Origin of the sequence: Hymenobacter nivis (genome assembly GCF_006439025.1) — a bacterium.
In the GTDB taxonomy this organism is placed as follows: domain Bacteria; phylum Bacteroidota; class Bacteroidia; order Cytophagales; family Hymenobacteraceae; genus Hymenobacter; species Hymenobacter nivis_A.
Window position 1 is genome coordinate 1 of record NZ_RCYZ01000006.1, and the last position, 228,124, is coordinate 228,124.

At 64.8% G+C, this 228,124-nt stretch carries 193 protein-coding genes, 2 tRNA genes, 2 rRNA genes, 2 pseudogenes and 1 riboswitch (1 of these 200 cut by a window edge); of the genes and pseudogenes, 117 read left to right on the forward strand and 82 right to left on the reverse strand.

What is annotated here, in order from left to right:
• Together EAH73_RS14450 and EAH73_RS14455 are read left to right on the forward strand one after the other, a co-directional pair.
• Positions 1–277 (forward strand): 16S ribosomal RNA (locus tag EAH73_RS14450); the annotation flags it as partial.
• A gap of 245 nt (positions 278–522) precedes the next feature.
• A 23S ribosomal RNA gene (locus EAH73_RS14455) occupies positions 523–3,233 on the forward strand.
• Between the two features lie 408 nt (positions 3,234–3,641).
• Here EAH73_RS14455 and EAH73_RS14460 read toward each other — a convergent pair.
• Positions 3,642–5,078, reverse strand: a complete 1,437-nt coding sequence (locus EAH73_RS14460) for a hypothetical protein (RefSeq protein WP_140467763.1) — start codon at positions 5,076–5,078, stop codon at positions 3,642–3,644.
• A gap of 147 nt (positions 5,079–5,225) precedes the next feature.
• Here EAH73_RS14460 and EAH73_RS14465 point away from each other — a divergent pair, with 147 nt between their 5' ends.
• From EAH73_RS14465 to EAH73_RS14495, 7 genes are all read left to right on the forward strand, one after another.
• On the forward strand, positions 5,226–5,660 hold the full coding sequence (locus tag EAH73_RS14465) for a ribosome-binding factor A (protein ID WP_140467765.1): 435 nt from the start codon (positions 5,226–5,228) through the stop codon (positions 5,658–5,660).
• A 94-nt stretch (positions 5,661–5,754) separates the two neighbouring features.
• A complete protein-coding gene (locus tag EAH73_RS14470) occupies positions 5,755–6,564 on the forward strand; it encodes a class I SAM-dependent methyltransferase (protein ID WP_140467767.1) in 810 nt (269 codons plus the stop codon).
• Between the two features lie 67 nt (positions 6,565–6,631).
• The gene (locus EAH73_RS14475) at positions 6,632–7,033 is read left to right on the forward strand and encodes a hypothetical protein (RefSeq protein ID WP_140467769.1); all 402 of its coding nucleotides are present in this window, start codon (positions 6,632–6,634) and stop codon (positions 7,031–7,033) included.
• Between the two features lie 9 nt (positions 7,034–7,042).
• Positions 7,043–8,272 carry an ABC transporter permease gene (locus EAH73_RS14480; protein ID WP_140467771.1) on the forward strand — a complete coding sequence of 410 codons (1,230 nt, stop codon included), beginning with the start codon at positions 7,043–7,045 and terminating at the stop codon, positions 8,270–8,272.
• Between the two features lie 130 nt (positions 8,273–8,402).
• Positions 8,403–11,375, forward strand: a complete 2,973-nt coding sequence (locus EAH73_RS14485; protein WP_140467773.1) for a DEAD/DEAH box helicase — start codon at positions 8,403–8,405, stop codon at positions 11,373–11,375.
• A gap of 66 nt (positions 11,376–11,441) precedes the next feature.
• Entirely contained in the window at positions 11,442–12,272 is an 831-nt protein-coding gene (locus EAH73_RS14490; RefSeq protein WP_140467775.1) for a hypothetical protein, read from the forward strand.
• A 106-nt stretch (positions 12,273–12,378) separates the two neighbouring features.
• The gene (locus EAH73_RS14495) at positions 12,379–13,500 is read left to right on the forward strand and encodes a putative sensor domain DACNV-containing protein (protein WP_140467777.1); all 1,122 of its coding nucleotides are present in this window, start codon (positions 12,379–12,381) and stop codon (positions 13,498–13,500) included.
• 17 nt (positions 13,501–13,517) lie between these two features.
• Here the strand turns inward: EAH73_RS14495 and EAH73_RS14500 are convergent, their stop codons facing one another.
• Positions 13,518–14,591 (reverse strand): aminotransferase class I/II-fold pyridoxal phosphate-dependent enzyme, encoded by a 1,074-nt coding sequence (locus EAH73_RS14500; protein ID WP_140467779.1) that lies wholly within the window; start codon positions 14,589–14,591, stop codon positions 13,518–13,520.
• Between the two features lie 80 nt (positions 14,592–14,671).
• On the opposite strand from EAH73_RS14500, the gene EAH73_RS14505 reads away from it, so the two are divergent.
• Positions 14,672–15,112, forward strand: coding sequence for an SRPBCC family protein (locus tag EAH73_RS14505; protein WP_140467781.1), 441 nt, complete (start codon positions 14,672–14,674; stop codon positions 15,110–15,112).
• A 19-nt stretch (positions 15,113–15,131) separates the two neighbouring features.
• A complete protein-coding gene (locus EAH73_RS14510; protein ID WP_140467783.1) occupies positions 15,132–16,340 on the forward strand; it encodes a class I SAM-dependent rRNA methyltransferase in 1,209 nt (402 codons plus the stop codon).
• Positions 16,341–16,429: 89 nt separating this feature from the next.
• Here EAH73_RS14510 and EAH73_RS14515 read toward each other — a convergent pair whose 3' ends face one another.
• The gene (locus EAH73_RS14515) at positions 16,430–16,834 is read right to left on the reverse strand and encodes an acyl-CoA thioesterase (protein WP_140468281.1); all 405 of its coding nucleotides are present in this window, start codon (positions 16,832–16,834) and stop codon (positions 16,430–16,432) included.
• Positions 16,835–17,000: 166 nt separating this feature from the next.
• Positions 17,001–17,200: riboswitch (cobalamin riboswitch) on the reverse strand.
• 95 nt (positions 17,201–17,295) lie between these two features.
• Between EAH73_RS14515 and crtD the strand changes: the two genes are divergently transcribed.
• Entirely contained in the window at positions 17,296–18,792 is a 1,497-nt protein-coding gene (gene crtD, locus EAH73_RS14520) for a 1-hydroxycarotenoid 3,4-desaturase CrtD (protein WP_240047263.1), read from the forward strand.
• A 98-nt stretch (positions 18,793–18,890) separates the two neighbouring features.
• Here crtD and EAH73_RS14525 read toward each other — a convergent pair whose 3' ends face one another.
• Positions 18,891–19,097, reverse strand: a complete 207-nt coding sequence (locus tag EAH73_RS14525) for a hypothetical protein (protein WP_140467785.1) — start codon at positions 19,095–19,097, stop codon at positions 18,891–18,893.
• A 120-nt stretch (positions 19,098–19,217) separates the two neighbouring features.
• Positions 19,218–19,736, reverse strand: coding sequence for a hypothetical protein (locus EAH73_RS14530; RefSeq protein ID WP_140467787.1), 519 nt, complete (start codon positions 19,734–19,736; stop codon positions 19,218–19,220).
• 108 nt (positions 19,737–19,844) lie between these two features.
• Here EAH73_RS14530 and rsmI point away from each other — a divergent pair, with 108 nt between their 5' ends.
• The 6 genes from rsmI (at position 19,845) to EAH73_RS14560 (ending at position 24,864) form a co-directional block, all read left to right on the forward strand.
• Positions 19,845–20,669 carry a 16S rRNA (cytidine(1402)-2'-O)-methyltransferase gene (rsmI, locus tag EAH73_RS14535; RefSeq protein WP_140467788.1) on the forward strand — a complete coding sequence of 275 codons (825 nt, stop codon included), beginning with the start codon at positions 19,845–19,847 and terminating at the stop codon, positions 20,667–20,669.
• The gene (lnt, locus tag EAH73_RS14540) at positions 20,656–22,374 is read left to right on the forward strand and encodes an apolipoprotein N-acyltransferase (RefSeq protein ID WP_140467790.1); all 1,719 of its coding nucleotides are present in this window, start codon (positions 20,656–20,658) and stop codon (positions 22,372–22,374) included. Before rsmI ends, lnt begins: the two co-directional genes overlap by 14 nt.
• A gap of 18 nt (positions 22,375–22,392) precedes the next feature.
• The gene (locus EAH73_RS14545) at positions 22,393–23,193 is read left to right on the forward strand and encodes an inositol monophosphatase family protein (protein WP_140467792.1); all 801 of its coding nucleotides are present in this window, start codon (positions 22,393–22,395) and stop codon (positions 23,191–23,193) included.
• 109 nt (positions 23,194–23,302) lie between these two features.
• On the forward strand, positions 23,303–24,067 hold the full coding sequence (gene map / locus EAH73_RS14550) for a type I methionyl aminopeptidase (protein ID WP_140467794.1): 765 nt from the start codon (positions 23,303–23,305) through the stop codon (positions 24,065–24,067).
• A gap of 155 nt (positions 24,068–24,222) precedes the next feature.
• A complete protein-coding gene (locus tag EAH73_RS14555; RefSeq protein WP_068237441.1) occupies positions 24,223–24,405 on the forward strand; it encodes a FeoB-associated Cys-rich membrane protein in 183 nt (60 codons plus the stop codon).
• A gap of 117 nt (positions 24,406–24,522) precedes the next feature.
• Positions 24,523–24,864 (forward strand): hypothetical protein, encoded by a 342-nt coding sequence (locus EAH73_RS14560; RefSeq protein ID WP_140467796.1) that lies wholly within the window; start codon positions 24,523–24,525, stop codon positions 24,862–24,864.
• Positions 24,865–24,946: 82 nt separating this feature from the next.
• Here the strand turns inward: EAH73_RS14560 and EAH73_RS14565 are convergent, their stop codons facing one another.
• From EAH73_RS14565 to EAH73_RS14600, 8 genes are all read right to left on the reverse strand, one after another.
• The gene (locus EAH73_RS14565) at positions 24,947–27,022 is read right to left on the reverse strand and encodes an OmpA family protein (RefSeq protein ID WP_140467798.1); all 2,076 of its coding nucleotides are present in this window, start codon (positions 27,020–27,022) and stop codon (positions 24,947–24,949) included.
• A 170-nt stretch (positions 27,023–27,192) separates the two neighbouring features.
• Complete coding sequence (gene rfbA / locus EAH73_RS14570; protein WP_140467800.1) at positions 27,193–28,074, reverse strand: glucose-1-phosphate thymidylyltransferase RfbA; 882 nt, start codon at positions 28,072–28,074, stop codon at positions 27,193–27,195.
• Positions 28,075–28,203: 129 nt separating this feature from the next.
• A complete protein-coding gene (locus EAH73_RS14575; protein WP_140467802.1) occupies positions 28,204–29,211 on the reverse strand; it encodes an SDR family oxidoreductase in 1,008 nt (335 codons plus the stop codon).
• A gap of 145 nt (positions 29,212–29,356) precedes the next feature.
• The gene (gene rfbB / locus EAH73_RS14580; RefSeq protein ID WP_140467804.1) at positions 29,357–30,412 is read right to left on the reverse strand and encodes a dTDP-glucose 4,6-dehydratase; all 1,056 of its coding nucleotides are present in this window, start codon (positions 30,410–30,412) and stop codon (positions 29,357–29,359) included.
• Between the two features lie 76 nt (positions 30,413–30,488).
• Positions 30,489–31,508 carry a UDP-glucose 4-epimerase GalE gene (galE, locus tag EAH73_RS14585; RefSeq protein WP_140467806.1) on the reverse strand — a complete coding sequence of 340 codons (1,020 nt, stop codon included), beginning with the start codon at positions 31,506–31,508 and terminating at the stop codon, positions 30,489–30,491.
• A 19-nt stretch (positions 31,509–31,527) separates the two neighbouring features.
• Positions 31,528–32,823, reverse strand: a complete 1,296-nt coding sequence (locus EAH73_RS14590) for a nucleotide sugar dehydrogenase (protein ID WP_140467808.1) — start codon at positions 32,821–32,823, stop codon at positions 31,528–31,530.
• A 110-nt stretch (positions 32,824–32,933) separates the two neighbouring features.
• Entirely contained in the window at positions 32,934–33,530 is a 597-nt protein-coding gene (locus EAH73_RS14595) for an acyltransferase (protein WP_140467810.1), read from the reverse strand.
• Between the two features lie 157 nt (positions 33,531–33,687).
• Positions 33,688–35,208 carry a DUF2079 domain-containing protein gene (locus tag EAH73_RS14600; protein WP_140467812.1) on the reverse strand — a complete coding sequence of 507 codons (1,521 nt, stop codon included), beginning with the start codon at positions 35,206–35,208 and terminating at the stop codon, positions 33,688–33,690.
• A gap of 154 nt (positions 35,209–35,362) precedes the next feature.
• Between EAH73_RS14600 and EAH73_RS14605 the strand changes: the two genes are divergently transcribed.
• A complete protein-coding gene (locus tag EAH73_RS14605) occupies positions 35,363–36,292 on the forward strand; it encodes a glycosyltransferase family 2 protein (RefSeq protein ID WP_140467814.1) in 930 nt (309 codons plus the stop codon).
• 43 nt (positions 36,293–36,335) lie between these two features.
• Here the strand turns inward: EAH73_RS14605 and EAH73_RS14610 are convergent, their stop codons facing one another.
• Positions 36,336–38,120, reverse strand: a complete 1,785-nt coding sequence (locus EAH73_RS14610; RefSeq protein ID WP_140467816.1) for a hypothetical protein — start codon at positions 38,118–38,120, stop codon at positions 36,336–36,338.
• 97 nt (positions 38,121–38,217) lie between these two features.
• Here EAH73_RS14610 and EAH73_RS14615 point away from each other — a divergent pair, with 97 nt between their 5' ends.
• The 3 genes from EAH73_RS14615 to EAH73_RS14625 all read left to right on the forward strand — a co-directional run bounded on the left by EAH73_RS14615 (position 38,218) and on the right by EAH73_RS14625 (position 40,956).
• Positions 38,218–38,754, forward strand: coding sequence for a 3-hydroxyanthranilate 3,4-dioxygenase (locus tag EAH73_RS14615; RefSeq protein WP_140467818.1), 537 nt, complete (start codon positions 38,218–38,220; stop codon positions 38,752–38,754).
• 76 nt (positions 38,755–38,830) lie between these two features.
• Positions 38,831–40,111, forward strand: coding sequence for a kynureninase (gene kynU / locus EAH73_RS14620; protein WP_140467820.1), 1,281 nt, complete (start codon positions 38,831–38,833; stop codon positions 40,109–40,111).
• A gap of 113 nt (positions 40,112–40,224) precedes the next feature.
• Positions 40,225–40,956, forward strand: a complete 732-nt coding sequence (locus EAH73_RS14625; RefSeq protein WP_140467822.1) for a hypothetical protein — start codon at positions 40,225–40,227, stop codon at positions 40,954–40,956.
• A 47-nt stretch (positions 40,957–41,003) separates the two neighbouring features.
• Here EAH73_RS14625 and EAH73_RS14630 read toward each other — a convergent pair whose 3' ends face one another.
• Positions 41,004–42,788 (reverse strand): ABC transporter ATP-binding protein, encoded by a 1,785-nt coding sequence (locus tag EAH73_RS14630; RefSeq protein ID WP_140467824.1) that lies wholly within the window; start codon positions 42,786–42,788, stop codon positions 41,004–41,006.
• Between the two features lie 135 nt (positions 42,789–42,923).
• Between EAH73_RS14630 and EAH73_RS14635 the strand changes: the two genes are divergently transcribed.
• A complete protein-coding gene (locus EAH73_RS14635; protein ID WP_140467826.1) occupies positions 42,924–44,015 on the forward strand; it encodes a DUF5700 domain-containing putative Zn-dependent protease in 1,092 nt (363 codons plus the stop codon).
• A gap of 91 nt (positions 44,016–44,106) precedes the next feature.
• On the opposite strand, the gene EAH73_RS14640 is transcribed toward EAH73_RS14635, so the two are convergent.
• Positions 44,107–44,475 carry a DUF4406 domain-containing protein gene (locus tag EAH73_RS14640; RefSeq protein ID WP_140467828.1) on the reverse strand — a complete coding sequence of 123 codons (369 nt, stop codon included), beginning with the start codon at positions 44,473–44,475 and terminating at the stop codon, positions 44,107–44,109.
• A gap of 30 nt (positions 44,476–44,505) precedes the next feature.
• Positions 44,506–45,081: a GDP-mannose pyrophosphatase NudK gene (nudK, locus tag EAH73_RS14645; protein ID WP_140467830.1), complete on the reverse strand. Its 576-nt coding sequence runs from the start codon at positions 45,079–45,081 to the stop codon at positions 44,506–44,508.
• Positions 45,082–45,152: 71 nt separating this feature from the next.
• Between nudK and EAH73_RS14650 the strand changes: the two genes are divergently transcribed.
• Positions 45,153–45,905, forward strand: coding sequence for a DeoR/GlpR family DNA-binding transcription regulator (locus tag EAH73_RS14650; protein ID WP_140467832.1), 753 nt, complete (start codon positions 45,153–45,155; stop codon positions 45,903–45,905).
• Positions 45,906–46,029: 124 nt separating this feature from the next.
• On the opposite strand, the gene truA is transcribed toward EAH73_RS14650, so the two are convergent.
• Entirely contained in the window at positions 46,030–46,782 is a 753-nt protein-coding gene (gene truA / locus EAH73_RS14655) for a tRNA pseudouridine(38-40) synthase TruA (protein ID WP_140467834.1), read from the reverse strand.
• An 87-nt stretch (positions 46,783–46,869) separates the two neighbouring features.
• Positions 46,870–48,069 carry a thiolase family protein gene (locus EAH73_RS14660; protein ID WP_140467836.1) on the reverse strand — a complete coding sequence of 400 codons (1,200 nt, stop codon included), beginning with the start codon at positions 48,067–48,069 and terminating at the stop codon, positions 46,870–46,872.
• Positions 48,070–48,163: 94 nt separating this feature from the next.
• Between EAH73_RS14660 and EAH73_RS14665 the strand changes: the two genes are divergently transcribed.
• The gene (locus EAH73_RS14665) at positions 48,164–48,640 is read left to right on the forward strand and encodes a DUF4293 family protein (protein WP_140467838.1); all 477 of its coding nucleotides are present in this window, start codon (positions 48,164–48,166) and stop codon (positions 48,638–48,640) included.
• An 87-nt stretch (positions 48,641–48,727) separates the two neighbouring features.
• On the opposite strand, the gene EAH73_RS14670 is transcribed toward EAH73_RS14665, so the two are convergent.
• The 6 genes from EAH73_RS14670 to EAH73_RS14695 all read right to left on the reverse strand — a co-directional run bounded on the left by EAH73_RS14670 (position 48,728) and on the right by EAH73_RS14695 (position 55,126).
• Positions 48,728–49,651, reverse strand: a complete 924-nt coding sequence (locus EAH73_RS14670) for a DUF4476 domain-containing protein (protein ID WP_140467840.1) — start codon at positions 49,649–49,651, stop codon at positions 48,728–48,730.
• Between the two features lie 165 nt (positions 49,652–49,816).
• Complete coding sequence (locus EAH73_RS14675) at positions 49,817–51,730, reverse strand: OmpA family protein (RefSeq protein ID WP_140467842.1); 1,914 nt, start codon at positions 51,728–51,730, stop codon at positions 49,817–49,819.
• An 81-nt stretch (positions 51,731–51,811) separates the two neighbouring features.
• Positions 51,812–52,333, reverse strand: a complete 522-nt coding sequence (locus EAH73_RS14680) for a hypothetical protein (protein WP_140467844.1) — start codon at positions 52,331–52,333, stop codon at positions 51,812–51,814.
• A gap of 159 nt (positions 52,334–52,492) precedes the next feature.
• On the reverse strand, positions 52,493–53,344 hold the full coding sequence (locus EAH73_RS14685; protein ID WP_140468285.1) for a (Fe-S)-binding protein: 852 nt from the start codon (positions 53,342–53,344) through the stop codon (positions 52,493–52,495).
• 96 nt (positions 53,345–53,440) lie between these two features.
• Positions 53,441–53,662, reverse strand: coding sequence for a hypothetical protein (locus EAH73_RS14690; protein ID WP_140467846.1), 222 nt, complete (start codon positions 53,660–53,662; stop codon positions 53,441–53,443).
• Between the two features lie 60 nt (positions 53,663–53,722).
• Positions 53,723–55,126 carry a (Fe-S)-binding protein gene (locus tag EAH73_RS14695; protein WP_140467848.1) on the reverse strand — a complete coding sequence of 468 codons (1,404 nt, stop codon included), beginning with the start codon at positions 55,124–55,126 and terminating at the stop codon, positions 53,723–53,725.
• A 173-nt stretch (positions 55,127–55,299) separates the two neighbouring features.
• Between EAH73_RS14695 and EAH73_RS14700 the strand changes: the two genes are divergently transcribed.
• Positions 55,300–55,372, forward strand: a tRNA-Phe gene (locus EAH73_RS14700).
• 174 nt (positions 55,373–55,546) lie between these two features.
• Positions 55,547–56,116: a fasciclin domain-containing protein gene (locus tag EAH73_RS14705; protein ID WP_140467850.1), complete on the forward strand. Its 570-nt coding sequence runs from the start codon at positions 55,547–55,549 to the stop codon at positions 56,114–56,116.
• Between the two features lie 180 nt (positions 56,117–56,296).
• Here EAH73_RS14705 and EAH73_RS14710 read toward each other — a convergent pair whose 3' ends face one another.
• Entirely contained in the window at positions 56,297–57,439 is a 1,143-nt protein-coding gene (locus EAH73_RS14710) for a J domain-containing protein (RefSeq protein WP_140467852.1), read from the reverse strand.
• Between the two features lie 182 nt (positions 57,440–57,621).
• Between EAH73_RS14710 and EAH73_RS14715 the strand changes: the two genes are divergently transcribed.
• Genes EAH73_RS14715 through EAH73_RS14725 form a run of 3 tightly spaced genes read left to right on the forward strand, consistent with a single transcriptional unit; the run spans position 57,622 to position 59,503 of the window.
• Positions 57,622–57,990 (forward strand): phage holin family protein, encoded by a 369-nt coding sequence (locus EAH73_RS14715; protein WP_140467854.1) that lies wholly within the window; start codon positions 57,622–57,624, stop codon positions 57,988–57,990.
• Positions 57,991–58,020: 30 nt separating this feature from the next.
• The gene (locus tag EAH73_RS14720) at positions 58,021–58,770 is read left to right on the forward strand and encodes a hypothetical protein (protein WP_140467856.1); all 750 of its coding nucleotides are present in this window, start codon (positions 58,021–58,023) and stop codon (positions 58,768–58,770) included.
• Positions 58,745–59,503 carry a geranylgeranylglyceryl/heptaprenylglyceryl phosphate synthase gene (locus EAH73_RS14725; RefSeq protein ID WP_140467858.1) on the forward strand — a complete coding sequence of 253 codons (759 nt, stop codon included), beginning with the start codon at positions 58,745–58,747 and terminating at the stop codon, positions 59,501–59,503. The genes EAH73_RS14720 and EAH73_RS14725 overlap by 26 nt, the downstream gene beginning before the upstream one ends.
• A 278-nt stretch (positions 59,504–59,781) precedes the next feature.
• Here the strand turns inward: EAH73_RS14725 and EAH73_RS14730 are convergent, their stop codons facing one another.
• Positions 59,782–60,708, reverse strand: coding sequence for an AraC family transcriptional regulator (locus EAH73_RS14730; RefSeq protein WP_140467860.1), 927 nt, complete (start codon positions 60,706–60,708; stop codon positions 59,782–59,784).
• 166 nt (positions 60,709–60,874) lie between these two features.
• Entirely contained in the window at positions 60,875–62,035 is a 1,161-nt protein-coding gene (locus EAH73_RS14735) for an acyl-CoA dehydrogenase (RefSeq protein ID WP_140467862.1), read from the reverse strand.
• A 200-nt stretch (positions 62,036–62,235) separates the two neighbouring features.
• On the opposite strand from EAH73_RS14735, the gene EAH73_RS14740 reads away from it, so the two are divergent.
• Together EAH73_RS14740 and EAH73_RS14745 are read left to right on the forward strand one after the other, a co-directional pair.
• Positions 62,236–63,543, forward strand: a complete 1,308-nt coding sequence (locus tag EAH73_RS14740; protein ID WP_140467864.1) for an OmpP1/FadL family transporter — start codon at positions 62,236–62,238, stop codon at positions 63,541–63,543.
• Between the two features lie 36 nt (positions 63,544–63,579).
• Complete coding sequence (locus EAH73_RS14745) at positions 63,580–65,043, forward strand: hypothetical protein (protein WP_140467866.1); 1,464 nt, start codon at positions 63,580–63,582, stop codon at positions 65,041–65,043.
• Between the two features lie 92 nt (positions 65,044–65,135).
• On the opposite strand, the gene EAH73_RS14750 is transcribed toward EAH73_RS14745, so the two are convergent.
• Positions 65,136–66,104 (reverse strand): YpdA family putative bacillithiol disulfide reductase, encoded by a 969-nt coding sequence (locus EAH73_RS14750; RefSeq protein WP_140467868.1) that lies wholly within the window; start codon positions 66,102–66,104, stop codon positions 65,136–65,138.
• A 116-nt stretch (positions 66,105–66,220) separates the two neighbouring features.
• Here EAH73_RS14750 and EAH73_RS14755 point away from each other — a divergent pair, with 116 nt between their 5' ends.
• Complete coding sequence (locus EAH73_RS14755; protein ID WP_140467870.1) at positions 66,221–67,135, forward strand: class I SAM-dependent methyltransferase; 915 nt, start codon at positions 66,221–66,223, stop codon at positions 67,133–67,135.
• A gap of 171 nt (positions 67,136–67,306) precedes the next feature.
• On the opposite strand, the gene EAH73_RS14760 is transcribed toward EAH73_RS14755, so the two are convergent.
• From EAH73_RS14760 to EAH73_RS14785, 6 genes are all read right to left on the reverse strand, one after another.
• The gene (locus tag EAH73_RS14760; RefSeq protein ID WP_140467872.1) at positions 67,307–68,929 is read right to left on the reverse strand and encodes a carboxylesterase/lipase family protein; all 1,623 of its coding nucleotides are present in this window, start codon (positions 68,927–68,929) and stop codon (positions 67,307–67,309) included.
• 90 nt (positions 68,930–69,019) lie between these two features.
• Positions 69,020–70,855: a molecular chaperone HtpG gene (htpG, locus tag EAH73_RS14765; protein WP_140467874.1), complete on the reverse strand. Its 1,836-nt coding sequence runs from the start codon at positions 70,853–70,855 to the stop codon at positions 69,020–69,022.
• Positions 70,856–70,982: 127 nt separating this feature from the next.
• Complete coding sequence (locus EAH73_RS14770) at positions 70,983–71,486, reverse strand: hypothetical protein (RefSeq protein WP_140467876.1); 504 nt, start codon at positions 71,484–71,486, stop codon at positions 70,983–70,985.
• 181 nt (positions 71,487–71,667) lie between these two features.
• Positions 71,668–72,108, reverse strand: a complete 441-nt coding sequence (locus EAH73_RS14775) for a Fur family transcriptional regulator (protein ID WP_161599561.1) — start codon at positions 72,106–72,108, stop codon at positions 71,668–71,670.
• A gap of 97 nt (positions 72,109–72,205) precedes the next feature.
• A complete protein-coding gene (locus EAH73_RS14780; protein WP_140467880.1) occupies positions 72,206–72,646 on the reverse strand; it encodes a hypothetical protein in 441 nt (146 codons plus the stop codon).
• 110 nt (positions 72,647–72,756) lie between these two features.
• Entirely contained in the window at positions 72,757–73,668 is a 912-nt protein-coding gene (locus EAH73_RS14785; protein WP_161599562.1) for an NAD(P)/FAD-dependent oxidoreductase, read from the reverse strand.
• A gap of 320 nt (positions 73,669–73,988) precedes the next feature.
• On the opposite strand from EAH73_RS14785, the gene EAH73_RS14790 reads away from it, so the two are divergent.
• Positions 73,989–74,330, forward strand: a complete 342-nt coding sequence (locus tag EAH73_RS14790) for a hypothetical protein (protein WP_140467884.1) — start codon at positions 73,989–73,991, stop codon at positions 74,328–74,330.
• 364 nt (positions 74,331–74,694) lie between these two features.
• The gene (locus EAH73_RS14795) at positions 74,695–77,145 is read left to right on the forward strand and encodes a TonB-dependent receptor (protein ID WP_240047264.1); all 2,451 of its coding nucleotides are present in this window, start codon (positions 74,695–74,697) and stop codon (positions 77,143–77,145) included.
• 49 nt (positions 77,146–77,194) lie between these two features.
• Here EAH73_RS14795 and EAH73_RS14800 read toward each other — a convergent pair whose 3' ends face one another.
• Positions 77,195–77,635, reverse strand: a complete 441-nt coding sequence (locus tag EAH73_RS14800; RefSeq protein ID WP_140467888.1) for a GNAT family N-acetyltransferase — start codon at positions 77,633–77,635, stop codon at positions 77,195–77,197.
• A gap of 201 nt (positions 77,636–77,836) precedes the next feature.
• On the opposite strand from EAH73_RS14800, the gene EAH73_RS14805 reads away from it, so the two are divergent.
• The 3 genes from EAH73_RS14805 to EAH73_RS14815 all read left to right on the forward strand — a co-directional run bounded on the left by EAH73_RS14805 (position 77,837) and on the right by EAH73_RS14815 (position 79,157).
• Entirely contained in the window at positions 77,837–78,253 is a 417-nt protein-coding gene (locus EAH73_RS14805; RefSeq protein ID WP_140467890.1) for a hypothetical protein, read from the forward strand.
• A gap of 81 nt (positions 78,254–78,334) precedes the next feature.
• Positions 78,335–78,775 (forward strand): DUF6526 family protein, encoded by a 441-nt coding sequence (locus EAH73_RS14810; RefSeq protein WP_140467892.1) that lies wholly within the window; start codon positions 78,335–78,337, stop codon positions 78,773–78,775.
• A 79-nt stretch (positions 78,776–78,854) separates the two neighbouring features.
• A complete protein-coding gene (locus tag EAH73_RS14815; protein WP_140467894.1) occupies positions 78,855–79,157 on the forward strand; it encodes a DUF4286 family protein in 303 nt (100 codons plus the stop codon).
• 41 nt (positions 79,158–79,198) lie between these two features.
• On the opposite strand, the gene EAH73_RS14820 is transcribed toward EAH73_RS14815, so the two are convergent.
• On the reverse strand, positions 79,199–79,630 hold the full coding sequence (locus EAH73_RS14820; RefSeq protein WP_140467896.1) for a hypothetical protein: 432 nt from the start codon (positions 79,628–79,630) through the stop codon (positions 79,199–79,201).
• A gap of 149 nt (positions 79,631–79,779) precedes the next feature.
• On the opposite strand from EAH73_RS14820, the gene EAH73_RS14825 reads away from it, so the two are divergent.
• The gene (locus EAH73_RS14825; protein WP_240047265.1) at positions 79,780–81,828 is read left to right on the forward strand and encodes a M13 family metallopeptidase; all 2,049 of its coding nucleotides are present in this window, start codon (positions 79,780–79,782) and stop codon (positions 81,826–81,828) included.
• A gap of 70 nt (positions 81,829–81,898) precedes the next feature.
• Here the strand turns inward: EAH73_RS14825 and EAH73_RS14830 are convergent, their stop codons facing one another.
• Positions 81,899–82,624 (reverse strand): hypothetical protein, encoded by a 726-nt coding sequence (locus tag EAH73_RS14830; protein WP_140467898.1) that lies wholly within the window; start codon positions 82,622–82,624, stop codon positions 81,899–81,901.
• A gap of 240 nt (positions 82,625–82,864) precedes the next feature.
• Between EAH73_RS14830 and EAH73_RS14835 the strand changes: the two genes are divergently transcribed.
• Positions 82,865–84,277, forward strand: coding sequence for a carbohydrate porin (locus EAH73_RS14835; RefSeq protein ID WP_140467900.1), 1,413 nt, complete (start codon positions 82,865–82,867; stop codon positions 84,275–84,277).
• Between the two features lie 37 nt (positions 84,278–84,314).
• Here the strand turns inward: EAH73_RS14835 and EAH73_RS14840 are convergent, their stop codons facing one another.
• The gene (locus EAH73_RS14840) at positions 84,315–86,492 is read right to left on the reverse strand and encodes a hypothetical protein (RefSeq protein ID WP_161599564.1); all 2,178 of its coding nucleotides are present in this window, start codon (positions 86,490–86,492) and stop codon (positions 84,315–84,317) included.
• Between the two features lie 171 nt (positions 86,493–86,663).
• On the opposite strand from EAH73_RS14840, the gene EAH73_RS14845 reads away from it, so the two are divergent.
• A complete protein-coding gene (locus EAH73_RS14845) occupies positions 86,664–87,767 on the forward strand; it encodes a DUF3667 domain-containing protein (protein WP_140467904.1) in 1,104 nt (367 codons plus the stop codon).
• Between the two features lie 20 nt (positions 87,768–87,787).
• Here EAH73_RS14845 and EAH73_RS14850 read toward each other — a convergent pair whose 3' ends face one another.
• Complete coding sequence (locus tag EAH73_RS14850) at positions 87,788–88,291, reverse strand: hypothetical protein (RefSeq protein ID WP_140467906.1); 504 nt, start codon at positions 88,289–88,291, stop codon at positions 87,788–87,790.
• 216 nt (positions 88,292–88,507) lie between these two features.
• Here EAH73_RS14850 and EAH73_RS14855 point away from each other — a divergent pair, with 216 nt between their 5' ends.
• Positions 88,508–89,455, forward strand: a complete 948-nt coding sequence (locus tag EAH73_RS14855; protein WP_140467908.1) for a 3-oxoacyl-ACP synthase III family protein — start codon at positions 88,508–88,510, stop codon at positions 89,453–89,455.
• Positions 89,456–89,458: 3 nt separating this feature from the next.
• Positions 89,459–89,863 carry an alternative ribosome rescue aminoacyl-tRNA hydrolase ArfB gene (gene arfB / locus EAH73_RS14860; protein ID WP_140467910.1) on the forward strand — a complete coding sequence of 135 codons (405 nt, stop codon included), beginning with the start codon at positions 89,459–89,461 and terminating at the stop codon, positions 89,861–89,863.
• Between the two features lie 95 nt (positions 89,864–89,958).
• Here arfB and EAH73_RS14865 read toward each other — a convergent pair whose 3' ends face one another.
• Positions 89,959–90,819: an alpha/beta fold hydrolase gene (locus EAH73_RS14865; protein ID WP_140467912.1), complete on the reverse strand. Its 861-nt coding sequence runs from the start codon at positions 90,817–90,819 to the stop codon at positions 89,959–89,961.
• A gap of 147 nt (positions 90,820–90,966) precedes the next feature.
• The gene (gene mgtE / locus EAH73_RS14870; protein WP_240047266.1) at positions 90,967–92,349 is read right to left on the reverse strand and encodes a magnesium transporter; all 1,383 of its coding nucleotides are present in this window, start codon (positions 92,347–92,349) and stop codon (positions 90,967–90,969) included.
• A 166-nt stretch (positions 92,350–92,515) separates the two neighbouring features.
• Between mgtE and EAH73_RS14875 the strand changes: the two genes are divergently transcribed.
• Both EAH73_RS14875 and EAH73_RS14880 read left to right on the forward strand, forming a co-directional pair.
• Positions 92,516–93,325 (forward strand): cyanophycinase, encoded by an 810-nt coding sequence (locus EAH73_RS14875; RefSeq protein WP_140467914.1) that lies wholly within the window; start codon positions 92,516–92,518, stop codon positions 93,323–93,325.
• A gap of 66 nt (positions 93,326–93,391) precedes the next feature.
• A complete protein-coding gene (locus tag EAH73_RS14880; protein ID WP_140467916.1) occupies positions 93,392–94,396 on the forward strand; it encodes a toxin-antitoxin system YwqK family antitoxin in 1,005 nt (334 codons plus the stop codon).
• A gap of 17 nt (positions 94,397–94,413) precedes the next feature.
• Here the strand turns inward: EAH73_RS14880 and EAH73_RS14885 are convergent, their stop codons facing one another.
• Positions 94,414–94,773, reverse strand: a complete 360-nt coding sequence (locus EAH73_RS14885; protein WP_140467918.1) for a YraN family protein — start codon at positions 94,771–94,773, stop codon at positions 94,414–94,416.
• A gap of 160 nt (positions 94,774–94,933) precedes the next feature.
• Here EAH73_RS14885 and lipB point away from each other — a divergent pair, with 160 nt between their 5' ends.
• The 10 genes from lipB (at position 94,934) to gldN (ending at position 105,460) form a co-directional block, all read left to right on the forward strand.
• On the forward strand, positions 94,934–95,686 hold the full coding sequence (gene lipB / locus EAH73_RS14890; RefSeq protein ID WP_140467920.1) for a lipoyl(octanoyl) transferase LipB: 753 nt from the start codon (positions 94,934–94,936) through the stop codon (positions 95,684–95,686).
• 81 nt (positions 95,687–95,767) lie between these two features.
• Positions 95,768–96,190, forward strand: a complete 423-nt coding sequence (locus EAH73_RS14895) for a hypothetical protein (RefSeq protein WP_140467922.1) — start codon at positions 95,768–95,770, stop codon at positions 96,188–96,190.
• Positions 96,191–96,245: 55 nt separating this feature from the next.
• Entirely contained in the window at positions 96,246–97,322 is a 1,077-nt protein-coding gene (locus EAH73_RS14900; protein ID WP_240047267.1) for an MraY family glycosyltransferase, read from the forward strand.
• A gap of 20 nt (positions 97,323–97,342) precedes the next feature.
• Positions 97,343–98,566 carry a DUF4271 domain-containing protein gene (locus EAH73_RS14905; protein ID WP_161599565.1) on the forward strand — a complete coding sequence of 408 codons (1,224 nt, stop codon included), beginning with the start codon at positions 97,343–97,345 and terminating at the stop codon, positions 98,564–98,566.
• 77 nt (positions 98,567–98,643) lie between these two features.
• Positions 98,644–99,435, forward strand: coding sequence for a uroporphyrinogen-III synthase (locus EAH73_RS14910; protein ID WP_140467926.1), 792 nt, complete (start codon positions 98,644–98,646; stop codon positions 99,433–99,435).
• Between the two features lie 199 nt (positions 99,436–99,634).
• Positions 99,635–100,630, forward strand: a complete 996-nt coding sequence (locus EAH73_RS14915; protein WP_140467928.1) for a PorP/SprF family type IX secretion system membrane protein — start codon at positions 99,635–99,637, stop codon at positions 100,628–100,630.
• A 241-nt stretch (positions 100,631–100,871) separates the two neighbouring features.
• Entirely contained in the window at positions 100,872–101,891 is a 1,020-nt protein-coding gene (locus EAH73_RS14920) for an SUMF1/EgtB/PvdO family nonheme iron enzyme (RefSeq protein WP_140467930.1), read from the forward strand.
• Positions 101,892–101,953: 62 nt separating this feature from the next.
• A complete protein-coding gene (gene gldL, locus EAH73_RS14925; protein ID WP_140467932.1) occupies positions 101,954–102,769 on the forward strand; it encodes a gliding motility protein GldL in 816 nt (271 codons plus the stop codon).
• A gap of 55 nt (positions 102,770–102,824) precedes the next feature.
• Positions 102,825–104,411, forward strand: a complete 1,587-nt coding sequence (gldM, locus tag EAH73_RS14930) for a gliding motility protein GldM (RefSeq protein WP_140467934.1) — start codon at positions 102,825–102,827, stop codon at positions 104,409–104,411.
• A 62-nt stretch (positions 104,412–104,473) separates the two neighbouring features.
• Positions 104,474–105,460, forward strand: a complete 987-nt coding sequence (gene gldN, locus EAH73_RS14935) for a gliding motility protein GldN (RefSeq protein ID WP_140467936.1) — start codon at positions 104,474–104,476, stop codon at positions 105,458–105,460.
• A 130-nt stretch (positions 105,461–105,590) separates the two neighbouring features.
• Here the strand turns inward: gldN and uvrC are convergent, their stop codons facing one another.
• The 3 genes from uvrC to EAH73_RS14950 form a co-directional block, all read right to left on the reverse strand.
• Positions 105,591–107,402, reverse strand: a complete 1,812-nt coding sequence (uvrC, locus tag EAH73_RS14940) for an excinuclease ABC subunit UvrC (protein ID WP_140467938.1) — start codon at positions 107,400–107,402, stop codon at positions 105,591–105,593.
• Between the two features lie 112 nt (positions 107,403–107,514).
• A complete protein-coding gene (locus tag EAH73_RS14945) occupies positions 107,515–109,863 on the reverse strand; it encodes a penicillin-binding protein 1A (protein WP_140467940.1) in 2,349 nt (782 codons plus the stop codon).
• A gap of 115 nt (positions 109,864–109,978) precedes the next feature.
• The gene (locus tag EAH73_RS14950; protein ID WP_140467942.1) at positions 109,979–113,116 is read right to left on the reverse strand and encodes a hypothetical protein; all 3,138 of its coding nucleotides are present in this window, start codon (positions 113,114–113,116) and stop codon (positions 109,979–109,981) included.
• A 177-nt stretch (positions 113,117–113,293) separates the two neighbouring features.
• Between EAH73_RS14950 and EAH73_RS14955 the strand changes: the two genes are divergently transcribed.
• The 9 genes from EAH73_RS14955 to EAH73_RS14995 all read left to right on the forward strand — a co-directional run bounded on the left by EAH73_RS14955 (position 113,294) and on the right by EAH73_RS14995 (position 120,310).
• Positions 113,294–113,545 (forward strand): AtpZ/AtpI family protein, encoded by a 252-nt coding sequence (locus tag EAH73_RS14955; protein WP_140467944.1) that lies wholly within the window; start codon positions 113,294–113,296, stop codon positions 113,543–113,545.
• A gap of 13 nt (positions 113,546–113,558) precedes the next feature.
• Positions 113,559–113,966, forward strand: coding sequence for a hypothetical protein (locus EAH73_RS14960; RefSeq protein WP_140467946.1), 408 nt, complete (start codon positions 113,559–113,561; stop codon positions 113,964–113,966).
• A 36-nt stretch (positions 113,967–114,002) separates the two neighbouring features.
• Positions 114,003–115,076, forward strand: a complete 1,074-nt coding sequence (atpB, locus tag EAH73_RS14965; protein ID WP_140467948.1) for a F0F1 ATP synthase subunit A — start codon at positions 114,003–114,005, stop codon at positions 115,074–115,076.
• A gap of 83 nt (positions 115,077–115,159) precedes the next feature.
• Positions 115,160–115,420, forward strand: a complete 261-nt coding sequence (gene atpE / locus EAH73_RS14970; RefSeq protein WP_068237140.1) for an ATP synthase F0 subunit C — start codon at positions 115,160–115,162, stop codon at positions 115,418–115,420.
• A gap of 177 nt (positions 115,421–115,597) precedes the next feature.
• Positions 115,598–116,092, forward strand: a complete 495-nt coding sequence (locus EAH73_RS14975; RefSeq protein WP_140467950.1) for a F0F1 ATP synthase subunit B — start codon at positions 115,598–115,600, stop codon at positions 116,090–116,092.
• 96 nt (positions 116,093–116,188) lie between these two features.
• Complete coding sequence (atpH, locus tag EAH73_RS14980; RefSeq protein WP_140467952.1) at positions 116,189–116,749, forward strand: ATP synthase F1 subunit delta; 561 nt, start codon at positions 116,189–116,191, stop codon at positions 116,747–116,749.
• A gap of 9 nt (positions 116,750–116,758) precedes the next feature.
• Positions 116,759–118,342 carry a F0F1 ATP synthase subunit alpha gene (gene atpA / locus EAH73_RS14985; protein WP_140467953.1) on the forward strand — a complete coding sequence of 528 codons (1,584 nt, stop codon included), beginning with the start codon at positions 116,759–116,761 and terminating at the stop codon, positions 118,340–118,342.
• Positions 118,343–118,468: 126 nt separating this feature from the next.
• The gene (atpG, locus tag EAH73_RS14990; RefSeq protein WP_140467955.1) at positions 118,469–119,353 is read left to right on the forward strand and encodes an ATP synthase F1 subunit gamma; all 885 of its coding nucleotides are present in this window, start codon (positions 118,469–118,471) and stop codon (positions 119,351–119,353) included.
• Positions 119,354–119,764: 411 nt separating this feature from the next.
• On the forward strand, positions 119,765–120,310 hold the full coding sequence (locus tag EAH73_RS14995; RefSeq protein WP_140467957.1) for a hypothetical protein: 546 nt from the start codon (positions 119,765–119,767) through the stop codon (positions 120,308–120,310).
• Positions 120,311–120,320: 10 nt separating this feature from the next.
• On the opposite strand, the gene EAH73_RS15000 is transcribed toward EAH73_RS14995, so the two are convergent.
• Complete coding sequence (locus tag EAH73_RS15000; protein ID WP_161599566.1) at positions 120,321–121,007, reverse strand: HAD family hydrolase; 687 nt, start codon at positions 121,005–121,007, stop codon at positions 120,321–120,323.
• Between the two features lie 139 nt (positions 121,008–121,146).
• Here EAH73_RS15000 and pafA point away from each other — a divergent pair, with 139 nt between their 5' ends.
• The 4 genes from pafA (at position 121,147) to EAH73_RS15020 (ending at position 125,592) form a co-directional block, all read left to right on the forward strand.
• Positions 121,147–122,871: an alkaline phosphatase PafA gene (pafA, locus tag EAH73_RS15005; RefSeq protein ID WP_240047269.1), complete on the forward strand. Its 1,725-nt coding sequence runs from the start codon at positions 121,147–121,149 to the stop codon at positions 122,869–122,871.
• Positions 122,872–123,069: 198 nt separating this feature from the next.
• Positions 123,070–123,621, forward strand: a complete 552-nt coding sequence (locus EAH73_RS15010) for an inorganic diphosphatase (protein WP_140467963.1) — start codon at positions 123,070–123,072, stop codon at positions 123,619–123,621.
• 74 nt (positions 123,622–123,695) lie between these two features.
• On the forward strand, positions 123,696–124,556 hold the full coding sequence (locus EAH73_RS15015; protein WP_140467965.1) for a hypothetical protein: 861 nt from the start codon (positions 123,696–123,698) through the stop codon (positions 124,554–124,556).
• 250 nt (positions 124,557–124,806) lie between these two features.
• Positions 124,807–125,592 carry a DUF4239 domain-containing protein gene (locus EAH73_RS15020; RefSeq protein ID WP_140467967.1) on the forward strand — a complete coding sequence of 262 codons (786 nt, stop codon included), beginning with the start codon at positions 124,807–124,809 and terminating at the stop codon, positions 125,590–125,592.
• Positions 125,593–125,625: 33 nt separating this feature from the next.
• Here the strand turns inward: EAH73_RS15020 and EAH73_RS15025 are convergent, their stop codons facing one another.
• Complete coding sequence (locus tag EAH73_RS15025) at positions 125,626–127,131, reverse strand: NAD(P)H-hydrate dehydratase (RefSeq protein WP_140467969.1); 1,506 nt, start codon at positions 127,129–127,131, stop codon at positions 125,626–125,628.
• A 43-nt stretch (positions 127,132–127,174) separates the two neighbouring features.
• Here EAH73_RS15025 and EAH73_RS15030 point away from each other — a divergent pair, with 43 nt between their 5' ends.
• The 3 genes from EAH73_RS15030 (at position 127,175) to sdaAA (ending at position 129,280) form a co-directional block, all read left to right on the forward strand.
• Positions 127,175–127,714: an RBBP9/YdeN family alpha/beta hydrolase gene (locus EAH73_RS15030; RefSeq protein ID WP_140467971.1), complete on the forward strand. Its 540-nt coding sequence runs from the start codon at positions 127,175–127,177 to the stop codon at positions 127,712–127,714.
• A gap of 91 nt (positions 127,715–127,805) precedes the next feature.
• Positions 127,806–128,279: a peptide-methionine (R)-S-oxide reductase MsrB gene (msrB, locus tag EAH73_RS15035; RefSeq protein WP_140467973.1), complete on the forward strand. Its 474-nt coding sequence runs from the start codon at positions 127,806–127,808 to the stop codon at positions 128,277–128,279.
• A gap of 92 nt (positions 128,280–128,371) precedes the next feature.
• Positions 128,372–129,280, forward strand: a complete 909-nt coding sequence (sdaAA, locus tag EAH73_RS15040; RefSeq protein WP_140467975.1) for an L-serine ammonia-lyase, iron-sulfur-dependent, subunit alpha — start codon at positions 128,372–128,374, stop codon at positions 129,278–129,280.
• Positions 129,281–129,314: 34 nt separating this feature from the next.
• Here sdaAA and EAH73_RS15045 read toward each other — a convergent pair whose 3' ends face one another.
• From EAH73_RS15045 to ispF, 5 genes are all read right to left on the reverse strand, one after another.
• Positions 129,315–130,379 carry a hypothetical protein gene (locus tag EAH73_RS15045; RefSeq protein WP_140467977.1) on the reverse strand — a complete coding sequence of 355 codons (1,065 nt, stop codon included), beginning with the start codon at positions 130,377–130,379 and terminating at the stop codon, positions 129,315–129,317.
• A 50-nt stretch (positions 130,380–130,429) separates the two neighbouring features.
• Positions 130,430–131,821 (reverse strand): LutB/LldF family L-lactate oxidation iron-sulfur protein, encoded by a 1,392-nt coding sequence (locus EAH73_RS15050; protein ID WP_240047270.1) that lies wholly within the window; start codon positions 131,819–131,821, stop codon positions 130,430–130,432.
• Between the two features lie 156 nt (positions 131,822–131,977).
• Positions 131,978–133,648, reverse strand: a complete 1,671-nt coding sequence (locus tag EAH73_RS15055; protein WP_140467980.1) for a M28 family peptidase — start codon at positions 133,646–133,648, stop codon at positions 131,978–131,980.
• Between the two features lie 38 nt (positions 133,649–133,686).
• On the reverse strand, positions 133,687–135,339 hold the full coding sequence (locus tag EAH73_RS15060) for a M28 family peptidase (RefSeq protein WP_140467982.1): 1,653 nt from the start codon (positions 135,337–135,339) through the stop codon (positions 133,687–133,689).
• A gap of 110 nt (positions 135,340–135,449) precedes the next feature.
• The gene (gene ispF, locus EAH73_RS15065) at positions 135,450–135,932 is read right to left on the reverse strand and encodes a 2-C-methyl-D-erythritol 2,4-cyclodiphosphate synthase (protein WP_068237065.1); all 483 of its coding nucleotides are present in this window, start codon (positions 135,930–135,932) and stop codon (positions 135,450–135,452) included.
• Positions 135,933–136,069: 137 nt separating this feature from the next.
• Between ispF and EAH73_RS15070 the strand changes: the two genes are divergently transcribed.
• The gene (locus tag EAH73_RS15070; protein WP_140467984.1) at positions 136,070–138,709 is read left to right on the forward strand and encodes a DUF5686 and carboxypeptidase regulatory-like domain-containing protein; all 2,640 of its coding nucleotides are present in this window, start codon (positions 136,070–136,072) and stop codon (positions 138,707–138,709) included.
• Positions 138,710–138,815: 106 nt separating this feature from the next.
• On the opposite strand, the gene EAH73_RS15075 is transcribed toward EAH73_RS15070, so the two are convergent.
• Positions 138,816–139,118, reverse strand: coding sequence for a hypothetical protein (locus EAH73_RS15075; protein ID WP_140467986.1), 303 nt, complete (start codon positions 139,116–139,118; stop codon positions 138,816–138,818).
• A gap of 124 nt (positions 139,119–139,242) precedes the next feature.
• Between EAH73_RS15075 and EAH73_RS15080 the strand changes: the two genes are divergently transcribed.
• Both EAH73_RS15080 and EAH73_RS15085 read left to right on the forward strand, forming a co-directional pair.
• On the forward strand, positions 139,243–139,869 hold the full coding sequence (locus tag EAH73_RS15080) for a hypothetical protein (RefSeq protein ID WP_140467988.1): 627 nt from the start codon (positions 139,243–139,245) through the stop codon (positions 139,867–139,869).
• Between the two features lie 99 nt (positions 139,870–139,968).
• Positions 139,969–140,041: transfer RNA gene (locus tag EAH73_RS15085), tRNA-Thr, on the forward strand.
• A gap of 76 nt (positions 140,042–140,117) precedes the next feature.
• On the opposite strand, the gene EAH73_RS15090 is transcribed toward EAH73_RS15085, so the two are convergent.
• A complete protein-coding gene (locus tag EAH73_RS15090) occupies positions 140,118–140,642 on the reverse strand; it encodes a hypothetical protein (RefSeq protein WP_140467990.1) in 525 nt (174 codons plus the stop codon).
• 180 nt (positions 140,643–140,822) lie between these two features.
• On the opposite strand from EAH73_RS15090, the gene EAH73_RS15095 reads away from it, so the two are divergent.
• A complete protein-coding gene (locus EAH73_RS15095) occupies positions 140,823–141,554 on the forward strand; it encodes an SDR family NAD(P)-dependent oxidoreductase (protein ID WP_140467992.1) in 732 nt (243 codons plus the stop codon).
• A gap of 67 nt (positions 141,555–141,621) precedes the next feature.
• Here EAH73_RS15095 and EAH73_RS15100 read toward each other — a convergent pair whose 3' ends face one another.
• Positions 141,622–141,963: a DUF4157 domain-containing protein gene (locus EAH73_RS15100; protein ID WP_140467994.1), complete on the reverse strand. Its 342-nt coding sequence runs from the start codon at positions 141,961–141,963 to the stop codon at positions 141,622–141,624.
• A gap of 328 nt (positions 141,964–142,291) precedes the next feature.
• On the opposite strand from EAH73_RS15100, the gene EAH73_RS15105 reads away from it, so the two are divergent.
• Positions 142,292–142,993, forward strand: coding sequence for a C40 family peptidase (locus EAH73_RS15105; RefSeq protein WP_170214091.1), 702 nt, complete (start codon positions 142,292–142,294; stop codon positions 142,991–142,993).
• Between the two features lie 408 nt (positions 142,994–143,401).
• A pseudogene (locus EAH73_RS24035) lies at positions 143,402–143,504 on the forward strand (YkvA family protein); the annotation flags it as partial.
• A gap of 333 nt (positions 143,505–143,837) precedes the next feature.
• On the opposite strand, the gene EAH73_RS15115 reads toward EAH73_RS24035, so the two are convergent.
• From EAH73_RS15115 to EAH73_RS15135, 5 genes are all read right to left on the reverse strand, one after another.
• A complete protein-coding gene (locus EAH73_RS15115; RefSeq protein WP_140467997.1) occupies positions 143,838–144,101 on the reverse strand; it encodes an acyl carrier protein in 264 nt (87 codons plus the stop codon).
• A 156-nt stretch (positions 144,102–144,257) separates the two neighbouring features.
• Positions 144,258–147,698: an efflux RND transporter permease subunit gene (locus tag EAH73_RS15120; protein ID WP_140467999.1), complete on the reverse strand. Its 3,441-nt coding sequence runs from the start codon at positions 147,696–147,698 to the stop codon at positions 144,258–144,260.
• Between the two features lie 31 nt (positions 147,699–147,729).
• Complete coding sequence (locus tag EAH73_RS15125) at positions 147,730–148,872, reverse strand: efflux RND transporter periplasmic adaptor subunit (protein WP_240047271.1); 1,143 nt, start codon at positions 148,870–148,872, stop codon at positions 147,730–147,732.
• A 17-nt stretch (positions 148,873–148,889) separates the two neighbouring features.
• Positions 148,890–150,581 (reverse strand): TolC family protein, encoded by a 1,692-nt coding sequence (locus EAH73_RS15130; RefSeq protein ID WP_140468001.1) that lies wholly within the window; start codon positions 150,579–150,581, stop codon positions 148,890–148,892.
• Between the two features lie 40 nt (positions 150,582–150,621).
• Positions 150,622–151,236 carry a TetR/AcrR family transcriptional regulator gene (locus tag EAH73_RS15135; RefSeq protein WP_140468003.1) on the reverse strand — a complete coding sequence of 205 codons (615 nt, stop codon included), beginning with the start codon at positions 151,234–151,236 and terminating at the stop codon, positions 150,622–150,624.
• 195 nt (positions 151,237–151,431) lie between these two features.
• Here EAH73_RS15135 and EAH73_RS15140 point away from each other — a divergent pair, with 195 nt between their 5' ends.
• Positions 151,432–151,938 (forward strand): regulatory protein RecX, encoded by a 507-nt coding sequence (locus EAH73_RS15140; RefSeq protein WP_140468005.1) that lies wholly within the window; start codon positions 151,432–151,434, stop codon positions 151,936–151,938.
• A 6-nt stretch (positions 151,939–151,944) separates the two neighbouring features.
• Here EAH73_RS15140 and EAH73_RS15145 read toward each other — a convergent pair whose 3' ends face one another.
• Complete coding sequence (locus EAH73_RS15145; protein WP_140468007.1) at positions 151,945–152,352, reverse strand: hypothetical protein; 408 nt, start codon at positions 152,350–152,352, stop codon at positions 151,945–151,947.
• Positions 152,353–152,368: 16 nt separating this feature from the next.
• Positions 152,369–153,004, reverse strand: a complete 636-nt coding sequence (locus EAH73_RS15150) for a DUF4230 domain-containing protein (protein WP_140468009.1) — start codon at positions 153,002–153,004, stop codon at positions 152,369–152,371.
• A 54-nt stretch (positions 153,005–153,058) separates the two neighbouring features.
• Here EAH73_RS15150 and EAH73_RS15155 point away from each other — a divergent pair, with 54 nt between their 5' ends.
• The gene (locus EAH73_RS15155; protein ID WP_140468011.1) at positions 153,059–154,243 is read left to right on the forward strand and encodes a hypothetical protein; all 1,185 of its coding nucleotides are present in this window, start codon (positions 153,059–153,061) and stop codon (positions 154,241–154,243) included.
• Between the two features lie 10 nt (positions 154,244–154,253).
• Here EAH73_RS15155 and EAH73_RS15160 read toward each other — a convergent pair whose 3' ends face one another.
• Positions 154,254–155,159: a 1-aminocyclopropane-1-carboxylate deaminase/D-cysteine desulfhydrase gene (locus EAH73_RS15160; protein WP_140468013.1), complete on the reverse strand. Its 906-nt coding sequence runs from the start codon at positions 155,157–155,159 to the stop codon at positions 154,254–154,256.
• A gap of 262 nt (positions 155,160–155,421) precedes the next feature.
• Here EAH73_RS15160 and EAH73_RS15165 point away from each other — a divergent pair, with 262 nt between their 5' ends.
• On the forward strand, positions 155,422–155,997 hold the full coding sequence (locus tag EAH73_RS15165) for a DapH/DapD/GlmU-related protein (RefSeq protein ID WP_140468015.1): 576 nt from the start codon (positions 155,422–155,424) through the stop codon (positions 155,995–155,997).
• A gap of 139 nt (positions 155,998–156,136) precedes the next feature.
• Here EAH73_RS15165 and EAH73_RS15170 read toward each other — a convergent pair whose 3' ends face one another.
• Positions 156,137–158,770, reverse strand: coding sequence for a hypothetical protein (locus EAH73_RS15170; protein ID WP_140468017.1), 2,634 nt, complete (start codon positions 158,768–158,770; stop codon positions 156,137–156,139).
• A gap of 129 nt (positions 158,771–158,899) precedes the next feature.
• On the opposite strand from EAH73_RS15170, the gene EAH73_RS15175 reads away from it, so the two are divergent.
• From EAH73_RS15175 to EAH73_RS15185, 3 genes are all read left to right on the forward strand, one after another.
• Positions 158,900–159,970 carry a glycosyltransferase family 2 protein gene (locus EAH73_RS15175; RefSeq protein ID WP_240047272.1) on the forward strand — a complete coding sequence of 357 codons (1,071 nt, stop codon included), beginning with the start codon at positions 158,900–158,902 and terminating at the stop codon, positions 159,968–159,970.
• A gap of 85 nt (positions 159,971–160,055) precedes the next feature.
• Positions 160,056–160,340, forward strand: coding sequence for a TIGR03643 family protein (locus EAH73_RS15180; protein WP_140468019.1), 285 nt, complete (start codon positions 160,056–160,058; stop codon positions 160,338–160,340).
• Between the two features lie 22 nt (positions 160,341–160,362).
• Entirely contained in the window at positions 160,363–161,163 is an 801-nt protein-coding gene (locus EAH73_RS15185) for a carbohydrate deacetylase (protein WP_140468021.1), read from the forward strand.
• A 124-nt stretch (positions 161,164–161,287) separates the two neighbouring features.
• Here the strand turns inward: EAH73_RS15185 and EAH73_RS15190 are convergent, their stop codons facing one another.
• From EAH73_RS15190 to EAH73_RS15225, 8 genes are all read right to left on the reverse strand, one after another.
• Positions 161,288–162,937, reverse strand: a complete 1,650-nt coding sequence (locus EAH73_RS15190) for an FAD-dependent oxidoreductase (protein ID WP_140468023.1) — start codon at positions 162,935–162,937, stop codon at positions 161,288–161,290.
• Positions 162,938–162,992: 55 nt separating this feature from the next.
• A complete protein-coding gene (locus EAH73_RS15195; RefSeq protein ID WP_140468025.1) occupies positions 162,993–164,387 on the reverse strand; it encodes a sensor histidine kinase in 1,395 nt (464 codons plus the stop codon).
• A gap of 77 nt (positions 164,388–164,464) precedes the next feature.
• Entirely contained in the window at positions 164,465–165,346 is an 882-nt protein-coding gene (locus EAH73_RS15200; protein ID WP_140468027.1) for a lysylphosphatidylglycerol synthase transmembrane domain-containing protein, read from the reverse strand.
• Between the two features lie 118 nt (positions 165,347–165,464).
• Entirely contained in the window at positions 165,465–167,129 is a 1,665-nt protein-coding gene (locus tag EAH73_RS15205; RefSeq protein ID WP_140468029.1) for an ArnT family glycosyltransferase, read from the reverse strand.
• Positions 167,130–167,308: 179 nt separating this feature from the next.
• A complete protein-coding gene (locus EAH73_RS15210; RefSeq protein ID WP_140468031.1) occupies positions 167,309–168,160 on the reverse strand; it encodes an alpha/beta hydrolase in 852 nt (283 codons plus the stop codon).
• Positions 168,161–168,204: 44 nt separating this feature from the next.
• On the reverse strand, positions 168,205–169,134 hold the full coding sequence (locus tag EAH73_RS15215) for a hydrogen peroxide-inducible genes activator (RefSeq protein WP_140468033.1): 930 nt from the start codon (positions 169,132–169,134) through the stop codon (positions 168,205–168,207).
• A 125-nt stretch (positions 169,135–169,259) separates the two neighbouring features.
• Positions 169,260–170,765, reverse strand: a complete 1,506-nt coding sequence (locus tag EAH73_RS15220; RefSeq protein ID WP_140468035.1) for a M16 family metallopeptidase — start codon at positions 170,763–170,765, stop codon at positions 169,260–169,262.
• A gap of 23 nt (positions 170,766–170,788) precedes the next feature.
• Entirely contained in the window at positions 170,789–172,237 is a 1,449-nt protein-coding gene (locus EAH73_RS15225; protein ID WP_140468037.1) for a M16 family metallopeptidase, read from the reverse strand.
• Positions 172,238–172,476: 239 nt separating this feature from the next.
• Here EAH73_RS15225 and EAH73_RS15230 point away from each other — a divergent pair, with 239 nt between their 5' ends.
• From EAH73_RS15230 to EAH73_RS15240, 3 genes are all read left to right on the forward strand, one after another.
• Positions 172,477–175,071 (forward strand): bifunctional UDP-N-acetylmuramoyl-tripeptide:D-alanyl-D-alanine ligase/alanine racemase, encoded by a 2,595-nt coding sequence (locus EAH73_RS15230; RefSeq protein WP_240047273.1) that lies wholly within the window; start codon positions 172,477–172,479, stop codon positions 175,069–175,071.
• 53 nt (positions 175,072–175,124) lie between these two features.
• Positions 175,125–175,775 carry an OmpA family protein gene (locus EAH73_RS15235; protein ID WP_140468039.1) on the forward strand — a complete coding sequence of 217 codons (651 nt, stop codon included), beginning with the start codon at positions 175,125–175,127 and terminating at the stop codon, positions 175,773–175,775.
• Between the two features lie 193 nt (positions 175,776–175,968).
• Positions 175,969–177,399 (forward strand): alpha/beta hydrolase family protein, encoded by a 1,431-nt coding sequence (locus EAH73_RS15240; protein WP_161599567.1) that lies wholly within the window; start codon positions 175,969–175,971, stop codon positions 177,397–177,399.
• 346 nt (positions 177,400–177,745) lie between these two features.
• Here the strand turns inward: EAH73_RS15240 and EAH73_RS15245 are convergent, their stop codons facing one another.
• A complete protein-coding gene (locus EAH73_RS15245; RefSeq protein WP_140468043.1) occupies positions 177,746–178,642 on the reverse strand; it encodes a carboxypeptidase-like regulatory domain-containing protein in 897 nt (298 codons plus the stop codon).
• Positions 178,643–178,765: 123 nt separating this feature from the next.
• On the reverse strand, positions 178,766–179,632 hold the full coding sequence (locus EAH73_RS15250) for a carboxypeptidase-like regulatory domain-containing protein (protein ID WP_161599568.1): 867 nt from the start codon (positions 179,630–179,632) through the stop codon (positions 178,766–178,768).
• A 253-nt stretch (positions 179,633–179,885) separates the two neighbouring features.
• On the opposite strand from EAH73_RS15250, the gene EAH73_RS15255 reads away from it, so the two are divergent.
• Both EAH73_RS15255 and feoB read left to right on the forward strand, forming a co-directional pair.
• Positions 179,886–180,143, forward strand: coding sequence for a ferrous iron transport protein A (locus EAH73_RS15255; RefSeq protein ID WP_240047275.1), 258 nt, complete (start codon positions 179,886–179,888; stop codon positions 180,141–180,143).
• An 11-nt stretch (positions 180,144–180,154) separates the two neighbouring features.
• Positions 180,155–182,320: a ferrous iron transport protein B gene (gene feoB / locus EAH73_RS15260; RefSeq protein WP_140468049.1), complete on the forward strand. Its 2,166-nt coding sequence runs from the start codon at positions 180,155–180,157 to the stop codon at positions 182,318–182,320.
• 5 nt (positions 182,321–182,325) lie between these two features.
• Here feoB and EAH73_RS15265 read toward each other — a convergent pair whose 3' ends face one another.
• On the reverse strand, positions 182,326–182,904 hold the full coding sequence (locus EAH73_RS15265; protein WP_140468050.1) for a hypothetical protein: 579 nt from the start codon (positions 182,902–182,904) through the stop codon (positions 182,326–182,328).
• A gap of 396 nt (positions 182,905–183,300) precedes the next feature.
• Between EAH73_RS15265 and EAH73_RS15270 the strand changes: the two genes are divergently transcribed.
• The 11 genes from EAH73_RS15270 to EAH73_RS15320 all read left to right on the forward strand — a co-directional run bounded on the left by EAH73_RS15270 (position 183,301) and on the right by EAH73_RS15320 (position 196,831).
• On the forward strand, positions 183,301–184,548 hold the full coding sequence (locus EAH73_RS15270; protein WP_140468052.1) for an efflux RND transporter periplasmic adaptor subunit: 1,248 nt from the start codon (positions 183,301–183,303) through the stop codon (positions 184,546–184,548).
• A 12-nt stretch (positions 184,549–184,560) separates the two neighbouring features.
• On the forward strand, positions 184,561–186,075 hold the full coding sequence (locus EAH73_RS15275; RefSeq protein ID WP_140468054.1) for a TolC family protein: 1,515 nt from the start codon (positions 184,561–184,563) through the stop codon (positions 186,073–186,075).
• Positions 186,076–186,092: 17 nt separating this feature from the next.
• On the forward strand, positions 186,093–186,782 hold the full coding sequence (locus tag EAH73_RS15280; protein ID WP_410503768.1) for an ABC transporter ATP-binding protein: 690 nt from the start codon (positions 186,093–186,095) through the stop codon (positions 186,780–186,782).
• Positions 186,783–186,791: 9 nt separating this feature from the next.
• Positions 186,792–188,051: an ABC transporter permease gene (locus EAH73_RS15285; RefSeq protein ID WP_240047276.1), complete on the forward strand. Its 1,260-nt coding sequence runs from the start codon at positions 186,792–186,794 to the stop codon at positions 188,049–188,051.
• Positions 188,051–189,226, forward strand: a complete 1,176-nt coding sequence (locus EAH73_RS15290) for an ABC transporter permease (protein ID WP_140468058.1) — start codon at positions 188,051–188,053, stop codon at positions 189,224–189,226. The genes EAH73_RS15285 and EAH73_RS15290 overlap by 1 nt, the downstream gene beginning before the upstream one ends.
• Before the next feature lie 24 nt (positions 189,227–189,250).
• The gene (locus EAH73_RS15295) at positions 189,251–190,504 is read left to right on the forward strand and encodes an ABC transporter permease (protein ID WP_140468060.1); all 1,254 of its coding nucleotides are present in this window, start codon (positions 189,251–189,253) and stop codon (positions 190,502–190,504) included.
• The gene (locus tag EAH73_RS15300) at positions 190,501–191,703 is read left to right on the forward strand and encodes an ABC transporter permease (RefSeq protein WP_140468062.1); all 1,203 of its coding nucleotides are present in this window, start codon (positions 190,501–190,503) and stop codon (positions 191,701–191,703) included. The genes EAH73_RS15295 and EAH73_RS15300 overlap by 4 nt, the downstream gene beginning before the upstream one ends.
• Positions 191,704–191,889: 186 nt before the next feature.
• A complete protein-coding gene (locus EAH73_RS15305; RefSeq protein WP_140468064.1) occupies positions 191,890–192,591 on the forward strand; it encodes a head GIN domain-containing protein in 702 nt (233 codons plus the stop codon).
• 67 nt (positions 192,592–192,658) lie between these two features.
• Positions 192,659–194,038 (forward strand): sigma-54-dependent transcriptional regulator, encoded by a 1,380-nt coding sequence (locus tag EAH73_RS15310; protein ID WP_140468066.1) that lies wholly within the window; start codon positions 192,659–192,661, stop codon positions 194,036–194,038.
• Entirely contained in the window at positions 194,035–195,348 is a 1,314-nt protein-coding gene (locus EAH73_RS15315; RefSeq protein ID WP_240047278.1) for a sensor histidine kinase, read from the forward strand. Before EAH73_RS15310 ends, EAH73_RS15315 begins: the two co-directional genes overlap by 4 nt.
• Positions 195,349–195,469: 121 nt before the next feature.
• Positions 195,470–196,831, forward strand: coding sequence for an ammonium transporter (locus EAH73_RS15320; RefSeq protein WP_140468068.1), 1,362 nt, complete (start codon positions 195,470–195,472; stop codon positions 196,829–196,831).
• A 79-nt stretch (positions 196,832–196,910) separates the two neighbouring features.
• On the opposite strand, the gene EAH73_RS15325 is transcribed toward EAH73_RS15320, so the two are convergent.
• From EAH73_RS15325 to EAH73_RS15335, 3 genes are read right to left on the reverse strand one after another with little or no spacing between them, the layout of a single operon-like run.
• A complete protein-coding gene (locus EAH73_RS15325) occupies positions 196,911–197,624 on the reverse strand; it encodes an SAM-dependent methyltransferase (RefSeq protein ID WP_240047280.1) in 714 nt (237 codons plus the stop codon).
• A gap of 35 nt (positions 197,625–197,659) precedes the next feature.
• Positions 197,660–198,448 (reverse strand): alpha/beta fold hydrolase, encoded by a 789-nt coding sequence (locus EAH73_RS15330; protein ID WP_140468070.1) that lies wholly within the window; start codon positions 198,446–198,448, stop codon positions 197,660–197,662.
• A gap of 38 nt (positions 198,449–198,486) precedes the next feature.
• Positions 198,487–199,083: a hypothetical protein gene (locus EAH73_RS15335; protein ID WP_140468072.1), complete on the reverse strand. Its 597-nt coding sequence runs from the start codon at positions 199,081–199,083 to the stop codon at positions 198,487–198,489.
• A 159-nt stretch (positions 199,084–199,242) separates the two neighbouring features.
• Between EAH73_RS15335 and EAH73_RS15340 the strand changes: the two genes are divergently transcribed.
• The 3 genes from EAH73_RS15340 (at position 199,243) to infB (ending at position 204,463) form a co-directional block, all read left to right on the forward strand.
• The gene (locus EAH73_RS15340; RefSeq protein WP_140468074.1) at positions 199,243–199,716 is read left to right on the forward strand and encodes a ribosome maturation factor; all 474 of its coding nucleotides are present in this window, start codon (positions 199,243–199,245) and stop codon (positions 199,714–199,716) included.
• A gap of 139 nt (positions 199,717–199,855) precedes the next feature.
• Complete coding sequence (gene nusA / locus EAH73_RS15345; RefSeq protein ID WP_140468076.1) at positions 199,856–201,241, forward strand: transcription termination factor NusA; 1,386 nt, start codon at positions 199,856–199,858, stop codon at positions 201,239–201,241.
• Between the two features lie 123 nt (positions 201,242–201,364).
• Positions 201,365–204,463 (forward strand): translation initiation factor IF-2, encoded by a 3,099-nt coding sequence (gene infB / locus EAH73_RS15350; protein WP_140468078.1) that lies wholly within the window; start codon positions 201,365–201,367, stop codon positions 204,461–204,463.
• 197 nt (positions 204,464–204,660) lie between these two features.
• On the opposite strand, the gene EAH73_RS15355 is transcribed toward infB, so the two are convergent.
• Both EAH73_RS15355 and mscL read right to left on the reverse strand, forming a co-directional pair.
• Entirely contained in the window at positions 204,661–205,038 is a 378-nt protein-coding gene (locus tag EAH73_RS15355; RefSeq protein ID WP_140468080.1) for a hypothetical protein, read from the reverse strand.
• 192 nt (positions 205,039–205,230) lie between these two features.
• Positions 205,231–205,608: a large conductance mechanosensitive channel protein MscL gene (gene mscL, locus EAH73_RS15360; RefSeq protein WP_205013011.1), complete on the reverse strand. Its 378-nt coding sequence runs from the start codon at positions 205,606–205,608 to the stop codon at positions 205,231–205,233.
• Positions 205,609–205,832: 224 nt separating this feature from the next.
• On the opposite strand from mscL, the gene EAH73_RS15365 reads away from it, so the two are divergent.
• The 8 genes from EAH73_RS15365 (at position 205,833) to EAH73_RS15400 (ending at position 215,237) form a co-directional block, all read left to right on the forward strand.
• The gene (locus EAH73_RS15365; RefSeq protein ID WP_140468082.1) at positions 205,833–206,621 is read left to right on the forward strand and encodes an enoyl-CoA hydratase/isomerase family protein; all 789 of its coding nucleotides are present in this window, start codon (positions 205,833–205,835) and stop codon (positions 206,619–206,621) included.
• 126 nt (positions 206,622–206,747) lie between these two features.
• Entirely contained in the window at positions 206,748–208,244 is a 1,497-nt protein-coding gene (locus EAH73_RS15370) for a lipopolysaccharide biosynthesis protein (RefSeq protein WP_140468084.1), read from the forward strand.
• A 69-nt stretch (positions 208,245–208,313) separates the two neighbouring features.
• Positions 208,314–208,748, forward strand: coding sequence for a dUTP diphosphatase (gene dut / locus EAH73_RS15375; protein ID WP_140468086.1), 435 nt, complete (start codon positions 208,314–208,316; stop codon positions 208,746–208,748).
• Between the two features lie 228 nt (positions 208,749–208,976).
• A complete protein-coding gene (locus tag EAH73_RS15380) occupies positions 208,977–209,957 on the forward strand; it encodes a threonine/serine dehydratase (RefSeq protein WP_140468087.1) in 981 nt (326 codons plus the stop codon).
• A gap of 68 nt (positions 209,958–210,025) precedes the next feature.
• Positions 210,026–211,036, forward strand: coding sequence for a sugar phosphate nucleotidyltransferase (locus EAH73_RS15385; RefSeq protein WP_140468089.1), 1,011 nt, complete (start codon positions 210,026–210,028; stop codon positions 211,034–211,036).
• Positions 211,037–211,171: 135 nt separating this feature from the next.
• Positions 211,172–212,974 (forward strand): tetratricopeptide repeat protein, encoded by a 1,803-nt coding sequence (locus EAH73_RS15390; protein WP_140468091.1) that lies wholly within the window; start codon positions 211,172–211,174, stop codon positions 212,972–212,974.
• Positions 212,967–213,761 carry a DUF4292 domain-containing protein gene (locus EAH73_RS15395; protein ID WP_140468093.1) on the forward strand — a complete coding sequence of 265 codons (795 nt, stop codon included), beginning with the start codon at positions 212,967–212,969 and terminating at the stop codon, positions 213,759–213,761. The genes EAH73_RS15390 and EAH73_RS15395 overlap by 8 nt, the downstream gene beginning before the upstream one ends.
• Positions 213,762–213,836: 75 nt before the next feature.
• The gene (locus EAH73_RS15400; protein ID WP_240047282.1) at positions 213,837–215,237 is read left to right on the forward strand and encodes a murein hydrolase activator EnvC family protein; all 1,401 of its coding nucleotides are present in this window, start codon (positions 213,837–213,839) and stop codon (positions 215,235–215,237) included.
• Positions 215,238–215,580: 343 nt separating this feature from the next.
• Here the strand turns inward: EAH73_RS15400 and EAH73_RS15405 are convergent, their stop codons facing one another.
• Positions 215,581–216,447, reverse strand: a complete 867-nt coding sequence (locus EAH73_RS15405; RefSeq protein WP_140468095.1) for a LytR/AlgR family response regulator transcription factor — start codon at positions 216,445–216,447, stop codon at positions 215,581–215,583.
• Between the two features lie 257 nt (positions 216,448–216,704).
• Between EAH73_RS15405 and EAH73_RS23715 the strand changes: the two are divergent.
• The 7 genes and pseudogenes from EAH73_RS23715 to sprA all read left to right on the forward strand — a co-directional run.
• A pseudogene (locus tag EAH73_RS23715) lies at positions 216,705–216,860 on the forward strand (twin-arginine translocase TatA/TatE family subunit); the annotation flags it as partial.
• A 346-nt stretch (positions 216,861–217,206) separates the two neighbouring features.
• Positions 217,207–217,638, forward strand: coding sequence for a twin-arginine translocase TatA/TatE family subunit (locus EAH73_RS23985; protein WP_140468097.1), 432 nt, complete (start codon positions 217,207–217,209; stop codon positions 217,636–217,638).
• Between the two features lie 112 nt (positions 217,639–217,750).
• The gene (gene gatA, locus EAH73_RS15425) at positions 217,751–219,181 is read left to right on the forward strand and encodes an Asp-tRNA(Asn)/Glu-tRNA(Gln) amidotransferase subunit GatA (RefSeq protein ID WP_140468099.1); all 1,431 of its coding nucleotides are present in this window, start codon (positions 217,751–217,753) and stop codon (positions 219,179–219,181) included.
• A 127-nt stretch (positions 219,182–219,308) separates the two neighbouring features.
• Entirely contained in the window at positions 219,309–221,471 is a 2,163-nt protein-coding gene (locus EAH73_RS15430; RefSeq protein ID WP_140468101.1) for a lytic transglycosylase domain-containing protein, read from the forward strand.
• Positions 221,472–221,639: 168 nt separating this feature from the next.
• Entirely contained in the window at positions 221,640–223,910 is a 2,271-nt protein-coding gene (locus EAH73_RS15435; protein ID WP_193560205.1) for an NADP-dependent malic enzyme, read from the forward strand.
• Positions 223,911–224,187: 277 nt separating this feature from the next.
• A complete protein-coding gene (gene ruvA / locus EAH73_RS15440; protein WP_068236864.1) occupies positions 224,188–224,793 on the forward strand; it encodes a Holliday junction branch migration protein RuvA in 606 nt (201 codons plus the stop codon).
• A gap of 160 nt (positions 224,794–224,953) precedes the next feature.
• Positions 224,954–228,124, forward strand: the start of a protein-coding gene (gene sprA, locus EAH73_RS15445; protein WP_240047283.1) for a cell surface protein SprA. 4,458 nt of this gene lie beyond the right edge of the window; 3,171 of the gene's 7,629 nt are visible here — the first part of the coding sequence; the start codon lies at positions 224,954–224,956; its stop codon lies off the right edge, out of view.

Consider the following 228,124-nt stretch of genomic DNA (forward strand, 5'->3'; position numbering starts at 1 on the left):
CAACCAGCGATGGTGCGCCAATCCCGAAAAGCCGTTCTCAGTTCGGATCGGAGTCTGCAACTCGACTCCGTGAAGCTGGAATCACTAGTAATCGCGCATCAGCAATGGCGCGGTGAATACGTTCCCGGGCCTTGTACACACCGCCCGTCAAGCCATGGAAGTTTGGTAGACCTGAAGCCGGTGCTCCGCAACGAAGCCGGTTAGGGTAGAACAGGTAACTAGGGCTAAGTCGTAACAAGGTAGCCGTACCGGAAGGTGCGGCTGGATCACCTCCTTTCTGGAGCCGCTTCGCCCCCGATGGGGCCAGCCAACTCGTTTCAATAATAATTACAATGTGTCTGTTTCCTCATTCAAATAATTTAAAGAATTAAAGGTTATAGCCATTAATTCTCAGTTGCCACAAACAGTGTGGCAAACGTTCTTTGACGTAAGGGTAACCAAAAAAGAGAAGTAAAAAGCGGGCTCAGCTATTTTATAATAGTTAAGCACTTCGTTCCTGCTTTTAGTAGGACGAAGCGCAAGTAAGAAGTAAGCAAGAGCACACGGGGGATGCCTAGGGTCTCAGAGGCGAAGAAGGACGCGATAAGCTGCGATAAGGCTTGGGGAGGGGCACATACCCGTTGATCCGAGCGTTTCCGAATGGGGCAACCCCGCGACTGGAAGAGTCGTGAGCCGACTGGCTAGTCCAGCGGCGGCAAACGCAGGGAACTGAAACATCTAAGTACCTGCAGGAAAAGAAAATAACAATGATTCCCCAAGTAGTGGCGAGCGAACGGGGAGGAGCCCAAACCACGGCGGTTACGGCCGCTGTGGGGTTGTAGGAAGGTGAAAAGAACCGGGAATACCGGAGTGAAAAGAACCTGAAACCGTGTGCTTACAAGCAGTCAGAGGGCTTTAGTGGCCTGATGGCGTGCCTTTTGCATAATGAGCCTACGAGTTACTCCTCCCCGGCAAGGTTAAGTGGTTGAAGCCACGGAGCCGCAGCGAAAGCGAGTCTGAACAGGGCGCGTAGTCGGGGGGGGTAGACGCGAAACTTGGTGAGCTACCCATGACCAGGATGAAGGTGCGGTAACACGCACTGGAGGTCCGAACCAGTTTCCGTTGAAAAGGATTTGGATGAGTTGTGGGTAGGGGTGAAAGGCCAATCAAACTGAGAAATAGCTCGTACTCCCCGAAATGTATTGAGGTACAGCGTCGGCGTAGAGCGTGTTGGAGGTAGAGCTACCGATAGGACTAGGGGGTGTCAGAGCCTACCGAATCCTGACGAACTCCGAATGCCAGCACGTATAGCCGGCAGTGAGGCCTGGGGTGCTAAGGTCCCCGGCCGAGAGGGAAAGAACCCAGACCAACAGCTAAGGTCCCTAAATCTAGATTAAGTTGAACAAAGGAGGTCCGATTGCTTTGACAGCCAGGAGGTTGGCTTGGAAGCAGCCATTCCTTTAAAGAGTGCGTAACAGCTCACTGGTCGAGCGATCGGGCGTCGATAATACGCGGGCATCAAATCTAGTACCGAAGCTTTGGATGCGACCTGCAAAACGGTTGCGTGGTAGGGGAGCATTCTTCTTGCGGAGAAGCCGCATCGTCAGGTGTGGTGGAGCGTGGAGAAACGCATATGTAGGCATGAGTAACGATAATGGGGGTGCGAAACCCCCACGCCGATAGACCAAGGTTTCCAGCTCAACGCTAATCGGAGCTGGGTTAGTCGGGACCTAAGGAAAAGCCGAGAGGTGTATTCGATGGCCAGCTGGTTAATAGTCCAGCACTGATGAATTGAAGTGATGCAGTGACGCAGAAGTGAAAGCACCGCGGGCGGACGGAAGTGCCCGTTGAAGGGCGTAGGTATTGGGACCGTAGTTAAGTACGCGGACCTAGCCGAAACCTGATAGTACCGCACGGCCTTCGGGCCACGCGGATAGTGTGCCTAATCCGACTGCCAAGAAAACCTGCTAAGCGTTTTAATTGATTCATCACCCGTACCGCAAACCGACACAGGTGGTCAAGGAGAGTATCCTGAGGCGCTCGAGTGAATCACGGCCAAGGAACTCGGCAAAATGGACCTGTAACTTCGGGAGAAGGGTCGCTTCCTCGTTGCAAGACGAGAAGCCGCAGTGAAAAGGCCCAGGCGACTGTTTAACAAAAACACATGGCTATGCCAACGCGCAAGCGGACGTATATGGCCTGACACCTGCCCGGTGCCGGAAGGTTAAGAGGGGAACTTAGTCGCAAGGCGAAGGTTTGAATCGAAGCCCCGGTAAACGGCGGCCGTAACTATAACGGTCCTAAGGTAGCGAAATTCCTTGTCGGGTAAGTTCCGACCTGCACGAATGGTGTAACGATCTGGGCGCTGTCTCAGCCGTGAGCTCGGTGAAATTGTAGTCTCGGTGAAGATGCCGAGTACCCGCCACGGGACGGAAAGACCCCGTGCACCTTTACTATAGGTTGCCATTGGTGTTGGGTTCGGCATGTGTAGCATAGGCGGGAGGCGCTGAGCCGGGGACGCTAGTTCTCGGGGAGCCACCGTTGAAATACCGCCCTTGCCGTGCCTGATGCCTAATCCGCAGTGCGGAGACAGTGGCTGCTGGGTAGTTTGACTGGGGTGGTCGCCTCCAAAAGAGTATCGGAGGCTTTCAAAGGTCCGCTCAGTCCGCTTGGTAACCGGACGCAGAGCGCAATAGCAGAAGCGGGCTTGACTGCGAGACCCACAAGTCGAACAGGGTCGAAAGACGGATATAGTGATCCGGTGGTTCCGCATGGAAGGGCCATCGCTCAAAGGATAAAAGGTACGCCGGGGATAACAGGCTGATCTCCCCCAAGAGCTCATATCGACGGGGAGGTTTGGCACCTCGATGTCGGCTCGTCACGTCCTGGGGCTGGAGAAGGTCCCAAGGGTTCGGCTGTTCGCCGATTAAAGTGGCACGCGAGCTGGGTTCAGAACGTCGTGAGACAGTTCGGTCCCTATCTGTGGTGGGCGTTGGATATTTGACAGGACCTGTCCTTAGTACGAGAGGACCGGGATGGACCAGCCGCTGGTGCGCCGGTTGTACCGCCAGGTGCAGCGCCGGGTAGCTACGCTGGGAGGAGATAAGCGCTGAAAGCATCTAAGTGCGAAACTCACCTGGAGATGAGATATCCCAATTGGAAGGGCCGTGGGAGACGACCACGTGGATAGGCGGCAGGTGAAAAACCAGAAATGGAATAGCCGAGCCGTACTAATGGCCCGAGGGCTTCGCTCGGTCGCCGCCAACTTTATTGTAAGTCCCCTGTCCAATTGCTTTAATCAGCACTGGGCAGGGGACTTTTGTTTTAACCTGTAATTCATGTCACCAGACGCCCATGAAAGAAGGTAACGACTCTAATAAATATTGTAGCGTGAGTATTTATGAATTTGTGTGCTTCTCACTACTTGAGCGAGAGTGCTTGATTAACTGATAGTGGTTTGTTGTATGAGTCGGTGCAAATACAAATCGTAGTGGGCGACCCTAATTCAATTCTATACGGGCTTTAGCAAGGCATGCTTAAATGTAACTATTGTTACTAGGTGAAAGCGTGCTTGGGATTGCTATTTGGCCATCCAGATTGGCTGCCTTATACATCTAAGCCTTATTCTTTTACGAGCAAGGCCCCCTTATTGTAGGCCACAATTACTCATGAGCACCCGTGTGCCGGTACAGGTTTGGTGATCCGGTGGTGGATACATAAGTGCCAAATACGCTGGGTAACAAGTGTCGTAGCTGTGGAAATAGATGACTTTGGTCTACTATGTAAGCGGGTGGTCTAGCTCCTACTTGCCGGCCAATGCGGACTACAGCAGCATACTGGTCGAGATGGCCGAAATCGCGCAGAGCTAAATTCCAGTTGAGGTAAGGTGTGGCTGAAGTGTTGGTGAGGTAGGCGCGGCGGTCGGGGCCCAGTACGAGTACGCGGTGGTTACGCAAGTCGGATAAAGCCGGATCGGGGCGGAGGGCGAAGCTGCTTTCGGCAGGCAAGCGTAATACGGTTTCGAGGCCGGGCACCAGGGACCGGTATCGTACTACCGCCACGGCAGCCAAGAGCACTAGGAAAGTCACTTCAGGGGCCCAGGCTGGCCGGCCGGCTTGCCATAGGAATAGGCTGAAGTACGCCAACGGCGGTAAGAGCAGTACCAAGGCCCCGGGGGCAGTACCCCCGCCGCCCGCCAATATTAGCAGCGCGGTTAGCAGCCAAGCTACCATTAGCTGCCGGAATTTGGCCTGAAAAACGGGGCCTAGTGGTGCGCCCAGCCCCCGCAGTACGGCGAGTAGCAGCACCGCTGCTGGCAGGGCCAGCAGCCGCAATTGCAAAGCCAACGGCAATCCGCTGGGGGCCCCAGCGCGGAAGCTGTGCCAGCCCGGTTCGAGGTGAAACTGCACAAAGTTGGGCAGGGCCCCGGCATAAAGAAAATACGTGGCCACCACTGCGTAGGGAAACAGTAACCCGCACAGCAATAGCAAAAAGCTGCGAAACGCGTTGGCCGCAAAGATGATAACGGCAAACAGCCCCACGCCCGCAAATAATACCAGCGGCAGGTAGCACAAGCCGGCTAACCCCACCAAAAAACCGGCTCGGAATAGGCGGCGGTTGTCATAGCCCTCGCGTGAGGTCGGGATAAGGGCGCTGAGAGCGAACACTACAAAGGTGTGCCCTACTAACAGCGGTGATAGTGCATCGAGGTCGGTGCTGATGCAGCTTACCACCAAGTACACGAGGGCCACCAAGTAGCCGCGGTCAGGAAAGGCGTCGGCTCGGTCGAGCACGAAGTTGAGGCGCAGGGCTTGTAGCAGCAGCATGACCAGCGCCAGGGCCCGGTATAGGAATACCGGCCGGGTGCCTAACCAATCGAGTCCGCCGAATAAATACGATACCAGCGGCGCCGTACCGTCGTATAGGTCGCGGTAGGGCAGGGCCCCGCCGTGCACCCGCTCGCCCACCAACAGGGCCCCTAGCTCGCCGCCGGTGAGGGGCAGGCCTTGCAGGGCCAGCAAGGGCAGACGCAGGGCCAGCAGCAGGGCCAGCAGTCCCAGCAGTTGGGCGGGCAACGAGCCCCGGAAAAAGCGCAGCACGGCGAAAAGTGAAAAAGAAGAGTGGAATTGTTCCGACAAAGGTATTCGCCACCCGGTGGGGCCCCCACTGGTTGCGGCCAGGGGTTACAGCTTCGTTGCGCAACGGCGTTCGGGCTGGCTTCCCGCGGGCGTACCTTTGCAAACTATATGGAAAGCAAACGACAGCAAAAAATGGCCAGCCTGCTCCAGCAGGAACTGGCCTCCGTGTTGCAGCGCGACCTGCCGCACTTGTTCGGTGGCGGGCTGGCCCCAAGCATCAGCCTAGTGAAGATGACGCCCGACTTGGGCCAGGCCCGGGTGTACCTGAGCCTGCTGCTGGGCAACGACGCCGATGCCCGCCTAGCCTTGGTGCGCGACAGTGCCAAGGAGATTCGCCAGGCCCTGGCCAAGCGCATCCGCAAAACGGCCCGCGTGGTGCCCGAGCTCACCTTCTTCCACGACGACAGCGCCGCTTACGCCGCGCACATGGACGGCGTGCTTGGCCAGTTGCACATCCCGCCCGCCCCGCCGGCGGCTCCCGACGCCGGGGAGGGCCCCGGCGAGTTGCCCGCGCCACGCCCGCGCCTGTTCAAAGGTGAATGAGTGAATGCGTAAACGAGCGGAGGGCCCCCTGCGGCCTGCGCTCGTTTACGCGTTTGACCATTCACTCATTCACTCATTCGCTCATTCACCGTCCTTGTACTACGACCCGATTAAGAAGACGCTCGGCGAGGTGTTCAACCGCACCCCGGGCCTGCGCCGGTTGTTTTACCACTTGCTCGATTTGCTGCTGCTACGCACCTGGCACGTGCACCGCGAGCTGCGCCAGTGGGCCCGGGGCCGCACCCAAGAGCCGCTGAACATCCTCGACGCGGGGGCCGGCTATGGCCAGTACAGCTACTGGCTGAGTGGCCTGGGCCGGGCCTGGCACATCTTAGCCGTGGATGTTAAGGAGGAGCAGGTCGCCGACTCGAACCGCTTTTTTCGCCAGATTGGGCGACCCAACGTGCAGTTTGCCGTGCAAGACTTGGTGCTGTACCAAGAGCCTAATAGCTTCGACCTGGCCCTGTCCGTGGACGTGATGGAGCACATTGTGGAGGATGTGGAGGTGTTCCGCAACATCCACGCCTCGCTGAAGGACGGCGGGATGCTGCTCATCTCCACGCCCAGTGACCAAGGCGGCTCCGACGTGCACGACGACGCCGAAACCAGCTTCATCGAGGAGCACGTGCGCGACGGCTACAACATCCACGAAATCCAGCAGAAGTTGCGCACGGCTGGCTTCGAGCGCATCGAGGCCCGCTACAGTTACGGCGAGCCCGGCCAGGTATCGTGGCGCCTGAGCATGAAGTACCCCATCCTGATGCTGGGCAAGTCGCGGCTGTTTTTCGTGCTGCTGCCGTTCTACTACGCCGTCGTGTTTCCCTTTTGCCTGGTGCTGAACTGGCTCGACGCCCGCTCGGCCCACGATTCGGGCACAGGCCTGATTGTGAAAGCCTGGAAATAGGGCCCCGGGGCCCTCGCCGCCGTGGGCAAAAGCCCGTATCTTGCTTTCGTTTCGTTCCGACCACCGTTTGCCGCCCCGCTTGATGGACCCCAGCAACTTTCAGATTTTTATGGATGCGCTGTTGAACCGGACGGAGCAGCAGGAGGCGCGGGCCGCTACGACCAACGAGCTATTGCTGCAAGTGGTGCAAGAGCAGCGCAGTGCCCGGCAAGACAACCAGAAGTTTCAGCAGCAGCAAAGCGTATTCAACCAGCGCCTGCTGGAATGGACGGACCGCCAGGAGAAGTTCAATGAGCGCCAGGAGAAATTCAACGAGCGCCAGGACCAATTCAATATCATTTTTTTAGATGAAATCCGGGGCATGAAGAAAGACATCAAAGAATTGTCTGATGTCGTGTTAAAACAGCACGAAACCCGCCTCAAGCGCTTGGAGGACTTCATGGACGGCTTTCTCCGCAAAGCCGGCTAATCCGACTCCGTGAACGTTCCCTTCCTCATTGCCCGGCGCTACTTTTCCTCGAAGAAAAAGCGCAACATCATCTCCATCATCTCCAACATTTCGATGATTGGGGTGGCGGTGGGCACCATGTCGCTCATCATCGTGCTCTCGGTCTTCAACGGGCTCGAAGACTTGGTGCGCACCCTCTACGGCAAATCCGACCCCAACCTTGTCATCACGGCCACCAAGGGCAAGTCCTTTGTCGTCAATGCGCCGCTGCTGCAGCGCATCCAGGCCACGCCCGGCGTGGCCCTGCTCACGCAGGTAATTGAGGACAACGCCCTGCTGCAATACCACGACCGCCGGATGGTGGTGAAGATGCGCGGCCTGAGCGAAAACTACTTCGGCCAGAGCGGCATCGACGCCAGCATCCGCGAGGGCGACCACCGCCTCTACCACGACAGCATCGACTTTGCCCTCATCGGGGCCGGCGTGCAGCACGAGCTCAGCGTGACGCTCAAAAACGGCCTCACGCCCATGCGCATGCTCTACCCGCGCAACACCGCCGGCAAAACCCTGAGCATGGACCCCAGCAAGGCCTTCAACGAGGAGAACCTGCAGGCCGGGGGCGTGTTCCTCATCGAGCAGCACATGGACGACAGCTACGTGTTTGTGCCCCTGCGCTTTGCCCAGCGCCTGCTGGGCTACGGCAGCCGCCGCACGGGCCTCTACGTGAAGGTGGGCGACAGCTTTAAGGTTGAGACCGTGAAGCAGGAGCTGCGCGACAAGCTGGGGCCCCAGTTTACGGTGCTCGACTCCGACGAGCAGCACGTGAGCCTGCTCAAGGCCATCAAAATTGAGAAGCTGTTCGTGTTCATCACCTTCGCCTTCATCCTGCTCATTGCCTCGCTCAACATCTTCTTTTCGCTCTCGATGCTGGTCATTGACAAGAAAAAGGACATTGCCGTGCTGATGGCGATGGGCGCAACGGAGGAGATTGTGCGCAAAACCTTCCTGGGCGTGGGGGCCATTGTGGCGCTGGTGGGCGCGGTGGTGGGGCTTGTTTTGGGTGTAGGCATTTGCTGGGCCCAGCAGCGGTTTGGGCTGGTAAGCATGGGCATGGCCACGAGCATCGTCGATGCGTACCCGGTGAAGATGAAGCTGTCCGATATTCTACTCACGAGCTTGGCCATTGTGCTTATCACGCTGGCCGTGAGCATCCGGCCCGCCCTGAACGCCGGCCGCCTGGTATTGCGCGATAACCTGTAGGCCGGGCCGGCCGTAAGGCCTCGCAAGCTCCGCAATAGGGCCCTAATCCATTTTTCGGCGCGATAAAGTCCAAAAAATATGCGGTGCGAACCCACGCGGGGCCCTAACTTGCGCCCTCCCGTGGCCGCCTATGAAAGTATCGTCTACCGAACCTTTTCAGATTGTTTACTCGCTCTTCGAGCACGAGTTCCTGGGCCACTTATTTGCGGCCTACTTGGTGCAGCGCGGGCCCAAGGGCCAACTTACGCTGCTGCACCAAACGGCCTCGGCCCGCAATGCGCCCGAGTTTGCCTGTGGCCTTGATGCGGTTGATTTTGAGCTGATTGAGCTCTGCGACCAGCTTCAGCAAGAAGCAGTCATCAAGGAATTCTGGCCCCGCAAGATCGCGGCGGCCGACTTTTTTCTGAAAACGTACAATCCCGACAAGGGCGACAAGCCGCTGCAAGACGCCGTGGCGCGCTATGTGCAAACGCGCATGGCCGCCGTGCTGGCCCGCCTGCACGGCAAGCAAGTGTTCATCATGGGGCGCGACGGCGAGCCCACCTGGCGCGAAATTGCGCTGGCCCCGGTGCCGGCCTCGGTGCTGTTCCACTTCCGGCGCAACGACGATGGCACGCACTACTTCCCTACCATCCAGTACCAAAACCAGAAGCTGGACTTCCAGTACAAGGGGGCCCTACTGGTATGCCAGCAGCCGGCCTGGTTGCTGCTGGATGGCATCATCTACTCGTTCCACAACGACGTGGACGGCCGCAAGCTCCAGCCGTTCCTCAACAAGAAGTTCATTGTGGTGCCCCGGCAGGTGGAGGCCAGTTATTTCCAGAAGTTTGTGGCCCCGCTCATGGAAGCGTTTGATGTGCACGCCCGCGGCGTGGGCTTCGCCGTCGTCACGGACCGCTACCGGGCCCAGCCGCGCCTTACTTTCAGCGACGTGCCGCCCGCCGGGGCCCTGCCCGAGGTGCCCGAACGGCCCCCGGGGCCCCCACGCCGCGGCCGCGTGCCCCAGCCCAAGCCCGCCGCCGCGCCCAGCACCGACCGCCTGTACTTCCACCTGGGCTTCCGCTACGGCGATGCCCAGGTGCCCTTCGACCCCGGCAAGCGCGTGAGTGTGCGCCTGGAGCAAACTGCCGACAGCTATACCTTCCACCGCTTGCTGCGCAGCGCCGACGAAGAGCGCGCCGCCCTGGCCGCCCTGGCCGCCCGCGGCTTGGCCCTGCCCGACGGCCGCGCAGAACTTGACCGGGCCACTGCCTTCCAGTGGCTGCACGACAACGCGGAGGCACTGGTGGCCGAGGGCTTTGCCGTGGAGCCCGCCGCCGGGGCCAGCCAGCCCTACTTTTTGGGGCCTGTGCGCGTCGAGCTGGGCATTCAGGAAGCCGGCGACTGGTTCGACGTGCGGGGCACGGTGTACTTCGGTGATATTGCGGTGCCGTTCATTCGGCTGCGGGGGCACATTTTGCAGCGCCGGCGCGAGTTCCGGCTGCCCAACGGCCAGGTGGCCATCATCCCCGAAGCCTGGTTTACCGACTACCTGGAGCTATTTGCCTTTGCCGAGGAGCAGGACGAAACCCTGTCGCTGCGCCGCCACCACCTCGCCCTCGTGGCCGATTTGCAGAGCAACGAGCTGGCCACCGTGACGCTGGGCCGCAAGCTGGAAAAGCTGCGCGACTTTGCCGAGGTGGAGGACCACCCGCTGCCCGTGGGCTTTCGCGGCGAGCTGCGCTCCTACCAAAAGGCCGGCTACAACTGGCTGCGCTTCGTGCAGGACTACCATTTTGGCGGCTGCCTGGCCGACGACATGGGGCTGGGCAAGACGGTGCAGACGCTGGCCATGCTCCAGCAGCGGGCAGAGAGCGGGGCAGCGCAGGGCGCGGCATCGCTGCTGGCACTGCCTACCTCGCTGGTGTACAACTGGTTGAACGAAGCGCAGAAATTTACGCCTGGCCTGCGGCTGCTCGTGTACACGGGTACCTACCGCAACAAGGACGTGGCCCAGTTTGCCGATTATGACGTGGTGCTGACCAGCTACGGCATCGTGCGGCTGGACGCCGAGCTGCTGGCCAGCTACAAGTTCGACTACGTGATTCTGGACGAGTCGCAGGCCATCAAAAACCCGTCGAGTACCACCTCGCAGGCCGTACGGCAGCTGCACTCCAAGCACCGGCTCATCCTCACGGGCACGCCGGTGGAGAACAGCACGATGGACTTATGGTCCCAGATGTCGTTCATCAACCCCGGGTTGCTGGGTACGCAGGCGTTTTTCCGCAAGGAATTTCTCAAGCCCATCGAGCAGCACCGCGACGAGGGCCGCACGCGCCGCCTGCACGCGCTCATCAAGCCGTTTATCCTGCGCCGCCACAAGGAGCAAGTAGCCAAAGAGTTGCCGGCAAAAACTGAGCAGCTCAGCTACTGCGACATGACGCCCGAGCAGGCCCAGGCCTACGAGGAAACCAAGAGCTTCTACCGCAACAAAATCCTGCAAAACCTCGACGAGCACGGGCCCGCCAGCACGCAGTTCCTGCTGCTCCAGGGCCTCACGCGCCTACGCCAGATGGCCAACCACCCGCACCTCGCCGACCCCACCTACACCCACGAGTCGGGCAAGCTGCGCGAGGTGCTGCGCATGGTGCGCAACGTGGTGGCCGAAGGGCATAAAGTGCTGGTGTTTAGTCAGTTTGTTCAACACCTAGCCCTGGTGCGCGCCGCCCTCGACGAGCGCCAGCTGCCCTACGCTTACCTCGACGGCAACACCCGCGACCGGGCCGCCGAGGTGGCCCGCTTCCAAGAAAACGACGCGCTGCAAATCTTCCTCATCAGCCTGAAAGCTGGCGGCGTGGGCCTTAACCTTACCGCCGCCGACTACGTGTTCCTGCTCGACCCGTGGTGGAACCCAGCGGTGGAGGCCCAGGCCGTGGACCGGGCCCACCGCATCGGCCAGCAGCGGCCGGTGTTCGTGTACAAGTTCATTACCCAGCACACGGTGGAGGAAAAAATCCTGGCCCTGCAACAGCGCAAGCTCAACCTGGTCAGCGAGTTGATAGCTACTGACGAAGCGGTTATCAAAACTTTGACGCGGGCCGATATCGAGGAGCTGCTGGGGTAGGGTGGGGGCCCTGGCAATTGCTGGGGCCCTCCAGGAGTTGCCTTGAGCCATCATAATCCCTGCTTCGTGCGTCCGTTCCTGCTAGAGTTCGTTGATTCGGCCTTTTTTCAGGCGTTCATGATTGGTCTGATGATCGTCGTGGGGCTTGGCGTGCTTGGCGCTGCCGCGGTGCTGTGGGTGCTGGCGCGGGACGGGCTGCGGGGGTGGCGCAACTTGCGGGCCGCCCCGGGGCCCCTGCCGTGGGCGCAGCGGCTGGAAGCGGTGAGGTTGCTGCTGCCTGTTGCGTTGGTGGGCCTATTGGCGGCGGGAAAAGGGGGGCAATACCTTTACCAAAGCGACCAAGAAGGGCAGCGGTGGGGGGCTTTGCAAACCCAGAAAGTTGCCCTGCAAAGCCGGGCTCCGGGCCGTTACTTCTTGGCTGATACCCTGCTGCGAAGCAAGCCCTACCCAAAATTGGTGCACCGCCTTTCGAAAGCCAACTGGCCTTTGCCCGATACCACCGTGCTGGTGGCGGGCCAGCCGTACAGCCAGGGCGTAGAAGGCCGCCGGCGACCCACGCCCTACGCCGAGCTGACACTGCGCGCGAACGGTACGTTTGACTACCACAGCAACATTGAGGACGACGCCACCGGCAACCAAGCGGCGGGCATCTGGAAGGTGGAGTGCGTGGCGTGCCAGGCGCTGCCTTCGGCGTCCGCGTACGACATCAGCAGCTACGCCCCGCTTTTTTACGTTACTGACCGCCTGACGGGCGAGTACGCGCCAACGGGTGGGGCCCTGGCGGCGCGCTTCGAAAATGGTCGCCTCATCTTTTGGGGCAGCCGTTACGACGGCGGACGCCTGTCGCAGTTCGAGCTAAAAGCCGCTGCCCCCGGGGCCCCGGCAACGGGTTGGTGAGATGAACAGTAACGCCGCTGGCCCGCCCTACTAGAACCACTCAAACCCCGGGCTCGCCCCCGCGGTTGCTATGCCTCCTGGGGTCCCACTGGCCCCCTCAACCGATATGCTTTCCGAACCCACTTACCTGGCCGCCCGCATGGTGGCCCCCGCCCTCGAAAACCACTTTTTGCAGCACCTGGCGGCGGCCCGCCAGCTGGGGGCCGAGCTAGGCGAGGTGCCGCCAGCTGGCCTCATGGAGGTGGTGATTGACGTGGCGTTCTGGGCCAGCCTGCGGCGCGAAGAGGGCCGGCCGCCGCGCATCTCGCTGGCGCTGCTGCCTCCTACCGACGCTGCGGGGCCCCTGGTGTTTGGGCACCGGCCGCGGCTTACGCCCCAGGCTCTCATTAAGTTGGCCCCGGCCGTGGAGCATCCTGGCGTGCACTTGGGCGTGTGGCACGACGACGACGGCCTGTACCTGTGGGGGGCCGCCACGCGCATCCCGCCGGTGTGCTTCGTGGTGGAAGTGGTGGAGCCGGGCCTGCTGGTGGTGAAGCACCGCCGGGCCGACGGTTTCGGCAAGTTTGTGAACGTGGCCGTGCTGAGCGGCGACCAGGTGCGCATCGTGGACGAAGAAAACCTGGGCTTGGACGAGTACCCGGAGCTGCGGGCGTCGCTGCCCAGCATCCCGGCCCCGGTGGGCGCCACCACCATCGACGTGCTGGTGGAGCTGGCTTCGGCCATGCGGGCCCACGGCCGCGGCGGCCTGGTGCTGGTGGTGCCGCCCGGCTCGGCGCGCTGGGAAGGCTCGGTGGTGCAGCCCTTGAGCTACCCGGTGCTGCCGGCCTACCCGGGCATTACGGCCGCGCTGGCCCAGGCCGGCCCCGAGGGCCCCGAGGCCACGCTGCGGGCCATCGAAATCGTGGGCGGCTTCACGGCCGTCGATGGGGCCACCGTCATCAGCCAGGACTACGAATTGCTGGCCTTCGGTGCCAAGGTGACGCGCGCCGCCCACAGCCGGCCCGTCGAGCACCTCATCGTGACCGAGCCCGTGCTGGGCAGCACCGCCCTGCGCACCCACCCGGCCCAGAACGGCGGCACGCGCCACCTGGCCGCCGCCCAGTTTGTGCACGACCAGCGCGACGCCTTGGCGCTGGTGGCCTCCCAGGACGGCAACTTCACCGTGTTCGTGTGGTCTGAAGGCCTCCAGCAGGTGCACGCCCACCGCATCGACGTGCTGCTGCTGTGAGCCGGCCCGCTGGGCCCCTAGCGCGCCGCGGCAAAAGCCTGGCAGGCGGCGGCCACCTGCGCCACGTCGGCCGGGGTGTGCAGGGCGTTGAGGACCACGCGGGTAATGCAGGCATCGGCCGGGGTAGGGTAGGCAAAGCTGGAAACCACGATGCTGCGCGCTTCCAAAAAAGGGGCTAGTGCGTTGGCCTCGGTGTAGAATACCGGGAAGCCTGGCTGGTGGCGAAACAAGCCCAGGGGCCCCACGGCGGCGGCAAACTGCGCCACCCGGGCCCCCAGCCGCTGCCGCGCCTCGGCGTACAGCCCCGCCTTTTCGGCCGCCAAAAACGCCCACAAGTAGGCCGGCACCGCCGGCGAGCTGGCCCCAAAAAAGGCAGAGCCCCGCAGCTGGGCAATGAACGCCGCATCGGCCAGCACCGCGCCGGCTGGCACCCCCAGCGCCTTGCCCAACGAGCTGACCACCACCAGCCGCACATGCGGCGGCAACCGCGGCAGGCGCGTGGCGATGCCGGCCCCGCCGCGCCCGGTCAGGCCCAGGCCGTGCGAGTCGTCGAGCAGCAGCGTCACGGGGCGGTCGGAGGGCAGGTGGGCGGCCCAGGCAAAATTGTAGGGTTCCAGCCGCAGCGGGTCGAGCGAGTTGCTGACGATAACCACCGGGCCCGGCACTTCGGCGGCCAGGCGGGCCAGTAGGTGCACGGCCCACGCGGTGTGGGGCCCCGGGGGCACCGGCGCGGCCTGGCCCGCCAGCCAGGCCGCCGGGTGGGTGCCGGGCGCATACTCGAAGCGGCCGGCGCCGGCCAGGGCAGCCACTGCCATTTGCCCCGCCAGGTAGCCCGACGATACCGTGAGGGCCCCCGCCGTGCCCGCCCAGGCGGCCAGGTGCGCCTCGGCTTCGGCAAAGATTTGCAGCTGGATGCCCGACCCGCGCGAGCTGGAATAGTTGGTGCCGTAGCGGGCCAGCCCCTCGGCCAGCAGGGCGGCGAAGGCGGGGCTGCGGGCCACGCCCAGGTAGCCGGTGCCGCTGCAAAACAGGTACTCGCGGCCCGCGGCCGTGCGCAGGGTGCGGCCGGGCAAGTGGTCAGTGTCGAACATGGCGCGGCGGCAAAGGTGGCTGGCAAGTTAGGTGGGGCCCTGGCTGCCAACCAAACCTGAGCCCCGGCGTAAGCCCGGGTATGCGCGTCATCCTTCGTACTGCTGTGGGCCAGGGCCCTGCCCAGGTAATGGCGGGCTTCACCCGCGAGCTGTTTTTGGCGCTGGCCCCGCCGTTTCCGAAGCTGAAGCTGGTGCGCTACGACGGCAGCCGCACCGGCGACGTGGTGGAAATTGAGCTGAACACGGGCATCAAAAAGCTGCCCTGGACGTCCCTCATCACCGACGACGGCGTGCGGCCCGACGGCACCCACTACTTCGTGGACGAGGGCCAGCGGCTGCCCCCGCCGCTGCGCTACTGGAAGCATCGCCACCTTATCGAGCCGGGGCCCCGGGGCGGCAGCATCATTGTGGACAACCTGGAGTACCGCACCGCTTTTAGGGCCCTGGACGTGCTGATTTACCCGGCCATGTGGGCGCAGTTTGCCTGGCGCAAGCCCATTTACCGGCGCTGGTTCCGGTAGGGCGTACCTTTGCGGGCCTATGAGCTACCCGACTTCGCCCGCCACCCTCGTCCTCAAAAACGGAAAAGACCACTCCTTGCGCCGCCGCCACCCCTGGGTTTTCTCGGGGGCCATTGCCCGCCTCAAGGGCGAGGCGGGCGAAGGCGACGCCGTGCGCGTGGAAGCTGCCGACGGCGAGCTGCTGGGCGTGGGCCACTTTTCGGGCGGCGGCTCCATCGCCGTGCGCATGCTCGATTTCGGTGCCGAAGCTGAGTTGCCGACGCCCGATTTCTGGGTGCGGAAGCTGGGCAATGCTTACCAGTTGCGCCAGCGCCTGGCCCTCACCGGCGCGGCCGATACCAACGTGTTCCGCCTAGTGCACGCCGAGGGCGACGGCCTGCCCGGCCTCATCATCGACGTGTACGGCGACGTGGCCGTGGTGCAGGCGCACAGCGTGGGTATGTACCGTGCTCGCCCCGAAATTGCTGATGCCCTGCGCGTTGTGTTCGGCGATAAGCTGCGCGCCATCTTCGATAAAAGCGCCGAAACCGTGCCCGGCAACGCCGTGCCGGATGCGAAAAACGGCTACCTGTTCGGCGAAAGCACCGGCACCGAGCACCTCGTGACCGAGAACGGCCACCAGTTTGCCATCGATTGGGAGACGGGCCAAAAAACTGGCTTTTTCATCGACCAGCGCGACAACCGGGCCCTGCTGGCGCGCTACGCCGCCGGCCGCCGCGTGCTGAACACGTTCTGTTACACGGGTGGCTTCTCGGTGTACGCGCTGGCCGCCGGGGCTGAGGTGGTGCACTCCGTCGATTCGAGCAAGAAAGCCATTGCCCTCACCGAGCGCAACGCCGCCTTGGCGCCCCACGCCGACCGACACGCCGCCTACGCCGACGACGTGCTTGGCTTCCTCAAAAACCACCCCGCCGAGTACGACCTGCTCGTGCTCGACCCGCCCGCTTTCGCCAAGCATATGGGGGCCCGGCACGCCGCCCTCATGGGCTACAAGCGCCTCAACGCCTCGGGCATTGCGCACCTGGCGCCGGGCGGGTTGCTCTTCACGTTCAGCTGCTCGCAAGTGGTTAGCCCCGAGCTGTTTGAGGGCGCTGTGCTGGCCGCTGCCATTGAGGCCGGCCGCCCCGCCCGCATCCTGCACCGCCTCACCCAGCCCGCCGACCACCCCGTGAGCCTCTTCCACCCCGAAGGCGCGTACCTGAAAGGACTGGTGCTGGCCGTAGAATAGCCGAATGAAACGGAGCGACCCGCGGGCCGCGCAACAAAACCCAGGGCCCTCGCTCTTCGCACTCAGCGAGAGCAGAGGGCCCTGGTTTTTTACAGCGCCGCCACCACCGGCCGGATGGGGGTGGGGCGGCGGTTGTCGTCCACGGCGACGAAGGTGAACGAGCCGGTGACGGCCAGCAGGCGCTCCTCGGAATACATCTGCTCGACGTAGAGCTCGACGCGCACTTGCAGGCTAGTATTGCCCACGCGCACCACGTTGCCGATGAGCTCGACCAGCGTGCCGCCGGGAATGGGGTGGGTGAAATCGACCCGGTCGGACGAAACGGTGACCATTTTGAGGCGCGAGAAGCGGGTGGCCGTTATAAAGGCCACTTCGTCCATCATATGCAGCGTGGCTCCGCCAAAGAGCGTGTCGTAGTGATTGGTGGTGCCGGGGAAAACGGCTTTGAAGATGCGCGTTTCGGCGCGGGCAATCTGGTCGGCGAGGGCTTGCATGAAGCTGAGCATGAGGTGGAAAAGCGGCGGGCGCTGGCCCGTTTTCTTGCTTCCTTGCCCAGTGGTGCGCGTGCCCAGGCGCGGCCGCGCCGGCCCCGGCTGCCGGGGTGCGGAAGCCGGCGTGCCGGCGGTGCCAAACCTGATGCGGGGCCCCAAAACGCGAGGGAAGCATCAAATGGCGGCCGGCAGGTCTCCTGACTTTGTGCCGCCGGCGCCCTTCCTTCTCAGCCGCCCGGGGGCTGGCCAATGGAAAACTAGGGGCCCCGGCCGGGGTGGCACTTACAGTAGCGCGTCTGTTCGGGAGTTGCACCCGATTCCCTTTTCATTCCGGCCCGAAGGCCCGAAACCGGCCGCTGGTTGATTTAGAAAAATCGAAGCAGCGGTAACCTGCCGCGAAGGTAACCCGCATTTTCAGGCCCGGGGCCCAAACTTTTACCCCCGGGCCCGCGGTTGGCAAGGCAGTGAAGACACAACAGAAAAACCGAGCGCCCGTGCGGCAGCCCGTGGCCGTGATTGGCGCGGGGGTGGCGGGGCTAGCCGCGGCCGCACGCCTGGCCGTGGCGGGGCACGCCGTCACGGTGTTCGAGGCGGGGCCCTCGTTTGGCGGCAAAATGCACCAGTTTGAGCTGCCCGGCGGCTACCGCTTCGACGCGGGCCCCTCGCTCTTCACCCTGCCGCAGCTGGTGGACGACGTGTTCCGCCTGGCCCACCGCGCGCCGGCCGATTACTTCCGCTACGAGCGACTAGACCCGATTACCAACTACTTCTTCGCCGACGGCACGCGCCTGGCGGCCTGGGCCGAAGCGGGCCAGTTTGCCGCCGAGGTGGAGGAGAAGCTGGGGGCCCCGGCGGCGGCCGTCACGCAGTTTCTGGCGCGCAGCGGCCGGGCGTACGACGCCACGGCGGGCACGTTTTTACACAAGTCGCTGCACAAGGCGGGCACCTACTTCAGCCCCGAAACGCTGAAGGCCGTGGGGGCCCTGCCGGCGCTGGGCCTGCTTGGCACCATGCACCAGCGCCACGCCAAGGCCTTCGCCGACCCGCGCCTGGTGCAGCTCTTCGACCGCTACGCCACCTACAACGGCTCCGACCCCTACCAAGCCCCCGCCACGCTGAGCATGATTCCGCACCTCGAGCACGGCATCGGCGCGTTTTACCCGGTGGGCGGCATCTACGCCATTGCCGAAAGCCTGCACCGCTTGGCTGAGGAATTTGGGGTAAAATTTCGGTTCAACGAGCCGGTGGAGGAAATTCTCGTGGCCGACAAGCACGTCACGGGCCTGCGCACGGCGCAGGACGTGTACGATTTCGGCCAGGTGGTGAGCAACATGGACGTGGTGCCCACCTACCGCCGCCTGCTGCCCACCCAGCCCGCGCCCGAGCGCACGCTGGCCCAGCCGCGCTCCTCCTCGGCGCTGATTTTCTACTGGGGTATCGCCCGGGAGTTTCCCGAGCTGGACTTGCACAACATCTTCTTTTCCAGCGATTACCAGCAGGAATTTAAGGCCATTTTCGAAGGCAAAACCGTGGGCGACGACGTGACGGTGTACGTCAACGTCACATCCAAAAAGACGCCTGCCGACGCCCCGGCCGGCCACGAAAACTGGTTTGTGATGGTGAATGTGCCCCACGACGAAGGCCAGGACTGGGACGCCCTCACCCAAAAAACGCGCCGCCTCGTGCTCACTCGCTTGTCGGGGGCCCTGGGCGTGGCCATCGAGCCGCTCATAAAAGCCGAAAAAATTTGGACGCCGCCCGGCATTGCCGCCGACACGTCGTCGTTCGGCGGAGCCCTGTACGGCAGCTCCAGCAACAACCCGCTGGCGGCCTTCCTGCGCCACCCCAACTTCTCGGGCCGCCTCAGCGGCCTGTACTTCTGCGGCGGCTCGGTGCACCCCGGCGGCGGCATCCCGCTGTGCCTGCTCTCGGCCAAAATTGTGGCGGAGCTGATCGGCTGAGGTTCCGACGGTTAGGTAAAACACAAAGGGTTATTCAACACAAAAGGGGCCCCGCGCTACGTAGCGCGGGGCCCCTTTTTCGCTTTTAAGCCGCAACATTAGTCGTAGGCCGGCTTATCAATGTTGGGTTTGTCGTGGCCGCGGTTGGGGTGGGTGATGCCGGCGTCCAGGGCATCCTGTTCCAACTGGTCTTCCTTGGCTTCGCTGAAATCATCCACCGGCAGCGCGTCGGCCTTGTGGTGGCCTTCGAGGTTACGCTTGTCGGGGTTCTCGCTGTCCTTCTGGTTGTTGTGGTGGGTAGGCATGGCAGAAGTGAGTTAGGTGGGAGAAGTTAATTGTCGGTTGTTAGTTGCTCGTTTTCAGTTAGTAATTGTCCATCAGAACGAACCAACAACTGACAACGAGCAGCTGACAACTAAGAAAAGCTACTGGTCGATGGCCGTGTCGGAGGCGTTGAAGTCGGTCAGCTCAGCGTTGGTATCGGTGCCGGTGATGGGCTTGAGGGGCTTGGGCTCCATCTCGCCCATGCCCACGTTCGACTTGGGGTTTTCCATCTCGTCGGGGCCCTTGCGGCGGTCGTCGGCGTCGAGCTCGTCCACGGGGCCCCCGGCGTTGTGCACGGCCACCAGGTCGGGGTCGTCGTCGTAGGTGGCGCGGGCGGGCAGGTCCTGGTTGGCGCGGTCGGCGCGGCCCTCGTCGTCCGAGCGCATGTTGTCGGCGGGGGGCGCCATGTCGTCGGCGTTCTCGTTCACGCCCAGGGCCGTCGAGCCGCCAGCCGTGTCGGAGCCGAAGCCCTGCTTGCCGTCGCGGTTGCCGAAGCCCCCGCGGGCGGCCTCGTTCTTGGGCGGGTCGGCGTTGGGAATGTGGTGGCCGGCGCGCATTTCCTCGTCGGTGGTGTCGTCGTTGATGACGCGTATGGGGCGGTTGTTCGGGTCGACGGGCATAGCGATTAGGGTTAAAGTTGAAAGCAACGGGTGGGAGTAGGGTGTACTACGGTTGGGGCCTTTGGGTTGTAGGGCCCCCAACTTGGGGCCCGCCCGTACCTTTGCTTTATGCCCGACGCCCCCGCCCTCACCCTCGTCCCCACGCCCATCGGCAACCTTGAGGACATCACCCTGCGGGCCATCCGCGTGCTGGGCGAAGCCGACCTGGTGCTGGCCGAAGACACCCGCGTGAGCGGCCGCCTGCTCCAGCACCTGGGCCTGAAAAAACCGCTCCTCAGCTACCACCTCCACAACGAACACCAGCAGGTGCCGCGCCTGCTGGAGCGCCTCGAAAAAGGCGAAAAGATGGCCTTGGTGAGCGACGCCGGCACGCCCGGCATCTCCGACCCCGGCTTCCTGCTGGTGCGCGAGTGCCTGGCCCGCGGCCTGGCCGTGGAGTGCCTGCCGGGGCCCACCGCCCTGGTGCCGGCCCTGCTCAAGTCGGGCTTCGGGGCCGAGCGGTTCACCTTCGAGGGGTTTCTGCCCGTCAAGAAAGGCCGCCAAACCCGCCTGCTGGAGCTGGTGCCCGAGCCCCGGACGATGATTTTTTACGAGTCGCCGCACCGCTTGGTGAAAACCCTGGGGCAGCTGGCCGAAGTGCTGGGGGCCCAGCGCCCAGCCTCCGTCAGCCGCGAGCTCACCAAGCTGTTTGAGGAAACCGTGACCGGCACGCTCGCCAGCCTGGCCGCCGATTTTGGGGCCCGGGCCGCCATCAAGGGCGAAATTGTGCTGGTGGTGGCCGGCAACCCCACCCCGCCGGCCCGCCCCGGCAAAGCCAGCCGCTACGCCCGCGGCGAGGAAGACGAAGTAGACGATTCCCTTGGAAACGAAGCGAATAACCCCAACGAATTTGGCCCCGACGATTTTGAATCCGACGAGTTTGGCGAAGACTAGCCCCGGGGCCCACCCCGCCGTGCTGGCCGTACTGGGCGCCGCCCTGCTCTGGACCGGCTGGTCCACCAGCGCCACCCTCTGGCCCCTGGGCCTGTTTGTGGGCTGGGTGCCCTACCTGCTCATGGAGCGCCGCTTCACGCAGCAGGGAGCCCGCAAGGGCCGCGTGTTTGCCGGCACTTACCTGTTTGTGCTGCTCTGGAACGCCAGCACCACCTGGTGGGTGAGCTACGCCGACCTGGCCGCCGGCATCGCCGCCGTGGTGCTGAACGCGCTGCTCATGTGCCTGCCGCTCATGGCCTTCCGCCAAACCAAGAAGCGCCTGGGGCCCCTGGTTGGCTACCTCACGCTGCCCGTGTACTGGATTGCCTTCGAGCAGCTGCACCTGCGTTGGGACATTACCTGGCCCTGGCTCACGCTGGGCAACGGCTTTGCCGCCGTGCCGCAGTGGGTGCAGTGGTACGAGTACACCGGCTTCCTCGGCGGCTCGGTGTGGGTGTGGGTGGTGAACTTGCTGATTTTCTTTGCGATAGTTGACGGGCAGTTAAAAGTTAAAAGCGAAGAGCTAAAAGGCGGCGGGGAGTTGCTGGCCCAGGGCCCCAAGGCCGATTCTTTAACTTTTAACCCAAAACTTTTAATGCCCCTGCTGGCCGTTGCGCTGCCGCTGCTGGCCTCCTTCGCCATCGGGGCCACCTACCAGGAGCAGGGCCCCGGGGCCGAAGTGGTGGTGGTGCAGCCCAACGTGGACCCCTACACCGAGAAGTTCGCGGGGGCCGCCAATTTCGTTTCCTACGACGAACAGCTCACGCGGCTCCTGACGCTCAGCACCCAGCAGCTCACGCCCCGCACCCGGCTCGTGCTCTGGCCCGAAACCAGCCTGCAAGGCCACTACCAGGAAAAAACCGTTGACCTGGACCCCCGCATCCAGCGCATCCGGGCCTGGCTGGGGCAGCACCCGGGCGTGGCCCTCATCACGGGCATGACCAGCATCGTGACCTACCCGAGCAAGGAAGCAGCCAGTGAAACAGCCGTTTACCGCGACGACCTCGGCTACTACGACGTGTGCAACACGGCCGCCTACCTCGCCGGGCCCGCCGCGCCGATGCAGTTCTACCACAAGGAGCGGCTGGTGCCGGGCGTCGAGAAAGTGCCGACGTTTCTCACCGCCCTCATCAGCCACATCGACCTGGGTGGCTACGTGGGCAGCTACGGCACGGTGCCCGAAACCAAGCTGTTCCGCGTGTCCGGCGCCCCCGCTTTGGTGGTGCGGCCGCTGGTGTGCTACGAGTCCATCTACGGCGATTTCACGGCCCAATACGTGCGCGACGGGGCCAACCTACTGGGCCTGGTCACCAACGACGCCTGGTGGTACGACACGCCCGGCTACCGCCAGCTGCTGCGCCTGGGGGCCCTGCGCGCCATCGAAACCCGCCGCGACCTGGCCCGCGCCGCCAACACCGGCTTCACCGGCTTCATCAACCAGAAGGGCGAATTGGCCCAGCTGGCCCCCACCTGGGTGCCCGCCGCCAGCCGCGCCACGGTGCACCTGAACGATAAAATGACCTTTTACACCCGCGTGGGCGAGTACATCGGCCGCGGCTGCCAGGCCCTGGCCCTGCTGCTGCTCGGCTGGGTCATCGTCCGCGCCGTGGCCGATTCCAAAAGCCAACCGCAGCCGCGCCGCGCGGAACCCGTTAAAGCATCTTAAAATCCCTGGTTTTTTCCAATGACCGATTACCTCGCCCTTTCGCACCAAGTAGCCGCGCTTTGCCGCGAAACTGCCCAGTTCATCCTGCACGAAGCCAAAACCTTCGACCCCAACAAGATCGAGAACAAGGGCTTGCACGACATGGTGAGCTACGTGGACCAGGAGGCCGAGCGCCGACTGGTGGCCGGGCTGCGCGAAATCCTGCCCGCCGCCGGCTTCATCACCGAGGAAGGCACCGCCGGGGCCCCCGACGAAACCCAAGAGTTCACCTGGATCATCGACCCGCTCGACGGCACCACCAACTTCATCCACTCGCTGCCGGTGTTTGCCGTGAGCGTGGCCCTGCTCCACGGCCCCGAGCTGGTGGCGGGCGTGGTGCACGAGGCCAACCGCGACGAGAGCTTCCGCGCCGCCAAGGGCCACGGTGCCTTCTGCAACGAAAACCAAATCCACGTAACCGGGGCCCCCAAACTGGCCAACTCGCTCATCGCCACCGGCTTCCCCTACACCAAATTTGCCCAGCTCGACAAGTACCTGCAGGTGCTGGGCAGCTTCATGCAGCGCACCCACGGCCTGCGCCGCATGGGCTCGGCCGCTACCGACCTGGCCTACGTGGCCGCCGGCCGCATGGACGGCTACTTCGAGTTCAACATCAACTCCTACGACGTGGCCGCGGGCCTGCTGCTGGTCACCGAAGCCGGCGGCCGCGTCACCCAGTTCCTCGAAGACGGCGACCCGCTCTTCGGCCGCGAAGTGGTGGCCAGCAACGGCCACCTGCACGACGAGATGCAGGCCACGATTCGGGAGTTTTGGGCGTAGTTAGGGCCCCAGTGGGGCCCCGCAATGTGCTCCCAGGCTTTGTACGCTGCCCTTCTGGTGAGCTGATAACCAGGGGTGTGGTTTGAAACATTAACTCATAACCAGCGCTATGTCAATTACTTCGGAAGTAGAGTTAGCCGGGCTCCAGAAAATCAGCGAGGCCGTGGGCACCGTGCTGCGGCAGATGCGGGCCTACGCCGCCCCGGGCATGAGCACCTACGAGCTGGACGAGTACGGGGGCGGCCTGCTGGCGGCCTGGGGGGCCAAATCCGCTCCCCGGCTCACCTACAACTTCCCCGGCTGGACGTGCATCAGCGTGAACCAGGAAGCGGCCCACGGCATCCCGTCGCGCCGGCGCTTGCTGCAAGCAGGCGACCTGCTCAACATCGACGTGTCGGCCGAACTCGGCGGCTACTGGGCCGACAACGGCGGCTCGTTTGTGCTGGGGCCCGACGTGCACCGCCACCAGCCGCTGGTCGATGCCTCGCGGCAGATATTGCGCACCGCGCTCCAGCACATCCAAGGCGGCGTCCGCATCAGCGAGGTGGGGGGGCTCATCGAGGCGGAAGCCAAGAAAAGGGGCTTCAGCGTTATCAAAAACCTGGTGGGCCACGGCATCGGCCGCAGCCTGCACGAGGAGCCCAAGGAAATCCCCTGCTTCCACGACCGCTTCAATACCAAGCGGTTCCGCAAACACTCGGTCGTGGCGGTGGAAACGTTTATCTCCACCCGCGCCACCTACGTGCACGAGCAAAGCGACGGGTGGACGATGAAGGCCAAGGACGGCAGCTTTGTGGCCCAGCACGAGCACACCATCGTAGTCACGGACGGCGCGCCCCTGATCCTAACCGCTAGCAACGGCATCTGGGACTGAGTGTTACCTGTTGTAAGCCAGTCTGTAAGGCAGGAGCTGCCCGCTGAATCCAGTTGGTTTTTGCGACTAGCTCCCACCCCCGCCACCCCCGTCCCCAACGCAGCCTGGGGCCCCGGCGCAAACTTTTGCTGGGGCCCCGGCGTTTTCAAACCGCTATGCTAGTTCAATATATCCTCGTGGCCGCCATTGTGCTGGGGGCCCTGTTTTTCCTGGGCCGCCGGGCTTGGCGGGCCTTCTTCTCGAAAGAACAGGTGGGCTGCGCCAAGGGCTGCGGGGCTTGCGGTGGCATTGATGTGGACCGCCTGGAGCGCACCATCGCGGCCCGCGCCGGGCGCTGAGGCCGGGCCCCAACGATTTAGGGGCCCCGGGGCAACCCCGGGCGGCCCGGGGGCCGTATAGCCGGGTAGCCGCTGCCCTTCCGGCGGGGCTTTCCCTTACCCCTCATGCCCCGCGCCATGCAAGACAAAGAAGAAGAACGCTCGCTCGTCAACGTTGAAAAAAAGTTGAGCAAAGATGGTTACGACCAGGACTTTACGGTGAGTGAAGGCCGCTTGCACACCATGGATTCGAGCACTACGAAGACCTACGCCCCCGATGAAGTAACCATCGTGGACTTTTACCGCTTCGAAGGCGAAAGCAACCCCGACGACACGTCCATTCTCTACGCCATCGAGGCCAACGACGGCGTGAAAGGCACCATCTCGTCGGCCTACGGCGTGTACGCCGACACCGACACCGACGACTTCCTCAAAAAAGTAGAAGACCTAGGTAAAAACCTGACCAAGAAGGATAAATAAGCTGCTTCGGCAAGCTGAACGCTAACAGAAACGGCCCGCCGCACCAAGTGCAGCGGGCCGTTTTGGCGCTTAGGGCCCCGGGCTACTTCTTCGTAATTGTAAACTCCACCCGGCGGTTGAGGGCGCGGGTTTCTTCCTGGTCGTTGCTCGCCACGGGCTTTTCGCCGCCGTAGCCCTCGGTGGTGATGCGCGAGGGCGTGATGCCCTTGCTGATGATGTACTTCTTCACCTCGTTCACCCGGTCGAGGCTCAGCTTGAGGTTAAGGGCGGGGTCGCCCTGGTTGTCGGTGTGGCCGCCGATTTTGATTTCCACCGTGGGGTAGTCGCGCATGATGCGCACGAGGCGGGCCAGCTCGGGGTAGGAGTTGGTGCGCAGGTAGTATTTGCTCTGCTGGAAGAAAATGTTGTTGAGCTTCACCGTCTGGCCCACCGCGAAGGGCACCATGAACAGGTCCTGGGTTTGCTCCGAGTACTTGTCGCGGGCCGTCACGTCGAGGTTGGCGTTTTCGGCGATGTAGTTGGCGGCCTCGGCGCGGTAGCCGTACTGCACGCCGCTGGGCAGCACAATGGTGTAGGAGCCGTCGGCGGGGTCGGTTTCGGCGGTGCCGATTTCCTCGCCCGTCAGCAGGTTTTCGTAGTGAATGACGGCCTTAATGGGCTTCTTGGTGGCGGCGTCGAGCACCTGGCCGCGCACCAGCGTCACGGCCTCGGGCTTGAAGGCGGGGGCCAGGGCCACGCGGAAAATGTCCTTCGAGCCGCCCATGCCGTTGCGCGCCGATACCAAGTAAGCATCGTCGCCGGCCGCCGACACGGTGTAGTAGGCGTCGAAATCGGGCGAGTTCACCACGCTGCCCAGGTTGCGGGGCGGGCTCCAGTTCGTCCAGGTATCGTCGAGACGCTTAGAATAGAAAATATCGGACTTGCCGTAGCCGCCGCGGCCCTCGCTGGCGAAGTACAGCGTCTTCTCATCGGGGGCTAGGAAGGGGGCGAAGTCGGCTTTCTTGGTGTTCACGTTGGGCCCCAGGTTGCGGGGGCGCGTCCACGTCACGGGCTGGCCGGGGGGGCTGGGCTTCTGGAAGCTCACGTACAGGTCTTGCTCGCCCAGGCCGTCGGTGCGCTCCACGGCCATGAGCAGGGCCTTGCCCGAGGTAGAGAGAAAGTAGTCGGCGTGCTCGTCGTCGTTGTTGTAGAAGTCCTCAATGGTCACATCGGCCGGCTGCGACCAGCCGCCCGGGCGGTGCTCCGACGTGCTGGGGCCCTTGGGAATCAGGCCCTCCGGCGTGTAGTGGCCCAGTAGCAGCAGGCGCTGCCCATTGGCCGACACCGAGGCCAGGCCGTTGGGGAAGCCGGCGGTGTTCACGGGGCCGCCCATGTTTTTGGCGGGGCCCCAGGCCTTGGCGCTGGCGCTTTGCAGGGTCGAGTACCACACGTCCTGCGGGTCCGTTTTGCCGCCGATGTTGCCTGGGTGGTTCTGGCGGGCAAAGTACAGGGTGCGGCCATCGGGCGAAATCACAGGGTGCGTATCCACCGAGGAGCTGTTCACAGAGGGCCCCAGGTTCACGAGCGACGAGTCGAAGCGGGCCACGCCGGCCGCGTCGGCGTCGGGGGCCTTGAAGTCCTTCTTCACCATCGTCTGCGTCACGTCGGCCACGCCGATGGCGTCGAGCTGGTTCACGCCCTCCACCTTGGCCGTGTTCAGGTGTACCACCGCCCCGATGGTGCGATAGGCGGGCTTGGCCGGGGCAATTTTCACCTCCAGCGTGCGGTACGAGTCGGGCAGGGGCCCCGGGTTGTCGTTGGTGTACACATCGTGGTGCACGCCTTTGGTATCAATGAGCTCGATCTTGGTCACGGAGCCGGGGTTGAAGTTCTCGACCACCGTAATCTGCTGGGCCAGCACCGAGCGGGCAAAGCGCACTTCGATGAACTCGTCGCGGCCTTCCTTCTTCGGAATCCAAGCCTTGTCGTTAATCTGGCCCAGCGGCAGAGCATTGGGGGCCCCCAGTACCTGCTCGGGCGAAAATGCTTCCTTACCCGCTGCTTTCTGCGACGATACCGCCGTCACCTTGCTGGCCCACAGCGCGTGCTGGGCGCGCGCAGCCGGGGCCCCTAGCCCCAGGGCAGCTACCAGGGCAAAAGAAAAAACGGGAATTTTCATAGAGGTTAGGCGAATAATACCGCCGCGGGCATAAAAGCGCGCAACAAAGGCGAACAGAACAGATAGGACACGTTTTAGCCTTGCTAAATTAGGGAAAAGCCGCGGCCCGGCCGCGCCTCAGCACTGGCCAAACCGCGGCTTGCCGCTACTCGTAAGCTGGGGCCGGGGCCCTATTGCGCGCCCAGCACCAGCTGCTCGGGCAGGTTGAGCAGGTAGTCGCCGTAGCCGCTCTTGCGCAGCGGCAGGGCCAGGGCCCGCAGCTCGTCGGCGGTGATGAAGCCCTGGCGGTAGGCCACTTCCTCGATGGCGCCCACCTTCAGGCCCTGGCGCTGCTCGATCACGCGCACGTACTCGCCGGCCTGCATCAGGCTCTCGAAGGTGCCCGTGTCGAGCCAGGCCGTGCCCCGGCTCAGAATGCCCACCTTGAGCTTGCCGCGGCGCAGGTACTCTTTGTTCACATCGGTAATCTCGTACTCGCCGCGGGGGCTGATTTCCAGGTTCTTGGCAATTTCCACCACGCTGTTGTCGTAGAAGTACAGGCCCGGCACGGCGTAGTTGCTCTTGGGCTTGGCCGGCTTCTCCTCGATGCTCAAGGCCTTCTTGTCGGCGTCAAACTCCACCACGCCGTAGCGCTCGGGGTCGTGCACGTGATAGGCGTACACCACGCCGCCGTCGGGGTTGTTGTTCGACTTCAGCAGCTCTTCCAGGCCCGCGCCGTAGAAAATGTTGTCGCCCAGCACCAGCGCCACGCTGTCCTGGCCGATGAAATCGGCCCCCAGTACGAAGGCCTGCGCCAGCCCATTAGGCACCTCCTGCACCACGTATTGGAAGTCGCAGCCCAGGTTTTTGCCGTCACCGAGCAGCTTTTTAAACTGCGCCTGGTCGTGGGGCGTGGTGATAATCAGCACTTCCCGGATGCCCGCCATCAGCAGGATGCTCAGCGGGTAGTAGATCATGGGTTTGTCGTACACCGGCATCAGCTGCTTGCTGACGGCCAACGTGAGGGGGTGCAACCGGGTGCCGGAGCCGCCGGCGAGGATAATACCTTTCATAGATGTAGAGGATGTATTAAGAAGTTTGAAAACGTCATGCTGAGCGCAGCCGAAGCATCTCTACTGCGGCAGTACTTCTGATTAGTTGCTCAGTAGAGATGCTTCGGCTGCGCTCAGCACGACGTTCAATTAATTGCGTTCCTTGATAAACTCCTGGTTGGCCTTGAACCAGTCCAGCGTTTGCTGCAAGCCCTCGCGGATGCGGATTTGGGGCGCATAGCCGAGCAGGTTATTGGCCTTGCTGATGTCGGCCAGCGAGTCGCGGATGTCGCCTGCGCGGTCAGGGCCGAACTGCGGGGCCAGGTCCGAGCCGGCTTCCTCGCGGAGGATGTCGTACATCTGCACCAGCGAGGTGCGGTCGCCCACGGCGATGTTGTACACCTGGTTTAGGGCCCCCGGGTTGGTGGTGAGGGCGGCGCGGATGTTGGCCTGCACGCAGTTCTCCACGAAGGTGAAGTCGCGGGTTTGGCCACCGTCGCCGTTCAACGTGGGGGCCTGGTTTTCCAGAATAGCATCGATGAACAGCGGAATCACGGCCGCGTAGGCCCCGCCCGGGTCTTGCCGGGGCCCAAAGATGTTGAAGTAGCGCAAGCCAATGATTTCCATGCCGTAAGTGCGGCCAAACACGTCGGCGTACAGCTCGTTGGCATACTTGGTGACGGCGTAGGGCGAGAGCGGCTTGCCGATGCGGTCCTCCACTTTGGGTAGGCCGGGGTGGTCGCCGTAGGTGCTGCTGGAAGCCGCGTATACGAAGCGCTTCACGCCCGCGTCCTTGGCGGCGGTCAGCATCTGCACGAAGCCGCCCACGTTCACGTCGTTGGTCAGCACGGGGTCTTTGATGGAACGTGGCACCGAGCCCAGGGCGGCTTGGTGCAGCACCACGTCGACGCCGGCGCAAGCGGCCGCGCACGTTTCGGCGTTGCGGATGTCGCCGTCCACGATTTCCAGGGCCGGGTCGACCTCAAACATCGCCAGGTTTTTGCGGAAGCCGTTGGAGTAGTTATCCAAAGTCCGTACTTTTTTGGCGCCGTACTTCAGCAGGTATTCCACCAGGTTGGAGCCGATGAAGCCCGCGCCACCGGTGACGAGAAACGTAGTGTCCGACAGCGGTCGGTCGTGGAAAGGAGTATCGTACATAATTTTTCTTTTGTCATTGCGAGCGCAACGAAGTGAAGCGCGGCAATCTTTTCTACACGTTGATTTGGTAATTAAATAAGACGAAATTGAGCACAAGGCAAGAACGATTGCCGCGCTTTAGCTGCGCGCGCAATAGCAAAGGCCACTAGCGCCCAGCGTATTGCTTAGTATTGTAGTCCTGGTAAGCGCCGCTGGTCACACTGTTCAGCCACTCCTCGTTTTCCAGGTACCAGTCCACGGTTTGGGCCAAGCCTTGCTCGAACGTGACGGACGGTTTCCAGCCCAGCTCGTTCATGATCTTGCTGCTGTCGATGGCGTAGCGCATGTCGTGGCCGGCGCGGTCGGTTACGAACTTGATGAGCTGGCGCGAGGTGCCGGGGCCCTGGCCGGTCTTCTCGTCCACCACGTCGCAGAGCAGTTCGATGAGTTTCAGGTTCTGCCACTCGTTTACGCCGCCGATGTTGTAGGTATCGCCCAGCTTGCCGTTGTGGAACACCGCGTCGATGGCTGTGGCGTGGTCCTTCACAAAAAGCCAGTCGCGCACGTTTTCGCCCTTGCCATACACCGGCACCGGCTGGCCGGTGCGCAGGCGGTGGATGGCCAGCGGAATTAGCTTCTCGGGGAAGTGGTTGGGGCCGTAGTTATTGGAGCAGTTGCTGAGCTTGATGGGCAGGCCGTAGGTGTGGTGCCAGGCGCGCACAAAGTGGTCGGAGCTAGCCTTGGAGGCCGAGTACGGCGAGCGCGGGTCGTAGCTGGTTTCCTCGGTAAACATCTCGGGGCCGAAGTCCAGTGAGCCGTACACCTCGTCGGTGCTCACGTGGTAGAAGGTGTGGCCGGCGTAGCCGCCCGGCTGCCACAAGTTGCGCGCCGCGTTCAGCAAATTCACGGTGCCAATGACGTTGGTTTTTACAAACGCCATGGGGTCAGTGATGCTGCGGTCGACGTGGCTCTCAGCGGCGAGGTGAATCACGGCGTCGGGCTCCTCGCGGGCAAACAGCTCGTCGATGAACGCCTGGTCGGAAATGTCGCCCTTCACGAAGCGGTAATTGGGGGCCCCTTCCACGTCGCGCAGGTTCTCCAGGTTGCCCGCGTAGGTCAGCGCATCCAGGTTAATGATCTGATAATCGGGGTACTTCGTAACAAACAGCCGCACCACGTGCGAACCAATGAAGCCGGCCCCGCCGGTGATGATAATTTTCATAATTTTTAAGGGGTGAGGGGGTAGGGGGAAGAAGGCAAGAGGGATGGCAGGTAGTAATTCCTGACCGCACCCCCTCCTAGCCTAAAGTTTGCTGCCATTTCCAAGCGCTGGCGAGCGAGTCGAGCAGCGAGGTTTCGGTTTTGAAGCCGAGCACGGTTTCGGCCTTGGTGGCGTCGGCGTAGATGGCGGGCACATCGCCGGGGCGCCGGGGCCCAATGCTGTAGTTCAGCTGTTGGCCGCTGGCTTGCTCAAAGGCCTGCACCACTTCCAGCACCGTGTTGCCGTGGCCGGTGCCCACGTTGAAGGTTTCCACGGTGTCGGGGGCTTTGCGGTCGAGCAGGCGTTGCACGGCCACTACGTGCGCCTTGGCCAGGTCCACCACGTGGATGTAGTCGCGCACGTTGGTGCCGTCGGGGGTGGCGTAGTCGTCGCCGAAAATCGTCAGCTTCTCGCGGATGCCCGCCGCAGTCTGGGTGATGAAGGGCACCAGGTTGTTGGGCGTGCCCAAGGGCAGCTCGCCAATCTTAGCCGAGGCGTGGGCCCCGATGGGGTTGAAGTAGCGCAGCAAAATGGTGCGCAGCTTATTGCTGCTGGCCCCCGATACGTCGTGCACAATGTCTTCGCACATCTGCTTAGTGCGGCCGTAAGGCGAGGTGGCCGGCTTGGTGGGCGTGGCCTCCGTCACGGGCAGCGCGTCTGGGTTGCCGTACACGGTGCACGACGACGAGAACACCAAGTTCTCCACCCCGAACTCAGGCATCACTTGCAGCAGCGTCAGCAGCGAGCCCACGTTGTTGTGGAAGTAGGCCAGCGGCTTCTGCACCGATTCGCCCACCGCCTTGAACGCGGCGAAATGGATGACGCCCGCAATGTTGCCTTCCTGCCGAAACACCCCGCGCAGGGCCTCCGCGTCGCCGCAGTCGACGTGGTGGCATGGCACGTCGCGCCCCAAAATGGCGCGCAGCCCGGCCAGTACCGACTCCTTCGAGTTGCTGAAATCGTCGACGATGACGGGCTCGTAGCCCGCCTGGGCCAGCTCCACCACCGCGTGGGAACCAATGTAGCCGGCGCCGCCGGTGACAAGAATCTTGCTCATAGTATTGTTAAACAATTAATTACAGGCTCCAGTAGTGCAGCTCCTGCATCTGGCCGCGGTACAGGCCCTTGATGTCGACCAGCACGGCGTTGTCGGCCGTGATGGACTGGAAATAAGCCTCGTCTTTCGCGGCGTAGGGCTTGTGGCCCACGGCCACAATCACGGCGTCGTAGTCGTCGCGGATGTCGTCGTTGGCCGTTAGGCGGAAGCCGTACTCGTGCAGCAGCTCGTCGGAATCGGCGTGGGGGTCCACGATGTCCACGTTCACCGAGAAGTTTTTCAGCTCCTGGATCACATCGGCCACCTTCGAGTTGCGGATGTCCTCCACGTTCTCCTTGAAGGTGGCGCCCATCACCAGCACGCGGCTTTTGGCCACGTCCTTGCCCTTCTTAATCATCATCTGCACCGTTTTGCGGGCGATGTAGGCCCCCATGTTGTCGTTGGTGGTGCGGCCGCTCAGGATCACCTTGGCGTCGTAGCCCAGCTCCTTGGCCTTGTAGGTCAGGTAGTACGGGTCCACGCCGATGCAGTGGCCGCCCACCAGGCCGGGGCTGAACTTGAGGAAGTTCCACTTCGTGCCGGCCGCCTCCAGCACCTCGTAGGTGTTGATGTTCATGCGGTCGAAAATCATCGACAGCTCGTTCATCAGCGCGATGTTGACGTCGCGCTGGGTGTTTTCGATGATTTTAGCGGCCTCGGCCACCCGGATGCTGCTGGCGCGGTGCACGCCGGCGTCCACCACCAGCTCGTACACTTTGGCCACCGTTTCCAGGGCCTCGGCGTCGTTGCCGCTCACCACCTTCACAATGCGGCGCAGCGTGTGCTCCTTATCGCCGGGATTGATGCGCTCGGGCGAGTAGCCTACTTTGAAGTCGTTCGGAAATTTCAGGCCCGAGAGCTTTTCCATCACCGGAATGCAGTCCTCCTCGGTGCAGCCCGGGTACACAGTGCTCTCAAATACCACGTAATCGCCCTTTTTCAGCACCTTGCCCACCGAGGCCGAGGCCCCCAGCAGCGGCCGCAGGTCGGGCTGGGCGTGCTCGTCGATGGGCGTGGGCACGGCCACGATGTAGAACTGCGCCTGCCGCAGCACCTCCAGCGAATCGGTGAAAGCGATGTCGCAGCCCTCAAAGTCTTTGGCCTCCAGCTCGCCGCTGGGGTCGATGGCCTGCTGCATCTGGGCCACGCGCCCGGCGTTGATGTCGAAGCCGATGACTTTGAGCTGCTTGGCAAACTCGAGGGCGATGGGCAGGCCTACGTAGCCGAGGCCGATAACGGCCAGCGTGGCCTCCTTGCGCAATAATTGGTCGTACATTATTTATTATTAAATTGTTGGCGGTTAAATTGTTGTCGTTTCGCAGGCACTGGCCGGCCCGGAAACCGAGCAGCAATTCAGCGATTTACCCAGCTGCTAATTTTAATGGCTTACTCTTTTAATAGCTTGACGACCATGTTTTTGAGCTCATAGGTTTCGTCGGTTTCGGGGCAGGTGGCGCGGCCCTGCTTGTCGAAGCGCAGGCGGTGGCCGGCGGCGCTCATCCAGCCCTGGGGCCGGGCGGGGTTGCCGTACACCAGGGCGTAGGCCGGCACGTCGCGCGTGACGACGCTGCCCGCCCCCACGAAGGCGTAGCGCCCCAGCCGCACCCCGCACACGATGGTGGCGTTGGCCCCCACGCTGGCGCCCTGCGCCAGGTGCGTGGTTTGGTAGTGGCCGGGGCCCTGGCGGGGCACGGCGCTGCGCGGGTTTTTCACGTTCGTGAACACCACCGAGGGCCCCAGAAACACATCGTCTTCGCAGACCACGCCGCCGTAGAGGCTCACGTTGTTTTGCACTTTCACGTTGCGGCCCAGCGTCACGCCGTCGGCCACAAACACGTTTTGGCCCAGGTTGCAGTCCTCGCCGATGTCGGCCCCGGCGCACACGTGGCAAAAGTGCCATACGCGGCTTCCACGCCCAATTTGGCAGCCTTCGTCGAGCACGGCCGTGGGGTGGGCGTAAAAATCAGGGGCGGCGTGGGGCATGCGGGCCAGTGGGGTTGCGCGGGCAAAGGTAAGGCCGGGAGCGGGTTAGGAACCAGCAGGGCCCCGGGTTGAATTTTTGGACAAATCCCCACCACCGCTGCCCGTGGGGTCCCCGGCTCTTGTCGCCCGGGTTTCGCCCGCCGACGGCCGGCCGCGGCTACGGCGCCAGCACCTCGGCGGGGTTGCGCACGGGGCCCCGGCGGGCAAAAATCACGAGCTGGGCGTCTTCGTAGTACACCCGGAAATCGGGGCGCTGGCGCAGCTGGGCCAGGGCTTGCAGGCTCTGCTCGGGGCGCAGGGGCCAGGCAGCGGCCATACTAGGCTGGCGCAGCAGCACCACATACCGGGCGTCGTGCAGGGCCGGAAACAGGTAGAGCCGCCGGGGCACGGGCAGCTGGGGCGTGAGGTTGGACTGCGTGCTGACCGGGCCCCCGGCCGGCAAATGGGCCAAGGCGGCCCGCAGCGCGGCCCGGTCGTAGGGCGCGCGGTAGTGGCGGCCGGTGAGAAAATTGGTGGTGGTGCGGTCGTACCACTTGCTCTGGCGGGTGTAGAGCGTGACGAGCGTGAAGGCCGCCGCGCCGGCCAGCGCCAGCCGCCCGGCAAGCCGGCGCGCCGGGGCCCCGGCGGGCCAGCGCCGCAGGGCATCGGCCAGGGCCAAGGCCAGCACCGGGGCAAACTCGATGGAATACTGAGAGTTGATGCCCCACAGGGCCGGGTCGTTGGCCAGCAGCTTCTGGCCGATGACGGGGGCCAGCATCAGCGCGTACCAAGGCCGCCGCAGCAGCGCCAGCCCGCCCGAGCAGAGCAGCGCCAGCCAAAACTCCAGCTTGACGTAGTTGTAGGCCGGGTCGGGCGTCGTGTTCTGGAACAGGGCCGTCCACAGCAGGGCTGGGTGGCGCAGCAGGTTGGCCGCCGCCGCGGGCACCGTGGGGCCCCACTGCTGGTAGCGCACCGCCTGCCCAAACGGCCGGTGGGCCGCGTCGAGGGCCGGCATGGCCCAGCGCGTAATCAGCAGGAAGTAGCCCAGGGCCCCCGCCGCGGCCAGCCCCAGGCCTAGCGCCACGCCCCGGCGGCCCCGGTGCTGCCAGGCCAGCCCCAGCAGCACAAACACCAGCCACAGGGCCATGTTCTCCTTGCTGACGAGCAGCAGCCCGCCCGCCGCCGCTGCGGGGCCCCAGCGGCCCTGCGCCACCCATAGGGCCAGCCAGGGCAGGGCCATGGCCCCCACCACATTGTCGTGGTAATCAAACCCCAACGCCGAAAACAGGCCCCACTGCACGCTGAAAAACGCTAGGGCCCACTGCGCTTCGGCACCGCTGGCCCCCCGGGCGCGGGCGTAGCGCCACACGCCCAGCCCCCCCAGCAGCACGGCCCCCAACTGCACCAGCAGCAGGGCCCAGGCTGCCCCCACCAGCCAGTACAGCGGCACGGCCAGGGCCGGCGTCAGGCTGAAGTGCACGGACAGGAAATTGGTCGGCGGCGAATCGAGCAGCAGGGTGGTAATGGCCGGGCGCAGGTGCGCCCAGTCGCCCACCACCTGCGCGGCCAGGCCCAGGTCGAGGGCCGCCGTGCGGAAGTTGTAGTGGTTGACGAGCGAGACCAGCGCGTACACGGCCCCGGCCAGGGCCAGGAGCACGGCCGGGCGTTGGGGCCAGGGCAGGGGCGCAGCAGCGGCCATCGGGGAAGGGGGGAGAAGGGAAGGCGGCCGGGGCGGCCAGGGGTGGGCAGTGAACGAAAAGGCCCGCAATAACGCGGGGAAACGGGGGTTTTCTGCGCACGCCGGGGCCCCGGGGGCCGGTTTGGACCCCCGGGGCCGGGCCTATCTTTGCCGCATGGCCGCCCCGCTCCTCTCCCTCGTTGTTCCGGTGTATAACGAAGAGGCGCTCGTGGGGCCCCTGGTGGCGCGGTGCGTGGCGGCGCTGGCCGGCCTCACGGCCGACTTCGAGCTCATCTGCGTCGACGATGGTAGCCGCGACGACACCCTGCCCCGGCTGCTGGCCGCCCGCGCCGCCGAGCCCCGCCTCAAAGTGCTGGCCCTCTCGCGCAACTTCGGCCACCAGGCTGCCTTCACGGCCGGCCTGCACGCCGCCCAGGGCCAGTACGTGGCCACGATGGACGGCGACCTGCAAGACCCGCCCGAGCTGCTGCCCCGCATGTGGGCGCTGCTGCGCCACGACGCCCACGACGTGGCCTACGGCCACCGCACCGACCGCGAGGAGGGCTGGGGCCGGCAGGTGCTGATCAAAGTGTTTCACCGCTTGTTCCGCGATTTCTCGAAGTTGCAGGAGGCCGACAACGTGGGCAACTTCGCCATGCTGAACCGCCGCGCCCTGGGGGCCCTGCTGGGGCTGCACGAAAAAAACCGCTACCTGCCCGGGCTGCGCTCGTTCATCGGCTTCCGGCAGGTGGCCGTGCCCTACGCCCGCCAGGCCCGGCCCAACGGCTCGACGCCCAAAATGGGCTATGGCCGCCTCTTCGCCCTGGCCCTCGACGCGCTGTTTTCCTTCTCCGACCTGCCCATCAAGGTCTGCCTCTACGCGGGCTTGTTCGGCATGGTGGTGTTTTTGCTGGCCGGGGTGTACGCCCTGGGCAGCAAGGCCCTGGGCCTGGCCCCATTCGGGTGGACGTCGCTGGAGCTGAGCATCTACTTCATGGGCTCCATCCAGCTGCTGTTTTTGGGCATCACGGGCGAGTACGTGTTCCGCATCTACCGCGAAAGCCAAAACCGGCCCCTCTACTTCGTGCAGCAGTACTACGCCTGATACGCCCCGCCGGGGCCCCACCGCCTGATGCCCCGCCGGGGCCCTACGGCCGGGGGCTGAGCACGGCGTAGCCCTGCACCAGCTGCTCCTGGTAGGTGCCGGGGGGCAGCAGGCTGCGCACCACCTGGTGCACGGGTTTGTTGAGCAGGGGCGGGGGCACCACAAACGTGGCGGCCGGGTAACGGTGCCAAAAGGCCTCGACCTGGGCCGCGGTGGGGGGCGGCGCCAAGGCTAGCGAATCGGGGCGGCGCTGGGCCAGCAGCAGGCGGGCCAGCACCGGCTCGTGGGCAAAGGCGGCGAAGGTGGCGGCCGGCACCCGCGAGATGTAGGCCCCCGGCAGGGCCTTGCCGTGCCGGGTTTGGTAAAACAGCTCGGCCGGGTCCAGTGCACCCACCGCGTGGTAGCCGTCGAGCACGCCCAGCGGGAGCGGAAACACTACGGGCCCCGGCTGGGCCGCCGCCACGCGGTAGGCCGCCGGCACGTCGGCCAGGCGAATGAGCGGGTAGGCGTCGGGCTGAAACTCGAAGAACAGCACCGCCGCCAGTACCGCCGCCAGGGCCCAGCCCCGGCCCGCGGGGCCCCGCCGCAGCCAGCCATCCAGCCCGATGCAGGTGGCCAGCGGCAGCAGCAGCGAGAGCAGCAGCACGTGCCGCGTGGGGCACCGAATGTTGTTGAGAAACGGCACGTAGTGCACCACGCTGGTGGGCAGGCGCAGGCCGCCGTGGCCCAGCAGCCGCAGCTCGGGCAGGGTGAGCATGGCAAACAGCACGGCCAGGGCCCAAAAAGGCCGGGTTTCGGGGGGCCGGGCGGGGTCAGGGGCCCCGGCGCGGCCCGCCCGGCCCGCCGCCACGGCCAGCACCAGCGCCAGCAGCGGCAGCAAGTAGCCCACAAACAGCACGTTCTCAACCGAGCCGGGGGTGTGGAAGTGGGGGCTGCGCCAGAGCGCATCGGTGGCCGCCGTGGCCAGCCAGCGGTTGCCGAGCGGCGGCACGAGGTAGCCGGCCAAGTCGCCGCCCCACCAGAAGCCGTCGTTGTCGGGGAGCCCGGCCCGGCCCAGGCCCCGCGACACGAAGTGGCCCAGCACCAGCACCACCCCCGCCACCGCCCACGGCTGCCAGCTCCGCCAGCGGACCTGGCCCAGCTGCAGGCCCCACCAGGCCGCGTAGCCCACCGAGAAATACACTAGGCCCGCCAGGGTGTAATAATCACTGAACAAGGTAATTAGCAGCAGCGCCGCCGCCCAGCCCACCTGCCCCGGGCGGCGCACTCGCGGCCACCAGCGCCCGGGCCGAAACGCCAGCCCGTCGAGGTAAGCCATGATATAAAACGGCACCGTGGCCGTGAGCAGCAGGTGGTAGTGCTCGGGCCAGTGGGCCAGTTTGTAGGGCGAAAACGCGAAGGCGTAGCCCACCAGCCCGCACAGCAGCGGCTGCCGCACCCAGCGCCCCGCCAGCCGCGCCGCGCCCACGCCGCTCAGCACAAAGCTCAGCAGCAGCCCCCCGTTCACGGCCCAAAACTCCTGGCGCAGCAGCAGATTCAGGGCCCCCAGCACCGGGGTGTAGGTGTGCAGCCACAGGCCGGTGCCGGCCGGAAACAGCAGCAGCGGCGTGAAAAACGGGTTGTGCCCGCTGGCCACCTGCCGCTGGAAGTTCCACACGTTCCACACGTACTGGTTGGCGTCGTGGTGCGGAATGCCCACGAAGGCCGTGCTCCACTCGCGGGCCAGCGGCCACGAGTACCAGGCAAACAGGGCGGCGTAGGCCAGGCCGGCCAGCAGCAGGCCGCGCACCCGGAGGGCATTGGCGGGCGGGGGAGGGGCAATCGGCATGGGCGGGCGGGCGAAGGGGCCCCGGCGCCCGGGGCCCCAACAAAAGTAGGCCGGCGCTGGTAGCTAGCTTTGCCGCTTCCCTTTTACGCCCGCCGCCATGCCCATTGCCCGCCCCTTCAACTTCCAAAAGTGGATCGACGAACACCGCCACCTGCTGAAGCCGCCGGTGGGCAACCAGCAGGTGTTCAAGGATAACCAGGATTTCATCGTGATGGTGGTTGGGGGCCCCAACGCCCGCAAAGACTACCACGTGGACGCGGGCGAGGAGCTTTTTTTGCAAATCGAAGGCACGATGACGCTGAAAATCATCGACGACGGCCAGCCCGTGGACCTGGAAATTGGGCCCGGCGACATGTTCCTGCTGCCGCCCAATACACCGCACTCGCCGCGCCGCCCGGCCGGCGGCGTGGGCCTGGTGCTGGAGCGCTACCGGGCCCCCGGCGAACTCGACGGCTTCCAGTGGTACTGCGAAAACTGCGGCAATAAATTGCACGAGGAGTTCGCCGAAATCACCGACATCGTGGCCCAGCTGCCGCCTATCATGAACCGCTTCTGGGCCGACGATGCCCTGCGCACCTGCCAGGTGTGCGGCACCTACCTCGAAGCGCCCGCCCCGGCGCCGGCCCAGCCGTAGGATTCCCGCGGCGGTATCAACCACGTTATTATGGCCTGAATACACCCGGCCGGGGGCCCCAGCCGTACCTTTGGGCATGCCCTCCGCCCTCCTCGACCCCACCCACGCCGCCGCCCTCGACGCCGCCGATCCGCTGGCCGCTTTTCGTTCCGAATTCCTGTTTCCCGCCGGGCCCGACGGCCAGCCGGTGGCCTACTTCTGCGGCAACTCGCTGGGCTTGCAGCCCAAGGCCACCCGCGCCGCCCTCGACGCCGAGCTGACGAACTGGGCCGAGTTGGCCGTAGAAGGCCACTTCCACGGCACCGCGCCCTGGATGCACTCCCACGGGCCCCTGGCCGCGGCCAGCGCCCCGGTAGTAGGGGCCTTGCCGCACGAAGTGGTGATAATGAACGGCTTGAGCGTGAACCTGCACCTGCTGCTGGTGTCCTTCTACCGCCCCACCGCCACCCGCTACAAGGTGCTGATGGAAGGCGGCGCGTTCCCCTCCGACCAGTACGCCCTCGAAACCCAGGCCCGCCTGCACGGCCTCGACCCCGCCGACGCCATTGTGGAGCTGGAGCCCCGCCCCGGCGAGCACACGCTGCGCACGGAAGACATCACCGCCAAAATTGCCGAGCTGGGCGACTCACTCGCCACCGTGCTGCTCGGGGGCCTCAACTACTACACCGGGCAGGTGTTCGACATGGCCGCCGTGACGGCCGCCGGGCACGCGGTGGGCGCCACCGTGGGCTTCGACCTGGCCCACGCCGCCGGCAACGTGCCGCTGCACCTGCACGATTGGGACGTGGACTTTGCCTGCTGGTGCACCTACAAGTACCTCAACTCGGGGCCCGGCGGCATTGCCGGGGCCTACGTGCACGAGCGGTTTGCCAACCGGCCCGACCTGCTGCGCCTCGCCGGCTGGTGGGGCCAGGAGCCGGCCGAGCGCTTCCAGATGAAAAAAGGCTTCCGCCCCACGCCCGGGGCCGACGGCTGGCTTCTGTCGAACTCGCCGGTGCTGCTGCTGGCTCCCCTGCGCGCCAGCCTCGAAATGGTGGCCCGCGCCGGGGGCATGCCCGCCCTGCGCGCCAAAAGCGAGCCGCTCACCGCCTACCTCGAAAGCCTGATCAGGGCCCTGGGCCTGCCCGCCGACCAGCTCGAAATTATCACCCCCGCCGACCCCGCCCAGCGCGGCTGCCAGCTCTCGGTGCTGGTGCACCAGCGCGGGCGCGAACTGTTTGATTTCCTGGCCGCCCGGGGCGTGGTGGCCGACTGGCGCGAGCCGAACGTGATCCGTCTTTCGCCCGTGCCGCTCTACAATTCGTTTGAAGACGTGCGGCGGGCCGGGGCGGCGCTGCACGAGTTTTTCGGCGCTTAGCTATTGGCAGCCAAGGATTAGTACAATTTAAGCCAACTAAAAGGGGGTGTTTCGGGTATTAAAACCCGGGCCCAACCAAGCGCCACGCCCCAACCAAGCACCAAGCACCCCCGATGGAAGACTACGCGGCGAAAATGCAAGCCAAGAGCTTGGCCGAGCTGCAGCAATACGTGAGCGGCTACACCCAGTACCGCGACGATGCCGTGCTGGCCGCCCTGGCCGAGCTGCGCCGCCGCGGCCAGCCCGCCCCCGAGGAGGAGGCCCTGCGCCCCGGCCTCGAAACCGCCGTGGCCCAGCAGCGCGTGGACGAAGCCGCCGTGGAAACCATGCGCCGCCGCGAAGCCCCCTTCGACCCCGACACGGCCGACGGCCCCGAGCTGTTTTCGCCCGGTACCATCGTGCTGTTTTCGCTCATGTTTTCGATGCTGGCCGGCGGCGTGCTGCTGGGCATCAACCTGTTCCGGCTGCGGCGCACGCAGGCTTTGGCGGGGCTGGCGGCGTTTCTGCTGGGCTGCCTGCTGGCGGGCGGCTACGCCCTGAAGTGGGCCGCCGCCGCCAACAACTCCACCGCCCTGCTGCTGGTGCCGGTGGCGGTGAACGTGGTGGCCGTGGCCGCGTTTTTCCTCTGGTTTTGGCCGCGCTACGTGGGGCCCGAGCCCTACCGCAGCCGCAGCTGGCTGCTGCCGTTCCTGCTATGCATGGCGGTGGTGCTGGTGCTGCGCAGCTTCCTGCCCATGCTGAAGGACGATAAAGGAAACCCCATCGTGCCCGGGAGTGCGCCGGCCGCGCCCAGCGCCGCGCCAGGGCCCCCAGCCGCAACAGCGGCCGATGCCAAGGTAGTTTAGGGCCCTGGGGCCCTAAATCGGTCCTGCCAAAAGGCAGCCTGTGCCTTTTAGCTGGCCTCGCCGATGGCGTACTGCATGCGGTAGAGCTGGGCGTAGTAGCCGTTCTCCAGGCGCAGCAGTTCCTCGTGGGTGCCCACTTCCTTGATTTCGCCCTTGTCGAGGACGATGATTTGGTCGGCTTTCTGGATGGTGCTGAGGCGGTGGGCGATGACGAGTGAGGTGCGGCCCTGCATCAGCTTCTCAATGGCGTTCTGGATCATTTCCTCCGTCTCGGAATCCACCGATGAGGTAGCCTCGTCGAGCACAATTACGCGCGGCTGGTACACCAGGGCCCGCACGAAGCTGATGAGCTGCCGCTGGCCCACCGAGAGCGTTGCGCCGCGCTCCATCACCGGGTAATCCAGGGCCCCGGGCAGGCGCTCCATGAAGCGCCGGGCCCCCACGAGGTCGGCCGCCTCCCAAATCTGGGCGTCGCTTATCTCGCTGCTGCCCAGCGTAATGTTGTCGCGGATGCTGCCCGCAAATAGGAACACGTCTTGCAGCACCACGCCAATCTGGCGGCGTAGCACGCTCAGGTCGTAGTCCTGCAGGTCGCGCCCGTCCACCAGAATACGGCCTTCCTGGATGTCGTAGAACCGGCTCAGCAAGTTGATGATGCTGGTTTTGCCCGCCCCGGTGGCCCCCACAAAGGCAATGGTCTGGCCCGGCTTGGCGTGGAAGCTGATGTCTTTCAGCACCCACTCGGGCGGGTTGTAGGCAAATTTCACGTGGTCGAAGCGCACGTCGCCTTCCAGCGGCGCGGCGGGCACGTAGGTGCCGGTGGTGGCCACCAGGTCGTGGCTGTCGAGCAGCTTCAGCAGGCGCTCGGTGCTCACCAAGCCCAGTTGAAGGGTGTTGAAGCGGTCAGCAATTTGGCGAATGGGCCGGAAAAACAGCGCGTTGTACATGATGAACGCAATGAGGGCCCCCTTGGAAATCGTGCCCTCGATCTGGCCCTGGGCCGCGTACCACACCAGCAGCCCCACGCCAATGGCGGCCAGCACTTCGGCCACCGGGAAGTAAATCGAGTAGTAGAGCACCGAGCGGATATTGGCGTCGGTGTGCTCGCGGTTTATTTTCTCAAACTTCTTGAACTCGCGCTGCTCGTTGCCAAAAATCTGCACCACGCTCATGCCCGTCAGGTGCTCCTGCACAAACGAGTTGAGCTTGGCCACGGCGTTGCGCACGTCCTGAAACGATACTTTTACCTTCTCCTTGAACACATAGGTGGAGAAAATCAGCGGCGGAATCACCGACAAGCTGATGAGCGTCAGGCGCCAGTCGATGTAAAACATGAACCCCATGATGAACAGGATTTGCAGGATGTCGCCCACCATCGCCGCCAATCCTTCGCTGAACACGTCGGACAGCGTTTCCACGTCCGAGATGTTGCGCGTCACGAGCACGCCAATGGGCGTGCGGTCAAAGAAGCTCAGCTTGAGGCCCAGCAGGTGCTGGTAGAGGTCGGTGCGGATGTCGCGCACGATGTACTGGCCCAGCCAGCCGCCGTAGTACGTCTGCAAGTAGCTCACGCCGGCGTGGGCCACCAGCAGGCCCAGCAGCCACAAAAACATGCGGTTCAGGCCGGTGCGGTCGCCCTGCTCGATGCTCACGTCCACCATCTTCTGGATGAGGAAGGGCCGCAGGGTGCCCAGCGCGGCCGTGGCCACGGTGAGCACAATCAAGCCGATGAACACGCCGCGGTAGGGCCGCACGTAGCTGAGCAGGCGGCGCAGCACTTGCCAGTCGAACACCTGGCCGGTGGTGGGGGAAGCAGCGGGTTGGGGTTGCATAGGGTACAAAGGTCGGCAGGAACGCCCGGAGCCAGGCCGTGGGTAACCGGCCAGGAGGCGGGGTAGTTGGGAAAGGGCAGTTGGAATTCGAGCCGGCGCGGCATCTTTAGGGCCCCAACCTTCCCCTGTGCTACCATGACGCCACTTTTTCGCCGATTGTTCCTCTTGGCCGGCCTGCTACTGGCGGCGGCTCCCAGCTGGGCCCAAACCGTCAACGTCGAGGCCGTGACCCGCTACTGGGAAATAACGGACGCGCTACGCCGCAACGAGCCGCTGACCGACCAAGTGTGGCACAATTTCCTGGAGCTGCCCGGCAATAAGGCGTACGTGCGCTCGGTGTACGACGCCGAAGACTTGGCCCGCTACCGCAAAGCCGTGGAGGTGGCCTACATGCCTCTCTACGATTCGCTGCTGCAAGCCAAGATCAAGGCCGGGGCGTGGTACTACATTCTGGCGAACGACTACAAGCAGCGCGAACAAGAATACCGGGCCTACGTGGCCCAAACAGCCAAAAGCCCCGCCTACTTAGATTTGATGTATGCCAATGCCTACGCTTGGTTGCCCGCCCGTAACCACACCAAAGTAGCCGACCTGCATTTATACTACGTCTCGATTGGCAACGATGCTACGTCGCAAAAAGAAGGCATTTTCTACAGTATGCGCGCGTCAGTCGACTATGCCAAAATCAAGCCCGGCATCTTGGAAGGACACGAAATGCACCACCAGTTGCACCCCCCAAAGGATTTTGGTACGGTGGATCCTGCCGATGAGGGAGTGCTAGGGATATTGCATGATATTGAAAATGAAGGGCTTGCTGACCAAGTTGATAAACGATACGAGATGATGACTAGCGATTCGCTTGAATTGCGCAACTGGCTCTTGGCCCCGGCCCCCGCCGTCATTCATAAAATGGATTCCCTTATCCAAATTCAGGTACGAGGTGGGGCCCCGAGCAGCCGGAAGCAATACCGCCGCCTAACCAATGGCTCCAACGGCCACCTCCCCGGCTTCTACATGTCGTCGGTCATCGTAAAAAACGGCTACGCTAAACAGATGATTGACCACGCCGGCGACCAAGTGGCTTTTGTCCTGCTCTATCAGAAAGCCGCCAAAAAAGACAAGTCCCACGCGCCGCTCTTTTCCGACGTTTCAATCCGCCATTTTAAGCAATTGGCACGCAAGTACGCCAAGCTCCGGCCGGCTCCGGTTGCGCTCGCGCCCAAGTAAAGCATTGCATAGCAATCTGTTGGATTTATGGGCCTCCGGCAGCTACTCCCCGGGAACCAGCCCCGGCTCGTACTTCAACCAACCCAGGCCCCTAAACGGCCGCCGCCGCGATGCCCGGTACGTCCTGGAGGCGGTGGTACACGGGCAGCCCGCGCGCCTGGGCGATGCGCACATCTTCGTCGGCCCCGGCTGATTTGCCTTCCAGGCGCAGGACCGCGTCGCAGCGGTCCAGGAGGTAGTGCGCGACGGGGTAGAGAATTTCCTCGTAGGCCGCGTCGCCCGGCCGGGTAGAGCCCGCCAGCCGCAGCAGCGGCAGGGCCACCCATTCGCCAATAAGCGGCAGGTGGCCGGCCCGAAACAGGGGCAGCGCGGCGGCTTCGAGGCGGTGCAGGTTGTCGGCCATGCGGGCCGGGTCGTCGTGGGTGCCGCTGCGGTAGGGCCCCGCAATGAGAATCAGCATGCTATTGGGTTTAGAGAAGTAAAAAATACGCTAACCACCAAGCTGTTGCAGGCGCAGGTGCTGCAAGAGCATGATGGTTTTGCCGTCCTGAATCTCGCCGGTTGCCACCATCGCCAGGGCCTGGGTTAGCGGCAGCTCCAGCACCTCAATTTCCTCTTCGTCGATGCCGCCGCCGGCCCGGCGCTCGGTGGCCGCCGAGTATTCGGCCAGGTAAAAAAACAAGCGCTCCGTTACCGAGCCCGGGCTCATGTAGGCCTCCATCACCTTCTGCACGGCGGTGAGGCGGTAGCCGGTTTCCTCCTCCGTTTCGCGCACGATGGCTGCATCGGGGTGCTCGTCGTCGAGCAACCCGGCGCAGGTTTCGATGAGCATGCCCGACGGATTGCCGTTGACGAAGGTGGGCAAGCGGAACTGCCGGGTGAGGACGACCGTGCCGGCGGCGGGGTTGTGCAGCAGAATGGTGGCCCCGTTGCCGCGGTCGTAGGCCTCGCGCGATTGGGTTTCCCAGGCCCCATTTTTTCGCTGATAGTCGAAGGTGACCTTGCGCAAGGTGTACCAATTATCCGACAAAACTTGTTGTTCCCGGAGGCGAATGCGTTCGTTCATGCAAAAGCGAAAGTTCGTTTGAGTTCGATTATGTTTCTTTGTGATTGTTTAAGGCAATCTACGGCAAAGGCATGAACTTCCAACTACGCAAACACTACATCCTGACCACCTTGGAGCAGCAGCGTAGCCTGTCCGTGGCCGAGGTGGCCCAGCATTTAAAGGCCACGCCCATCACCATCCGGCGCGATTTGGCTCAACTGGCGGGCCAGGGCCTGTTGGTGCGCACCCACGGTGGGGCCGTGCTGCCAAGCGTGGCCAAGCATCCGGTGGCCTTCGCCCGCAAAGCCACCGCCAACAGTGCCCAGAAAGAATACATTTGCCGGTTGGCGGCCCGCCACATTGCCGACGGCGATTTTATTTTCATCGACTGCGGGAGCACGACTTTCCAGCTGTGCGCCCTCATCCGGCACCTGAAAATCCGTGTGCTCACCAACTCCTTGCCTGTGCTGGGGGCCCTGGTGGGCTCTGCCGTGCAGGTGGTCCTGGCCGGGGGCGAAGTGGACGCCGAGCGGCAGGCGGTGCACGGGGCAACGGCGGCCGAGCACCTCCGGCGCTACGCCGTGGACAAAGCCTTCCTGGGCGTGGACGGGCTTTCGCTGCAACGGGGCCTAAGCGCCAACAGCGAGCAGGAAGCCACCATCAGCCAGGCGGTGATGGCCGGGGCCCGGCACGTGTTTTTACTGTGCGATTCGAGCAAGCTGGAGCAGGAAAAATACGTGCAGTTTGCTCCCCTGTCCGCCGTGGGCACCCTGGTAACGGACCCGCAGGCCCCCCCCGCATTAATGGCTCAGTACCGGGAAACGGGGTTGCGGGTGCTCTGCTAGCCTGCTACTGCCGTGCCCGGCGCAGCTCCGCAAGCCCATCGGAATGACAGTCCCTTATTCGAAAATACTTCTTGTAGTGCCAACAATACGGACTCAATTCGGTGTGTGCTGAATCCTGGGGGCCCTATTCTGGTATCAAGCCTGGCTCGTATTCCACCCGGCTCAGGAACAGCCCCTGGGCCGGGGCCGCCGTGCCGGCTGCCACCCGCTGCTGCGCCCACAGCAGCTGCTGGAACTGCGCCGGCGAGTGCTTGCCGCGGCCCACGTCGAGCAGGGTGCCTACCACCAGCCGCACCATGCCGCGCACGAAACGGTTGGCCCGGATGCGGAACACCCAGCCGCCCGGCACGGGGTGCCAGGCCGCCTCGGTGCAGCGGCACACGTAGTGCGTTTCGGCCCCCTTGGCCTTCGAAAACGTGGTGAAATCGAACTGCCCCACCAGGTGGGCGGCGGCAGCGTTCATCAGGGCCACGTCGGGGACCCTATCCAGGTACAGGGCCTGGTCGCGCCGAAAGGGGTCGGGCGCGCTCAGCAAAAAATACTCGTAGGTGCGGGCCTCGGCGTCGAAGCGGGCGTTGGCCGACGGCGGCACGGAGTGCAGGCGCAGCGGGGCCACGTCGGCGGGCAGGGTGCGGCGCAGGCGGTAAAGCAGCAGGGCCTCGTCCATGCCGGCCGGCAGTTCGGCGTCGAAGTGCGCTATCTGGTGGCGGGCGTGCACACCGGCGTCGGTGCGCCCGCTGCCCAGGGTAGTTATCGGCTGGCGCAACACCTTGGCCAGGGCCCCATTGAGGGCCGCCTGCACGGTGGGCGCGTTGGGCTGCACCTGCCAGCCGGAGTACGCCGTGCCGTCGTAGGCGAGGTGAAGAAAGTAGCGCATAGGAGCCCTAAACAACGAACTGGGGGCCGCTGGCCAGCTGGCAGTTTGCCAACGCCAACGGCCCCCAGCTAACGGTTTACTAAAAAATTAAGCCTTTTCGTAAATCACGGCGGCGCCTTGTCCCACGCCCACGCACATGGCAGCGAGGCCGTAGCGGGCCCCTTCGCGGCGCTGCATCTCGTGCAGCAAGGTAGCCGTGATGCGCGAGCCCGACGAGCCCAGCGGGTGGCCAATGGCGATGGAGCCGCCGTTCACATTCATCTTGTCGGTGTCCAGGCCCAGCTCGCGGATGCAGGCAATGGTCTGGGCCGCAAAGGCTTCGTTCAACTCGATCAGGTCCATGTCGGCCAGCGTGAGGCCGGCGCGCGCCAGCACCTTGCGGATGGCGGTGATGGGCCCCAGGCCCATTACGGCGGGGTCCACGCCGACCACGGCCGAGGTCACCACCTTCGCCATCGGCTTGAGGTTGTAGCGTTTCAGGGCATCGTCGCTCACCATCAGCACGGCCGCCGCGCCGTCGTTGATGCCGGTCGAGTTGCCGGCCGTCACGGTGCCATCGGTTTGAAACACGGGCTTGAGGGAGGCCAGCTTCTCCAAGGTGGAAATGCGCGGCTGCTCGTCGGTGTCGAACAGGGCCGTGTCGCCGATGGGCTGGGGCAGGAACACGGGCACGATTTCCTTGCGGAAACGCCCTTTTTCGGCCGCGCGGTGGTACTTGCGCTGGCTCTCGAAGGCAAAGGCGTCCTGCTCTTCGCGGGTCACGTTGAACTGCTTAGCCACGTTTTCGGCCGTCTGCCCCATGTTGTAGGGGAAGTGCATGCGGTTCAGCTTGGGGTTGGTGAAGCGCGAGCCGAGCGTGGTGTCGTGGGCCGTAAAGTCGCGGGCGTAGGCCGTTTCCGACTTGGCCATCACGAAGGGGGCCCGGGTCATGCTCTCCGAGCCGCCGGCTAGGTACACGTCGCCTTCCCCAGCCTTGATGGCCCGCGAAGCATCCATGATGCTCTGCAAGCCGCTGGCACACAAGCGGTTCACCGTCACGCCGGGCACCGTGATGGGCAGGCCCGCCAGCAGGGCCGCCATGCGGGCCACGTTGCGGTTGTCTTCGCCGGCCTGGTTCGCGGCGCCCATGATGACGTCCTCCACGGCGTTTTTGTCGAGCGTGGGGTTGCGGCGCAGGAGCTCGCGCAACACGAGCGCGGCCAGGTCGTCGGGGCGGACGCTGCTCAGCGCGCCGCCGAATTTTCCAATCGGGGTCCGCACCGCGTCCACGATGTAAGCACTTGGCATCAGCAAGAAGAATTGTGGGGCGCGAAGCCCCCGGTACAGGCTAAATTTGCGGCCCGGCCCCGTACGGGCCGGCCTCCTAACCACAACGACAAAGATGATACAAAGAATCCAAAGCGTGTTTTTACTGCTGCTGGCCCTGGCCATGCTGGCCATGTTGGCACTGCCCTTATGGTCCAAAACCGACCCAATCAGCCACGCTAGCCTCACCCTCACGGCCTTTCAGCTCTACCGCGGGGCCACGCCCGAGGCGGGTGCCGTAGTGGCTTCGGCTTGGCCCATTGGCGCGCTGGCGCTCACGGCGGCGGCCACGGCCATCTACGCCGTCTTCCAGTTTCGCCGCCGCTCGGTGCAGCTGTTGCTGTGCTCGCTCAACTTGCTGCTGGTGGTGGCCACGCTGGGGGCCGCTTTCCTGTATTCGAGCCGCGCCGATGCCATGCTGAACGTGAAAATGGAAGGCCGCTACCTGGCCGGCTTCTACCTGCCCACCCTGGCGCTGGTGCTCAACCTGCTGGCCAGCCGCTACATCCGCCGCGACGAGCGCCTCGTGCGCAGCATGGACCGCCTGCGCTAGGGCCCCACGGCAACGCCAGCAAAAAGGGCGGGCCGCTTCTCATCATCGAGAAGCGGCCCGCCCTTTTTTGAGGGTGCCCGTGGGGCCCTAGTGCGGCAGACCCAGTGCCTGCTGCACTTCCCGCACGCTTGTTGCGAAGGTGAAGGCTTGGTACACGCGGTAAAAGTTTTGCGGGTCGGCCAAGTGGTTGTAGCCGAAGATGGCCAGTTCTTTTTGTGATTTGTCGAACGACAACGTGTGCACCAAGGAGGCTAGTTCGCTGGCCCGCAGGCTGCTGCGCTCCAAGGCCTGGTGGGCAATGCCCAGCCGCTGCTCGTCGAACGGGTACCGGCTCATGGCCTGGGCTAAATCGGCGGCATCGCGGGGGCTCATAGGAGCCAGGTAGTTGCCGCCTGGGGCCGGCGCGCCGTAGCCCGGGGCGGGGTAGCCGGGTGCGTTATTCGGGCCCGGATAGCTAGGCGCGTTGCCCGGGTAGGTGGGTGCGCTGCCCGGCGCGGGGTAATTGGGCGCAGGGTAGCCGCCCGGCCCAGCGGGCGGGTAGTTACCGCCGTAGTTACCCGGGTCGCCGTTGCCGCCGTAGGGGCCCTGGTTGGGGTCCTGGTCGGGGCTGTAGTCGTCGGGGCCGGGGGCCCAGGCGGGGTAGTCGTGGGGCAGCACGGGGCCCCGGCTTACTTGCCGCAGCTGCGCGGGCCGGCCGGGGCGTAGCACCAGCACAAAACTGGTTTCGAGGCCTGGCTCCAGCCACAAGCTCACCCGCTCGCGTTGCAGGCCCCCCGCCGCGGGCACGCTGAACTCGGCCCAGTGCTGGCCTGGGGCCAGGTAGTCGAGGTGCAGCGCGCGCACCACCGGGGCGGCCAGCAGCTGCCCATCCAGCACGAGGCCAAACGGCACCCCGCGCTCCGAGGTGATATTGACGGCCGTGGGCGGCGGGCCCACGGGCTGGGCTTGGCCGGCCGTGGCCAGCCCAAACGCGAGCCAGCCCGCGGCCGCAAGGGTAAAAAGCGTTTTCATGGCAGTGCGAAAGGCAGGGCAGCGCGGGAGTGCGGCCGCCCGCCCCACCCAAATCCAAACGCCGTGCCAGGGCAAACCCCGCCCCGCCCACTGGGGCCCCCACCACCAAAAAGACCCAGCCGGCCGGGCTGGGTCTTCTTATAAGAGGTGCTCGTAATGAGCGGCTTACTTGTCAATGCGCGTCACTTTGAATTCGGTGCGGCGGTTGCGCTGGTACTCGGCTTCCGAGGTGGGCTTGGCGATGATCGGGCGGGTTTCGCCGTAGCCGCGGGCCGTGATGCGGGTGCGGGCAATGCCCTTGCTCACGATGTATTCCACCGCCGATTCAGCCCGGCGCTGCGAGAGCTTGAGGTTGTAGGCGTCTTTGCCGCGCTGGTCGGTGTGCGAGCTCAGCTCAATGTTGATTTTGGGGTTGTCGGCCAGCGTTTGCACCAGCGTATCGAGGCGGATGGCGGCGTCGGGCCGGATGTTGGATTTGTCGTAATCGTAGAAAATGTCCTTCACCTCGATGGCCCGGTTCACGATGATCTTATTCAGCGTGAGGGTCACCGGCAGGCGGATATCGGTCTGGGGCTGGGTGAGTTGGCTCTGGGCGGGCTTGCGGCCCACGGTGCTCACGGCGGCGCGGGCCGTGAAGTAGCCGGCCCGGTCGCTGATGAACGCGTAGCTGGTCACCGAGTCGAGTGGGGCCGTAAACTTGCCGTCGGGGCCCGTCAGCACGTCGGTTTTGCGGCCCTTGCTGTCGGTGATGGTCACCGTTTCGCCGGAGATTGGCGCGGTGGTGTTCAGCTTGGCATCGCGCCCCAGCACGGTGCCGTCCACGAAGAAATTGACCGTTTTAAGGTTCTTTTTCTGGTACGCATACAGGTCGTCGGAGCCCTTGCCGCCGGCGCGGTTCGAACTGAACACGCCCGCTTCCGCACTCATCGGCAGCGGCGCGAAGTCATCGGCGGGGCCGTTCACGTCGGGGCCCAAATTGACCGGCTTGCCGGCCTGCACCATAAAAATATCGAGCTTGCCGTAGCCCGGCCGCCCGTCCGATGAGAAGTAAAGCGTGCCGTCGGGAGCTACGCCGGGGAAGTTGTCGTTGCCGGCCGTATTGATGGCGTCGCCCAGGTTCTCAGCCGCCGAAAAACGCCCGTTGGGCCCCAGCGTGGCCCGGAACAAGTCGTTGCCGCCCAGCCCGCTGCGGCGGCCCGAGGCGAAGTATAGCGTCACGCCGTCGGGCGCAAATACCGGCGAAAAGTCATCGGCCGTCCGGTCGTTGATGTTGGCTAGGACGGGCTCCGTCCACGCGCCAGCCCGGAAGTACGAAATCCACAAATCGACGCTCAGGTAGCCCTTTTTGCTGCCATCGTTCGAGCGGGCAAACACCACCGTTTTGCCGTCGGGCGTGTAGGTGGCGCTGGCTTCCAGGCGGCCGGGGGTATTGAAGGGCCCCGGCAGCGGGGCCACTGCGCCGCCGGTCATGGCCGCGGCATCGGCAAACTTGACGGTGTACAAATCGGTGAAATTCTCGCCGTTGCCAAGGAATTTCTTACCCGTGCGCCCCGAGGCAAACACGAATTCCTTGGTGTCGGGCTTGACGGTAGCCCCAAACTCCGAGGCGGCCGTGTTCAGCGAATCGAGCGGACGCACGGCGTAGCCGCTGGCCTGGCCCACCAACTCCTTGCTGGCCAGGGCGTTTTTGGCGTCGGTTTCGGCGCGGGCGGCCAGGGTCCGGTTGGTGCCGCTGGTGGCGTAAGCACTGAACTGCGCGGCGGCTTCGTCAAACTTGCCGTTGGCCCGCAGCGCCTCGGCGTAGCGGAAGCCAGCATCGGCGGCGCGCACTTTACCGTCGAGGGCCGCCTTGTAAAACGGCTCGGCTTGCTCGACGCGGTTGGACAAGCGGTACGACTCAGCGATGCGGTAGTTGGCCACCGGGGCCGTTTTGCCCTTGGCTACCTGTGCTTTGTAGAGGCCAATTGCGGCTTCGTACTCGCCGCGGGCAAAACGTTTGTCGGCGTTGCCGCTCGCCGCGCAGCCACTCAGCAGCGCTGCCGAGCCGGCCGCCGCGCATACGAACAAGGTATTTCTCATGGGCAAGGGAAGGGAGGCAGCCCCGGGGGCCCAAGTGGGCACCGTTTTGGGTTAGCAATAATACTACGTTTCGGCAGGGTTTCAGGCCCGTGCGGGGGGCCCGGCGGGCGCGGCGGCCGGCGCAAAATAGCGCGCCAGCCAGGTGCGGCCGGCCGGCGCGGGCCACCGGGCGTCCAGTTCGGCCTTGGTGGCCACGGTGTTGTCGAAGTAGGGCGTGTTGGGGCCCAGGGTGCCGGCGGCCACGGCGGGCTTTAGGGCACTGCGCTCCAGCAGCGCCAGCCCCGCGGGGCCCCTAAAGGCTAAGTGCGCCTTGTCGAGCAGGCTAATACTGAGCGCACTTTCCAGCGCCTGCACGAAGCGCACCGAGGCGTCGATGGAACAACCGCTGGCGCCGGCTACTGCCTCATCGAGCCCAATAATTAAAAACTGCCGGTGCCGAAACTCGACCGCCGCGCTCAGGGCCGCGCCGTGGCTGGTCCAGGCGGTGGCAAACTGGGCCAGCTGGGGCCCCACGGCGGCCAGCTCGGCCTCGGTCAGGGGCCGGTTGGCTTGGTAAATCCAGACCCGTGCGGTGGGGGGCAAGGCGTCGAAGGTCACGTTCATAAATCGCAGATTTTGCAGATTTTCAAGAAGATTTCGCAGATTTTTGGCCTGCTTTAGCGCAACAGCTTTTTTCTCCCAAACAGTGCCGCCCGGCGAAGGAGAAAACAAAAATTGCCCAGAAAATCTGCGAAATCCGTCAAATCGGCAAAATCTGCGATTTTAGGCGTTAATGCCCTCGGCCGAAGCCACCAGCTCGGCCAGGTCGAACACTTGCACCTTGCTTTCCTGCTCCTTGTTTTTCACGCCGTCGCTCATCATCGTCATGCAGAACGGGCACGATACGGCGATGATGCTGCCTTGTAGGTCGTGGGGCCCCGGGGCGGCGGTTTCGGTTTCCACGCCGCCCAGGTTGGCCAGGGCTTCGGCCTTGCCGCTGAGCGTGGCCAGGGCCTCTTCGGTGCGCTCGATGTTGATTTCCTTCTTGCCGGGCTCGGCTTCCTTCCACATTTGGGCCCCGCCGGCGCCGCAGCACAAGCCGTTGGCGCGGCTGCGCTTCATCTCCACCAAGTCGGCGTCGAGGGCGGCCAGCACGTCGCGCGGGGCCTCGTAGATGTTGTTGGCGCGGCCTAGGTAGCATGAGTCGTGGAAGGTGATGCGGCGGCCCTTGAAGCTCTCGCCCCCGGTCACGCCCACCTTGCCCTCGTTGATGAGCTGCTGCAAGTACGTGCTGTGGTGAATCACCTCGTACTCACCGCCCAGCGCCGGGTACTCGTTCTTGATGGTGTTGAAGCAATGCGGGCAGGCCGTCACGATTTTCTTGATGCCGTAGCCGTTCAGGGTTGTGATGTTCTGCATGGCCTGCATTTGAAACAGGAATTCGTTGCCAGCGCGCTTGGCGGGGTCACCGGTGCACGATTCTTCCAGGCCCAGCACCGCGTACTTGGTGCCCACATGGTCGAGAATGCGCACAAAGGCGCGTGTCACGCGCTTGTAGCGGTCATCGAAAGCACCGGCGCAGCCCACCCAAAACAGGATTTCGGGCGACTCGTTGCGGGCCGCCAAGTCGGCCATTACGGGAACGGTAATCTGGCGCGGGGCCGGGGCAGTTTCGGGCAGCATACAGGCAGAAAAGGCAGACGGGCCAGTGGGGCCCGGGGTGGGAGGGTATCAGCGGGCGAACAAGCGGCGCACGTCGGCGTCGGGGGCCCCCCCGGGCAGGGTGCGGGCGGCACGGGCCTGGCGGCGGGCCATTTCAAACGCTTCGGCAGGCCCTTCGAGGTACTGGCGGAACGTGGCCACCGGCGAGCCGGGGCGCGTGGTGGTGGTGGTAAATCCCGCAGACGAATCGGTCGAAGCGGCGGATTGCGAGGAATCGGTGGTCTTTTGCATGGCGCGAAACGGAAAAAGGGTGGGATTTTTAGAAATACCAGGCGAGTCGCGCGTGCGCAGCTACACCGGGGCGGTTTCTGGGGTGGGGCCTTTTACGTATAAATCGTCGGCCCAGTTGAATCGGTCGGAGGGCGAAAAAGCCCAGGGGGCCCCGTTGTTCTCAATGTTGGAGAACATCACATTGAGCGAGTTTGGTGCCGCCGATTCTTCAAGCACCAAAAAGCGGCGCATCTCGATGATGCTTTCGAGCGGGTTGATGTTCACGGGGCAGCTTTCCACGCAGGCGTTGCAGGTGGTGCAGGCCCACAGCTCCTCGGGCGTCACCTTGCCGCGCAGCAGCGTGGCGTTGGCCAGGTCCGTGATGGGCGCGTGCCCGGCTTCCTCGCCGTACACGTTGGGCCGGAAGATGAGGGGCGAGTTGTACTTCTCCTCCATCCGGTCGCGGGTGTCCATGATGATCTTGCGGGGCGAGAGCAGCTTGCCCGTCAGGTTGGCCGGGCATACCGAGGTGCAGCGGCCGCACTCGGTGCAGGAGTAGGCGCTCAGCAAGTTGGTCCAGGGCAGGTCGTCCACGTCTTTGGCCCCGAAGGGCGCGGGGGCCAGCGCCACCCCGTCGGGGCCCACCGGCGCGGCGGGCACCTCGTAGGCGGGGTCCATCATGGCTTTCACCTCGTGGGTGATGCTCTCCACGTTCGAAAACTGCCCCTGCGGCACTAGGCGTGAATACCACACGTTGGGGAAAGCCAAGATGATGTGGAAGTGCTTGGAGCTAGGCAAATAGTTGAGAAACAACAGGATGCCTGTAATGTGCGCCCACCACCCAATGCGCTCCAGCACGTGCAGCGTGCCCTGGCTGGTGGGCAGCAGCCCCACCAGCAGGTTGCTGATCGGGAAGGTGCCGGGCAGGTCTTCTCCGCGCATCTGGTGCAGCTTGAGGTCGGCCGTGTTCATGAAAAACAGGGCCACCATCAGCACCACTTCGATGTAAAGAATGATGTTGGCGTCGAGCTTGGGCCACATCCGCAGTTCGGGGCCCGTGAAGCGCTTGAGCGGCGGGTGGCTGTTGCGGCGCCACCAAAACGCGGCCACCGCCACAATCACCAGCGCGGCCAGCACCTCGTTGGTGGCCATCAGCCCGTCGTAGAGGGGCCCCAGGAACTGCAGCGAGCGGTGAAACCCGAACAGGTTGCCAAACAGCCCGTCGATGACAATTTCAATTACCTCGATGTTGATGACCAGAAAGCCCACGTACACCACCAGGTGCAGCAGCGCCGGGGTGAGGCGCTTGAACATCTTTTGCTGCCCGAAGGCCACGAGCAGGGTTTTGCGCAGGCGCTCGGCCGGGTGGCCGCCGGCGGCCCGGGCGCGCCCGACGAGCACGTTGGCCCGGATTTTCCGGACCTGCCAGGCAAATAGGCCGAACGCGGCCACCAATAGCAGCGCAAAGAGAAGGGATTGCAACATAGCAGTAAATATAACCCACCGGGGCCGTTTGGGCCCGCAATTTAGTAGGCATGCCGAACAAAGTATGATTAGTAGGGCCCCCGGTGTATTTTTTTTACTGAAATTCTTGCTCCCTTGTTTTGCCTGCTTACCTTTGCGGTCCCGAAACCAAAGAAAGTTTGGCCCCGGGACCCGGCAACATAGCTCAGTTGGTAGAGCACAGCACTGAAAATGCTGGTGTCGTTGGTTCGATTCCAACTGTTGCCACGGAAAAAGCCTCTAGCATTGCGCTAGAGGCTTTTTTTATGCCCGCTAGGGGCCCAAAACCAACTACCCAGGAATGGGCGGGCAGAAAAAAAATACCGTGCCGCAATCCGGCGGGCGCGGCCGTGGCGTAGGTGGGGTATCAATATCAAACCCCCATTTTAGCTACTTACTCTGATGAAAAAGACGATTTTCTCCCTGGCTACTGTTGTGCTTTTGAGCGCTGGTGTTTCGACCGCTACGCAGGCCCAATCCATGAAGACCCCCGGCACCGTGATGGTGGGCGGCGCGGCCATGTACCCCACGAAAAACATTGTTGAGAACGCCGTTAACTCGAAAGACCACACCACGCTGGTGGCCGCCGTGAAAGCTGCGGGTCTGGTAGAGACGCTGCAAAGCGCCGGTCCTTTCACCGTATTCGCTCCTACCAACGAAGCTTTCAACAAGCTGCCCGCCGGTACGGTAGAAACCCTGGTGAAGCCCGAGAATAAGGAAACCCTCACCAAAATCCTGACCTACCACGTGGTAGCTGGCCGCATGACTGCGGCTGACCTCAAGAAAGCCATCAAAGCCGGCAAAGGCAAGGCGGCCCTCAAAACTGTGAGCGGTGGCACCCTGACGGCCATGATGAAAGGCAAGAACATCGAACTGAAGGACGAGAAAGGCGGCATTTCGACCGTGACCATCGCTGACGTGATGCAGAGCAACGGCGTAATCCACGTAGTTGACAGCGTGCTGATGCCCTAAGTAACGAGCCGCTTGGCTTAAAATTAAAACCCCGCCGGCCCAATGCCGGCGGGGTTTTTTGTTTTGCGCTGGGGCCCCTAATCGTTCTGCTAAGCTGGGCTTGGCCTCGCCTACGCTGCCCTGGAGGCCCTGGGTAAGGCTAGGCCAGGCCCGGCTTCGGCATAATTAGGGCCCCCACCGCTAGGGGCAGTACTGCTCGTAAGCGGGGCCCGCGAAGGCGTAGCCCAGCTCCAACGACCGCCGGAAAAATTCGCACGCCGCTGTGGTATCGCCCAGGTGCTGGGCCAAGCGGCCGAGCAGGAAGTGTGTCTGGCCGTCGCGGGGGTGGGCCAGCAGGGCGGCTTCGTAAGCGGCGCGGGCCTCGGGGTAGCGGCTCAGCGTGGCCAGGGCTAGGCCGCGGAGCTGGGCGGCCCGCCAGGGCCCCGGCTGCCCGGCAGCCTGCGCCTGGGCCAGGCTGCGGTCGAAGTCGGCGAGGGCGGCGGCGGGGCGGCCCAGGTCGAGGAGGCGGCCCTGGCCCCGGGCCAGCCAGGCGGCGCCGAGGGCCGGGGCGCGGACCAGGGCCGCGGAGTACTCCGCATCGGCCCGGGCGGGGTGGCCCAGGGCGGTTTCGCAGCGGCCGAGGTAGTAGCAGAGCTGGGCCACCACGGCGGGCGGGTTTTCCTGCTGCCGCGCGGCCAGTAGGTCGGCGCAGGCCGCGGCGGGGTTGTTGAAAGCCAGCAGCTGGAGCTCGCCGCGGCGGCGCAGGGCCCCCGCGGCAGTGGGCCGAAAATCAAGCGCCTGGCTGAACTCGGAGTAGGCCGCTGTGAACTTGCCGCGCCCGTAGTCGGCCAGGCCTTCGCGGTAGCGGGCATTGGACGTCACGCGGTCCATCGTGGCCTTCACCGACAGGCTGAATAGGGCCGTGGCGGCCAGAAAGGCTAGCGTTAGCAGCCAGTCGCGCCGCACGAAGCGCACGCGCTGGCGCGGAATAGTCTGGTAGTGGCGCTCGCGGCTGCCGGCGGGCGGGCGCGTGCGCAGCGGGGCGGGCGGCGGCATGGGCACGCCGTACACGTGCTGGCCGGCGGGGCGGTACTGCTGTTGGCGGCGCTCGTCGTCGGCGCGGCGGGTGGCCTGGGCCAGCTGGAAATCGTAGGTAGCGCGGCGGCCGGCGTCGCCCAGCACGCGGTAGGCCGTAGCCACGGCCTTGAACTGCTCCTCGTAGCGCACGTCGCCGCCGTGCTTATCGGGGTGGTAGCGCACCACCAGCTGCCGGTAGGCACGCTTCACGTCGGCGGCCGACGCGGTGGGGGCAACGCCCAGCACTTGGTAATGGGTTTGGCTCACGGGAAAACTAGAAGCAGAACGGGGCCCGGGGCCCCACAGCCCACGCAACAGCAAAAGAACCGGCGGAGTTGCGGCCCCGCCCGGTGCAAAAGTCAGCCCTGGCCGGCAGTTTTGCGTAGAAGTGCCTTGTGCCGCCCGCAAGTACCGGGCATTCACTATACGCTGTTTTTTCTCTCCACCTTATGGCCCACGACGACCATTCCTCCGCCCCGCGTCCCGAAACCCTCATCAGTAACCTCACCGGCTACATCGACACGCGCATCGACTTGGTGCGCCTGGAGTTGCAGCAGCGCGCCAACGGCTTGTTCATCAGCGTGGTGCACGGCGTGTTTTTGGCTTTTTTCGGGCTGATGTTCTTCCTGTTTCTCAACCTCTACGCCGCCCTGGCTTTGAACGACGTGTTCGACAGCCCGTCGTTGGGTTTCGCGGCTGTGGCCGGGTTCTACTTATTGCTGCTGGTGCTGGTGCTGGTGGGCGTCGATAAAAAAGCGTTTCAGGGCTTGGCCGATAAAGCGCTGAAGGACACCATCTACAAATCGGACAAGCACTAATACCCGCCGCCTCTTCCCCATTCTTTCGCCATGAGTGACCTGCACAACCCGCTTTTCGACAGCGAAAAAGAGTTTCTGGAGCAAAAAAAGCTTGAGTACGAGCGCGCCCTGCGCGGCGACGTCGAGCAGATCAAAGAAAAAACCGTGCAAGTGGGCAAAGTGGCCCTGGCCGGTGCTGGCCTGGCCGGTAGCGTGTGGCTGATTACTAAGCTTTTCAGCAGCAAGCCCAAGCCCCGCCGCTACGCCAACGAGAGCGGCCCGGTGACCCCGCCCAAGGGTAAAAAAGACAAGAAGGGCCCCCGCGACCCCAACGCACCCAAGTCGGCGGCTGCTTCGGCGGCCGTGTTCCAGGAGGTGCTGGGCTTCGATGCGGCCCCGGCGGCCCCCGCCGCCAGCCACGAGCCCGATCCTTTTGAGCCCCAGCCGGCCGCGGCGGCCCCCAAGCCCGCCCCCCGGCCCGAGCCTGCTAAAGCAGCCCCCGCCAAGCCGAAGGAAGAATCGTGGTTTAAGTCGCAAGCAGCCGGCACGCTGGGCTCGCTGGCGAAAGCCGCGTGGCAGTCGGACGTGGCCCGGGGCCTTATTACGCAGGCTGCAGCGGCGGGTGTGGCGGCGCTGGTAGGCCACAAAGCTGTGAAATCGGCGGTGGAAGACGTGCAAGCGCCCAAAAATCCCGACCTTGCGGCCCGCGCCGACGCGGCTGCCGCTGGTGCGGGGGCCGCGGGGCCGTTTTCCTCCGCCCAGCCCAGCACCCCGGATGCGCCCCGCCAGCACCCTGCTTGATTCGTTTATTGCCCACCGGCAGCACGGCCGCAAAGCGCTGGCGGTGCTGCTCGACCCCGACGATTTTACCGAAGCTGGCCTGCGCGACCTGCTGGCGCGTGTAGCCGAGCATCCCGTTGATTACTTTTTTGTGGGGGGCAGCCTGGTGCTAAGCGCGCACCAGGCTGCCCTTTTGGCGTTGCTTAAGGCCCACAGTACCGTGCCGGTGCTGCTCTTCCCCAGCCACAGCCTGCACCTGGAGGGGCCCGCCGATGGTCTGCTGCTGCTCTCACTTATCTCGGGGCGCAACCCCGAGTTCCTCATCGGGCAGCACGTGGTGGCGGCCCCGCGCCTGCACGCCAGCGGCCTAGAGCTGCTGCCCACCGGCTACCTGCTCGTGGACAGTGGCCGGCCCACCACGGCCTCTTACATGAGCGGCACCGCCCCGCTGCCGCACGATAAGCCCGGCATTGCCGCCACCACGGCCTTAGCCGGCGAGCAGTTGGGACTGCGCCTCACCTACCTCGATGCCGGCAGTGGGGCCCTGCATCCCGTATCGGCGGCCATGATTGCCGCCGTGCGCGCCACCGTAGCCACGCCCCTCATTGTGGGCGGGGGCCTTAACACCGCCGAGAAGCTCACGGCCGCCCTAGCCGCCGGGGCTGACGTAGTGGTGGTGGGCAATCGCATAGCCGAGGAGCCGGCGTTTCTGGCTGCCGCGGTGGCCGCCGTGCGCAGCAGCGTAGCCGGTTAGCTACCGAAGGGTGTCGGAATCCATTGGCTAAGAGCGAGCCGAGGAAAAAATAGGGCCCCTGGGGCACTGGCCACGGAAATCTGTAAAACGGAGTGGACACTTCGTTTGGCACAGGCTACGTACGGGTTCGGTCGCGGAAACGATGTACCACTCTTTGCAGCACGCGCAAAGCACCTCGGGGTTACGGCTAGGGGCCCAAAACCAGGGGCCCCGTGGAACTAGCGTCCACGGGGCCCCTATTGCTTCGTATTTGTGCTGTAACTGATTGCCAGGCGCTATTAGATGTTCATGGCCGACTCGCGGCGGCGCATCTTACCGGCCGGAATGCCGAACATCATCTTGAAGCGGCGGCAGAAATAAGCCGTGTCTTTGTAGCCCACGTCCTTGCCGATTTCGCGGATGCTCTTCTTGGTAGTGCGCAACAAGAACACCGCGCGCTCCATGCGCTGGTACTCGATGTAATCCTGCGGGTTGATGTTGGTCAGCATTTTGAAGTACTGGCCCACGTAGTCCTCGCTCACGTTGGCCACGCCGCTGAGCACCTTATTCGACAAGTCGCCGCCGAGGTGCTCCTTGATGTAGTTGAACAAGTCAATCAGGCGCGGGTCCTTGAAGTAGGTGCTGTTGGTGGCCAGTTGCTCCACAAACATGTTGTTTTGCAGCACGTAGCGCACCACTTCCACCACTAGGTTCTCAGTGTAGATGCTGATGAGCCGCTCGCGGCCGGGCAGGTCCTGAATGCTTTCCTCGACCACCTGCTTGATGAGGTTGGCCATTTTCTCGTTCTTGCTGATGAGGAACGCTGGCACGTCGAGCGAGGCGAAGAAGTTCACCGAGTCGAACACCTTGGCGTCGAAGCTCACGAAGCTGTGGCTCTGCTCCGCGTCGCCGATCAGGTCGATGTGGTCGTTGGAAGAGAAGAACTTGTCTTTATTGGTAATTAGGTCGTCGTTGGTAATCACGCGGCCGCCCGGCTCGTTGCCGTAACCCACGCGGGTGGCGCGGCCACCGGGCACAAATAGCATTTCACCTTCCTCTACTACGTGCGAGTCTTCGCCGAAAGAGATGCGGCCTTTGTGCAACAGGATAAGGGTGTTGCCGACATCATAAGAATTGCGCACGGTAAAGGGCTGCTGGAGCACCAAATTCTTGGACTTGATGTAGCGGACGCCTAACGATTCAATGACTTTATTGTAATCTTCCATTTTAAAATATCCTTGTGGGGCGGTTAGTTAGTGTAGTTCTAATGCAAATTCTAGTAAATGATACAATCCGAGTACAATACAACAGATAAACAGCGAGAAAAACTAAAAACCCAGCCTTTTTTTAGCTGGGTTTTGTGCAAATAATCTGAAAATGTGGCAATTCGCCCTATTTGAGGATTTCCCGCGAGATTACAATTTTCTGAATCTCAGAAGTTCCCTCATAAATCTGGGTGATTTTGGCGTCGCGCATCAGGCGTTCGACGTGGTATTCCTTCACAAAGCCGTAACCGCCGTGAATTTGCACCGCTTCCACCGCTGCGTCCATTGCTGTTTTCGAGGCGAAGAGTTTTGCCATGGCCCCGGATTTAGCATAATCGGCGTGATTGTCCTTGTCGGCAGCGGCTTGCAAGCACAGCAGTCGGGCAGCGTCGACGTTGGTGGCCATGTCGGCGAGCTTAAATTGGATTGCTTGGTGCTGGGCAATTGGCACGCCGAAAGCTTTGCGCTCCTTCGCATACTTCAGGCTTAGCTCCAGGGCCCCCGAGGCAATGCCCAGCGCCTGCGCCGCAATGCCGATGCGCCCCCCGGCCAGCACCTGCATGGCAAACTTGAAGCCGAAGCCGTCGTCACCAATGCGGTTCTCCTTGGGCACTACCACGTCGGTAAACATCAGCGAACACGTATCGGAGCCCCGGATGCCGAGCTTGTTTTCCTTGGGGCCCTGGATGAAGCCGGGCATGTCCTTGTCCACAATCAACACGTTGATGCCGCGTGACTTGAGCTCGGGGTGGGTTTGGGCAATGACGAGGTACACCGAGGCCGTGGTGCCGTTGGTGATCCAGTTCTTGGTGCCGTTGAGCAGGTAGTGGTCGCCTTTGTCTTCGGCGGTGGTGCGCTGGCTGGTGGCGTCGGAGCCAGCCTCGGGCTCGCTCAGGGCGAAGGCCCCGATGATTTCGCCCGAGCACAGGCGCGGCAGGTACTTCTGCTTCTGCTCTTCGGTGCCGTACTTCTCCAAGCCCCAGCACACCAGCGAGTTGTTCACGCTCATGATCACCGAGCACGAGGCGTCCACTTTGCTGATTTCCTCCATCGCCAGCACGTAGCTAACGGTGTCGAGGCCCGAGCCGCCGTAGGTGGGGCTCACCATCATGCCCATGAAGCCGAGCTCGCCCATTTTCTTAACTTGCGCGGCCGGAAATTTCTGGTGCTCGTCGCGCTCAATCACGCCGGCCCACAGCTCGGACTGGGCAAAGTCGCGGGCTGCGTCGCGCACGGCCAGCTGCTCTTCACTTAGTTGGTAAATAGAGGAAATGACGTCGGGTAGCATAGCGTGGGCGGCCAAGGGCCAGAAATGGAAATGGATGGATGGGAAAGCTCAAAATTACGCGGTACGCCGCCTTTCAGTGGTACTAAGATACAAAATCCGAATAATATAGTAGGCACGCCGAATAGTTTTGGAAATCGATTGCATAATTTGCCGCTACATTTAAGGTCTGAAATCATTATCTACCCCCTGTTTCCTTTTTTATGATGCTAAAAACTTTACTTCTGGCCGGTGGGGCCCTAATGGGCTGCGCGGCTACGGCCGCGGCCAGCGGCTTCCAGGTGAACCTGGGCGGGCAGCAAAATATCGGCATGGGCGGCGTGGGCGTGGGCCTTTCGCTCGACCAGGCGGCCATGTTCTACAACCCCGGGGCCCTGGCTATGGTGCGTGCCAACGGCGTGCAGGTGGGTGCCAACTTTGCCCTGGCCCGCGGAGCCTACACGAGCGCCAGCGGCGGGCCCCAGCGCGACTTGCAGCACCTGCTGGTGACGCCCTTCAACCTCTACGCCGCGTTTGGCAAGGAGGGCAAGTACAAGTTTGGCGTGGGCGTGTATACACCCTACGGCAGCCAGCTGCGCTACGCTGACAACTGGGAGGGCCGCTACAGCCTGACGGAAATCAATTTGCAGTCGGTGTACGTGCAGCCCACGTTCTCCTACGCGTTTTCGCCGCAGTTCAGCGTGGGCGTGGGCGTGACGATGCTGGCCTATGGCTCGGTGAACTTGCAGAAGGACATTCCGCTGCCCACGGGCCCCGCCCACATCACCCTCGACGGCACCACCAAGTTCCAGGTGGGCGTCAACGCCGGCCTGTACTTCAAGCCCTCGGACAAGCTGAGCCTGGGCATCAGCTACCGCTCGAAGATTGACGCCCAGGTGAAGGGCGGCAACGTGAATTATGCCGGCCTGCCCACCGGGGCTTCGGCCGCCACCATCAACCGAAGCTTCACAGCCACCAACTTCGACGCCACGCTGCCGCTGCCGGCCACGGCCTCGGTCGGCGTTGGCATCATGCCCACCGAGAAGCTCACCATCGGCTTCGACGCCTCGCTGGTGTTCTGGAGCGCCTACCGCACCCTCGACTTCAACTTCTCGGGCAACAACGGCAACGCCGGCACCCCCACCGACGCTAGCAATGGCCTGGTGGGCGGCAGCAGCACCAGCACTTCCAAGCGCTTCTACCAGGATGCGCTGGCCTTCCGCGTGGGTGGCCAGTACAAGGCCACCGACCAGCTGATTCTGCGCCTGGGCTCGGCCTACGACTTCGCCGCGGTGAAGGACGGCTACGTGACCCCCGAAACCCCCGACGCCGACCGCTACATCGCCACCGCCGGCCTCACCTACCAGCCCAACCCGCACCTGGGCATCGACGCCTCGTTTCAGTTCGAGCGCTTCGCCAAGCGCAGCCAGTCGCAGGCCGAGCTGCTGAACAACGGCACCACCGACCGCGTGGCCGGCACCTACCGCACCGACATCTTCATTCCCGGCATCGGGGTGCGCTACTCGTTCTAAACCGCCTCATCCTCTTCGCTACAAGCATAAGTATTTATGAACCGGATATTTAACTATTCCGCGTCGGTCTTGGGCCTGCTGGGCCTGGCGCTGGGCGGCTGCCAGCCCAACATCGACGCGCCGGCCGCGTCGGCGGGCACGGCCACGTTCACCACGTACCTGGCCGTGGGCAACTCGCTCACATCAGGCTACTCCGATGGGGGCCTCTACCGCGAAGGCCAGCTCAACTCGTACCCCAACATCCTCTCGCAGCAATTTGCCGCGGTGGGCGGCGGCGCGTTCACGCAGCCCCTCTTCACCGAGGCTCAGGCCAACGGCACGGGCTACCTGCGCCTGACGGGCTTCGCCAACGGGGCCCCCGTGACGGCGGCCGTGACTAGCAACTTGGCCGTGCGGGGCCTGAGTGCCGCCAATGGACAAGTACTCTACACCAAGTTCACCGACCCGGTGAACAACCTGGGCGTGCCCGGCATCCGCTTGGCCGACATCCAAACGGTGGGCTACGGCAGCGTGGCGGGCAACGCGTATTTTGAGCGCATCACGCCCGACGCGTCGGCCAGCCAAACGTACTTCCAGCGGATGCAAGCCACGGTGGCGGCACTTAAGCCCACGTTCTTCACCGAGTGGCTGGGCAACAACGACGTGCTGGGCTATGCCACGGGCGGCGGCGGCTCGCCATCGCCCACGGCCACCATTACGCGCACCGACACGTTCACGCTTAAGCTCAACCGCGTGCTAAACGTGCTGACCTCGGGCGGGGCCAAGGGCGTGGTAGCCACCATTCCCGACGTGACGGGTATCCCGTTCTTCACCACCGTGGGGCCCTCGGCGCGGGCTGCCTTGGCTGCGGCCAGCATTCCTACCGCCGCGCCTTTTGTGTACACCACCGGCCTGCTGGCCCCCGGCCAGGCCAACACCCGGGTGACGGGCACGCTGGCCGACATCCGCGTGAGCGGCACCGGCACGCTGCTGCTTACCCTCACGGCGGCCCCCTACGTCAGCCTTTACGGCCGGCCCACCGGCAAGTACTGGCGCGACTACTACCAGCAGCTGCGCCCGTCGCTGCCGGCTACAGTGCCCACCTTTGGCGTGTTTCTAGCCGCCATGCAGATCGATACTACTAAGGCCTTCGGCATGAGCACCGGCAACCCCTTCCCCAGCGTCCTGGTGCTCGACGGCACGGAGCAAACCGCCGTGGCCAACGCTACCACCGCCTTCAACAACGCCATCGTTGCGGCCACCACTGCCCGGAGCCTGGCCTTGTTTGATGCCAACACCTATTTTCGCGGCGTGGCCATCAACGGCCAGGCTTCCAACGCTGTAAGTAACTCGGCGTCCTACGTGTCGGGCAACCTGTTTGGCCTCGACGGCGTGCACCCCACGCCGCGCGGCTACGCCCTCATCGCCAACGAAATCCTGCGGAGCATCAACGCCACCTACGGCAGCAGCTTCAACGGCGTGAACGCCAACGACTACCGCGGCGTCTCCTTCCCGCAGTAAGCCAGGGCCCCCGGGGCCCTAAAAGCAAAAGCCTCCTTTCCCGCAGCTGGGGAAGGAGGCTTTTTTGTGGGGCAAACGTGCTGTCTGGGGCCCTATGCGGGCACGCCGGCCGCGAGGTGCGCGGCGATGAGCTGGGCGTGGTGGCGGCCGTTTTCGATGAACCAGCGGCTGGTGGCGCGGCCGCCGCACACGGTGCCGGCCACAAACACGCCGGGGTTAGTGGTTTCGTGGGTGGCGGGGTCGAAGAGCGGGGCGCGGGCCTCGTCGGCGGGGTCGGGCTCGATGCCGAGGCGGCCGAGCAGGGCCTCGTCGGGGTGGTAGCCGGTGAGGGCGTACACGTAGTCGGTGGGTACCTCGCGGGGACCCTCGGGGGTGAGGATTTCCACGGCATCGGGCCGAATGGCGGCGATGGTGGTGTTGAAATAAGCCGTGATTTTGCCCTCCTTGATGCGGTTCACCAGGTCGGGCCGGATCCAGTACTTCACGGCGTCGCTCACCTCGGGGCCCCGCACGAGCAGCGTGACCTGGGCCCCGGCGCGGGTGAGCTGCAAGGCCGCTTTGGCCGACGAATTTTTGGCCCCAATGACCACCACGCGCCGGGCCACGTGCTGGTAGGGCTCGCGGTAGTAGTGGCTCACGTGGGGCAGGTCTTCGCCGGGCACGCCCAGCGGGTTGGGCAAGTCGTAGAAGCCGGTGGCCACCACCACGTTGCGGGCGGGTATCTCGCCTTTGTCGGTCGTTACCAGGAAGTTGCCTTGCTCGCCGCTCATGCTCAGCACCCGCTCGTGCAGGCGCAGGGCCAGGTTTTCGGACCGGGCCACGCGCTGGTAATAGTCCAGGGCATCTTCGCGCAGGGGCTTGTAGTGGTAGGTGGGGAAGGGGTAGCCGCCGATTTCGAGCAGCTCGGGCGTGGAGAAAAACTCCATGTTGTAGGGGTAGCCCACAATGGAATTCACCAGGGCCCCCTTGTCCACCACGGCCACTTGCAGGCCGCGGCGCTGGGCTTCGAGGGCGCAGGCCAGGCCCACGGGGCCGGCCCCAATTACAAGAACATCGAGCATAAGGAAGGAGCTAAGCTAATTGCGTAAAGTAGGGCGACCTTTGCGGGGCGCGTCCCCGCGTTGTTGTACCAAATGGATTGGGCAGCGGCGCCAACCAGCCAATCCGCGTTATTGCTATGCGTACCTGCGACTTGTGCGGCAGCTCCGATTTCAAAAAGCTGCCGTTTTACTACGAATTTGAGGGCCAAAGGCTGCAAGGCACCCGCTGCCGCCGCTGTGAGCTGATGTTCCTCAACCCCCAGCCCACGCCGGCCCAGTTGGAGCGGCTCTACGGCAAAGAGTACTTCACCGACCGGCCCAACTACGACCGGACGCAGCAGGAAGTCAAGTTCATCGAGGACGGGCAGAAGAACGAAGCGTTAAACCAGCTGCGGCCCGACAAGTTCACCGACTACGTGCTGGCCCACTACCCAGGCCGGCAGTTCCGGTACCTAGAGGTAGGCTGCGGCCCGGGCTACACCCTTAAGAGCCTGCAAGCCCTGGGCTGGACCACCCACGGCCTCGAAATATCCGAGCACGCGGCCGATTTTGCCCGCCGCGAGCTGCACCTGCCCGTAGTGACCGGCAACATCGAAACCACCGAGGACTTCCACGCCGACCAGTTCGACCTGGCCTACATGGGCGACGTGCTGGAACACTTGCGCTCGCCCTCGGCCACGCTGGCCAAGTTCCACCGCATTTTGGGCCCTGGCGGGCTGCTGGTGCTGGCCCTGCCGTCGGTGCTGAATCTGCCGTCGGTGCGCCTGGGCTTTGCTGCCTACGGGGCCCTGGGCAAGGAGCGCAAGATGGACATTCCGCCCTACCACTTATTCGAGTTCACGCCCAACACCATCCGCAAAATGCTGGAGAAGAACGGGTTTGAGATCGTCGATTTGCTGAATCCCGTGAAGCCGCCCAAGCACATCCGCCTCGGCGGCAGCTTGGTGGAAAAGGTGAGCAAGCTGGCCGGCCAGTACCCCACCTACTACCTCAACAAGCTCACCGGCCGCTTCGGCGACCGGATGTTTGTGGTGGCCAAAAACCTAAAATAGGGCCCCGGGGCAACGCGCCCAGGGCCCTATTTGAGAAGCTCGCATCAGCTGCTTGTACCTGTACCGCCAAGCTGTGCTTGGCCTTGCCTATGCTGCCCGAGGGGCCCCAGGGCAAGGCCAAGCACAGCTTGGCGGTACAGGCGCACGGCCCCGGGGCCCCAAACCAGCCAGCTATTTCTGCTCCAGAAACAGGTAGCGGGCACGGGTTTGATCGGTTTCGGCGCGGGTGTTCACGTCGATGCGTAGCAGCTGGCCGCCGGCGCCGGCCTTGGTGGCGGGCCAGTTGGGCAGGCCGGAGCCGTTGGGGTTGCCATTCTTGATGAAGTTGGCGAAATAGGCTTGCAGCTCCTCCGATACTTTGTAATCGTCGGGCGTCCAGGCAAATACCTTGTTAGAGGGCAGGTTGCCCAGGGCGTACTCAATCTCGGCCGAGTGCACGGCACCCTTGGCCGGCGGGGCGGGCGCGGCGGCCGGCCCGGCGTTCTTGGTAATGCCACCGGCTAGGTTAGCCGTGGCGTTGCCCATTTCGGGCGTCATGGCCGGGCGGGGGCGGGCGTAGAGGTAGCGGTACACGGGCTTGCCGCCGGTTTGGGCCTGCAAATCGGCCCACTTCCAGGTGCTGTAGCCGATGAACCGGTCGCTGGCCAGGTCGGTAGCTGATTGCTCGGCGGTGGCGGCGGGGTAGAGCTTTAGGGCACCGGCGGCGCGCTCGCCGTACAGCTTTTGCACGGCGGCCTGGTAGTTTTCGGCGGTGGGTGCGTTGGGCCCCATCACCATCTGGTACGCCATTTCCTGCGAGTTCCAGCCCACCAGCAGCGGTACGTGCGCCTGCTGGCCGGCGGTGAAGATTTCGGTGGGCGACTTTGGGAGGAAGTAGCCGTCTACGTTGGGCGAAAAGCGGGGCGCGTCGGGCTTGCCGGTGGCGGCCAGCACCTGCTCGGCGGGCAGGGCGCGCAGCGCCGCCAGCGTGGGGGCCCCCACCGCGGCCCCGAAGGCCACGCCAGTTTTCTCGGCCTGTGCCAGTGCGGGCAGCGGCTGCAAGCCCAGCAGCGAGCCGCTTTCGCCGATGGCACCAGCTATCAGGTTTTTGGACAAGGGCGACGCCATTTGGGCGCTAACTGAGAACGAGCCGGCCGACTCGCCGGCGATGGTCACGTGCTGCGGGTCGCCGCCAAAGGCTGCGATGTTGGCCTTCACCCAGGCCAGGGCGGCCTGTTGGTCGAGCAGGCCGTAGTTGCCCGAAGCGTGGTGGGGCGATTCCTGGGTCAGCTCGGGGTGGGCCATGAAGCCGAACACGCCGAGCCGGTAGTTCACCGTCACGGCCACGATGCCGCGCTTAGCCATCGCCTCGCCATCGTAGCGCGGCTCCGAGCCGTCGCCGGCCACAAAGCCCCCGCCGTAGAAATACACCAGCACCGGCCGCCGCTCCTGGCCCGACTTGGCGCCCGTCCACACGTTCAGGTACAGGCAGTCCTCGCTCACGCCGTTCGAGCGGAAGTTCATGTCGCCGAACAGCGGCAGCTGCATGGCCCGGGGCCCAAACTGCGTGGCCGGGCGCGCGGTAGTCCAGGGCTGCACGGGCTGCGGAGCCTGCCAGCGCAGGGGCCCCACCGGCGGCGCCGCGTAGGGCACGCCCTTAAACTCGCGGATGCCACTGGCGGCCAGGCCACCGATCAGCGGGCCGCTGGCCACCTTCACCTGGTTGTTTTGCAGCCCCGTGGGTGCGTTTTTGACGGGCTGGGCTGTGGCCGCCCCGGTGCCCGCCAGTAGGGCAATGGCAAGAAATATTTTCATGTAGCAAGCTACGAAAAGCTTAGCGTTCGCCCACAAAAAAGCCCCGCGGCCGGTTGGGTCGCGGGGCTTTTTGAGCATTAACCGATTGCCTTACAGCAGCTCGGTGCTGCGCTTCACGAAGGCCGTGAGGGCCTCGCCCTTCAGCATGCCTTGGGCCAGCAAGGCCAGGTCGAAGGCTTGGCGGGCCAGCTTCTCGCCAGATTCGCCGCCGGCCAGCACGCGCTGGGCCAGGGGATGGTTGGCGTTCACGGTCACGTCGAAGCTCTCGGGGAAGGCCCCGAACATCTGCATGCCGCCCCCGCCGCCGGTGCGCTGCATATCCTTCATGCGGCGCATGAACTCGTTCTGGGTGATGGTTACCGGCGCGTCCTGTGGGCTCAAGGCGGCCACTTTCACGTGCATGGCGTCGTTGGCGATGGCCGTTTTGAAGGCCTCCGACACCTTGGTTTGGTCGTCCTCGCTGAGCACGCTCTCGGTGGTTTCGTCCTTCTCAATGAGCTTGCCCACCGTGTCAGCGTCCACGCGCTTGAAGGTGGTTTTTTCCAGCTTCTGCTCCAGTTGGCCGATGAAGTGCGGGTCGAGGATGTGGTCGAAGTTCAGCACGTCGTAGCCGCGCTCCTGGGCGGCGGCCACGAAGCCGTGCTGGGCCTCGGCGTCGTTGGTGTACAGCACCACGATGTTGCCGTCCTTGTCCTGCTGGTTGGCCTGGATGTGCTCAGTATACTCGCTGATGGTGAACAGCTTGCCCGCTACGTTCTTCAGCAGTACGAAGTCCTTGGCGCGGTCGTAAAACTTCTCGTCCGACAGCATCCCGTACTTCACGAACAGGCCGATGTCGCTCCACTTTTCCTCGTAGCCGGCGCGGTCTTTCTTAAAGAGGTCGCCGAGCTTGTCGGCCACCTTGCGGGTGATGTAGGTGTTGATTTTGCGCACCGCTGCGTCGGCCTGCAGGAAGCTGCGCGACACGTTCAGCGGAATGTCGGGCGAGTCAATCACGCCGTGCAGCAGCATCAGAAACTCGGGCACCACGTCCTTCACCTCGTCGGTGATAAAGACTTGGCGCGAATACAGCTGGATCTTGTTGCGCGAGAACTGCAGCTCGTCCTTCACCTTCGGGAAGTACAGGATGCCGGTCAGGTTGAACGGGTAGTCCACGTTCAGGTGAATCCAGAACAGCGGCGCGTCCATCGACATCGGATACAGCTCCTGGTAGAACTTCAGGTAGTCCTCGTCGGTCAGCTCGCTGGGCTGTTTGGTCCAGATGGGCGTGGTGTCGTTGATGAGCTGGCCTTCCAACTCGATCGGCACCGGCAAAAATTTGCAGTATTTGGTGAGGATGGTGCGCAGTCGCTCCACCTCCAGGAACTCGTCCGAGTCGTCGGCCACGTGCAGCACCACGTCGGTGCCGCGCTCGGCCTTGGCGTGCTCGCCGGTGGGCTCGTCGATGGTGTATGACGTGCTGCCGTCGCAGGTCCAGTGGGCCGTCAGGGCCCCTTCTTTGTACGACTGTGACCAGATTTCGACCTCTTTGGCCACCATAAAGGCGGAGTAGAAGCCCAGGCCGAACTGCCCAATAATCTGGTCCTTAGCCGTGGCGTCGGTTTCCTTGTACTTCTCCACAAACTCGGTGGCTCCGGAGAAGGCAATCTGGTTGATGTACTTCTTAATCTCCTCGGCGCTCATGCCCAGGCCACGGTCCGACACCGTGATTTTGCGGGTGTCCTTGTCCACGGTCACGCGCACTTTTAGCTCGCCCAGCTCACCTTTGAACTCGCCCTGGCGGGCCAGGCTCTGGAGCTTCTGGGTGGCATCGACGGCGTTACTTACCAGCTCACGCAGGAAGATTTCGTGGTCGGAATACAAGAACTTCTTGATGATCGGGAAGATGTTCTCGGTGTGGATCGAGATGGAGCCGGTTTCCTGCATGGCAGAAGGGATTGGGTGAGGGCGAAGTGGAAATTTTGGCCGGGCGCGCCGAAGCGAGCCGCCACCAAGGCCGCTTCAAAGTGCGTTCCAAGCCGAAAAATGCTGTCAGGATGACAGCGTAGGGCCCTCAGTAGCGGTCGTAGTAAGCGCGGGGCTCTTGCACGCCGCCTGGCGGCAGGGGCGTAGGCCCGAAGGCGGCGTCCCATTCCGTCAGTAGCTCGGGCACCAAGGGCGAGTAGTCGGTGAGCCAGCGCAGGCCGGCCACGGGCTGCGAGAAAAACTGCACGTCGAACTTGATGAACGGGCGCGCCACCAGTAGCAGGCCTTCCACGGCTTGCTGATTGTAGATGCGCCGGGGCGAGAGCACGATAACCACCTGCTGCAACGAGAGTTGCAACGAGTTTGGAATCCACTGGGTGGCCAGCCAAGCCTGGTCGTAGGCCGAAATGTCGGGCAGGGCATCTAGCTCCAGCAGGCACCGGCGTACACCCAGTTTTTTGGCCAAGCCCTGGGCCCGGGTGAGGGCCCCCCGGAACTGGCTCATGTCGCGGCCCGCGGCCCAACTGGTGCGCAGTAAACCCAGAGGTTCGCTGTGCTGCATCAGCAGCTCGCCAATTTCGTTAATAATCATATAATATAGCGCCTAACGGCGCGGGGCCTGGCCAGGTTAATGCAATAGTACGCAACAGCCGGTATAAAATTGTGCGCTGCTTATGGGCCCCAACTACTGAAAAACAGTTCTTTTGGATTCAACGTCCAGGACCAACGGGGTGAAAAACCCGGCCAACAACCCGCATTTCCCGGCGGCCGGCTCAGCCAACGGCTTGGCAAAACTGGCAAGTGCCTGAAAGTAAGTAGTCGCGCCGCTCGGCCTGGAAGCCGCCGGGCAGCGTCACGGCCGGAATGGCCACCTGGCTCAGGCAGTACGTGTGGGCGCAGGTGCCGCACTTGAAGTGCACGTGGTTATCAAAGTGAGCCTCCGCGCTGCACTCGATGGAACACGCTGCGTAGCGCAGCACGTCCGAATCGTCGATGACGCGGTGTATAAGGCCGCTTTGCTCGAAGCTTTTGAGGGTGCGGTACAGGGTGATGCGGTCGGTGCCGGGCCCCGTTTCCTGCTCAATCTCGGCCCCGGTGAGGGCGTAGCCCTTGCCCGCCAGGGCGGCCAGCACGGCGCGGCGCACGGGCGTTTGGCGCAGCCCGTGGCGGGTGATGGTTTGGGCAAGGCGGTCGGGGGCGGCGGGAGCGGGCATGGGGCGAAGTACGGAAAAGGAGAAGCGTGCGCTGCCCCACCCCACCAAAACCACCGCCGGCCGCGAAGGGTTTCCGGGGGGTGCGGCCGTGGGGGCCCTATCCGGCCAGCCACTCGGCCTGCAGGCGGCGCACGGCCGCGTCGGAGCCGGTGAGCCAGTGCAGGGCCGCGGCGGCATCGTCGAAAAACTGAAATTGGAAGCTGCGCAGGTGGCTGGGGCCCAGCATGTTTTCCATCTTGGCCCAGTTGTGCAAGTCGTACTCGTTGTCGAACACCATGGCGGCCTGCAGCAGGCATGCCTGCCGGAGGATGCCCGGCACCCAGTGCTGCATCAGCCAAATCTCTTCGGTGACGGAGGTGGGCGGCATCCCCGTGAAATCGACCAGCACCCGCGTGGCCTGGTATTCGGCCAGTAGGGCCAGCCCCCGCATAAACGCCGGCCGGGTGTGGTCTTCCGAGGGCACCGCCCACTGGAAGCGCAGCAGGCGCAGTTCCGCGTCGGCCTGCGCCACAAGCGAATCGACAACGGGAAGAAGCATGGGTGGGGTGTGAGGGGCTGGGCGGGCGGTAAAAATACGGCCGCAAACTCCTCACTACGCAATTGCATTGGGCCCCCAGCGTGCTAATAGCCGGGGCCCCACGGCTGCCGTTACGCTGCCCAGCGCCGCATTTGGGTGATGAACAGCCGGCTTAGTCCCGCGCCCACGACATTGCCGGCGGCCATGGCCTGCACCAGCTGGTGCAGGGGCGAGCAGTTATCGCCCAGGGCGTACACGCCGGGCACGGTGGTTTGGTTTTGCGCATCAATTTGCAGCAAGTTGTTCTCCGTGAGGGCGCAACCCAGCTGATCGGGCAGCGCGCTGGCCTGCTGCCAGGGCAGCCGGGCGTACAAAACCGCCGCGGCCGCCAGCCGCCCATCGGCCAGGCGCAGGCCCTGGAGCTGACCCCCGGAGTGCGCTACGGCGGCCACGCGCGTCTCCTCCACAGGCACGCGCCAAGCGGCCAACTGCGCCCGCACGGGGGCCCCAAACGTGGCCGGCCCGTTGGTGAAAACCGTCAACTCGCGCGTCCAGTTAAGGAGCAGCTGGGCCACGTCGGCCACCTGGTCGCCGTTGTGCCAGAGGCCGGTGGGGCGGTCGGCCACCTCGTAGCCGTGGCAGTAGGGGCAGTGGATGATGCTTTTGCCCCAGCATTCGGCGAAGCCGGGCACGGGCGGCAGCTCGTCGCGCAGGCCCGTGGCCAGCGCCAGCACCTCGCCCCGGAAGCTGCCGTGCGCGGCTGTGCCGATGGTAAACGTGCCGTCGGGCTGCCGCTCGGCCGCCGTGGCTTCGGCGGCGAGCAGCTGCACGGTGGGGTAGGGGGCCAGCTGCTGGCGGGCCTGGGCCGCTAGGTCGGCGGGGGCGTCGCCGTCGTGCAGCAGCAGGTTGTGGGCGTGGGGCGCGAAGCGGTTGCGCGGCAGGCCCGCGTCGATGACCAGCACGCGGCAGCGGGCCCGGCCCAGGGCCAGGGCGGCGCTCAGCCCGGCGTAGCTGCCGCCCACAATGATGACTTCGTATAACACAGGAGTGATAGAAAATGGGTTGGGCGAGGTAGAAATAGGGCGTTTCAGGGCCCCGATGAGATTATAAAGATAACAGCGGTTTTATTAAATGCAACTTAGTTGCATTTAATAAAACCGCTGTTTACGGCCGCACCAACTGTGTGGCGCTAGTGCCTATCGGTAAGCAAGGGACGGGCTTAGCCGGTTGCCGTAAGGAAGAATGCTTGCTGCAACTGAGCGCAATTATGTTGCAGTGTTATACCTTTGGGGCCCCGGTGCGCTGCCGGCCTGCGGGCCGTGCGGGCCACCGTGCTGCTGCCTTACCCGCGTTGCCCGTGCTGTTGCGTCGCCAATTCTGCGCTGCTTTCCTGCTGCTCTGCTTCGTGCGGGTGCTGCTGCCGGAGGCTTGGGTGCTGGCGCTGCACGCCCACGCGCACACCACGGCCGAGCCGGCGCGCCGCGCCCACCTCGGCCCGGCCAAGGGCAAGGCCCTGCTGAGCAGCCAGCACCAGCACTGCCACGAAGACTCACTCTACGACGCGGTCTTCCAGCCGGCGGCGCCGGTGGTGGTGCCGGGGCCCCGGCACTCGGCCGTGGTGGGGCTGCGCCGGCTGTTTGCGCCCTCGGTGTGGGCCGAGGCCGTGGCGGCGCAGCGCTGCCTGCGGGGGCCCCCAGTGGCGTAGCGCCGCTGCATTACCTGGCGCGGGCCCTGGGGCCCCACGCTGCTTCCTTTTCATTTTCTGGGGCCATCCACTACGCCCGCCGGCTTGGCCCGGGGGCGGCTGGCGCGCTGCTTTGCGCAGCGTTTACGGCTGGTGGCCACGCATTTAAACCACACAACCTGGTATGGGTAACCACGCACGACTCAATAAATACGCATTGCCGCGTTTGGCGGCTTCTGCTTTCTCCCGTTTGGTTTTGGAGAAATTGCGGGAAGGCTCCGGTCCTTGGCCGGGGCTTTCTTGCGCGGAAGCGGGCCGGCCGCGGCTAGCATTCCGGCCCGCGCTGGGGGCCCTGGGTGGCCTGCGTTTGGTAGCCGTCAATACGTTGCTGCTGAGTGGACTGGCGCTGCACGCCGGGGCCCAAAATGCGGCCCCCGCGCCGCGTGCCCGGCCGGCCGCCGCCGCCGCCTTCACCGGCCACGTGGCCGACGCCGCCACCGGCGAGGCCGTGCCCGGGGCCACCGTGCTCTTCACCGACCTCAAGCAGGGCACGGCCACCGACGGGGCCGGTAATTTCAGCTTTGCCAACCTGCCGCGGGGCCGGTTTGGGGTGCAGATTCGCTCGCTGGGCTACACCACCGTAAGCCTGACCGTGGACACGGGCGCGGGCCAGCCGCTGGCCGTGAAGCTGAGCCCGGCGGCCACCGAAATTGGCCAAGTAGTTGTCACGGGCGTGTCAGCGGCCACCGAGGCGCGCCGCTCGCCGGTGCCCACCACCGTCATCGACCGCACCCGCCTCAACCAAACCTCGGGCACAAACGTGATTGACGCCATCGCCCATACGCCGGGCGTGAGCCAGATCACCACCGGGGCCGCCATCAGCAAGCCGGTGGTGCGCGGGCTGGGCTACAACCGCGTGACGACCCTGAACAACGGCGCCAAGCAGGAGGGCCAGCAGTGGGGCGACGAGCACGGCATCGAAATCGACGAGTTCAGCATCGACCGCGCCGAGATTATTAAGGGCCCTGGCTCGTTGCTGTACGGCTCCGACGCCATGGCCGGCGTCATCAACTTCCTGGCCCCCGAGCCCATCGCCGAGGGCCACATCACCGGCTCGGCCACGGCCAACTACCAGACCAACAACCGCCAGCAGGGCTACTCGTTCGAAAACGCGGGCAACCTCAATGGCCTGAACTGGCTGGCCCGCGGCACCCGCAAGGTGGCCGGCGACTACCAAAACCGCTACGACGGTCGCGTTTTCAACTCGGGCTTCAACGAGTGGGACGCCAACGGCTACGTGGGCCTGAACAAAAGCTGGGGCTACTCGCATCTCACCTTCAGCACCTTCAACCAACAGTTGGGCCTGATCGAGGGGGCCCGCGACTCAGCCAGCGGGCGCTTCGTGCGCGACTACTTTATTGACGGGGCCCTGGTGTCGGTGCCGGTGGCCAACACCGGATTCAGCGGCTACGGGCTGGCTGTGCCGCGCCAGCAAATCAACCACTTGCGGTTTGGTACCGACAACAGCTTCATCCTTGGCGACCGCGGGGCCCGGCTGGCCTTGCAGGTGAACTACCAGCAGAACCTGCGCCGCGAGTTTGGCAACGCCCTCGATCCCGCCGAAACCAACCTCTACTTCCAGCTCCGCACCCTCGACTACGCCCTGCGCTACTACCTGCCCGAAATGGCCGGCTGGAACCTGACCGTGGGCACCAGCGGCCTGCACCAGCAAAACCGTAACCTGGGCCAAGAATTTCTCATTCCGGGCTACGTCATGAACGAGGCCGGCGTGTTCGGCGTGGCCAAAAAGACCATCGGCAACCTCGACCTCAGCGGCGGCCTGCGCTACGACGTGCGCCGCATCGGGGCCGATGCGCTGTTTTTAGATACCGACGGCCGCCCCACAATAGCTGGGGCCCCCGATTCGGAAACCAAGTTCGGCGGCTTCCGCAGCACGTTTAAAAACTACAGCGGCAGCCTGGGCGCGGCCTACAACCTGAGCGACCGCCTCACGGTGAAGGCTAACCTGGCGCGCGGCTTTAGGGCCCCCAACATTGCCGAACTGGGCTCGAACGGCCGCCACGAGGGCACCATTCGCTACGAAATCGGCCAGTCCGACCTCAAGGCCGAAACCAGCCTGCAGGTGGACGGCGGCATCAGCTACGCCACCGACCACGTGCGCCTGACCGTCGATGCGTTTGAGAACAGCATTGACAACTACATCTTTACGCGCCGCATCCTCAACCGGGCCGGCACCGACTCGATGACCACGGCCACGGCCGAAGACCCCAGCGTGGGCGTGTACGAGTACGCCCAGGGCCGCGCCCGCCTGATCGGCGGCGAGGCCACGTTCGACGTGCACCCGCACCCGCTCGATTGGCTGCACTTCGAGAACTCGTTTTCGATGGTGCGCGCCCGCCAGCTGGGCGTGAGCGACGCCGAGCGCTACCTGCCCTTCATCCCCGCCGACCGCCTCCAGTCGGAGCTGCGCGGCAACTTCCGCCGCCAGGGCAAGCGCCTCACCAATAGCTACGTGCGATTCCAAATGGAGCACACCTTCGCCCAGGACCGCTACTTCGCGGCCTTCGATACCGAAACTGCCACGCCCGGTTACACGCTCTTCAACGCCGGCGTGGGCACCGACGTGGCCGACGCCCGGGGCCGCACGCTGTTCTCGCTCTTCGTCACGGCCAACAACCTGTTCGATGTGGCCTACCAAAGCCACCTCAGCCGCCTCAAATACGCCGACCTAAACTACACCACCGGCCGCATGGGCGTCTTCAACATGGGCCGCACGGTGAGCTTTAAAGTAGTGGTGCCGCTGAGCTTCAAGTAAGAATATAGCACGTTCTGTAGCGCGGGCTACAAAGTCCGCGCTACATCCGTTAGGGCCCCGGGTACGGGTTGGGATGGGCAATTTCCAGCCAGCGCTCAGTGTTTTTCAGCGGCGTGTAGCCGTGCTGCTGGTAGAGGGTGTGGGCGTCGAGGGTGGCCAGCAGGTGGCGGCGCAGGTTTTGCAGGTCGGGGTGGGCCAGCACGGTGCCCACTAGCTGCTTTGAGAGGCCCCGGCCCCGGAACTCGGGCAGCACAAACACGTCGCACAACCAGGCAAACGTGGCCCGGTCCGTCACGACGCGGGCGAAACCGGCTAGGCGGCCGTCTGGGGCATAGGCCCCGAAGCACAGCGAGTTGGCCAGGGCCCGGGCCACGGTTTCGTACGGGATGTGGCGGGCCCAGTACGATTCCTCGCTGAGGTAGCGGTGCACGGCGGCCACGTCGAGCCGGGCCGGGTCGGTACTGATGGTGAAGGGCGGCAATGGGGCCATGACGAAAGCAGGCGAGGGCCTGTGAGCAAGGGTGTAAAAGTGCAGCTGGGCAGCGGGGCCCCGCCGCGCAAATCTATTGCCGGTTCGTGCCGAGAGCCGCCCCAGGGCCCCAGGGCCACGCAACAACCCAATGGGTTGAACTTAGGGTTGATGGCCTGCGTATCAGGCCCGCAGTTATACTCCGCTGCCCAGTTATTTGCCATGAAAAAGATTTTTGTATTGGCCGCTTTGGTGATGGCCGGCACCGCCGCCCACGCCCAAACCACCGTTCCCGCCACAACGACGACGACCACCACGGCCGATCCTGTGGCCGTGCCCATGCCCAGCGCCGCCGAGGCGCGCGACGTGTACAAGCAGCAGCAGGCCCAGGCCAAGGACGCCAGCCAGGCCACCCGCGAGAGCAAAAACGCCTACAAGGAGCAGCAGCGCGTGCTGAAGGACCAGAAAAGCCAGATGCGCGCCCAGCGCGCCCAGGCCAAAATGGCCAAGGAGCAGATGAAGCAGCAGCGCACCGCCGAGAAAGCCGCCAAATCGCAGGAAAAGGCAGCCAAGCAGCAAGCCAGAGCCGCCAAGCAGATGGAAAAAGCGCAAGAAAAGGCCGCCAAGGCCGCGAACTAAGCCCCCGGCTTGCCCGTAAGCAAAGCCCCGGCCGCCCGCCGGGGCTTTTTTATTGCCATTCCGCCCGCTTTTTGCCTCATCATGGCCGCCAAAAACCCCGTTCAGTACTACCCCTGGCACCATTTTGTGCTTCTGCCCGCCGCCCTGATCCTGGCTGGCTACGGCATTACCCGCTACGTGCACGTGGCCGGCGACGACGACCAGATTGCCCGCCTTTGGTTCACGGTAGCCGCTTTGGCGGTGGTGGGCCTGGGCGTGCTCCTGATGCTGCGCCAGCACTACGCCCTCACGCTGCAAGACCGCATTTGCCGCCTCGAAGTGCGCCAGCGCTACTTTGAAGTGAGCGGCCAGCGGTTTGCCCCGCTCGAAAAAGACCTCTCGCTGAAGCAGATCCTGACGCTGCGCCTGGCCGGTGACGCCGAGCTGCCCGCCCTGGCCCAAGCCGCGGCCAAAGAGCAGCTTTCGCCCGCCGACATCCAGGCGCGCATTACCAATTTCCAATTCGATGCCATGCGGGTCTGAGGCGGTGCGGGCAAGTGGGGGCCTTAGCCGCTGCCCGGGCTTTAGGTTAATTGTCTGAAATACTGAAAATTAGTTTGTTATGATTCTTTACAACGTTACGACTAGTCTGGAGCCCGCCGTGGCTGACGAGTGGGTGACCTACATGCGCGACGCCCACATGCCGGAGGTGATGGCCACCGGCTGCTTCATCAAAAGCCAGCTCTGCCGCCTGCTCAACGAGGAAGACGACGGCGTTACCTACGCCTCGCAGTACTACTGCCTGAGCCTGGAGCAGCTCGAAGCCTACCAGCAGCACTTCGCCCCCGCCCTGCTTGCCGACATGGACCGCCGCTTTGCTGGCAAGTACGCCTCATTCCGCACCACGCTCGAAATAGTAGAATAAGCCCCTGGGGCCCCAGGCGGCTTTGCCTTGGGCTAGGGGCCCTATTTTAGTAGCCAGCCCAGTAGCGCCAGCCGGGCCGACCAAGCCAGGGTGCGCAGCCAGTTGGTGCGTACCAGGCCGTCAATGGTGATGTAGTCGTAGCCGTTGGCCTCCAGGCGGTTGTGGAACGGGACGGACACGAAAAACGTGCTGGCCCACACGAACACCACCAGCCCAAGGCTCCACCAGCCGGCGCCGTGGGGCAGGGCCCCGCGCCCGGCCCAGGCCAACCACACCGCCAGGGCCAGTTCCAGCACCATGGGGGCCAGCACTACGTAGCTCATGCGCTCGGTATGGGCGGCGTGGTAGCGCGGAAATTCGGCCTTGCCCACCAGCGCAAAGCCGGGGTAATGCACCACTTGCACCGTCCAGATAAGGCCGGTGAGGTAGGCGGCGAGGGCAAAATTGAGCAGCAGCAACAGGCGGAGCGACACGGCAGAAACGGGAACGGCGGGAGATGCGCCGTGTACGCAAAACCCCCGCCCTTCATCTAACGGCGAACACAGCTGGGGCCCCGGCGTGCGGTTTTGGCTTAACATTGCCAAACCGAACGCGCCCCACTTGGGGCCCTACGCCGCCGCCCATGATGCACAAAAACCTCCTGGCCCTGCCGCTGCTGGCAGCCCTGGCCACCGCCTGCAACTCATCGCCCACCGGGGCCGACGCCGGTAGCAAGCCCGATCTGCTGCGCGCCGCCCTCGACACCACGGTGGCGCCCGGCGACGACTTCTTCAGCTACGCCAACGGCACGTGGATCAAAAACCACCCGATTCCGGCGTCGGAAAGCAACGCGGGCATCGGCATTGAGGTGCAAAAGGAGATTTACGCCCGCCTGCGCGAAACCAGCGTGGAGGCGGCCAAGGCCAACGCCGCGGCCGGCAGCAACCAACAGAAAATCGGCGACTTCTGGGCTGTCGGCATCGACTCGGTGAAGGCCAACAAGCTGGGCGCCGCGCCCATCAAGCCCGAGCTGGACCGCATTGCGGCGATGAAAACGGTGGCCGAAGTGCCGGCCGTCATCGCCCACGAAATTCAGCTGGGCGTGCGGGCGCTGATAGGGCCCCGGGTGGGCCAGGATGACAAGAACAGCGACAAGATGGTGCTGTCCTTGTACCAGAGCGGCCTGGGCCTGCCCAACCGCGACTACTACTTCAACACCGACACGCGCACCAAAAACATCCGCCGCGCCTACGTGCGCCACGTGGCCAACACCTTCAAGCTGCTGGGCCAAGACTCGACCGCGGCCAACGCCAACGCGGCGCGGGTGATGGCGCTGGAAACCACGCTGGCCAAGTCGTCGCGCAAGCTCGAAGCCCTGCGCGACCCCTACAAAAACTACAACAAGATGACCGTCGCGCAGCTCGACAAGCTGACGCCGGGCATCGATTGGCAAACCTGGTTCGGCCAGCTGGGGGCCCCCCGCATCGATACCGTCATCGTGGGCCAGCCCGAATTTTACCAAACCGTGGGCCAGCTGCTGAAAACCAAACCGCTGGCCGATTGGCAAGCCTACCTGACCTGGGCGGTAGCCCGTGAATTCTCGCCCACGCTCAGCCAGCCGTTTGCCGACGAGAGCTTTAAGTTCTACGGCACCACGCTGCGCGGCGCCAAGGCCATGCGCCCCCGCTGGAAGCGCGTGCTCGACATGGAGGAAGACGCTTTGGGCGACGCCCTGGGGCAGCTGTTTGTGAAGGAATACTTCAAGCCCGAGGCCAAGGCCCGCTACGACACGCTGGTAAAAAACGTGGTGGCCTCCTTCGCCGAGCACATCCAAAAAGTGGATTGGATGAGCGCCCCCACCAAAGTAGTGGCCCTGGATAAGCTCCACAAAATCAACCCCAAGGTGGGCTACCCCAACAAGTGGAAAGATTACTCAAACCTGACCATTGACCGCAGCTCGCTCACGGCCAACGTGATGCGCGCCAACCAGTGGCAGTACAACTACCAGCTGCACAAGCTGGGTAAGCCCGTAGACCGCACCGAGTGGGGCATGACGCCCCAGACCTACAACGCCTACTACAACGGCTCGAACAACGAGATTGTGCTGCCCGCCGCGGCCTTCGCCATCCCCACGCTGCTCGACGCCGACGCCGACGACGCCATGGTGTACGGCTACGCCGGGGCCAGCACCATCGGCCACGAGCTAACCCACGGCTTCGACGACGAGGGCAGCCAGTACGACGCCCACGGCAACCTGCACGAGTGGTGGAGCAAGGACGACCGCAAGCGCTTCAACCAGCGCGTGGCGGGCATCGTGCGCCAGTTCAACGGCTACACGCTACTCGACTCGCTGCACATCAACGGCAAGGCCACGGCCGGCGAGAACATTGCCGACCTCGGCGGCATCGTCATCGGCCTCGACGCCTTCAAGAAAACCAAGGAGTACAAGGAAGGCAAGAAAGTGGGGGGCCTCACGCCCGTGCAGCGCTACTTCTTGGGCTACGCGCTGGGCTGGCAGATGCACGTGCGCGACGAAAGCCTGGCCTCGCAGCTGCTCACCGACGTGCACTCGCCGGCCCAGTACCGCGTGAACGGCCCGATGGCCGACGTGCCCGCTTTCTACGAAGCCTTTGGAATAAAGCCCGGCCAGAAGATGTACCTGCCCGACTCGGCGCGGGTAAAGATTTGGTAGGCTGAACGACTGCGTGAACGGGCCCCCAGCCGCCGCTTGGCGACTGGGGGCCCGTTTGGTTTGTGGCTGGCTAGTTCAAGTTCAGGCCAAAAAGTAGCCCAAACCAGGGCCTCCGCTGGTAAAGCCAGTAATCGGCATCGCCCCCCAGCAGGTAGTCGATGCCCACGGCCGCGCCCACGTTGAACACCCGCGCGTCGTAGATGACGGCGGCCCCACTGTGTACCACAAAGCCCTCATAATCAACGGCGGCGTGGCCGCGGGTGAGGCCGGGGCTGATATCGGCCGAGCCCAGGCCGGTGAACAGCCCGTAGCCCAGCCCCACGGTGCGGATGAGCGGAGCCGTGCGCCCCGACGGGGCCTGGTGGCGGGTGAGGTGGAAAAAGTCGAGCCGGCGCCCGAGGTACAGCGCCGCGTTGAAGTTGGTGTTGAGCTGGGCGGGCACGCCTTCGCGGCCGGGCCGGATTTTGAAGGGCAAGGTGAAAATATCGAAGTCGAACTCGCCCCGCAGCAACACCACGCGCTGGCCCCGGTGCAGCCCGTAGCGCAGGGGCGGGCCGGGCTCGGCCGCCGGGCGGTACAGCAGCAAGGTGTCGGGCACGTCCTGCTCCACGTAGAAGCGGTGGTGCGGCACGGTGGCCACCCGCCGCGCTAGCGTCGAGTCGTTGGTTTGCACCAATCGGTAATAGTCAGCGTCGAGCTGCGGCAAGTGGCCCACGGAACAGCCGGCCAAGCCCGCTGCCAGCAGGGTGGCCCAAAAACAGTGGCCCAGGGGCCCCAGAAAAGTAAGTTTTTGCATAGCCGGCTCCGGTTGGGGTGGCAAGTTGGGGCGGCTGGCTACAAGTGGGTTGGTGGCCAGGGCCCCTGCGGCCCGGGGCCCCAGCCGTGCGCTAGGAGCCGCCCTCCGCCAAGTGCCGCGCTAGTCGCGGGTGAAAGGCTAGTAATCAAGATGAATGCTGCGTGAAAACGTGGCCGGGGCCCTGGCTGGGCGGTACCTTTGCCGACCGCACCGTTTGCGGCATTTTTTGCAATTGATTTGATGCTACGCTACTTTTTGCGCCCGCTGGGGCTGGCCGGGGCGGCCTTGCTGCTGGCGGGCCACGCCCGGGCCCAGGGCCAGGTTACGCCGCCCGCCACCGCCTTGCCCGGCCAGGCGCCGGCTGCGGCTTCGGCCCAACAGCCCGTGCACCACGAACACGACGAGGCCGACAACTGGAGCGTGCACTTCCAGCAGACGGTCATCCAGCAGTGGCACAACGATTTGAGTCCACGCTACGCCGGCGACCACAGCCTGCAGGCCCGCGAGAATGCCAAGCTTTCGCTCACCACCACCTTGTTCCTGGGCCGGCGGCTGTGGAAGGGTGCGGCCATCTTTTTCAACCCCGAGGTAGCCGGCGGCAGCGGCTTGAGCGGCGCTACCGGCATCGGTGGGGCCCCCAACGGCGAAACGTTTCGCATCGGCGACCCCTCGCCGCAGGTGTACCTGGCCCGCCTCTACCTGCGCCAGCTGTGGGCCCTGGGCTCCGATAGGGAGCAGGATGAGGACGACCTTAACCAGTTGAAGGGCAGCCGCCCGGCCCGCTACCTGGCCCTGAACGTGGGCAAGTTCAGCATCGCCGACTACTACGACCAAAACAGCTACTCGCACGACCCGCGCACCCAGTTCTTCAACTGGAGCCTGATGAGCGCCGGCGGCTGGGACTACCCGGCCAACGTGCGCGGCTACACCGCAGGTGCGGTGCTGGAATACGTGCAGCCCGGCCTGGCCCTGCGCGCCAGCGCCACCGCCATGCCCACCGACGCCAACGGCCCCACCCTGGACTTCCACTACGGCAAGGCCCAGGCCCTGACCGCGGAGGTAACCAAAACGTTCAGCCTGCGCAACCACCCCGGCGCGGTGCGCCTGCTGGGCTTCCGCAACCAAGCCGCCATGGGCAGCTACAACCTGGCCGTGCGCAACGCCACCGGCGGGGCTGTGCCCGACGTGACGGCCGCCCGCGCCGAGGGCCGCACCAAGTACGGCTTCGTGGTGAACGCCGAGCAGGAAATAAGCAAGGAAGTGGGCGTGTTTGGCCGCTTCAGCTACAACGACGGCCACAACGAAACCTGGGCCTTCACCGAAATTGACCGGAGCCTGAGCGTGGGCATCACCAGCACCGGGGCCCGCTGGAAACGCCCCACCGACCGCCTCGGCGCGGCTCTGGTGGCCAACGGCCTTTCTGGCGACCACCGCGCCTACCTGGCGGCCGGCGGCTCGGGCTTCATCCTCGGCGATGGCCGGCTGGACTACGGCCTGGAGTACATCGGCGAGGTATACTACAGCATCGATTTCCCGCGCTACCACGCCGCGCTAAGTCCCGATTACCAGATTATTATCAACCCCGGCTATAATACCAGCCGCCTGCCCGGCCCGGTGCACGTGGTGGCGCTGCGCCTGCACGTCGAGTTTTAACAAACCGCAAGCCGGCCGCAACTGGGGCCCCGGGGCCCTATTTGTGGCCGGGCAAGGGGCCCTGGTCGGCTTTCTGGCTGAGCTTTTGGGCCAGCGGGCTGGGCACGCCCGCGCTGTGCAACACGCCCCGGATGAGGCCCTGCCGCCATACCGTAATCGCCGCCGAGCGCAGGTCGCGCTTCACCTCCATGTCGCCCACCACCAGCCGGCCGCTGGGGCGCGGGTTGCTGTCGCGAATTACCAGGCCGTTCACCAAGCCGCTCTTCACGCGGCTCCACAGCGTCTTTTTCACCTCGCCTTTTTTGTAGCCCAACAGGTCAAATTTCAACCCGGTGTACTCGGCCCAAACCTGGCCAGTGGCCCGCTGGCGGTTGACGTTCAGCACGAAATGGATGCGTTGCACGTCGCCGCTTTTGAAGGCAATCAGGCGCGTGGGCTGCGTCATGGGGTTGAGGATGCTGAACGGCGCCGCCCCGAAGCTGCCCCACAGGCGGTGCCGGCCCTGGGGGTCGAGCATCGGGGCCGAGAGGTGCAGTTCCATCCGGCAGCGGTCTTGCAAGTAAGCGGTGGCCGTGCCCGTGAGCGGGTGCTGAAACGACTGCCGCCGCGGGTCGTTGCTGAAGTTGTGCAGCGTGGCGTTGAAGCGCGTGAGGTTGAACGTGCCCACCAAAGGAGTGCTCGAGCTGCGGTAGCGCGTGGCGATGGTGCCGTTGCGCACGTCCACCTGTCGCACGTCCACCACTGCCTTGAGCTTGCGCAGGGCTTCGGGCGTCATGATGGATATGTGCGGGTTCAGGGGGCCCCGGGCGTCGCTGCCCACCAGCATCCAGGACCGGTCCAGCACCAGCCGCGCAATGTGCACCTGGCTACGGTCCGACAGCGTGTAGAAGTCGAACCCTTGGGCCCGCAGCACACCCAGCCGTATTGTCAACTGCGACAGCTGGTAGCCCTTGTGCACGTTGAGTTGGGCCGCCGTCATTACGGGCCACACCGAAAAATTATTGATTCGCAGCAGGTGCGCGTCGGTATCAACCACCAGTTGCTCGGCGCTGGTTGGGTACACCGGCGCATCGAATACGGCGGTGAGGCGCCCCGTGTGCCCTTTCCAGGCGCGGGCGTACACGATGCGCTTGGCTCCGGGCTGCCCCGCGGCCGAATCGACCCGGATGGCCCGGGCCACGGCAAAAACGTGCCGCGCCACCGGCCGGTGGCGCAGCCCCGCCACGGCCAGGTAGCCATCGTCGATGATTAAGCGGCCCAAATCGGTGCGCTTGGTGAGGGGCTTCAGCAGTTGCCACAGCGGCGGTGGCGCCTGCGCCGGCGGCCGAAACGTGAGCCGGGGCCCCGTCAGCCGCGCCGAATTGGCCACGAGGCGGTGCTGGTGCTGCCAGGTAGCTGCCCGCAAGCCGCGCACTACCAGGTGAGGCATTGCCATTGCCACGCGCACGGCCCCCGGCTTGCCCTGCCCCGGCGCGGGCGGCGCAATGCGCAGCGAGTCGAGGCGAAACACTCGTTCTTGGCTTGAAAAATACACCTGTTGGGCCCCCAAGCGGTGGCCGCCCAGCTGGCCCGTGGCCCCGCGCAACGTGGCCTGCCACGCCGCTGCAAAACCCAGCCGCGCCGAATCGGCAGCACCGGCGGGGGTGAACAGTACATCGTGGGCCACCGCATCGGCCCCAGCCAGTGCGCCCACCGGGGCCCCGGCCGGGCCAAAGCTGCCGCTGGCGCGCCGCAGCGCCGCGTAGCCCAGCCGCACCGGCAGCCGCTGGTAGAGTGGGGGCCCCGGGTGGGGCGCCGGGCGGCGGGCCAGGGCCTCCACACGCAGCTGCAGTGAGTCGAGCACAAGGCTGTCGAGCGGCACGGTTTGGCCGCGCAGCAGCGCCAGCAGGCCCACGCCGCTCAAGTCGAGGCGGGCCAGGCGCAGGTGCAGGCGGGGCAGGGTGTCGGCCAGGGCGGCGGCGGTGGGGCGCAGGTCGAGACCGCGCAGGTGGGCGGCGCGCGGCAGCAAGCGGGTCTGCAGGCTGCTAATGGTCAGGCGGTACTGGCCGTGCGTTTGCTTGGTTACTTGCTTTTCCAGGGTTCGGCGCAGCCAGGGGTCGAGGCCCAGCCACACGGCCAGCGCCAGCAGGGCCCCGAGCGCGGCCAGGCCCAGCAAACCCAGGCGGAGCCAACGGCGTGGCCGTGTGGACGGCGCAGAAACAGCGGTAGTTGGCACGGCAGGAAAGTGGAGCGGTAGTGAAGAGCTTTTAACGGGAAGGGCGCGGGCGCGGGTTGCAGCTCCAGCGTGGCGCCGGGGCCCGGTGCACGCCGGGGTGGGCCCAAACGATATATTTGCGCCAACGGCCTGCTCGCCTACTCCTTGGCAAGCCCGGCTTTCTTTGCGCCTATGGCCCACCACGCTACTCCTTCGGCCGACTGCGCCAACTGCCACTACGCCTTCGCGCCCGACGCCCCCCGCGAATTCTGCCCCCGGTGCGGGCAGCAAAACCACCCCGTCGAAATCAGCTTCGGCCACGTGGTGGAGGAGTTTCTGGAGGGCATTTTCCACTTCGACGGCAAGGTGTTTCGCACGGCGGGGCTACTGTTGTTTCGGCCCGGCGAGCTCACGCGGCGCTTCCTTTCCGGGCAGCGCGTGCCCTACGTGCCGCCCATCCGGCTGTACGTGTTCATCAGCTTCGTCTTTTTTCTGCTGCTGGGCACCTGGCTGGGCCACGAAGAACCCGCGGAGGGCCCCAAAGCCAAACACTCCATTAAAGTCGACGCCTTGGGCGGCATGAAACTGGATTTAGGTGTTGATTCTAGCCAGTTGACGGCCAAGCAAAAAGTGCAGCTGCGGCAAAGCCTCGACTCCGTGAACCGCGCCATTGCCACCGCTATTAGCCCGGCTGCTCCAGGCGTGGCGCAAGTCATTAAAAAGGTGGGCCGGGGCCCCGGCGTAGAAAAGTTGGGCAACTCGGGGGGCTCATTAAAAAGCATTGCCGACCACTTGCCCGTTGATCCCACCGACGCGCAAGTCGATTCGGTGCTGCGCAAAAACGGCGACAAGCCCGACTACTTCCACCGGCTGGTGGTGCGGCGCGCGGCGCGCTGGGTGCACTCAAGCCGCGAGGAAGTGGTGCACCAGGCGTTGCGGGGCGGCTCCATCCTCTTGTTTTTGCTGATGCCGCTGGCCGCGCTGCTGCTCAAAGGGGCCTATTTCCGGCAGCACCGCTACTACATCAGCCACCTGGTGTTCACCATCCACGTGCAGTGTTTCCTGTTCATCCTCATTGCCTTGCTCATCGGGCTCGACAAGCTGAACGCTCCGGATTGGCTGAACAACCTGCTCAGCGTGGCGTCCATTGTGTACTTCGTGGTGGCGCTGCACACCTTCTACCAGCAAAGCTGGGGCAAGACGGTGGCGAAGTCGCTGCTGCTGGGCGTGGCCTACAGCTGCGTGCTGGTGGTGGTGGTGCTGCTGGTGGGGTTGGCCGGCGCCGCCCTGTTTTAGGGGCCCCGGCCGTGGGGGCCCTAGCGGCCCCGCACTTTGTCGAACAGGCCGCGGGTGCGCTCGCCGATGGTTTTGTTGCGCTGCTTGAAAATGACGTACCGCACCGACAGCGCCGAGGGAAACCGCGCCCAGTCGTCGCTGTTGATTTCCACGCTGGGCTTGAAGTCGTAGCTGAGCACGATGGGCAGGAAAGCAATTTTGTACTCGATGCCAATAATGCCGTCGAAGCCGCCGAAGCGGCCGGTGTCCTTGTTGTTGCCCAGGTGGCCGCCGGCGCCCAGGTAGTAGTTCAGGCTGCGCCCTAGTATGCCGAAGTGGTACTCGCCCAGCACCGTGCCCGTTACCTCGCGCGAGGCCAGGCCCACAATGCCCTCCAGCGTCACGCGCGAGGCCACAGCCTGCTGCACCGTGATGCCGTAGGGGTTGCCCAAGCGAATGCCCGCGGCGGTGCGGTACTTCTGGGCAGCGGCGGGCAGGGCCAGGCCCGCCCCCAGCAGCGTAAGCACTAAGGGGTTGGGTTTCAAAAGGGGACGAAAAAAGGCCATAATCTTATACCGGGTGCCGGCGAACTTCGCCCGGCAACGGGCGTTTGAACGCGCAACGGGGCCTTTTTGATACGCTTGAGGCGCAACGGCTGACCTTCGGGGCGGCCCAGGCCCGTACTTTTGCGGCCGTTTAGCTTCGGCTTTTTTTCACAGGCTGGCCATATCGGTCCTCCCTCGCGCTAATTACCACCCTCTGTGTATCTACACCACGTGGCCGCTTACCTGCCGACGGCCGTCGTCACCAACGAGCACTTCACCCGCCTCAACGGGTTGGCTTCCGACTGGATTATTGAGCGCACCGGCATCCGGGAGCGCCGCAAGGCGGGCCCCGGCGAAAACGCCAACACCATGGCCGTGGCCGCCACCCAGGCGCTGCTGGCCGAAATCCCGGCGTTCGACGCGGCCAGCATCGACCTGATTGTGGTGGGCAACTACACCCCGCACGACACCATTTACACCGCCGCCCACGCCGTGCAGCGCGCGCTGAACATCAACGAAATCCCAACGGTGACGATTTCCTCGGCCTGCTCGTCGCTGCTGAACGCCGTGGAGGTGGTGGAGGGCTACTTCGCCATGGGCAAGGCCCGCCGCGCCCTGGTGGTGGTGAGCGAGCACAACACGGCCTACAACAACGAGGCCGACACGATGGCCGGCCACCTGTGGGGCGACGGCGCGGCGGCCCTGCTCATCACCAAGGAGCCGCTGGGGCCCCAGCCGGTGCGCATTGCCGAGGTCATCACCGGCGGGGCGGCCCCCGTGGGCAAGGCCGACGAGGCCGTGACGCTGAAGCCGGTGGAGAAGGGCATTGTGATGCCGTTTGGGCGCGACGTGTTTCAGCAGGCCTGCACCTACATGACGCGCGTGACGCAGACGCTGCTCGACCGCCACCACCTCGTGGCCAACGACCTGACGTACCTCATCCCGCACCAAGCCAACTTGCGCATTTCGGTGAACGTGACCAAGCAGCTGGGCCTCGACCCCGAGCGGGCCGTGAACAACATCCAGCGCTTGGGCAACACGGGCTGCGCCGGCGCTGCCATCGGCCTGGCCGAAATATGGGACACGCTGCGCGCCGGCAACAACGTCATCATCACCGTGTTCGGCGGCGGCTACTCGTACGGGGCCATGCTGCTGACGAAGTAAGCCATGCTGCCGCCCGCCGCCGCGTTTCTGCCCGAAATCATTTTTCAAACCAGCCGCGCCAGTGGCCCGGGCGGCCAAAACGTGAACAAGGTGGAAAGCCGCGTGGAGCTGCGCTGGCACCTACTGGACTCGCAGGTGCTCACCGACGAGCAAAAGCAGCTCATCCTGGAGAAGCTGGGGCCCCAGCTCACGGCCGACGGCCTGCTGCTGCTCACCGCCCAGGACGACCGCAGCCAGCTTCGCAACAAGGAAATCGTGCTGGCCCGCTTCCACGCGCTGCTGCTCAAAAGCCTGCACCGCCCCAAGCCGCGCCGCGCCACCAAGCCCAGCCGCGGCGCCGTGCGCAAGCGCCTGGAAGGCAAGAAGATCCAGAGCGACAAAAAAGCCAACCGCCGGAAGTTGGATTAGTACAGTGCCTTTGATAAGCAGGCTAAGTCGGCTGCGATGAACCTATCTGGGGCCCCGGCAACCAGCGCGGGGCCAGTTGGGGCCCCAGCCGGCTCTCACTTGGCGACGGCCGTTTTCTGGTTGTGCTGCTGAAGAAAAGAAGCCACTTCGTGGGCGAACTGGGCCGATTTTAGGGTGGTGTCGTGCGTGCCCGGCACGCGCCGGGCGGTGGCCGCCGGCAGCAGCTGGGCCAGCGCTTCCGCCGAGCCGCAGTCGTTGTCGGCCGCGCCGGAGATGACCAGCACGGGCACCCGGATTTTGGCTAGGGCCGCGGGGGAGGTGCTGGGCTGGGCCTGCTGCTGCCAAGCCAGGGCCTGGCGGTCGAGCCCGCGCGTTTGCACAGACTGCAAAAAACCTGCAAATTCCGGGTTCGCTCCCTCGCCGCTCAGCGCTTTATAGAAGGCAATTCGGCGGGGCCATTGGGGGTCGGTGAAATCCTCCCCCATGCCGCCCAGCACCGCCGCCGTCACGCGCGGGTCCAGCACCAGCAGCCGCGCCGCGATGATGGAGCCCCGGGAATACCCCACCACCTGGTAGTGCGCGAAGCCCAGGGCCGTGGCCAGCCCCATCACATCGCGGGCTTCGGCGTCGTGCTCGTAGCCGGCCAGGGCCCCGGGCTTGGCCGAGCGGCCGTTGCCCCGCAGGTCGAGTGCCACTACCTGGCGGCCCTGGGCCAGCAGCTCGGTGCAGAGCGGGGTGCCCCGCCATCCATCCAAGGTACCGGTGAAGCCGTGCAGCAGCAGCACCGGGGGCCCCTGGCCCTGCACTTCGTAATAAATTTTAAGCCCGTCGAAGGTGGTGAAGTAGGCACCCGCTGCCGCCTTGGGCGGCGTGGATGGGGCCTGCGCAAAGCCGGGCCGGGCCCCAAAAACCAGGGTCCACAGCCCAATCCAAACGGCAATTAAAGGGAAGCGCATCGCGGAGCGGAAAACCACGCCGGGGCCCTAGTGCCCGCGGCGGGCCGGAAGATAGCGCCGCCCGACGCGGGCACAGCTCTGCAATTCTTTGTCGCGGCTGGGCGGGAGTAATTCACTCCCTCACCCATCCACCGACGCACTAATTCGCTACAGCAGCGTGCCGCGCAGCACCAGCAGCGCCACCGAGAAGTAGATGATGAGGCCCGTCACGTCCACCAGCGTGGCCACGAAGGGGGCAGAGGACGTGGCCGGGTCGAGGCCCAGCTTCTTGAGGATGAGCGGCAGCATGGAGCCTGCCAGCGAGCCCCACAGCACAATGCCCACCAGCGCGAAGCCCACCGTGAGGCCCACCAGCAGCCAGTGGGGCCCGTAAATGGGCGTAATCATTTGCCAGATGGCGATGCGTCCGAAGCCCACCAAACCCAGCAGCAGGCCCAGCAGCAGGCCCCCCACTAGCTCGCGTTGCAGCACCTGCCACCAGTCGCGGAGCTTAAACTCGCCCAGGGCCATGGCCCGGATGATGAGCGAGGTGGCCTGCGAGCCCGAGTTGCCGCCCGAGCTGATAATCAAGGGGATGAACTGCACCAGCACGATGGCCTTTTGCAGCTCGCCCTCGAAAAACTGCATGGCCGAGGCCGTCAGCAATTCGCCCAGGAACAGGACGACCAGCCAGCCGCCGCGCTTCTGCACCAGCCGCAGCAGGGGCATGGTGAGGTAGGGCTCTTCCAGGGCCTCCGAGCCGCCGAACTTCTGGATGTCCTCGGTGTCTTCCTGCTCGCGGATGCTGAGAATGTCGTCGAGCGTGACGATGCCGAGCAAAATGCCCTGGTCGCTCACCACGGGCAGGGCCACCCGGTCGTTGCGCCGAAACGTGTCGATGGCCTCCTCCTGGTCCTGGCCCACGGCCAGGTGCACAAAGCGCCGGTCCATGATGTCGCGGACCCGCACGGTGGGGGCGGCCAGCAAAATTTCGCGGATGCGGATGTCGTCCGTCAGCACGCCGTGCGCGTCGGTCACGTACAGCATGTTCAGCGTTTCGGACTGCCCGCCGTGCTTGCGCACGTAGTCGAGTACCTGCTCCACGGTCCAGTTCTCGCGGATGGCGATGTAGTCGGGCGTCATCAGGCGGCCCACTGAATACTCAGGGTAGCCGAGCAGCTCCAGCGTCACCTTGCGCTCGGGCTCCGAAAGGCTCTGAATGAGCTCGGCCACGAAGTTGGCGGGCAGGAACTCTAGCAGGGCCGTGCGGTCGTCGGGCGACATCTCGTTGAGAATGTCGGCCATCTTGTCCTGGGCCAGGTTGTCGAGGAAGTGCCGCTGCACGTCCAGGTCGAGGTACTCAAATACTTCCGTGGCCAGCTTGAGCGGCAGCAAGCGGAAGATGATGAGCTGCTCGCGGTCCTCCTCGTTCTCGATAAGCGTCACCAGCTCGGCGGGCTGGAAGCCCCGAAGGATTTGCTTGAGCTTAAAAAATTCACCCTCCTGAATCAGGGCTGTGATGGTTTCCACAGATGGCGACAATGGCATCATGGCAGGACGGGTGGTAGTGCTTCGCTAGGCAAGCAGGGTTGATGAAGGGATTGCGCCACGAAATTACGCCGAAACCCGCCCCAGGCCGTATGCCCAGCGCGGCCGGGGCTCAAGTATCTGCCCAATACTGCCCATCTTGCCGCCCTTACCGCTCCCCCGCTGCCCCATGCCCGACCTTTCTGCTGCTCCCCGCGCCACTTTGGCCCTCTACGGCGGCGGGGCCGACGAAGCCCTGGTGGCGCTGCTGGCCGGCCTGCTGCCCCGCCCCGGGGCCCCCATCGAGGTGCTCACCACGGCCAGCACCGCCAACCCCGCCCGCACCGCCGCCTCCTATGCCCGCTCGTGGGAGGCCCGCGGCTGCTCCCACGTGGGCCACTTGGAGGTGGACGAAACCCACCCCGCCGACGCGCCGGCCACCCTGGCCCGCCTGCGCCGGGCGGCGCTGGTGTTCATCAGCGGTGGCAACCAGGAGCGCCTCACGCACTTTTTGCTGGGCACCGAGTTCCTAGCCATCCTTAAGGAGCGGTGCCGCACCGACGAGGGCTTCGTACTGGCCGGCACCAGCGCCGGCGCCGCCGCCCTGGCCGAGTTTATGCTGGTGGAAGGCCGCGGCTGGCGCAGCCTGCTGCCCGGCGGCGTGGGCGTGGCCCCCGGCCTGGGCCTGCTGCCGGGCGTGGTGCTCGACCAGCACTTTGCCGAGCGCCACCGCTACCCGCGCCTGCTGCACGCCGTGCTGGCCCACCCCGCCTGCCTGGGCCTGGGCCTGAGCGAAGAAACCGGCCTATTGCTGCGCCCCGGCCAGCCCGCCGAAGTGTTCGGCGACGAAGTAGTGTTTGCCTTCGATGCGGCCGGGGCCCAGCACATCAGCCTGGTGGGCCCCGGGCCCCGCCAGCCCGTCAGTGGGCACGGCCTCACCACGCACCTGCTGGTAGCGGGCCAGCGGCTCGATTTGGCCACCCGGCAGGCAGTGGGGTAGGGGCCCCAGCCGGGCACGAAACCGGCTACCTTTGCGTTGATGCCGCGAAAAAATACCGTGCCGCTCATGCCAAATTTCCGTTGGGGTGCTCCGGTGCTGGCGCTGCTGCTGGCGGTGGCCGGCGCCTGCACCCGCCACCCCATTTCCTTCAATTCGCGCCCCGACGTGGCCCCCGCCACGATGGCCGGGGCCCCCGACTCGCTTACCCGCACCGCCGATTCGGTGGCCGGCCGGCCGTCGCTCAGCACCGCCCGCCGCGTGGCCATTAGCAAGGCCGAGGAACGTGCTGCCAAAGACAAAGAGAAGGACGCCCAGCGCAAGCCGACTAAGAAAAAGAAAATTTTCCTGGGCGAGCGCATTAAGCGAGGCTTCGCCAAGTCGGGCGGCAAGGGCCGCAACCAGTTCATCGAGGTATTCTACTACCTCAAGTACTTCCAGCAGCCTAACGTGCAGGCCCCAGCGCGCTTCTACTACGACCCGAAGAAGCACAAAATCTTCAAGGCCGCGGCCGGTGAGCTCGACCCCAGCGTCAAGGTATTGCACGGGCCCTATAAGAAGCTGCAAAACAATAAGGTGATGGAAACTGGCTTTTATGCCTTGGGCGTGAAGCACTTGCGCTGGGAGCGGTTTGACCGCAACGGCGTGCTGCTAACCAAAATCCATTACGAGATGGGCTTCCCGCGCGACGCCAACATCACGTACTTTGACGCGGGCCACACCATGCTGAAGGAAGTGGTGCCCTACGTAAACGGCAAGCTGGAGGGCGACTACGCCCGCTACACCGCCACGGGCCAGCGCGAGTGGTCGGGCCAGTTTGAGAACGGCCGCCGCGTGGGCGTCTGGACCAACTACTGGCCGGTAAAACGCAATTTCCGCCACTTCGAGTACCAGTACCCCGAGAGCGGCTACGACCCCGAAGTGGAGGAGCCCGAGTTGCTCAAGCAGTTCACCCGCGACGGCCTGGCGGTGTACGATAAGGAGAAAAACATCGATAAGCGCGGCGAGCCCGAGCCCGTGGCCCCCGCCGCCCGTCCGGGGCACGTGCTGCCCAAGCGCGCGCAGGGCCGCTAGGGCCCCCAGCCGACCGCCTAATAAAAAGCGTCCTCGAACGCCTCGATGAGGAAGCTGCCGCCGTGGCGCAGCGTGAGGGCCAGGATGTCGAAGCGGATGTCGCCGCGCCAGTCCAGCTCTTCCTGCAAGTGCGTAGCCGCCAGTCGGAACAGCTCTTTTTTGCGGGCCGAAACGAACGTTTCCGGGGCCCCAAACTGGCCGCCGGAGCGCGTTTTCACTTCCACAAATACCAATAGGGCCGCGCCCTGGCGCAGCACCAAGTCCACCTCGGCGCGGCCGTGGCGGTAGCCGCGGGCCAGCACCTCGTAGCCGCGGGCAGTGTAGAACTCGGCGGCGGCGGCTTCGCCGGCCTGGCCCAGGGCGTGGGGGGCGTGCATGGGAGGGCGGGAAAATGCAAAAGCCGGTTTGCGCCAGGCCGGGGCCCTGGCCCGGCGCCGGTTTGTACCTTTGCTACGGGCAGGCTTTGCGGGCCGGGCGAAGGTAGGGCCGCGTCGCCGGGCCCCACAAGCAGCTATTCTTATCGACTTATCCGCACAGATGACTACCGCCCCCGCCGCCCCCGCTTTGCCCGTTGCCGCCGCGCCCCACCGGGCGCTGGCCGTGCAGCGGCTGGGTTTGGTGCCCTACGCGCCCACTTGGGCCCTGCAAGAGGAGCTGCTGGCGGCCACCGTGGCCATCAAAACCCAGAACCGAGAGGCCGTGGCCGCCGGCCAGCCCCCGCAGCCCACCCCCAATCACCTGCTGCTCTGCCAGCACCCGCACACCTACACGCTGGGCAAAAGCGGCAAGCCCGAGCACCTGCTGCTCGATGAGGCGGCGCTGGCGGCCCACGGGGCCACCTACCACCGAATCAACCGGGGCGGCGACATCACCTACCACGGCCCCGGCCAGCTGGTGGGCTACCCCATCCTCGACCTCGACAACTTCCGGCCCGACATCCACTGGTACCTGCGCACGCTGGAGGAGGCCGTTATCCTGACGCTGGCCGAGTACGGCCTGCGCGCCGGCCGCATTGCGGGCCTCACCGGCGTGTGGTTGGGCTGGGAGGAAGGGGCCCCCAACCCGCGCAAAATCTGCGCGATGGGCGTGAAGTGCAGCCGCTGGGTGACCATGCACGGCTTCGCCCTGAACGTGGCCCCCGACTTGGCCTACTTCGGCCACATCGTGCCCTGCGGCATCACCGACAAGGCCGTGACCTCGCTGGCCCAGGAGCTGGGCCGCCCCGTGGCCGTGGAGGAAGTGCAGGAGCGCCTGCTGCCCCACCTGCGCGCTTTGTTCGACGCCGCCTAAACTAGGGCCCCCGCGCCGCCCAGCGCCGGGGCCCCTAAAAACTATTTTTTATCCATTACAATCCGTTAAAACTGCGGCCTCGTGAAGCAAGATATTTCCTTTGATCCCGTAGAGGGCGTGTCGGTGGCCATTGCCCCGGCCGAAGACGGGGCCCTGACGCCCGCCGGCCAGCCCCTGTGGCAGGTGTACCTGCTCAACCACAACGCCTACCCGCTGCAAAGCGTCATCGTGAATGCCCACGGCTACGGCCAGCAGCCCGACGGCGAAACGGTGCGCACCTCCACGCTGCGCTACCTCTTCGAGGAAGTGCCGCCCCGCACGGCCGTGCCCGTCGAGCCCCTCGACCCCGCCCTGTTCCACCTCAACAACCAGTACTGGGTGAGCTACTACCGCGGCGCGCAGATTTTCGACAAAAAGTACATTTTTGTGCCGGATTCCATCGTGGCCGACAATTTTATTTCCATCGCCCTACTCGGCGACCGACTTGGCGTGTTGCACAGCTAGTTGGCCACGGCTGCCGCAAGGCTTTGCGGCAGTTATCCTTTCCTATTTTTACGTTATGAATCCAGTAGCTATTCAATTGGTGCTATCGGCCGGCTGGGCCTTTCTGGTAGCGTTGTTCGCGGTGCCGTCCATTATCCAGATCGCCCACCTCAAAAACATGCTCGACACGCCCAATGGGCGCACCGTGCACTCGTCGCTCACGCCCCGGCTGGGCGGCGTGGCGGTATTTGCGGGGTTCATGTCGGCGCTCACCATTTTTGGGCCCCTGCAAAACGGGGTGAAGGAGCTGCTGGCCGGCTGCATTATCCTATTCTTCGTGGGTCTGAAAGACGACCTGGTGGGCATGTCGGTGTTCAAAAAGTTTGTGGGCCAGCTGCTGGCCACGGGCATCGTCATGATCATGGCCGACGTGCGCATCACCAGCTTCCAGGGCATTTTGGGTATCTATACCCTGCCGGTGGGCGTTAGCTACGCCTTCACGTTGGCCGCCATCGTGGGCATCACCAATGCCATCAACCTCATCGACGGCCTAGACGGCCTCGCCGGCTCCATCGTGCTGATTATCATGGGCACGTTCGGCTTTTACTTTTACCACTACGGCGGCGCATCGTACAGCAATTACGCCTTCGTGGCCGTGTGCTTGATGGGTGGCATGGTGGGCTTCCTGCGCTACAATTTTCACCGGGCCCCCATTTTCATGGGTGATACCGGCTCGTTGGTCTGCGGCTTTATTGTGTCGGTGCTGGCCATCCAGTTCATCGAGCTGGGCGGGCAGCCCGGCACGCAGTTGCCGTTTAGTGCCACACCGGCGGTGGCGCTGGGCATCTTGTTCGTGCCTTTGTTCGATACGCTGCGGGTATTTGTGCTGCGCATGGCGGCCGGCAAGTCGCCCTTCGCCCCTGACCGCAACCACATCCACCACCGCTTGCTGGGCATGGGCTTCTCCCAGATCAGCACGGTGCTGCTGCTGGGGGCCCTCAATCTGCTCGTCATCGTGTTCGTTATTCAGTTCGCCGGCCTCGGCAACCTCGCCCTCATCGGCATCCTGATCGGTTTCTCAGTGCTGCTGAGTGTGTTCATGGGCGTGTACCAGAGCCGGTTGCGCCGCGAGGTTGTGGCCGCCCAATCGTAGCCTTACCCTTGGTGCTAGCAATGGCAATGCAGAGCTTTGTGGGGGGGGCGATGGGCCCCGGGCCAGGGCGGCGCGGCACTTGGTGGCGGCCGCTGCTGCTAGTGCTGCTGCTGGGGGCCCTGCCCGGCCGCGCCGCCGAGTACCGGCCGCTGCCCCCGGCCGCGCCCACCGGCCTCACCGCCGACTGGCTGCTGCACGACGTGGCCCGCAACCGCCTCATCCTGTACCTGCCCGGCTACCACACCCCCGCCCACGCCTACTACCAGTACGTGCGCCTGCGCCGCGGCCAGCCGTTTCCGGTGGCTTTCGCGGCCCAGCGCGGCCTTAGTCTGTTTGTGGATAACCAGCTTGTTTTCACCGCCGAGCGCACGGGGCCCTACGCCTTCGACTTGGCCCGGCGGCTGCCGGTGGGGCTGGCCCCAGGCACCCACCTGCTGGGCGTGTGGCAGCCCGGTGGCACCCCCGCCCTGGCCTCGTTCGCGTCGGGTACCGCCGCCGACGAGCCCGACGAGCCCGATGCCACCCCCGACACCGCCGCGGAAATTGCCCACGCCCGGGCCCCCGGCCCGCTGGGCCAAAACGTGCTGCTGAGCTTTTTGCTGGTGCTGGGGCTACTCTACGGCGGGGTGCGCGCCACGTACCAACCCAGCCTGGCCCGCGTGTTCCGGTTCGACGAGCTGTTTGGCAACACGTCCGAGCAGGGCACGTTTCTGGCGCGGCCGGCCTTCTCGCTGCTCAACGTGGTGCTGGTGCTGCTGTTCGGGCTCTCGTTTGCGCTCTTATTAACGGCCTTGCACACCGGCTTCGAAAACCTGCCCCTGGTGCGCCAGTTTGTGTCCGTGCCCGAGCGGGCCATTGTGGCGCGGGTGCTGCTCTACACCGTGCTCATTGCGGGCTTTGTGCTTGGCAAATACCTCTACATATCGCTGCTGGCTTATACTTTCGACCTGCGTGAGCTAGTCGCGGTGCAGTACCGCGAATTTTTGCGCACCACCTTACTGGCCGGTCTTTTCCTGCCCTTCGTGCTTCTGCTCTACCTGGGCTTGAACGGTAGCTACCCCGCTACTGTGGCCGGCACGGCGGCGGCCGTCATTGCGTTGGTGCTGGTGGGCACCGTGCTGCGGGTGCTCCACACCGTGCACCAGCGGGCCTCACTACTTAATCTTCATTTGTTTGCTTACCTTTGTGCTACCGAAATACTGCCCCTGCTTATTTTGCTAAGGGTGTTGGTATTCACCACTTAGTTGCTGCCGGGTTCTACCCCCGTTTTCTCCAGGTTTTCTTTCTTCTATCGTTCTAGCGGTACTCCTTTTATTCCTATATGGCCGAGAGTGCAGACACGCCGGGCATCGGCCGGCACGCCAAGCGCATCCAAAGCATTTTGGTAACCCAGCCCAAGCCCACCACCGAAGTTTCCCCCTATTCGGCCCTTGCCGAGAAGTATGGTATTCGGGTTGATTTCCGGGAGTTTATCGAAGTTCAACCGGTGTCCTACAAGGACTTTCGGCGCGATAAGATCAACATAGCGGACTTCACAGCGGTGATTTTTACCAGCCGCAACGCCGTTGACCATTTCTTCCGCATTTGCCAGGAAGCCAAGATCGAAATGCCCGCCGAAATGAAATATTTCTGCATTTCGGAGCAGACGGCCAACTACTTGCAGAAGTACATCGTGCTGCGCAAGCGCAAGCTTTTTGTGGGCACGCGCACGGCGGCCGACTTGTTCGATGTTATCAAGAAGCACAAGGGTGAGAATTTTCTCTACCCGTGCTCCGACATCCGCAAGGACGACCTACCAGTGTTCATGCGCGCCAACAACCTCAAGTTCACGGAGGCCGTCATCTACCGCACGGTGGCCAGCGACTTGTCGGATTTGTCGGATGTGAAGTACGACGTGCTGGCCTTTTTCAGCCCCTCGGGCATCAGCTCGCTGTTCGTCAATTTCCCCAATTTTGTGCAAGACGGCACCCGCATCGCAGCATTTGGCCCCACCACCGCCAAAGCCGTGCGCGACGCCAACCTGGAGCTCGATATTGAGGCCCCCATGCCCAATGCGCCCTCCATGGCGGGGGCCATCGAAGCCTACATTCGTCTCAACCAGCCCGCTGGGTAATATTCAAACGGCCTTTCGTAGCGACCGTTTCTCGGCCCGTCGATAAGAATTTTGCAAACGCCGAAAACTTTGTTTTCGGCGTTTTGCGTTAGGCCCCGTAGCAGGCTACGGGCCCGCGTTTTAGCCTTACATTTGAATGTACATCCCCTGGCCGGTGCGCACCCTGTGGGCTGTCTTTTCTCTCCCTGGTCTTTGCTCCATGAAAAAAAGTGTACTTGCCCTCCTCTTGCTGGCTGGTGGCGCAGCCCCGGCCCTGGCGCAGCAGCAGCCCCAGTTCACGCACTACGGCTTCAATGGCATGTACCTCAACCCGGCCTACGCCGGCATCAAAGGCCAAGGCGAGGTTAACCTGATCGGCCGCTACCAGTACTATAACCTTACTAACACCCGAGGCGACGCCAACGGGGCCCCCCGCACGGGCCTGATCACGGCCTCGCTGCCCATTCTGGCCCTCCACGGAGGTGTGGGGCTGGCTGTGAGCTATGACCAGGCCGGCGAAGTGCGCGTGACAAACACCGCTTTGTCGTATTCGCAGCACGTCAAGCTGGGGGCCGGTAAGCTGGGCTTCGGTATTCAGGGCACATTCACCTATATCAGCGCGGGTACGTTCGTGGCCATTGACCCGACCGACCCCTATATCCCTTACAATGGCTCCGACCGCAAGTTTGATGCGGGAGCCGGCATCTGGTATGAGTCGCCTAAATTCTACGCTGGCCTAAGTGCGAACAACCTGTTGCGCGCTACTTACCACTTCGCTAACCAGTACGGCAACTCTGTTCCCGGCTATTTAGGAGAAAATCACGCTTATTTCACGGCAGGGTACAATATTGAGGCGTCCTCTTCCGTTGTCGTAACCCCCACTGTACTGGCCAAGGCTGTGCTACCCGGCAGCTTTGATTCAAGCAACAAGTTTAGTAACACTAAAAATTATTCTTTTGAGGGCGGTCTGCGGGCCACTCTTGATGATAAATATTGGATAGGTGCAAACTATCGGTTGCAAGAATCCGTTTCTGGCTTAATTGGATTAAGCTTTGCTAAAGACAACGCTTTTCGCGTAGGCTACGCTTTTGATTTTATTGCATTTAATCAAGATGCTCGAGCCCTCAGTTCCCACGAAATTTTGCTCTCGTACCGCCTGCCCAAGCCCGGACTAATTCTGCGGCCGGCCATCCGCACGCCCCGCTACAGTTTCTAGCCTATTGAACGACCGTTAAAAACGCTGTTTTTCATCTGCTGAGGCCCTTTGAAGCCTTACATTTACTGGTGCGGTCATTGCGCCAGTTTGCTTACCAATTGTCACGGGATCTTTTATACGCTTTTGCGGTGCTCTTACCCGCGATAAAAATTTATTGTGCAATTGTGTTGGAAATTGTATATTTGCCAGCCGAACAACATAAACCGATAGCTCTGCCAATTCAACACGTCTCTTTACTCCCATGAATAAGTTATTAGCATTATCCCTGTTCGCGCTTTCTGGGGCCCTTTTGGGGGGTTGCAGCTTTAGCAAGGGCTTCGAAGGCGAACTAGTCGGCTCCGAAGACCGCCCCTATTATGTTCCCCAAGAAGTACCTTTCGGAATGGTACCCTGCCCGGGTGGTACGTTTCACATGGGCCAGACGGATCAGGATATTTCTGCGTCGATGGTCAACATGAACAAGCAGGTGACTATCGCCGGCTTCTACATGGATGAGACGGAAATCACCAACAACAAGTACCGGCAGTTTATCGATGCCATCAAGCAGGATTCGCTGGATGTGCTCGGCGAGGAGTATGTGATGACGGAATTGTACCCTGACACGACGGTGTGGGTGCGCGACTTTACCTACCACATGGGCGACCCCCTGCTGGAATACTACTATACTCACCCGGCGTTCGACGACTACCCAGTAGTGGGTGTGGACTGGTTCGCGGCAAAATACTTCTGCAACTGGCGCACCAAGTTCCGCAACGCTTCGCGCGAGGAGCGCGGCTTTGCTGCCGATCCTAACTTCCGCCTGCCCTCCGAAGCTGAGTGGGAATACGCCGCCCGCGGTGGCCGTGAAGGCGCTACATACCCCTGGGGTGGCCCTTACCTGCGCAACACCAAAGGTTGCATGCTGGCCAACTTCAAGCCTGGTCGTGGCGACTATGTTAGCGATGGCTATGCCTACACTTCGGAAGTTGGCTCGTTCTTCCCCAACGATTTCGGCCTGTACGACATGTCGGGCAACGTAGCCGAGTGGTGCGACGATGCCTACATGGAAGCCTCGGTGCCCGTGGTGTGGGACTTGAACCCCACCAACCCGGATGACAACGAACCCCGCAAAGTAGTACGTGGCGGCTCGTGGAAGGACATTGCTTACTTCCTCGAAACCGGCACCCGCAACTTCGAATACCAAGACTCGGCCCGTTCCTACATCGGCTTCCGCTGCTCGATGATTCAGATCGGCATGGGCACTAACCGCAAACTCAACTAATTTATACCAACCAACCAACCCACAAACCAATTCTTCTACACCACTCTTTTCAATTTAAAATTATGGCTGCTAAGAAAAGTTTCCTGTACGACACCCTGATGCCGAAAGTATATGGTCTGGGTGCTGCTGTAGTTATTGTAGGTGCTCTATTCAAAATCCAACACTGGGAAGGTGCCAGTGCTATGCTAATCGTGGGCCTGGGTACTGAGGCAGTAATCTTTGCTCTCAGCGCTTTCCAGCCCCACGCAGCTGATCACGATTGGTCGCTGGTGTACCCCGAGTTGAGCGAAGGCTACGACCCCAGCACCAACGACAACCGCTTCCGCGACGCTAACAAAGGCCAAGTAAATGGCCTGACCGGCAAGTTGGACGACATGCTGAAAAATGCTAACGTTACTCCCGAAGCCCTCACCAACCTGGGCCAGGGCCTGAACCGCCTTAGCACCACGACTGCCCAACTGGGCCAGCTCGGTGAGGCTACCAACGTGACCGACGAGTACACCAAGAAGGTGCGTACGGCCGCCGATTCGCTCGATAAAATCAACGTGGCTTACTCGAACACCGCCGCCGCTATCACGTCGCTGGCCGATGCTACGGGCGACGCCAAGGAGTACCACATGCAGGTGCAGAACGTCACCAAAAACTTGGGGGCCCTAAACGCTGTGTACGAAATGGAATTGCAGGATGCCAACACACACCTCAAGTCCATGAACCAGTTCTACGGTACGCTGGGCAAGGCCATGGACAACATGACCCAAGCTGGCAAAGACACCGAGCAGTTCCAGAAGCAAGTGGCCGACCTGACCGGTAACCTGACCTCCCTCAACCGGGTGTATGGCAACATGCTGAGCGCCATGCGCGCCCCGGCCCAAGCGTAGGTATTGCTTACTTTATAAAGATTCCTTATTTATCCATTTTTAAAGGAAATCCCTAATGGCGGGCGCAAACGAAACACCGCGGCAGAAAATGATAGGCATGATGTACCTCGTGCTGACAGCTCTGCTGGCACTCCAGGTAAACTCGGCTATCCTGCTGAAATTTAAATTTATCGACGACAGCTTAATAGGTGTGAACGATAAGACATCGGCCGCGGCCGATGGTACAGTAAAAGGCATTGAGGCCGCTGTGGTTAAAAACCAAAACCAAGCCCGCGATAAAGCGGTGCTGGTCCAGAGCGAAGAGATTCGGGAGAAGACCAAAGCTATGGTTAGCTACTTGCGCGACCTGCGCGACAAGCTGCTGGCTGCTTCTGAAAACGTGAAAGGTGCCGCGGAACTCAAGAATATGAGTGCCGAAGACAAAGTAGCCACCACCATGATCGGCGGCACCAAGAACGGCTTGGGCTACCCAATGAAGACCAAGCTGAACGACTACGCTGCGTATATCAAAGGCTTCGTGCCCTCGGCTATGCCGCTGGCGCTCGACGGCAAAGAAGACCCGTTGGTGAAAACCATGCCCGAGCAGCGCAACAAGGACTTTGCTGAGCTGAACTTCGAGAACACGCCCTTGGTGGCGGCCCTCGCTGTACTGTCGCAGAAAGAAACCGAAGTGCTGAAGTACGAAGCCGATGCATTGTCGGCTCAGTCACAGAAAGTGGGTGCCAAAACCATCGTATTCGACAAAATTGGTGCCTTCGCCTCGGCTGAGTCGAATACCGTAGCCGCCGGCACCAAGTACAAAGCCGAACTGTTCCTAACCGCTGCTGCTTCAAGCATCCGCCCCGCTATGACGCTGAACGGTTCGTCGTTGGCAGTGGGCCCCGACGGCCATGGCAAGGTAGAATTCACGGCTCGTCCTGGCAACTTCGATGCTTCGGGCAACGCCAAGGCTTCGTGGACGGGTACGGTTCGTTTCAACCAGAACGGCCGCGACACCACCTTCAAAGTGCTGGTGCCCTACACCATTACCAAGCCGGTGATGCAGATTCAGTCGGCTTCGGTGCAGGCGCTTTACTTCAAGTGCGGCAACAAGCTCAGCGTATCGGTACCTGCCCTGGGGGCCCAGTACAAGCCCGGCTTCTCGGCCTCGGGTGCTACCACCATTGCCGGCAGCAAGCTGGGCGATGTGACGCTGGTGCCCAATGCCCGCGAAGTGACCCTGAACGTGAGCAGCGGCGGCAACGCTATCGGCTCGCAAACCTTCCAAGTGCGCCCCATCCCCAAGCCTGAAATCAAATGTTTCGTAGGCGGCCGTGAGGCCAACGAGAAGCAGGGCACCCCCGGCACAGCTGTGCGTTCGCTGTCGCTGAAAGCCATCCCGGACGCCGGTTTTGCCACCTTTTTGCCCGATGATGCCCGCTTCCGCGTGTCGAGCTACGAAGTGACCCTGGTACGCGGCAAGCGTCCCGCTATCCCGACCAAAACGGTTTCGGGTCCTGAGGCTAACCTGAGCGACGTGGTGAATGCCTACCGTGAGGGTGACCGCCTTTACATTGAGGTGAAGGGCGTGCAGCGTCAGAATTTCCAAGGCAATGTAGAGCCGGTGAACGTTTCGCGCACTTTCAACATTCCGCTGCTGTAATACTAATTTATCCGGGACCGGCGTTGACCGGCTGTTGTTATCCCCGCTTATTCTGCGTTCATATGAAAGCTACCCAAACGCTGGCCATTGTGGCCGCCAGCCTGTCGCTCAGCACCGCTGCCCTGGCCCAGGAGCAGGCCACCACGGCCAGCAGCACGGGCTCGCGCCGGCCGATTCCGTTGTCCGACCAAATGTTCCGCAAGAGCATCTGGCGCGCCATCGACCTGCGCGAAAAGCAGAACAAACCGATGTTTTCGGAAGGCAAGGAAATCAGCCGCGTCATCCTCGATGCGGTGAAGCGGGGCGAAATTCAAGCTTATAAAAACGACTCGCTGACTTCGACCTTCACCCAAGCGGAGGTTTCGTCCAACATGTCGTACGCCGATAAGGCTAACGAGTTGAGCGAAGACGAGAAAGCTGCTGGTTTTAGCGAGAGCGACCTAGGCGGTGGTGCCGCGGCCGACGACGGTTGGGGGGCCCCGGTAAAGAAAAAATCGACTGCTTCCACTACGCGCCGGGCCAAGCTCGGTGCCAATGGCAAGCCACTAAAGGACAAGCGTGGCCGGGTGATATACGAAACGGTACCCGCCGTGGCCGCCGCGCCAGTGGTCAAGAAGGCCGATTCGTTTGAGTACCGCCCGAAGGACTTGTACCAGATGGAGCTGAAAGAGGACATGATTTTCGACAAGAAACGGTCGCGCATGTACCACGACATCAAAACCATCACCTTGCTCGTGCCTTCGACGCTGTCGCAGAACGCTTCGGGAATTGAGAAGCCCATTGGCACCTTCAAGTACAGCGACTTGGTGAAGGTGTTCCGCGCCAACCCGCAGAACGCCATCTGGTTCAACGCCCAGAACGATGCTCAGCACAAGAACCTAGCCGATGCCTTTGAATTGTGGCTGTTTAACTCCTACATCACCAAAGTGTCGAACGCCGGCGATTCGCGCCTCGACGATATCTACGGTGGGCAGCAGCAAGGCATTCTGGCCGCGCAGCAAACGGCCGCCGACTTGGTGGAGTACGAGTACAACCTGTGGTCCTTCTAGATCACTGAGTGGGTTGATTAACCGTGATTTCGCTGATTTCTTAGCTTAATTGACCGGACATCAAAGGGGCCCCCAGCAGTAATGCTGGGGGCCCTTTTTGCTTTGGGATTATATTATTTGCTACAGCTAGCTACTCGGTGGGGGTAGCTTCTTGCTGGTCGAAGTATGCTTGGAGCACCTTGGTTTTTGCCTTGCCTACTTCGGCGATTAGCTCTGCTTCGCTCAGTTCGCGGATTTTCTTGACGGACTTGAACTTGTTGAGCAGCTTTTCGGCCGTGACGGGGCCCAGGCCTTTGACCTCGGTCAGCTCGGTTTTGAGGGTGCCAGCGTCACGCAGGGAGCGGTGGAAAGTGATGCCAAAGCGGTGTACTTCGTCGCGCATGCGCTGGAAGAGGCGCAGCGACTCGCTGCGCTTGTCGATGTAGATGGGCAGCGGGTCGTTGGGCACGTAGATTTCCTCTAAGCGCTTGGCGATACCAATGACTGGTATTTGGCCCCACAGGTTGAGATCTTTCAAGGCTTTCACGGCCATGCTGAGCTGGCCCTTGCCGCCGTCCACAATCACGAGCTGGGGCAGGCTGGCGCCCTCGTCGGTGAGGCGGCGGTAGCGGCGGTGCACCACCTCGTACATGGACTGGAAGTCGTCGGGGCCCACCACCGTTTTGATGTGGTAGTGGCGGTAGTCCTTTTTGCTGGGCTTGGCGTTGCGAAAGCACACCATGGCCGACACGGGGTTGTCGCCTTGGAAGTTCGAGTTATCAAAGCACTCGATGTGCTTAGGCAACTCCTTCAGGCGCAGGTCCTTCTTGATAGTTTCCATAATGCGCACCTCGTTCAGATCCTTGCTGCGCTCGTTCATGCTCTCCTTTTCCTTGCGCAGGTAGAGTACGTTTTTCAGGCCCAGCTCCAGCAGCTTGCGCTTGTCGCCGATTTGGGGCACGGCCAGCGCCACGCCGGGCAGCGGCAGCTCCAGGGCCACGTTGGACAGGATTTCGCGGGCCTCGCTCTCGAACTCCTGGCGCAGCTGCATCACCAGGGGCCCCAGGATTTCGGCGTCGGGCTCGTCGAGCTTCTTCGTCACTTCCAGGCTCTGGGTGAGGATGATGGAGCCGTTCATCACCTTCATGTAGGAGATGAAGGCTGCCTTCTCGTTGGAGGCAATGGCGAACACGTCGATGTTGGTCAGCGAGTCGCTCACGATGGTGCTTTTGGCCTGGAAAGCGTCGAGCTTGTCGAGCTTCACCTTGAACTGGTGGGCCAGCTCGTACTGCATTTCCTGGGCTGCGCGGCTCATCTGCTCGCGGAAGTACTGCTTGGGGATGCGCAGGTCGCCGTTCAGGATTTGCTTGATCTGGGTGATGTAGCCGGTGTAAGTGGCCTCGTCCTCCAGGCCCTCGCAGGGCCCCTTGCAGTTGCCGATGTGGTACTCCAGGCACACCTTGAACTTGCCGGCGGCCACGTTGGCCGGCGTCAGGTTGAAGGTGCAGGTGCGCAGCGGGTACAGGGCCCTAATTAGCTCCAGCAGCACGTTCATGGCCGTGCCCGTGGCGTAGGGCCCGTAGTAGCGCGAGCCGTCGTTGATCTTGTTGCGCGTCGGAATCAGGCGCGGAAACCGCTCGTTTGTGAGGCAGAGGTAGGGATAGGTCTTGCCGTCCTTCAGCAGGATATTGTACTTGGGCTGGTGCTGCTTGATAAGGTTGTTCTCGAGCAAAAACGCATCCGACTCCGAGTCCACAATCGTGAATTCCAGGCGTTTGATGTTGCGCACCAGCTGCTGGGTCTTCTTGTTGTGGTCGTTCTTGTTGAAGTAGCTGCTCACCCGCTTACGCAAATCGATGGCCTTGCCCACGTAGATGATGCCCTCGTCGTCGAAATACTTGTACACCCCCGGCCGGTGGGGCAGGTGGTTGATTTGGGCTTGTAGTTCGGGAGAGGCAGCCATGGCAGCGCGGATAGGGAGCAGATAAGCGAAAAGACGGGCCCGGGGCCCTAAAGCGTAACGAAAAATGGCCGGTGAAAGTCACCGGCCATTGCGCAAGAAACCACCGGAACGGCTAAATATCTTGCTTGTCGGGGCCCTGTAGGTCGGGCTGGGCCATTTTCTGGTCGTACGGGATGGTGTCGCGCTGGGCAGCGCCGGTGTACTTCGAGCAATCAATCTCGATGCTCAGCGGCTTGGCTGGCAGCGGGAAGGGGCCCCGGTTGATGGCGATGTCCTTGTCGGCGTACACTTTCTTCATAAAGATGCCGTAGAGCGGCAGCGCCAGCCGGGCCCCCTGGCCGTAGGCGCCGGTGCGGAAGTGGATGCTGCGGTCCTCGCCGCCGATCCACATGCCGCACACCAGGTCGGGAGTGATGCCCATGAACCAGGCGTCGGAGTAGTTGGAGGTGGTGCCGGTTTTGGCCCCGATTTCGTTGGGGAACTTGAAGCCTGTGTGCAGGATGGTGCTGGTGCCGCCGGGCTCGGTGGTGCTGGCTTGCAGCATGTTGGTCATGATGTAGGCCGTTTCCTCGCTCAGCACTTCCTTGGTTTGGGGCTGGAATTCGCGCAGCACGTTGCCGTTCTTGTCTTCGATGCGGGTCACCATCACCGGCGAAGTCCACACGCCCTTGTTCACGAAGGTGGCGTACACCCCGCACAGCTCAAAAATGCTGCAATCGGAGGCCCCGAAACCCACCGACGGCACCGCGTCGACGGGCGAGGTGATGCCCAGGCGCTTGGCGTAGCCCACGACGATTTCGGGCGTGAGCTTGTACACCAGCCACGCCGTGATGGAGTTCATGGAGCGTGCCAGAGCCTGGCGCAGCGTGAAGGTGCGCCCCGAGTAGCCACCCTCGAAGTTCTGGGGCGTGTAGGGGGCCCGGCCGGCCACAGCCGGGAAGGTGGTAGCTACGTCGGGCCGCGGGTAGCAGGGCGAGTAGCCCTGGTCGATGGCCGCCGTGTATACAATGGGCTTGAAGGTGGAGCCTGGCTGGCGCTTGCCCTGGCGCACGTGGTCGAACTTGAAGTACTTAAAATTGGGGCCCCCCACCCAGGCCTTTACCTGGCCGTTCAGCGGGTTCATGGCCATGAAGCCGGCTTGCAGGTAGCGCTTGTAGTAGGCCAGCGAGTCGAGCGGCGACATCATCACTTCCTTCTCGCCCTGCCAGCTGAACACCTGCATTTTGTACTTCTTGCGCAGGTAGTAGTTCACCGAGTCGCGGTTGCCGTCGTAGATGTTCATCAGCGACTTGTAGCGCTCGGTGCGGCGCATCGAGATGTTCAGGAAGTTGGGGATGACCTTGCCGTTCTCGTCGCGCCAGGGCAGCTGGCCCTTCCAGTGGGCCGAAAACCACTTCTGCTGCAAAGCCAGGTGCTCGTTTACGGCTGCTTCGGCGTGCTGCTGCATCCGCGAGTCGATGGTGGTGTAAATCTTCAGGCCGTCGGCGTACAAGTCGTGGTCGGTCTCTTTGGCCCAGGCCAGCAGCGACTTGGCCACCTCGGTGCGGAAGTAGGGGGCCAGGCCTTTGGCCGCGTTTTCTACGCTATAGTGCAGCACAATGGGCTGGGCTGTGTCGGCGGCCAGCTCGGTGGCGGGGATGTAGTGAGCCTTGGCCATCTGGCGCAGCACCCAGTTGCGGCGGCGGCGCGAGCGGTCGGGGTGCACCTTGGGGCTGAAGCGGCCGGGCGCGTTCACGATGCCCACCAGCGTGGCCGCCTCGGGCGTCGTCAGGTCGCGCGGGGCCTTGTTGAAGAACGTTTTAGCGGCCGTGTTGATGCCGAACGCGTTCGAGCCGTACTCCACCGTGTTCAGGTACATGCGCAGGATCTCGCGCTTCGTGTAGTTGCGCTCCAGCCGGATGGCCAGCAGCCACTCCTTGGTTTTGGCTATCAAGATGCCCACCTTGCCGCTGCCATTTAGCAGGCCGTCGTTCAGGGTGTTGGGCTGGTCGGGGCGGGTTTTGAAGAGCACCTTGGCCACCTGCTGCGTGAGCGTGGAGCCCCCGCCGCCGCGGCCCAGCTTCGCCACGGCCCGCGAAATGCTGCGCGGGTCGATGCCCGAGTGCTGCTCAAAGCGTACGTCTTCGGTGGCCACCAGCGCATCGATCAGGTTCTGGGGCAGGTCTTTGTACTCGGCGGGCGTGCGGTTTTCTCGGAAGTATTTGCCCAGCAGCACGCCGTCAGCGGAGTAGATTTCCGAGGCCAGCTCGGAGCGCGGGTTTTCGAGCGATTTCAGGTTTGGCATCCGCCCGAACAGGTTCAGGAAGTTGCTGTTCACGGCCAGCACGTAGCCCCCGGCCACCAGCGCGCCGCCCACAAACAGCACCCACAGCGTGCGCACAAAAGCCGTATAGCGCCCCGGCCGGGCCGGCGCAGGGGCCCCCTTGGGCCGGCGGGGCGTGGCAGCAGAGTAGTCAGGCATAAATAAGTAAAAGCAGATTCAACAGGCAAAAATAAAGCCCACGGCGCGGGCCGCAGGCCTTCAACAAAAAAAGGGCCGCAACTCCGGGCTGCTCGCCAGCCGCTTGCTAGGGGCCCTACTTGTATGTTTTCTGGAAAAACGCTTCGTAGCCGGCCAAGTCGCCGGTGCTTTGCAGCAGCGCTAGGTTTTCAAGGCTGATGACCACCACCTGGAAACCCTGCCCGCGCAGCCGCCCCAGCGGCGACTGGGGCCCCCGCAGCTTTACGGCGTAGCTCTGGGCCACTTTGGCCCCGGTTAGGGCGCGCACCACCAGCAGGTCCTGCTTGTCGCCGAGGGCTTCGGCTTGCACCTGCAAGTTCACGTCGCGGAACCAGCGGTGGTTGTATGTATCCAGGGCTGCGTCGAGGTTGGCCACCGGCGGCGTACCCTTCGGGAACACCAGCACCACGGCGTGGGCCGCGCTCAGCTGCGTGCTGTAGGCCGTGGCGGGCGCAGGCGCGGGCACCGCCGCGGCAGCGGGGTCGGCCACCGGCGCAGGGGCCCCGGCAGGGGCCGGCACGGGGGCCGCTTCGGGTATCGGTGTGGGGGCCACATTGGTGCCCGTGGGGGCCCCGGCTGCTGGCGCCGTAGCGGCGGCCTTGGCCTTGCCCCTAGGGGCCCTGGCGCGTGGCTTTGCCGGTGCTGGCGAGCCCGCCGGGGCCTCTGGCGTTGGCGCTGTTGCCGGGGCCCCAGTGGGTATGGCCGGGGTGGGGGCCCCAGCGGGCGTGGCCGGGGCAGTAGCGGCAGGAACGATGGCCGGGGTAGGGGCCGGGGCTACGGCGGCGGCCGGCGACTCGTCGTTGCTGTAGTACACGCGTAGCCGGTTATCGATTTCGCCGGGGCGGAAAATCGACACCACGGGCTTGTCCGTCGAGGCCAGGGCCCCGGTGATTTGGCCGGCGTCTTGCCGCCGGTAGGTAGTGGCCAGGGCGCGGGCCTCGGGCACCAAGGGGCTGTCGGGAAAGTCTTTGTAGAACTTCTCCACCATGCTGCGGGCCGTGAGCGGCGGCTGGGTGCGCACCACGAGCAGCGTTTTCAGGTACGCCACCCGGTCGCTGAGGTCATTTTTGGGATATTGCTGCTCGGTGCGGGTCAGCACGGCCGTGGCTTTGCGGAACTCCTGGTTTTTGTAAAGCACAAACGCCGAATCGACGCGGCTGGCCACGGCCTTGTGCAGGGCCAGCTCGTGCTCGCGGTACTGCGGGTCGGCAATCAGCTTGGCGTAGAGCGACTGCGGAAAATCGCGCTGCAAGGCGGCTGCGTACTCGGCGGCCCGGTCGGCATCGGGCAGGGCCTTGTAGTGCAGGTAGAGCAGGTAGTAGGCGTCGGGGGCGTTGGGGCCCCGGGGGAAGCGCTGCACTTGCTGGGCGTAGGTGGCAATGCCCCGGTCGCGCTCCTTCAGCTGCTCTTTGTAGATGTTGCCCAACTCGTACAGCGCCGCTTCAACTTGTTTGTTAGAGGCTTGCAGCTTTTCGGGGGTGGTGGGCAGCACCTCGCGGTACTGCACCACTAGGTCGCGCTTCTCGGCAGCGGGGTCTACGGCGGGGGCCCCAGCGGGGCCTTCGGGGGCCCCCGTGGTGGGGTTCACGCGGGTGTCGCCGTTGCCGGTGATGGTGACGGGCACACTGCCGTTGGCCGCTGGGTTGGCGCTGTTGGATTGGCTGCTGGTGCGCCAGTTGTCCTGCAGGCGGCGGTTGTCCCACTTGCGCAGGAAGTCGGCGCGGGCCGTGCCAAGCGTGGCGGGGTTGTCGAAGTACCACTGGGCCCCAGTGCCGGCCGCGGTGGGGTCAAAGGCCAGCGGGTCGATGGCCGACTGGCCGCTGGGCAGGTTACTCAGCGAGCTGCCGTTGCTCAGGCTGGGCCGGCCGGCTAGCTCGGCGGCGCGGGCCTGGGCCTTGTCGGCCAGCAGCTTTTTGGCCAGCGCTACTTGGCGCGCCGCCAGCTCGGCGTCGGCGTACTGGCCCAGGCGCTCGTCGAGGGCCCCCGGGGCGAGCCGTACCAGTGCCTGCAGGCTGTCCTGGGTTTCGACGATGGTGTACTGCTTGGCAAATTCCTTCAGAATGTCGGCTCGCTCCTTGATGGCCGCGTAGGTGCGGGCCGTCGGGGCCAAGTTCTGCACCGTGCTGTCGTAGTAGGCGGCCGCCAGGCGAAATTTTTGCAGGTTTTCGTAGTAGATGCGCCCGGCCAGCAGGTAGGTGTAGCTTTTCTGGGAGCGGTTGGTGGTGGTAGCCTTGGCGGAGGTGCGCAGCTGGCCCAGGGCCCCGGCGTAGTCCTTCTGGCGGTAGGCCAGCCGCGCCAGCTCGTAGTAAATCTTGTCGTGGTATTCCTTGTTCTTCGGGTCTTTCAGCAGCCCGGCGAAGTATTTGTCGAGCCGCGCCTTGTTCTCGGCGTCCAGCCCCGATACCTGCGCCAGCAGCAGCTTGCTGAAAAAATCTAACTCGTAAGGAGGGTTGTGGGCCAAGATGTCGTTGAGCTGCTCCACTGCTTTTTTATCGTCGCCCTGCTCTTGGTACAGCTGGGCCAGCAGGTAACGGGTGCGCGAGCGCTCGTTCTTGTTCTCAATCAGCGGCACGGCCCGCTCTAGCTGCGCAATGGCCAGCTTGGGCTCCTCGGTGCGCAGGTAGTACTCGGTGCGGGTCAGAAACAGCTCGCGGGCGTCGGCTGGGGTCCCCACCTCGCGGTCTAGCAGGTCCGACACGGCCTTGGCGCTCTCCAGTTGGTCGGTAGCCATGAAGGTGCGCATCAGCCCAATCAGGCCCTCGTGCTGGGCGTTGGGGTCTTTGCTGGTCGAGTTCACGTACTTAAACGTCAGGGCCGCGTCGTCGAACTGCATCGAGTAGAACCGAGCCCAGGCCACCAGCAGGTAAGCGTCGTCGGTCCAGTCCGAGCCCGGCCGGTTCTGGATCGGCATCGACGCCTTCTTGATGATGTCGTTCAGGTCGGCGCGGTTGGCCCGCACGCTGGCGCTATCCAGCGTCGGGAACAGCGGCAGGCGCTGGTTGTAGTCGTTCACCCGCCCGGCGTACAGCTTGGTTTCGGTGGCGTGGAGCTTCTCACGGGCCAAAAAAAAGGCGTTGTCGCGCGCCGCTACGTTGTTCACGGCGTGGCCCACCAAGCCGGTGCTCGACGCGCACCCGGCCAGCAAGGCCAAGCCCAGCAACCACCCGGCCCAGGCCGGCCAGCGAAAATTCAGCGAGTAATTCGTCAAAGCCAAAAGAAAAGGAAAAAGCCGGCCCCTGGGGCCCCAACGCCGCTGGTGCTCCAAAATGTTCGCTCCGCGGCCGGTGCCCGCCCGGTACCAACGGCGGCCGCCGGGTAAAATTACGTTTCCCTGCCCAAACCCCGCCCGGTCTGCGCCGTAGCTTTGCGCCCCGTCCTTCACCTCCCGCTCATGCCCCTCCCACCCGCCGCCGGCCCCGAACCCGAGCCCACCCCCGCCGGCAGCGGCCGGGGGCGCACCATTGCCAAGTATTCGGGCATGGCTGCCCAAATGCTGGCCACCATCGGCTTCAGCGCTTGGGCTGGCACTTGGCTCGACGGCCACTACCACACCAAAACGCCGTGGTTCACCATCGGGCTCATGCTGGCGGGCGTGCTCGTGGCCCTCTACCAAGTCATCCGCTCCCTCACCAACAGCGCCTAGCGCCGGCTTTCACATGTCCGCTTTTTTCCGGCCATTTGTGGCCTTTTGTTGCGTGGTGGGCCTGGCCCTCTACGGGCTGTATGCCGCCTTCGGGGCCGCCGCGGTGCACCCACTGGCCCCGTCCCTGTTTGCCGGGCTGGCGGCCCTCACCTTCATCGGGTTGTCACTCACGGCGCGGGCCGTGCGCGCCAATCCCGATAACTTCCTGGCAGCCTATTTCGGCTCCGTAGCGCTCCGGCTGGTGGCCGGCATGGCGGCCGTGCTCACCTACCTCTACACCGGTGGAGCCCACGCCGGGCGGGCCACCTACACCTTCCTGGGAGCCTTCTTTGTATTGTACTTTCTCTTTGCTGGCTTTGAAATTTGGGCTATTTTGACTAACTTGCGGCCGTTTTCCAAAAAACAAGTACCGGAGCAGTAATTAGTTACTTCGGTTTGCGCTATTAAGATCGTTTGAATGAAGCATTTACTGTCGATTCTCTTTTTTCTGTTCACCCTGCCGGTTTTTGCCCAAGAGCCCGCAAAGGGCGCTGAGTCGGCCGAAGCCTTCAACCCCGGGGAAGTTATTTTGCACCACGTAGCCGATTCGCACGAATGGCATTGGTTCTCGACCGACAACGGCAACTTTGTTAGCTATTTCCCCATCATCGCCTACCAGCCGGGCAAAGGCATGTCGGTGTTCTCCTCGGAGAAAGTAGCCGAAGGCAAAAGCTACCAGAATTTTAAGCTCGAGGAGGAACACCTCACCACGCTGGATGGCAGCACGGTATACGACTTCTCCATTACCAAAAACGTGGCGGCCCTCATCATGAGCAGCTTGGTTTTGGTTATCGTGTTCACGTCGGTGGCCCGCGGTTACCGCCGCCGTGTAGGCCAGGCCCCCACCGGCTTGCAGTCGTTTCTGGAGCCGTTCGTAGTATTTATCCGCGACGAAGTAGCCAAGAAAAGTATCGGCCCAAAGTACGAGCGCTACATGCCGTACTTGCTCACCGTGTTTTTCTTTATCTGGTTCAACAACCTACTGGGCCTCACGCCCGGCGCGGCTAACCTCACCGGCAACGTGGCCGTGACGGCCATGCTGGCCATCCTAACGCTGATCGTCACGCTGTTCAGCAGCAACAAGGCCTATTGGTCGCACATCTTCTGGACGCCGGGTGTTCCGCTGTGGCTGCGCCCGATCATGATTCCTGTGGAGCTGGCCAGCGTATTTATTAAACCCATTTCGCTCACCATCCGTCTGTTTGCCAACATCACGGCGGGCCACATCATCATCCTGAGTTTCATCAGCCTGATTTTTATTTTCCGCTCGCCCTGGACGGGTTTCCTTTCGGTTCCTTTCGGCTTGTTCATCAGCGTATTGGAGTTGCTGGTTTCCATCCTGCAAGCTTACATTTTCACCTTGCTCACCGCCATGTACATCGGCGGCGCGATGGAAGAACACCACCACGACGAAGACCTTGGCATTGCCGAGCAGTCGCACGGCGGCTCTGATCTGGGCCACCTCACCCGCCCCGACGTAGCCGCTCACTAAGGCCACCGGCTCCTTTGGGGCTCCGGTTGGGGCCCCGTACCTATTTTTGCGTTTTCATTTTTTCAACACACTCCCCCTTTACCATGCTTCTCTCGTTGTTACTGCAAGTTGTTAATTCTGTTGGTCTGGCCGTAATGGGTGCCGGCATTGGTGCTGGTTTGGCTATCCTGGGCGCTGGCCTGGGCATCGGCCGCATCGGTGGCAGCGCCATGGACGCTATCGGCCGTCAGCCGGAGGCTTCGGGCAAAATCCAAACGGCTATGCTGATCGTGGCTGCCCTGGTAGAAGGCGCGGCCCTGTTCGCCGTCGTAGTTTGCTTGCTCATCGCTCTGAAACTGCAATAATTGCGATGCTAAGCCCGGCCGGCTGGCCCTTGCTCCGCTCCGGCGGGTGGGGGCCAGTCGCGCCGGGTTTTCCTTCGTTACGGGCCGGGGTCCTTGCTGGGGCGCGCCATTGCTGGCAGCCCGCGGGCACTGAATTTCCCGCCCTTTTGTTAGCCAGGCTGTTAAATCGCTGATACTATGTCGCTCATCACCCCCGAATTTGGCTTGCTGTTCTGGCAAACCCTGATTTTCCTGATCCTCTTCCTGTTGCTGGCCAAGTTCGCTTGGAAACCCATCTTGGGGTCGCTGAAGGAGCGGGAGGACAGCATCGAAAGCGCCTTGCGCATGGCCGATCAGGCCAAGCTGGAGATGCAGCAGCTGAAAGCCGGCAATGAAAAATTGCTGGCCGACGCCCGCCAGGAGCGCGACCGCATGATGCAGGAGGCCACCACAATGGCCAACCAGCACCGTGAGACCGAGAAAGCCCGCGCCACCAGCGAAGCCAACCACATCGTGCAGCAGGCCCGCGAAGCCATCCAGACCGAGAAAAATGCGGCCTTGGCCGAAGTGAAAAATACCGCTGCTCAGCTCTCGCTCGACATTGCTGAGCGTATTCTGCGCCGCGAGCTCGCCGACCCCACTGCCCAGACGCAGTTGGTGGACTCGTACCTAAAAGAAGTAAAACTCAACTAAGCCGCTGGTTAGCAGCAGTTGGTGGCCGGCCCGTTTTCGACGGGGCCCCGGTGCCAAGCGCCGCTAACCACCCATAGCAATTAGCTACCCCTCAACATGGCTGACCAACGAGTAGCGTCCCGCTACGCCAAGTCGCTCCTCGACTTGGGACAGGAGCAAGGCACGCTGGAACAGGTGAAGCAGGACATGGACCTGCTTGACCAGGTAGTGAGCGGCAGCCGCGAGTTGCGTCTACTGTTACGCAACCCCATCGTGAAGCACGACAAGAAGCTGGCCATCCTCACCGCCTTGTTCAAAGGCAAGGTGTCGGACATGACCATGCGTTTCTTTACCATCCTGACCCAGAAGAACCGGGAAAGCGCACTGGAGAGCGTTGCCGCCGAGTTTAAAGTGCAGTACAACATCCTGCGCGGTATCCAAACGGCCGAGGTCGTTTCGGCCGTGCCCCTCACGCCCGCCCTGCGCGAGCAGATGCGCGCCGAGGTGACGCGCCAGTCCGGCCACGCCGGTGTGGAGTTAGCCGAAAAGGTTGACCCGGCGCTAATTGGTGGTTTTGTGCTGCGAGTAGGCGACGTGCAGCTCGACGAATCCGTTCGTTCCAGCCTGCGGAAGATGCGTACTGCGCTGCAAGAAAATTCATATCAAAATAAACTGTAAATCAGCATCATGGCAGAAGTACGTCCGGACGAAGTATCCGCAATCCTGCGGGAGCAGCTGTCCAATTTCAAGTCCGAAGCCGAGCTGGAAGAAGTCGGCACCGTGTTGCAGGTGGGCGACGGCGTGGCCCGTATTTACGGCCTGACCAAAGCGCAGTCGGGCGAGTTGCTGGAGTTCGAAAACGGCCTCCAGGCCCTCGTGCTGAACCTGGAAGAAGACAACGTCGGGGCCGTAATGCTCGGCGACTACAGCGACATCCGCGAAGGTGCCACCGTGCGCCGCACCAATAAGATTGCCTCCATCAAAGTAGGCGAAGGCATTGTGGGCCGCGTAGTGAATACCCTCGGCCAACCCATCGACGGCCGGGGCCCCATCCAGGGCCAACTGTACGAGATGCCGCTGGAGCGCAAAGCACCGGGCGTTATTTTCCGCCAGCCCGTAACCGAGCCTCTGCAAACCGGCATTAAGAGCATCGATGCCATGATTCCGATTGGCCGGGGCCAGCGCGAACTGATCATCGGCGACCGCCAGACCGGTAAGTCGGCCGTGGCCATCGACACGATTATCAACCAGCGCGAGTTCTTCGAGCGCGGCGAGCCCGTGTTCTGCATCTACGTAGCTGTGGGCCAGAAAGCCTCGACGGTAGCCCAGGTGGTGAACGCCCTGACCAAGGGCGGTGCCATGGACTACACCGTGGTAGTATCGGCTTCGGCCGCTGACCCCGCCCCTCTGCAATTCTACGCGCCCTTCACCGGCGCCGCCATTGGCGAATTCTTCCGCGACACGGGCCGCCCGGCCCTGGTGGTGTACGATGACTTGTCGAAGCAAGCCGTGGCCTACCGCGAGGTGTCGCTGCTGCTCCGTCGCCCTCCCGGACGTGAAGCTTACCCCGGCGACGTATTCTACCTGCACAGCCGCCTGCTCGAGCGGGCGGCCAAAATCAACGCTTCGGACAGCATTGCCCGCGACATGAACGACCTGCCCGAGAGCCTCAAAGGCATCGTGAAAGGTGGCGGTTCGCTGACGGCGCTGCCGCTGATTGAGACGCAGGCTGGCGACGTATCGGCGTACATCCCAACCAACGTAATCTCGATTACGGACGGCCAGATCTTCCTCGAAACCAACCTTTTCAACTCTGGGGTACGCCCCGCCATCAACGTGGGTATCTCGGTAAGCCGCGTAGGCGGTAATGCCCAGATTAAGTCGATGAAAAAGGTATCGGGCACGCTGAAGCTCGACCAGGCCCAGTTCCGCGAACTGGAAGCTTTTGCTAAGTTCGGCTCCGACCTCGATGCCTCGACCAAGCTCACGATTGAGCGCGGCCGCCGCAACCTGGAAATCCTCAAGCAGCCGCAATTTTCGCCGGTGAAGGTAGAAGACCAGGTGGCCATCATCTACGCCGCCACCAACGGCTTGCTCGACAACGTGCCCGTGAATAAGGTGCGTGAGTTTGAGAAGGAGTACACCCAAACGATGAACTCGCGCCACCCCGATGTGTTGAAGGCCCTCAAAGCCGGTAAGCTCGAAGACGCTGGCATCAAGGCCATGCGCGAGGTAGCCAAAGACGTGTCGTCGCGTTACGCAACTAAGTAGCTATCAGTCCATCAGCTGCTAGCCGTTAGCTTCTCGTTGAGATGAGCTAACGGCTAGCAGCTGATGACCGGTAGCTCGAACCAAAAAGCTAACAGCTAGCAGCTGTCAGCCAACAGCTCATAAAGAATGGCTAGTTTAAAAGAAGTTCGCAGCCGCATCCAGTCGGTGAGCAGCACGCAGCAAATCACCAAAGCCATGAAAATGGTGGCGGCGGCCAAGCTGCGCCGCGCCCAGGACAATATTGTGCGCATGCGGCCCTACGCCCAGCGCCTGAACGCGATTCTGGCCAACCTGACCCGGGCAACCGACGACGATATTGTGAGCGACTACGGCACGGTGCGCGAAGTGCGTAAAGTGCTGGTCATCGCCATCACGTCGGACCGGGGCTTGGCGGGCGCGTTCAACTCCAACGTATTTAAGGGCGTGGCCGCTTTGGTGGCCCAGCGCTACGCGAGCTTGCCGGCGGCTAACATCTCGGTGATGGCCATCGGTAAGAAAGCCAACGACTACTTCGCTCGCCGGGGCCCCTTGGTCGGCAACTACACCCACGTGTTTGCCCAGCTCTCGTTTGATACGGTGCGGGTGGCGGCCGAGCAGGCCATGGCCGGCTTCCGCGACGGCCAGTACGACGAAGTGGTGATGGTGTTCAACGAGTTTCGGAACGTGGCCACGCAGGTGGTGCGCACTGAGCAGCTGCTGCCATTGGTGCCCGCCGAGGCTCCCGCCACTTCAGTGGCCACCAGCAACGTGGACTACATTTTCGAGCCCAGCAAGGAGGAAATTGTGCAGACCCTCATTCCGCAGTCGCTGAAAATCCAGCTGTACAAAGCGGTGCTGGAAAGCAACGCTTCGGAGCACGGCGCTCGGATGACGGCCATGGACAAGGCCACCGAGAACGCCGGCGAGCTGCTCAAGTCGCTGAAGCTGACTTATAACCGGACGCGCCAAGCGGCTATTACGACCGAGATTCTCGAAATCGTGGGTGGAGCTGAGGCGCTGGCTGCCGGATAAGAAAAAAATATTGCTAAAAAAGCCCCGGAACTTACTAGTTCCGGGGCTTTTTGCGTTTAGGTCAAAAAAGGTGTTGAGCAGGGCCAAAGCAAGTGTGCCTGATTGCCCCTTCGGGTCCTTAATCGATGGATTGGGCGGTAGTCATCTGGGTGGTGCCTTATGCCGGCTCATTATGTTGGCTTTTGAGAAGAATGATTATTGTATTTGGCTAATAAATGTGGGTTTAAGGGTGGCAAAATGCTAAAAAATGTATATTTTAGCGAAAAATTTGGTTAGTGGCTCTAAAACCACTGCTAACCGGTGGGCGGCCTGCCTGCTCCTGAGCTATTTAAGCCCCGGTGGGAAGCACCTTCAGGGCCCTGTTTTTCTTCCGCCAAGCCCCATTCGGTGCGGGTAAACCCTGTCTGGATCATGCAAAACCAGTTTTTTGAGGCAATTACCGGGGCTCAGGCCCGTGCGCCCCGTTTTCTGGCCAATGACTACGCTGCACCGGGGGCTCGCATCGAGCCCGACGATTTCCGCCCGCAGCTGCACCTGACGCTGCACGGGCCCGATGGCCTATCGTCGGCCACGCTCATTCGCTTTGAGGGCGAAGCCGAATCACCTGCCGGGGCCCTGCGGCTTTCGGCCCGCTCGGGGGCCCTGGCCTATGCGCTGCCGCTGGCCCAGCTCACCGATACCACCACCGTGGCGCTGAGCGTGGCCGGCCTAGCCCCTGGCCGCTACGCACTGTGGGCCGATGCCTTGTATAATTTTTCGGCGACGGCCGTTTGGCTGGTAGACGCCCACGCCGGCGTGCGCGTGAACCTGCGACAGGAGCCGGGCTACGTATTTACCGCGGTAGCGGCGGCCCCGGGCCGCTTCTGGCTGCACTTCCTGCCGCTTGACTTGGGCGAGTATTCGACGGCCCCGGAGATGCTGCGAGCGCTGGCGGCCCCACGCTGGGCGCAAGCATAGGGCCCCCCGGCTAGCGGCGGCCCGGCCGGGGCCCCACCGGCTGCGCCTGCCATGCGGCCAGCAGGCCGGCGGGGGTGAGGCCAGTAAAATCCTTAATGATCAGCAACGGCGCTTGGAACGCCTTGGCCGGCAGCGACGACGTGACGGCCACGCAGCGCATGCCGGCCCGGTAGGCGGCTTGTTCGCCCAGCACGGCATCCTCAAACACGATGCAGTCGGCGGGGGCCACGCCTAGCTTCTTGGCCACCACGGCGAAAGTATCGGGGTGGGGCTTGCCCTTGCTGACATCGTCTTCCCCCACCACGACGTCAAAATATTGCCGTAGCGCCAGGTGGTCGAGGAGGTAGCTGAGCGTGGAGCCCCCGGAGCCGGTGCCCAAGCCAATGGGGTGGCCGGCGGCGCGGGCCGCTTGCAGAAACGCAATGAGGCCCGCCGTGGCGCGGCGCTTGTCCCAATACAGGGTACGGTAGAGAAACTCGCGCTGGGCAGCGTACTCTTTGAGCTGCTTGGCGGGCACGGGGTGGCGGAATACCGACGCCAGAATGTCGGTGGCGGGCATACCGTTCAGGCGCTTCAGCAGCGCCCGGGCGTTGGTAGTCAGGCCCAAGTCGCGGAACAGGAGTTGAAAGGCGCGGGCTTGGTAGGCGGTGTTATCGACAATAACGCCGTCCATGTCGAAAATGAGGGCGGGCTGCAAAAGGGAAGGGGCTGGGGAAAAATGGGGGCCCTGGGGGCCCAAACATCTACGAAACTTAACGGCGAAGGGCTGGATGGGGCTGCGGGGCGGGCAGTACCTTTGCCCCAGCCGGTGCCACGGTGGCACCGTTTCCCTGCCCTTGAAACGAACCCTTGCCCCTGCCTTGCTGGCGGCCGCTGTGCTGCTGGCGGGCCCCGCATTTGCCCACCGGCCCGGCCCCGCGCCGCTGCCCCGCCCCAAGCTAGTGGTGGGCATTGTGGTGGACCAGATGCGCTACGATTACCTCTACCGCTATTGGGATAAGTTTGGCAGCGGCGGCTTCCGGCGCCTGCTGGGGCAGGGCTTCAGCTACGCCAGCTGCCACTACAACTACGTGCCCACCTACACGGGCCCCGGGCACAGCAGCATCTACACCGGCACCACGCCCGCCAACCACGGCATTGTGGGCAACAACTGGTACGTGCGCGAAGACGGCAAGAGCACCTACGTGACCGAGGACAAGACCGTGCAGGCGGTGGGCGGCTCGGCCGTGGCGGGGCAGCAGAGCCCGCGCCACCTGCTCACCACCACCATTACCGACGAGCTGCGGCTGGCCACCAACTTCCAGAGCAAAACCATCGGCGTGTGCATCAAAGACCGGGGCAGCATTTTGCCGGCCGGGCACGCGGCCAGTGCCGCCTACTGGTACGACGGCGCCAACGGGGCCTTCATTAGCAGCACCTTTTATACCCAGGCGCTGCCCGAGTGGGTGAACAAGTTCAACGCCGCCGGGCACGCCGCCGAGTACCTCAGCAAGCCTTGGAATACGCTGCTGCCGCTGGCCCAGTACACCGAAAGCACGCCCGACGACGAACCCTGGGAGGGCGCTTTTAAGGGCGAGGACAAGCCGGTGTTTCCGCACGACTTGCCGCGGCTCAGCGCCGGGCTGCCGGCCGTGGTGAGCGCCACGCTCAAGGCCACCGGCGAAACCGCGCCCAAGGCCACGCCCCAAAACCTGGACCTGATCCGCTCCACGCCCTTTGGCAACTCGCTCACGGCCGACTTCGCCATTGAAACCATTCGGGCCGAGCAGATGGGCCAGCGTGGCCCAACCGACTTCCTGGCCCTGAGCTTCAGCAGCACCGACTACGTAGGCCACCAGTTTGGCACCACGGCCGTGGAAACGGAGGACACCTACCTGCGCCTCGACCAAGACATCGCCCGGGTGCTCGACTACCTCGACAAAACGGTGGGCAAGGGCCAGGCGCTGGTGTTCCTCACCGCCGACCACGCCGCCGACCAGTCGCCCGGCTTCTTGCAGGCCCACCGCTTGCCCGGCGGCGGCGTGGGCCCCAACGTGATGCGCGACTCGCTGCAGCGGGCCCTGGTGCGCCGCCACGGCCCCGGGGCCTGGGTGCTCGACTACGAAAACCAGCAGGTGTACCTCAACCGGCCGCTGCTGGCCCAGAAGGGCCTGGACCTGGCCAAGGTGCAGGCCGAAATGGCCGACCTGCTGCTGCGCCTGCCCCACGTGGCACAGGCCATTACGGCTACTGACCTCCAGCGCGGGCACTGGAGCGAGGGCACCGGCATGTTTCAGGAAAACGGCTTTTACGCCCCGCGCTCGGGCGACGTGCTGGCCGTGCTGGAGCCGGGCTGGCTGGAGGCCTACGGCTTTCCGGCGGTGAAGGGCACCACCCACGGCGCCTCCTGGGCCTACGACACCCACGTGCCGCTGCTGTTCTGGGGCTGGGGCGTGAAGCACGGCGAATCGGCGGCGCCCGTGAAAATTGTGGACGTGGCCCCCACCGTGGCCCAGTGGCTGCACATCCAGGAGCCCAGCGGTTGCACCGGCACGCCGTTGCGCGAGGTGCTGGGCCGCTAAGGCTGGGGCCCCCGGGGCCCTAAAAATTGCGGTCCCCCAACCCGGGGCGCGTTTGTCCGTTGAGGCACATTCGGCCGGGGCCCAGTAACTTGGGGGCCCGTTCGGGGGCACAGCCGGGCGGAGGCGCTTGCTTTGCTTATTGGTTGGGGCCCCAGGGCCCCGCGGCTTATTTTCGGTTTTCCATTTTCCCATTTTTTAATGAATTCCCATTTTAACCCCTGGCACGACGTGTCGCGCGGCGACAACCTCCCGCACACCGTGCAGTCCATCATCGAAATACCCAAAGGCAGCAAGGCCAAGTATGAGCTCGATAAGGAGAGCGGCCTGCTGAAACTGGACCGCGTGCTGTTCTCGGCCGTGCACTACCCGGCCGCCTACGGGTTCATTCCGCAGACGTACTGCGACGACCACGACCCGCTGGATATTCTGGTGCTCTCCTCGGTCGACATCGTGCCCATGTGCCTCGTGGAGGCCAAGGTTATCGGCGTGATGCAGATGGTGGACCAAGACGAGGAGGACGACAAAATCATTGCTGTGGCCGCCAACGACATTTCGGTGAACCACTACAACGACCTGTCCGACCTGCCCCCGCACATGCTGCTGGAGATGCAGCGCTTCTTTGAGGACTACAAAGCCCTGGAGCACAAGCACGTGAGCGTGGAGCGCTTCATGGGCCGCGAGGATGCTTACCGCATCATCGACGCCAGCATCAAGCTCTACGAAGACACCTACGGTAACGGCAAGCGCTAAACACGCCGGCCAACTGCCTGTTTCGACGGCCCCGGGGCAAGCAGCTGCTTGCTTCGGGGCCGTTCTTTGTGCCCATGCTTCGCCGCCCGTTGCCCCTGCGCCTGCTCGATGCCGTGCTCTACAGCAGCGCGTGGCTGGCCGCCGCCGCCGCTGCCCAAACGGCGGCCACCCTGCGGCTGTGGCCCGCGGCCGGGGCGTGGGGCGGGGCCCCCGGCGGGCGCGTGGTGGCGCTGGTGTTTGCCGCCACCCTGCTCGTGTATAACCTCGACGCCGCGTTGCCCTTCAAGCACCGCGAGCCGGCCGGCGCTTCGGGCCGCAAGGCCTGGCAGCAGCGGCACCGCGGGGCCCTGGCCGGGCTGGCCGCCGCCGCCGCGCTGGGCGGGGCCTACCTTTTTTTCTCCGATGGCTGGTGGCACTACCTGCCGCTACTGGTGCCGCTGGCGGCCCTGGCGCTGCTCTACTCGTGGCCGCTAGGGCGCTGGCGCGGGCGCCCCGTGGCCCTGCGCGACGTGCCGCTGCTGAAGGTGTTCCTCATTGCCGGGGTGTGGTCGCTCATCACGGTGGGGCTGCCGGTGCTGGCCCTGCACCGCCCCTGGGCCGAGGCCCAGGGCCTGCTCGACCAGCGGTTTCTGTTGGTGCTGGCCCTGGCCATCGTGTTCGACATCCGCGACTACGGGCGCGACCGGGCGGCGGGCACCCGCACGTTTCCGGGGGTGCTGGGGGTGCCGGGGGCCCGGTGGCTATCCTTGGCGCTGCTGGCCGGGGCCGTGGCCTTGGGCCTGTGGCGCGGGGCCGCCCCGCTGGCCGTGCTGCTGCCGGGCGTGCTGGCCGCTGCCGTCATCGCCGCGGCCGAAGAGTCGCGCGGCGACTATTTCTTCGCCCTCATCACCGACGGCGTGCTGCTGGTGCAAGCCGCGGCGTACTTCATCTTTTGAACGGGGGCCATGCCCCGCAGTAAAAGGCGCGCCCAGCTGTGCACAATGGCTCGCTGGGCGGCCCGGTGAAGTTGACGGATGGCTGGTGGTGGCAACGGCTGGGAGTTAGGGCCCCAGCCGTACGGGCCTAGGGCAGGCTGCTGCCCCACCAACCCTCAAACCCACGAAACGTACTGGTCGGGAAACGGTGGTTTCCCACGGTGCTGCTTGCGCAGCAGGCGCGGCTGCTGGTCAATAACTTACCTCTTCCGTGGACTGGATTTACTCCCTACCCAACTGGTTGTTCTTCATCTTTTGCTGCGGTACCACCCTGGTTGTTTCCCTGGTGGGCATGGTGCTGCTGCGGCCGTGGGTGCGGGCCCATGCCGGCCCCTCGGCCGAGCACAACGATTTGGTGAGCTATTTCCTGGGCACTTCGGGCGTGATTTACGGCATCTTGCTGGGCCTGGTCGCCGCCGGGGTGTGGAGCAATTTCCAAACCTTATCAGCCCAAGTGGACAGCGAGGCCACCATTACGGCGGCCCTGTACCAGGACCTGGCCACGTACCCGCCCGCCTACCGCCGGCCCTACCAGCGCGAGCTGCGGGCGTACGTCTGGTCGGTGATTCACCAAGACTGGCCGGCGCACCACCGGGGCGAGGTGCCCCAGCAGAGCAGCACGGTGCTGCGTTCGTTCAAGAACCACTTGTTCGATTTTGATCCGCCCACCTCCCGGTTGCGCATCGTGCACGAGCAGGCCATCAACCAGCTCAACGAGCTGCTGCTGGCCCACCGCCTGCGGCTGCGCGGCAACCAAACCAACCTGCCCACCCTGCTGTGGTGGGTCATCGTCCTGGGCGCGCTGATTACCGTGGTGATTTCCTGGTTTTTCGTGTCCGATGACAAGCCGAAGCAGGTCATCCTCACCTCCCTCATTGCGCTGCTGCTAGGGTCGCTGCTGTTCCTGACGGCTGCCATGGACAACCCCTTCCGCGGGGGCTTCAGCGTGAATGCCAGCGCCTTCGAGTCCGTGCTCTACGAGATGGTCAACTACTAGCCGCGCCGTTGCGGCGAGCGAGCACCGCAGGGTTTATTCCGTCAGCGCCTGCAAGGCCGGGCCAATGTGCGCCACCAAATCGCTGGCGATGAGACCGGCCTCGCCGGTGGCGGCGGCGGCTAGGTCGCCGGCGTGGCCGTGGGCCAGCACGGCGAGGCGGGCGGCGTGCAGGGGCCCCAGGCGCTGGTCGGCACGCAAGGCCAGCACGAGGCCGGTTAGCACGTCGCCGCTGCCGCCGGTGCCCATGCCGGGGTTGCCGGTGCTGTTGAAGTACACCTGCCCGTCGGGGGCCCCCACGGCGGTGTAGGCCCCCTTCAGCACCACCACGCAGCGGTATTTCTGGGCAAATTCGCGGAGTAAATCAAGGCGGTGGTAATCGTCGTGGGCCTTTTCGGTGAGGCGCGTGAACTCGCCGATGTGGGGCGTGAGCACCGTGTTTGGGGGTAGCAGCGCTAGCAGCTCGCGGTGCGCGCCCAGTAGGTTCAGGGCATCGGCGTCGATGACGAGCGGCACCGTGGCCGTGCGCAGCAGCTGCGCCAGCACGGCACGGGTGGCATCTTCTTGCCCCAGCCCGGGGCCGATGCCCACGGCCTGGTAGGGCCCCAGGTCGGGCAATTCGCTAATGAAATTGGCCTGCGCATCGGTCAGGCACATGGCCTCGGGGCGGGTGGTTTGAAAAATGTCGTAGCCCCCGCCGGGAATGTGCGCCGTGAGCAGGCCCGCGCCGCCGCGCAGGCAGGCCCCGGCGCTCAGCACGGCCGCGCCCATTTTGCCCCGGCTGCCGGCGAGCAGCAGCGCGTGGCCAAACGTGTTTTTGTACCCGAACCGGGCGCGGCGGGGCAGGGCCACGCTGGCGTCGTGCAGCGGCGTGAAGTGCCAGGGCGTTGCGGCTTGGTCGATGAAACCCTGGTCCAGGCCAATGTCCAGCACGTGCCACTCGCCCACGTACTCGGCATTTTGCGGCAGCAAAAACGCTAGCTTGGGCAGCCCGAAGCTGAGCGTGTAGTCGGCCCGCACTACTGGGGCCCCGGGGTCGGGCTGGGGCCCATCGGCCAACAGGCCGCTGGGTAGGTCCACGGCCACCACGCGGGCCCGGGCCTGGTGCAGGTGCGCCGCCACGGCCGCCGCCAGCCCGGCCAGCGGGCGCGCCAGGCCGGTGCCAAACAGCGCATCCACCACCAGGGCCCCGGGCGCGAGAGCCGGCAGGGCATCCGCGGCCAGTTCGGCCACGGGTACGCCGCCGGGCAGGTGCTGGCGGTTGTGCTGCCAGTCGGCCGAAGGGTGCGCGGTGGGCAGCAGGGCCACGCGCACGGCGTAGCCCGCGTTGTGCAGCAGGCGGGCCAGGGCCAGGCCGTCGCCGCCGTTGTTGCCGGGGCCGCACAGCACCAGGATCTCGCCCCGCTCGTGCGGAAATGCGCCGTAGAACCACTCGGCCAGGGCTCCGGCGGCGCGCTCCATCAGCTCCACGGAAGTGATGTGCTGGGCCCGCATCGTGGCTTGGTCGAGCTGGCGGGTTTGGGCGGCGGTGAGGATTTTCATGGCACTACTAACGCGCAAAACGCCGCCAGGGCTACTTTTGGCGATGCAAAAACCCGCCCGCGTCTTCATCTTGCCCGGCCTCGGCAGCTCGGGGCCCCAGCACTGGCAAACGTACTTCGAGCGCCTCCGCCCCGAATTCATCCGCATTGAGCAGCGCGACTGGGACACCCCGGACCGCGCCGAATGGGTGGCCACCGTGGCCCAAGCCCTGGCCAGCGAAGACCTGAGCCGCGTGGTGCTGGTAGCCCATAGCCTGGGCTGCGCCACCGTAGCGCACTGGGCGGCGCAGCACGGCCAGGCCATCCGCGGGGCCCTGCTGGTAGCCCCCAGCGACGTAGAAACGGCCCACTACGCCGCGCTGCCCACCACCGGCTTCGCGCCCATGCCCTTGCAGCGGCTGCCGTTTGCGAGCACGGTGGTGGCCAGCAGCAACGACCAATGGGCCAGCGCGGCGCGGGCCCGGCAGTTTGCCGCGGCCTGGGGCAGCGAGTTGGTGGGCTTGGGCCCCGCCGGCCACATCAACGCCGAGAGCGGCCACGGCGCGTGGCCCGAGGGCCTGGCACTGCTGGGCCAATGGCTGTAGGGCCCCCGGCGACGCAGAAGTAAACTTACCGGCCAAAAATTGCGTTTTGCCTTCACTACCTACTTCGCTTCAACGCCAAAACCAATCCACTATGCAAACCTGGAACGACGTTATCCGCCTGGCCAACCACGGGGCCCCCACGCCCCCCCGCCGCGTCGAAAAAACCGCCGCCGAGTGGCGCGCCCAGCTCACCGCCGAGCAGTACCACGTCACGCGCGAGCACGGCACTGAGCGCGCCTTCACTGGCGAATACTGCGAGGCCCACGAGGCCGGCCTCTACGCCTGCGTGTGCTGCGGCACCCCGCTCTACGATTCCCGCACCAAGTTCGAGAGCGGCACGGGCTGGCCGAGCTTCACGCAGCCGGTGGAGGAAAGCGCCATCCGCTACCACAAAGACACGAGCTACGGCATGGTGCGCGTGGAGGTGCTCTGCAACGTGTGCGATGCCCACCAGGGCCACGTATTCCCCGACGGGCCCGCGCCCAGCGGCCTGCGCCTGTGCATCAACTCGGCCAGCATCAAGCTGGTAACGGCCCCCGAGCCGGCGCTGCCCTCGGCCATGTAGTTTAGGGCCCCCCGGCCGTACTTTTAAGCCCCGGCCCGGCCCTGCGCCGGCCGGGGTTTTTTATTTTCATCTGCTTCCCGCTCCCACCCATTATGTCGCTCTTATTCACCGATTTTGCCTCCTGGCAAGCGCACTGCGCCGCCACGGGCGAGCCCCTGTACCAGCCCGTGCTCGACTACGAGATTGAGCAAAAGGGGCGCACGGAGGAGGAAATCTGGGCGGGCTTGCAGCGGGCCTACGACGTGATGCGCGACGCCGTGCACGAGGGCCTCACCGGCGACATGACCTCGCGCTCGGGCATGATCAACAACGGCGCGAAGAAGATTGCCGCCTCGCCCGTTACGGTGCTCTCGCCCGAGTTTAAGCAACTGATAACAAGCGCGCTGGGGGCCAAGGAGGTGAACTCGTGCATGGGCCGCGTGGTGGCCGCGCCCACGGCCGGGGCCTCGGGCATCTTGCCGGGCGTGCTCACCACCATCCAAAAAATCCACGGCCTGAGCGACCATAAAATCCTGGAAGGGCTGCTGGTGGCAGCCGGCATTGCCCTCATCATCGAGCAAAACGCTTCGCTGGCCGGGGCCGTGGGCGGCTGCCAGGCCGAAACCGGCTCGGCCGCCGCCATGGGCAGCGGGGCCATCGTGCACTGCCTCGGGGGCCCTGTAGACCAAGTGTTTGCGGCGGTGGCCGTCACCATCCAGTGCATGCTGGGGCTGGTGTGCGACCCCGTGGCGGGCCTGGTGGAGGTGCCCTGCGTGGTGCGCAACGCCTCGGCGGCGGCCATCGCCTTCTCCTCGGCCCAAATCGCCATCGCCGGCATCGACCCCGTTATTCCCGTCGACCAGTGCGTGGCGGCCCTCGGCGAGGTGGGCCAGAGCATGGAAACCCGCTACAAGGAAACCGCCCTCGGGGGCCTGGCCAACACCAAGCGCGGCCGCGAAATCGAAAAGCTGGTACTCGTGCAGGACGTTAACATCCTGCCCGATGATAAGCCAATCGATTAGCAGTTACCACTGTTCGCTGGTAACTACTCACCGCTCAAAGAGCCCGGGTTTCGGGCGACATGGTGAGCTCTGCTAGAAATTTCAGGGCTGGGGCGTAGCGGATGCGCCGCTCCTGGAAGCGCGCCCAGGCGGCGGCGCGGTCGGCGCACACGGGCAGGCCCAGGGCGGCTAGGTCGTCGAGGGCCTGGACGAATTCGGGGCTGGTGGGCTCGGTTTTGGGCTCGGGGCCCGGCATCATTGTTTGGGGCTCGGTCACGGCCTTCACGTCGAAAAAGCGAAACACGCGGTTTAGCGACAGGCAGCCGGCCTTGAAGGTGAGCTCCATCTGGCGGGTACGGGGCCCGTCGAGGGCCGAAAATTGCAGGTTGGCCGCGTCCAGAATGAGGCCCGCCGCCATCACCCACGAGCGCCCCGGCTGCGGGGAGCGGAAAAAACCCAGGATCGGCAGCGAGGTGTGGCTTTCCTCAATTTCCACAAACCACTGCTCCCACAGGGCCCACTGCTCGTCGTCGTCGGTGAGCGAGCCGCTGGTGTTCAGCCAGTCGATGAGGTGGGTGGCCGTGGGCGGCGTGCCGGCCCGTAGTTCCAAGCGCGCCACCGTCACCTCGCGTTTCGAAAACGCCTGGTACAGCGTGGGCAGGTACGAGAGCAGCAGCGTGAGCAGCAGCAGCCCCAGCGTGGCCTCGGAGTAGGTGAAGATGTTGATAGCAAAGCCCCGCTGGCTGGTGGTGCCCAGCGTGAGCAACGAGCTGCCGCTCAGCTCGTAGCACTTCGCCCACGAGTCGAGCCCCAGGGCCCAGTAGATGCCCGTGTAGCCCGCCCCTACCAGGGCCAGCCAGAAAATGGGCAGCGACACCAGCGCCACCGGCGCGTAGTGCGCCATGATGTGGTCGCGCCGGGCGTAGTTGTTGGCCCGGCGGGCGGCGAAGTTGAAAATCAGCCGGATACCGGCAAAAATGTGGTTGTTGAGCCGCACCGACTCGTTACGGGGCAGCACAAACGAGCGCACCGCCGCCGAGAGCGTGGTGATGACCAGCACGACGCCGGCCCCCCCGGCCAGCAGCCGCAGGGCCGGCGTCAGCAAAAATTCTAAATCCATATGCAGCTTCTAACGCACGCGCTGGCCAAATCGCCGGCAGGGGCCCCGGGCTAAACTTCTTTCCGGTCCTGCCACATCTGCCCAAACGACAGGGGCGCGGCGGCCAGCGCGGCGCGGCGCTTGCTCCAGCCCACTTGGTCGAGCAGGCGGCCCAGGCTCCAGTCTTTTAGGGCCCCGGGCAGCACGTTCAGGGCCCAGCGGTGCTGCATGCTCCAGCGCCACATGCCGATGGCGGCGCGCTCGGCGGCCGGGGCGTGGCCCTCGCGCACGGCCTGCTGGCGGTTGAGCAGCAGCAGGTTGTGCAGCGGAATGCGCACCGGGCACACGCTGGTGCAGGCCCCGCACAGGCTGCTGGCGTAGCTCAGGTGCATGTGCTCGGGCAGGCCGCTCAGGTGCGGGCTGATGACCGAGCCGATGGGGCCCGAGTACGTGGTTTCGTAGGTGTGGCCGCCGATGTTTTTGTACACCGGGCACACGTTCAGGCAGGCCCCGCAGCGGATGCAGCGCAGCGCGGCCCGCTTGTCGGGCTGGGCTAGCAGGTTGGTGCGGCCGTTGTCGAGCAGGATGACGACCATTTCCTCGGGGCCGTCGGGCTCGCCGGGCTGCCGGGGCCCAAAGTACACGGTGTTGTACACCGTCACCTGCTGGCCGGTGCCGCTGGTGCTCAGCAGGGGCCAAAACAGGTCGAGGTCGGTGAGCTGCGGAATGACTTTTTCGATGCCCACCACCGCAATGTGCAGCTTCGGAAACGTGGCCGAGAGGCGGGCGTTGCCCTCGTTCTCGGTCACGGCGATGCCGCCCTCTTTGGCCACCAGGAAGTTGCCACCCGTGATGCCCACTTCGGCCGCCGTGTACTTGTCGCGCAGCAAGTGGCGGGCCGTGAGCACGAGCTGCTGGGCGTCGTCGGTGCTTTCGGTGCCCAGGTGCTTCACGAAAATGTCGTTGATGTCGGCCTTGCTCAAGTGCATGGCCGGCGTCACGATGTGGTAGGGCCGCTCGCCGTTGAGCTGCACGATGTACTCGCCCAAGTCGGTTTCGACCGATTCGATGCCCTTGCTGGCCAGGTACTGGTTGACGTGGATTTCCTCGGTGGTCATGCTCTTGGCTTTCACCACGGTACGGGCCCCGCGCTCGTCGGCCAACCGGCCAATCTCGGCCAGGGCCTCGGCCGCGTCGCGGGCCCAGACCACGCGGCCCCCGCGCGCCGTGAAGGCGGCCTCGAAGGCCAGCAGGTACTCGTCGAGCTTTTCCAGCACCTGCGCCTTGAGGTAGGCGCCCCGGTCGCGGGCCAGCTCGTGGTTGTGGAAGTAGCCCATGCCCGTGGCCACGGCCGCGTCGTACTTGCCGATGTTGAACCGGATTTTGCGGCGGTGCTCGCGGTCGAAGGCCTTGTTCTCGGCGTCGGTTTGGAAGGCGGCCGACTTGGAAATTTTTGCTTGCACGGAGGTTCGGAGTTTAAGTGGCCCGGCCCCACCGGGCCACGGAGCTAAAGTTAAGCACCGAGTGGTGGGCTTACCGCTCGGGCACAAAAAAAGTGCGCCGTCCGGGGCCCCGGGCGGCGCACTCTGCATTCGGGGCCGGCGGATGCCGGCCCCGGCTCAGGGTTTGTTAGAATCCACCACCGGGCGGTTGTCGCGGTTGGCCAGCTCCCAGGCGGTGTGGAAGATGAGCTGGTCGCGGCGGGCCATGGCCGGGAAATTAATCTTGTCCACCTCGTCGGTTTCCTTGTGGTAGTCGGCGTGCAAGCCGCTGGTGTAGAAGGCCACCGGGATTTTGTGCTTGGCGAAGTTGTAGTGGTCCGAGCGGTAGTAGATGCGCTCGGGGTCTTTAGGATCGTTGTACTTGTAGTCCAGCGCGATGGGGTTGTACTTCTGGTTCGTGGCCTCGCTCACGGCGTTCAACTCCGACGAGAGTTTGTCGGCCCCCACGATGTACACGTAGTCGCCCTTGCCTTCGTGCTCGGGGTCCACGCGGCCCACCATGTCGATGTTTACGTCGGCCACGGTGCTTTCGAGCGGGAACACGGGGTGGTCGGTGTAGTACTGCGAGCCGAGCAGGCCTTCTTCCTCGCCCGTGTTGGCCAGGAACAGGATGCTGCGCCGGGGCCCGTGCCCGTCCTTCTTGGCCTGGGCAAAGGCGTCGGCAAACGAGAGCACGCTCACCGTGCCCGAGCCGTCGTCGTCGGCGCCGTTGAACACCTTGCCGTCCTTCAGGCCCAGGTGGTCGTAGTGGGCCGACATCACCACCAGCTCGTCCTTCTTGTCGGTGCCTTCGAGGTAGCCCAGCACGTTTTCGGTCGCCATCGGCTCTATTTTGCGCGGGGCGGCGAGGGTAGTTTTGGCAGGCTTAAAGGCCGCCTTCACCGGCTTACCAGCCGCGGTGGTGGCGGCTTCGTATTTCTTCAGCGCGGCTTCGTTGGTGTGCAGCAGGGCGTAGGACGCGGCAGGCCCTAGCACGAAAGCCGCCGCCCGCTTCGGGGCGGTTTGGCCCGCCGCTGCCAAGCGCGGTTGCTTCATGTACGATGCCATGCGCCCGGCGGTAGTGGTGAATTCGGGGGCGTTTGTGTTCAAAATCAGCACACTGCGGGCCCCGCGCTTGGTGGCGGTCGTCACCATGTTGCCGGGGCCCGTCAGCTTCACTGGCTTGCCGTCCGTGCCGAGCAAGGGCTTGCCCTGGGCGTCCAGGGGCTCGCCGACCAGCACGATAACGTCCTTGCCGGTCACGTCGAGGTCGGTGTAATCGGAGTAGTTCGGCAGGTCGAGGCCGTAGCCCGCGAACACGAGTTGCAGCTCGGTGGCGGTTGGGAAGGGCGAGTCGCTGGAGGCCGAATAAAAATCCTTGCCCCACTCAAACGCTTGCTTGCCTATTTTTAGGCTGACGCCATCGCCCCAGCTCCGGCTTTCCAGCATGAAGTGCTGGATGTAGGTGTTATCCGAGCCCTGTACGGGGCCCGTCAGGCCCAGGGCGGCGAAGCGCTTGCTGATGTAGTCGGCGGCCATGCGCTGGCCCTTGGTGCCGGTTTCGCGGCCCTCGTACTCGTCCGAAGCCAGCACGCTCAGGTCTTTGCGCAGGCCGTCGGGGGTGATGCTGGCGGCGTAGGGCACTGACCAATCGGTGGGCGGCGCTGGTGCGGCGGCAGCGGCGGGTGCCGCGGCGGCGGTGCGCCCGGGCTTCGTCTTGGTTTTTACCTTGCCGTGGGGGCCCTGCTGGGCCAGCGCCGCCGTGCCCAGGAGGGCCCCGGCCAGCGTTAGGACGAGAGATTTACGCATAGTTTGGGAAAAGGGGGGAATGACTGCGAAGCGGCAAGTTACGGTTTGTTGGAATCCACGGCGGGCCGGGCGTCGCGGTTGGCCAGGGCCCAAGCGGTGTGGAACACGAGGCGGGCCCGGGCTTCCATTTTGTCGAACTGAATCTTGGCGATTTCGTCCGTTTCCTGGTGGTAATCGGCGTGCACGCCGTTGAAGAAAAACGCCACCGGCACCTGCTTCACCGCGAAGTTGTAGTGGTCGGAGCGGTAGTAGAAGCGGTTAGGGTCGGCCGGGTCGTCGTACCTATAGTCGAGGTCGAGGCGCGTGTACTGCTGGTTTTCGGCCTCCACCACCACCTTCAGCTGCGAGGCCAGCTTGTCGGAGCCGATGACGTACACGTAGTCGGGCTTGCCCTCGTGGGCGGGGTCGGTGCGGCCAATCATGTCCACGTTCAGGTCGGCCACGGTGCTGGCGAGCGGAAATACCGGGTGCGCCGCGTAGTACTCCGAGCCAAACAGGCCTTTTTCCTCGCCCGTTACGCTCAGGAACAGGATGCTGCGCCGGGGCCCGTGCCCGTCCTTCTTGGCCTGGGCAAAGGCCTCGGCCAGGTTGAGCAGGGCCGACGTGCCCGAGCCGTCGTCGTCGGCCCCGTTAAACACCTTGCCATCAACGATGCCCAGGTGGTCGTGGTGGGCCGACACGACCACGATTTCGTCCTTCTTGTCGGTGCCTTCCACCAGGCCCAGCGCGTTTTCGGTGCCCAGGGGCGTGCGCGTCTTGGGGGCCCTAATTTTTAGGGCCCCGGCCTTGAACGGCGAGGGCAGCGGCTGGCCCTTGGCGCCGGTTTGGGCCAGGTACTTGGCCGCGGTGGCGGCGTTGGTATTCAGTAGTTTGTAGCCCACGGCCGGCGCCAGGTAGAACACCGGCGGGCGCTGGGGCCCCGCGCTGGCCAGCGCCAGGCTGGGCTGGGCCAGGGCCGGGGCAATGCGGGCGGCCGTTTTCTCGAAGTTGCCGTTGGGGCGGAAATCGACGAAGAAAATGCTGCGCACGCCCTTGGCCAGGGCGGTGGCCAGCTTGGCGCGCTCGTCGCGGCCCCAGCGGGTGGCGCTGCCGTCGGGCGGGGCGAGCAGGGGCTTGCCGCTGGCGGTGGTGGGCTCGCCCTGCAACATCAGCACGTCCTTGCCGGCCACGTCCAGTCCGGCGTAGTCGGAGTAGCCGGCCTGCTCGATGCCGAAGCCCACGAACACGGGCTGCACCGTCGTTTCCTGGTCGAAGCCCGCCGAGCCGCGGCCGTAGAAATCGTTCGGCCACTGGTAGCGGGCGCTGCCCACTTGCAGGGTGGCCCCGGGGGCCCAGGCCACGCTTTCGAGCTGAAACTTCTGGAGGTACGGGGCCCCCGCGTCGGGCCCCGGGCCGGCCAGGCCGGCGGCTTGGAGCTGTGCGGCCACGTAGGCGGCGGCCATGTGCTGGCCTTTCTGGCCCGTTTCGCGGCCCTCGTACTCGTCCGAGGCCAGTACGCTCAGGTGGGTGCGCAGGCGGTCGGCCGTCACCAGGTCGGCGTAGCGCAGGCTCCAGTCCACCAGGTTGGCGGGCGGGGCCCCCAGGGTGGGCATCACGCCGGGCTTGGTTTTGGTTTTAACCTTGCCCTGGGCCCCCGCCGGTGCGGCCGCCGCCAGGGCCAGCAGCGCCGGCAGCACGAATTTTTTCAGCATAGAAAATGGGCTGTGCCGCCAAGCTGCGCTTGGCCTTGCCTACGCTGCCTTGGGGCCCCAGGGCAAGGCCAAGCGCAGCTTAGCGGCACAGACTAACGGGTATGGCTGCCTTAGATAAACTTGTAAATCAGCACCGTGGCGTAGGCGGCCACGCCCTCTTGCCGGCCCACGAAGCCGAGCTTTTCGGTGGTGGTGGCCTTGATGGACACGTCGTCTTCGGCGATGCCCATGACGGCGGCCAGCACGCGGCGCATCTCCGGGATGTGTGGGTTCACCTTGGGCTGCTCCAGGCACACGGTCGAGTCGATGTTGCCCACTTCGTAGCCTTTTTCGCGCAGCAGGCGCAGCACCTCGCTCAGCAGGCGCTTGCTGTCGATGCCCTTGTACTGCGGGTCGGTGTCGGGGAAGTGGAAGCCAATGTCGCGCAGATTGGCGGCCCCCAGCAGGGCGTCGCAGATGACGTGGATGAGCACGTCGGCGTCGGAGTGGCCCAGGGCCCCGTGGGTGTGGGGCACCTGGATGCCGCCGAGCCAGAAGGGCAGCCCCTCGCGCAACTGGTGAACGTCGTAGCCGAAGCCGGTGCGGATTTTCATAACGCAGCAAAGAGAAAGTAGGAGAGGGGCAAAGGTATTGGTTGCCGGGGCCCGCAACCGTTGAGCGCTGCAACGAATCAACGTACTTTGGGACGGGCTTGCGCCTAGTTTCCGCTCACTCGGTTTTTTGCTTGTTTATGAGGTTGGTTTTTGCGCGCAGTTGGTGGTGGGGGTGGTTGCTGCTGGGGGCCCTGGGGGCCCGGGCGGGCACCGTGAAGGGCGTCATTAGCGGGGCCGACGGCGCCGGCCTGGCCTTCGCCAACGTGTCGGTGCGCGGCGACGCCACCAGCACCGGCGCCAACGACCAGGGCCAGTACGCCCTGCGCCTGCCCGCCGGGCGCTACGAGCTGGTGTTCCAGTACGTGGGCTTCCGGCCGCGCATCGAGGCCGTGCGCGTGCTCGGCGGCGACTCCATCACCACGCTCAACGTGCAGCTGGCCCCCGAGGCCTACAGCCTGGGCGAGGTCACGGTGCGCTCCTCCGACCGCGACCCGGCCTACGCCATCATTCAGCAGGCGCAGCAGTGGCGGCCCTACCACCGGCGCGAGGTGGCCGCGTTCCGGGCCCGGCTCTACAGCAAAAGCCTGGGCCGCATCCTCGAAACGCCGGGCAAAATCATGGGCGTCTTTAAGCTGGGGCCCGATATCAAGCCCGGCATTTTTTACCTGTCCGAAAGCCTGTCCGACATCGCCTTCACGCAGCCTAATATTGTGAAGGAGCGGATGCTGTCGAGCCGCGTCAGCGGCGACTCGCGCGGCATCAGCTTCAACCGGGCCAGCGCGGGCCGGGGCCTCAATTTCTACGACAACCTCATCAAGTCGGGCTTTTCGGAGCGCGGGTTCGTGTCGCCGATTTCGGCCAGCGCCATGCTGTTCTACCAGTACGAGCTGGTGGGCAGCACCCGGCAGGCCGACGGGGCCCTGGTGCACAAAATCCGCGTCACGCCCCGCCGCCGCTCCGACCCCGTGTTCAGCGGCTTCGTGTACGTGGTGGACGGCTCGTGGCGCCTGCACTCCGTGGACCTGAACCTGGGCAAGGAGGCCCAGCTCGACTACGTGGACGGCCTGCACATCGGGCAAATTTTCGCGCCCGCCCCCGGCAACCCCAACGTGTGGGTGATGCAGTCGCAGGAGCTGCGGGCCAACCTCTCGGGCCTGGGCTTCAAGGGCTCGGCCTACATCACGTCGGTGCTCTCGAACTACGCCGCCGTGGTGCCCACCTACCCCACGCCGCCCGTGGCCACGGCCCCCGCGCCGGCCGTGCCCGACGCCCCCGCCCGCCGCGAAACCGCCGCCGACATTCGCAAGCTCAAGCCCGACCTGCGCGGCCTGGGGGCCCAGGTGCGCCGCCAGGTGAAGCGCGCCCAGCGCGACTCGCTGCGCGCCGACCCGCTGGCCCGCATGCCCCGCGGCGAGGTGCAGCTGGTGGAGAAGGGCGTGAACGAGCGCGACACCGCCTACTGGGCCCAAATCCGCCCGGTGCCGCTCTCGGCCGAAGAGCAGAAGGACTACCGCACCAAGGACAGCACCGAGGTCATCCGCCGCTCGCGTCCCTACCAGGACTCGATGGACCGTAAGCGCAACAAGTTCGAGCCCATCAGCTTGGTGGTGGGCGGCTACACCTACCGCAACTCGTTCAAGCAGACCAGCTTCACAGTGGAGCCGGTGGCCAACATCTTGCAGTACAACACCGTGGAAGGCGTGGTGGCCAACGCCCGCGTGGCGTTTGCCAAGCGCACCGACGATAAGCGCTTCGTGTCGCTGGCGCCGGTGCTGCGCTACGGCTTCAGCAGCCGGCAGCTCAACCCCAGCCTGGCCCTCACCTGGCAGCTCGACCCGGTGGTGACGCGCCAAATCGGGCTGGTGGCGGGCCGCACGGTGGAAAATTTCGACCGCAACTCGCAGCTCACGCCGGCCATCAACTCCGTGTACACGCTGCTGGCCAACCGCAACTACGCCAAGCTCTACCGCCGCGACGGGGCTGAAATCAGCTTCCTCACCGAGGCCGTGAACGGCCTCACGCTGCGCACCACGGCCAGCTACTTCGACCGCCGCGAGCTGTTCAACACCACCGACCGGCTGCTGCACGACGTGCCGGGCCGCGCCTTCACGCCCAACCAGCCCGTGGCCGAGGAGGCCCCCGGCGGCACTGGCTTCGGCCAAAGCAAAGCCCTGACCGTGGGCCTGAGCGTGGACTTCAAGCCCGGCCAGCGCTACATCAACCGGCCCGACGGCAAGTTCAACCTGGGCTCGAAGTGGCCCACCTTCAACGCCCAGGGCCGCCTGGCCGTGCCCCACGTGCTGGGGGCCGACGTGCGCTACCTGCTGCTGCAAGCCGGCGCGGCCCAGCGCATCGACCTGGGCCTGCTCGGCACCAGTACCTACCGGGTGGCGGTGGGCGGCTTCGTGGGCAAGCAGGAGGGCCTCACCTTCGCCGATTTCCGCCACTTCTCCGGCAACCGCACCCTGCTCACGGGCAACTTCACCGATTTCCAGCTGCTTGACTACTACCAGTACAGCACCCGCAGCGCCTACCAGGAGGCGCACTACAGCCACCACTTCAACGGCTTCATCTTCAACAAAGTCCCGCTGCTGCGCCGGTTCAAGTGGCAGGAAGTGTTCTCCCTCAACTACTTGCATACCGCCCAGGCCGGCCACTACGTGGAGCTGGGCGCGGGCATCGAGCACATTCTCAAGGTGCTGCGCGTCGATTTCTACACCGGCTTGCAATCGGGCCAGCGCACCGGCACCGGCTTCCGGTTCGGGTACGGCTTTTAGTCAGGAAGGGGAAGCGGGGGCGGGCAGCCCGCTTTGCGCCGGATGGCCACTAATCGTTGCGCCCGATTGAACGGACAATTTGGGGCCCTGGGATTCTGAACCGCTGCTACTTTATCTCTTCAAAATCAACGTATTCGCCAATGCGGTCGGAGCCTTTATGGGGCGTGCTGGCCGTGGGCGGCACGTAATCGACGCGCACCTGGCCGGGGGCGGGCGGCGGGCCAGCGGGCCGCTGGGGGCCCTGGGGCCCAAACGGCCCGCCGTTCATCGGCCCGAAGGGGCCCCCGCCCTGCTGCTGGGCCTTGTGCACCTGCTGGCGCACAAAGCCGCCCAGTACCGCCCGCATTATGTTGGGCAGGATGTAGCGGATGAAGAAAAACGAGAGCAGCAGAATCAGCCAGAAAGTCATACGCGAAGGTAGGAAATGGGGCGTTGGAGCCCGTAGGCACTATAACGAAGGTTGGTGTATATTTGGTTTAACCCCGCGGGGGCCGCCCCGGGTAGAGTCGTAATCACCGCTTAAATATTCGGTTATGCGTCGCTTGCTTTGGAGTATGTGGCTGGCCGGCCTGCTGCCAGTCGCCGCGGCGCGGGCCCAGCGCGTGTGCCCCGGCTACGTGGTGCTGGCCAACGGCGACAGCCTGCGCGGGGCCGTGCGCCTCACCAGCGACTTTGAACAGCAGCAGTTCGTGAAATTCATTCCGCTGGATGCCCCCACCGCCAAGCCCCTGCGCCTAACCGATGCCGAGGTGCTGGCCTACGGTTATGTGCGGGGCCCCGACACGGTGCGCTACCGCAATTGCGGCCCCGAACTGTCCTCCGCGCCCGTGGTACTGGCGGCGGGCCAGCGGGCCGCGCTGTTCCCCATTTCGCGGCTGCGGCTGGGGTCGTTGCTGAAGGTGTTGCAGGCGGGGCGGGTACAAGTTTACGAGCAGTATATGCCGGTGCGGGGCGGCAACTCGTTCTTCCGCGACGTGCTGCTGCGCACCGGCACCGGCTCGTTTGTCGGTACGTATTGGTGGAACTTCCGGCCCCGTGCTGCCGAGTATTTCGCCGATTGCCCCGCCCTGGCCGACGACCTGCGCGCCGGCCGCTATCCGCCCCGCGCCCTGCCGCAAGTGGTGCGCCGCTACAACGCCTGGTACGGCCACGGCCGCTAAACCCGGCCGGCCCCGAAAAAAATGTGGGCCCCCCGACCTGGTTTTTTCGCCCGGGGCGTTATCTTTGCGCTCCCAAGCGGCAATTGGCCGACGGGAAATGCCTCTTTAGCTCAGTTGGTAGAGCAGCTCATTCGTAATGAGCAGGTCGTTGGTTCGAGTCCAATAAGAGGCTCACTGCCAACTAAAAAGCCCCCCGAAACGCACGTTTCGGGGGGCTTTTTTTGATTAGGGCCCCGGGGGCCAGCGGGTTAGTCGAACTTGGCTCGGTAGTGCTTGCCGGCCTTGGCATCGGCGTGGCGGGCCTTGCGGCTGCTGTGCGTGGCCAGCAAGCCCACGCTGAAGGCCAACAGGGCACCGCCCACAATCTGCTGGGTGGGGCTGAGGCGGCGCACCCGGTCAGCCACTTGGGCCCCCAAGTCCTTCACCGACTGCGGAATCTGATCCGCTATGCCTTGCAAATCAAGGTTTTGCAGCCATTCCTTGCCCTGGGCCACAGCATCGTCCAGCGTCTTCGAAGCGGCGGCAGTGGCATCGTCAAACTTTTTAGAGGTAGCATCGGCGGCATCGCCGAGCTTCTGGGAAGCGGCGGCCTTGGCATCCTGGGCCTTGGCGGCCACGGTGTCGGCGGCATCACCGAGCTTCTGGGAGGCGGCATCAGCGGCATCGTGGGCTTTGGCAGCCACGGTATCGGCGGCGGCGGTGGCTTTGGCGGCTACGGTGTCGGCGGCATCAGCGGCGGCGTCGGTGGGGTCTTGGTGCGGGGTGGAACGCATAGCAATGGCGAAAAGATGAAAAAAACGGGACAGCTCAGGCGTAGTTATTCGCAAACCGGCGCTGGGAAGTTGCCCGCCCGCCGAGATATTATGGTCGGGGACTGAACAGTACGCCGGCTCAGCGGTTCTGCTGCCGGCTTTTTGCCGCTTTGCGCTATTTTCCAAGTTTTTACTTTTGTAATGGGTCGTTTTGATAATAAGGTTTGCTTCGTCACCGGGGCCACTTCGGGCATTGGGCGCGCCACGGCCTTACAGCTGGCCCGCGAGGGCGGCTGCGTGGCTGCCATCGGCCGCGACGTGGCGGAGGGCAAGTCGCTGACGGATGAGATTGAGAAGGCCGGCGGACAGGCACTTTTCATCAAAGCCGACGTGGGCATCGACGCCAACCTAGTGGCCGCCGTGGAGAAAACCCTGGCCAAGTGGAACCGCATCGACGTGCTCATCAACGATGCGGCCGTGATGACCTTCAAACCCATTCTGCAGATGGACCCCGCCGACTGGGACAACGTGCTGAACGTGAACCTGCGGGCCCTGTTTCGGCTCTGCCAGCTGTGCCTGCCCCACATGAAAGGCGGGTCCATTGTGGCCATCAGCTCGGTGCACGCCTTCCAGACCACTCCCAACGTGGTGCCCTACGCCGCCAGCAAGGGCGCCACCGAGGCCTTCGTGCGCGGCCTCAGCCTCGAAATTCCGTTCGGCCACGCCCGCATCAACGCCGTGGCCCCCGGGGCCGTCGATACGCCCATGCTCTGGGACAACCCCAACGTTAAGAACGGCGCCGAAAAAATAACCGGGCAAGTGGGTACGCCCAACGAACTGGCCGCCGCCATCTGTTTCCTGGCTTCGCCCGAAGCCAATTTCATCAACGGCACCACGCTGGTGGTCGACGGAGGCCGGTTGGCGCAGCTGTAGGCCCGCTCCTTTTACTGAATGCAAAAAGCGCCCCGGCCAACTCGGCCGGGGCGCTTTTTTATGCGTGCTAGGCCAGGGTAGGGCCCCCGCTGGCGCGCTGGGCCAGCACCACGCGCCGCGCTTCTTCGCGGGCTTCCACCTCGTACTTGTTGTTGTAATAGCCCACCCGCGCCGATTCGACCAAGTAGCGGTAGAGGAAGGGGAGCGTGCCCTGCTCGCGGTATTGGCGCAGGTGCACTTGCTCGTGGGCTACCCACTCGGGGTCGGCCAGGAACTCGGCGCGGGTGGCCCCGCTCAAGTGCACCGTACCCCCGATGACCATGGCCACGCGGGCGTTGCCGCCCAGCACCAGCCGGGCAATGCGGGCCAGCGGCGAGCGCACCCAAGTGCGGAGCGGAGCGTCGGTCATCGGGGAATAATCAAAAAATTGGGGAGCGCCATATACGGTGCATAATTATGGCCGGTTGCACTGCACGGTATAACTATTCTACAGTAATGTATAACATTATCGGTAAAAAGCTGGATTTACCGTTTTGAAGAGGTGGCGGTACCGAAAGTTTGCCTTAGTTTTACCCAGCGGGGTAGTAGTACTATTTCCGAATTAGTCACTGTTCCGCTTCGCTTCACTTCCTGATTTTTGGCCGCCCGCGGCCTTGCCTATCGCCTAAGAAACGCTACTTGCCGGTCATTTTGCTCCCTTGCAAAACCCGGGCTTACCCCACCCATCCCGACGGATAATGAAAAACAGCCTGCTCTATTTCCTCGCCGCCGCCTCCCTGGTTCTTTCGTTTTGCTTTGAGCGCACTCCCGATGCTTCGCTCACGTCCCGCGCCCTCGATGCGCCGGCCGTGGCCGAAGCATCGCTGCTTTCGGGCCTGATGACGACCCCGGCCGCGCTGCCCGTGCCCCCGACCACCCCCGAGCAGGCCGCCGCCCGCGACTCGCTTGCCTACGGCTACTACGCCCAGACGCTGGGCCTGACGCTGGCCCACACCGAAAACAAGGGCCTGCTCCAGACCGTGACGGACTGGATCGGGACGCCCTACCGCTTCGGGGCCAACTCACGCCGCGGTACCGATTGCTCGGGCTTCGTGACGCGGGTATTCAACGAGGTGTACGGCATTGTGCTGCAGCGCAGCTCGCGCTCCATGTTCGGGGCCGTGCAACACGTGGCCAAGGCCGACATGCAAACCGGCGACCTGGTGTTCTTCCGCCACGGCAAAGGCGCCATCTACCACGTGGGCATCTACCTGAAAGACGGCAAGTTTGCCCACTCGGCCTGCACCGGCGGCGTGCGCGTCAGCTCGCTCGACGAGGCCTACTACCACCGTAACTTCTACGCCGCCGGCCGTGTGCCCGCCGCTGCTGCCGCCGACGCCGCCGTACTGGCCGAAGCCGTGGCCAGCGCCGCCGACGCCCCGGCCACGGCCCAGCAGTAGGGCCCCCAGCTTCCGAAAAAATACCAGCCCCGCACCCCGTGCGGGGCTTTTTTGGGCCCAGGCGGCCAGGCGGCCAAACCCCGCCCCCGCGCAAGCGGTATAATAACCTGGGGGGCCCCCGCTGGGGCCCCAGCTTACCTTTCCCTGACTCTTATGGATGCCCGTACCCCTCCTTCCGGTGCCGACGTGGCCGGCTCGGCCTTCTTCAAAAAATTCCTCGGCAAGGCCGAAAAGTACATCCAGCAGCCCACGCTGCTGCGCAAGCTGCTGACCGACGCCTACACCAAGGCCCAGCAGAAAAACGAGCTCGGCAGCCTCGCCCATGAAGCTTGGACAACGCTCCAGACGCTGTTTCGGCTCGTGCGCGCCTCCGTGGCCGGCGACTACTCGGGCGTGCCCTCCAGCACGCTGCTAGCGGCGGTGGCCGTGCTGATCTACTTCATCAGCCCCATCGACCTCATCCCCGATTTCATCCCCGTGCTGGGCTTGGTCGACGACGTGGCGCTGGTGGCCTGGTTCTCGCTCACCATCAAAACCGAGATTGACAAGTTCCACGAGTGGGAGTTGACCCGCCCGCACGACGTGACGGCCGCCGCCGCCGCGCCGGCTGCCGCTCACGAGGGCCTCGTGCCCGCCCCCGAATCCATTAAGCACGCCGGCACCACGCCCGAGGGCCCCCACGCCCCGCGCCCCGACGTGGCCGCCACCACCACCGACAGCAGCCGCGACGCCAGCCACGGCACTGTGAGCACCGGCGGCAACGTGCGCTAGGGCCCCAGTGGCCCGCAAAAAAGCCCCCCGAAACGCACGGTTTCGGGGGGCTTTTTTGCGGGCCACTGGGGCCCTATGCGGCGGCGTGCTCGCGCACGAAGCGCACAAAGTCGCCCACCGTATAGAGCGGGACTTCGTCGGGGATGACGATGTGGAAGTTGCGTTCCAGCTCGAGGATGATGTCCACCACGTCCACCGTGTCGAAGCGCAAGTCGCGGGCCAAGCTGGCGGTTTTGCGCACGCGCGACGCCCGGATGGCCTTGCGCTTGCTGATGATGCGGAAGACTTGCTGCTCAATGGAGGCAGCGGGGTGAGCGGCGGCGGTGGACAAGTACATGTTGGGGCAGAGCAGGCAGAAATAAAGAAGAAAAAAGGCGGTGCCGGGGCCAAGCGCTCAACGGCAAAGCAACCGGAAACGCATTCCGCCGGCATAGAGAATCGGCGGAATGCGTTTTTTTATCCGGGAAGAGCGGAAAAAAGACTGGTGCAATTTTTAGGCCAGTACGGCTGGTGTTGCGGCATTTACCTCCTCTTCATCTACCTCGGAGGCGGGCGGCGGGCTGTTCACGTCGCGCCCGGAGAACAGGGCCAGGAACTTTTCGTTGAGCAAATACAGCACCGGTACCACCAGCAGCGTGATAAAGGTGGCGAACGTGAGGCCGAAGATGATCGTCCAGGCCAGGGGGCCCCAGAACACCACCGACTCGCCGCCCAGATAAAAGTGCGGGTGGCCCGAGTTGAAGAGCTCGTAGAAGTCGATGTTCAGGCCGATGGCCAGCGGGATGAGGCCCAGCGTGGCGGCCGTGGCCGTGAGCACCACGGGGTTGAGGCGGGTGCGGCCGGCCAGCACCAAGGCGTCGTGCAGGCCCATGCCCTGGGCCCGCAGCATGTCGGTGAATTCGACCAGCAAAATGCCGTTCTTCACCACGATGCCGGCCAGGGCAATCACGCCCACGCCCGTCATCACGATGCTGATGTTCATGCCCGAGATGGCCAGGCCCAGCATCACGCCGATGATGGAGAAGATGATTTCGGTGAGGATGATCAGTGGCTTGCTCACCGAGTTGAACTGCGTAACGAGCACCAGGAAGATGAGGGCGATGGCCCCCACGGCGGCAATGCCGAGGAAGTCACTCGTTTCCTTCTGGTCTTCCTGAGCGCCGCCCATGCGCACGGTGTAGCCGGGCGGGGTGGGGAAGCTCTTGAGGGCCCGCTCCACCTTGGCCACCACGTCGGGGCCCGTAAAGCCGTTCAGTACGTTCGAGCTGATGGTGATGAGGCGGTGCGTGTCTTTGCGCTTGATGCCGCCGTAGGTGGTGCCGTAGGTAACGTCGGCCACGGCCGAGATTGGCACCTGGCGCACCGAGCCAGTGGCGTCGCGGAAGGTGAGCGGGGCGTTCACGATGGCCCCCACGTTGTCGCGGTAGGGCTTGGCGTAGCGCACCTGGATGGGGTACTCATCGTCCGGGGTTTTGAATTTGCTGGCCTCGAAGCCGTAGATGGCCGTGCGCACCTCCGAGCCAATCTGGGCCGTGCTGATGCCCTCGCGGTTGGCGCGGGTGCGGTTGATGCTCACCCCGATTTCGGGGTTGCGGTCCTGCAGGTCGGAGCGCAGGTCCTCGATACCGCCAATTTTCAGCGAGTCCACGTAACGCTCCACTTTCTTGCTCAGCGCGGCTAGTTTGGGGTAGTCGTCGCCGCTCACCTCAATGGCCACGGCCTTGCCCTGGGGCGGCCCGCTCGACTCCTGGTCCACCGATACGTCGGCCCCGGGAATGCCCTTCACAGCCTCGCGGATGTCGTCCATGTAGATGTGGGTGGCCTGGCCGTGGCGCTCGCTGAGCTCCTTAAAGGCCACGCCTACCTTGCCTAGGTGCGACTGCGAGGTGCCGGCCGCGGTGGCTTCGCTGGGGTCGCCGGCGCCAATGGCCACGTTGGTAATCACCGATTCCACGTCGGGGTTGTTGCGGCCGATGACCTTGTACACGCGCTTTTCCAGCTCGCGGGTCACCGAGTCGGTCACTTCCACGCGGGTGCCCACCGGCATTTGCAGGTAGGTGTAGATGAACTTGGGGTCGCCCTTGGGGAAGAAGTCCACCTTGGGCTTGCGGGCCCCCACAGCCACCACGCTGACGACGCCCAGCACCAACAGGCCGGCCAGGATGGCGCCTTGGCGCCACACCGTGCCGCCCACGGCCAGCTCCACCAGGCGGGCGTAGCCGTTTTGGAAGCGGGGCAGCAAGCTGCGCTGGAAGCCGGCAATCATGTACACAAACACGTACTTATCGAGGAAGCACAGCGCGATGAGGGCCACCATGAGGTTGCCGAAGAACGTGGAGTGGGCCACGTAGCCGCCCACCGCCAGCAGCGCCAGCACGCCCATGGCAATGAGGAAGTTGCGCGTCAGTTGGGGCTTCTCCACGTGGTCGAGGTGCTCCTCGCGCTCCATGAAGCTCACGGCAAACACAGGGTTCATGATGAAGGCCACGATGAGCGAGGCCCCCAGCGTGAGGATAAGGGTAACCGGCAGGTAGAACATGAACGAGCCCACAATGCCGGGCCAGAACATGAGCGGCACGAACGGCGCCACCGTGGTGAGCGTGCCGGCCAGTACCGGCACAAACACCTCGCCGGCCGCGTACTTGGCGGCCTGGGCCGTGCTCAGGTTAGGATGCTCGTGCAGCAGGCGGTGGGTGTTTTCAATCACCACGATGGCGTCGTCCACCACAATGCCCAGCGCCAGCAGGAAGGCGAAGAGCACGATCATGTTCAGCGAGAAGTCCAGCGTGGGCAGCATCACAAAGGCCAGGAACATGCTCAGCGGCACCGACAGGCCCACGAACAGGGCGTTGGTGGTGCCCATGAAGAACATCAGGATCAAGGTCACCAGCAGGAAGCCGATGATGATAGTGTTGATAAGGTCGTTCAGCGTGTTGCGGGTTTCGTTCGACGAGTCACCCGTAACCGTGATTTTCAGGCCGTTGGGCAAGCTGGCCTCCGAGTCTTTGATGACTTGGTGGATCTTATCGGAGGCGTCGAGCAGGTTTTCGCCCTGGCGCTTCACCACGTTCAGCGTCACGGTGGGCTTGCCGTCGAGGCGGGCGTAGCTCTCGCGGTCCTTGAAGCCGTCGGCCACCGTGGCAATGTCGCCGAGGCGCACCGGGGCCCCGCGCAGGTTCTTAAGCTGGATGTTGGCAATGTCCGAGGCGTTCACGTACTGGCCAGCCACGCGCACGGCGCGCTTCTGGGCCCCCACGTCGATGCTGCCGCCCGACACCGTGATGTTCTCGCGGGCAATGGCGCCCTCGATGTCGGTGAAGCTCAGCTGCGAAGCCTGCATCTTGTACAGGTCCACGTCCACGTTCACCTGCTGCTCCAGGGCCCCCACAATGTCCACGCGGGTGATTTCGGGCAGCGCCTCGATCTTGTCCTGGAAGTCGTCGGCCAGCTTTTTAAGCTGGGCGGCGGGCAGGTTGCCGCTCAGGTTGACGTACATAATCGGCTGCTCGGAGATGTTCACCTCCTTCACCAGCGGCGCCGTGGGCAGGTCGTTGGGCAGCTCGGTGCTGGCCTTGTCCACGGCGTCCTTGATGAGCTGCTTGGCGGCCTGCACGTCCACATTGGAGTTAAACTCCACGTCCACAATGCAATAGTCCTGGTTGGAAGTCGAGCTGATCTTCTTCACCCCGTTCACGCTCTTGATTTCCTTCTCGAGCTGGCGCGTCACCAGGTTCTCGATGTCCGTCGGCGACGTGCCGGGGTACACCGTGGCCACGATGATGCGCGGAATCACGATGTCCGGAAACTTCTCCTTGCCCAGCTTCACGTAGGCAAACAGGCCGGCAATCGTCAGCATCAGGGTGATGATGTAGATGCTGGTTTTGTTATTGATGGACCAACTGGTCGGCCCAAACTCCTTTTCAATATCTTGCATAACAGGTAGTTGCTAAGTTGAGGGAGTGGATTTAGCTGATTTTCAGCGATTGGCCATCGTTCAGGTTCTGGTAGCCGGCCGAGATGACCTCGTCGCCGGCCTTCAGGCCGCTGGTTACTTCCTGCTTGCCGTTGTAGGTCTGGCCGGTTTTGATGATGCGCTTCTGGGCCACGGGCTTGCCGCCGGTGCGGCTCACCACCAGCACGTAGGCGTTTTCTTCGTCGTGCTGGATGAGGTCGACGGGCAGTACCGTGGCGTTGGCCTGGCCGTAGTTTTGGATGCGCACCGTGGCCACCATGTTGGGACGCAGGCGATTGGCTTTGTCGGTTGGTAGGCGCAGCTCCACGGTGAACGTGCGGCTGGTGGCCGAAATGGTGCGGCTCACCGTGCGCACGGTGCTCATGATTTCCTCGTTGCCCACGTCGGGCAGCGTCACCAGGGCCTTGTCGCCGGCCTTGATGCTGCCGGCGTAGGCCTCGCTCACGTCGGCCAGCACCTTGCCGCCCCGGCCGCTGTTGAGCTGCACCACGGGGGCCCCGGGGGCCACAGTTTCGCCCAGCTTCGGAATTACGTTATCCACCACGCCGGCGTAGGGCGCCACCACGTTGTAGAGGGCTTTCTGCTGGTTCAGCGAGGACAGGTTGCGCTGCAGGGCCTGGTAGTTGTTCTTGGCCTGCAGGTACTGCACCTCGGTGCCAATCTGCTGCTTCCAGAGGCCGGCTTGCTTCTCGTAAATCACGCGGGCCAAGTCGAGGCGCGTGCGCAGCTCGGCAATGTTGGCGTCCAGAATGCTGGCGTCCACGGTGGCCAGTACCTGGCCCTTGCTCACCCGGTCGCCGCGCACCACGCGCACGCTGGTGAGGGTGCCGGCGGCCCGGGCCCCCACCGTGGCGTTCTGGTCAAAGTCCACGCGGCCCTGCACTTCGAGGTAGCCGGCGAAGTTCTCGGGGGCCACCTTCAGCACCGATACCGGCGTGGCGGCGTTGGCGGCGGCTTTGGCCCCGGCGCCAGTTTTGGCTTCGAGGTCGGCAATTCTGGCTTGGGTGGCGGCCTGCTCGGCTTTTAGCTTGGTGAGCTCGGCGTTGGGGTCTTTGCTGCCGCCGCACGAGGCGAGGGCAACGGCAAAGGTGGCGGAGAGCAGAAAGGTAGTGGGGCGCATATAAATAGAAGTCATGGCAGTTCGAAGGGTGCTTACTTGGCTTGCTGGTAGAGCTCGCCGGTGGCCTTGTCGCGGTCCACCTTGGCCACCAGCACGTCGTAGATGGCGGCGTAGTAGTTGGTTTGGGCCTCGCGGAGCGAGGTTTCGGCCGTGATGACTTCGATGTTCGAGCCCACGCCGGCGTTGAACTTGATGCGCGTCACGCGGGCCACGTCGGCCGCCAACGTCAGGTTGTCCTTCTGGTTGTCGAGCACATCCAGGGCGTTGATGAGCGTGGTGCGGCTTTGGGCATCTTGTAAGTCAATGCTTTGGCGTAAAGTTTCGAGGCCGCGCTCGATGGTTTGTTGCGCGATGCGCGCCTGCTGTACCTGGTAGTGGCGGCGGAAGCCGTCGAACACCGGCACGGTCAGCGCCAGGCCCACGTTGCCAAAGCCAAACCAGTTCTGGTTTATGAAACCATTCGGGGCGAGCGGAGTCGGCGCGGTGCGCGAGTCGGGGCCCCGGAAGGCAAACAAGTCCTTCACCGCGTTGGCCGAGCCGGTGAAGCCGTAGGCCGCCGTCAGGCTCAGGCGCGGGTAGGCCCCGGCGGTGCGGTTGCGCAGGTCGAGGCCGGCCAGGGCCTGCTGGGTTTGCAGCGTCGAGAACTCGATGCGGTTGTTGTAGTTAAAGGCTGCGTCGGCCTGCACCGGCTGGCCGTTGTTGTTGGCCGGGGCGGCGGCCGTAGGGGCGGCCTGGCCGAGGCCCAGCGGCTGGTCGGGCAAGGTGCGCACACCGTCCACGCCGCCGCCAGAGTTGAAGTTGGCCGCGCCCAGGCGCTGGCGCAGGGCCCCGGCGTCCACCACCGCCGCGTTCAGCGAGTCGGTCAGCACCACGGGCTGGGCCTGGGGCAGGCCCATCTGAAACTTGAGCAAGGCGATGCTCAACTCGGTGAGACGCTGGGCCTTCTGCTGCTCCACCACCAGGTTGTTGCGCTGCACGCGCAGGCGGTCCACGTCGAGCTTCTCGGCAAAGCCGGCCTTGAACGTCTGGTTGGTTTGGTAGAGCACCGTGTCGAGGCGCTGCACGTTGCGGGCCAGCAGCGCGAGGCGCGAGCGGGCCACCAGCGTGCTGTAGTAGGCTTTGCTCACCTGCTCCACCACGTCAATTTCGGCCTGTTGGGTTTGCTTTTTCGAAAGCTCCTGGTACACCTTGGCCGCCTTGAGGCCGATGAGGTACGAGCCGTCGAAGATCTGCTGCGAAAAGTTGGCCGACGTGTTGCCCGCGTATTGCAGGCCGAAGGCAATGGCTGAAGGCGGCGAGGCCACCATCTGCCCGTAGGCCGGCGTCAGCGTCACGGCCTGGCCGGCCTGGGCGGCGGCAATGTCGCTTTGCGTGAGGGTGGTGCCGCTCAGCGGGGCCCCGCCAAACGCGCCAAAGTCCACCAGGCTCTTTTGCAGCTTGAAGTTGTCGGCCAGGTTGGCCGCCACGTTCAGCTGGGGCAGGCCCTGGGCCTTGATCTCGCCCACCTTGGCGGCGGCCGTTTGCTCGGCTAGGCGCGTGCTCAGCAGGCTCGACTTGGTTTGCACAGCGTAGCGGATGGCCTGGGGCAGGCTCAGCGCCATGGGGCCGCCGGTGCCCAGCACGGGCGGGGGCCCCTGGGGCGTTTGGGCCGACAACGCCAGCGGGGCCAGGCCCAGCAGGGCGGCCCCCAGCCAGCGCCGGGGTCGTTGCAACGTCTTGTTCATCGGTGAAAAAAGGGTAGGGTTTGGCACGGAAAGGAGCAGCTTATTCGGCTTCTGTGATGTGTTGGTAGTGGTTGAAAAGCCGGTGGCCCTTAAGCGTGGCCACGCCCAGCAGGAAGTGCTCGTCGAGCACGCGGTTGACCCGGACGGGCCCGAACTGCGTGAGCGGGTACCGGTCGAGGTCGAAGGACAGCTCAATCTGGGCCAGGTTCAGGCGGGCCAGCACTTCCACGTCGAGGTTGGCGCGGAACAGGCCCTCGGCCATGCCGCGGCGCAGGTTGCGGGTGATCTGGTCGAGAATAAACGTGTTTTTGTGTTCCGAAAAAAGGCGCCACGCCGCGGGGTGGTACTTGCGCAAGTCGTGGAAAATGCTGGGGTGGATGCCGCTGAACTGTTCCTCGGCCCAGCGCGAAATCGTGAGCATTTCCTCCATGGCGTCGGTGGCGCTGCCGGCCACCCTCACGCAGTCGTGCTGCGATTTGTCGAGGTGCTGGGAGATGACGGCCAGCACGATTTCGTCTTTGTTGTCGAAGGTTTTGTAAAGCGTCTTTTTCGACATGGCCAGGTCGGCGGCGATGTCGTCCATGCTCACGCTTTTGATGCCGTTGCGGAGAAATAGGGCCCCGGCGTTCTGTAAAATTCGGTCTTTGATTTCCATAAGCGACGCGGCAAAGATACAGCGGAAACTTCCAATGGGTTCAAAGTTTCCAACAACTTTTTTTGCGGCGCTGCGTCGGCCTGGGCGGGGCCCTGTACCCGGGCTTGACGCACCCGGACGGAAAATATTTTACCCCTTTGCCAATTATCCCGCGCCGCCGGGTGTTCTGGGCTGCCCACTTCCTTACCCTTTCCGATGTTCAAAACCGACAAAACGCCCAAAACCTACACGCCCGGCGAAGCCCTGCAAAAAATTGCCGCGTTCTGCGCCTACCAGGAGCGTACCCAAAAAGAAGTGGAGCAAAAGCTGCGTTCCTACGGCCTCGACGAGGACGAGGCCGGTGAAATCATCATCCGCCTGAGCCGCGAAAAATTATTGGACGAGGAGCGCTTTGCCCAGGCCTTCGTGCGCGGCCACTACCGCAACAAGCAGTGGGGCCGCCGCCGCATCGTGCAAGAGCTCAAGCAGAAGGGCATCAGCGAGTACTGCATCAAGTCCGGAATGAAGGAAATTGACGGCGAGGAATACTACCAAAACCTGCTGGCCGTGCTCGAGAAAAAAGCGCGCCAGGAGAAGGAGAAAAACCCGCGCGTGCGCCGCCAGAAAATCAGCGTTTACCTCACCGGCAAAGGCTACGAGCAGGACCTGATCAAGATGGCCCTCGACGAGCACGCCGCCGCCGAAGCCGCCGAGGACGAGTAACTGCCGCTACGCCACGATGCGGACCCAGTACGGCGGCCGGCGGTCTGAGAAGCACACGGCCCCGTCCAGCACCACCATGTTGGGATTATGCAAATACGCAACCGCGTCGGCCACCAGGGGAATTTCTGCGCGGCAGTGCTGGCATTTGGGGCCGGCGCCCGGCGTGAAGCGTCCACCACATGGGCACACTGGCAGCGTAGCCGCTATTTGGGCCAACAGCTCAGGCGTGGCGGCCTCGTAAACGAGTTCCTTGTCGGCTTCGCGGTGGATGACATTCGAGCAATCCGAGCAGAAGAAATGGGGGAAGCACTCGCTCATGCCGCTGGAGCGCCAGCCGGGCGTTAGCCGCGCGCAGGCCGGGCAGCGCAGGTTGCCAACCCATTGCAGACTGCGGCTATACTCGACGGTTTCCATGTTGGCTAACAAACTGTTAGCCCTTGCGGCCGAACGTGGGCAGCTCCAGGCGCTGGGCCAGCACTACGCGCCGCCCGGTGAGGGTGTGGAGCATGGGCACCAGAATTTGCTGGGCATTGCGCTCGGTGGCGGCCAAGATGCCCGATTGCAGCGCCGCGGTGCGCACCTGGGCCTCGGCATACTTGTAGCCCTGGTCCACGAGGTCGGCGTCCTGGAAAAAGCCATTTTCGGTGCTGAACACCCGGCTCTGGTCGTGCCGCACCTGGAAGTTGCACAGCTCGGGCGCGGGCAGGAACACGCGCACCACCGAGTCGCCCTCCAGCACCACGTCCTGGGGCCGGATTTTGCGCAGGTCGAGGCAGCCGGTGGCTTCGCCGGCCACGATCAGGGCCACCTTGGCGTCGGGCAGGATGGTGAGGCGGTTGGCGCGCTTGTACTCCACCACGTCTTTGAAGCGGTAGCGCACCAGCTCCAGCTTGCCCATGGCCTCCACCTGGGTGAGGACGGTGTTGTGGGTCACGGTCACGCGCGGCTCCTGCACCAGCGGGTTGAGGCCATCGAGCGCGGGCCCCACTTTTTTCCAGAGAAACCAGCCGAGGGCCACTAAAAAGAGGAGGGGGACGAGGCGGCGCAGCAGACGGACGAGGTTCATAGGAGCTTGAATACGGCGGCGGGGCCGCGCCGTTGGGGCCTAGTTTTGCAAGGCATGCAATTTTCCTCGGTTGTTCAGCGGCTGGCCCGGCGCCTGGGGCCCCACCACCGGGCCCTGCTGGGCGCCCTGTGGGCGCTGGTGCAGGCTGGCTGGCTGTGGAAATTCCGCGGCCCGCACCTCGCCAACGACAGCTACAACTACCTCGATTACGCCGCCGCCATTGCCGAGCGCGGCTACTTCGGCCCCGGCCACTACCGGCGCTACGTGCTGTACCCACTGTTCGAAAGCGCGTGGCTGTGGCTGGGGGCGGGGCCGTGGGGCATTGTGGCGGGGCAAGTGGTGCTGTCGGGCCTGGCCGCCGGGGCCCTGTACGGGGCCGTGCGGCGGCTGGCCGGCGGGGCCTGGGGCCCCGCGGCGCTGGCCACTGGGCTGTTCGTGCTCTGGCCCGACGTGCAGCAGTTCAACGCCTACCTGCTCACCGAGTCGTTGTTTATCAGCCTCTCGGTGCTCGCGCTGGCGGCGCTGGTGCGGGTGCGCGGCGGGGGTTGGGGGCCCTGGGCGGCGCTGCTGTCCCTGCTGGCCCTCACGGCGCTGGCCCGGCCCAACGGCTTCGTAGTGGCGCTGGCGGCGGCCCTGGCTGGCCTGGAAGCGCTGCGCCGCCGCCCGGGCCGGCGCGCCTTTTGGGCGGTGCTGGGGGGCTTGGCGCTGGCCGCACCGCTGCTCTGGCACGTGCTCAACTACCAGCTGGCCACCTTCGGGCTGCTCGACACCTACCGGCGCGGCGAGCTGATGTACCTGGTGCCGCAGTGGGCCGTGCACCCGGCCGCGCCGTTGCACTTGCCCCCGCCCGGCCTGGGCCCGGCGCTACGGGTGGCGCACTTCGCCGCGCACAACCCCGGCTTTTTTGGGCGGCTGGTGCTGGGCAAGCTGTTCGTGTTTGCCAGCGGACTGAAGCCGCATTACTCGCTGGACCACCGCTTAATGAGCGTGCTGCTGCTGTGGCCGCTGTACGGCCTGGCGGTGCGCGGGGCCCGGCGGCGGGAAATTTGGGCCCCGGGGCGAATTTTTCTGGCGGCCGTGCCGCTGCTGCAAGCCGCCGTGGTGGCCCTCACCGTGGACGATTACGACGTGCGTTTCCTGGCGCCGGTGCTGCCGTTTGTGTTCGCCCTGGCCGCGCTGGGCGTGTGGAAAAGCTGGGGAAATGTGGATAACTCGGTGGGGAAAATGCCTGCTGCTTAGGCCCGGGGCCCTAGCGCCGCCCGCCGAATCGTGCCTGCCACCCCGCCCACGCCTGCAAGCCGCCGGTGTGCACCGCCACCACCGTGCTGCCGGGCGCAAAGTGCCCTTGCCCAATCAAATCGAGCACCCCAAACAGCAGCTTGCCCGTGTAAATGGGGTCGAGCAGCACGCTGTGCCGGTCCTCAAACTGCTGAATGAAGGCCAGCAAATCGGCCGAATACTTGGCATAGCCGCCGAAATGGTAGCCCGTAGCCAGCGCGTAGTTACTGAAAACCTGGCCGGTGGCCGCCCGCGTCAGCGCGTCGATGTCGTCCTTCAGGAAGCCGCCGTTTTTCAGCGCCGCCACGCCCACGGCCGTTTCGGGGCCCCGCAGGCCGGTGAGCAGGCCCGCCAGCGTACCGCCGGTGCCCACCGCCACGGCCAGCGCGTCGAAGGCCACGTGCTGGCGAATTTCGGCCGCTAGCTCGGCCATGCCCTTCAACGCCAGTGCGTTGGTACCGCCCTCGGGCAGCAGGTAAGCGGGCCCGAACCGGGCTTGCATTTCGGCCAGGAAGGCGGGTTCGGCGCGGCGGCGGTAGGTGGCGCGGTCGAGGTAGTGCAGGGCCATGCCGTCGGCGGCGCAGCGGGCCAGGGTGGGGTTGGGGGCCCCGGCGGCCTCGCCCCGCACCAGGCCCACGGTGGTAAAGCCGTGCAGCCGCCCGGCCGCCGCCACGGCCGCCAGGTGGTTGGAGTACGCTCCGCCAAAGGTGAGCAGCCGGCCGTGGCCCAGGCGCCGCGCTTCCCGCAAGTTGTACTTGAGCTTGCGGGCCTTGTTGCCGGGCAGGTCGGGGCTCATCAGGTCGTCGCGCCAGAGCAGCAGGCGCACGCCGCGGGCGGCGGCCACTGGCTCGGGCAGGTCCTGGAGGAAAGGGCTCATGGGAGAGAAAAGGTAAAACCTAGGGCCCTCAAAACGGCCCGGTCGGCTTGTTGCCGGCTGCCCGAGTCGTGGCTGCGCAAATTCCGGGAGCTTTAACGGGTGCTGGGACCGGTAATTGTGGCACTGCCGGGCCCGGTTCCTGGGGGCCCTAAGCGGCGCGCCAACGGTGACGAGGCGGTAGTTTTGCGCTGCGCAACCAACCGCTGGCCGTTGTTGGTGCGCTGCTTAATCAGTAAATAATCAATGCCTTAATAAGAACGGTATGCCCCAGACCCCAACAGAAGCCGACCTGTTTGCGCGCCTCAAGTCCGGCGTGCCTTTTCGCAAAGATGACCCGGCGTATGGCCAGTTCGGCGAAGTGGTGGCCCGCACCATCCGCCTTTGCGTGGCCATGAACGCCACTGCCGCGGATGCAGCGCAAGTTCGCCAAGGCCTGGGCGAGATTATCGGCGCGGAAATAGACCCTTCTACCACCATATTTCCGCCTTTCTACACCAATTTCGGTCGGTTCATCTCGCTCGGGAAGAACGTATTCATCAACCACGCCTGCTCGTTTTTGGATATTGGCGGCATCACCATTGAGGACGACGTGCAGATTGGGCCCCGGGTCAACCTGACATCTGAAAACCATCCCCTCGACCCGCTTGACCGCAAAACCCTGCTGCTTAGCCCCATTCTGATTAAGCGAAACGCTTGGATTGGGGCCGGGGCCACCATCCTGCCCGGCGTTACGGTTGGGGAAAACGCGGTGGTCGCCGCCGGGGCCGTCGTCAACCGCGACGTTCCGCCCAACGCGGTGGTAGCGGGCGTCCCGGCCAAGGTAGTCAAAGCGCTGTAGCGGGGCCGAGCCGCTTTTAGGGCCCCGACAATCGTTGCGCCTTGGCGGCCGGTTGCCGGGGCCCTAAAAGCAATAGTGGCCGCAACGGGTTGGCGGCGGGCAGCCAGCTACCCACCGCCAACCCGTTGCTAACGTGCTGCTACACCGCGTCTTCTGGCTTGCGCTTGGCCACGTAGGCTGCGGTGCCCAGCAGCACCAGCACCAGGCCAATGCTGGAAGCCAGCGACACGGTGTTGCCGGTGGCGTACTCTTTGGGCTCGAACTTGAAGTCGATTTTGTGGGCCCCGGCGGGCACGTTCATGGCGCGCAGCACGAAATCAGCGCGGAAGTACGGGGCCGGTTTCCCGTCGAGGTAGGCGTTCCAGCCGTCGGCGTAGTACACCTCTGAGAACACCACCGTGCCCGGCTGGGCGGCGTTGTAGCCGTAGCGCAGGGCGTCGGGGGCGTAGTCGGTGAGGGTGATGGTGGCCGTGGTGTCGGTGTAAGTAGCGGCCTTCACGGCGGGGAATTTCACGTTGTCAACCACCGCCGTTTGGCCGGGGTTGCTGGTGGCCAGGGCGGCCAGCTCGGCGTCGGGCGTGGCCACGGTTTTCACCTCCCGCACGAACCAGGCGTTGCCCAGGGCCCCGGGGTTGCGGATGACCGGCTGCTTCTCATTGCCCGTCACGTAGTAGCGCGTGTTCAGCATGTTGAGGGCCGGCGTGCGCCGGTAGTCGCCGCCGTTTTGGCTGAACAGCGCCTGCATTTCGGGCGAAATCTCGCGCTCGATCAGGTCCTGGTAGCGGCGCAGCTTGGCGCCGTGGTAGCCGCCGATGCTCTTGTGGAAGTACGAGGTCTGGGCTTCGTTGAACGGGTTCTGGATGTTCAACACCCGGTAGCTCTGGTCTTTGTCTTGCTTGATCAGTTGGTCGGCCGCGCTGGGCTCAAAGCTTTGGGCAATGCTGGTGGGCTGGAAGTTCTTCTCGCCGAGGTAGCGCTTGTCCACGCTCCACAAATCCACCAGCACCAGCAGCGCCACCAGCGCCGCGGCCGAGCCGGCGCCCAGCTTGCCCTTCAAATAAAAGTAGAGCGTGCCCAGCGCCAGGCCCACGAACAGCAACCCGCGCCACACGTCGTTGCGCAGCAGCTCGGCGCGGTCGGCGCGCAGGGCCCCGATGAGGGTGGCCGGGAAGCCGCCCGGGTTCTGGGCGCTCTGCATCAGGCTGGCGTCCACGGGCGCGGCAAAGTCGAAGCTGAAGCTGGCCAGCCAGGCCAGCGCCAGCACCCCGGCCGTCACGGCCCCGGCGTAGAGCAGCTGTCGCAGGCGGGCCTGGGTTTCGGGCGCGCTGGGCAAGGCCGCCGGAGCCCCCGCCGCCGCGCGGGCCGCTTTGGCCAGGGCCGGGTGCATGGGTTCGGCTGGGGCCCCCAGCGGACTAACGGGTACCGCAGCGGCGCGCGGCCGCAGGATGCGTGCCAGCGCCAGCGCCGCCAGCAGCGGCATGGCCAACTGCGCCATCACCAGGCCCATGCTCACGGCGCGGAAGCTGCGGTAGCCGGGCAAGTAATGAAATATCAGGCTGTTAATCGACTCAAAGTTCTTGCCCCAGGCCAGCACGAACGACACCAGTGTGCCGGCCAGTAGCCAGTAGCGGGTGCGCTTGTCCACCACAAACAGGCCCAGCACGAATAGGAAGCACACCACCACGCCGATGTACACGGGACCCGCCACGTAGGCCTGGTCGCCCCAGTAGGTTGGCATTTGCTCGGCGGCCTGTGGGTCGGCGCCCAGCGTGCCCAGCGCGCGGGCCGTGTTCGAGTCGGGGCCCAGGGCCATGCTGCTGCTGCCGCCGTAGAAATTGGGCACGAGCAGCGTCATGGTTTCGCCCACGCCGTAGCTGTAGGCAAAGGCGTAGTCCTGGTCTTGCTGGGCAGCGCTGGCGGCCGGGGCCTCGCCGGGCGCGGCGGGCTGGGCCTTCAATTCAGACGGGGCCCGGTTGCTGAACTTGCTGTACTCATAAGTAGTGTAGAGGCGGCCGAAGCTGACGCCCACCGCCAACAGGGCCCCCACGGCCAGCAGCGCCACCCGCTGCCCAAAAGCCGGCAAGCGCCCGGCGCGAGCGGCCGCCACCAGCTCCACAATGCCGTAAATAACGACCAATAAACCAACGTAGTAGGTGATCTGCGGGTGGTTGGCGCGCAGGTTCAGGGTGAGGCCCACGGCGAAGAGCGCGGCCCCCAGCCACTTGTCGCGCCGGAACGTGACGAGCAGCCCGCCCAGCACCAGCGGCGCGTAGGCCAGGGCAAACGACTTGGTGTTGTGGCCGGCCAGCAGAATGGCCAGGTTGTAGCTCGAAAAGCCCAGCGCCACCGCGCCCGCCACCGCCACCAGCGGCGGCAGCCCCAGCGCCACGCCCAGCACGTAGCCACACAGCAACGCCAGGAACAGGTTCGACACGGCCGAGGGCAGGCCCAGCGTCAGGGCCTTTTGCAAGTACACCGACCAGTCGCCGGGGAAGTGCACCGAAATCAGGTAGGTCGGCATGCCCGAAAACATGGAGTTCGTCCACAGCGGCTCGTGGCCGCCGTGGGTTTCGGCCCAGTTGCGCACCTCCTGGGCCCCGCCCTGAAACTGGGCAATGTCGTGTTGAGCCAATGACTTGCCGTCGAACACGATGGGCGCGAAGTAGGCGCAGGCCAGCACGATGAAGAACAGCACCGCCAGCAGGTGCGGCAGCGCCCGCTGCCACAGCGGCGCGGTGCGAAGGGAAGGAGCAGAAGAAATAGCAGCGGCCATCGGGGCGGGGTAGGGGATAGGAAACCGAGCCCGAAGGTACGGTTCGCGGGTTTAGGGCCCCGGGGGCCCCCGCCGGGGCCTGCCCACCCCGGCCGTACCTTTGCCCGCCGTTTCTCCGCCGCCCCGCCCATGTCCACGCACCTCCCGATGGCCCCCGCCACCCCGCCGCCCTTCGACGCCGACGAGCTGATTTCCATCGTTGTGCCCCTCTACAACGAGGCGCAGAGCGTGCGCACGCTGGCCAGCCAAATCGTGGAGGTGATGGAAACCCACGGCTTCCGCTACGAGCTGATTTTGGTGAACGACGGCAGCGCCGACCAAACCTGGGGCCACATCAGCGCCCTGGCCGCGGCCAACCCGCACATCATTGGCCTCGACATGGCCGGCAACTACGGCCAGACGCTGGGTCTGCGCGCGGGCTTCGAGCAGGCCCAGGGCAGCATCGTGGTGGCCATGGACGGCGACTTGCAGCACGACCCGGCCTACTTGCCCGAGTTCGTGCGCCTCATCCGCGCGGGCTACGACATGGTGGGCGGCGCCAAGAGCAAGCGCCCCGAGGGCTTCCTCAAAACGCTGATTTCCAACGGGGCCCACAACATCATCAGCCGCCTGTCGGGCGTTAAGCTCGAGTACTTCGGGGCCACCTACAAGGCCTACCGCCGCTACCTGCTCACCAACGTGGAGATGCTCGGCGACGCCCACCGTTTCCTGGGGGCCCTGGTGGCGCGCAAGGGCGTGCGCTACATCGAGTTCCCCATTGAAATCCGGGCCCGCGAGTTCGGCACCAGCAACTACGGCCTCAACAAAGTCTTCAAGGTCATCGTCGATTTGCTGATTTTGCGCTTCACCGTGGTGTACGCCCGCAAGCCGTTCCGGCTGTTTGGCGTGCTCGGCATCCTCAGCCTGCTCATCGGCGGGGCCCTCACCACGGGCTTCCTCATCGGCTCGGTGTTTTTCGGCGTCAACATTGCCGACCGCTTTCCGATGGAGTTCATTTTCAGCCTGTTCCTTATCATGGGCGGCATCTTTCTGCTGAGCTTCGGAGTGCTGGCCGAAATCGGGACCTACACCTACTTCGCCCGCCGCAACCGCCGGCCCTACGTGCTGCGGCACCTGGCGCACCACGCCGCCGGGGCCCCCGCGGCCGCTATGGGGCCCATGCCCGCAGCAATTGCCGCGGCTGCTTCGGCAATTAAATAGGGCCCCGGACTGCTGCGGCCGCAACCTATCCGGCGCGGCCGCGCTTAAAGGAGCAGCGCGCTACTCCCGCCGCCCCTCCCCTAAAATGGATACTCCCACCCTCACTGCAGAAGACACCAACCGCGTAATCGAAATGGCCTGGGAAGACCGCACGCCGTTCGAGGCCATCCTGGCGCAGTTCGGCCTGCCCGAGCAAGCCGTTATCGAGCTGATGCGCCGCGAGTTGAAGGCCTCGTCGTGGCGCCGGTGGCGCGCCCGGGTGCAGGGCCGCCCCACCAAGCACCGCGCCAAGAGCGCCGTCGACGACGCCCGCTTCAAGTCCAAGGCTCAGCGCAGCATCACGTTCAACAAAATCGCCAAGCGGTCCTGATTTTCTTCGCCTAATCACCCCAATGCGCCGGCTCATCATCAACTGCGACGACTACGGCTGGGACGCGCCCGCCACCGCCGCCATCCAGGAGCTGGCCGCGCAGGGCCGCATCAGCAGCACCACCGTGATGGCCAACCTGGCCACCGATGCCGACCTGCGCGCCCTGGGGCCCCTGCAAGCCCAAATATCCACCGGCCTGCACCTCAACCTGATAGATGGCGTGCCGCTGAGCCGCGCCTCGGCCGTGCGCACGCTCATTGGCGCCGATGGGCAGTTTTTCAAGGGCCAGCAGCTGCTGGCGCGCTTCCTCAGCGGGCGGGTGCGGGTGAGCGAGCTGGAAACCGAAGTGGTGGCCCAGTTGGCGCGCTTGGCCCGGTTCGATGTGCCCGTGTCGCACGCCGATAGCCACCAGCACCAGCACCTGTTTCCGGCGCTGGGGCCCGTGCTCACCGGCATCTTGCGGCGGCACGGCGTCCGCCGCCTGCGCCGCTGGAGCAGCCAGCCCGGCTACGCCCTGCGCGGCCAGCTGCTGAACGCCTTCGGCGTGGCCTCGCGCTATGGCCTGCGCGGGTTCCAGTCGCCCAACGCGCTGGTGGCCGATTTCTCGGCCGCGCAAGACGCCACGCTGCCGCTCTTTATCCAAGGCTTGGCCCGCGCCTTTCGCCGGGGCCCCGTGGTGGAATTCATGACCCACCCTGGCCTGACGAACCGCGAAACCTCGTACCTGAACCGCGTGGCCGAATACGAGTTCTGGCGCGACGAAACCTGGCCCGAATGGCTGGCAGCAAACGACATACAGCTGGTGCGCTACGACGACCTGTAGCGTAGACGCTGCGCGCCCGCGCCTTTCGCTTCGTCCTGCCGATAATCCCCAGGCTTAAAAAAGGCCGTCATGCTTCGCTGCGCTCTGCATGACGGCCTGATTGAATTGCCGTTTAACTAGTTTACTACTCGTCCAAGTACTGGTGCACGAACTTGATGGCGGTGGAACCGTCGCCCACGGCGGCGGCCACCCGGGCCATGGCGCCGGCGCGGCCGTCGCCGGCGGCAAACACGCCGGGCACGCAGGTTTCGAGGGCGAAGGGCTCGCGCGGGCGCTTCCAGTTGGCAGCGTAGCGCGGGTCGGCCACCAGGTCGCGGCCGGTGAGCACAAAGCCTTTGGCGTCGCAGAGCACGGTGCCGCACACCCACTCGGTGCTGGGCTTGGCCCCGATGAACACGAACAGGGCCCGGGCGGGCCGCTCCTCGGTTTGCTCGCCCACTTGCAGCACCACGGTTTCGAGGTGGCCGTCGCCGCGCACTTCCTTCACCTGGGCAAAGGGCAGGATTTCGATGTTTTCGGTGCCCGCAATCTGCTCGATCAGGTACGCCGACATGCTGCTGGCCAGCGACTTGCTTCGGATGACGATGAATACCCGGCGGGCGTAGGTGGCCAGGTACATGGCCGCCTGCCCGGCCGAGTTGCCGCCGCCCACGATGTACACGTCCTGCTGGTCGCAGGAGCGGGCCTCGGTGCGGGCGGCCCCGTAGTACACGCCCGCCCCGCTGAGCGCGTCGATGCCCGGCACCTCCAGCTTGCGGTAGCTGACGCCGGTGGTGAGCACCACGGCGCGGGTGCGCACCTCGCTGCCACTGCTGAGGGTGAGCACTTTGTAGCCGTCCTGCACGCACAGGTTGGTCACTTCCTCGGCCAGGAACTCGGCGCCCAGGCGCACGGCCTGCGTCCAGGCGCGGTGGGCCAGCTCGGTGCCGCTCAGGCCGGTGGGAAAGCCCAGGTAGTTTTCGATGCGCGAGCTGGTGCCGGCCTGCCCGCCGGGGGCCTCGCGCTCAATCAGCAGCGTTTTTAGGCCCTCCGAGGCGCCGTACACGGCCGCGCCCAGGCCCGAGGGCCCCGCTCCGATGACGACCACGTCGTACAAATCGCCCGAGGGCTGCGTGGGCAGGCCCAGGTACTGGGTGAGTTCGGCGCGGGCGGGGCGGGCCACGGCGTGGCCGTCGGCGTACACCACCACGGGCAGGTCGGGGGCCCCAAACGCGGTGCTGGCCAGCAGCTGGGCCGCGGCGGGGTTGGTTTCAAAATCGAGCCACTCGAACGGCACCATGTAGCCGGCCAGGGCGCTCTTGACGGCGTGCGAGAGCGGCGACCACTGGAACCCGATGAGCCGCAAGCCCTGGAACACGGGCTTATGCTGGGCCTGCCAGGCCGCCAGCAGGTCGTGGAGCGTGGGGTAGAGCAGCTCCTGGGGCGGGTCCCAGGGCTTCATCAGGTAGTAGTCGATGCGGGCCCCGTTGATGGCCCGGATGGCGGCCTCGGTATCGGCGTAGGCGGTGAGCAGCACGCGCTTGGCGTCGGGGAACAGGGCCCGGGACTGCTCCAGCAGTTCCACGCCCTCCATGCCGGGCATGCGCTGGTCGGCCAGCAGCAGGGCCAAGGGCTCGGCGCGGGTTTGCAGCTGGCGCAGGATGTCCAGGGCCCCGGCGCCCGAGTCGGCCCGCAGCACGCGGTAGTCGCGGCGGAACTCGGCGCGCAGGTCGCGCTCAATGGCGTTGAGCACCTGCGGGTCGTCGTCGACGGCGAGGATAACAGGTTTTTTCATGCAGAAAGGCCGCGCATTGCCGGCCGGAAAGAATAAGGCAATAGAAGAGAAACGGCTACGCCACCGGCAACCAGGCGCAAAATTCGGTGCCCTGGGGCCCCGACGTGACTTCGAGCCGGCCGCCGTGGTTTTGCACGATGCGCTGGGCAATGTCGAGGCCCAGGCCGGTGCCTTCGCCGGCCTGCTTGGTGGTGTAGAAGGGCTCGAAGATGTGAGGCAGCACGTCAGCCGGAATGCCGGGTCCGTCGTCGGCCACGCAAACTTGCACGAAGCCCGGCGCCAGGCGGGTGCGCAAGGTAAGGCCGCCGCCGGGGGGCAGCGCGTCCACGGCGTTGTCGATGAGGTTGGTCCACACCTGGTTGAGGCTGCTGACTTGGCCGCGCACCTGGGGCAGGCCGGGGGCGTACTCGCGGGTGAGGCGGATGTTTTTGGCCCGCAGCTGGTAGCCAAAAATGTTGAGCGTGCTCTCGAGCCCGGCCGCCACGTCGAGGGGCGCGAAGTCGCCGCCGCGGTCCATGTGCGAGTACGTTTTCACGTTGTCCACCAGCGTGCTGATGCGGCTGCTGGCCTCCTGCACGTCGCGCAGTAGCCCTTGGGTGCTCAGCTGCCCTTCGAGCCAGGCGAAGGCGGCGGGGCGGGCGGCGGGTGGCAGCAGCGCCGCCACTTCTGCGAGGGCGGGGGCCCCCAGGCCGGCGGCGAGCAGGGTGCTGGCCAGCGCCGAGCCGTCGGGCACGGCCTGCGTCTCGAGCCAATCGGCCAGCTCGTCTTCCTGGTCGGCCCGGTCCAGCGCCGACGTGGCCGGGGCCCCGGCGGCCGCGGGCTGCGGGTGGGCCAGCAGCGTGAGGGCGTGCAGGGCCTCGGGGGCGGGGCAGTGGCTGGCCAGGGCCGAGAGCAGCTCGGGCTGGGCCGTGAGCCGGGCCCCCAGCGTGGCGGCGGCCCGGCTGATGGCGGCGGCGGGGTTGTTGAGCTCATGGGCCAGGCCAGCCGAGAGCTTGCCCAGGGCGCGCAGCTTCTCGTCGCGCTCCTGGCTGCGGGTTTGGTCGCGCACCCGGTCGCTCATCAGGCCCACCAGGCGCTGAATTAGGTCGGGGCTGGTGCGCTCCAGTTCGGGGAATAAGTCGCGGTGCAGCAGCAAGATGCGCGTTTCGCCCACGGCCACGCCCCGGCCGTTGATGGTGCGCAGCCGCGAGTAGGGCAGCACCCCGCTCACCTGCCCCGCCTCGATGCGAAACACGGGCTCGGCGTGGCCGCTGCGCTCGAAGTAGAACTGGATGCCGCCCGCCACCACCGCCATCATGTACTGGGCCGCGTCGCCGGCCTGCACCACGGTTTCGTCGGGGCCGTAGTGGCGGTCTTCGCCGTGGGCCAGCAGCCAGGCCAGGGTGTCGTCGGGCAGCCCGGCAAAGGCCGTGACGGTGGACAGTTCGGCGGCGGTGAGGGGCGTGGGCATGGCAGGAAAGGTTAAAGGCGGGGCATCACCACTCAACAAGAAAGAGGGCCCCCGGGTTGAAGCTGGGCCCTAACTCGCTACGGCGCCGGGGCAGCGGCGCCTTTGAAGCTGAACACCGCCCCGGGCAGCGCCACGGCCGCCGTGATGAGGTAGAACGTGAGGCTGACCGTGACCGACACGGCCGCGTCGAGGTGCAGCACCTGGGCCCCCAGCACGAAGGTAACCTCCCGGGCCCCGATGCCGCCCACCGTGAGCGGCAGCACCGCCACCACCGACGACACGAGGAATACCACCAGGTAGTCAATTACTTGGGTGCTGGTGCCGGTGCCCGCCAGAATGGCCCACGCGCACAGCACCTGGGCCCCCTGCACGCCCAGGCCCAGCCACCCCGCCCGCCCAAACAGCGGCTGGAACTCGGGGAAAAACCGGCCGCTGGCCCAGTAGCTGGCCGCCACGCCCACCGGCACGCCCGCCAGCACCGCCAGCCGCCAGGGCAGCGGTACGGCCGGCACGAAGGCAAAGAGCACGCCCGCCAGCACGCCCAGGGCCAGCACGCCGCTCACCCGGTCGAGGAGCAGGGCGCGCACCAGGGCCGTGGTTTTGCCGGGGAAGCGCTGGCGTAGCAGGTACACCTTGTAGCCGTCGCCGCCGATGCCGCCGGGCAAAAACAGGTTGTAGTACATGCCCAGCCAGTACAGGCGCAGGTTTTCGCCTTCCGTCAGCGGCACGCCGATGGCCCGAAAAAAGTAGTTCAGCCGCCGCGCCGACAGCCACTTCGACAGCGCAAACAGCCCCGCCGCCAGTGCCAGCCACCCCGGCCGCGCCGTGGCCAGCACCCGCCGCACATCGGCCAGGCTAATGTGCTGGAAAACGAAGTAAAACGCCCCCACCACAAATGCCAGCTTGGCAAGCAGCACCAGGGCGCTGCGCAGCTTCGGACGGTGGGCGAGGAGGGGCATTTGGAACGGTTTGAGGGTGTAGCGCGGACTTTGTAGTCCGCGTCGCTACCCGGTCGCTACACGGCAATCGGCAGGACGAAGCGAGGGCCCCGGACTACAAAGCCCGTGCTACAGCATCCTAGCGGTGGTAGGTTGGGTCGAGGTAATCAGCGGGCGGGCAGTTCTGGGGCCCCTGGCCGGGGGCGGGCTCGGCGTCGTCGAACTTGACGAGGTTGAGGTGGATCTGGCGGTCAATTACGAAGTCGAAAAACTGGCGGTAGCGGCGGCCTTCTAGGTAGCAATCCTCGGCCAGATAGTAGGCTCCCATATCGGTGGGCGCGGGCAGGGCGCGGGTGATGGCGCCCCGTTCGCGGGTGATGTAGAAAGCTTCGTCGTTGTCGAGGCGCGAATCCTTGTACACATACAGGGGCTGACCCTTCGTGATTTGGCCCACCCGGATGCTGGCCGCGCGGTAGGGCACGATGTCGTTGGTTTTGTAGCGCGCCGGCAGCACAAATAAGTTGAAGCCCACCCGCAGGCACAGCAGGTAGGCGCACAGCACCACCAGCCGCTGCGCCGGCAGCGTGTAGTAGAGGTACGCTAGCGCTACCAGGGCCCCAAACACGAGCGCCGTTTTCGGCAACAGGCCCGGCACGTCGGCGATGTGCGGGATGAACGGCGGCGCGAGCAGCGCCAGCGCCACCACCGAGAGCACGAACAGCAGCACGCCGTCCACCACCCGGTTTTGCCAGGGGCCCTGGGCTTGGTAGTGGTCGTAGAAGTAGATCATCACCGTGATGAGCAGCGGGATGAGCGGGAACAAGTAGCGCGGAATGGTGGCCGGCGAGAGCCAGAAAATCGGCGTCAGGGCCAGGAAAATGAAGGCGTTGAACTTCAGAAACGGGTGGGCCTGAATGGTTTGCCACCAGCCGCGGCGCACCAGGCACACCACCAGCAGGGTCCAGGGCGCAAACCAGCCCAGGAAATCGAACGGGTAGGTGAGCACGTGCTTGATGGACTTGAAGAGCGGCTGCTCGGCCACCGTGCGCTGGCTCGACTGGTCCCAGAGGGTGTAGAAGTAGTCGTGCAGCGAGTTGTAGCGGCTGTACACCAGAAAGTAGCTGCCCACGATGGCCACGAACACCCCGATGCCCAGGAAATGGGCCCCCGAAAACAGCCGCTTGAAGTTCTTCGAATACCAGCAAAACACCACCAGCGTAATGCCCTGAAACGCAATGGACGGCAGCCCTTTCAGCATGAAGCCCACCGCCGTGAGGGCGTAGGTAATGGCAAACAGCCGCCGCCATTGCCCCTTTTCGGCGAAGTAGAACACGGCCGCAAAGCCCAGGTAGGTGATCCAGGCGTGCAGCGTGTCGATGAGGCCCTGGAAAGAATCCCAAAACAGCATCCGCCCGCAGGTGATGAACGCAAACGCCGCCACAAACCCCAGCCGGGGCCCCAAATACCGCCGCACCACCACAAACAAGGTGGCCGCGTAGCCCAGCAGCGAGAGCACCGTGGGCAGCCGCACCACCAGCTCCGACTGGCTCCCGGTGATATTGAACAGCCCCAGCAGCAGCCAGTTATACAGCGGCGGCTTATTGTAATAGTACACGCCTTGCAGCGTGGACACGAAGTAGTTGCCCGAGTCCTTCAGCTCCAGCGTTACCAGGGCCCTAATGGGCTCGTCCACTTGCAGCGGCAGCAGCCCCAGGTGGATGAATAGCGCCGGGCCCAGCGCCAGCAGGCACAGCACCATCAGCGCCCACGGGCGCTGCTGAAACCACAGGGTAAACGACGACATGCGGGCAGGGGAACGGTAAACCGCAAAACTACGGCGCCGGGCAGTAGCGCTGTTGTAGCGCGGACTTTAGCTACGCTGACCTTCGGTTGTAGTCCGCGGCGCTGCCCGGTCGCTGCCCGATCGTCGGCAGGACGAAGCGAGCGCCGCGAACTACAAAGTCCGCGCTACAGCCTGGGGCCCTAGTGCTTGGCGGCCGGCGGCTTAAACACCAGGCGGAACCCTTTGAGGGCCGCGGGGTGGTAGATGGTGCCGTGGGTTTCGAGCGGCATGGGGTCGTAGTGCCAAATGAGGGCGCGGCCGTCGGGGGCCCCCAAGGCTTTGGTGAGGCGCTCGGTGTCGGCCACAATCTCCTTCTCGTTGCTGGTGGCCAGGTACAGGGTTTTGGGCGGGCCAGGGTGGGCGCGGCGCAGGGCCCCGGCCTGGGCCACCAGCTGCGCGTTGTTCCACCACAGGCTGGGGTCGAAGGCGAGGTAGGTGCTGAACAAGTCGGGCTCCAGCAGCAGGGTTTCGACCACGAACAGCCCGGCCAGCGACTCGCCCACGATGGCCGTTTCGGCCGTGGTGCGGTAGCGCTGCTTGATGGCCGGCATCAGCTCGGTGCGGATGAACTGCCGGAATGCGGCCGAGCCGCCCACGCGGGGCGCAATCTTTTTGTCGTCGGGGTTGGTGGTGGGGCCCGTCAGGTCGCGGCGGCGCGCCGTGTTCTCGATGCCCACCAAAATGAACGGCCGCATGGTGCCGTTGCCCACCGACACCTGCACCAGGCCCGCCACGTGCAGGAAATCTTCCTGCACGCCGCCGTCGGGCATGTACAGCACGGGCAGGCGCAGGGCGGCCGAATCGGCGTAGCCCGGCGGCAAGTACACGTTGATGCGGCGGGTTTCGCCCAGCACCTTGGAGGGCAGGGTGAACGTTTGGCCGATGGCCAACGGCTCTGCTAGGGCCCCCAGGGTTTGGGCCCGCAGGGCGTGCGCGGCCAATAAAAACAAGCCCGGCAGGAGCGCGCGGAGCACAGTACGGAAAGTAATCATGCCCCAAGATTAAGGGAGATAGTGCCTGCCCACGCTACGGGCCCCTAGCGCCAGCGCACTTTGGCGCCCGATTGGCCGGCCCACAAGCGTTCGGGCACGCTCTCGAGGATAAGCTGGCGCAGGGCCGTGAGCAGGGGTACGCGCACGAAGCCGTGGTGCACCACCAGGCTCACCTCGCGCACGGGCTGCGGGTCGACGAAGCGCTTCACCAGCGGGTTTGTGTCTACTTCTTCGAGCACGGCCAGCTCGGGCACCAGCGTGTAGCCCTGGTGGCGGCGCACCAGCTCCATCAGCGTTTCAATGGAGCCGCTCTCGTAGGTCACGTGGGCGGCGGGGTCGGTGGTGGCGGCGCACAGGTTCAGCACCTGGTGGCGGAAGCAGTGGCCCTGCTGCATCAGCCACATGCCGGGGGCCTTGAGGTCGGCGGCTTCGATTTGGGCCTTGCCGGCCAATTGGTGGTTGGCCGAAACGTAGGTCAGGAACGGCTCCTCCAGCACGGGCAGCTCGCGCAGCTGGCGGTCGTCGAGGGGCGTCACGAGCAGGCCCACGTCGAGGCGGTGGTCCTTGAGCTGCACCATAATTTCCTCCGAACGCAGCTCCTCCACCCGCACCTGCAGCTGCGGGTAGGCCGTGGTGAGGCCCACCAAAAAGCGCGGCACCAGGTACGGCGCCAGCGTGGGGATGACGCCCAGCCGCAGCTCGCCCACCATTTCGCCCTTCTCCACCTGCACCAGTTCGCGCAGCTGCTGGGCCTCGCGCAGCACCTGCCGGGCCTGGGCTATCACCTTCATGCCCACCGCGGTGGGCTCGGCGCCCTTCTTGTTGCGGTCGAACAGCAGCACGCCCAACTCGTCCTCCAGCTTCTGCACTTGCACGCTGAGGGCGGGCTGGGTCACGAAGCTTTTTTCAGCCGCCAGCCCGAAGCTGCGGTGCGTATCGAGGGCCACGAGGTAGGTGAGCTGTTGCAGGTTCATGGGGCAAAGATAAGGCTTGCTTATGCTGATGTTCAAAAAAGAAGATTTTGCTTATGTGTGGCAACGCAAAGGGCCGCCCCAGCAACTGGAACGGCCCTTGCGCAAACGCAGTTGGCCCGGGGGCCCTACAGCGGCTTTTTCAGCGAATCCTGAAACTTCTTGATTTGCGGGGCCACCACTTTCTGGTCGCCCACCACTACGATGGTCATGGCCTCGGGGCGGATATACTGGCGGGCGGTGGCGCTCACCTGCGCGGGCGTCACGGCGTTGATGTTTTTCACCTGCTCGGTGAGGAAGGTATCGGGCAGGCCCTGCAAGTCCAAGGTGTTCAGCTGGCTGATGATGCCGCCGGGGTTGGAGTTGCGCAGCACAAACATGCCGCTCTCGAAGTTCTGAATGCCCTTGAGCTCGTCGGCCGAGGGCGGCGTTTTCTGGAGCCGCTCGATTTCGTTCACGATTTCGTGCAGCGAATTGTACGTGTCCTTGGTCGTCACGTCGGCGCTCTCGCTCCAGTCGCCGGTGTGGTAGTGGGTGGCCACCGAGCTGTAGGGCGAGTACGTGTAGCCCTTGTCCTCGCGGATGTTGCGGGTGATGCGCGAGCCGAACGAGCCGCCGAGCAGCGAGTTCATCACCCGCAGCCGGATGTAGTCGGGGCTGGTGGGGTCGGCCGCCGGCAGGCCGACCACAAGCGTCGATTGCGGCGCGCTGGGCCGGTCCTGGGTCAGCACCTGGGCCTTGGTGAGGGGCTTGGCCGCCTCAATGTGCGGCGCGGGGCCCTTGGCCCAGGGGCCCCAGGCGGCGGTGAGGGCCTGGCGCAGGGCGGGCGCATCAAACTTGCCGGCCACGTACACGCTGGTGCGCTGGGCCCCAAACTGGTTCTTGTAGAAGTTCTGCACCTGCGCCAGCGTCAGGGCGTCGAGCTGCGCATCGGTGGGGATGGGCCGGCCGTAGGGGTGGTCGCCGTAGATGGCGGCCGTGAATTTCTGGTGCGCCTGGGTGCTGGGGTACGAGCGCGAGAGGTTGGCTTGGCGCTTCATGTCGGTTTTGAGGCGCGCCACTTCGCTGGCCGGCAGGGCGGGGTGCTGCACAATGTCGGCGAGCAGCGCGGCCAGCTGGGGCGCGTACTCCGACAGGCACGAGGCCCAGAGGTAGGTTTGGTCGGAGCCGGCCGAGATGCTGAGCGAGCCGCCCATGCCGGCCACTTTTTCGGCGAGCTGGGTGGCCGAGAGCGTGGCCGTGCCCTCGTTCAGGAGCTTGGCCAGCAGGTCGGCGATGTACACTTCGTCGGGGCCCTCGTGCACGTTGCCGGCCTGCACGGCCACCATCATCGTCACCTTGGGCACCTGGCCGTAGGGCACCAGGCGGGCTTGCAGGCCGTTGTCGAGGGTGAATTCCTCCTTGGCGGGCAGGGCAAAATCGCGCGGGGCGCTGCCCACGGGCGGGGCCTCCTTGGGGGCCGTGGGGGCCTGGGCGGCCACGGCGTTGGCCACGCCGCCGGTGCGGGTAGTGGCCTTGGCGGTGGTTTTCTTGACGGGGTGAGCCGCGGCTTTTTTGGCCGGCGCCTGGGCCTGGGCGGGCGCGGCCAGGGCCCCCAGCGCGGTGGCGAGCAGCCCAATGGTTAGCTTGTTCATAATGGTATGGAAAGCAGGATGGGCTAGCTCTTGGCCAGCGGGTTGACGATGAGCAGGGTGCGGTTGGTGGGGCGCAAGTATTCCCGCGCGGTTTTTTGCAGCAGCGCGGGCGTCACCTTGCGGAACTCGCTCTCCAGCTTGTTGATGCGCGCCGGGTCGTTGTCGAACAAGGCGAAGGCGGCCAGCAAATCGGCCCGCCCGAAGTTGTCGGAGCCGCTCACCTGGTCGTAAAACGACGAGCGCATCTTCACCACCGCCAGGTCCAGCGTGGCCTGGTCGATGCCCGTGCTGGTGAGGCGGTTAACTTCGCGGTCGAGCACGCGCACCACCGAGTCGGCCTGCACGGCGGGGTCGTACACCAGGCTGCCCATCCACAGCATGGGCCCCGCGTAGTTGAACTGGTTGCCCAGGTCGTTGTTGATGCCGCCGCCCACGCCGTCGGAGTAGCCGCGCTTCTGCACCAGGGCCTGGTAGAGGCGGCTGTCGTTGCCCTGCAGCAGGATTTGGTCCAGCAAAATCATGGCGTAGTACTCGGGCGTGTTGCGCTCGGGCATGTGGTAGGCGAAGGCCAGCGCCGGCTTGGCGGCCAGCTTGTCGTCCTTCGTGAAGCGCTGCTCGGCTTCCTGGCGCGGCTCGGCCAGGTCGGGCTTGGGGGGCGGCGTGGCGCTCGGAATGTTGCCGTAGTACTTGGTAATCCAGGCCTTGGCCTCGGCCGGCTCAAAGTCGCCCACCACGGCCAGCACGGCGTTGTTGGGGGCGTAGTAGGTTTTGAAGAAGTCCTTGGTGTCGGCCAGGTTGGCCGCGTCCAGGTCTTTTAGGTCGCCGTAGAAGTTGTGGGCGTTGTTCCAGTTCTTGTTGGCCTTCTGGGGCATGTCGAGCCACGGGAAGCCGCCGTAGGGCTGGTTGAGCACGTTCACGCGCACCTCGCTTTTCACCACGCCCTGCTGGTTGGTGAGGTTGCTTTGGTTGATGGCCAGGCCCCGCATCCGGTCGGCCTCGGCCCACAGAATCGTTTCGAGCTTATTGCTCGGCACCACCTCGAAGTAGTTCGTGAAGTCGAAGCGCGTGGAGCCGTTCATGCTGCCGCCGTTCTTCTGAATGAGCCCGATAAACTCGGCCTTGCCCAGGTTCTGCGAGCCCTGAAACATCAGGTGCTCAAACAAATGCGCGAAGCCCGTGCGGTTGCGCGGCTCGGTGCGGAAGCCCACCGCGTAGTAGGCGGCCACGGTGGCCGTGGGCGCCGTGTGGTCGGGCGAGAGCACCACCCGCAGCCCGTTCGGCAAAGTGTAGTACTCCACCGGAATCTGGAACGCCGGGCCGGCCGGCGCCGCGGCGGCCACCGGCGCGGCGGCTGCGGTGGCCGCAGCCGGAGCGGTCGTCACCACGGCCGCGGTTTTGGGGCTGCACGCGCCCAGGGCCAGGGCCCCCAGGGCGCAGCCCAGGCCCCGGCGTAACAATAAAGCGTGTTTCATCTAGCAGAAAAAGAAGGTGAAAGGAAAATGAATCTAGGAAACGCAATATTAAGGCAAATCCTTATCCCCTAGATGCTACTGTCCCACAAAAGGTTGCCCTGCCCGGTGTAGCGCCGACTCTGCGCGTCCGCGCCGAGCGCCGCGGGTACTGCCCCGCCCGTTCAATCGTGCTGCTCGCCGCGCTCGCCACGGACTTGCCAAGCCCGCGCTACATCCGCCGGGGCCCCGACCTTTGCCCCGTGCTACCTCCCTTGCTCTTCGCTGATTTGCCGGCCCTGCTGCGCGGCCACTTGCTGCAAGCCCCCGCCGACCCGGCCGCCGCCGTGCGCCACCTGCTGCTCGACAGCCGCCGCGCCGGTCCGCCCGCGGGGGCCCTGTTCTTCGCCCTGCGGGGCCCCAGCCACGACGGCCACCGCTACCTGCCGCAGGCCTACGCCCAGGGCGTGCGCCTGTTTGTGGTGGCGGACGGTGCCACGCTGCCCGGCAGCCTGGCCGCCTACCCGGGCGCCGGCATCGTGGCCGTGCCGAGCCCGCTGGGGGCCCTGCAAGCGCTGGCCGCGGCGCACCGCCAGCAGTTCGGGGGCCCCGTGTGGGCAATCACCGGCTCGAACGGCAAAACCATTGTGAAGGAGTGGCTGGCCCAGCTGCTGGGGCCCGACGAGGTCATCTGCCGCTCGCCGCGTTCCTACAACTCGCAGGTGGGCGTGCCGCTGAGCGTGTGGGAGTTGAGCCCCGAGCGGCACACGCTGGGCCTGTTCGAAGCCGGCATTTCGGAGGTGGGCGAAATGGCGAAACTGGCCGCCATCATCCAGCCCACCGAGGGCATTTTCACCACCCTCGGCACGGCCCACGACGCCGGCTTTGCCTCCGAAGCCGAGAAGCTGCGCGAGAAGCTGCGCCTGTTCGAGGGCCCCGGCTTCCGCCGCCTCTACTACTGCGCCGACCAGGGCCCCGTGCGCGAAGCCGTGGCCGCCCTGGGCCTGCCCGGCTTCGGCTGGACGCGCCACGACGCGCCCGGTGCGGCCCTGCGCTTCCGGGTGGCGCCGACCGGCGCGGACGGCACCGCCGTGAAGGCCCGCGCCGGCGAGCTGGGGCCCCGGGCCGATTTCGTGCTGCCCTTTGCCGACGAGCCCTCCGTCGAGAATGCCCTGCACTGCCTGGCCGTGCTGCTAGCCCGCGGCGTGGCGCCGGCCGAAATCCAGCGCCGCCTGGCCCGCCTCCAGCCCGTGGCCATGCGCCTGGAAATGAAGCAGGGCCGCCACGATAGCTACCTGCTCGACGACACCTATAATAACGACCTCGCCGGCCTGGCCCTGGCCCTGGCCGCGCTCGGCCGCCAGGCCCGCCCCGGCCGCCGCACCCTCATCCTCAGCGACGTGCTCGAATCGGGCCTCACCGGCCCCGCCCTCTACGCCCGCGTGGGGGCCCTGGCGCAAGCCCACGGCGTCACGCGCCTGGTGGGCATTGGGCCGGAGATTTCCGCGGAGATGAACGAGTTAAAGGTTAAAAGGGAAAAGTTAAAACCCAACGAAACCGAGGAGCTACCAACGCTCTTAACTTTTAACTCTCAACTTTTAACTGAATTCTACCCCACCACCGAGGCCTTCCTGGCCCAGTTCAACCCGGCCGATTTTGCCCACGAAACGATACTGGTGAAGGGTGCGCGGCGCTTCGGCTTCGAGCGCATCGTGGCGGCGCTGCAGGCCCAGCAGCACGGCACAGTGCTGGAAGTGAACCTCGACGCGCTGGCCCACAACCTCCAGCACTTTCGCCAGCAGCTGCGCCCGGGCACCAAGTTGATGGTAATGGTCAAGGCGTTTGCCTACGGCGCGGGCTCCTACGAAGTGGCCAGCCTGCTCGAATTTCAGCGGGCCGACTACCTGGCCGTGGCCTACGCCGACGAGGGCATCGCCCTGCGCGAGGCCGGCATCGGCCTGCCCATCATGGTGATGAACCCGGCCCCCGACGCCTTCGAGCTGCTGCGCCGCCACCGCCTGGAGCCGGAAATCTACTCCTTCGAAATCCTGGAAGCCTACCTGGCCACCTTTCCGGCCGCTGATGCACCAACTCACTCCTTCACCAACTCACCGATTCACATCAAGCTCGACACCGGCATGCGCCGCCTGGGTTTCGAGGAGGCCGACGTGCCGGCGCTGGGGGCCCTGCTGCGCCAGCACCGCGCCCGCCTGCCGGTGGCCGGCATCATGACGCATATGGCCGCCGCCGACGACCCCGCCCACGACGACTTCACCCGCCAGCAGCTGGCCGCGTTCGGCCGCATGGCCGGGGCCCTGGAAGAAGCCCTGGGCCACCCCGTGCTGAAGCACGCGCTGAACTCGGCTGGCATCCGGCGTTTCCCCGAGGCGCACTTCGACATGGTGCGGCTGGGCATCGGCCTCTACGGCGTCGATGCCAGTGGAATGGATGCCAGCGCATTGCGCCCGGTGAGCACGCTGCGCACCACCATCTCGCAAATAAAAACCCTGCCCGCCGGGGCCACCGTGGGCTACGGCCGCCGGGGCACGGCCACCGGCGCCGACCGGCGCATTGCCACCCTGGCCATTGGCTACGCCGACGGCTACGACCGGCGCTTCAGCAACGGGGCGGGCGTGGTGCTGGTGCACGGGCAGCGCGCGCCGGTGGTGGGCTCGGTGGCGATGGACATGTGCATGGTGGACGTGACCGACATCCCCGCGGCGCGGGCCGGCGACGTGGCCGTGGTGTTTGGCGCGGAGCTGCCGCTGCCGCTGCTGGCGGCCCGCATCGGCACCATTGCCTACGAGCTCCTCACCAACGTGAGCGAGCGGGTGAAGCGGGTGTTCGTATCGGAATAAGCCAACGCCAGGGCCCCAAACTGCGTATGGCAACATTCATTTACTGAAATACCATGTACAAGCCGTTCCTTTCCCTCGTTGCTGCCAGCGTATTGCTTGCCAGCTGCGAAACCAAAACCTCTGAAACCAAAGAAACCCTCGCCGACGCCACCGCCGACACGGCCGTAGTGGCCCGCACCGGTGAAACTGCCGATACGCTGGGCGCCAAGGCCGTGGACGCGGCCAAGGGCGCTGTAGCATCGGCTGGCGCGGCCATCAGCAACGCCTGGACGGTGAGCAAGGACAAGCTCAAGGACGTGAAATTTGCCGAAGTGAACCTGCCCGGCATCACCGTGCGCGGCGACGGCGACTACGACGTGTACACGGTGGACGAAACCGTGCTTTTCGATACCGACAAGGCCGCCATCAAGCCCAGTGCCGCCAAGGCCCTGGACCAAATCACGGGTTCCATCGGCCAGCGCTTTCCTAAAAGCGAAGTGCGCATCATGGGTTACGCCGACGCCCGCGGCACCAAGGGCTACAACAAAGCCCTGAGCGAAGAGCGCGCCGAAGCCGTGAAAACCTACCTCGTTTCGAACGGTAAAATCGCCGCTGCCCGCTTGAGCGTGGAGCCCATGGGCGAAGCGGAGCCCGCGGCCACCAACGCCACCGCCGCCGGCCGCCAGGAAAACCGCCGCGTGGAAATTGCCGTGCGCACCCGCTAGGGTAACCGGCCAAAATGCAAAACCGGGCCCCGGGCCCGCCAGGTTTTTGCCCCGTGGGGCAGGGCTTGGCGGGGCCGGGGCCCGGTTTTGTGCTTTAGGAAATTGGTTAAGTACCAGCGTCTAAACATAGTTCAATCGGTCGCTTTCAAAATGCCCGTCGGCATCGTTATTTTGCGGAATGTTTACTCGCAGAATGCAATTAAAGCCATTTGTTTGGGCCTGCTGGGGCCTGCTCTTGCTGGCCGCCCGCCCGACCAGCGCCCAGGCCCCCGCGCCGGCCGCCGGGGGCCCCGTGCGGCCCGCCGCCGAGCCCGGCCCCCTCGATGGCTTCTGGAAAGGCCCCCTGAAAGTGCCCGGTGGCTCGCTGGAGGTCATCTTCCGGTTTCTTAAGCTCACCAGCGGCGATTACTTCGGCACCCTCGACGTGCCCCTGCAGAAGGTGAGCCACCTGGAGGTGCAGGTGACGCAGCGCAACGACACGGTGCAATTGTATGCGCCAGCCGCGGGCAGCCGCTTTGTGGGCGTGCTGGCGGCCGGGGGGCAGCAGCTGGTGGGCACCTGGCAGCAGCCCGGCTACAAGGTGGCCATGGCTCTCGCCCACTCGGCCGTGCCGGTGGCGGCCGCCGCTTCCACGCGCCTCACCCCGCCCTACCGCGAAGAAAACGTGACGTTTGGCGGCGGGGCGGCGTCGGCGCGCCTGGCCGGTACCTTCACGGTGCCGGCCGGCCCTGGGCCCTTCCCGGCCGTGGTGCTGGTGAGCGACGCTGGCGTGCAGGACCGCAACGGGGCCGTGGACGGCTACGCCCCGCTGGGCCAGCTGGCCGACTACCTCACCCGACGCGGCATTGCCGTGCTGCGCTTTGATGACCGCGGCATAGGCCAGGGCGGGGCCCCCGGGCCCGAGCCCACCGCCGCCGAGCTGGTGAGCGACGCGCAGGCGGGCCTCAGCTTTTTGCGTAACCGGCCCGAGGCCGACTCGGCCCGGCTTGGCCTCATCGGCCACGGCGAGGGCGGCAACGTGGCCCTGCTGGCCGCTGCCCAGCCGCTGCCGCCCGCCTTTGTGGTGGCGCTGGCCGCTGCCGGGCTGCCCGGCCGCGAGCTGGTGCTCCAGCAGCAAAGCACCACGCTGCGCCAGCTCGGCACCGACAATGCCCAGGTGGCCGCCATTGCCAAGCGCCAGCAGGCCGTGTTCGACATCATCGGCCGCACCCCCGACAATGCCCTGGCCCGGGTGATGGTGACCAACCTGCTGCGCCAGAGCAACAGCCCCACCGACGCGGCCACCGCCCAGCGCCGCGCCGCCGAAATGACTACCCCCCGCTACCGCTACTTCCTGGAGTTTGACCCCGCCGCCAACCTCAAGTTTGTGGCCTGCCCCGTGCTGCTGCTCAACGGCACCGCCGATGGCTTCGTGAGCGCCGACGCCAATCTGGCGGCCCTCGAAAAAGGCCTCAAGGCCAACAAGGGCGTCACCGTTAAGAAGCTGCCTGGTGTAAATCACCTCTTTCAGCCCGAGCCCGGGCAGTGGCCCGTGGTGGCCGGCCAGCCCAAGGCCACGTTCTCGCCCCTGGCCGAAGAAACCATCCGCGCCTGGATTACCGAGCGGGGCCCCGCCAAAAAATAGGGCCCCCAGCCCCCACCAAAAAGCCCCCGGCGACTCGCGTTGCCGGGGGCTTTTTGGTGGGCCGATGGTTGGTAGCCAGGTCGTTCGGTTAAAAAGCTGTTCAGAAAGCTAGTGGCCCGTCATGCTGCGCTTGTCGAAGCATCTCTCCCGCAGTAGCAATCAATAGATCAGTCAGCGAGAAAACCCCGAGTAAAAGGTAAAGCCCCAGCGGGGCGGCCCGAACGATTGGGCCGCCCCGCTGGGGCTTTTGTTGTTCTGGTCGAGTGCTTGCTACTGATGGGCCGCCCCGCTGGGGCTATCAGGTACTCGGCTGTGTGAGTCCGCGCTGGCCCGGGGCCCCGGCCGCTTACTTACTGGCGTCTACTTCGGCCCGGATCATGGCGTTGTAGCGCGAGGCGCCGTTGGCCAGCGTGATCAGGCTCCAGCCGCGGCCGATGGCGTAGAGCCAGGTGCGGCTGTCCTTGAACTCGAAGGTGGGGCGCAGGATTTGGCCGTAGGGCGTGTAGTTGTCCATGAAGTTGGTGGTGTAGAACTTGTCGCCGCTCACGATCCACTCCATCGCCACGTAAAACCCTTCGTCGGGGGCCGGGATGTTGTACGAGGTCAGGTCCACATCAAACCAGCCGCCGCCGCGGGCCGCCGACACCACCACGTTGTCGAGCAGCAGGTCCGAGTTCGGGGCGTTGTAGTTGCCGTCGGCCCGGTAGAGGCGCACGCGGAAGGGCTCGCGGGGAAAGCCGTTTTCGCCAATGTAGAACGAGACGGAACGGATGTAGCCGAATTTTTTTTGCTTGTCGTTCTTCATCAGGGCCGCGTACTGCGAGCCGGGCAGGCCCTGGATCATGCCCATGCCGGGCGACGTGGTGCGGGCCCCCAGCAGGGCGGGCTTCATTTGGGCGGCCTTCACCGTCACTTCGGCCAGCCGCACGCTCTGCTTGGGCAGCTCGATGATGAGGTCTTCCATGGTGGCCCCGCGCTTGATGCGGATGGCCGTGCGCCGGAAGCCCAGCGCCACCACCACCACCGAATCGTCGAGGCTGCGCTCGGGCATGGCCAGCTGGAAGTAGCCGTACTCGTTGGTGAGGGCCCCGGTGCCCTCGTCGCGCAGGCTGATGGAGGCAAACGCCACGGGGTCTTTGGTGGCCTGGTTCACCACGCGGCCGGTGATGCGGCCCTCCTGGGCGTGGGCCAGGCCCGGCAGCAAGCCGGCGCTTAGTAGGAGAAAAAGGAGTTTCTTCAGCATGGAAGCGGGAGGTATAACGGTAGCGAATGGAGCGCCCCGCGGCGGCGGAACGCGGGGCCCACCGCTGAGCGCGGGGCCCCAGAAAATAAAAATGGGCAGCCTAATAAATTGTGCGGCAGTGGGTTATTTGATCATGTCCACGTCGGCCTTGATCATGGCGTTGTAGCGCTGGCCGCTGCCGTTGGCCAGCGTCATCAGGTTCCAGCCCTTGCCGATGCTGTAGGTCCAGGTGCGGCTCTCCTTGAATTCAAACGTGGGCTTCATGATCTGGCCGTAGGGCGTGTAATCATCCATGAAGTTGGTGGTGAAGAACTTGTCGCCGCTCACCACCCATTCCATGGCCACGTAAAACCCCTCGTCGGGGGCCACCACGTTGTAGGGCGTCAGGTCCACGGTGTACCACTGGCCGCCCTGGGGGGCCGACACCACCACGTTCTCGGTGAGCAGGTCGGTGTTCGGGGCGTTGTAGTTGCCGTCGGCCTTGTAGAGGCGCACGCGGAAGGGCTCGCGCGGAAAGCCGTTCTCGCCGATGTAGAACGAAACGGTGCGCACGGCGCCGAGCTTTTTCTGCTTGTCGTTCTTCACAAAAAAGGCGTACTGCGAACCGGCCTGGCCCTGGATCATGCCTTCGCCGGGGTTGTTGGTTTTGGCGCCGAGGGCCGCGTTTTTGATCTTGCCCGACTTCACCATCACTTCTTTCAGGGCCACGGCCTGCTTGGGCACCTCAATGGTGATGTTGTCGAGGGCAGCGCCGCGCTTCACGAGCACGGTTTTGCGCAAGTAGCCCAAGGCCATGATGAGCAGCGTGTCCTGCGCATTTTTGGTGGGCGCGGGCACCACGAACTGGCCGTGCTCGTTGCTCAGGGCCCCCACTTGCTCCTCCTTCAGCCCGATGGACGTGAAGGGCAGGGGCTCCTTGGTGGTGGCGTCGACGATGGTGCCCTTAAGTAGCACTTGTCCGGACTGTGCGTAAGTATAGGCGGGTAGCATAACCCCGCATAATGCAATAAAAAGTAAGCGTTTTAACATGATTAGATAGTTCAGCGGTAAATACTGCAAATTCAGGTCGAAAGATATTAGAAAAAAAATTGTCTTAAACAATTACGAAGAATTTCCTGCCCGTGGTTTTGGGGGCCCGCGCCCGGGGTCCCGCGCGCGGGCCCGTTTTTGGGGCCCCGCGATTGGCGCCGGTGGCGTACCTTTGTTTAAAGCCTTTCTAAATAGAATGCCGTATACTCCTGCTGTGGCTGCTCCTTCCCCCGTTCCCGCTTCCCGGCGCTCGGCCCGCGACTTGCGCGTGGGCGAAACCGGCACCATTTGCTGCCTCGAAGACCCCGTGATGGCCCTCAAGCTGCTCGACATGGGCTGCGTGCCCGGCGTGACGGTGCGCCTGAGCGGCCGCGCCCCCTTCGGCGACCCGCTGATGCTGGTGCTCGGCGACGAGGAGTACACGCTTTCGCTGCGCGGCAGCGAGGCGGCCACTATTTTGCTTAAGGACTAGTTACCAACGGGATGGCAGAGGCTCGGACACTTGCGGCGGCGCCGGCCGCGGGCCCTGGGGCCCCGGAAGCGCCGGTGCGCCCCGTGCGCATCGCCCTCATTGGCAACCCCAACTCGGGCAAAACCTCGCTCTTCAACCAGCTCACCGGCCTCAACCAGAAGGTGGGCAACTTCCCCGGCGTGACCGTGGACCGCAAGAGCGGCTGGGCCCAGCTCACGGCCGCCCGCCGCGCCGAGATTGTGGACCTGCCCGGCACCTACTCGCTCTACCCCAAAAGCCTCGACGAGCGCGTCATCACCGACCTGCTCTACGACCCGTCGGCCGCCGGCTACCCCGATTTTGTGGTGGTGACGGTGGACGCCAGCAACCTGCGCCGCAGCCTGCTGCTGTTCAGCCAATTGGCCGACCTGGGCCTGCCCGCCATCCTGGCCCTGAACATGACCGACGTGGCCGAACGCCACGGCGTGCACATCGACCTGGGGGCCCTGGAGGCCGAGCTGGGCGTGCCCGTGGTGCCCATGAACGCGCGCAACGGCATCGGGGTGGCGGCCCTCAAAATTGTGATGGCCGAACGCCTGGCCGCCCCGCCCGTGCGCTTCTGGCAGCCCGATTCGGCGGTGCACCCGCTGGTGCAGCGGCTGCGCACCCACTTCCACCTGCACAGCGACTACTTGGCCCTGCACTACGCCCAGCAGGCCGAGTACCTCGCCTTCCTCAGCGACGAAGACCGCGCCTACGTGCAGGGCTTGGTGCAGGAATACGCCTTCGATGGCACGGCCCAGCAGGCCAGCGAAACCATCGGGCGCTACGCCCGCATCAACGAGATTCTGCTCGAAACCGTGACGGTGACGCGCACCGAGCAGCGCGAGCCCGTCAGCAACCGCATCGACCGGGTGCTGACGCACCGCGTGGGCGGCTACCTGATTTTTTTGGCCGTGCTGTTTTTGCTGTTTCAGGCCATTTTTGCCTGGGCGCAGTACCCCATGGACCTGATTGACCAGGGCATTGGGGCCCTGAGCGGCTGGCTGCAAGACACCCTGCCGCCGGGGCCCCTCACCAAGCTGCTCACGGAGGGCGTGCTGGCCGGCCTGGGCGGCGTGCTCATCTTCATCCCGCAAATCGCGCTGCTCTTCGCCTTCCTGGCCGTGCTGGAGGAAACCGGCTACATGGCCCGCGTCACCTTCCTCATGGACAAGCTGATGCGGCCCTTTGGCCTGAGCGGCAAGAGCGTGGTGCCGCTGATTTCGGGCCTGGCCTGCGCCGTGCCGGCCATCATGGGGGCCCGGACGATTGAGAGCTGGAAGGACCGCATGATCACCATTTTCGTGACGCCGCTCATGTCGTGCTCGGCGCGCATTCCGGTGTTCACGGTGCTGGTGGCGCTGGTGGTGCCGGCCGAAAGCGTAGGCTTTTTCAACCTGCGCGGCGTGGTGCTGATGGGCCTGTACCTACTCGGGCTGTTCTCGGCCCTGGGCTCGGCCTGGCTCCTGAAAGTGCTGCTGAAGGCCCGCGAGCGGAGCTACTTCATCATGGAGTTTCCGGTGTACAAATGGCCGCGCTGGAAGAACGTGGGCCTCACCATCTACCAAAAAGTGCGGGCGTTTGTGTGGCAGGCGGGCCAGGTGATTGTGGCCATCTCGGTGCTGCTGTGGGGCTTGGCCAGCTACGGCCCCGGCCAGCGCCAGGCCGTGGCTGAAACCCAGGCCCGCCGCGAGGCCGCCATCCACCGCTGGACGCCGGCCGAGCTGAGCCGCCAGGTGGCCTCGGCCCGCCTCGAAAACTCCTACGCCGGTTCGTTCGGCCACGCCCTGGAGCCGGCCATCCGCCCGCTGGGCTTCGACTGGAAAATTGGCATCGCGCTGCTCACCTCCTTCGCCGCCCGCGAGGTTTTTGTGGGCACCATGAGCACCATTTACAGCGTGGGCCAGGACGCCGACATGGGCACCGTGCAGCAGAAGCTGCGGGCCGAAAAAGGGCTCGACGGCCAACCGTTCTTCACGCCGGCGCGGGCGTTTTCGCTGCTCGTGTTCTATGTGTTTGCCATGCAGTGCATGAGCACGCTGGCCGTGACCTACCGCGAAACCAAGAGCTGGCGCTGGCCCGCCGCCCAGCTCGTGTACATGACCGGCCTGGCCTACGCTGCCTCGGTGCTGGTGTGGCAAATCTGGGGCAACTAGGGCCCCTAGCGCGGCTTGGTGCGGTTGTGCAGGTACTGGCCCATGGACACGTAGAACTTCTTCGCCGCCAGCTTGGGCAAGTGCACAATGACGGCGGTGCACTTGCTATCCAAGGCTTTGCCGTTGGTTTCGAAGGCAATGCCCTTTGCGCCGGCATCGTAGAGGTAGCGCACGCCGCCCGGCACGCTGTAGGTGGTGGCCAGCGGCAGGGTCCCGTAGGCCGCCCGAATGTTGCGCAGGCGCGAGCCCGCGTGCAAGCCGTTGGCCAGCTGGAAGTAAGGCGACGTGGCCCGCACCACCTGCACCGAGCGGTGGCTGCCGTCGTCGCCGGGCGGCGGGGCCGTGTACACGTCCAGCTCGGTGGGGGCCCCGTGGGCCGGCCGCGCCCCGTACCAGCTGGCCCAGGCCTTGCCCATGGCCCCGTCGGTGCTGTTGGGCGGCGTGGTGGGCAGGTGGGCAGCGGCCGGGGCCAGGCCCAATTGCACTTGCCCCAGGCTGCGGCCCGGCACTACCAGTTGCTGCGGGGTAGGGGCGGCCCCCAACAGGGCAGCCGTCAAAAGCAAAAAGCTGAGGCGAATTTTCATAGAATGAATGGGACTGTTTCCCGTTTATACGCGGCGAAAGGTAAGAAGTCAGTTGCGCCGTCACGCGGACGCTGCGAGTCCGCGGGTTGAACGGGCCGGGCGCGCTGTAGCGCGGCCTTTGTAGTCCGCGGCCCTCGCTTCGTCTTGCCGATGATCGCCAAACGGTTGCCGTTCAGCGCTGCGGATTACAAAGCGCGCGCTACAGGCCGGGCAGCGCCGCCGACACGCAGCGTCCGCGCTACACCTGTCCAATGCTGGACAGGTGTCCATAAATGGACAATTTTTTTGACTTACCATTTTCCTAAATATGGTATAACAAACTGAAATACAAATAGTTGTAAAATTGGCACACGGCTTGGCAAAGTAGGGTAGAACCAACCCCAACAGTGCCCGAAAATGGACAGAGCCCTTGCCCCATCCGTTCAAACGAACCGCCGCCGCCGCCAGTGGCTGCTGGGCTTAGGGGCCCTGGTGCTGGCCGTGGCCGGCTGGTGGGGCCTGCGCAAGGCCTTGCAGCCCAGCCTGCGCCGCGCCGACGTGCTGACGGCCCGCGTAGAAACCGGTGACGTGGAAGCCGCCCTCACCGCGGCCGGTACCATCATTCCGGCGCACGAAGCCGTGATTTCCAGCCCCATCGCCAGCACCATCCGGCGGGTGGCGGTGGCCGTGGGGGCCCAGGTGGCGCCCGGCCAAACCATTTTGGAGCTTGATAAAGAGGCCTCGCAGGGGGCCCTGGCCAAGCTCGACGACGAGCAGCTGCGCAACCAGAACAAGAACGACCAGCTGCGCCTGGCCCTCGAAGGCCACCTCAACGACCTGGGGGCCCAAGCGGCCTCGCAAGCGGTGAAGGTCAGGAGCTTGCAATCGACGCTGCGCGATGAGCAGCACCTGCTGGAAATTGGGGGCGGCACGGCCGAGGCCGTGCGCCAGGCCGAGCTGAACCTGGCTGTGGCCCGCCTCGAAGCCGACCGCCTGGCCCGCCAGCTCGCCAACCAGCGCCGGGCCAGCGCCGCCGACGTGCGCGAACTGGGCTACACCGTGTCGATGCAGCAGCGCAGCATTGCCGAGCTGGCCGGCAAGCTGCGGCAGGCCGACATCAGCAGCCCCCAGCCGGGCGTGCTGACGTGGGTGAACGACAACCTGGGGGCCGCTGTGCCCGCCGGCGAGCCCCTGGCCCGGGTGGCCGATCTCAGCCGGTTCCGGGTGCGGGCCACGCTCTCAGATGCTTACGCGGGCCAGCTGCACCCCGGCGACCCAGTGGTGGTGCGCGCCAACGGCACCGACCTGCGCGGCACCGTGGCCAGCATCAGCCCGGCCGTGGACAAGGGCGTGGTGACCTTTTATGCCCAGCTGGCCAACGACCACGCCCCGGCCCTGCGCGCCAACCTGCGCGCCGACGTGTTCGTCATCACGCGGGCCCACCCGCACGTGCTGCGCATCAAAAACGGCCCCTTCTACCAGGGCGGGCAGGAGCAGGCGGTATTCGTGGTGCGCGGCGGCAAAGCCCTGCGGAAAGTGGTGCGCTTCGGCGACAGCAACTTCGATTACGTGCAGATAACCAGCGGCCTGCAAGCCGGCGACGAGGTGGTGGTGTCGGACATGAAGGACCACCAGGAAACGCCCGAGTTGGCACTCCACGACTAACGCGCGCCGCCCATGAAAACGCTCTCCACTTTAGTAGCAAACCTGCGCTGTAGTGCGGTTGCCGCTTGCGTAATTGGCCTGCTAACCAGTAGCATAACCGCCCGCGCCCAGGGCCCCGCCGCCCCCGACAGCCTGACGCTGGCCGCCGTGGTGGCCCAGGCCCAGGGCCGCGCCGCCGTGGGCCAGCAGGCGCGCACCAACCGCGAAACCGGCTACTGGGCCTACCGCGCCTATCAGGCCAACTACCGCCCGCAGCTGGGCCTGACGGGTGTGCTGCCCAACTTCAACCACCAGATTACGCCCGTGGTGCAGCCCGACGGTACCTTGGCCTTCAAATCGGTGCGCAATAACAATTCGACCTTGGGCGTGGCCGTGACGCAGAACATCGGCCTGACGGGCGGGCAGGTGGTGCTGGGCTCGCAGGTGCAGCGGGTTGATAACTTTAACGACAGCACCAAGCAGTATAACAACCAGCCCTTTACGCTGGGATTTACGCAGCCCATCGGCTACTTCAACCCGCTGCGCTGGGCCCGGGCCGTGGAGCCGCTGCGCTACCGCGAAAGCCAGCGCCAGTACGCCGAAGACCGCGAAACCGTGGCCCAGCGCGCCACCGAGCTGTACTTCGACGTGCTGGTGCAGCAGGTGAACGCCGCCGTGGCCGCCCAAAACGCCCGCGCCACCGCCGAGCTGCTGCGCGTGGGCCAGGAGCGCTACCGCCTGGGCCGCCTCTCGCAGAGCGACTTAATCCAGCTGGAGCTGAACTTGCTCAACGCCCAGCAGGCCCAAACCCAGGCCGGCCTCGACGCCGAAAACGCCGCCGTGGCCCTGGCCGCCTACGCCGGGCTGCCGGGGCCCCAGGCCGGGGCCATTGCCGCACTGGCCGTGCCGGTGCCCGCCCCGGCCCCGCCCGTGGTGCCCACCGACGCCCTGGCCCAGGCCCGCCAGCACCGCGCCGCGCCCCTGGCCTTCCAGCGCCGGCTGCTGCTGGCGGCCCGCGACGTGGCCTACGCCCGCGGCACCACCGGCTTCCAGGCCACGCTGCTGGCCAACCTGGGCTACGTGAACCAGGCCGACCGCCTGAGCGCCAGCTACCTGAGTCTGCAAAACCAGCAGCAGGTCAGCTTGGCCTTCAGCCTGCCGCTCGTGGACTGGGGCCGCCGCCACAGCCTGGTGCGCACCGCCGAGCTGAACCGCGACCAGGAGCAGCGCAACGTGGCCCAGGACGAGGCCACCTTTGCCCAAACCGTGCTGGCCCAGGCCCGCCAGCTGGGGCCCCTGGGCCAGCAGGTGGGCCTGGCCGCCCGCGCCGATTCGCTGGCCCAGCGCCGCTACGCCATCACCCGCGCCACCTACGAAGCCGGCCGCCTCAGCCTCACCGACCTCATCATTGCCCAAGCCGCCAAGGACGGGGCCCGGCGCGGCTACATCCTGGCGCTGCGCGCCGGCTGGGTGGCCCACTACCGCCTGCGGGCCCTCACGCTCTACGATTTTGACCGCCAAGTTGCCCTCAGCGACGACCCTTCTTAACCTCCTCTTTCTCCCTCATGCAAACCTCCGCCGCGCCGGTGCTCCAGCTCACCGACATCGAGAAAATCTACCAGACCAAGACCATCGAAACGGTGGCCTTGCACCGCATCAACCTCACCATCGGGCGCGGCGAGTTCGTGTCCATCATGGGGCCCAGCGGGTGCGGCAAGTCCACGCTGCTGAGCTTGATGGGCCTGCTCGACGAGCCCACCCACGGCACCGTGGCCGTGGACGGCCGCCCCGTGCAGTCGTACTCCGACAAGGAACTGGCCGGGCTGCGCAACCTGAAAATCGGTTTCGTTTTTCAGAGCTACCACCTGATCAACGACTTGGCGGTGCTCGACAACGTGGAGTTGCCGCTGCTGTACCGGCCCGGCTTGGGCAGCAAGGAGCGCCGCCAGCGGGCCCTGGCCGCGCTGGACAAGGTGGGGCTGAGCGCGCGCACCAACCACTTCCCCAGCCAGCTTTCGGGCGGGCAGCGGCAGCGGGTGGCCATTGCCCGGGCCCTGGCCGGGGCCCCGGAAATTATTCTGGCCGACGAGCCCACCGGCAACCTCGACTCGGTGATGGGCGAGGAAATCATGGACCTGCTGCTGGGCCTGAACCGCGAGCACGGCACCACCATCGTGATGGTGACCCACGACGAGCAGCAGGCCCTGAAAACCCAGCGCCTCATCCGCCTTTTCGACGGCAGCCAGGTCGGCTAATTCACGCTTTTGCGCGCCAATACCATGCTCATCAGTTACTTAAAAATCGCTTGGAAGGTCTTGCAGCGGCGCAAGTTCTTCACGTTCATCAGCTTGTTCGGCATCAGCTTCACGCTGATGATCCTGCTGGTGGTGTACGCCATGTACGACCACACGGTGGGGCCCCACACGCCCGAAAAGCGCGTGGACCGGCTGCTGTTTGTGACGCACCTGGGGCTGTGGTCGCCCAACAGCCAGGGCAACTCCAACCCCAGCTATTCCTTTTTGAACCGCTACGTGCGGCCGCTGCGCACGCCCGAAAAGGTGTCGCTGGCCACGAGCGGCGGCTACGCGGTGGCCTACGTGGGTAATACCAAGCTGAAGCTCAGCCAGAAGGGCACCGACGGCGTGTTCTGGCAAGTGCTGGACTTTGATTTTCTGGCCGGCCGGCCCTACTCGGTGCAGGAGGTGGGCACCGACGCCCACGTGGCCGTCATCAACGAGAGCACGGCCCGCCGCTACTTCGGCGCGGTGGCCAGTGCGGTGGGTCGCCCCATCGAAACCGACGGCACCGCCTTCCGGGTGGTGGGCGTGGTGCGCGACGTGCCCGCCGCGCGCACCCTCACCAGCTCCGACGTGTGGATTCCGCTGGGCCTGACGGTGGACGTGCACGAGCCCAACTACTTCGGCAACTGCATGGCCATCTTGCTGGCGCCCAGCGCCGAAGCCCTGCCGGCCATGCGCGAAGAATTCGACCAAGTGATGCGCCACGTGCCGGTGCAGGACCCCAAGCAATACACCGAGCTGCGGGTGTACGCCAACACGCTGCTGGGCTTCACGGTGCGCAGCCTCGTGACCGACGACGACGGGCCCGACGACGGCGTGGCCTGGTTTGGGCGCGTGGCGCTGGGTGTGGCCTTGCTGTTCATGCTGCTGCCAGCCCTGAACCTGGTGAACCTGAACGTGAGCCGGATGCTGGAGCGCTCATCCGAAATCGGGGTGCGCAAGGCCTTCGGGGCCACGGCGGGGCGGCTGGTGGGGCAGTTCCTGGTCGAGAACATTTTCCTCACGCTGCTGGGCGGCGTGCTGGGCCTGGCGCTGGCCGCCGGGGCCCTGCACCTGCTCAACGGCAGCAGCGTCATCGAGTACGCGCAGTTCGCCCTGAACGGGCGGGTGTTTGCGGTGGCGCTGGGCGCGGTGCTGTTTTTCGGAATCCTGTCGGGGGTGTACCCTGCTTATAAAATGTCCAAACTGCCCGCCATTCAGGCCCTAAAAGGAGGAACCAAGTAATGCTGAAGCACTTATTCACCCTCATCTGGAACCGCAAGCGGGCCAACGCCCTGCTGATTGTGGAGATTTTCCTGGCCTTCGTGGTGCTGTTCGTGGTGGGCAGCCTGCTGGTGTACCGCTGGCAGAACTACCGGGCCCCGCTGGGCTTCGCCTACGAGCAAGTGTGGGAGGTGAGCCTCGACCCTGGCGTGCAGCCCAAAGCCGAGCGCTACGCCACCCAACAGCAAATTATCCAACGCATTAAGTCGCTGTCCGGCGTGCGCGCCGTCACGCGCACCGCCTCGAACACGCCGTTCACGAACAGCCACAGCCAGAGCGATGTTGGGCGGCCCGGGGAAAAGGGGTTCCGGCCCACCAGCAATGTCTACTACCTAGACGATGCGGCCGCCGACGTGCTGCAAGTGCCCCTAGAGGAAGGCCGCTGGTTCGACCGGCGCGACGATGGGGCCCCGGTGGCCGTCATCTCGCACGACCTGAAGGAGCTGCTGTTTCCGCACGAAACGGCGGTGGGCAAGCTCGTCGAAGCCGATGGAAACCGCCGCGTTGTGGGCGTGGCGGCAGCCTACCGCGCCGACGGCGACTTTGCGAACCCCAAGCCGGCTACTTTCCTGCGCAACGGCGTGCAGGACACCGTTTTCGACCACCTGCGCACGCTGCTGGTGCGCGTGCAGCCCGGCGCCGGCGGGGCCCTGGAAAAGCAGATGAGCGCCGACATCCGCGCCATCGGCCCGGGCTGGAGCAGCAACATCACCCCGCTCTCAGAGTCGCGCGACAAGCAGATGAAAACGGTGCTCACGCCGCTGGTGGCGCTGGTCATCACCTGCGTGTTCCTCATTGTGAACGTGGCCTTGGGCCTGTTCGGGGTGCTGTGGCAAACCATCAACCAGCGCCGGTCCGAGATTGGGCTGCGGCGGGCCATCGGGGCCAGCGCCGGCGGCATCAGCGGGCAAATTGTGGGCGAGATTTTGGTGGTGGCCACCTTCGGGCTGGCGCTGGGGCTGCTGGCGGCGGCGCAGTTCCCGCTGCTGGGCGTGCTGGGCGTGCGGGTGGGCGTGTACCTCACGGCCATGGCCCTGGCCGCCGGCCTTGTGTACCTGCTCACGGTGGTGTGCGCGCTGTACCCCAGCCGGTTGGCGGCGGGCATCCAGCCCGCCGTGGCCCTGCGCGAAGAATAATCCTCCTGCCTAACCCTCCCCACCATGCTCTGGAACTACCTGAAAATTGCCTGGAAGGTGCTGCTGCGGCGCAAGTTCTTCACCGCCATCAGCCTGTTCGGCATCAGCTTCACGCTGATGATTCTGCTGGTCGTGTACGCCTTTTTTGACTACGCCGTGGGGCCCCACCGGCCCGAGCTGCGCACCGACCGGCTGCTGTTCGTGAACCGAATGCAAATGCTCTACAAGGGCGGTGGGCAAAACAATTCGAGCGTCGGCTACGCCTTCGTGAACCAACAGATGAAGGCCCTGCGCACGCCCGAAAAGGTGTCCGTGAGCGAGGCTAACCCCGGCACGGCGGTGGCCTACGTGGGCCAGCACACGCTGAAGCTCGACCAGCGGCGCACCGACGGCGCATTCTGGCAAGTGCTGGACTTTGACTTCCTCGCCGGCCGGCCCTACAACCTGCCGGAGGTGCGCGCGGCGGCCCACGTGGCCGTCATCAGCGAAACCACGGCCCGGCAATACTTCGGCGCGGTGGCCGGGGCGGTGGGCCAAACCATTGAGGTAGACGCCGTGCGCTACCGGGTGGTGGGCGTGGTGCACGACGTGCCCATCGTGCGCCTCTTCACCTACGCCGACGTGTGGGTGCCCATCACCACCACCACCGACGACTTGCGTAGTTCCAACCTGCAGGGCGCCTACCAGGCCATTGTGCTGGCCCGGAGCGCCGCCGACGTGCCGCGGGTGCAGGCCGAGTACGACCAGCTCGTTGCGCGCCAGCCCCTGCCCGACCCCCAGCGCTACGAGCGGCTCGTGTCGCACGCGCTGCCGCTGATGACCAACCTCACGGCGCGCTTCGGCGGCGGCGACGTGGGGCCCAGCAGCAGCAACCGCTTCCTGCGGGTGCTGGGGCTGCTGGCCCTGCTGTTCATGCTGCTGCCGGCCCTCAACCTGGTGAACATTAACGTGAGCCGCACCCTGGAGCGCTCGGGCGAAATTGGGGTGCGCAAGGCCTTCGGGGCCACGGCGCGCCGGCTCACGGGGCAGTTTCTGGTCGAGAATATTTTCCTCACGCTGCTGGGCGGCGTGCTGGGCCTGGGGCTGGCGGCGGGGGCCCTGCACCTGCTCAACAGCAGCCAGTTCATCCCGCACTCGGAGTTTGCCCTGAACGGGCGCGTGTTTGGGATGGCGCTGGGCGTGGTGCTGTTTTTCGGCCTCTTGTCGGGGGCCTACCCCGCTTATAAAATGTCCAAGCTACAAGCCGTAAAGGCATTGAAAGGAGACAACGCCGCATGATCCGCCACCTATTCACCCTGATGTGGAACCGCAAGCGCGCCAACGGCTTGCTGGTGCTCGAAATTCTGCTGGCCTTTGTGGTGCTGTTTGGCGTGAGCAGCCTGGGCGTGTACCTGTGGCGCAACTACCGCGCCCCGCTGGGCTTCGCCTACGAGCAGGTGTGGAACGTGAGCCTGAACCCCGGCGGCCAGCCCAGCCGCGGGGAGATGCTGGGCAGCCTCCAGCAGATCATCCAGCACCTGAAGGCCACCCCCGGCGTGGCCGGCGTGGCGCGGAGCGAGGGCAACACGCCCTTCGCCTTCGCTTCCAACAACGGCGACTTGTCGGCGGGCGAAGGGGCCCGCAAGCGCGTGTGCGACGTGGCCAACTACTTCGATTCCAGCGCCGAGCTGCGCGCCGTGATGGGGCTGCAGATGAAAGCCGGCCGCTGGTTTGACCGCCGCGACGAGGCCGCCAACAGCCGCGCCGTCGTCATCACCGAGGCGCTGCGCGACGCGCTGTTTGCCCCCGGCGAGTCGCCGCTGGGCCAGGTCATCCAGGGCCCCAAAGACTGGAAAGAAGTGTGGAAAGTGGTGGGCGTGAGCGGCCCCTACCGCACCGACGGCGAGCTGGCCGCGCCCAAGCCCGGCGTGTTTCTCTTCGTCGGGCCGCAGGATACTACCCACGCCCTGGCCACGCTGCTGGTGCGGGTGCAGCCCGGCAGCGGGGCCGCGCTGGAAAAGAAAATCAGCGACGACATCCGCGCCAACGGCCCCACCTGGAGCAGCACCATTACCCCGCTGGCCAACCAGCGCCGCGTGCAGTTCAAGCAGGTGCTCACGCCCCCCGTCATCATGGGCGTGGTGAGCGTGTTTTTGCTCATCAACGTGGCCCTGGGTTTGTTCGGGGTGCTGTGGCTCAACATCAGCCAGCGGCGGGGCGAGCTCGGCGTGCGCCGGGCCATGGGGGCCACGGCGGGGGCCATCAGCGGGCAGGTGCTGGGTGAAATACTGGTGCTCACCACGTTCGGTTTGGCGCTGGGCCTGCTGGTGGCCATGCAGTTCCCGCTGCTGGGCGTGCTGGACGTGCCGACCGGTGTGTACCTCACGGCCATGGGCATGGCGGCGGCGGGCCTGTACCTGCTGGCGGTGGGCTGCGCGCTGTACCCCAGCCGGTTGGCGGCGGGCATCCAGCCCGCCGTGGCCCTGCGCGAAGAGTAGGGGCCCCGGGGCCCCTACTCTTCGCGCAGTACGGCGTCGTTTTTTGGGGCCCCGGGCAACCGGCGGCGCGCCTGCCGCATCTTGCGTCCTGGTTGCCCCAGGTTTATTTGCCGGTCGCTGTAACGAACCCGTCCGGGGCCCGGTAACCGCCCCAAATCCTTGCCTCATCTTTCTCTCTTTTTTCGCATGAAAAACCTCGTTCTCCCCGCCCTGCTCGCCTTGGGGGCCCTGGTGCCCGCCCTCGCCCAAACCGCCGCGCAGGTGCGCCCGGTGGCCCAGTTCCACGCCATCAAAGTCGGTAGCGGCATTGCCTTGGACCTCACCGCCGGCCACACCCAGCGCGTGGAAGCCAGCGCCGAAACCGACGTACTGCGCGACCGCATCAAAACCACCGTGGAGGACGGCGTGCTCGTTATTAAATACGAAACCCCGGACGACAACGTGCGCCGCAACACCAGCACCCAGCACCTGCGCGTGGCCGTGACGGCCGACCAGCTCACGGCCCTGGAGGCCGGCAGCGGCGCCGCCGTGGACGCCAAAGGCGACTACGCAGCCCCCAACTTCCAGCTCGACGTGTCGTCGGGCGCCTCGCTGCGGGCCGACATGGCCACCACCGACCTCACCGTGCGCCAGGGCAGCGGCTCCGTCGTCACCCTCAAGGGCAAGGCCCCGCACCTCGACATCCGCACTGGCAGCGGCTCGGTGTTCAACGGCAAGGACCTGCAAACCGACAAGTGCGAGGCCCAGGCCAGCAGCGGCAGCACCCTAAAAATTGCCGTGCGCGAGGCCCTGGTGGCCGAGGCCAGCAGCGGCGCCAGCATCAAGTACCAGGGCGCGCCCGCCGTCACGAAGCGCACCGGCAGCGGCGGCAGCGTGCGCAGCATGTAGTTTTAAATTTGCGCCCGGAACGGCGCGGGGCCCCGGGGCCCCGCGCCGTTCTTTTTTTACCTCTCGCATGATCCTCATCGTTGACGACGACCTGGCCGTGCGCACCTCGCTGGGCCTGCTGCTGAAGCAAGCCGGCTACGCCACCCGCGCCGCCGACGGCCCCGCCGGGGCCCTGGCCGCGGTGCGTGCCGAAACGCCGGCCCTGGTGCTGCTCGACATGAACTTCTCGCGCGCCACCACTGGCGACGACGGCCTGGCCTTGCTGCGCGAAATCAAGGCGCTGGCCCCGCTGGTGCCGGTGGTGCTCATCACCGGCTGGGGCTCCATTGCGCTGGCCGTGGCGGGCATGAAGGCCGGCGCCGCCGAATTCGTGACCAAGCCCTGGCACAACGACGCCCTGCTCCAAACCATCGGCACGGCGCTGGCGCTGCGGGGCCCCGGGCCCGCCGCTGAGGGCGCCCCGGCCGGCCGCCGGGCGTTGGACAAGCAGTTTGCCCTCAGCGACATTGTGGGCGAAGACGAGCGCCTGCTGGCCGTGCTGCGCCAAGTGGGCCAAGTGGCGGCCACCGATGCCTCCGTGCTCATCGAGGGCGAAAGCGGCACCGGCAAGGAGCTGATTGCCGAAGCCCTGCACCAGAACAGCCGCCGCCGCGGCCAGCCCTTCGTGAAGGTGAACCTGGGCGGCATCTCGTCGTCGCTGTTCGAGAGTGAGCTATTTGGCCACCGGCGCGGTGCCTTCACCGACGCCAAGGCCGACCGGGTGGGCCGCTTCGAGCTGGCCAACGGCGGCACCATTTTCCTGGATGAAATCGGCGAGCTGGAGCTGGCCAGCCAAGTGAAGCTGCTGCGCGTGCTGCAAGACCGCACCTACGAGGTACTCGGCGACAGCAAGCCCCGCCGCCTTGACCTGCGCGTGGTGGCCGCTACAAACAAGAACCTGGCGGAGCTGGTAGCCCAAGGCCGCTTCCGCGAAGACCTCTTCTACCGCCTCAACCTCATCACGTTGCGCCTGCCCGCCCTGCGCGAGCGGCCCCACGACGTGCCGTTGCTGGTGCGCCACTTCCTGGCCCAGCTGCGCGCCACCTACCAGCGCCCCGGCCTGCGCGTGGGGGCCCCGGCGCTGCACTGGCTGCAAGCGCAGCCGCTGCCCGGCAACATCCGCGAGCTGAAAAACCTGGTGGAGCGCGCCGTGCTCGTCAGCGGCCACGACGAGCTGACGCCCGCCGACTTCCAGCAGAGCGGCGCCGGGGCCCCAGCGCCCGCGCCGGCCCCCGGCGCCGTGCCCGGCACCCTCACCCTCGATCAGCTCGAAGCCCAGGCCATCCGCCAGAGCGTGGCCCACCACCAGGGCAACCTGAGCCGGGTAGCCAAGGCCCTGGGCCTCAGCCGCGGGGCCCTGTACCGGCGCCTCGACAAGTACGGCATTCCTTACGACGAGCCGGCATGATGAGCCTGCGGGTAAAGTTCCTGCTCTTCGTCGTGGTCATCCACGCGGTGCTGGTGGCGCTGGCGGCCCAGCTGCGTACCACCAACGCGGGGCTGTTCATCGCCACCGAGCTGCTGCTGCTGGGCAGCCTGGTGCTGAGCGCGCAGCTCTACCGGGGCTTTGTGCGGCCGCTGCAGCTCATTGCGGCGGGCACGGCGGCCATGCAAGCGCGCGATTTCACGCTGAAGTTCGTGCCCGTGGGCCAGCGCGAAATGGACCAGCTCATCGGCGTATACAACTCCATGATCGACGCGTTGCGCCGCGAGCGGGTGAGCCAGCACGAGAAAAGCATCCTACTAGAACGCCTCATCGAAGCCTCGCCCGCCGGCGTTTTAATCCTTGATTTTGAGGGAAATGTGGAGCATGCCAACGCGGCGGCGGTGCGCTTCATCGGCCCGGCCGGCGCGGGGCCCCCGGCCTGGTTGGGCCAGCCGCTAGGGGCCCTGCCGGGACCCTGGGGCCCCGCGCTGGGGGCCCTAGCCGAGGGCCAGCCGCGGGCGCTGCGCCTCTCGGGCCTGCAGGCCTACCGCGCCCATGCCGCGCACTTCCTCGACCGGGGCTTCACGCGCCGGTTTGTGGTGCTGGAAGAGTTGACGCAGGAGCTCATCAAGCAGGAAAAGCAAGCTTATGAGCAGCTCATCCGGCTCATGTCGCATGAAATCAACAACTCCATCGGGGCCATCAACTCCATTTTGGGCAGCTTCCAGCACTACGCCCCGCAGCTCGCGCCCGCCGACCGCCCCGATTTCACCGAAGCCATCGACGTGAGCATCGCCCGCAACACGCAGCTGGCCAGCTTCATCGCCGATTTCGCCCGCCTTGTGCGCCTGCCCGCGCCGCACCTTGCGCCCACCGACGTGCACGCCCTGCTGCGCAACCTGGGCCGCCTACTGGGGCCCCAGAGCGCCGAGCGCCGCGTGGCCTGGCACTGGGAGCTGGCCGACGCGCCGCTTATTATTGAGGCCGATGCGCCCCAGCTGGAGCAGGCCCTGCTGAACGTGGCCAAGAACGCCCTCGAAGCCATCGGCACGGACGGCAACATTTGGGTGCGCACCACGACCAACCCATTCAGCATCAGTATTGAGAACGACGGGGCCCCGCTTACGCCCGAGGTGCGCGAGCGGCTGTTCACGGCGTTTTTTAGCACCAAGCGCGGCGGGCAGGGCATCGGCCTCACGCTGGTGCGCGACGTGCTACTGGCCCACGGCTTTGCGTTCAACTTGGCCCCTGGGGCCCCGGGGCGCACGGCCTTCACCATCGGCACGCCCTGATTGGCCCTGGCCGGCCGAAATCTTAAAAAAAAGACGAAACCGCTAAAAACGTAAGGGTGAATTTTGGATTTTAGCTATTTTTGCTGGTGGTAGGGAGAAAAATTACCCCTGCTGCCGGCGAATGATCGTAGATTTAGAACCGACCACCCTCGAAACTGCAGCTGCCCTCTCGCGCAAGCAGTGGCTGGCCTCCGTCACGGTGGGCGTGCTGTTTTTGGTAGCGTGCGCGGCGGCCTTTGCCCCGCAAGTGCACCCCGACGCCGCCCCCCACGCGTTCGACCCCGCCGACATTGCCTGGATGCTCAGCTCCTCGGGCCTCGTGCTGCTGATGACGCCCGGCCTGGCCTTCTTCTACGGCGGCATGGTGAGCAAGAAGAGCGTGATTTCCACGCTCTTGCAGAGCTTTATCGCCCTCGGCGTCATCTCCGTGCTGTGGTACGTGGTGGGCTTTTCGCTGGCCTTCGGCGACAGCTTCCACGGCATTATCGGCAACCCGCTCACGTTCCTGCTTTTCAACCACGTGGGCACGGCCCCGCACCCGCGCATCGCGCCTCACCTGCCGCTGGTGCTCTTCGCCTCGTTCCAGCTCAAGTTTGCCATCATCACGCCGGCCCTCATCAGCGGGGCCTTTGCTGAGCGCATCCGGTTTTGGGGCTACCTGCTGTTCATGTGCCTGTTCAGCCTCCTGATTTACTGCCCCTTGGCCCACTGGACCTGGCACCCTGACGGCTTCCTATTTAAGTGGGGCGTGCTCGATTTTGCGGGCGGCACGGTGGTGCACATCTCGGCGGGCTTCGCGGCGCTGGCCGGGGCCCTGGCCCTGGGCCGCCGCCACGTGCACAAAGAGGGCCACCAGCACGTGCCCACTAACGTGCCCTTCGTGCTGCTGGGCACGGGCCTGCTGTGGTTCGGCTGGTTCGGCTTCAACGCCGGCTCGGCCCTGGCGGCCAACGCGGTGGCCGTGCAGGCGTTCTTCACCACCCACCTGGCTTCGGCCGCCGCCATGCTCACCTGGATGCTGATCGAGGCCGTGCGCGGGCAGCGGCCCTCGGCGGCGGGCGCGGCCATCGGGGCCGTGGTGGGCCTGGTGGCCATCACGCCCGGGGCCGGCTACGTGAGCTACGGGCCGGCGCTGTTCATCGGGGTGGTGGCGGCGGCCGTCAGCGCCTTCGCCGTCGATCTGAAGAGCCGCACCAACCTCGACGACACCCTCGACGTGTTTCCGTGCCACGGCGTGGGCGGCATCGTGGGCATGGTGCTCACGGCCGTATTTGCCCAGGAAGGCGGCTGGGCCACCACCGGCTCGCCGGTGCTGCTCTACAAGCACCTGGGGGCCCTAGTCTTCATCTCGGCCTTCACCTTCAGCGGCTCCTACCTGCTCTATAAGCTCACCAACTTGCTCATCCCCATCCGGGTAAATGCCGAGCACGAAGCCCACGGCCTCGACACCAGCCAGCACGGCGAAACGGCGCTGGTGAACTAAGTTTGCACAAAAAAGAGGGCCCCGGCGGTGAGCGATAATTCGCCGCCGGGGCCCTCTTTTTTGTGCCTTTGGTATATTTTTATACCCCGAGTACAAATACGGTCGGAATCTTGTGCAGTTCCGGCGCCGGCTGCTTCCGCCATTCGGCCACCGGTAAGGTGCGGATGAACTCGCCTGCCCCCGTCACATCAGCCGCCACGCACAGGCGCGTGGCGGGCTGCAAGTGGGCCAGCAAATCCAGGAATAGGGCCCCGTTGCGGTAAGGCGTTTCGATAAACAGCTGGCTCTGCTGGCGTTGCTGGGCCTCGCGCTCCAGGGCCTTGATGGCCGTGGCCCGGGGCCCCTTCTCGATGGGCAAGTAGCCGTGAAACGCGAATTGCTGCCCGTTCAGGCCCGAGGCCATCAGCGCCAGTAGCAGCGACGAGGGCCCCACCAGCGGCACCACGGGCAGGCCCAGTCGGTGGGCCTCGGCGGCCAGCGCCGCGCCCGGGTCGGCAATGCCCGGGCAGCCGGCTTCGCTGAGCACGCCGGCGTCCAGGCCCTCGCGCAGCAGCGGCTCCAGGGCGGCGCGCACCTCGGCCGGCGTGCTGTCCTTGTCAATCACGCCGAAGCGAATTTCCTCAATTACCCGCGCCGGGGCCACGCTCTTCACGAAGCGCCGCGCCGTGCGGGCATTTTCCACCAGGAAGTAGGGGAGGCGGGTCACGGCGGCCACCACCTGCGGCGGCAGCACCTGCGCGGCCGTGTCGTCGGCTAGGGGTGTGGGGATGAGGTAGAGGGCCAAAGCGGGCAAAGAAAGTCAGGGTACAAAAAGTGAGAACAGCGGTGCTATTGCCCCGCAAAGGCGCGCACCAGCTCGTACACTTCGTCGGGCTTTTCGGCGTGCAGCCAGTGGCCGGCGTCAGGCACGGTGGCCACTTCTGAGTTCGGGAACAGCGCCGGGATGACGTACAGCTTGTCGTTGGCCGTGATGTAGTCCGACTTGCCGCCGCGCACAAACAAGGCCGGTTTCAGAAACGGCTCGCCCGTGATTTCTTCGCCCACGGCTGGCATGGCCCCGGCCAGCACCGGCAGATTGATGCGCCAGGCAAAGGCATTGTTCTCGTCGCGGTACAAGTTCTTCAACAAAAACTGCCGCACGCCCACCGAGCGGATGTGCTGGCCCAGCGCCGCGTCGGCCTCCTGCCGGTTGGTAATGGCGGCCAAGTTCACGGCGCGCAGCCCGGCCAGCACTTCGTCTTGGTGCGTCATGTCGGAAAAATTTGGGGCGATGTCCACCACAATGAGCCGGGCCAGCCGCTCGGGGCGGCCCAGGGCGAAGCGCATGGCCACCTTGCCGCCCATGCTGTGGCCCATCAGCGTGGCGTCGGGGCCCAAACCGAGGTGGTCGAACAGGGCCCCCACGTCGGCGGCCATGGCGTCGTAGCTGTGGTCGGGGTTGTGAAACGAGCGGCCGTGGTTGCGCAAATCCACGCTGATGACGCGCAAGCCCGCGTCCTGGGCCCAGCGGCGGGCCAGCGTTTGCCAGTTGTCAAGCGTGCCGAACAAGCCGTGGAGAATGACCAGCGGCCGGCCCTGGCCTTGGTCGAGGTAGTGCAATAGGGGAGAAGCGGACATGGGGCAAAGGTCGGGCGTGGCCGCCGGTTGGGCCCCGGCTACGCCCAGGCCCAGGCCACGGTGCGCCGGTCGGTGGGCACCGAGCGCAGGAACACGGTCAGCGGCTCCAGGTCGGCCAGCAGGGAGGTGAGCACAATTTCGCGGCCGTCGTGCAGCAGCAGGCGCACATAGTTATAAGGGGCCCAAAAGGTGGCCCGGGTGCGGCACGTCACGCGCTGCACCCGGGCAATGTCGCGCCGCTCGAAGTACTGGCGTTGGCCGTGCTGGTACACCTCCAGGCGGTTTTCCTTGGGCTGGAGCACCAGCACGGTTTCGTGGTTGAGCACCCAGTAGCGCAGGTGCAGCACCGCCGCCGGGGCCCCCAGGGCCAGCGCCACGGCCACCAGCCCGGCGGCCAGGCCCCACTCCAGCGGGCTGGCGCTGCCGTGGGGCCCCATGGCCAGGGCCGGCACCACGCTCAGGCCGGTGCCCAGGGCCAGCAGCGGCCAGGCCAGCAGCCGCAGCTGCCGCGCCGCCGTCACGCGGTAGGTGTGGGTGCGCTTGCCAAACCAGCCGGCCACCCACCGCGCCACGCCCAGCACCAGGGCCAGCACCGCCAGCACTTCGAGCAGCGGGCGCAGCAAAACAAATTTCATAGGGCAGCCAAAACGGTACGGCGGCCAAAGGTAGGGGCCCCCGGCGCGGTTTGCTTTGGCGGTGGCCGCGCCGTATCTTTGTACCCGAAGTTTGGTATTCAATCTGAAAAGAGGGGACGCGCAGTCCCCTCTTTTTTTGTCCTAGCCCCAGGTTAATTTATGGTCCTCGACCGCGCTTTAGTGCTGCAAATGCTCCACGACGCCATCGGCGACGACGTGGACGTGTTCCTGGTGAACCTGACCGTCTCCGATTCGGTTTTACCCAAAGTAACCGTGACCCTCGACGGGCCCCAGGGCCTGGGCATCGAGGAGTGCGCCAAGGTGAGCCGCCGCCTGGCCCGCCGCATCGACGAGCACTACGGCGAAGAAGCCGCCTACTCGCTCGAAGTGACGAGCCCCGGCGCCGACCAGCCCCTCACCGACCCGCGCCAGTACCAGCGCCACATCGGCCGCTCGCTGGCCCTCAAGCTGGCCGACGGCACCGAGAAAACCGGTGAGCTGCTCGCCGCCACCCCCGAGGGCGTCGAAATTGCCGAGGTCGTCAAGGTCAAAACCAAAAAAAACATCCTGCCCGCAGCCTTCTATCCCTTCGGGGACATAAAAGAGGCCACGGTTGTTATCTCCTTCAAATAATCGCAGGTTCTGCAGATTTTTTGGATTTTACCGATTGTGAGGCCGCCCGCCGGCAAAGCCACGCAATTTGAGAAAACCCGAAAAATCTGACCAAAAGACGAATCAGCGAAATCCCAAAAATCTGCAAAATCTGCGATTTATGAATAGCAACGAACTAATCGAATCCTTCGGCGAATTTGCACGCAGCAAAAACATCGACCGGCCCACGATGATGTCCATCCTGGACGAGGTGTTCCGCACGATGATTCGCAAGAAGTTTGACGAAGACAGCAACTTCGACGTCATCATCAACCCCGACAACGGCGACCTGGAAATCTGGCGTAACCGCGAAATCGTGGACGACAACTCGGAGGACATCTGGGATTTCGACAAGATTCCGTTGGCCGAAGCCCAGAAAATCGAGCCCGACTTCGAAGTAGGTGAAACCCTCCCCGTATCCATCAAGCTCGAAGACTTTGGCCGCCGCGCCGTGCTCATGGCCCGCCAAACGCTGATTCAACGCGTGAAGGACCTCGAGCGCGACAACCTGTACCAGAAGTACAAGGACCAGGTGGGCGAAATCGTGACCGGCGAAGTGTACCAAGTGTGGAGCCGCGAGGCCCTCATCATGGACAAGGACGACAACGAGCTGGTGATGCCGAAAGGCGAGCAGATTCCCAAAGACCGCTTCCGCAAGGGCGACACCGTGCGCGCCGTGGTGCACCGCGTGGAAGTCATCAACGGCACGCCCAAAATCATCCTCTCGCGCGCCGCCCCGGCGTTCCTCGAGCGCTTGTTTGAGCTGGAAGTGCCCGAGATTTACGACGGCCTGATCACCATCAAAAACGTGGTGCGCGAGCCCGGCGAGCGCGCCAAAGTGGCCGTGGAGAGCTACGACGAGCGCATCGACCCGGTGGGCGCCTGCGTGGGTATGAAAGGCAGCCGCATCCACCCGGTGGTGCGCGAGCTCGAAAACGAGAACATCGACATCATCAACTATACCGACAACCTGGAGCTGTACATCGCCCGGGCCCTGTCGCCGGCCAAAGTGGGCTCGATGAAAATCAACCCCGAAAACGGTCGCGTGTCGGTGTTCATGAAGCCCGACCAGGTGAGCTTGGCCATCGGCCGCGGCGGCGCCAACATTAAGCTGGCCAGCCGGTTGGTAGGTATGGAAATCGACGTTTTCCGCGAAGCCATCGACTACGAAGAGGACATCTCGCTCGAAGAATTCAGCGACGAGATCGAGCCTTGGATCATCGCCGAATTGAAGAAAATCGGCCTCGACACCGGCCGCGCCGTATTGGCCGTGAAGAAAGACGACATCGTGCGCCGCACGGAGCTGGAAGAAGAAACGGTGGACGACCTCTACCGGGTTATCCGCCAGGAGTTTGCCGACGACGACGACATTGACGAGCGGCAGGCCGAAGCTAACAAAAAGGCCGCCCCAGCGGCCGAAACCGTGGAAACAGCAACTGAAGCCGGGGCCCCCGCCCCGACCTCCGAGGAAGCGGGCGCCGGCTCAGCCGCTGAAGTGGCCCAATGACGGCCGGGCGGCCGGTACAGCAAGGAAGTTAAATCGCGCCAGCAGGCGCGGTTTGCGCCTCGCTGGCAAGATTTAATGTAATACCTTTGCACTTAGAAGCGTATCGTTCGCGAGAAACATAGAATGGCGGAAGCAACCCCGAAACGGCTACAACAGGCGGCCAAAGACCTGGGAATTGGCATGGATACGGCCGTTGCCGCCCTGGCCAAAAAAGGAACACAAGTAGAAAACAAGCCCACCACGAAGCTGACCGCGGACCAAGTGAGCTTGTTGGAGAAGGAATTTGCCTCGTCGGCGCTCGACCGGCAGGAGTCGCAGAAGATCATTCAGGCCAAGCGCCAGAGTGACTTGGACGCGGCCCCCAAGCCCGCGCCTGCCCCGCCGCGCCCCGCGCCGGTGGTGGCCGCAAAGCCTGCGCCCACTCCGGCCCCGGCCGCTGCACCCACCCCGGCTCCAGTAGCCGCCCAAGCAGCACCCGCGGCCCCGACCCCGGCAGCCGCTGCGGCACCAGCCGCCGTGGTTACCGAAACGCCCTCCGTACCCGGCCTGAAAGTACTGGGTAAAATCGAGCTCGATAGCCGTGGTCGCGTGGTACCCCCTCGCCCCAAGCCTGTGGAAACCCCGGCTGCCCCCGTGGCTACTGCGCCAGTAACGGCTCCGGCCGCTGCAACGCCGGTGGCTACGGCCGCTGCGGCTCCAGCTCCGGTAACGGCAGCACCCACCCCGGCCCCAGCTGCTCCGCAGCCAGTGGCTACGCCGGTGCCCGCAGCCCCTGTGCAAGCCGCTGCCCCCGCGGCTGCTCCGGCTCCGGCCGCCGCTCCCGCCCCGGCCGCTCCTGTGGCGGCTACGCCAGTTGCGGCAACACCAGCAGCGGCCCCCGCCGCCGCGCCAGCCGCTGCTGCCCCCGTGGCGGCGGCGCCAGCTGCGGCCGAAGCACCTGCGGCCCCCGTGGCCGAAGAGCCGGCCGGCACCATCACGGCCAAAGCCGACCAGCTGAAGGGCCTGACGGTACTGGGCAAGATTGACCTCTCGGCTACTAATAACGACCGCCGGGGCCCCGGTGGCCGCGGCCCCCGGCCCATCGCGTCGTCCGACGTGAACAAGCGCGGCTTGCCCGCTGGCCCTGGCCAGAAGAAGCGCACCCGCTTGCCCGGCCCTCCCGGCACCGGCACTGGTACCAGCGCGCCCAGCACGGGCGGCGGCTACCAAGGCAACCGCCCCAACCAGCCCGGTGGCAACCGCCCCGGCCAAGCAGGCGGCAACCGCCCCGGCCAGCCCGCTCCCCGGCCCAACGCCCCGGCTCTTACGCCGGAGCAAGCTGAGAAGCAGATCCAAGAGCAGATCAAGGCGACGCTGGCAAAGCTGGGTGGTACCAAAACCAACCAAACCAACCGCGCCAAGTACCGCCGCGACAAGCGCAGCATGCTGGCCGAGGACCGCGAGGCCCTGCGGGCGCAGAACGAGCTTGACGCCAAGACCCTCAAGCTCACCGAATTCATCTCGGCCAACGACTTGGCCTCGCTGATGGACGTGAACGTGAACGAGGTCATTAAGGTATGCTTGGGCATGGGCATGTTCGTGTCCATCAACCAACGCCTCGACGCGGAAGCCATTACGGTAATTGCCGATGAGTTCGGCTTCGACGTGGAATTCCTGTCGGCTGAGGAAGAGGAAATCAGCATCGACGCCGGCGACGCCGAGGAAGATCTGCGCCCCCGGGCCCCCATCGTGACCATCATGGGCCACGTCGACCACGGCAAAACGTCGTTGCTTGACTATATCCGCGACGCCAACGTGGCCCGCGGCGAGGCCGGCGGAATTACGCAGCACATCGGTGCCTACGAGGTGAAAACCAAGAACGGCGTTCCGATTACCTTCCTCGACACCCCGGGCCACGAAGCCTTTACGGCCATGCGGGCCCGTGGTGCCAAGGTGACGGACATTGCCATCATTGTGGTGGCGGCCGACGACTCGGTAATGCCCCAGACGAAGGAGGCCATCAACCACGCCCAGGCGGCGGGGGTACCCATCATTATCGCCCTGAACAAGATTGACAAGGCCAGCGCCAACCCGGAGAAAATCCGCGAGGAGCTGTCGCAAATCAATATTCTGGTCGAAGAATGGGGTGGGAAATACCAGAGCCAAGAGGTATCGGCTAAGTCGGGCCTCGGCATTGACGAGCTGCTGGAGAAAGTGCTGCTCGAAGCCGAGCTGCTGGAGCTGAAGGCCAACCCCGACCGTGGTGCCATCGGTACCGTCATCGAAGCCTCGCTCGACAAGGGCCGTGGCTACGTGACCACCGTGCTGGTGCAAACCGGCACCCTGAACGTGGGCGACATCGTACTGGCCGGCCCGCACTACGGCCGCGTGAAGGCCATGACCGACCACCGCGGCAAAAAGATGAAAACCGCGCCGCCCGCTACGCCGGTGCAGGTACTGGGCCTCACCGGGGCCCCCCAGGCCGGCGACCGCATCCAGGTGATGGAAACGGAGCGCGAGGCCCGCGAAACCGCTACCCAGCGCTTGCAGCTGGCCCGCGAGCAGAGCATCCGCACCAAGAAGCACATTACCCTCGACGAGATTGGCCGCCGCCTGGCGATTGGCTCGTTCAAGGAATTGAACATCTTGGTGAAGGGCGACGTGGACGGCTCGGTGGAAGCCCTGTCGGACTCGCTGCTGAAGCTGAGCACGCCGGAAGTGAAGGTGAATATCCTCTCGAAAGGGGTGGGTGCCATCTCGGAAAGCGACGTGCTGCTGGCTTCGGCCTCCGACGCCATCATCATCGGCTTCCAGGTGCGGCCCTCGCAGAGTGCCCGCAAGCTGGCTGAACAGGAGCAGATTGACGTGCGCTTGTACAGCATCATTTACAACGCCATCAACGAGGTGAAGGATGCCATGGAAGGCATGCTGGCCCCGACGGTGCAGGAAGTGGTGGTGGCCAACGCCGAAGTGCGTATCGTGTTCAACATCACCAAAGTCGGCACCATTGCCGGCTGTATGGTGACGGACGGCTCCTTTACCCGCCGCACCCGCGTGCGGGTGGTGCGCGACGGCATCGTGATGCACACCGGCGAAATCCAGGACCTCAAGCGCTTCAAAGACGACGTGTCGGAAGTGCGCCAAGGCTACGAGTGCGGTATTTCCATCAAGAACTTCAACGAGTTGCAAGAAGGCGACAACATTGAGGGCTTCGAAGAGAAAGAAATCAAGCGTACCCTCTAGGCCACGGATTTTGTAGCTGATGAGTAAAAAGCAAAAAGGCGACCTGAGAAGGTCGCCTTTTTGCTTTTGTACCCGAAAAGAAATAGTCAACAAAAAGTAGCGCCAGCGCTACAGGCAGCTAAGTACTAAGCCCAGGGGCCCCCAGGACCCGATTCTAGAATCTGAAAAAATCTGCCTTAATCTGCAAAATCTGTGATTTAGAAGAACAAGAAGTGCTTTTTGCGGCGCGGGTGCTTGTGCACCAGGGGCTTGCCCGAGGGGTTGGCACCGCCGGCCGGGTGCATCTGGCCGCGCTCCTGCTTGCCCGAGCCCGGGGCAGCCTTGAACTTGCGCACCGTGAAGCCGCCGGCTTTGGTATCGTACTGCCGCGCGGGGCCCGCTGCCCGGCCGAGGCTGGTGTTGGCGGTGGCGATGCCGGCGCGGGCCTCCAGCACCTGCATCTGCTGGGTGCGCTTCATGTCTTCGGCCGTTTGGGCGGGCTGGCGTGGGTCGGCCGGGGCCGACTGGGCGACGGCAGGCGCGGCAACAACCAAACCTAGGCCCGCGAGGGCAACGGCAGCGAACAAGTTTTTCATGCAGCAGGGGAGAAGCAGGTGGAAAAGTAGTAAAGCACCGCGGCAACCGGCCGCCGGCAAGATAAGTTCGCTTGGCCGGCCTGGTGGCGCGTGCTGCCGGGCCACCTGCAAAAATGAAGCCCAGCCATTGAGCGGGGGCCCTGAATGCCAGGGCCCCCGCTCAATGGCTGGGCTAAGCCGACCAACGGCGGCTTACAGCCGGCCGCCGGCGCGGAGGGCGTCGCGGATTTCGGCGAGCAGCACCTGGTCTTTGGTGTCGACGGGAGCTACGGGGGCTACTTCCACCGGGGCTTTCTTGATGGTATTGGCGCCCTTCACAATCAGAAAAATGATGAATGCCAGGATGAGGAAACCTACCACGGCGTTCAGGAACAGGCCCACTTTCAGGGGCCCCACGTGGATGGCGGAAAAATCGGGCGCCCCGCCCACCATTCCCACCAAGGGCATGAGGATGTCGTCGGTGAGCGAGGAAACGATTTTGCCAAACGCTGCGCCAATGATGACGCCCACCGCGAGGTCGAGCACGTTGCCCTTGGAAATGAACTCTTTAAATTCGGAAACAATGCTCATAATGAAAAAAGAAAAGTGAAAAGAAGAAAATGAAAAGCGGAACCAGGGTAAGATTGCTTTTAAATGAACGAGAGGTGTTTGCCGTAAATATACAATGAGAATAGTAATATAGCATGGTATTACTGCACAGGCGCGGGTAGCGGAAGCTGCCCCGGGGGCCCCGGCCGCGGGCAGGGCCCCCGGCCGGGGCCCTACCTTTGCGCCAACCGCTTAGCCCCTGCCCAATGGCCTCCTTCGACAACCTGCTCTATGACCTGGACGCCGCCACCGGCGTGCTCACCCTCACCGTCAACCGCCCCGCCAAGCTGAACGCCCTGAACGCGGCCACTATCGCGGAGCTCGACGCGGCGGGCCAGGAGGCCCTGGCCGACCCCGCGGTGCGCGCCATCCTGCTCACGGGCAGCGGCGAGAAGGCCTTCGTGGCGGGGGCCGACATTGCCGAGCTGGCCGCCCTCACGCCCGTGCAGGCCGCGGGGGCCTCGGCCTACGGGCAGCGGGTGTTTGCCCAGTTCGAGCGCAGCCCCAAGCCGGTGGTGGCCGCCGTGAACGGCTTCGCGCTGGGCGGCGGCTGCGAGCTGGCCATGGCTTGCCACCTGCGCGTGGCCGCCGATACGGCCCGCTTTGGCCTGCCCGAAGTGAGCCTGGGCCTGCTGCCCGGCTACGGCGGTACCCAGCGCCTGCCCCAGCTGGTGGGCAAGGCCAAGGCCTTGGAGCTGATGCTGACGGCCGACATGATAAAGGCCGACGAGGCCCTGCGCCTGGGCCTGGCCAACCACGTGGTGCCGGCGGCCGAGCTGCTGGATTTCTGCCGGCAGCTGCTGGCCAAGATGCTGAGCAAGGGCCCCGTGGCCCTCGGCCTGGTCATCGGGAGCGTGAACGCCGGCTACGCCCCGGGCCAGGACGGCTACGCGGCGGAAGCCGAAGCCTTTGGCCACGCCTTCCAAACCGACGATTTCAAAGAAGGCACCCAGGCGTTTGTGGCAAAGCGGCCGCCGGTGTTCCAAGGAAAATAATCTACCAGTTGTCGGTTGGTAGTTGTCGGTTGTCAGTCTCGCCACTGCGTTTCGAAGCAATAGGGCCCCAGTGGACAAGGCTTTCTGACAACTGACAACTAGCAACTAATAACTGTATCATACTGAATGAGTATTGCCAAAAAGCTGGCCTCCCAAACCGCGGTGTATGGGGTGAGCAGCATTGTGGGGCGGGTGCTGACGTACCTGCTGGTGCCCATCTACACGGGCGCGTTTGCGGCGGCCGAGTACGGGGTAGTGACGGGGCTGTACGCCTACGTGTCGTTTCTGATCGTGGTGTTCACCTACGGCATGGAAACCACGTACTTCCGCTTCGCCAACCGCCCCGGCACCGACCGCCGCGAGCTGTACAACCGCTCCCTGAGCCTGCTGCTGCTGAGCAGCGTCGGGCTCACGCTGCTGCTGATGGCCCTGGCCCGCCCGCTGCTGGGCTTGCTCGACATTGGACCCGGCAACGAGCGCTACGCCTACTGGGTGGCCCTGATTCTGGGCCTCGATGCGGTGTCGGTGCTGCCCTTTGCCCGGCTGCGGCTCGAGAACAAGGCCCGCAAGTTTGCCGCCGTGAAGATGGCCGGCATCGTGCTCAACGTGGCTTTGAACCTGTTCTTTATCGTGCTGTGCCCGGCCGTGGCCAGCGGCAAGTGGCTGCCCGCGCTGGGGCCCCTGGTGGCCCGCGTGTACGACCCCGGCCTGGGCGTGGGCTACGTATTCCTGGCCAACCTAGTGGCCAGCGCGGCCACGCTGCTGCTGCTGGCCCGCGAGCTGCTCGACTTCCGGTTTCAGTTCAGCTGGGGCCCCCTGCGGCCGATGCTGAAGTACGCCTACCCGCTGATGCTGATGGGGTTGGCCGGCATGGTGAACGAAACCCTCGACCGAATTTTGCTGCCCAAGTGGCTGCCCGTGGGCTTTTACCCGGGGCAGAGCAGCCTCACGGCGGTGGGCATCTACGGGGCGTGCTACAAGCTGAGCATCTTCATGTCGCTCGTCATCCAGGCGTTTCGGTACGCCGCCGAGCCGTTCTTCTTCTCCCAAAGCACCGAGAAGAACTCGCCGGCCACGTTTGCGCTGGTGCTCAAGTGGTTTACGCTGTGCTGCGCGGTTATTTTCGTGGTCATCAGCCTGAACCTGGAAGACTTTGGGAAGTTCCTCCGTGGAGCCGAGTACCGGCAGGGGCTGGCTGTGGTGCCGGTGCTGCTGCTGGCCAACCTGTTTTTGGGCGTGTACTACAACCTGTCGGTGTGGTTTAAGCTGACCGACAAAACCTACTACGGCACCTACATCGGGGCCGGTGGGGCGGTGCTCACCATCGCTCTCAACTTTCTGCTGATTCCGGTGCTGGGCTACATGGGCTCGGCCATCGCCACGCTGGCCTGCTACTTTATGATGGCCGTGCTGTGCTGGCGGCTGGGCGAGCGGCACTTCCCGGTGCCGTACCCGGTGGGCCGGCTGGGCCTGTGGCTGGCGCTGGCCGTGGGCCTGGTGGCGCTGGGCTGGTGGGTGCCGGTGGCCGGCTGGGGCCCCCGCCACGCTTGGCACGTGGCCTTGTCGCTGGCCTTCGTGGGGGCCCTGTGGCTGGGCGAAGGCCGCCACCTGCGGCGCGCTTAGCCCGGCCGTAGGGCCCCGGTGGCTTGCGCCACGACCGTTTTCATCTTCGCTCGTCCTTTTAGTTTCTTCATGCAAATACCCGTCGTCAACCGCTCGCGCCACCCGCTGCCCGAATACCAAACCGACCACGCCGCCGGCCTCGACCTGCGCGCCTTCCTCGACGCGCCCGTGACGCTGGGGCCCCTGGAGCGGGCCCTGATTCCGACGGGGCTGGCGGTGGCCATTCCGGTGGGGTTTGAGGGGCAGGTGCGGCCCCGCAGCGGCCTGGCCCTGCGCCACGGCATTGCCTTGGTGAATAGCCCCGGCACCATTGACGCCGACTACCGCGGTGAAATCGGCGTGCTGCTGGTCAACCTTTCCAACGTGCCCTTCGAGGTGCGCGACGGCGAGCGGGTGGCCCAGCTGGTAGTGGCCCGCCACGAAACCATCGCCTGGCAGCCCACCGAAACCCTGGCCACCACCGGGCGCGGCACCGGCGGCTACGGCAGTACCGGCGCCGGCTAGGGCCCCCAGCGGGCCGGGTGGCCAAGGCGGCAGTCGCGGCGTGCTGCCGGCTTTTCCGGCGGCTGCCCGCTAATCGTTGCGCCGAATTGAACGAACATTTAGGGGCCCCGGCAGGCCGTTGCAACGAGCCAGCGGTTACCGGGCAGCCGGTGGAAAAGCTGGCAGCCCGGGCCGCATCGGGCCCAATCCCCAGCCCTGCGGCCCCTTCTTGCGTATAGCTATCTATTGATGAACTTCGTTACCCTATCCGATATCGAGCAGGCCCAGGAGCGGCTGCGCGGCCTGGCCCGGCACACGCCGCTGCTACCGCTGGCCGTGCCCGAGCTGCCCGATGAGGCCGTGTACCTCAAGGCCGAAAGCCTCCAGCCCATCGGTTCCTTTAAAATTCGCGGGGCGGCCAACCGCATTCTGGCGCTGTCGGCCGAGGAGCGGGCGCAGGGCGTCATTGCCTATTCCAGCGGCAACCACGCCCAGGGCGTGGCCTACGCCGCCCGCGCGCTGGGCATGTCGGCCATCATCGTGATGCCCACCAACGCCCCCGCCGTGAAGGTGGCCGCCACCCGCGCCCTGGGGGCCCAAGTGGTGCTGTACGACCCCGCCCACGAGCGGCGCGAGGACGTGGCCGCCCGCCTCCAGGCCCAGGGGCCCCGCATTTTGGTGCCGCCCTTCGACGACCCCTACGTGATTGCCGGGCAGGGCACGGCGGGGCTGGAAATATTTCAAGACCTGCCGGAAGTTGAGTTGGTGCTGGCCCCGGTGGGCGGCGGCGGCCTGCTCAGTGGCCTGGCCGTGGCCCTGAAAGCGCTGAAGCCCAGCATCAAAATTATTGGCGTGGAGCCCGAGCTGGCCGCCGATGCCCAGGCCTCGCTGCGCGCCGGCCACGTGGTGGAGTGGCCCGCCGCCGATACCAACCGCACCCTGGCCGACGGCGTACGCACGCTGCGGCTGAGCGAATCGACCTTTCAGCACGTGCGCACGTACGCCGACGACATCGTGACCGTGAGCGAGGCCGACCTGCGGAGCGCCGCCCGCCGCCTCCTCACCGAGGCCCGGCTGGTAGTAGAGCCCACCGCCGCCCTGCCGCTGGCGGCGCTGCTGCGCCACCGCGCCGCCCTGCCGCCCAGCCGCCACACGGTGCTGCTGCTCAGCGGTGGCAACGTGGACCCCGCCACGCTGGCCGATTTGCTGGCCGGCCCAGTTGGCGGCTAGCCCGGGGGCCCCTTTCTTTGCTGAACTTCTTACTTCTTCTTTCTCACCCTTCACCGACACTTCCTTCAATGAAAATCATCGTCCCAATGGCTGGCATGGGCAAGCGCATGCGCCCCCACACCCTCACCGTTCCCAAGCCCCTGGTGCCCATCGCCGGCAAACCCATCGTGCAGCGCCTCGTGGAGGACATCGCCAAGGTGTGCGGCGAGCCCGTCGACGAGGTGGCCTTCATCATCGGGCGCTTTGGCGCGGCCGTGGAAAAGCAGCTGGCCGGCATCGCCGAATCGATTGGGGCGAAGGCCACCATCGTGTACCAGGACGAGGCGCTGGGCACGGCCCACGCCATCCTGTGCGCCAAAGAGTCGCTGACGGGGCCCCTGGTGGTGGCCTTTGCCGATACGCTGTTCAAGGCCGATTTCACGCTCGATTCGAGCGTAGCCGGCACCATTTGGGTGCAGCAGGTGGAAGACCCGCGTCCCTTCGGCGTGGTGAAGCTCAATGAGCAGGGCCAGATCACCGACTTCGTGGAGAAGCCCGTGGAGTTTGTGTCCGACCTGGCCATCATCGGCATCTACTACTTCCAGGACGGCGCGTACCTGCGCGAGGAGCTGCAATACCTGCTCGACAACGACATCAAGGACAAAGGCGAGTTCCAGCTCACCAACGCCCTGGAGAACATGAAGAACAAAGGCACCGTGTTCGTGCCCGGCCGCGTAACCGAGTGGCTCGACTGCGGCAACAAAGACGCCACAGTGTTCACCAACCAGCGCTACCTCGAATACCTCAAGGAGCGCGGCGAGTCGCTGGTGTCATCGTCGGCCATCATCACCAACTCGGTGCTGATCGAGCCGGTGTACGTGGGCGATAACGCCGTCATTACCAACTCGGTAGTGGGGCCCCACGTGAGCCTGGGTGCCAACGCCAACGTGCGCGACTCGCGCCTGAGCAACTCCATCGTGCAAACCTCGGCCTCGCTACTCAACACGGTCATCACCAACTCGATGGTGGGCAACCACGCCATCGTGACCGGTACCCCCGACGACCTCAGCCTGGGCGACTTTAATAACCTGCGGGTGTGATGCGGCCGCCCGCGGGCGGAAATTTTTAGGGCGGATTTGCGTTAAAGCGGCGCGGCCTCCAGTGGGGGCCGCGCCGCCGGCGTTTATTCGCCGTAATTTTGGAACCGGCCGCGGGGCCGAATAGCTTCTTTCGTCATGCGCGCTGCCCTGGTTGTTTTTCTTTCGCTGCTGCCGGCCTGGGCCGCCCGCGCCCAGGCCCCGGCCGACCGCCCGGCGCTGAGCCGGGCCGAGCGCCGCGCCATTGCCAAGCAGCAGCGCGAAGCCGACAAGGCCCAGGCCGCGGCCAAAAAGAACGCGCCCGCCGCGCCCGTGCTCTCGGAGCGTGACCGCGAAGTGAGCGAGTCGCTGTTTGTGGACGGCGTGAAGTACGTGCTGCTGGAAGACTACCCCAAGGCCCTCGACCGCCTGGGCAAGGCCTACTCCTTCAACCCCACCAACGCGGCCCTGAACTACAAGCTGGCTGAGGCCAGCCTGCTGAGCGGCAACCTGCGCGACGCCACCAACTACGGGGCCGCCGCCGTGCGCCTCGATCCTAAAAACGCCTACTACTACCTGCTGCTGGCCCAGGCCCAGGCCAGCCAGAAGCAATACGACGCCGCCACCCGCACCTACGCCGCCCTGGTGAAGGAAGTGCCTAACTCGGGCGGCTACCTCTTCAACCTGAGCGACTTGTACCTAGCGCAGGGCAAGCTGCCCGAGGCCCTGAGCACCCTGGCGCAGGCCGAGCAGCAGTTTGGGCCCAGCGACGAGGTATCGTTCAAAAAGCAGCAGATTTTCCTCAAACAAAACAAGCTGGACCTGGCCCTGGCCGAGGGCAACAAGCTGGTGGCGGCTAACCCCGACGAGCCCCGCTACCTGCTGGCCCAGGCCCAGCTGTACGCCGCCAACGACCACCTGCCCGACGCCATCCGCCTGGCCCAGCAGGCCTTGAAGCTCGACGCCAGCAGCGCCGGGGCCCACCTGCTGCTGGCCGACGCCTACCGCCAGCAGAAGCAGGCCGACGCCTCCGAAAAAGAGCTACGCCTGGCCTTCGACTCGCCGGGGCTCGACATCGACAACGCGGTGCGCATCCTGGCCGCCTACCTCAAGCAGCTGCCCAACCCGGCCCTCAACCAGCTGGCCCTGGACCTGGCCGCCGCCACCGTGCGCACCCACCCCAAGGAAGCCAAGGCCTACGCCCTGAGCGGCGACGTGCAAACCCTGACCGGCCACAAGCGCGAGGCCCGCAACGCCTACCTCAAGGCCATTAAGTACGACAACACCCGCTACCAAGTGTGGCAGCAGGCGGTGCTGCTCGACGCCGAACTGGGCCAGACGGACTCGCTGCTCGTGCACTCGGAGCGGGCCCTGGAGCTGTTTCCCAACCAGGCTTCGATGTGGTTTTTCAACGGCACGGGCCTGCTTATGAAGCAGCAGCCGCAGCAGGCCGTGGCCTCGCTGGAGCACGGCCGCAAGCTGGCCACCGACACGCCAGAGCTGCTCGCGCAGTTCGACTCGCAGCTCGGCGACGCCTACCACGCGCTGAAAAACTACGAGAAATCGGACGCCGCCTACGACGCCTCCTTAGCCATTGACCCGAGCAACTGGGCGGTGCTCAACAACTACAGCTACTACTTGTCGCTGCGCGGCCAGAAGCTCGATAAGGCCAAGGAAATGGCCGGCCGCGTGGTGAAGGAGTTTCCGACCAGCGACACCTACCTCGACACCTACGCCTGGGTGCTGTACAAGCAAAAAGACTACGCCGGGGCCCGCACGGCCCTGGAAACGGCTCTCAAAACCACCAAGGACGCCTCCGTCATCGAGCACTACGGCGACGTACTGTACCAGCTCGGTGAAAAAGAGCCGGCCCTGGCCGCCTGGCAGCGCGCCCGCAAGGCCGGGGGCGGGGCCTCCGAATTTCTAGACCGCAAAATCCGCGACCGTAAACTGTATGAATAAATCCGTTCTGCTGCTGGCCCTCGGGCTGGGGGCCGGCGCGTGCCACCGCGCCGTGCCCACCACCAAGGGCAAGGCCCCCGGCGCGTCCACTTCGGCCACCGTGCGCCCCAGCAAGGAGGCGGCCGTGAAAGCCGTCGATTTCGACTCGCCCTACCTCACGGCCAAGGGCAAGGTGCAGGCTACCATCAAGGGCGACGAGAAGTCGGCCACCATCAACATCCGCATGCGGCGCGACAGCGCCATTTGGGTTTCGGCCGGTTTGCTGGGTTTTGAAGGCGTGCGCGCCCTACTCACGCCCGACTCGGTGCGCGTCATCAACCGCCTGGACAAGACCTACTTCGCCGGCGGCTACGACTACCTCACCAAGCTGCTGAACGTGCCGGTGAGCTTTGCCCAGGCGCAGGCCCTGCTGCTGGGCAACTACCAGCCGGCCCCCGCCGGTGCGGCCCTCACGCTGGGCACGGGCCCCGGCGGCGGCCAGCGCGTGGCCTATCCGCTCAACGGCGTGCTGGTGGAGCAAATCCTCCAGGCAGCGTCGGGCCGGGTGGAGAAGCTGACGCTGACCGAAACCGGCACCGACCGCAGCCTCGCCGCCGACTACGCTGATTTCCAGGCCGTGGACGGGGCAAAGGTGCCGTTTGCCCACAGCCTGCTGGTAGACGCCAAGCAGGGCCCCACGAGCACCAAGGCCAGCCTGAAGTACAGCAAGGTGAGCGCCGGCCGCGCCGAGCTGAGTTTTCCGTTCGACATTCCGAAGGGCTTCCAGCGGATGAGCGGTAAAAAATAGCGCAGGGTGAACGGCACACGATCAGCTCCCGGGGCCCCCAGGCAGTGGCGGCGGTACTGTCCGCTTCGGGCGGGTGTGGCCGGGCTGCTGGCGCTGTGCCTGTGCCTGGGCCCCGCCCCGGGGGCCCTGGCGCAGCACCAGCCCCGCCGCAAAAAAGCCGCGCCGGCGCGCACCGCCAAGAGCCGCCCGGCCCCGGTGCGGCGCAAAAAGACGCGCGCGGCCGCGGGGCCCCCGGCCAAGAGCAAGGCCCAGCTTGAGCGCGAGCGGCGCGCCAACCTGCAAGCCATTCAGGAGAAAAGCCGCATCCTGGACCAAACCCAGGCCAAGAAGAAGGCGACGCTGGGCCAACTCAACGTCATTAAGGAGCAGCTGGTGGTGAAGCAGGACGTGATCCAGAACATCTCGATCCAGCTGCACGGCATCGACACCAACGTGCACCAAACAGCCCAGCAGGTGCTGCAAACCCAGCACAGCCTGGCCGAGCTGAAGGACGAGTACGCCCGGCTGCTGTACACGGCCTCGAAAACGGCCAACGGCTTCAACCAGCTCATGTTTTTGTTTGCCGCCGACTCGTTCAACCAGTTTGTGCTGCGGCTGCGCTACGTGCGCCAGTACACCGAGGAGCGGCAGCAGCAGGCGGCGCGTATCCGGGGCACGCAGGTGCGGCTGCACGAGCAGCTCACGGGCCTCACGCAGCAGCAGCGCCGCAAGGGGGCCCTGCTGAACACCCAGCTGTCGGAGAATAAAAGCCTGCTCACCCTCAAAACCCAGCAGGACGAAGTGGTGCAGCAACTGGGCCAGCAGGAGCAGGGCCTGCGCGCCGAACTAGCCGAGCGCCAGCAGGCCGGCGAGCGCCTCGACCGCATGATTGCCGAGCGCGTGCGCGAAGAAATTGCCCGCGCCGCCCGGGCCGCCCGCCTCGCCGCCCGCCGCGAGGCCCTGGCCGCCGCCCGCGCCCGCAGCGGCTCGCGCACCGCCCGCGGTGGCGACGACGAGGGCCCCGAAACCGCCGCCGACCGTCGCGCCAGCCGCGTGGCCCTCACCCCGGAAACCGCCCTGGTGGCGTCCAACTTCGCGGGCAACAAGGGGCGGCTGCCCTGGCCGGTGGGGCGCGGCTTCATCAGCCAGCGCTTCGGGCGGCACCCGCACCCGGTGCTGCGCCATGTGGTGGTCGAAAACCGGGGCATCGACATCCAGACCGGGGCCGGCGAGCCGGTGCGGGCCTGCTTCGATGGCAAGGTGCTCACCATCACCAGCATTGCGGGCATGAACACCATCGTCATGATCCAGCACGGCGATTACTTTACGGTGTACGCCAAGATGCGCTCGGTGAGTGTGAGCGACGGCCAGCGGGTGCACGCCCGCGATGTCATTGGCACAGTGGCCGCGGGCAGTGATGGCACCTCCGAACTGCAGTTCCAGGTTTGGCACAACTCGGCCAACCTCAACCCCGAAAACTGGCTGGGCCGCCGCTAAGGCTGCATAATTCCAGGCTGGTCTTGCCCGTGCTGCTTTAGGGCCCCAGGGCTTCTAGGGTAGCATGGGCAAGGCAGCTTGGCAGTACCGCTAAAAGGTACCCCAAATTGCCACCCCGGGGCCCCATACGGGCAAAAAAAAGACACCGAGCAAGGCGCGGTGTCTTTCCAAAGCTATGAAAACAAACTTAGCCGCGGCCGCTGCCCGGTGCGGGGCAAAGCCTCGCGGGACAGCTAATGGCTGCTAGCCGATACAAAAGTGGGGCACCGTGGTGGGGCGCCCCAGGCCAACTCGTTCAATGGACCGATTTCCTCGGTAAAGCTGCGCTGGCAGTAGCCGGCGGCTACAACACGTGGAGGCGCGCCAGCAGCGCCGCCCGGTACGAGTTGCCGACGGGCACGGCCGTGGCGGGGCGGCTGGCGGGGGCCCCGGGCCCGGCGTCAATCAGCACGGTATCGCCCTCGAAGGACAGCAGGCGGTCAAGTCGGATGATGTACTTGCGGTGGATGCGGGCAAAATCGGCCGTGGGCAGGCGGGCTTCCATGTCCTTCATCGTGCCGTACACGGTGAAGCGCTCCCGCACGGTGTACAGGTTCACGTAGTCGCCCAGCGCCTCCAGGTGCGTCACGTCGGCGGGCAGCACGCGCAGCAGGCGGGTGTCCTGCTTCACATACAGCTCGGGGCGCTGCCCCGGCTCGGCTGCGCCGGCCACCCGAAACGCCGCCGCCAACTGCTGCTGCTGGTCGGCCAGGGCCTGCTGGGCCAAGCCCTGAGCCACGAAGTCCGTGGCGCGGCGGGCCAGGCAGGCCAGCGCCTCGCGCTGGTCGTCGGGCAGGGCCACTGGGCTGGGGGCCCCCACGCCCAGCACGCCCAGCACATCACCGGCAGGGCCCCGCAACGCTACAGCGGCGCAAAAGTGGGTATGTGACAAGCTGGTCGCCACCTCATTGAAACCCACCGCCGCGGGCACCGCCCGCAGCACCGCCCGGCAAAACTTGTCCAGCTCGGGCATGGCCGCCGCCCGCCCCTGCCGGGCCTGCACGGCCAGGGCCCCAGGCCCGGCCAGGGCCAGCAGCGCGTGCGGCGCGCCGCAGGCCACGGCCGCTAAGTGTACCAAATCGGCGAAGAGCTGGGGCGGAGCGGCGGCCAGCACGTCGGCGCCGCCCGCCACGGGTGGCTGGGCTAGTTCCTGATTTGGGGAAAGAGTCATATAAGAATAAGAAATAGGAACCAACTTGAAAAGCTGAGTATTAATAAAAAAACAAACTACGTTGCTAAATCAATCTTGTATTTGATAATCCGACCAAGGGGCTCCAGCACCCGGCCAACCTCCCATTCGGCCCCACCAAATTATTAGGGGCCGCGCCGCACAACCGCGGCCCATGCGATACCTTTGCCATCCAGCCGGGCCCGGGCTCCGTATAGCATCCTACTCAACCCTCTACCGGGCCAAGCGGCCCCCACCCTATGCTTGCTTCTTTGTTCTTGCTCGGTATCCCCAACGGCGGCGAGCTGCTGTTGATTGTCTTTGTGATTGTGTTGCTGTTCGGCGCCAAGCGCATCCCGGAATTGTTCAAAGGCTTAGGCTCGGGCGTGCGCGAGTTTAAAGACGCAACTAAGGAGACCCCGCCCGCCTACCGCGACCAGGCGCCGTATCCGCAAGATAACAACGGACAATACTACCCGCCCCAGGGCTACCCCCAGCAGCCCAACGGCTACCAGCCCCAGTACCCACAGCAGGGCTACCCCCAGCAAGGCTATCCGCAGCAGGGTTACCCGCAGCAAAACGGCTACACCCAGCAGCAGAACGGCTACCCGCAGCAGCCCAACGGCTACCAGTACCCGCAGCCCGGCGAGCCCGGCTACCAGCAGCCCACTCCTCCGGCCCGCAACCCCAACGACCCCGGCCAGCAACTGAGTTAGGGCCCCCAGCGCATTCACATATCCGTTATCCTCTTAATTAGAATCCATGCAACAGTCCCTTTTATTTTTGGGTGATATCGGCGGCTCTGAGCTGATCCTTATCATGGTGGTGATCCTCGTATTCTTCGGTGCCAACAAAATTCCGGAGCTGGCCCGCGGCCTGGGCAAAGGCATCCGTGAATTTAAAGACGCTAGCAGCGAAATCCGTAACGAGTTTGAGCGCGCTGGCCAGCAGCCCCAGCAGCCGTACAACAACCAGAACAGCGGCTATAACCCAAACCCCGGTTACAATCCCAACTTCCCGCCCCAGAACGCGGTCCCGCACGATCCCTACGCCGCTCAGCCCAGCCACGGCTACGAGCCGCACCCAGCCGCTGAGGCCCCTGCCGACCAGCCCTACGTAGCCCCCGTGCTGCCGCCCAACTTGGCCCCCGAAGGCACCCAGCCCCGGCAGCCCTACAGCCCGCCCAGCGTTTAAGTAGCCCGCGGGTTGTCCGGCGTTGACTGCCGGTTAGGGCCCTCCCCAGGGCTGGCAACCGGCCGCTAGCGGCCACCAACTAACAGTACCTCCTCAAATAATTGCGAGTAGTTTGAATCGTTTCAGTTCTCTTTCGGCAATTCAGCGCGAGCTGACGGCGGGCACCACGTCCTGCCGTCAGCTCGTTGACTATTACCTCGGTAACATCGAGCGGCAGCAACACCTCAACGCCTTTCTGGAAGTGTGGCCCGACGAGGCCCGTGCCCAGGCCGACGCCGTGGATGCCAAGCTTGCCGCCGGTACCGCCGGGCCCCTGGCCGGCATGGTCATCGGCCTGAAAGACGTGCTGGCCTACACCGGCCATTCGCTGCAAAGCAGCAGCCGGATGCTCGACGGCTTCAAGTCGCTCTTCACTGGCACGGCCGTGCAGCGCCTGCTCGACGCCGACGCCATCCTCATCGGCCGGCAGAACTGCGACGAATTCGCCATGGGCGGATCCAACGAAACATCTTATTTCGGCCCGTCCCGCAACGCCGCCGACCCCAACCGGGTGCCTGGCGGCTCGTCGGGCGGCTCGGCCGTGGCCGTGCAGGCCGATATGTGCTTGGCGTCTATCGGCTCCGATACTGGCGGCTCGGTGCGGCAGCCGGCGGCGTTTTGCGGCGTTATTGGATTGAAGCCTACGTACTCGCGCATTTCGCGTTACGGGCTGGTGGCCTTCGCCTCGTCGTTTGACCAGATTGGGCCCCTGACCCGCTCGGTGGAAGACGCCGCGCTGCTACTCGAAGTGATGGCGGGCCCCGACGGCATGGACAGCACCGCCAGCCAGCGCGAGGTGCCGGCCTACAGCCAGCTGCTGGCTCCGGCCGGCCACTACCGCATCGGCTACATCGCCGACGCCATCGACAACGAGGGCCTGAACCCCGAAATCAAAGCGGCCCTCGAAGGCCAGCTCGACCGCCTGCGCGGCCTGGGCCACGTGGTGGAGCCGGTCGATTTTCATTACCTCGACGTGATGATTCCGACTTACTACATCCTCACCACCGCCGAGGCCAGCTCCAACCTCAGCCGTTTCGACGGCGTGAAGTACGGCTACCGGGCCCCCGACGTAACGGATTTGGAGTCGCTCTACAAAAAGAGCCGGTCGCAGGGCTTCGGCGCGGAGGTGCAGCGGCGCATCATCCTCGGCACGTTTGTGCTCAGCGCCAACTACTACGACGCCTACTACACCAAGGCCCAACGCGTGCGCCGCCTCATCAAGGAGAAGACCGACGAGCTGCTGCGCCAGTACGACTTTCTGGTGCTGCCCACCACGCCCACCACGGCCTTCCGCATCGGCGAAAAGCAGGACCCGGTGAGCATGTACCTGGCCGATATTTTCACGGTGCAGGCCTCGCTGGCGGGCGTGCCGGCCATTTCGGTGCCGATGGGCAACGACACCGCTGGGCTGCCCATGGGCCTGCAGGTGATGGCCGGGGCCTTCCGAGAAGCCGACCTGCTGGCCTTTGCCACTGAGCTGGTGCCGGCCGAAGTGGAGGCGTAACCGCGGCGCTGAGTTTCCGTATTGTTGAAGCTTCCGGCCGGTAACTGAATGTGTTGCGCGGGCCGGTTGAAGTAATACTTTAGGACAAACGCTGGGATTTACAGGGTTTTTTTCTACCTTCGGCAATATGAAGCAAGGACGTACCCCGGCATTTCGGCCCGGCCGCTTGTGGCGGCGGCTAGCGCTGGCCCTGCCTTTGGTAGCCCCCGTGGCCGCCCGGGCCCAGCAGCTGCCCCCCCTCTCCACCGACACCACGAAGGTGCCCGTGCTGCTGCTGCCCGACTCGCTGGCCGTGGTCCCCGTCGTACCCGTCGATTCGGTGCGGCTGGCCTGGCTGCAAACCCCGCCCACCGTGCGCGACCTTGTGGGCGACCGGATGAGCTGCATCGAAACCGATGCCCCGCACCAGTTCAACAACGCGGTGATGGCCTACATCACCCTGTTCACGGTGCGCAAGCGCGATTACACGCAGCGGGTGCTGGAGCGCGAAAACCTCTACTTCCCACTGTTTGAAAAATACTTGGCGCAGTACCACCTGCCCTTGGAGCTGAAGTACCTGGCCGTGGTGGAGTCGTCGCTGATTCCCACGGCCAAATCGCAGGTGGGGGCCACCGGCCTCTGGCAGTTTATGGGCCCCACGGCCGGCGACCTGCGCCTGCGCCGCGACGAGTGGGTGGACGAGCGCATGGCCCCCGAAAAAGCCACCGAGGGCGCCTGCAAGCACCTGCGCTACCTCTACGGCGTATTCCACGACTGGGAATTGGTGCTGGCGGCCTACAACTGGGGCGCGGGCAACGTGCAGCGGGTGATGCGCCGCACTGGCAAGAAAACCTTCTGGGACCTGTACCCGCACCTGCCGGCCGAAACGCGCAACTACGTGCCCACCTTCACGGCTGTGATGTACAGTATGAAGTACGCTCAGGAGCACGGCCTGCACTCCGACAAGCTGGCCTACCAGCGCGCCGAGGCCTTGGACACGCTGGGCTTGCGCGGCCAGGCTTTCGACCTGCACCGCCTGAGCACGGCCTGCGGTTATTCCGACTCAACCTACCTCACCCGCTACAACCCCGAGCTGTTCCGGGCCGGGCTGCCGGCCGGCTACCGGCCCTATGTGGTGCGCTACCCGGCCACGGCCCGCGCCGCTTTCGGCGGGGCCGACCGGGCCACGCTGCTGGCGTATTGCCAGCCGCTGGCCGCGCTGCCTCAGCCGCTGGCTGCCCTGCCGCCGCGCCTCGACGGCGTGGAGCCCTGGGGCCCCAAAGTACCCCTGCTGGCCGCAACTGAAGCCGACGACCGCGCTACCGCGCCGCGCGTGCGCCGGGTGCGGCACGTGGTGCGCCGGGGCGAAACCGTGGCTGGCCTGGCCGAGCGGTTCGACGTGAGTCCCACCCAGTTTCGCCGCTGGAACGAGCTGACTAAGAAGCAGCTGCTGAAGCCAGGCCGCACCGTGGTGGTGCTGGTGCCGCAGCCCGCCGCCCGGCCGGCTGTGGTGGTGGCCGCCGTTGCCCCGTCGTCCCGTCCGGCCCCCGTCCGGCCCCTGCCTTTGGCCGCGGAAGTAACGGCCCGCCAGGCCCTGGCCGCGGCCAATGCGCTGGAAGTGGCCCGCGTGGCCGCCGTGGCTGCTCAGGAGGAGCAGCAAGCCCTGCGCCTGGCCAAGGTGCGCCAGCGGCAGGAGGCGGCCCAGCACGCCCAGGCCCGCATTGCCGCCATCCAGGCCGCCGCGCTGGCTAAAACCACGGCCGCGCTTGCCGGGCGCAGGTCCACTGAGCCGGTAGTGGTGGCCACCGTCCCAATTGAAACGGCCACCGAAACGCTTGTGGCCATTAACGAAGCGACCCTTGGGGGCCCGGCGGAGGCAGCGGAAGCGCCCGCGCACAAGCCGCGCCGGGCCCCGGCGGAGGCCGCTGCCCGCCCCCGCGACAATGCCGCCGAAGTGGAGCCAACGCCCACAGCTACTACTAGCTACGTGGTGCGCCGCGGCGACAACCTAACCAAGCTGGCTGAGGCGCGTGGCGTGAGCGTAGCCCAACTCGTAGCCTGGAATCACCTCGACGGTGAAACCGTGGAAACCGGCCAGCGCCTGCGCTTTGGTCCCCCCGCTGGGGCCCCGGCGAAGGCGGCGCCCGCGCGCCTCGCTGCGGTGCCCAAGACGCACCGGGTGCAGCCCGGCGACACGCTCTATAACATTTCGCGCCGCTTCAATGTGAGCGTGGCGGTGTTGCGCCGCCTCAACCACCTCACCTCCGACGACGTGAAGCTGGGCCAGAAGCTGCTGGTGCCGCAGGGCTAGCCGCGGCTTTACCCGGGTGGGGGCAAGGCCCGTGGGGGCCCTAGGCTGGTGGGAGTGTCGGGGTTGGACGGGGTTTCTGCGTAGTTTTGGCCCGGGGTCTGTTGGCCGCCATTCCATTGCCCGGCCGCGCCGACCGCGCGGCCGGTTTTTATTTGAAACCGCCCACCGATGCTGAAAATTAACAAGGAGGACGCCCTCAACTACCACTCGCAGAGCCCCGCGGGCAAAATAGAGGTGGTGCCCACCAAGCCCGTCAGCACCCAGCTCGACTTAGCGCTGGCCTACTCGCCGGGCGTGGCCGAGCCCTGCCTGGCCATTGCCGCCAACCCCGACGACGTGTACAAGTACACCGCCAAGGGCAACCTGGTGGCCGTCATCAGCAACGGTACGGCGGTGCTGGGCCTGGGCAACATTGGGCCCGCGGCCAGCAAGCCGGTGATGGAAGGCAAGGGCGTGCTGTTCAAGAAGTTCGCGGGCTTGGACTGCTTCGACATTGAGATTGACGCCACCGACCCCGACGAGTTCATCCGCATCGTGAAAGCGCTGGAGCCCACGTTCGGCGGCATTAACTTGGAGGACATTAAGGCCCCGGAGTGTTTTCAGATTGAGACGGCGCTGCGCGAGCAGATGAACATCCCGCTGATGCACGACGACCAGCACGGCACGGCCATCATTACGGCGGCGGCGCTGCTGAACGCGCTGGCGCTGGTGGGCAAAAAGATTGACGAAATTCAGCTCGTGGTGAGCGGAGCGGGGGCGGCGGCCGTGTCGTGCCTGCGCTTGTACCTGGCCCTGGGCCTGAAGAAGGAGAACGTGGTGGTGTTCGACAAGGACGGCCTCATCCACGAGGGGCGCACCAACCTGGCACCCATCCAGATGCAGTTCGCCACCACGCGCCGGCTCAACAACCTGGGCGAGGCCTTGGTGGGGGCCGACATGTTTTTGGGCCTGTCGGCGGCCAACGTGCTGCCGGCCGAGTACCTGCTCACGATGGCCGCTGACCCCATCGTGTTTGCCTTGGCCAACCCCAACCCGGAAATCGAATACGAGCTGGCGATGGGCACCCGGCCCGACCTCATCATGGCCACCGGCCGGAGCGACCACCCCAACCAGGTGAACAACGTGCTCGGCTTCCCCTACATTTTCCGGGGGGCGATGGACGTGCGGGCCACCGAAATCAACGAGGCCATGAAGCTGGCCGCCGTGCACGCCCTGGCCGAACTGAGCCGCGAGCCCGTGCCCGACATGGTGAACCGCGCCTACGGCGACAACACGCTGGCCTTCGGGCGCAGCTACCTCATTCCCAAGCCCCTGGACCCGCGACTTATCACCAGCATCAGCCCGGCGGTGGCCAAGGCGGCGATGGACAGCGGCGTGGCCCGGATGCCCATCACCGACTGGCACGCCTACGGCGACCAGCTGCAGGCCCGCCTCGGCGGCAACCAGAAGCTGATGAACCGCATCACGAGCGCCGCCAAGTCGGGGCCCAAGCGGGTGGTGTTTGCCGAAGGCGACAACTACAAGGTGCTGAAGGCCGCCCAGATTTTGCGCGACGAGGGCATTGCCACGCCCATCGTACTGGGGCCCCAGGAGAAGATCGAGGAAATTGCCCGCGCCAACAACATCGACCTGGAGGGCTGCGAAATCGTCAACATCCTCAAGGAGGAAGCGCGCCGCGCCGAGTTTGCCCAGCTGCTGTACCAGAAGCGCCAGCGCCGCGGCATGACGCTCTACGAAGGCCGCCGCCTGATGCGCGAGCGCAATTACTACGCCGCCATGATGGTGGAAACCGGCCTGGCCGACGCCTGCATCACCGGCCTCACCAAAGACTACGGCAAGAGCATCATCCCCGCCCTGCAAGTCATTGGTACTGAGGAAGGCGTGAAGCGCGTGTCGTCGATGTACATCATCCAGCACAAGCAGGGGCCCTATTTCTTCGCCGATACCACAGTGAACATCGACCCCACGGCCGAGCAGATGGTGGAGATTATCGGTCTCACGGCCCGCGCCGTGCGCTTCTTCGACAACGAGCCGCGCATCGCCGTCGTGTCCTACTCCAACTTCGGCTCGAACGCCGGGGCCCTGCCCGAAAAAACCCGCCGCGCCACCGAGCTGGCCAAGGCCCGCTACCCCGACCTGCTCCTCGACGGCGAGATGCAGGCCAACGTGGCCCTGAGCCCCGGCCTGCTGCAAGAGCACTACGGCTTCAGCCCACTGGCCGAAAAAGGCGCTAACACGCTGATTTTCCCCAATGTGGAGTCGGGCAACATTGCCTATAAAGTGCTCCAGGAAATTGGGGGAGCCGAACTGATCGGGCCGGTGCTGATGGGGATGCGCAAGCCGGTGCACATCCTCCAGCTGGGCGCTTCGGTGCGCGACATTGTGAACATGGCCTCCATTGCCGTGGTCGATGCGCAGTCGGGCGGCAAGGGCATGTAAAGGCCCGGCCCTTTTATTTGATTGCAGTGCGTGGGGCCCCTACACCCCATGCACTGCCGAAACCCCGGCGTCGCCCAACGCCGGGGTTTTGCTTTTCGGAGCCGCCACCCGTTGGGCTTGGCGGGACTTTCTGGCCGGTGCCGGCTGGGCAATTGGATTAAACCGGCGCGGGCAGTGGCGGCCGGGGCCCCGGCCGCCGGACTTTCGCATGAAAGTTTAGTAAATTTGGACAGTAAAAAACCCCTTTCGGGGCCCTCCTTTCCAAATTACGGTTTTTATGATTGCTTACCTCGACGGCAAGCTGGCCTACAAAGACGCCACGCAGGCCATCATGGACCTGGGCGGCGTGGGCTACGAAGTCCGGATTTCGCTGGCCACGTTTTCGAAGCTGCCGGCCGAAGGGGCCCCGGCCAAAATTTATACTTACCAGCACATCAAGGAAGACGGCCAGACGCTGTACGGCTTCCTCGACCCGGCCGAAAAGGCGCTGTTTATGCTCCTGATTTCGGTGTCGGGCATTGGGCCGGGCACGGGCATTGTGATGGTGAGCAGCATGAGCGTGGGCGAAATCCGCGAAGCCATTGTGCACGAAAACGTGCGCGCCATCCAGAGCATTAAGGGCGTGGGGCCCAAAACGGCCCAGCGCGTGATACTGGAGCTAAAGGACAAGCTGCGCAAAGACGAGCTGCTGGCCAAGGCCGGCGTGGACACCGTGCCGCTGGCCCGCCAGCACAATACCCAGCGCGCCGAAGCGTTGCAGGCCTTGGTAACCCTGGGCTTCGCCCGGGCCGCCGCCGAAAAGAACCTGGATCAAATTGCCCAAAAGCACGGCCCCGGCCTGACGGTGGAGGAAATGATTAAGTTTGCTTTGAAGTCGCACTAGGCCTGAGCGGGAAGCAGTTGGCGGGCCCCGCCCAGGCAACCCTTTCGGCCGGCGAAGTGCTCGTTGGATATAATTATTCTTGTGTGTGCCGCCGGGGCGGAACCGCTTCGGCGGGGTTCCCGCCGCGGGGCGCGTGGCCGCTGCCCAACCTTTATTCTGCTTGAAATTCGGTCGTAAATTACTCTCTCCGTCGGTGGTGTTGGTGGCGTCGTTGCTGGCGTGGTGGGCCCAAGCTGGCCCGCTGGTTCGGCGCCCTGCTCACGCGTGGCCCTTGGTGCCCAGCACCTTGGCCGCGCCCGATGCGGCCCGCTACGCGCCGGCCGACACCATTTACAAACCCAGCCGCCGGCCGCGGGTGGGCCCCCGCGACCGCCCCGGTAGCCCCATGGGCCAGCCGCGGCGCGAGTCGCCGCTGGTGCTGCCGCTGCCGCCCAACGTGAAGCTGAACGTGGCCGTGGACGACAGCCTGCAAAACTTCGACGTGCAGGAAAAGGTGGGCGAAAACATCGACTACCGCGACCCGAGCCGGCTTACGTACAAGGAGTACGAAGAGTTTCAGCGGCGCCAGGCCATCCGCAACTACTACCGCGAGCGGGCCCGGGGCGGCGTTGTGGGGCCCCCGGTGGCGGCGGGCACGCCACAGGCTCAGCGCCTGATTCCGAAGATTGACCTGGGGCCCGTGGGCGACCGGATTTTCGGCGGGCGCTATGTGGACATCCGGCCCGCGGGCGCGGTCAGCATCAAGGCGGGGGCCAAGTTCAACACGAACGAAAACCCAGCCCTGACCCTGCGCCAGCAGCGGGTGGGCGACTTCATCTTCGACCAGAGCATGAACATCAACCTGACCGGGCAGGTCGGGACCAAGCTCAAGCTGGCCTTCAACTACGACACCAAGGCTTCGTTCGACTTCGACAACCAGATGAAGTTCGACTACTCGGGCCAGGAAACGGACATCATCCGCAAGCTGGACCTGGGCAACGTGAGCCTGCCGCTGGGCAACTCGCTGGTGCAGGGCGGCCAAAACCTGTTCGGGGCCAAGGCCCAGCTGCAGTTTGGGCGGCTGGGCGTGACGGCCGTGGCCGCCACCGTGCGCGGCACCGCCGATGAGGTGCGCGTGCAGAACGGGGCCCAGAGCCGGCAGTTTGAGCTGAAGGCCAGCCAGTACGAAAAAGACAAGCACTTCTTCGTGTCGCACTACTTCCGCGAGCGCTACGACGCGGCCCTGCGCAACCTGCCCACCATCCAGAGCGGCGTGCAGATTACCCAGCTGGAGGTGTACGTGACCAACGACAACCGCACCACCGCCAGCCTGCGCAACGTGGTGGCCCTGATGGACATTGCTGAACCCGTGCGCATCTACCGCGACCAGCTCTTTGCCAAGGGCGGCTCCACGGTACGCACGCCGGCCAACAACAACGCCAACCGCGAGTACGCGACGTTGCTGGCCGCCGGCACGCAGGCCCGCAACAACCTCACGGTCGATACCTACCTCCAGGGCCTGGGCCTGGCCAAAAACCTGGACTACGAGCGGGTGCGGGCCCGCAAACTCGACCCCAACGAGTACACCTTCAACGCCGAGCTGGGCTACGTATCGCTCAACACGGCCCTGCTGCCCGACCAAACGCTGGGCGTGAGCTACTCCTACATCTACAACGGGCAGACTTACAAGGTGGGCGAAACCGTGCAGGACTACGGCACGGTGGCCGCCGACCAGGTGATTTACCTGAAGCTGCTGCGTGCAACCAACCCCGGCATTGGGGTGCTGCCCGTGGCCCGGCCCGACCCGCTGGTGCCCCCGGGGCCCCCCACGCGCAACTCGCCGACCTGGGACTTGATGATGAAAAACGTGTATTCGCTGAATACCACGCAGCTCAACCGCGACAACTTCCAGCTCCAGCTCATTTACAAAGACGACATTACGGGCGTCGATTTGATTTCGCTCAAGGAAGGGGTGAAGATTCAGAACATTCCCCTGATCCAGGTGCTGGGCCTGGACCGGGTGAACCCCAACAACGACCGCAACCCGGACGGCAACTTCGACTTTTTCCCGGGCGTCACCGTCAACCCCGAGCTGGGCCGCATCATCTTCCCCAACGTGCAGCCCTTCGGCGACTACCTGCGGGCGCAGTTCGACACCACCGGCACGACGGCGGGCGCGAACGTGGCCGCCGAGCAGGCCCTGATCCGAAAATACGTGTACACCGAGCTGTACAACCAAACCCAGAGCGACGCCCAGCAGCGCCAGGAGAAGGACAAGTTTTACCTGCGCGGCCGCTACCAGGGCACCACCACCGACGAGGTGAGCCTGCCCGGCATCGGGGTGGCGCAGGGCTCGGTGAAGGTGTTTTCGGGCTCGACGCTGCTCACGGAAGGCGTGGACTACCAGGTGTTTTACGACCAGGCGAAGGTGAAAATCCTGAACCCCGCGTACCTGGCCTCGGCCAACGAGCTGCGCATCACCTTCGAGAAAAACGCCTTGGTGCAGGTGCAGCCGCGCCGCCTGCTGGGCACGCGCTTCGACTACCGCCTGAACCAGGACGTGACGCTGGGCGGCACGGCCCTGTACCTGCTCGAGAACCAAGCCCCCGGCATCAACCGCGTGAACATCGGCGACGAGCCGGCCAACAACAGCATCGTGGGCCTCGACGGCAGCATCCGCAAGGACAGCCGGGTGCTGACCAAGCTGCTCGACCGGCTGCCGTTTTACTCGACCAAGGAGATTTCGACGTTTGCCTTCAGCGGCGAATTCGCCAAGCTGCTGGCGGGCAAGTCGCAACTGGGCAGCGGCGAAAACGGCACCAGTTACGTCGACGACTTTGAGAACGCCCGCACGCCCTACACCCTGGGGGGCCTCACGGCCATCCCGGCCTGGCGCCTGGCCACCACGCCGTCCACCATCTCGCAGGCCACCGGCCTGGGCGTGAACTACCAGCGCGCCAAGCTGGCCTGGTACACCGTGGACCAGACCTACTACACCGGGGGGCCCAGCGTGCCGGCCAACATCGCCGGCGACCCCGCGCTGCGCAACCACTACACCCGCGGCATTCCGCGCAACGAGGTGTTCCCCAACAAAGACCTGGGCGCCACCGGCAACGGCTACGAGTACACCTTCGACATGGCCTACTTCCCCGGCGAGCGGGGGCCCTACAACTACACGCCCAACATCGCCGCCGACGGCCAGCACTTCGCCAGCAACACGGGCCTCAACCTGCCCGAAAACCGCTACGGCGGCATTTCGCGGGCCATTACGTTTGATACCGACTTCGACAACGCCAACATCGAGTACCTGGAGTTCTGGATGCTGGACCCGTTCCTGCCCGGCACCAACGGC

What these genes read in the sequence shown, in the direction of transcription:
- EAH73_RS15100 (WP_140467994.1), bottom strand. Translation starts at nt 141,963, where the DNA reads ATGACCGACGCTCCGCTCCGCACTTGGGTGCGCTCGCCGCTGGCCCGC.
- nusA (WP_140468076.1), top strand. Translation starts at nt 199,856, where the DNA reads ATGAATAGCAACGAACTAATCGAATCCTTCGGCGAATTTGCACGCAGC.
- EAH73_RS14945 (WP_140467940.1), bottom strand. Translation starts at nt 109,863, where the DNA reads ATGCCTGACTACTCTGCTGCCACGCCCCGCCGGCCCAAGGGGGCCCCT.
- EAH73_RS14465 (WP_140467765.1), top strand. Translation starts at nt 5,226, where the DNA reads ATGGAAAGCAAACGACAGCAAAAAATGGCCAGCCTGCTCCAGCAGGAA.
- EAH73_RS14755 (WP_140467870.1), top strand. Translation starts at nt 66,221, where the DNA reads ATGCGTACCTGCGACTTGTGCGGCAGCTCCGATTTCAAAAAGCTGCCG.
- ispF (WP_068237065.1), bottom strand. Translation starts at nt 135,932, where the DNA reads ATGAAAATCCGCACCGGCTTCGGCTACGACGTTCACCAGTTGCGCGAG.
- EAH73_RS14805 (WP_140467890.1), top strand. Translation starts at nt 77,837, where the DNA reads ATGAAAAAGATTTTTGTATTGGCCGCTTTGGTGATGGCCGGCACCGCC.
- EAH73_RS15340 (WP_140468074.1), top strand. Translation starts at nt 199,243, where the DNA reads ATGGTCCTCGACCGCGCTTTAGTGCTGCAAATGCTCCACGACGCCATC.
- EAH73_RS14515 (WP_140468281.1), bottom strand. Translation starts at nt 16,834, where the DNA reads ATGCAAGCCCTCGCCGACCAGATTGCCCGCGCCGAAACGCGCATCTTC.
- EAH73_RS14735 (WP_140467862.1), bottom strand. Translation starts at nt 62,035, where the DNA reads ATGCTACCCGACGTCATTTCCTCTATTTACCAACTAAGTGAAGAGCAG.
- EAH73_RS15150 (WP_140468009.1), bottom strand. Translation starts at nt 153,004, where the DNA reads ATGAACCTCGTCCGTCTGCTGCGCCGCCTCGTCCCCCTCCTCTTTTTA.
- EAH73_RS15315 (WP_240047278.1), top strand. Translation starts at nt 194,035, where the DNA reads ATGATGAGCCTGCGGGTAAAGTTCCTGCTCTTCGTCGTGGTCATCCAC.
- EAH73_RS14725 (WP_140467858.1), top strand. Translation starts at nt 58,745, where the DNA reads ATGCGCCCCGCCAGCACCCTGCTTGATTCGTTTATTGCCCACCGGCAG.
- EAH73_RS14675 (WP_140467842.1), bottom strand. Translation starts at nt 51,730, where the DNA reads ATGAGAAATACCTTGTTCGTATGCGCGGCGGCCGGCTCGGCAGCGCTG.
- EAH73_RS15185 (WP_140468021.1), top strand. Translation starts at nt 160,363, where the DNA reads ATGCGCCGGCTCATCATCAACTGCGACGACTACGGCTGGGACGCGCCC.
- EAH73_RS14615 (WP_140467818.1), top strand. Translation starts at nt 38,218, where the DNA reads ATGCCCATTGCCCGCCCCTTCAACTTCCAAAAGTGGATCGACGAACAC.
- EAH73_RS15390 (WP_140468091.1), top strand. Translation starts at nt 211,172, where the DNA reads ATGCGCGCTGCCCTGGTTGTTTTTCTTTCGCTGCTGCCGGCCTGGGCC.
- EAH73_RS15155 (WP_140468011.1), top strand. Translation starts at nt 153,059, where the DNA reads ATGCAATTTTCCTCGGTTGTTCAGCGGCTGGCCCGGCGCCTGGGGCCC.
- EAH73_RS15125 (WP_240047271.1), bottom strand. Translation starts at nt 148,872, where the DNA reads ATGACTTCTATTTATATGCGCCCCACTACCTTTCTGCTCTCCGCCACC.
- EAH73_RS14745 (WP_140467866.1), top strand. Translation starts at nt 63,580, where the DNA reads ATGAACCGGATATTTAACTATTCCGCGTCGGTCTTGGGCCTGCTGGGC.
- EAH73_RS15310 (WP_140468066.1), top strand. Translation starts at nt 192,659, where the DNA reads ATGATCCTCATCGTTGACGACGACCTGGCCGTGCGCACCTCGCTGGGC.
- EAH73_RS14705 (WP_140467850.1), top strand. Translation starts at nt 55,547, where the DNA reads ATGAAAAAGACGATTTTCTCCCTGGCTACTGTTGTGCTTTTGAGCGCT.
- EAH73_RS15205 (WP_140468029.1), bottom strand. Translation starts at nt 167,129, where the DNA reads ATGTCGTCGTTTACCCTGTGGTTTCAGCAGCGCCCGTGGGCGCTGATG.
- EAH73_RS14910 (WP_140467926.1), top strand. Translation starts at nt 98,644, where the DNA reads ATGGCCGAGAGTGCAGACACGCCGGGCATCGGCCGGCACGCCAAGCGC.
- EAH73_RS14495 (WP_140467777.1), top strand. Translation starts at nt 12,379, where the DNA reads ATGCTTTCCGAACCCACTTACCTGGCCGCCCGCATGGTGGCCCCCGCC.
- EAH73_RS14865 (WP_140467912.1), bottom strand. Translation starts at nt 90,819, where the DNA reads ATGCGCTTCCCTTTAATTGCCGTTTGGATTGGGCTGTGGACCCTGGTT.
- EAH73_RS15015 (WP_140467965.1), top strand. Translation starts at nt 123,696, where the DNA reads ATGCTTCGCCGCCCGTTGCCCCTGCGCCTGCTCGATGCCGTGCTCTAC.
- EAH73_RS23985 (WP_140468097.1), top strand. Translation starts at nt 217,207, where the DNA reads ATGCAACAGTCCCTTTTATTTTTGGGTGATATCGGCGGCTCTGAGCTG.
- EAH73_RS14640 (WP_140467828.1), bottom strand. Translation starts at nt 44,475, where the DNA reads ATGCTGATTCTCATTGCGGGGCCCTACCGCAGCGGCACCCACGACGAC.
- EAH73_RS14815 (WP_140467894.1), top strand. Translation starts at nt 78,855, where the DNA reads ATGATTCTTTACAACGTTACGACTAGTCTGGAGCCCGCCGTGGCTGAC.
- EAH73_RS15120 (WP_140467999.1), bottom strand. Translation starts at nt 147,698, where the DNA reads ATGCAAGATATTGAAAAGGAGTTTGGGCCGACCAGTTGGTCCATCAAT.
- EAH73_RS14835 (WP_140467900.1), top strand. Translation starts at nt 82,865, where the DNA reads ATGCTACGCTACTTTTTGCGCCCGCTGGGGCTGGCCGGGGCGGCCTTG.
- gldM (WP_140467934.1), top strand. Translation starts at nt 102,825, where the DNA reads ATGGCGGGCGCAAACGAAACACCGCGGCAGAAAATGATAGGCATGATG.
- dut (WP_140468086.1), top strand. Translation starts at nt 208,314, where the DNA reads ATGCAAATACCCGTCGTCAACCGCTCGCGCCACCCGCTGCCCGAATAC.
- mgtE (WP_240047266.1), bottom strand. Translation starts at nt 92,349, where the DNA reads ATGATGCCATTGTCGCCATCTGTGGAAACCATCACAGCCCTGATTCAG.
- EAH73_RS14770 (WP_140467876.1), bottom strand. Translation starts at nt 71,486, where the DNA reads ATGATTATTAACGAAATTGGCGAGCTGCTGATGCAGCACAGCGAACCT.
- EAH73_RS14625 (WP_140467822.1), top strand. Translation starts at nt 40,225, where the DNA reads ATGGAAGACTACGCGGCGAAAATGCAAGCCAAGAGCTTGGCCGAGCTG.
- EAH73_RS14695 (WP_140467848.1), bottom strand. Translation starts at nt 55,126, where the DNA reads ATGTTGCAATCCCTTCTCTTTGCGCTGCTATTGGTGGCCGCGTTCGGC.
- EAH73_RS14485 (WP_140467773.1), top strand. Translation starts at nt 8,403, where the DNA reads ATGAAAGTATCGTCTACCGAACCTTTTCAGATTGTTTACTCGCTCTTC.
- EAH73_RS15275 (WP_140468054.1), top strand. Translation starts at nt 184,561, where the DNA reads ATGAAAACGCTCTCCACTTTAGTAGCAAACCTGCGCTGTAGTGCGGTT.
- galE (WP_140467806.1), bottom strand. Translation starts at nt 31,508, where the DNA reads ATGAGCAAGATTCTTGTCACCGGCGGCGCCGGCTACATTGGTTCCCAC.
- EAH73_RS14955 (WP_140467944.1), top strand. Translation starts at nt 113,294, where the DNA reads ATGCCCCTCCCACCCGCCGCCGGCCCCGAACCCGAGCCCACCCCCGCC.
- EAH73_RS15115 (WP_140467997.1), bottom strand. Translation starts at nt 144,101, where the DNA reads ATGTACTTGTCCACCGCCGCCGCTCACCCCGCTGCCTCCATTGAGCAG.
- atpG (WP_140467955.1), top strand. Translation starts at nt 118,469, where the DNA reads ATGGCTAGTTTAAAAGAAGTTCGCAGCCGCATCCAGTCGGTGAGCAGC.
- EAH73_RS14775 (WP_161599561.1), bottom strand. Translation starts at nt 72,108, where the DNA reads ATGCCCGCTCCCGCCGCCCCCGACCGCCTTGCCCAAACCATCACCCGC.
- EAH73_RS14590 (WP_140467808.1), bottom strand. Translation starts at nt 32,823, where the DNA reads ATGTACGACCAATTATTGCGCAAGGAGGCCACGCTGGCCGTTATCGGC.
- EAH73_RS14885 (WP_140467918.1), bottom strand. Translation starts at nt 94,773, where the DNA reads ATGCACGCCCCCCACGCCCTGGGCCAGGCCGGCGAAGCCGCCGCCGCC.
- atpH (WP_140467952.1), top strand. Translation starts at nt 116,189, where the DNA reads ATGGCTGACCAACGAGTAGCGTCCCGCTACGCCAAGTCGCTCCTCGAC.
- EAH73_RS15165 (WP_140468015.1), top strand. Translation starts at nt 155,422, where the DNA reads ATGCCCCAGACCCCAACAGAAGCCGACCTGTTTGCGCGCCTCAAGTCC.
- uvrC (WP_140467938.1), bottom strand. Translation starts at nt 107,402, where the DNA reads ATGGCTGCCTCTCCCGAACTACAAGCCCAAATCAACCACCTGCCCCAC.
- EAH73_RS14665 (WP_140467838.1), top strand. Translation starts at nt 48,164, where the DNA reads ATGATACAAAGAATCCAAAGCGTGTTTTTACTGCTGCTGGCCCTGGCC.
- htpG (WP_140467874.1), bottom strand. Translation starts at nt 70,855, where the DNA reads ATGCAGGAAACCGGCTCCATCTCGATCCACACCGAGAACATCTTCCCG.
- kynU (WP_140467820.1), top strand. Translation starts at nt 38,831, where the DNA reads ATGCCCTCCGCCCTCCTCGACCCCACCCACGCCGCCGCCCTCGACGCC.
- map (WP_140467794.1), top strand. Translation starts at nt 23,303, where the DNA reads ATGTCAATTACTTCGGAAGTAGAGTTAGCCGGGCTCCAGAAAATCAGC.
- EAH73_RS15395 (WP_140468093.1), top strand. Translation starts at nt 212,967, where the DNA reads ATGAATAAATCCGTTCTGCTGCTGGCCCTCGGGCTGGGGGCCGGCGCG.
- EAH73_RS14610 (WP_140467816.1), bottom strand. Translation starts at nt 38,120, where the DNA reads ATGCCGATTGCCCCTCCCCCGCCCGCCAATGCCCTCCGGGTGCGCGGC.
- EAH73_RS14915 (WP_140467928.1), top strand. Translation starts at nt 99,635, where the DNA reads ATGAAAAAAAGTGTACTTGCCCTCCTCTTGCTGGCTGGTGGCGCAGCC.
- EAH73_RS15405 (WP_140468095.1), bottom strand. Translation starts at nt 216,447, where the DNA reads ATGACTCTTTCCCCAAATCAGGAACTAGCCCAGCCACCCGTGGCGGGC.
- EAH73_RS15180 (WP_140468019.1), top strand. Translation starts at nt 160,056, where the DNA reads ATGGATACTCCCACCCTCACTGCAGAAGACACCAACCGCGTAATCGAA.
- EAH73_RS15010 (WP_140467963.1), top strand. Translation starts at nt 123,070, where the DNA reads ATGAATTCCCATTTTAACCCCTGGCACGACGTGTCGCGCGGCGACAAC.
- EAH73_RS14780 (WP_140467880.1), bottom strand. Translation starts at nt 72,646, where the DNA reads ATGCTTCTTCCCGTTGTCGATTCGCTTGTGGCGCAGGCCGACGCGGAA.
- EAH73_RS15080 (WP_140467988.1), top strand. Translation starts at nt 139,243, where the DNA reads ATGCGTCGCTTGCTTTGGAGTATGTGGCTGGCCGGCCTGCTGCCAGTC.
- EAH73_RS15200 (WP_140468027.1), bottom strand. Translation starts at nt 165,346, where the DNA reads ATGCCCCTCCTCGCCCACCGTCCGAAGCTGCGCAGCGCCCTGGTGCTG.
- EAH73_RS14545 (WP_140467792.1), top strand. Translation starts at nt 22,393, where the DNA reads ATGACCGATTACCTCGCCCTTTCGCACCAAGTAGCCGCGCTTTGCCGC.
- EAH73_RS14690 (WP_140467846.1), bottom strand. Translation starts at nt 53,662, where the DNA reads ATGCAAAAGACCACCGATTCCTCGCAATCCGCCGCTTCGACCGATTCG.
- EAH73_RS15430 (WP_140468101.1), top strand. Translation starts at nt 219,309, where the DNA reads ATGAAGCAAGGACGTACCCCGGCATTTCGGCCCGGCCGCTTGTGGCGG.
- EAH73_RS15090 (WP_140467990.1), bottom strand. Translation starts at nt 140,642, where the DNA reads ATGCGTTCCACCCCGCACCAAGACCCCACCGACGCCGCCGCTGATGCC.
- EAH73_RS15095 (WP_140467992.1), top strand. Translation starts at nt 140,823, where the DNA reads ATGGGTCGTTTTGATAATAAGGTTTGCTTCGTCACCGGGGCCACTTCG.
- EAH73_RS14720 (WP_140467856.1), top strand. Translation starts at nt 58,021, where the DNA reads ATGAGTGACCTGCACAACCCGCTTTTCGACAGCGAAAAAGAGTTTCTG.
- EAH73_RS15435 (WP_193560205.1), top strand. Translation starts at nt 221,640, where the DNA reads ATGCTGAAAATTAACAAGGAGGACGCCCTCAACTACCACTCGCAGAGC.
- feoB (WP_140468049.1), top strand. Translation starts at nt 180,155, where the DNA reads ATGGCAGAGGCTCGGACACTTGCGGCGGCGCCGGCCGCGGGCCCTGGG.
- infB (WP_140468078.1), top strand. Translation starts at nt 201,365, where the DNA reads ATGGCGGAAGCAACCCCGAAACGGCTACAACAGGCGGCCAAAGACCTG.
- nudK (WP_140467830.1), bottom strand. Translation starts at nt 45,081, where the DNA reads ATGAACGAACGCATTCGCCTCCGGGAACAACAAGTTTTGTCGGATAAT.
- EAH73_RS15060 (WP_140467982.1), bottom strand. Translation starts at nt 135,339, where the DNA reads ATGCTGAAAAAATTCGTGCTGCCGGCGCTGCTGGCCCTGGCGGCGGCC.
- EAH73_RS14555 (WP_068237441.1), top strand. Translation starts at nt 24,223, where the DNA reads ATGCTAGTTCAATATATCCTCGTGGCCGCCATTGTGCTGGGGGCCCTG.
- EAH73_RS15215 (WP_140468033.1), bottom strand. Translation starts at nt 169,134, where the DNA reads ATGAACCTGCAACAGCTCACCTACCTCGTGGCCCTCGATACGCACCGC.
- EAH73_RS15355 (WP_140468080.1), bottom strand. Translation starts at nt 205,038, where the DNA reads ATGAAAAACTTGTTCGCTGCCGTTGCCCTCGCGGGCCTAGGTTTGGTT.
- sdaAA (WP_140467975.1), top strand. Translation starts at nt 128,372, where the DNA reads ATGTCGCTCTTATTCACCGATTTTGCCTCCTGGCAAGCGCACTGCGCC.
- EAH73_RS14680 (WP_140467844.1), bottom strand. Translation starts at nt 52,333, where the DNA reads ATGAACGTGACCTTCGACGCCTTGCCCCCCACCGCACGGGTCTGGATT.
- EAH73_RS15130 (WP_140468001.1), bottom strand. Translation starts at nt 150,581, where the DNA reads ATGAACAAGACGTTGCAACGACCCCGGCGCTGGCTGGGGGCCGCCCTG.
- EAH73_RS15105 (WP_170214091.1), top strand. Translation starts at nt 142,292, where the DNA reads ATGAAAAACAGCCTGCTCTATTTCCTCGCCGCCGCCTCCCTGGTTCTT.
- EAH73_RS14560 (WP_140467796.1), top strand. Translation starts at nt 24,523, where the DNA reads ATGCAAGACAAAGAAGAAGAACGCTCGCTCGTCAACGTTGAAAAAAAG.
- mscL (WP_205013011.1), bottom strand. Translation starts at nt 205,608, where the DNA reads ATGAGCATTGTTTCCGAATTTAAAGAGTTCATTTCCAAGGGCAACGTG.
- EAH73_RS14975 (WP_140467950.1), top strand. Translation starts at nt 115,598, where the DNA reads ATGTCGCTCATCACCCCCGAATTTGGCTTGCTGTTCTGGCAAACCCTG.
- msrB (WP_140467973.1), top strand. Translation starts at nt 127,806, where the DNA reads ATGCAAACCTGGAACGACGTTATCCGCCTGGCCAACCACGGGGCCCCC.
- EAH73_RS15140 (WP_140468005.1), top strand. Translation starts at nt 151,432, where the DNA reads ATGTTCAAAACCGACAAAACGCCCAAAACCTACACGCCCGGCGAAGCC.
- lipB (WP_140467920.1), top strand. Translation starts at nt 94,934, where the DNA reads ATGACTACCGCCCCCGCCGCCCCCGCTTTGCCCGTTGCCGCCGCGCCC.
- gldL (WP_140467932.1), top strand. Translation starts at nt 101,954, where the DNA reads ATGGCTGCTAAGAAAAGTTTCCTGTACGACACCCTGATGCCGAAAGTA.
- EAH73_RS14650 (WP_140467832.1), top strand. Translation starts at nt 45,153, where the DNA reads ATGAACTTCCAACTACGCAAACACTACATCCTGACCACCTTGGAGCAG.
- EAH73_RS14660 (WP_140467836.1), bottom strand. Translation starts at nt 48,069, where the DNA reads ATGCCAAGTGCTTACATCGTGGACGCGGTGCGGACCCCGATTGGAAAA.
- EAH73_RS15300 (WP_140468062.1), top strand. Translation starts at nt 190,501, where the DNA reads ATGATCCGCCACCTATTCACCCTGATGTGGAACCGCAAGCGCGCCAAC.
- ruvA (WP_068236864.1), top strand. Translation starts at nt 224,188, where the DNA reads ATGATTGCTTACCTCGACGGCAAGCTGGCCTACAAAGACGCCACGCAG.
- EAH73_RS14730 (WP_140467860.1), bottom strand. Translation starts at nt 60,708, where the DNA reads ATGGAAGATTACAATAAAGTCATTGAATCGTTAGGCGTCCGCTACATC.
- EAH73_RS15245 (WP_140468043.1), bottom strand. Translation starts at nt 178,642, where the DNA reads ATGCTGAAGAAACTCCTTTTTCTCCTACTAAGCGCCGGCTTGCTGCCG.
- EAH73_RS15235 (WP_140468039.1), top strand. Translation starts at nt 175,125, where the DNA reads ATGTACAAGCCGTTCCTTTCCCTCGTTGCTGCCAGCGTATTGCTTGCC.
- EAH73_RS15175 (WP_240047272.1), top strand. Translation starts at nt 158,900, where the DNA reads ATGTCCACGCACCTCCCGATGGCCCCCGCCACCCCGCCGCCCTTCGAC.
- EAH73_RS15270 (WP_140468052.1), top strand. Translation starts at nt 183,301, where the DNA reads ATGGACAGAGCCCTTGCCCCATCCGTTCAAACGAACCGCCGCCGCCGC.
- EAH73_RS14750 (WP_140467868.1), bottom strand. Translation starts at nt 66,104, where the DNA reads ATGCTCGATGTTCTTGTAATTGGGGCCGGCCCCGTGGGCCTGGCCTGC.
- EAH73_RS15250 (WP_161599568.1), bottom strand. Translation starts at nt 179,632, where the DNA reads ATGCTACCCGCCTATACTTACGCACAGTCCGGACAAGTGCTACTTAAG.
- EAH73_RS15320 (WP_140468068.1), top strand. Translation starts at nt 195,470, where the DNA reads ATGATCGTAGATTTAGAACCGACCACCCTCGAAACTGCAGCTGCCCTC.
- EAH73_RS14845 (WP_140467904.1), top strand. Translation starts at nt 86,664, where the DNA reads ATGGCCCACCACGCTACTCCTTCGGCCGACTGCGCCAACTGCCACTAC.
- EAH73_RS15210 (WP_140468031.1), bottom strand. Translation starts at nt 168,160, where the DNA reads ATGATTACTTTCCGTACTGTGCTCCGCGCGCTCCTGCCGGGCTTGTTT.
- EAH73_RS14630 (WP_140467824.1), bottom strand. Translation starts at nt 42,788, where the DNA reads ATGCAACCCCAACCCGCTGCTTCCCCCACCACCGGCCAGGTGTTCGAC.
- EAH73_RS15055 (WP_140467980.1), bottom strand. Translation starts at nt 133,648, where the DNA reads ATGCGTAAATCTCTCGTCCTAACGCTGGCCGGGGCCCTCCTGGGCACG.
- EAH73_RS15070 (WP_140467984.1), top strand. Translation starts at nt 136,070, where the DNA reads ATGAGGTTGGTTTTTGCGCGCAGTTGGTGGTGGGGGTGGTTGCTGCTG.
- atpB (WP_140467948.1), top strand. Translation starts at nt 114,003, where the DNA reads ATGAAGCATTTACTGTCGATTCTCTTTTTTCTGTTCACCCTGCCGGTT.
- EAH73_RS14600 (WP_140467812.1), bottom strand. Translation starts at nt 35,208, where the DNA reads ATGGCCGCTGCTGCGCCCCTGCCCTGGCCCCAACGCCCGGCCGTGCTC.
- EAH73_RS15160 (WP_140468013.1), bottom strand. Translation starts at nt 155,159, where the DNA reads ATGAGCCCTTTCCTCCAGGACCTGCCCGAGCCAGTGGCCGCCGCCCGC.
- EAH73_RS14500 (WP_140467779.1), bottom strand. Translation starts at nt 14,591, where the DNA reads ATGTTCGACACTGACCACTTGCCCGGCCGCACCCTGCGCACGGCCGCG.
- EAH73_RS14880 (WP_140467916.1), top strand. Translation starts at nt 93,392, where the DNA reads ATGCCAAATTTCCGTTGGGGTGCTCCGGTGCTGGCGCTGCTGCTGGCG.
- EAH73_RS14635 (WP_140467826.1), top strand. Translation starts at nt 42,924, where the DNA reads ATGACGCCACTTTTTCGCCGATTGTTCCTCTTGGCCGGCCTGCTACTG.
- EAH73_RS14920 (WP_140467930.1), top strand. Translation starts at nt 100,872, where the DNA reads ATGAATAAGTTATTAGCATTATCCCTGTTCGCGCTTTCTGGGGCCCTT.
- rfbB (WP_140467804.1), bottom strand. Translation starts at nt 30,412, where the DNA reads ATGAAAATTATCATCACCGGCGGGGCCGGCTTCATTGGTTCGCACGTG.
- EAH73_RS15045 (WP_140467977.1), bottom strand. Translation starts at nt 130,379, where the DNA reads ATGGATTTAGAATTTTTGCTGACGCCGGCCCTGCGGCTGCTGGCCGGG.
- EAH73_RS14810 (WP_140467892.1), top strand. Translation starts at nt 78,335, where the DNA reads ATGGCCGCCAAAAACCCCGTTCAGTACTACCCCTGGCACCATTTTGTG.
- EAH73_RS14960 (WP_140467946.1), top strand. Translation starts at nt 113,559, where the DNA reads ATGTCCGCTTTTTTCCGGCCATTTGTGGCCTTTTGTTGCGTGGTGGGC.
- EAH73_RS15380 (WP_140468087.1), top strand. Translation starts at nt 208,977, where the DNA reads ATGAACTTCGTTACCCTATCCGATATCGAGCAGGCCCAGGAGCGGCTG.
- EAH73_RS14565 (WP_140467798.1), bottom strand. Translation starts at nt 27,022, where the DNA reads ATGAAAATTCCCGTTTTTTCTTTTGCCCTGGTAGCTGCCCTGGGGCTA.
- EAH73_RS15170 (WP_140468017.1), bottom strand. Translation starts at nt 158,770, where the DNA reads ATGGCCGCTGCTATTTCTTCTGCTCCTTCCCTTCGCACCGCGCCGCTG.
- atpE (WP_068237140.1), top strand. Translation starts at nt 115,160, where the DNA reads ATGCTTCTCTCGTTGTTACTGCAAGTTGTTAATTCTGTTGGTCTGGCC.
- EAH73_RS14605 (WP_140467814.1), top strand. Translation starts at nt 35,363, where the DNA reads ATGGCCGCCCCGCTCCTCTCCCTCGTTGTTCCGGTGTATAACGAAGAG.
- EAH73_RS15295 (WP_140468060.1), top strand. Translation starts at nt 189,251, where the DNA reads ATGCTCTGGAACTACCTGAAAATTGCCTGGAAGGTGCTGCTGCGGCGC.
- arfB (WP_140467910.1), top strand. Translation starts at nt 89,459, where the DNA reads ATGCTGCCGCCCGCCGCCGCGTTTCTGCCCGAAATCATTTTTCAAACC.
- EAH73_RS15265 (WP_140468050.1), bottom strand. Translation starts at nt 182,904, where the DNA reads ATGAAAATTCGCCTCAGCTTTTTGCTTTTGACGGCTGCCCTGTTGGGG.
- EAH73_RS15305 (WP_140468064.1), top strand. Translation starts at nt 191,890, where the DNA reads ATGAAAAACCTCGTTCTCCCCGCCCTGCTCGCCTTGGGGGCCCTGGTG.
- rfbA (WP_140467800.1), bottom strand. Translation starts at nt 28,074, where the DNA reads ATGAAAGGTATTATCCTCGCCGGCGGCTCCGGCACCCGGTTGCACCCC.
- EAH73_RS14740 (WP_140467864.1), top strand. Translation starts at nt 62,236, where the DNA reads ATGATGCTAAAAACTTTACTTCTGGCCGGTGGGGCCCTAATGGGCTGC.
- EAH73_RS15075 (WP_140467986.1), bottom strand. Translation starts at nt 139,118, where the DNA reads ATGACTTTCTGGCTGATTCTGCTGCTCTCGTTTTTCTTCATCCGCTAC.
- EAH73_RS14595 (WP_140467810.1), bottom strand. Translation starts at nt 33,530, where the DNA reads ATGCCCCACGCCGCCCCTGATTTTTACGCCCACCCCACGGCCGTGCTC.
- EAH73_RS14825 (WP_240047265.1), top strand. Translation starts at nt 79,780, where the DNA reads ATGATGCACAAAAACCTCCTGGCCCTGCCGCTGCTGGCAGCCCTGGCC.
- EAH73_RS15190 (WP_140468023.1), bottom strand. Translation starts at nt 162,937, where the DNA reads ATGAAAAAACCTGTTATCCTCGCCGTCGACGACGACCCGCAGGTGCTC.
- EAH73_RS14530 (WP_140467787.1), bottom strand. Translation starts at nt 19,736, where the DNA reads ATGCCCGTCGACCCGAACAACCGCCCCATACGCGTCATCAACGACGAC.
- gldN (WP_140467936.1), top strand. Translation starts at nt 104,474, where the DNA reads ATGAAAGCTACCCAAACGCTGGCCATTGTGGCCGCCAGCCTGTCGCTC.
- truA (WP_140467834.1), bottom strand. Translation starts at nt 46,782, where the DNA reads ATGCGCTACTTTCTTCACCTCGCCTACGACGGCACGGCGTACTCCGGC.
- EAH73_RS14685 (WP_140468285.1), bottom strand. Translation starts at nt 53,344, where the DNA reads ATGGCCGACTTGGCGGCCCGCAACGAGTCGCCCGAAATCCTGTTTTGG.
- EAH73_RS15030 (WP_140467971.1), top strand. Translation starts at nt 127,175, where the DNA reads ATGCAAAAACCCGCCCGCGTCTTCATCTTGCCCGGCCTCGGCAGCTCG.
- EAH73_RS14575 (WP_140467802.1), bottom strand. Translation starts at nt 29,211, where the DNA reads ATGTACGATACTCCTTTCCACGACCGACCGCTGTCGGACACTACGTTT.
- EAH73_RS15365 (WP_140468082.1), top strand. Translation starts at nt 205,833, where the DNA reads ATGGCCTCCTTCGACAACCTGCTCTATGACCTGGACGCCGCCACCGGC.
- EAH73_RS14830 (WP_140467898.1), bottom strand. Translation starts at nt 82,624, where the DNA reads ATGCAAAAACTTACTTTTCTGGGGCCCCTGGGCCACTGTTTTTGGGCC.
- atpA (WP_140467953.1), top strand. Translation starts at nt 116,759, where the DNA reads ATGGCAGAAGTACGTCCGGACGAAGTATCCGCAATCCTGCGGGAGCAG.
- EAH73_RS15330 (WP_140468070.1), bottom strand. Translation starts at nt 198,448, where the DNA reads ATGTCCGCTTCTCCCCTATTGCACTACCTCGACCAAGGCCAGGGCCGG.
- EAH73_RS15290 (WP_140468058.1), top strand. Translation starts at nt 188,051, where the DNA reads ATGCTGAAGCACTTATTCACCCTCATCTGGAACCGCAAGCGGGCCAAC.
- EAH73_RS14525 (WP_140467785.1), bottom strand. Translation starts at nt 19,097, where the DNA reads ATGCCTACCCACCACAACAACCAGAAGGACAGCGAGAACCCCGACAAG.
- EAH73_RS14995 (WP_140467957.1), top strand. Translation starts at nt 119,765, where the DNA reads ATGCAAAACCAGTTTTTTGAGGCAATTACCGGGGCTCAGGCCCGTGCG.
- EAH73_RS15025 (WP_140467969.1), bottom strand. Translation starts at nt 127,131, where the DNA reads ATGAAAATCCTCACCGCCGCCCAAACCCGCCAGCTCGACCAAGCCACG.
- EAH73_RS15220 (WP_140468035.1), bottom strand. Translation starts at nt 170,765, where the DNA reads ATGAACAAGCTAACCATTGGGCTGCTCGCCACCGCGCTGGGGGCCCTG.
- EAH73_RS15335 (WP_140468072.1), bottom strand. Translation starts at nt 199,083, where the DNA reads ATGAAATTTGTTTTGCTGCGCCCGCTGCTCGAAGTGCTGGCGGTGCTG.
- EAH73_RS14900 (WP_240047267.1), top strand. Translation starts at nt 96,246, where the DNA reads ATGAATCCAGTAGCTATTCAATTGGTGCTATCGGCCGGCTGGGCCTTT.
- EAH73_RS14715 (WP_140467854.1), top strand. Translation starts at nt 57,622, where the DNA reads ATGGCCCACGACGACCATTCCTCCGCCCCGCGTCCCGAAACCCTCATC.
- EAH73_RS14800 (WP_140467888.1), bottom strand. Translation starts at nt 77,635, where the DNA reads ATGGCCCCATTGCCGCCCTTCACCATCAGTACCGACCCGGCCCGGCTC.
- EAH73_RS15385 (WP_140468089.1), top strand. Translation starts at nt 210,026, where the DNA reads ATGAAAATCATCGTCCCAATGGCTGGCATGGGCAAGCGCATGCGCCCC.
- EAH73_RS14670 (WP_140467840.1), bottom strand. Translation starts at nt 49,651, where the DNA reads ATGAAAACGCTTTTTACCCTTGCGGCCGCGGGCTGGCTCGCGTTTGGG.
- EAH73_RS15135 (WP_140468003.1), bottom strand. Translation starts at nt 151,236, where the DNA reads ATGGAAATCAAAGACCGAATTTTACAGAACGCCGGGGCCCTATTTCTC.
- EAH73_RS15280 (WP_410503768.1), top strand. Translation starts at nt 186,093, where the DNA reads ATGCAAACCTCCGCCGCGCCGGTGCTCCAGCTCACCGACATCGAGAAA.
- EAH73_RS14505 (WP_140467781.1), top strand. Translation starts at nt 14,672, where the DNA reads ATGCGCGTCATCCTTCGTACTGCTGTGGGCCAGGGCCCTGCCCAGGTA.
- EAH73_RS15225 (WP_140468037.1), bottom strand. Translation starts at nt 172,237, where the DNA reads ATGAAACACGCTTTATTGTTACGCCGGGGCCTGGGCTGCGCCCTGGGG.
- EAH73_RS14760 (WP_140467872.1), bottom strand. Translation starts at nt 68,929, where the DNA reads ATGAAAATATTTCTTGCCATTGCCCTACTGGCGGGCACCGGGGCGGCC.
- EAH73_RS15240 (WP_161599567.1), top strand. Translation starts at nt 175,969, where the DNA reads ATGCAATTAAAGCCATTTGTTTGGGCCTGCTGGGGCCTGCTCTTGCTG.
- EAH73_RS15370 (WP_140468084.1), top strand. Translation starts at nt 206,748, where the DNA reads ATGAGTATTGCCAAAAAGCTGGCCTCCCAAACCGCGGTGTATGGGGTG.
- EAH73_RS15145 (WP_140468007.1), bottom strand. Translation starts at nt 152,352, where the DNA reads ATGGAAACCGTCGAGTATAGCCGCAGTCTGCAATGGGTTGGCAACCTG.
- EAH73_RS14905 (WP_161599565.1), top strand. Translation starts at nt 97,343, where the DNA reads ATGGCAATGCAGAGCTTTGTGGGGGGGGCGATGGGCCCCGGGCCAGGG.
- EAH73_RS15195 (WP_140468025.1), bottom strand. Translation starts at nt 164,387, where the DNA reads ATGCCCACGCCCCTCACCGCCGCCGAACTGTCCACCGTCACGGCCTTT.
- EAH73_RS14510 (WP_140467783.1), top strand. Translation starts at nt 15,132, where the DNA reads ATGAGCTACCCGACTTCGCCCGCCACCCTCGTCCTCAAAAACGGAAAA.
- rsmI (WP_140467788.1), top strand. Translation starts at nt 19,845, where the DNA reads ATGCCCGACGCCCCCGCCCTCACCCTCGTCCCCACGCCCATCGGCAAC.
- EAH73_RS14875 (WP_140467914.1), top strand. Translation starts at nt 92,516, where the DNA reads ATGCCCGACCTTTCTGCTGCTCCCCGCGCCACTTTGGCCCTCTACGGC.